Origin of the sequence: Aeromonas sp. QDB20, from assembly GCF_027707805.1 — a bacterium.
In the GTDB taxonomy this organism is placed as follows: Bacteria; Pseudomonadota; Gammaproteobacteria; order Enterobacterales; family Aeromonadaceae; genus Aeromonas; species Aeromonas dhakensis.
Genome location: NZ_JAPCJC010000003.1, coordinates 55,465 through 281,557 on the forward strand (window position 1 = coordinate 55,465; position 226,093 = coordinate 281,557).

Sequence of the window (226,093 nt, forward strand, 5' to 3'; positions counted from 1 at the left end):
GCGAAATGGGTACCGCCATGATGGGTACCGGTTCCGCCTCCGGTGATGACCGTGCCGAAGAAGCGGCCGAGAAGGCCATCTCCAGCCCGCTGCTGGAAGACGTGGATCTGGCCGGTGCCCGCGGCATCCTGGTCAACATCACTGCCGGCATGGACATGACCATCGAAGAGTTCGAAACCGTCGGTAACGCGGTCAAGGCCTTCGCCTCCGAAAACGCCACCGTGGTGGTGGGTACCGTAATCGACCCGGAAATGCACGACGAACTGCGCGTGACCGTGGTTGCTACCGGTATCGGTGCCGAGCGCAAGCCCGACATCACCCTGGTGAAGAACAACATGGTACAAGAGCGTCCGGCCCGTCAGCCCCTGATCAGCGAAGCCCTGCAGTCTCGCGTGATGGAAGAGGCGCCGGCCAAGGTGGTCAACGCCGAGCCGCAAGCTCGTCGCGAACCGGATTATCTCGATATTCCTGCGTTCCTGCGCAAGCAAGCTGACTAAGCCTCTAATGACGCTGGTTTGTTTGTTGCTTAAGGAATGTGCTAAGATGGCCTGCCCACGACCATCTGGTCAGGAATTTGAGCTGTTAAGCGGATACGCCCATGATTAGACAAAGAACCTTGAAAACGAGTGTCCAGGCCACTGGTGTCGGCCTGCATTCGGGCCGGAAAGTCACAATGACGTTCCGTCCGGCGCCTGTTAACACAGGGATCGTTTACTTGCGTACCGATCTGAATCCTGTGGTAGAGCTGCCAGCCAATGCCGATCAGGTGCGTGATACCGTGCTTTGTACCGCTCTGGTGAACGAAGCCGGTGTCCGTGTCTCTACCATTGAGCACCTCTCTGCCGCACTGGCCGGGATGGGCATCGACAATCTCTATGTCGAGGTTGATGCGCCCGAGATCCCGGTGATGGACGGCAGTGCGCACCCCTTTATCTACCTGCTGCAAGAAGTTGGTATCCGTGAACAGAATGCGCCCAAGCAGTTTGTGCGGATCAAGCAGAGCATCCGGGTTGAAGACGGCGACAAGTGGGCGGAATTCCACCCCTATCGCAACGGCTTCAAGATGGATCTCGAGATCGACTTCCAGCATCCGGTATTTGAAGGACGCAATCAGCGTTGCGTGCTGGACTTCTCCGGTGCCTCTTTCGTGAAAGAGATCAGCCGTGCCCGTACCTTCGGCTTCATGCGTGACATCGAGTACCTGCGTTCCCAGAACCTGGCGCTGGGCGGCAGCCTGGAAAACGCCGTGGTGCTGGATGACTACCGGGTACTGAACGAAGATGGTCTGCGCTACGAAGACGAATTCGTCAAACACAAGATGCTGGATGCGATTGGCGATCTGTACATGTGCAATCGCAGCATCATTGGCGAATTCCGTGCCTACAAGACCGGCCATGCCCTGAACAACAAACTGCTGCGTGCCTTGCTGGCCAAGCAGGAGGCCTGGGAACTGGTGACCTTCGAGGGTGAGGGCGACAAAGCGCCTATCGCTTACTACGATAACGGTCTGGTTCTGGCCTGATAGCCGTGCAACGGAACGTCGGTCCTCTCTCCGCACCGACGTTCCGTCATTTGTTTACTCCATTCTGTAATACCGATTATCTCCCGGTTTTATTTTCCGTGTCGGCCCATGGCCACACCTGACCGAGCAGACTGATTTCTATGAGCATTACCCTGATCCTCCACGGTAAGCAGCGACGCAGGTTGCACTTGCCCAAACAACGTCTGGCCTGGGTCGGCGGTATCCTCTTCACTGTATTGGCCCTGGGGGGCGGCTGGCTCTGGCAGAGCTGGCAGCAAAAGATGGACGCGCTGGAAGTGGCGCTGGCCATGGCCGAACAGCAAAAATCCACGCAAGGGGCTGACGAAGCCCGCGAACAGCTTGCCATGCTGGCCGCCCAGGTGGGCACCATGCAGGGGCAGCTGGGTCGACTCAATGCACTCGGAGAGCGGCTGACCGAAAAAGCCGACCTCGACCCCGAGGAGTTCAATTTCAAGGAGCTGCCCCCCATGGGCGGTCCCTCCTATGATGCGGATCTGGAAGTCAGTCTCAACGAGCTGCAGGACTCCATGAAGCATCTCAGCCAACAGCTCAGTAGTCGTGAAGAGCAGCTGTCGGTACTTGAATCTTTCATCATGAATCACCATATAACCGATGCCGGTTTCATCTCCGGAACACCGGTCAAGCAGGAGCGGGTTTGGGTCTCCTCTGGCTTCGGTGGCCGGGTCGATCCGTTCAATGGTCGTGCCAAGATGCACAAAGGGGTGGATTTCCGTGGCAAGCCCGGCACCCCCATCCTGGCAACGGGCCCAGGCGTTGTAAGCTGGGCGGGCCGTCATCCGGAATTTGGCAACATGGTGGAGATCAACCACGGCAATGGTCTGGTGACCCGCTATGCCCACAACTCCAAGTTGCTGGTCGAAGTGGGCACCTTGGTCGATGAGGGCCAGAAAATTGCCTTGATGGGACGCACCGGTCGCGCGACCGGGGTCCATTTGCATTACGAAGTGTTGAAAGATGGTCGTCAGGTGGACCCCGCGCGTTTTCTCAATGCCAGACGGGGTTAGGTTTTTTTCTCCAGGTTCCAGTGACGGAACGCTTATATAACCAGAAATAGTTGGTACCCATGATTAGCACACTGCTTACCAAGATTATCGGCAGCCGGAACGACAGAACGCTCAAGGCTTTGCGTAAAATTGTAAAACAGATCAACGCGATGGAGCCGCAGTTCGAAGCTCTGTCCGATGCACAGCTGCAGGCCAAGACGGCCGAGTATCGTCAGCGTCTGGAGCAGGGTGAGACGCTGGAGCAGCTGCTGCCGGAGGCCTTTGCCACCGTGCGTGAAGCCTCCCGTCGGGTGTTCGGCATGCGTCATTTCGACGTGCAGCTGATCGGCGGCATGGTGCTGAACTCCAACCGTATCGCCGAAATGAAAACGGGTGAAGGTAAAACCCTCACCGCCACCCTGCCGGCCTACCTGAATGCCCTGAGCGGCCGCGGTGTGCACGTGGTGACGGTGAACGACTATCTGGCCAAGCGTGACGCCGAGGCGAACCGCCCGCTGTTTGCCTTCCTCGGCATGACGGTCGACTGCAACGTGCCTGGCATGGATGCGTCCCAGAAGCGCGACGCCTACGCTGCCGACATCACCTACGGTACCAACAACGAATTCGGTTTCGACTACCTGCGCGACAACATGGCGTTCTCGCCCGAGCAGCGCGTGCAGCGTCCGCTCAACTACGCGCTGGTGGATGAGGTGGACTCGGTGCTCATCGATGAAGCCCGTACCCCGCTCATCATCTCCGGCCCGGCCGAAGACAGCTCCGAGCTCTATATCCGCGTCAACAAGCTGATCCCGCTGCTGGTGAAGCAGGACAAAGAAGACTCTGAAGAGTACACCGGCGACGGCCACTACACGGTGGACGAGAAGAACCGTCAGGCGCTGCTGACCGAAAACGGCCAGATCTTCGTGGAAGAGCTGCTCAAGAAAGAGGGGCTGCTGGCCGAAGACGACTCCCTGTTCTCCGCCACCAACATCAGCCTGCTGCACCACGTCAACGCCGGCCTGCGTGCGCACACCCTGTTTGAACGCAACGTCGACTACATAGTCCAGAAGGACGAGATCGTCATCGTCGACGAGCACACCGGCCGTACCATGCCGGGTCGTCGCTGGTCCGACGGTCTGCACCAGGCGGTCGAGGCGAAGGAAGGGGTCAAGATCCAGAACGAGAACCAGACGCTGGCCTCCATCACCTTCCAGAACTACTTCCGTCTGTACGACAAGCTGGCGGGCATGACGGGTACTGCCGATACCGAAGCCTTTGAATTCCAGCAGATTTATGGCCTGGATACCGTGGTTATCCCGACCAACAAGCCGATGGTGCGCAAGGACATGGGCGATCTGGTCTACCTGACCGCCAACGAGAAGTATGCCGCCATCATCGAAGACATCCGTGGTTGCGTCGAACGCGGCCAGCCGGTGCTGGTCGGTACCGTCTCCATCGAGAACTCCGAGCTGCTCTCCGGCATCCTGACCAAGGAGAAGATCCCGCACAAGGTGTTGAACGCCAAGTTCCACGCCATGGAGGCGGAGATCGTTGCCCAGGCTGGCCAGACCGGCGCCGTCACCATCGCCACCAACATGGCCGGTCGTGGTACCGACATAGTGCTGGGTGGCAACTGGCAAGCGGAAATCGCCCAGCTGGAGAACCCGACCGAAGAGCAGATCGCCGAACTGAAGGCCGCCTGGCAGGTGCGCCACGATGCGGTGCTGGCCGCCGGCGGTCTGCACATTATCGGTACCGAGCGTCACGAATCCCGTCGTATCGACAACCAGCTGCGCGGCCGTTCCGGTCGTCAGGGTGACCCGGGCTCCTCTCGCTTCTACCTCTCCATGGAAGATACCTTGATGCGGATCTTCGCCTCCGATCGCGTGACCGGCATGATGAAGAAGCTGGGCATGGAAGAGGGCGAAGCCATCGAGCACCCCTGGGTGACCAAGGCCATCGAGAACGCCCAGCGCAAGGTGGAAGGTCGCAACTTCGACATCCGCAAGAGCCTGCTGGAATTTGACGACGTGGCCAACGACCAGCGCAAGGTGGTCTATGAGCAGCGCAACGAGCTGCTGGACACCAGCGACATCTCCGAGACCATCCACGTCATCCGTGACGACGTCTACGGCGCCATCATCGACGAGTACATCCCGCCCCAGTCTCTGGAAGAGATGTGGGACGTGCCGGGTCTGGAAGCCCGCCTGAAGTCCGACTTCGCGCTGGATCTGCCGCTGCAGCAGTGGCTGGCGGAAGACGACAAGCTGTATGAAGAGAAGCTGCGCGAGCGCATCCTGGATGAAGCCACCAAGCTCTATACCCACAAGGAAGAGCTGGTTGGTAAAGAGGTGCTGCGCAACTTCGAGAAGGCGGTCATGCTGCAGACCCTGGACGGCCTGTGGAAAGAGCATCTGGCGGCCATGGATCACCTGCGTCAGGGCATCCATCTGCGCGGTTACGCCCAGAAGAACCCCAAGCAGGAGTACAAGCGCGAGTCCTTCGATCTGTTCACCCAGATGCTGGAGACCCTCAAGCGCGACGTGGTCAGCATCCTGAGCCGGGTACAGGTGCAGGAGCGCGACGTGGAGGCGATGGAAGAGCAGCAGCGCCAGCAGGCCGAAGCCGCTCCCCGTACCTACACCCACGCGACGGCCGACAACCAGCTGGCCGATGAAGAGCAGGCCGAAGCGGGCCCGGTCACCTTCGTGCGGGACGAGCAGAAGGTGGGGCGCAACGATCCCTGCCCCTGTGGCTCCGGCAAGAAATACAAGCACTGCCACGGTCAGTTGACCTGATAGCGCCATGACCATGATGCACCGCCTCCGGGCGGTGCATTCATTTCTGGCAAGGGAGGAGAAGCGTAATGAGCAAGATGCCGACGGGCTGGGATGCCGCGGCCCACACCAGCTGGCTGGCTGGCCAGCGTCAGGGTGCCATCCAGCAACTGCTGGCGAGACTCAATGCCAACGCGGTCAAGCCGGTGGCTCTGCAGCTGCAGTTTGCCTATTACCTCTTTTTGTGCGGTGACCCGGCGTCGGCGGCCCAGGTACTGGAGATGGCTCACAAGGCCGAACCTGGCAACGACGAGGTGCTGCGCAACCTCTGCTCTTGTCTGTCACGGTCCGGTCAATACGAACAGGCGGTGGCGCGGCTGCAGATCCTGTTGCAGCGTCTCCCCGACGACTTCCATGCGCTGGATGCTCTCTGCGCCTCGCTGGCCAAGCTGGAGCGCCACGCCGAGGCTGCCGTGGCGGGAACCCGCTCGCTGGAGCTAAAGGCTCGGGTGAGCGACAAGGCGCCGTCAGACTGGACTCTGCCGGCAGTCGCACCGTCGGCCTGGCTGGCGGCAGACAAACCGGATGTCATCGCCTTCTCGCTGTGGGGCAGTGCCCCTCGTTACCTGCGGGGCGCCATCGACAATGTGCTGGCGGCCGCCTATCTCTATCCGGGTTGGCGGGTGCGTTTCTACGTGGATGAGAGCGTGCCTGCCGAGCTGCTCGCTGCGCTGCGCGAACTGGGGGCCGAGCTGTTGCTGCAACCCGCCGGTCAATCTTTGGGTCGGCGCCTCTGCTGGCGTTTTCAGGTAGCCAACGATCCGCGGGTGGGACGCTTTCTGGTGCGGGATGTGGATTCGGTACCGGGTGTACGCGAGCGGCTGGCGGTACAGGAGTGGCTTGCATCGACGCGCTGGTTTCATATCATGCGCGACTGGTGGAGTCATACCGATCTGGTGCTGGCGGGTATGTGGGGTGGAGTGGCCGGTATGTTGCCGCCACTGGCGCCCCTGCTCGAAGCCTATCAGCCGGACGTCATGGAGACGCCGAATATCGACCAGTGGTTTTTGCGCGACCGGCTCTGGGGTTATCTCTCGCAGAGCTGTCTGGTGCATGACCGCTGCTTTACGCCGTCTGGCGCCACCCCCTGGCCGCTGCCCGCCCCGGACGGGAGCGAGCATGTGGGGCAGGATATCTTTACGGCACAAGGGGAAACACAGGCCCGCCGGCTGGCGCCCTGGATTGCCCGTTTGCCATGTTTACGCTGAGGACAATGATGGAACAGAAGAAACGGATCTGGGTGGCGGTTGGCGTCATCGAGAACGAACGGGGCGATATCTTCATCGCCAGACGCTCCGCCGATCGTCATCAGGGGGATCGCTGGGAATTCCCTGGCGGCAAGGTGGAGGCCGGAGAGGATCTGCTCACCGCGCTGGACAGGGAGCTGTGGGAAGAGATCGGGATCCGGGTGCAGGATTGCGCTCCCTTCATGGAGCTGCATCACGACTACCCGGACAAGCAGGTACTGCTGGATATCTGGAAGGTGACCCGCTTCAGTGGCGAGCCGTTTGGCAAGGAGGGGCAGGAGTGTCGCTGGGTGCCGCTGGCCTCGCTGCACGAGTACCACTTTCCCGACGCCAATGGCCCGATCGTGACGCGCCTGCAGGCATCGCTGGCCGCACAGGGCTGATGTGAGCCGCAGTGCATACCAAAATAAAAAGGGCCGTATCGGCCCTTTTTGCTTGCTGGCTTACTGCCACTGCTCCCCTTCTTCGGGGTAGGGCAGCAGCTCGGGATCCACTTCACCCGGGATGCACTTCTGCTCGTCGGCCCACTCGCCGAGATCGATCAGCTGGCAGCGCTTGCTGCAGAACGGGCGAAACGGGCTCTGCGGGCCCCATTTCAGCTCGGTCTGGCAGGTCGGGCACTTTACCTTGGTCACCATGGATGCTCCTTAGCAGCAGGCCAGCTGGAAGGGCACGTCACCGATCTGCTGCTCCGCGGTTGGCAAAAAGCGCAGGGCGAACCGGTTCTTGTGGCCGCTCAGGGTCGGGTAGCACTGCTGGGTGCTGCTCAGGCGAATGCGGATCAGCTCGGCACTCTCGGCGGTATCCTGGAAGAAGCCGTTGACGGCCACCTGTTCGCTGAAGTTGCCGGATTCACGCCACAGGCGCAGCAGCAGGGAGATGGCGTTCATCAACAGGTTGATGTCGCTCAGCCACAGCTGCATCTGCTGATGGCGCGTGATGGCCGGGGTGGCCAGCCAGTGGTGCAGTTGCGGCACGTCGAAGGCACAGAGCCCGCCCGGGATGGAGAAGCGCTGGCGGATGGAGCCAAGCAGCCGGTCCTCTTTCAGGCGGGCACCGGGACGCGGTGCACTCAGCAGGTTGCGGGAGAGCTGGGTGCTCTCCTGCTGCATCAGGTTGATCTGCTCAAGGTCGACGTCTGGCAGACTGGCCCAGTGGCTCAGGCGCTGGCTGAGGCGCTCCAGATCCTTGATGAGATCGGCGCGCAGGTCACCGCGCTCCAGCAACTCCTGCAGGTCGAACAGGCCCTTGAAAAAGGCGATGTGTGCCCAGGGCTGGTCGCTCTCCAGATTGTCGCGGATCTGGGAAAACAGGGACTCCAGACGAAGATAGGTCCGGCTTTTTTCATTGAGGGGAAAATCGTAAATCATGCCTAATCCTGGCCAGCCATAAACCGGCCTAGTGTACTCACAGTTGGCGGGCTTGTTGAGAGGCAAATGCCAGATATGTCTCGTGCAGCGCGAAAATTCGGCTCTTTATTGCCTCGGGCGTGCCGTTCCGGTTGTCCAGCACATCGTCGGCTGCCGCCAGCCGCTCGGTCCGGCTCGCCTGGGCGGCCAGGATGGCCTCAGCCTGCTCCCGGCTCACGCCGTCCCGGCGACAGGTACGCTCAATCTGGGTCGCTTCGTCCACGTCGATCACCAGTACCCGGTTGGCCAGTGCGGTGAGCCGGTTTTCCACTAGCAGGGGCACCACCAGCAGGCAATAGGGGGAGCGCGCGGCCGCGCACTGGCGCTGCATCTCGCTGCGAATGAGGGGATGGAGCAGGGCGTTGAGCCAGCCCTTGGCCTGCGGGTTAGTGAAGACCCGCTCACGCAGCTGGCGGCGATCGAGCCGGCCATCGGGGGCGATGACGTTTGCGCCAAAATGGGCGGCGATGGCGGCCAGGGCTGGGGTGCCGGGTTCCACTACCTCGCGGGCGATGATGTCCGCATCCACTACTTCGATGCCCAGCTCGGCAAACTGATTGGCAACCGTGGTCTTGCCGCTGCCAATCCCGCCGGTAATTGCGACTACATACATGGGTCAGTGCTGCCTTTGATCAGAGAAACGTCGTGAGGTACCAGCGGGTGATGGTATCGCCCCACAGCAACGCGATCCAGCCGGCGATCGCCAGGTAGGGGCCGAAGGGGATGGGTTTGTTCTGATGGTGGTTGCGCAGCAGGATGAGACTGATCCCTATGATGGCGCCGACCAGGGAAGAGAGCAGTAACACGATGGGCAGGGCCTGCCAGCCCAGCCAGGCCCCCAGCGCCGCCAGCAGCTTGAAGTCGCCGTAGCCCATCCCTTCCTTGCCGGTCAGCAGCTTGAAGGCCCAGTAGAGGCTCCAGAGCACCAGATAGCCCGCCATGGCACCGATCACCGCATCGGCCAGCGGAACGAATCCCCCTGCCAGATTGAACAGCAGGCCACCCCACAGCAGTGGCAGGGTCAGCTGATCCGGCAGCAGCATCTTGTCCAGATCGATGAAAGTGAGCGCCACCAGCACCCAGGTGAGCAGCAGGGCGGCCAGCAAGCCCCAGCCCGGTGGAAATGTTGCGGCGACGACCAGCGAGAGCAGGGCGGTCAACAGCTCCACCAGCGGATAACGGGGCGAGATGGGGGCCTGACATTCACGGCAGCGACCTTTGAGCCAGAGCCAGCTGAGCAGGGGGATATTCTCCATGGCCGTGATGGCGTGGCCGCAATGGGGGCAGGCAGAACGCGGCACCATCAGGTTGTAGCGTTCTTCCTGCTGCAGTTGTGTCTCTGGGTTGAAATAGCTGAGGTATTCGGCCTGCCACTCCCGTTCCAGCATGATGGGCAGGCGATGGATCACCACGTTGAGAAAACTGCCGATCATCAGAGAGAAGAGGAATACCAGCGAAAAATAGAGCCAGGGCAGGCTGTGAAAAACGTCAGTGATCAGCAACATCGGGTTCCGGATTGGTTGGGGGTCAGTGGATGACCGACCCCAGTTTGAAGATGGGCAGGTACATGGCGACCACCATGCCGCCGACCAGTACCCCCAGCACCACCATGATGAGAGGTTCCAGCAGGCTGGTGAGGCCGTCGACCAGATCGTCCACCTCCTGTTCGAAGATGGTGGCGACCTTGGAGAGCATATCATCGATGGCGCCTGACTCCTCGCCAATCATCACCATCTGGATCACCATGTCGGGGAACAGATCAACAGTGCGCATGGCCACGTTGATCTGCATGCCGGCCACCACCTCGTTGCGAATCGCCATGACGGCGGTGCGATAGACATAGTTGCCGGAGGCGCCTGCGGCGGAGATCAGGGCATCCACCAGCGGGATACCGGCAGAAAAGGTGGTGGAGAGGGTGCGGGCGAAGCGGGCCATGGCGGCCTTGTGCAATATCATGCCGACCACCGGGATGGTCAGAATGAACTTGTCGGTGTTGTCTCTGACTTTCTGCGAGGCGCGCCAGGTTCGCACGTAGAGGAAGATGGCAAGTGCAACCCCGCCAAAGATCATATACCACCAGTTCTGCATGAAGCGGGAGATGCCGATGACGAACTGGGTAAAGGCGGGCAGCTCGGCGCCGAAACTCTTGAAGATGTCCTCAAACTGCGGAATGACAAACAGCAACAGAATGGAGGTGACGACAATGGCGACCAGGATGACCATGGTGGGGTAGAACATGGCCTTCTTGATCTTGGATTTGAGCGCTTCGGACTTTTCGCGATAAGTCGCGATGCGGTCGTAGATGGTCTCCAGGGCGCCGGACTGCTCGCCCGCCTCGACCAGGTCGCAATAGAGATCATCGAAGTGGCGGGGATGGCGGCGCAGCGCCTCGGACATGGGGGTGCCGGTCTCCACATCGGCGGCTATCTGGCCCATCAGCTCGCGCATGGCCGCCTTCTCGTGGCTGCGGGCGATGATCTGCAGGCTCTGGACCAGAGGTACGCCGGCCGACAGCATGGTGGTGATCTGACGGGAGACGACGGCAATATCCATCGGCTTTATCTTGGCGCCACCCTTGGAGAAGAGCCCCTGGCTCTTCTTGCTCACCTTGGTGACGTTGACGCCCTGCTTGCGCAGCTCGGCCTTGACCGTGTTGATGCTGTCGGCCTGCAACTCGCCGGAGACCTTCTGGCCCTTGCGGTTCACCCCGCTCCAGCGAAAGGCGAAGACTTTCTTGGGGGCATTCTGTTTCTGGGTTAGCGTTGCCATCACTGCGTCCTGCAATGGGGCCCGGCTTGCTTGTCGCTAAGAGAAGCAGCCTCGGCCTGATGGAAATCGCCAGGGCCGGCGGCACCTGGATGAATCGGCTGAGCGATAGACTCTGTCAGTTGGTTGTTACCCGGTTTATCTCGGCCAGGCTGGTCACCCCCAGTCGGGCCTTCTCAAGACCGGAGGTCCGCAAGGTGCGCATGCCCTCCTTCTGGGCGATGGCCGCAATCTGCATGGAGTTGGCTCCCTGCATGATCAATTTTGCAATATTTTCTGACATCAACAGGATCTCGTAGATGCCGACCCGCCCCTTGTAGCCGCCCGAACACTCCTTGCAACCAACCGGCTTGAACAGCCGCAAGCCTGCGGCCAGTTGCTGTTGGGTGAACCCCAACTCCAGCAGTTCAGCTTCCGGCACCACCTCGGGGGCCTTGCAGTGGTCGCACAGCTTGCGTGCCAGTCGCTGAGCCATGATCAGGGTTACCGAGGAGGCGATGTTAAAGGCGGGCACCCCCATGTTCATCATCCGGGTCAGCGTCTCGGCCGCCGAGTTGGTGTGCAATGTGGAGAGCACCAGGTGGCCGGTTTGCGCCGCCTTGATGGCGATCTCGGCGGTTTCAAGATCCCGTATTTCACCAACCATCACCACGTCGGGATCCTGGCGCAGGAAGGAGCGCAGGGCACTGGCGAAGGTCAGTCCAGCCTTGGGGTTGACCTGCACCTGATTGACTCCTGGCAGGTTGATCTCCACCGGGTCTTCGGCGGTCGAAATATTCACCTCTGTGGTATTGAGGATGTTCAGGCCGGTGTAGAGCGACACCGTCTTGCCCGAGCCGGTCGGACCGGTCACCAGGATCATGCCCTGAGGCTTCGAAAGCGCACGCAGATATTGCGCCTTCTGCCGATCGTCGAAGCCGAGCTGCTCGATATTGAGGCGCGCAGCGGAAGAGTCGAGCAGACGGATAACGATCTTCTCGCCCCACATGGTAGGCAGGGTGTTGACCCGCATGTCCATCGACTTGTTGCGCGACATTTTCAATTTGATGCGGCCATCCTGGGGTAGCCGTCGTTCGGCGATGTCCAGGCGCGCCATCACCTTGAGGCGGGCCGAGAAGCGGTTGGCCAGATTGACCGGCGGCGTCGCTACCTCATGCAGGATCCCGTCTATCCGAAAGCGAATACGGTACTTGGTCTCATAGGGTTCGAAGTGGAGGTCGGATGCACCGCGCTTGATGGCATCCATCATGATCTTGTTGATGTATTTGACGATGGGGGCGTCATCGTCCGCCGTGTTGACGCTCTCGTCGAGTCGTGACCCTTCGTCAGACACCTCCAGCTCGGAGATCTCGGATTCGTCGATGTCCTCCATGCCGAGGGCGTCCTGATCGCTCTCCATCAGCTTGCTGATGGCGGCGGTCAGCTTGTTCTCCTCGACCAGCAGGGCCTCGGTGTGCAGCCCGAAGCTGAAACCAAAATCCTCCAGTGCCGAGACATTGGTCGGGTCGGACATGGCGATATAGAGGGTGTGGCCCTGGGTGTAGATGGGCAGCACATGGTGTTTCTCAATCAGCTTCTGATTGAGGTACTTCTGCGGGATCTCGGCCAAGTCGAAGGCGGCAAGATCCAGCAGAGGTACCCCATATTCCAGCTCGCAGAAGTCGGCCAGCGCCTTGCTGTCGAGGATCTCGTTCTCGATCAGAAAGGTCACAAAGGGCTTGCGCTGCGCCTTGGCCTGGCTCAGATAGCGCTGTGAGTCTGACTCACTGAGCAGGGAAGAGGCGGCCAGGCTTAACGCCAGGCCGCTATTGGGGCTAGAGGTCATGTTAAATCAACAAACACCAGCAGCTTGGCAGGTTCCTGATTGCGCCCAGGTTACTTTTCCTGATGCCGCGATAGTTGGAGTTAAAATATAGGTAAAACCACCTACGGCTGCGGTTCCTGTTGCAGTGATGACGTTAGTCGTATCAGTTACCGCCACCGTTGCTACATTTCCTACCGTTGTTGCTATGTTTGCCGGTACCCCTCTGGTCGCCTGATTGCAATTCTCTGTTGCAGTCAGTGCAGTAATTGCATTGCTTTGAATACATACCTCAATAGCCGTTTTATAGGGGCCCGTCGCGGAGACCACTTCAGTGAACCGAGCTTTTTGGGTATATGTCTGATACGCCGGCAGCGCGATGGCGGCCAGGATGGCGACGATCGCGACCACGATCATCAATTCGATAAGGGTAAAGCCTGATTGTTTCTTCATTTCAAATATCCTTTTTGTCCTTGGTTCCTGGGAAGTGCCGGTGGAAAACTATCCACACGTCAGTATCTTATCCGAGCTGTCCGACTTGGCAACAGAGGTCGGGGTCTTTGTTAACAATCTTTCTGTCATTTGCGAAAAATTTGATATAAATCATGGATGAAGAGCCCCTATCGACTCTTTTTAGCTGGCGGGGATGGGTCCATCTCACACTCCTTTGCCGAGGGATCCTGCCTTAAAGAAAAGGCGCCCATGGCGCCTTTTGCAAGTCCTTCATCTTGTTATATGTCACCGGCCTGACGGGGCATGGTGAACGCCCTTCGGCTAGATAAAACGCATCGAGAGATCAAGGGCCCGCACATGTTTGGTCAGGGCACCGACCGAAATGAAGTCGACACCGGTAGCAGCATATTCGGCCAGGGTGTCCAGCGTGACGTTGCCGGACACTTCCAGCTTGGCCCGCCCCTGATTGAGAGCAACGGCCTCGCGCATCATGGGCACGTCGAAGTTGTCCAGCATTACTATGTCTGCCTGGGCTGCCAGTGCCTGTTCCAGTTCTACCAGCGATTCGACCTCGACTTCCACCGGTTTGCCCGGATTGAGCCGGCGAGCCTCGGCAATGGCCTGCGCTATGCCACCACAGGCGAGAATATGGTTCTCCTTGATGAGATAGGCGTCATAGAGGCCGATGCGGTGGTTCTTGCCGCCGCCGCAGGTGACTGCATACTTCTGGGCGCTGCGCAGGCCGGGAATGGTCTTGCGGGTGTCAAGCAGACGGCAATCTGTGCCAGCCAGCTCGGCCACGTAGCGGGCGGTGAGGGTGGCGACGCCGGAGAGGGTCTGCACGAAGTTCAGCGCATTGCGCTCGCCGGTCAGCAGGGTGCGAGCCGGGCCGTGCAGACGAAACAGCTCCTGATTGGGGGTGAGCACTTCACCATCCTGCACCAGCCACTCCACTTGCACATCGCCGCCAAGCTGGGTGAATACCTCGTCTACCCAGGGTTGGCCACAGAAGACGCCGGCTTCGCGGGTGATGACGCGGGCCGTCGAGATGCGATCCGCCGGGATCAGCTGGGCCGTGATATCGGCGCTGGCATCCGGTTGGTCCAGCGCGGTGAGGGCGTCGCCCAAATCTTCGAGTAGTGCGGCGCGCACGGCGCGACGGATGTCCTGTTGTAGCATGCCTTTATTCCTGCAAAGGTCTGAGCAGCAACTGCCGCTCCTTTTGAACCAGCTCCAGCCGGCCGAGGGCATTCATGCCTACCAGCACCTCGTCGCCAGCCGCCGCCGGGTTGATAAAGATGGCCAGATCGTACAAGGTCAATGGTCCCATCGCCAGCGTTTCGATGGAGCCGTTGCCGACCCGGATAAAGCCGGCAGCCGTATTCACCTGGCTGCTGCCGTGGGCGGTCAGGCCGAGCCGCTCGGCGACCCGTTGCGGCACTGTGATGCGCGTTGCGCCGGTATCGAGCAGCAGTTGCACCGGCTGGCCGTTGATGGCACCCTCCAGTCGATAGTGGCCGCTCTGGTCGGCCCTCAGCAGGAGTTCGCCGCTGGCGGTGACACTCGGTTGGGTGCGGGAGTGAAAGTAGAGGGTCAGCAGGCCCATCAAAGAGAGCCAGGCCAGTAGCCAGAACCAGCGCGCCGTTTGCTGCATACCTCATCCATATCGAGCCAAAGATGACCCAGCCTAACACACAATTTTCCACTGATTCAGCGGCTTGGTGACAAGATGCCGGCCCGGATCGCGCTTTTCCCCTCAACTCGTATCGAGTAGCCGATGACCCATCCTGACCTCACGTTTTCCATCGACGCCGCCGGCTGGTGCCGGGAGGCTCGCCAGGTGCCCTCTCCCCACCACAACGAGCGGGCCAGCCCGAGCGACATATCTCTGCTGGTGGTGCATGGCATCAGCCTGCCGCCAGGCGAGTTCGGCGGCCCCTTCATCGACGATCTCTTTATGGGCAGGCTGGATCCCGCGGCTCATCCCTACTTTGCCGACATTCATCAACTGCGGGTCTCGGCCCACTGCCTGATCCGGCGCGATGGTGAACTGGTGCAGTATGTGCCGTTTGGTGCCAGAGCCTGGCATGCCGGGGTCTCGAGCTGGCAGGGGAGGGAGGCGTGCAACGACTTCTCCATCGGCATCGAGCTGGAAGGGACCGACGAACTGCCCTACACGGACGCACAGTATGAGGTATTGGTTGGGCTCAGCCGAACCTTGTCGAGTCATTATCCCGCCATCACGGCGGATCGCATCGTCGGCCATTGCGACATAGCGCCGGGGCGCAAGACGGATCCGGGTGAGAGTTTCGAATGGCAGCGATATCGCCAGGAACTCAACTTTAAGTAAATATTCTAAAAATAAGTTTGTGTTTTTAAAACAATGGCTTGCCTCTATGGCAGGCCATTTTTATTCGCTGTTGATCAAATGTTGCCTGTGAGCCACGTCAAAAATATTGGTCTGACCAATTTCTATGAGGCAAATCATAAATCCCTCTATTTACCCCTTAAGTGGCAAGGTTGATTCTTGATTCAGATCATCTTTTGGGTGGACTTTTCCCATGCCCTCTGCTAATTTTCGCCCCATTCATGAAATTGGTAATACCAATTTAACAAAGCAGCCTCATGCCCTATCTCAAGATTACTCAACCCAAGTTGGCCGACGCCATTGTCGCCGAGCTGGAACAGATGATTCTGGAAGGCAGTTTGCAGCCGGGCCAGAAGTTGCCGCCTGAGCGGGAACTGGCCATCCAGTTTCAGGTTTCGCGCCCTTCGCTGCGCGAAGCCATCCAGCGCCTCGAGGCAAGAGGACTCTTGTATCGTCGTCAGGGCGGCGGCACTTACGTACAGAATGCCTTGAGCAAAGGGATCGCCGATCCCCTGTTCGAGCTGCTCAGCACCCACCCGGAAGCCCAGTACGACCTGCTGGAGTTTCGCCATGCGCTGGAAGGCATCTGTGCCTACTATGCTGCATTGCGGGGAACGGAAGCCGATTTCGAGCGGATCCGTCAGGTGCAGTCCGCCATCGAGGAGGCTGGCCAGCAAGGCTCGCTGGTAGCCGAATCCGCTGCCGTCACCCAGTTCTATCTGGCGGTGGCCGAGGCGTCCCACAACGTGGTGCTGCTGCATCTGCTGCGGGCCATGGGCCCCATGCTTGAGCAGAACATTTTACGCAATAACGAAATTCTGAATCGCCGTCCGGGAGTGGTCGCCAAGATCCGTCGCCATCGCGCGCATCTGATCGAGGCTATCCTGTCGGGGGCTCCGGAGCGGGCCAGGGCAGCTTGTCATGAGCACCTGGCCTTTATCGAGGACACCTTGTTGGATATGCAGAGGGAAGACAGCCGGATCCAGCGATCCATGCGTCGGATCCGTCAGCAGGAAAACTAATCCCACAAGGCTTTATTGTCGAATGCTTGCGCCCTTCGCCGTGCAATGCCGTGCAATCACAACATAATAGGAACCAGCCATGTCTGATATCCTGAAGAACGATGTGGACCCGATAGAAACGCTGGAGTGGCTTGCCTCTCTGGAATCCCTGCTGCGTGAAGAGGGTCCGCAACGCGCTCAGTTCATCCTTGAACAGTTGGCCGAGAAAGCCCGCGCAAGCGGTGTGGACGTGGCTGCCAAGGCAAATCGCGACTACATCAACACCATCCAGTCCAGCGACGAGCCGGCTTACCCGGGCGACCTGGAGATGGAGCGCCGCATTCGCGCCATCATCCGCTGGAACGCCATGATGATCGTGTTGCGCGCCTCCAAGAAAGACCTGGACCTGGGTGGTCACATGTCTTCCTTCGCCTCTTCCGCGACCATCTACGAAGTCTGCTACAACCACTTCTTCCGTGCCCGCAACGAGAAGGACGGTGGCGACCTGGTTTACTTCCAGGGTCACATCTCCCCGGGCATCTACGCCCGTGCATTTGCAGAAGGTCGCCTGACCGAAGAGCAGCTGGACAACTTCCGTCAGGAAGTGGATGGCAAGGGTATCCCTTCCTACCCGCACCCGAAACTGATGCCGGAATTCTGGCAGTTCCCGACCGTCTCCATGGGTCTGGGCCCCATCGCCGCCATCTATCAGGCCCGCTTCCTGAAGTACCTGACCGACCGTGGCATCAAGGATTGCTCCGAGCAGACCGTTTACGCCTTCCTGGGTGACGGTGAGATGGACGAGCCGGAAGCCAAGGGCGCCCTGACCGTTGCCGTGCGTGAAAAGCTCGACAACCTGGTGTTCGTGGTCAACTGCAACCTGCAGCGTCTGGATGGCCCGGTTGTCGGCAACGGCAAAGTCATCAACGAGCTGGAAGGCCTGTTCGCCGGCGCCGGCTGGGACGTCACCAAGGTTATCTGGGGTCGCAAGTGGGATGAGCTGCTGAAGAAAGACACTTCCGGCAAGCTGATCCAGCTGATGAACGAGACCGTGGATGGTGACTACCAGACCATGAAGTCCCGCGATGGCGGCTACGTGCGTGAGCACTTCTTCAACCGTTACCCGGAAACCGCCGCGCTGGTCAAAGACATGACTGACGAGGAGATCTTCGCCCTGAACCGCGGTGGTCACGATCCTCGCAAACTGTTTGCCGCCTTCTCCAAGGCTGCACAGACCAAGGGCAAGCCGACCGTGATCCTGGCCAAGACCATCAAGGGCTATGGCATGGGCGAAGCGGCCGAAGGCAAGAACATCGCTCACCAGGTCAAGAAGATGGATCTGGGCTCAGTGCGTCACCTGCGCGATCGTTTCAACCTGCCGGTGACCGACGAGCAACTGGAAAACCTGCCGTACCTGAAGATCGAAGAGGGTACCGAAGAGCACAAGTACCTGCACGCCCGTCGTGCCGCGCTGAAGGGTTATGTTCCGACCCGTCTGCGCGAGAGCACCACCAAGCTGGAAATCCCGGCGCTGGATGCCTTCGGTCCGCTGCTGGGTGAACAGGCGCGCGAAATCTCCACCACCATGGCGTTCGTGCGTTCCCTGAACGTGATGCTGAAAGACAAGTCCATCGGCAAGCGCATCGTGCCGATCCTGGCTGACGAAGCCCGTACCTTCGGTATGGAAGGCCTGTTCCGCCAGATCGGTATCTACAGCCCGCACGGTCAGCAGTACACCCCGCAAGACCGCGACATCGTCTCCTACTACAAGGAAGACAAGCAGGGTCAGGTTCTGCAAGACGGTATCAACGAGCTGGGCGCCATGTCCTCCTGGCTGGCTGCTGCGACCTCTTACAGCACCAACGACTGCCCGATGATCCCGTTCTACATCTACTACTCCATGTTCGGCTTCCAGCGGATCGGCGACATGGCGTGGGCAGCCGGTGACCAGCAAGCCCGTGGCTTCCTGCTGGGTGCGACCTCCGGTCGTACTACCCTGAACGGCGAAGGTCTGCAGCACGAAGATGGTCACAGCCACATCCTGGCCAACACCATCCCTAACTGCGTCTCCTACGACCCGTCCTACGCCTATGAAGTAGCGGTGATCGTACAGGACGGTCTGCGTCGCATGTACGGTGAGAACCCGGAGAACGTGTTCTACTACATCACCACTCTGAACGAGAACTACGCCATGCCGGCCATGCCGGAAGGCGCCGAGGAAGGCATCCGCAAGGGTATCTACAAGCTGGAAACCGTGGCCGGCACCAAGGCCAAGGTACAGCTGCTGGGTTGTGGCTCCATCCTGGGTCACGTGCGCACCGCCGCCCAGATCCTGGCCAGCGAATACGGCATCGGTTCCGATGTGTTCAGCGTCACCTCCTTCAACGAGCTGGCTCGTGACGGTCAGGACGCGGATCGCTGGAACATGCTGCACCCGACTGCCGAGGCTCGCGTCCCCTACATCGCTCAGGTACTGGGCAGCGAAGCCACCATCGCCGCGACCGACTACATGAAGTCCTTCGCCGATCAGGTGCGTGCCTTCGTGCCGACCGAAAACTACCGCGTGCTGGGTACCGACGGTTACGGCCGTTCCGACAGCCGTGCCAACCTGCGTCGTCACTTCGAAGTGAACGAGTTCTACGTAGTGGTTGCTGCCCTGACCGAACTGGCCAAGCGCGGCGAGGTAGACAAGCAGGTTGTGGCCGAGGCCATCGCCAAGTACGGCATCGATGCCGACAAGGTCAACCCGCTGTACGCGTAAGAGGATCAAGTGCCGTGCCGGGACTCGCTGCCCGGCACGGCCTTGCAAAGGTTAACGCGAAAGACGTGTGACAGCAGTCGGTCACGCGGATGCACGCAAGAGGATAAAGCACAATGTCCAAACAGATTATGGTGCCGGATATCGGCGCCGATGAAGTTGAAGTCACCGAGATCATGGTGGCCGTGGGTGACAAGGTCGAGCTGGACCAGTCCATCATCGCGGTAGAAGGCGACAAGGCCTCCATGGAAGTCCCGGCCCCGTCCGCCGGTATCGTCAAAGAGATCCTGATCAAGGTGGGCGACAAGGTTGCCACCGGTTCCCAGATCATGATCTTCGAAGCCGAGGGTGCTGCCGCACCTGCGCCTGCTCAGGCCGCTGCACCGGTTGCAGCCGCACCGGCCGCCGCTCCTGCTGCTGCCGCTCGCAAAGACGTGCACGTGCCGGACATCGGTGACGACGAAGTGGACGTGACCGAGATCATGGTTGCCGTGGGCGACATGGTTGAAGCCGACCAGTCCATCATCGCCGTGGAAGGTGACAAGGCCTCCATGGAAGTGCCAGCACCGTTCGCGGGCCGCGTGGTCGAGATCAAGGTTGCCGCTGGCGCCAAGGTCTCTACCGGTTCCCTGGTGATGGTGTTTGAAGTGGCTGGTGCCGCTCCTGCCGTTGCTGCTGCACCGGCCCAGGCTGCCGCTCCCGTGGCTGCTGCCCCGGTTGCCGCCGCTGCCAAAGAGGTCAATGTACCGGATATCGGTGGCGACGAAGTCGAAGTCACCGAGATCATGGTCGCCGTGGGTGACAAGGTTGAAGCCGACCAGTCCCTGATCGCCGTGGAAGGTGACAAGGCCTCCATGGAAGTGCCTGCGCCGTTCGCCGGTGTGGTCAAAGAGATCAAGGTGAAGGCGGGTGACAAGGTCTCCACCGGTTCCTTGATCATGGTATTCGAAGTGGCTGGTGCCGCTCCGGCTGTCGTGGCGGCTCCGGCTCCTGCCGCTGCACCTGTTGCCGCTCCGGCTGCCGCTGCTCCTGCGCCGGTTGCCCAGGCTGCTGCCGCCTCCGACTTCGTTGCCAACGATGCCTACGTCCACGCCTCTCCGGCGGTACGCCGTCTGGCTCGCGAGTTCGGTGTCAACCTGGCCAAGGTGAAAGCCTCCGGTCGCAAGGGCCGCATCGTCAAAGAAGACGTGCAGGCCTACGTGAAGGATGCGGTCAAGCGCGCCGAGTCCGCTCCGGCTGCAGGTCAAGGCACTGGCAACGGCATGAGTGTGCTGGCGTGGCCGAAGGTCGATTTCAGCAAGTTCGGTGATGTGGAAGAGGTCGATCTGACCCGCATCCAGAAGATCTCCGGTCCGAACCTGCACCGCAACTGGGTCATGATCCCCCATGTCACCCAGTTCGACGAAGCCGATACCACCGAGCTGGAAGCGTTCCGCAAAGAGCAGAACGCGATGCTCGAGAAGCAGAAGGCAGACGTGAAGATCACCCCGCTGGTGTTCATCCTGAAAGCCGCCGCCAAGGCGCTGGAAGCCCATCCGCGCTTCTGCAGCTCCCTGTCCGAAGATGGCAGCAAGCTGATCATGAAGAAGTACATCCATATCGGTGTGGCGGTGGATACCCCCAACGGTCTGGTTGTGCCCGTGGTGCGCGATGTCAACAAGAAGGGCATCATGGAGCTGTCTCGCGATCTGGCCGAGATCTCCAAGAAGGCTCGTGCCGGCAAGCTGACCGCTGCCGACATGCAGGGCGGTTGCTTCACCATCTCCAGCCTGGGTGGCATCGGTGGTACCAGCTTTACCCCGATCGTCAACGCGCCGGAAGTGGCCATCCTGGGCGTCTCCAAGTCCGAGATGAAGCCGAAGTGGAACGGCAAAGAGTTCGCGCCACGCCTGATGCTGCCGCTGGCCCTGAGCTACGACCACCGCGTCATCGATGGTGCCGATGGAGCCCGCTTCATCACCACCATGAACGGCGTGCTGTCCGACATCCGTCGACTGGTCCTGTAAGTGAGAGGGCGGGCCCAGAGCCTGCCCTTTTTACTTCTCATTTCGTTAACAGGATTGTAAACTTGCCCCGTTTTTTTCACGGCTGCAGCCGCCTTGTCCTGGCTTAAGACTGCGCTGTCCGGGGATATAAGAACGACAAAGAGGTCATGATGAGTAAAGAAATCAAAACCCAGGTCGTAGTACTGGGTGCTGGCCCTGCCGGTTATTCCGCTGCCTTCCGTGCGGCTGACTTGGGTCTGGATACCATTATCGTCGAGCGTTACTCCACCCTGGGGGGCGTCTGCCTGAACGTGGGCTGCATCCCGTCCAAGGCTCTGCTGCACGTCGCCAAAGTCATTGAAGAAGCCAAGGCGCTGGCCGAGCACGGCATCGTCTTCGGTGCCCCGCAGACCGACATCGACAAGGTGCGTCTGTGGAAAGAGAAGGTCATCAACCAGCTGACCGGCGGTCTGGCCGGCATGGCCAAGATGCGTAAAGTCCAGGTTGTGAACGGCTTCGGCAAGTTCACCGGCCCGAATACCCTGGAAGTGGAAGGCGCCGACGGCAAGACCACCGTCACCTTCGACAACGCCATCATCGCCGCCGGTTCCCGTCCGGTTAAGCTGCCGTTCATCCCCCATGACGACCCGCGCGTATGGGACTCTACCGATGCGCTGGAACTGACTACCGTTCCGGGCAAGCTGCTGGTCATCGGTGGCGGCATCATCGGTCTGGAGATGGGTACCGTGTACTCCTCCCTGGGCTCCGAGATCGACGTGGTGGAATTTGCCGACCAGCTGGTACCGGCTGCCGACAAAGACATCGTCAAGATCTACACCAAGCGCGTTGCCAAGAAATTCAACATCATGCTGGAGACCAAGGTCACCGCAGTTGAAGCTCGTGAAGACGGCCTGTACGTATCCTACGAAGGCAAGCACGCCCCGGCCGAGCCGGTTCGTTACGACAACGTGCTGGTTGCCGTAGGTCGCGTGCCGAACGGCAAGATGCTGGATGCCGAGAAGGCCGGCGTTGCCGTGACCGAGCGCGGTTTCATCGAGGTGGACAAGCAGCTGCGTACCAACGTGGCGCACATCCACGCCATCGGCGACATCGTCGGTCAGCCGATGCTGGCGCACAAGGGTGTGCACGAAGGCCACGTGGCTGCCGAAGTCATCGCCGGCAAGAAGCACTACTTCGACCCGAAAGTGATCCCGTCCATCGCCTACACCGAGCCGGAGATGGCCTGGGTTGGCCTGACCGAGAAAGAAGCCAAGCAACAGGGCCTGAACTTCGAAGTCGCCACCTTCCCGTGGGCTGCTTCCGGTCGCGCCATCGCGTCCGACTGCTCCGACGGCATGACCAAGCTGATCTTCGACAAGGAGAGCGGCCGCGTCATCGGTGGTGCCATCGTGGGTACCAACGGCGGTGAACTGCTGGGTGAAATCGGTCTGGCCATCGAGATGGGGGCCGACGCCGAAGACATCGCGCTGACCATCCACGCTCACCCGACTCTGCACGAGTCCGTGGGCCTGGCTGCCGAAGTGTTCGAAGGCTCCATCACCGACCTGCCGAACGCCAAGGCCAAGAAGAAGAAGTAATTCTCTTCCCGCACCATGAAAAAGCCGCTCAATCGAGCGGCTTTTTGTTTTTCAGCGGCAGACGGCTGGTTGTCAGCAGCGCCCCTTCTTCGCCTGGCCGGGCGGGCAGAAGGTGCCGTAGCCCCCCCGATCCCCGTCGCTGACCCGGATCCGGGTATCGTCCACGCTCACGTCGGCACCGTGCACCCGCACCGGCCCGCTGCTGCAGGCGCTGAGCAGCCCCCCCAGCACTATCATCACTACCAGCTTGCCCATAACTCCTCCTCTCATTTTCCTGATTATGGGGCATTTTCAGAAGTCGGTGGAGGCGGCGCAAAAGCGCCTGCGTCACGGCTTGCCGTGGTGGCGACAGAGGGCGCCGCAGCACCCTCTGTCGGGTGATGAAGTGAGCGCCAAAAGTTACAGCCGGAAGTTGCCGACCAGCTTGTCCAGCTCGCCGGAGAGGTGCTGCAGGCTGCGGCTCGACTCGGTGAGCTGGTGGGCGATGTCGGCGGTCTCCATGGTGAGCTGGTTGATGTCTTCCACGTTGCGGTTGATCTCGCCCACCACACTGGACTGCTCCTCGGTGGCGGTGGCGACCTGGATGTTCATGTCGCTGATCTGGGTGATGTGGGCGGTGATCTGGCCGAGGGCGCCGTTGGCGGCATCGGCCTGGGTGACCACTTCCAGGCTCTGGTTGCGGCCCTGGGTCATGGCGCTGACGGCGCGGGCGCTCTGCTCCTGCAGCCGGTTGATCATGCCCTGGATCTCGGCGGTGGAGGCGGCGGAGCGACTGGCGAGGTTGCGCACCTCGTCGGCCACCACCGCGAAGCCGCGGCCCTGCTCGCCGGCACGGGCGGCCTCGATGGCGGCGTTGAGCGCCAGCAGGTTGGTCTGCTCCGAGATGCTGCGGATGGTGTCGAGGATGCTGCCAATGGAGTCGGTCTGGCTGGCCAGCGACTCGATGACTCCGGCCACCCCTTCAATTTCGCCGGAGAGGCCGACGATGCCATGACGGGCCTGAGCCACCACGCCGGCCCCCGCATCCGCCTGCTCGTTGGCCTGTCTCGCCACTTCTGCGGCGAGGGAGGCATTGCCGGCGATTTCGCTCACGGTAGCCCCCATCTCGTGGATGGCGGTGGCCACCTGCACGGTGCGATCCCGCTGGGCGGTGCAGTTGTGCTGGGTGAGCTGGGCCTTGGCGGCCACCTCGTCGGCGGTGGCGGCCAGTTGATGGGAGTTGCGGGCTACCTGCTCGATGGCGCTGTGGATCTTGCTGACGAAGTGATTGAAGCTCACCGTGATCTCCGCCAGCTCGTCATTGCCCTTCAGCTGGGCACGGGAATCCAGCGCCAGGTGTTCGGCGGCATAGCCAATGTACTGTTGCAGGAAGCTGACGCGATTGCGCAGGCCACGCAGTACCAGAAAGGAGACCAGCAGGCAGATGACGAGTGCGCCTCCTATGATGGCGAGCATCTGGCTTTCGCCCCGTGCGAAGCTCTGCTGACTGATGGCGTGACGCTGCTGGGCCAGCTTCATCAGTTCGTCGAGCTGGGTATTGGCACTCTTGCGCATGGTGCCGTAGGTTACCGCGTAGCGCTCCTTGTAGATGCGCCGTGCACTCTCCATGTCCCCCTGTTCCATGGCGGCCAGCATGGGCTGCAACTCGCTCTTTTCCATCGCTTCGAATTGTTCGAACAGCTGCTGGGCATTTTGCCGCGCGGCAGGATCGACCTGGGCGTTGACCGCCAGCTGCATGGCTTGGCGCATCTCGGGGATGTCCTCTTCCCGTGTCTCCTTGACCCGGGTCAACACCCCTTTTTCATCCTTGAGCGAGGTTTCTTGTAACAGCATCATGTCGAGCCCCACCCGCATGCGGGGGATGCGCGACACTACCTCTGCCATGGCCCGCATCGGGGTGGCAGTGTTCTCGTAGAGCTCGGTGGCCTGTCGTTCGATAGCGCCCATGCTGCGAAGGCTGGCGGCGCCTACCAGCAGCAGCGCCAGGCAGGGCACGGCGACAGCCAGTATCAACTGGCTCTTGATTGTCAGTTTACCCTCTAGCATGGGTTCTCCTCGCTGATCATGACGATGTGAATTATCACAGTATAAATCGACGGATCTGGCGCCAACTTGAGCCTTTGTTAACAAACGGCCAACAAAAAGGGGCGCCATGCGCCCCTTGTGATATCAAAAACCTCAAAGTCGGAAGTTGCCGACCAGCTTGTCCAGCTCGCCGGAGAGGTGCTGCAGGCTGCGACTCGACTCGGTCAGCTGGTGGGCGATGTCGGCGGTCTCCATGGTGAGCTGGTTGATGTCCTCCACGTTGCGGTTGATCTCGCCCACCACGCTCGATTGCTCCTCGGTGGCGGTGGCGACCTGGATGTTCATGTCGCTGATCTGGGTGATGTGGGCGGTGATCTGGCTGAGGGCGCCGTTGGCGGCATCGGCCTGGGTGACCACTTCCAGGCTCTGGTTGCGGCCCTGGGCCATGGCGCTGACCGCGCGGGCGCTCTGCTCCTGCAGCCGGTTGATCATGCCCTGGATCTCGGCGGTGGAGGCGGCGGAGCGGCTGGCGAGGTTGCGCACCTCGTCGGCCACCACCGCGAAGCCACGGCCCTGCTCGCCGGCACGGGCCGCCTCGATGGCGGCGTTGAGCGCCAGCAGGTTGGTCTGCTCCGAGATGCTGCGGATGGTGTCGAGGATGCTGCCGATGGAGTCGGTCTGACTGGCCAGCGACTCGATGACCCCGGCCACCCCTTCAATCTCGCCGGAGAGGCCGACGATGCCATGACGGGCCTGGGCCACCACCACGGCGCCGGCGTCGGCCTGCTCGTTGGCCTGCTTGGCCACGTCAGCCGCCAGCGAGGCATTGCCGGCGATTTCACTCACGGTAGCCCCCATCTCGTGGATTGCGGTGGCTACCTGCACGGTGCGATCGCGCTGGGCGGTGCAGTTGTGCTGGGTCAGCTGGGCCTTGGCGGCCACCTCGTTGGCAGTTGCGGCGAGCTGGCGGGAGTTGTCGGCCACCTGCTCGATGGAGCCGTGGATCTTGGCGACGAAGTTGTTGAAACCGGTGGCCACCTGGGCCAGTTCATCCCGCCCTTCCACCTTGAGGCGCTGGGTCAGGTCGCCGTCGCCGCTGCCGAGTTCGCGGAACAGGCGGGCCAGCTGGTTGAGCGGGCGGCTCACCGAGCCGGCCAGCAGCATGCCGAGCAGGCCCATGCCGGCGGCGATGGCCAGGCTTACCAGCAGGATGTGCAGGCGGGCCCGATCCAGTTCGGCATAGATCTCCGCTTCTGGCACCTGGGCCACCAGGTACCAGTCGAGCAGGGGGATGTAGCTGCTGGCCAGCACCACCGGCTGACCATCCACCTCGGCGTGGGTGGCGGCAAAGGGCTGCTTGTTGAGCAGGTTGCCGCTGCCGCTTGCCAGCTGGGTCAGGCTGTCCCGGTCGATGCGGCTGGCGTCGGGGTGCAGCTTCACCTTGCCGCTGCCATCGGTCATGAAGACGAAGCCGCTGTCACCGATGCGGAAGTTGGCGAGCATGCTGACCATGCTGTCGAGGGACTTGGCGAGACCGGCCAGGCCGCGGCCATTGAGTTGCTGGAAGTTGACGAACAGCTTCACCTCGCCGTTGCTCTCGCGAAAGATGCTGAGCATCAGGTCTTGCTGGCTCTTGGTGTAGCCGTAGAACCAGGCGTCCTGCTCCGGGGTGAGGTTGCGCAGGAAGCCATCTTGGTTGTAGTAGGCGGCGCTCTGGCGATCGGCGAAGGAGGCGGTGACCAGACCATACTGGCTCGTCATATCCTTGAGCTGGTTGATGAGGATGGACTCCTGCTCCTTGGGCATGCCGCGCTCGACCCAGTCCAGCACGAAGCGATCGTTGGCCAGTTGCCTGGCGGCGCCGGCGACCGAGGTGAGATCCTTCTCGATCTCCTTGCCGATGCGCTGGGTCAGGTTGGGCAGCTCCTGCTCGAACATGCGGGTTTCGATCAGTTGCTGGGCCGAACGCTGGCTGAAGTAGCCTACCAGCAGGCAGGAGAGCACCACGGCGAGGGTGACCGTGGCCAGGATTTTCTGTTTGAGTGTCAGGCTTGCAAGCATAAGAGTGACTCGGATGGATGAACGCGGGATTGAGCACATATTAGCGGCAGCCCGGCGCCACCCTTGATAGGCCGGCCCATTTTATTGATGGATTACGTTTGCGCTCACATTGCCGCCTGACCGGGCCGTACCCGCCTGCGTCGGAATGCGCGCCGATAACCCTGCCAACTGTTGCGGTTCGCTTTGCGCACCTTATAGTAGGCTTCACTGCCTAGCTGGCTCGCCCTGGATTCAATGGAAAATCATATGCGCATCTTTCGTCGAGGATGGAACCCCCTGTTCCTGATTTTGCTGGCCTGCCTGCCGCTGATGGCGGCGGCCCAGTCCGAGCGGCCCAAAATTGCCCTGGTACTCAGCGGCGGCGGCGCCAAAGGGTCGGCCCACATCGGCATCCTCAAGGTGCTGGAGCAGAAGCGCATCCCGGTCGACATCATAGTGGGCACCAGCATGGGCTCCTACGTGGCGGGCATGTACGCCATGGGGCTCAGCGCCGAAGAGGTGGAGCGCACCACCCTGGCCATCGACTGGAACAAGGGCTATCAGGACAAGGTAGGGCGCGACGAACTCTCCCTGCGCAAGAAGCAGCAGAGCGAACAGTACCAGCTGCGCACCGACATCGGCATCAACGGCGACTCGGTCCAGTTCCCCGACGGCTTCTTCCAGGGCCAGTCCATGGCCAGCCTGCTGCGCCACGCCACCTCCAACCTGCCGGTACAGAAGAGCTTCAACGATCTGCCCATTCCCTACCGCGCCATGGCCACCGACATGGAGACGGTGACCCCCTTCGTGCTGGACCACGGCAGCCTGGCCAAGGCGATGCAGGCCTCCATGTCCATTCCCGGCGCCCTCAAACCGGTGGAGTGGGAGGGGCACATCCTGGCCGATGGCGGTACCGTCAACAACATGCCGGTGGACGTGGCCAAGGCGATGGGGGCCGACGTGGTGATCGCGGTGGACATCAGCGCCAGGCTGCGCACCCGCGAGTCCCTGAAGTCGGGGCTCGCCATGATCGACCAGCTCACCACCTACATGACCCAGGTTGGCACCGAGAAACAGAAGGCGCTGATGGGGTCAGACGACATTCTGCTGACGCCCGAGTTTGGCAACATGGGCATCGCCGACTTCGCCCTGATGCCGGAGGGGATCAAGCTCGGGGAGGAGGTGGCCAACCGCGCCTCGGCCCGGCTCGACAAGCTCTCCCTCTCGCCGGCCGCCTATGCCGCCTATCGCAACCAGAAGCTGAGCCGGCGTGCCGAGCGCAGCGGCCAGCCCGCCTACTACATCGACAAGGTGGAGATCATCAACAAGTCCCGTCTCTCCGACGAGACGGTGCGCGCCATGCTGAAGGTGCGTCCCGACAAGATCCAGACCAACGAGAGCCTGGAGGCAGGCATTCGCCGGCTCTATGCGCTGGAGTCGTTCGATCGCATCACCTACGAGGTGGTGGAGCGGGGTGGCGAGAACGTGCTGGTGGTTGACGCCAGCGAGAAGAACTGGGGGCCGGGTTACCTCAACTTCCAGTTCGGCTTCTCCGATGACTTCGAGAGCAGCTCCAACTACAACGTGGGCATGTCCTACACCCTCACCAACGTCAACGACTGGGGGGGCGAGTGGCTGACCGAGGCATCGCTCGGTACCGCCAAGCACTTCAAGACCGACTTCTATACCCCGCTGGAGCCCTCCCAGACCTTCTTCGGTGAGGCGAGCCTGGCCTATGACAAGACCCAGCGCCGCATCTTCATGCCCGAGGAGACGCGGGCGGCCGATGGGGTGAGCTATGTCGACTCCGAATACAGCTTCACCAGCGTCGATCTGGCGGTGGGCTGGAATCGTCAGCCCTGGAGCCGTCTCTCGCTCGGGCTGGAGGGAAAAATGGGGGATATAGACATTCGCAACGTGGCGGATGCCAAGGTGGATGCCTCCTCCTGGGGCCCCTATGTCCGTTTCGAGCACGACACCCTCGACAGCCGCTACTTCCCCTATCAGGGCGCCTACTGGGACATCAAGGGGGGTTACTCCGCCGTCCGGCTGGATGACAGCAGTGACATCAATGATCGCTACGAGGGGGTCAACTACCACCTGGCGATGATCAAGCCCTGGTCCTGGGACAGACACAGCCTCAACCTGCTGCTGGAGGGAGGGGGCTCCACCTCCCAGGAGGAGTACCCGCTGTTCGTGCAGGATCTGGGCGGACTGTTCCGCATGTCCGGCTTCCAGCGCTACCAGCTGAGCGGCCGCTACAGCCTGTTTGGCGGGCTGCGCTACATCTACCGGGTGGCTGACAACGACTTCGGCGCGCTGCGGGCCCCACTCTATCTGGGGGGCTCCATCGAGCAGGGTGGGGTGTGGAACAGCGGCAGGGATATCAGCGTGGAGAGCTCTTTCACCGCCGGCTCCGTCTACGTCGGGGTGGAGAGCTTCCTCGGCCCCATCTTCCTCGGCTACGGCATGGCGGAGGGGGGCAACGACATGTTCTATCTGCAATTGGGCAGCACGTTCGAATAACGGGAAAATGATGCCTTTTTGTTAACTTATTTCTGGTGTGCCATTTATCCACTTGTAAAACATCAGCAAGTTTAGATGGTTATGTCGTTTTGATGAATATCTGTACAGGCTTTGGATTTTAATTAGTCGTTAAAACTTATATAGTGGGGGGCACCCTACGGGTGTCCCGCAAGGACGATCGCCGCGAGCGTGGGCGAACCCCAAAAAAAGACCAAAGAGGAATTAGTCGTGCTTGAAACATACCGTAAACACGTCGCAGAACGTGCCGCCGAAGGCGTGGTTGCCAAACCTCTGGACGCAGAGCAGGTCGCCGCCCTGGTTGAACTGCTCAAGAACCCGCCCGCCGGTGAACAAGACTTTCTGAAAGAGCTGTTGTCCTCCCGTATTCCCCCAGGCGTTGATGAAGCGGCCTATGTCAAAGCCGGTTTCCTCACCGCCGTCGCCAAGGGCGAAGCCCACTCTCCCATCCTCACCGCTGCCGAAGCCGTCGAGCTGCTCGGTACCATGCAGGGTGGTTACAACATTCAGCCGTTGATCGACCTGCTGGACGACGCGACCCTGGCTCCTCTTGCCGCCAAGGGCCTCTCCCACACCCTGCTGATGTTCGACTCCTTCCACGACGTGGAAGAGAAGGCCAAGGCCGGCAATGCCCACGCCAAGCAGGTGATGCAATCCTGGGCCGACGCCGAGTGGTTCCTCTCCCGCCCCGAATTGGCCGAGAAGATCACCGTCACCGTGTTCAAGGTGACCGGCGAAACCAACACCGACGATCTGTCACCGGCGCCGGACGCCTGGTCCCGCCCGGACATTCCGCTGCACGCCCTGGCCATGCTGAAGAACGCCCGTCCCGGCATCACCCCGGACAAGGATGGCGTCATCGGCCCGATCAAGACCATCGATGCCCTGAAAGAGAAAGGTTTCCCGCTGGCTTACGTGGGTGACGTGGTCGGTACCGGCTCTTCCCGTAAATCCGCCACCAACTCGGTGCTCTGGTTCATGGGCGACGACATTCCGTTCGTGCCGAACAAGCGCGCCGGCGGCGTTTGCCTCGGTGGCAAGATTGCCCCCATCTTCTTCAACACCATGGAAGATGCCGGCGCCCTGCCCATCGAAGTGGATGTCTCCAAGCTGGAAATGGGCGATGTGATCGACATCTACCCGTACCAGGGCAAGATCTGCAAGCACGGCACCGACCAGGTGCTGGCCCAGTTTGAACTGAAGACCGACGTGCTGATCGACGAAGTGCGTGCCGGTGGCCGGATTCCGCTGATCATTGGCCGTGGCCTGACCGACAAGGCCCGCGAAGCGCTGGGTCTGCCGTTCTCCACCGTGTTCCGTCGTCCGCAGCCTGTCGCCGACACCGGCAAGGGCTTCACCCTAGCCCAGAAGATGGTGGGCAAGGCGTGCGGCGTGAAGGGCATCCGCCCGGGCACCTACTGTGAACCCAAGATGACCACGGTCGGTTCCCAAGACACCACGGGCCCGATGACCCGCGACGAGCTGAAAGACCTGGCCTGTCTTGGCTTCTCCGCCGACCTGACCATGCAGTCCTTCTGCCACACCGCGGCCTATCCCAAGCCCATCGACGTGCAGACCCACCACACCCTGCCGGACTTCATCATGAACCGCGGCGGCGTGAGCTTGCGTCCGGGTGACGGCGTCATCCACTCCTGGCTGAACCGCATGCTGCTGCCGGATACCGTGGGTACCGGTGGTGACTCCCACACCCGTTTCCCCATCGGGATCTCCTTCCCGGCGGGCTCTGGCCTGGTGGCCTTCGCCGCCGCCACTGGCGTGATGCCGCTGGACATGCCGGAATCCGTGCTGGTGCGCTTCAAGGGCGAGCTGCAGCCGGGCATCACCCTGCGTGACCTGGTCCATGCCATCCCGTATGCCGCCATCCAGAAAGGGCTGCTGACCGTCGAGAAAGCGGGCAAGAAGAACATCTTCTCCGGCCGCATCCTCGAGATCGAAGGTCTGCCGACCCTCAAAGTGGAGCAGGCATTCGAGCTGGCGGACGCCAGCGCCGAGCGCTCCGCCGCCGGTTGCACCATCAAGCTGGATAAAGAGCCGATCATCGAGTATCTGAAGTCCAACATCGTGATGCTGAAATGGATGCTCTCCGAAGGCTACGGCGACGTGCGCACCATTACCCGCCGCATCAAGGGGATGGAAGAGTGGCTGGCGAATCCGGTGCTGATGGAAGCGGACAAGGACGCCGAGTACGCCGAGATCATCGAGATCGATCTGGCCACCATCAAGGAGCCGATCCTGTGTGCGCCGAACGATCCGGACGATGCCCGCCTGCTGAGCAGCGTGGCCGGCGACCAGATCGACGAGGTGTTCATCGGTTCCTGCATGACCAACATCGGCCACTTCCGCGCCGCCGGCAAACTGCTCGAGAAGTACCAGGGCGAGCTGCCGACCCGCATGTGGATCGCCCCGCCCACCAAGATGGACAAGGATCAGCTGACCGAAGAGGGCTACTACGGCATCTTCGGCCGGGTCGGTGCCCGCATCGAGATCCCGGGCTGCTCCCTCTGCATGGGCAACCAGGCGCGGGTAGCGGAAGGGGCCTCCGTGGTTTCCACCTCCACCCGCAACTTCCCGAACCGTCTGGGCAAGGGTGCCAACGTCTATCTGGCTTCTGCCGAACTGGCTGCGGTTGCCGCCATCCTCGGCAAGATCCCGACCGTGGCCGAGTACCTGCAGTATGCCAAGTCGCTGGATGCCACTGCCGCCGACACCTATCGCTACCTCAACTTCAACGAGATCGCCTCCTACACCAAGAAGGCCGATGCGGTGATCCTGCAGCAAGCGGTATAAGGGGAGGCGCCGACAGGGCGCATCCGTACTGACTCCAAGCCCCGGCCCGTGCCGGGGCTTTTGTTTGTCTCGCTGTCAGCAGCTGGTCAATCTTTGCGCATGTTAGGGCCTGATTCAGCATCGGCTGTTAAGGTGGGCTGCCATGTTTGCTGTATGGTCCCGCCATGTCGATGTCGCCGCTCAACCTGGATTTCTCCCGCACCTGGCTAAGGTTCGGATGCACCTTGCTGCTGTTCATGCTGCCCTTTTCGCTCGGGCTGTGGACCATCTACCTCGGTCATCTGCAGACGCTGGATCGCCAGTCGCAACGCTCGGCCCGGCAGGCGGTCACCCTGATGGAGACCATGCTGACCCACGCAGAGGGGGCCAACCAGGCCTTGCGTCCCTTCGTTGACAAACCGTGCGAGCAGGCCCTGTTCACCCTGCGCCAGCAGGTGGCGCTGGTGCCCTTCGTGCGCACCGTCAACCTGGTGGGGGAGCAGGGGATCTACTGCAACTCGCTGTTTGGTGCTATCCAGTGGCCGGATCGGCTCGAGCACTACAGCGGTGGCCGACTGCGGTTGATGGCCGGCAATCAGGTGAGGGCCGATCACCCCCTGCTGGCGCTGCGCGACAGCGAGGGCAAGGGCGCCATCTTCAGCACCATAGACGGCGACTACCTGCGCTTTATGCTGGTGCTGAGTGGCCACCCCTGCACCCTGCTGCTGCACGTAGGCAAACAGTGGCTGGATGAGCGGGGCGTGCTGAGTGAAGAGCCGCAGGCGCCCTCCATGCTGGCCGGCCATGAGATCCGCTCTGCCCGCTACCCGCTCTCCATCTATGCCGGGCACGATCTCCCTTCGCTCTGGCGCTCCCTCTGGCAGACCCGCCCCTGGGCCATCCTGCTGTTGCTGGGGATCTGCTTCGGTTTTGCCCTGCTCATCTGGTGGTTGCTGGGGCGACCCCGTTCCCCCGGAATCGAGCTGGCCCGTGCCCTGCGCAACCGGGAGTTCGTACCCTATCTGCAACCACTGGTGGAGGCGGGGAGTGGTCGGGTGATGGGAGGCGAGGTGTTGATGCGCTGGCAGCACCCGACGGCCGGGCTGATCCGCCCCGATCTCTTCATCCCCCAGGCGGAGGCGAGCGGACTGATCGTGCCGATGACCACCCTGCTGATGGAGGAGGTGGCCCGCGAGCTGAGCATGGCGCGAGAGCTGGTACCCCACGGCTTTCACATCAGCTTCAACATCAGTGCCGTCCACTGCCGCGACATGACGCTGCTTGCCGGGTGCCGGCGCTTCCTCGATCACTTCGCGCCTGGCCAGGTGGTGCTGGTGCTGGAGCTGACCGAGCGGGAGTTGCTGGTGGCGGATCCCAGGACGCTGGCGCTGTTTCGCCGGCTCGACGAGATGGGGGTCAGGCTGGCCATCGACGACTTTGGTACCGGCCACTCCAGCCTGCACTATCTGCAGCAGTTCCATGTGGACTATCTCAAGATAGACAAGTCATTTATCGGCAGGATCGGCACCGAATCCCTCTCCGAGCGCATAGTCGACAACGTGATCGATCTGGGAACCCGGCTCGGCCTCGCGCTGGTGGCCGAGGGGGTGGAGACGCGCCGGCAGGCCGACTATCTGAGGGGCAAGGGGGTCGACTACCTGCAGGGCTATCTGTTTGGCCGCCCGCTGCCGCTGCGCGAATTTCAGGAGGTGCTGCGCCACTCCTGCGTCGATCCCGCGCGGCAGGCGCTCTCGGCCTGAGTCGTCAGGTGAGGGCGTGCAGCCACTCCGCGAGCCTGGCGTGGGCACTGCCGGGGGTGGGAGGCGCGGGGGCGAGCAGGTGATAGCCGGTACCATCCGCAATGAAGCCGAGCGGCGCCACCAGCAGGCCGGCTTCTATGTCGTCGCACACCTGCCGGTAGGGGCCGATGGCGACTCCCAGCCCGGCAACCGCCGCCTGCAGGCTGAAGTAGAAGTGCTCGAAGGTCTGCCCCGGTGCCTCCTCGCCGGCGGACTGGCCGGCGTGCTGCAGCCACTCCTGCCAGGCCCCCGGCCGGGTCTTGGTGTGCAGGCGGGGGGCGCCAGGGCGCAGGGCCGGGCCGTTGGCCCCCGTTTCGAAGAACTGTGCCACCTTGCCCGGCTGGCAGACCGGCCCGGTCAGCTCCTCGAACAGCGGCTGGCTGTAGAGCTCGGCGGGCCACTGGAAGTCGTTGCGCCGGATGGCGAGATCGATGCCGCTGCCGAAGTTGAGGGCACCGCCACCGGCCATCAGATGCACGTCCAGCTCGGGGTGCAGGGCCTGGAAGGCGGGCCAGCGCGGGATCAGCCAGCGCATCAGCAGGGTCGGCTCGCAGGAGATGACCAATGAGGATGGTCGCCCCTGCTGGCGCAGTGCCTGCGCCGTCTGGCGGATGCCGCCCAGCCCCTCCCTGACCGCCTGATAGAGCCGTTCGCCCGCCTCGGTCAGAAAGACCCGGCGCTGGCGCCGCTCGAACAGCATGACCCCCAGATCCTCCTCCAGCAGGCGCACCGCCCGGCTGACTGCGCCGTGGGTGAGGTGCAGCTCGTCGGCGGCGCGGCTGAAGTGTTCGGTGCGGGCCGCCACCTCGAAACAGCGCAGCGCAGTCAGGGCCGGCAGCGACAGGCTTTTCTGTGAATTATTCTCACCGTTCATGTCAGAAGTTATCGTTCGTTATTGGTGCTATGGCCAAATAAAATAGCCGATATTCCATCTGATTAGGACTGTTTTCATGACCGAACTGTTAGCCGTAGTGGCCATTACCTTCTTTGCCGTCATCAGCCCCGGGCCCGACTTCGCCATGGTGTCGCGCAACAGCCTGCTGCTCTCGCGCCGCAGCGGGGTGCTGACGGCGCTCGGCATCGGCGCCGGGGTCTGCGTGCACGTCACCTACACCCTGCTCGGGGTGGGGCTGCTGATCCAGCAGTCGCTCTGGCTGTTCAATCTCATCAAGCTGGCGGGGGCCGCCTACCTCATCTTTCTCGGCATCAAGATGCTGCGGGCCAAACCGGCGACCGCCGAGGTGCTGGCCGAGCAGCCCGCCCTCTCCAGCCTGGGGGCGCTGCGCACCGGTTTTCTGACCAATGTGCTCAACCCAAAGACCACCATCTTCATCGTCAGCCTGTTCATGCAGGTGGTGCAGCCGCAGACGCCGCTGGCGGTCCAGCTCGGTTACGGCGCCTTCATCGTGCTGGCCCACGCCGTCTGGTTCAGCGCGGTGGCGATCTTCTTCTCCACCGACTCGGTACGGGGTCGGCTGCTGGCGGTGCGCCACTGGATTGATCGGGTGTTTGGCGCTCTGCTGGTGGGATTCGGCATGCTGCTGGCACTGACCCAGCAGACGCGCTGAGGCGAGGGGAGAGGCGCTCTCCCCTATCCACCCCCGACTGTAGGGGCTTGTTTTTCATGCCTTGTGGTCCGCTTTTCGGTAGAATTGGCGCTCATTTTGACGTCAATAAAGATGAGGGGCGGTATGACGGTCAGGTTCCAGGCATTTCACAGCATCAAGGCGATAGGTCAGCGGGAGGTGCTGTTCAACTGGTCCAGGACCAATCCCCTCGGCGCACTGGAGCAGGTGTGGCGTCCGAAGAATCGCGACGAACTGCAGCAACTGCTGCGGGAAAATCCCGAGCGCAAGCTGCGCCTCATCGGCTCCGGTCTCTCCTTCGAACCCATCCACAGCGTCTATGCCGAGGGCAGCCAGGCGCTGCTGGTAGACTTGCACCACCTGCGCGGTCAGCTAGGGCAGACCGCCGACACCGTCACCTATCAGGCGGGCACCCCGCTCGACACCGTCTACGCCGATCTCATCGCCATGGAGCGTATGCTGCCGGCTTCCCCCGGCGTCATCGGCATCCAGACCCTGGGCGGTGCGCTCAGCACCGGCACTCACGGCCAGGGGCTGCACCAGTCCGCCCTCTGTGATGCGGTGGCGGCCCTGACCGTGATGTTGGCCAGTGGCGACATCATCCGGGTGGATCGTACCGACTCCCGCTTCGGTGCCTTCGTGATGGGGATGGGCATGCTCGGCATCCTGCTCGACGTCACCCTGCAGACCGTGCCCAACCGCATCATGCGCTGCACCAAGTTCACCACCGACTACCCCTTCCTGCTGGAACACAACGAGCGGCTCAACCGCGAGCACGCCTTCGTGAAAAGCTGGTGGTTCGCCTGGACCGGCGAGAGCCACATCTGGCTGGTGGACCCCGCCTCCGAGGAGGAGGTGGCCCGCTACCGCGCCGGTGGCAGCGAGCCGCTGCTGCTGGAGGGCGACATCGACGCCCGCATGAATGCCACCATAGATGCGACTCTGCAGAAGATGGCCAAGGACACCAAGGATGAGGCGCTGGCCGGCGAGCACTTCGAGACGGTGCGCCGCTTCAAGGATGCCTCCGATCTGGTGGGCAACGTCTACCAGATCCTCTGCAAGGGGATCCCGGCGCCCCAGATCAACTGTGAAGTGGCGGTGCCGCTGCATCGAATGAACGAGGCGCTGGAGACCCTGCAAGCGTGGCAGCAGGCCAACCCCGGCGTGCTGCATTACCCCTTTATTCTGCGCTGCACCGGCCCCTCCGAGGCCTGGCTCAGCGCCGCCTACGACCAGTCGGTCTGCTGGATCGGGTTCCTGGTCTATCTCGCGGCGGACGGCACCTTCGTCAACGGCTCCATGGAGCAGATGCGCGAGCTGCAGCAACTGCTGGTGCCGCTCGGCGGCATCCCACACTTTGGCAAGCACCTGGCGATGGATCTCTACGACTTCCCGGCCCTGCTGCCGCGCTGGCACGACTTCCTGGCCCTCAAGGGCGAGCTCGACCCCCACGGCCGCTTCGAAAACCGCTGGCTCGCCGACCTGTTTGCCAACCGGTAAGGATCTGACATGACCGATATGCAAGATACCCGCATCCCAGTGACCCTGCTGACCGGCTTTCTCGGCAGCGGCAAGACCACCTTGCTCAACCACTGGGTCAAGCAGCCCGAGCTTGGCGAGTGCGCTGTACTGATCAACGAGTTCGGCTCGGTGGGGCTGGATCACCACCTGGTGCAGCAGGTGGACGAGCAGGTGGTGCTGCTCGATTCCGGCTGCATCTGCTGCTCGGTGCAGGGCTCCCTGGTGGAGGCGCTGCAAGGGCTGTTTATGAAGGCTATCCAGCGGAAAATTAAGCCTTTTAAACGACTCATTATCGAGACCACAGGCCTCGCCGATCCGGCCCCCGTGCTGTTCACGTTGAGGGAGGAGGGCTTTATCGCCCAGCGTTACCGCTTCGACGGCACCGTCACCGTGGTGGATGCCGGCCATATCGAGCTGCAGCTGGCGGCTCAGTATGAAGCGGTGAAACAGGTGGCGCTGGCGGATCTGCTGGTGGTGAGCAAGGGCGACCTGGTGGATGAGGAGACGCTGGCACGGGTCGAAGCCCAGCTGGCGACCCTCAACCCGGCGGCGCCCATCGAGCGGGTGATCAACGGCGAGCTGTCGCCCGCCGCGCTTGAAAAATTGGGCGCCTACAACGAGGAGGCGGGGCGCGACGTGCGTCAGCTGCTGGCCTGGCTGCGCACCGAATCCCCGAAACAGGGGCTGGCGTCGCCGATGCAGCCGAAGATGAAGCCGTTCGCCGCCAAGGTGGGCACGGCCGCGCCGACCCACTTCGAGCACGGCAATATCGAGAGTTTCTCCCTGCGCATCGGCGAGCCGCTCAAGCCCTCCCGCCTGCTGGCCGCCATTGACGCGGTGCAGGCGCAATACGGCGATGCGCTGCTGCGGCTCAAGGGCATATTGCAGTTGGAGGGGGAGAGCCAGCCGGTGGTGATCCACGGCGTCCACGGCCAGCTCTATCCGCTGCAGGCGCTGGGAGAGTGGCCGGAAGGCAAGGCCCAGTCCCGGCTGGTGTTCATCGTGAAGAGTCAGGACAAGGCGGGCATAGAGCGGTTGTTTCTTGATACCCTCAAGGCACCCGAGCCCAGCCTGGAAGAGCAGCTCAGAGCCATGCTCGGCCAGCCTGATGCCTGATGTAATGAGATGACCCGCGCTTGTGCGGGTCTTTTTTTGTCTGAAGAGGAGGTGGCTGCAGATGCCCGATAGCACACACATGGTGACCCCTGCCCAGCGCAAATGGCTGCCGCCACTCACGGCGGTCGGTTTCTTCATGCAGACGCTGGATGGCACCATCCTCAACACCGCCCTGCCCAGCATGGCCGAGACCCTGGGCGAGAGCCCGCTGCAGATGCAGTCGGTGATCATCGCCTACATGCTGACGGTGGCGCTGCTCATTCCCGCCTCCGGCTGGCTGGCGGACCGATTCGGTACCCGCCGCATCTATCTGGCCGCCATCCTGCTGTTTACCCTGGGCTCTCTGGCCTGCGCCGCCGCCAACTCCCTGCCGGTGCTGGTGGCCGCCCGGGTGCTGCAGGGGATCGGTGGCGCCCTGCTGATGCCGGTCGGCAGGCTGGCGGTACTGCGGGTCTACAGCAAGCACGAGCTGCTGCGGGTGATGTCGTTCGTCACCATCCCCGGCCTGGTAGGGCCGCTGATCGGCCCGGCACTGGGTGGCTGGCTGGTGGAAGTGGCGAGCTGGCACTGGGTGTTTCTCATCAACCTGCCGGTGGGGTTGCTCGGCTTCATCGCCAGCTGGTACTTCATGCCGGACTTGCGCCAGAGCACGGCCAAGTTCGACTGGCAGGGATTCGTGATGTTCAGCGCCGGCATGGTGCTGGTGTCGGTGGGCCTGCAGGGGCTGGGGGAGCACAGCATCTCCACCGGCTGGGCGCTGTTTGCCCTGCTGTTCGGGCTGGCCGCCATGGCGAGTTACTGGCTCTACGCCGCCAATGCCGAGGAGCCGCTGTTCGGGCTGGGGCTGTTCAAGACCAGCACCTTCGCCATCGGCATCTGGGGCAACCTGTTCGCCCGCCTCGGCAGCGGCGCCATGCCGTTTCTCACCCCGCTGTTTCTGCAACTGGGGCTCGGCTTCTCGCCGAGCAAGGCGGGGATGACCATGATCCCCACCGTGCTGGGGGCCATGCTGACCAAGACGCTGGTGAACAAGCTCATTCCGCGCATCGGCTATCGCCGCATCCTGATCGGCAACACCCTGGCGCTCGGGGTGATGATCGCCAGCTTCTCCCTCATCGACAACCAGCTCCCCTACGGGGTGCTGCTGGGCTGGCTGATGGTGTTCGGCGCCATCAACTCGCTGCAGTTCTCCGCCATGAACACCCTGACCCTGCAGGATCTCAGCCCGGAGTTCGCCAGCAGCGGCAACGGCCTGCTGTCGGTGGTGATGCAGCTCTCCATGAGCCTGGGGGTGGCCATCGCCGCCAGTCTGCTGGGGCTCTTCTCTGCCGGCTCGGCGGCGGCGGATGGCCAGTGGCTGGGAGGCTTTCACCTCACCTACCTCTGCATCGGCCTGATGTCGATGCTGGCGGCGCTGATCTTTGCCCAGCTGGCGCGGGACAAGCGCTGAGCCGCGGGCTCAGGGGGCCGGGAGGTAGCTCACCTGGCAGGGTAGTTGGGTCAGCAGTCCGGCCAGGTGGGCGGTTTCCAGCAGGAAGGTCTGCTCGGGGTGGCCCGGCGTCCAGGTAAAGGCGTGGTGGGCCATGAGCACAGGATCCACCAGCAGCGGGATGTCGGCGCGGGGCAGGAAGGGGCAGACCGCGCCCGGCAGGCAGCCGATCTCGGCCTGCATCTCGTCGGCGGTGCAGATGGAGGGCTTGGCGCCGAGCGCCGCCTTGACCGCCTTGTTGTCGAGCCGGCCGTCCCTGTGGGTCAGCAGCAGCGCAAAGCGGCCATCCTTGAACTTGAGAAACAGGGTCTTGCTGAACTCGGCCTGCCAGCCGAGGCGGGCTCTCACCTTTTCATCGGTGGCGTAGTCGAGGATGGGCTCGTGCTCGAAACGCTGATGGGGCAGCCCGGCCAGCAGCCGGCAGTTGAAGTCGTGAATGGTATCGAGTGGCATGGGGTTCTCCTGTGATGGCAGCCATCCTGCCACTTGCCGCGGCACAGGCCCAATCACGGTTTCTTATCCGTTATCAGCTCCGTCCATCAGCAACAAGGGCACCCGTGGGTGCCCTTGTCGTTCAGTGGTGCTGCAATGCGCCCGCTTCCCAGTGAAAGGGAATGGGGCAGAGCCGTTGGGAGGCCTTGTCGTAGCACGCCCACAGCTCGCCAATGGTGCGGCCATCGACGGGGTGGTAGAACTTGGGCGCCAGCTCGGCCAGTGGCCAGAGCACGAAGGCGTTGGTGAGGATCTCGCCGCGCGGCAGCACCAGCGGCGTCTCGCAGACCAGCTCGCCGTAGAGCAGCAGATCGAGATCCAGGGTGCGCGGGGCGAACTTCTTGGCATCCGGCTCGCGGCCGTGGGCGAACTCCATGGCGCGCAGCCGTTGGCACAGGGTCGCCAGCGGCAGCTCGGTGTCGGCACCCACCACCAGGTTGTAGAAGGGGCGGCCGTTGAAGCCTACCGCCTCGCTCTCGAACACCCGGGAGACCTGCAGCTCGCCAAACTCGGCCTGCAGCGCATCGAGGCCGGCGCGGATATGGCGTTCCCGCTCGATGTTGGATCCCAGGCTGATATAGATGCGGGTCATCAGTTGGCGCTCGCGGCCGGGGTGCGGTGACGCAGGATCTCGACCCCGACGCCGGCGGCATTGGGGACGGCACCCGGCTTGGTCAGGGTGACCTTGACCCACTGCACCCGTTCGTCGGCCAGCACCAGCATGGCGACCTGTTCGGCCATGGTTTCGACCAGCTCCACCACCTTGCTGGCGACGTGATCACAGATCTTGCGAGAGAGGGTGGCGTAATCCAGTGCCAGATTGATATCGTCGGTTGCGGCGGCGGGGCGGTTGTCGAACCCCATCTCGAGGTCGAAACAGAGCTTCTGGCGAATGCCTTTCTCCCACTCGTATACACCGATAGTGGTCAAAACCTCGAGTCCGCGAATAAACACCTTGTCCATGACAGTACTTCTTCTTTACTCTTGATGGGCTGTGATGACAGCGCAGGGATGCAGGCTTGGCCAGCGGATGAGTGCCGGCGGCCGGTTTGGGCGACACGCGGTGGGCAACCCCACGCAGGCGCCAGAGAATGTGGCCCGCATCATACCCCATTCATATCGTGGTAAAAACGACCAAGATGACGGCCCTGACGATTTTGATGATTATTCTGGCCTACCTGGGCGGCTCGCTGTCCAGTGCTGTGCTGGTTTCCCGCATCACGGGTCTGCCGGATCCCCGTGATCATGGCTCCCACAACCCGGGGGCCACCAATGTGCTGCGCCTCGGTGGTCGGCTGGCGGCCGTGGTGGTGCTGCTGCTCGATGTGCTCAAGGGCACGGCTCCCGTCTACCTCGCCTGGTATCTGCAGATCAAACCCGTCTACCTCGGCTTCATCGGGGTGGCTGCCTGTCTCGGCCACATGTACCCCATCTTCTTCCACTTTCGTGGCGGCAAGGGGGTGGCCACGGCGCTCGGCACCATGATGCCCATCGGCTTCACCATGGGGGGCGCGGTGATCGGCACCTGGCTGCTGGTGCTGCTGGTGAGCGGCTATTCGTCGCTGGCCTCCATCATTACCGTGCTGCTGACCCCGCTCTTTACCTACCTGCTCAAGCCGGAATACACGCTGCCGGTGTCGCTGCTCTCCTGCCTCATTCTGATCCGCCATCACGAGAACATCGCCCGCCTGCTGAAAGGGGAGGAGCCCAGAGTCTGGGGCCGCCAGAACCGCGCCGAGCAGGAAGAAGTGCTGGAAATGGATGATCCTGAGCAAAAAAGAGACGAACGAGACAAAAAGTGAAATTTCCCGTTGACCACCTGCCTTAAAATCCGTTTAATAGCGCCCACGCCCAGATAGCTCAGTCGGTAGAGCAGGGGATTGAAAATCCCCGTGTCGGCGGTTCGATTCCGTCTCTGGGCACCAAATTTTGGTGTCGTGAAAGAAAAACTTGTTCATGCACAATGGTTTAAAGTGTGCCGGCTTAGCTCAGTAGGTAGAGCAACTGACTTGTAATCAGTAGGTCACCAGTTCGATTCCGGTAGCCGGCACCATTTGCCCAGATAGCTCAGTCGGTAGAGCAGGGGATTGAAAATCCCCGTGTCGGCGGTTCGATTCCGTCTCTGGGCACCACTTATAATTCCTCCTTAGCTCAGTCGGTAGAGCGACGGACTGTTAATCCGCAGGTCGCTGGTTCGAGCCCAGCAGGAGGAGCCAATTCAAAAGCCCAGCAGCAATGCTGGGCTTTTTCTTTGCCCGTTTTCCGGCCTCCGGTGCCCCATTGAGCAAGATCTCTCCAGCTCGACGGCAAGTTGTCGCAGCGCTCCTGCCGTATCGTTCCCGCCAGTGACTTCCCCCGCCCGCCTAGTATGATGGCGTGATGAGTCCCTATTCTGCCCATCTTGCCCTGGCGGCCTCTGCCGCATCGGTGGGCGCAGGAGAACGGGACCGCTTTCTTGAGTGAGGTCATGCATGAATGCAACAGAGCTTTGGCAGCTTTCCCCCGAACAGTTCAACGAGTGGCGCCGGGCCAACGACTACCCCCTGATCTGGGATCTGCTGGTGGCGTCGCTGCCCCATTTCGACGACTGGATGACGGAGCAGAAGATCGACAAGCAGGTGATCTTCCAGATCGGCATCGCCCGCTTCATCAGCTCCCGCTGCGTGCTGAGCCTGTGTCTCTACATGAGCGACGACAAGATCAGACTCTATGAGACAGCCTCGAGCGCGCTGGAGTCCCTGCGCAAGAGCGGGCTGATCCGCGCCGAGACGCGCTTTGAACCCTACTGCATGTGGCTGGCCGGCAAGCATGGCAAGGACGAGGTGAAGCGGGTACAGAGCCTGCTCTCTGTCTCCGAGAACAACAAGGGGGAGGCCCAGGTACTGGGCAGGCACCGGTTGCTCAACATCGGCGGTGTCGAGTTGAAAAGCCCCATCATCTCCGGCCGGCTGCTCGACTTCACCTGCCTGGACGAGCTCTCGCTGGATGGCGCCGTCAACAACTCCAAGGTCTATCTGTGGCACTGCTCGGCCAAGGGGGTGAGGGTCAACGGCGGGGTGATCGGGCTCGATCTGTTCGACTCCCTGTTGTGGGACCACAGGGCCTGGGCCAAGAAGCGGGAGCTGGCGCTGGAGGACGGGGTGTTTCAGGACTTCACCATAGAGTGCGAGGAGATCCGCTTTCACTCCTCCCGGGCGGTGCTGAAAAACTTCAACGTGCGGGCCAAGAACTTCGACGCCACCATGGAGCACACCAACCTGGACAAGGTGCAGGTGGCCTACAACGAGAATGGCCGGGTCGATCACAGCGAGGCCAGCAAGCTCTATCGCAACGCCAAGCGGCTCTTCTCCAGCGTGGGCGACACCGTCGATGCCGGCGAGTGCTACTACAAGGAGAAGTTGCACGAGATGAAGTCGCTGGCGAGCCCCAGGGAGCTGTTCAAGGAGTGCTGGCTGCGCAGCGGCTGGCTCAAGAAAGGCTGGCTCACCCTGCTGTGCTACCTGAAGTGCGCCGCCAAGTTCATCAGCTTCATCACCTGGGGCTTCGGCGAGCGGCCGATCCGCAGCCTGCTGCTGTCGATGGGGGTGATCCTGCTGGCGACCCTGACCTATTATCTGGCGCCGGGATCGGTCACCCATGACCATCTTGGGCGCTCGCTCTATTTCAGCATCGTCACCTTCGTGACCCTGGGCTATGGCGACATCTCCCAAACCTCCTCCCCGCTCCAGCTGCTGTCGGCCATCGAGGCCTTCTGCGGCATGTTCCTGACCGGGCTGTTCCTGGCGGGGTTTGCCTCCAAGACCAAGCAGTATTGACGGCTCGCCGGTCACTGATCGAGCAGGTCAGCCGGCTGGCGTGATCTCCTGCATCTTGAGCCAGAAGGCCTCCTGGCAGGGGTTGTGGAACAGCTTGCGCACAGGGGTGATGGGGATGGGGCTGGCGACCACCCGGTAGCTGATCCAGCACTCCGGGCAGACTTGTGGCGAGGGCTCTTCGTCCAGCTCCAGCTGGTGGCAGATGACCACGCCGTTGGCGAACCAGTAATGGGTCTGCCGGTGGTGGGTCAGGGTGCCGCTCTCGTCCTGCTCGCTGTGTTGTTCGCTCTGCTGGCGAACGAGTATCGCCGGTCCTGCCTGGCGATGGATGGCCCTGATATAGGTCACGAGGTCGTTCATGGTGCTGCCTATGTTGCTGCCGGATGGTGAATGACGGAGTCGATTGCCGATGGGGAAGCTTACCCGCGCAGGCGCTGGGCGGCAATCCGCTCCGGTCGCCCCTTGTTTCGCCGACCGGCCCCAGTTGCTATACTGCTGCCCCGTTTCGTCGCCGGGCAGGCCGTGGTGCCGGTGCGCTGGCGCGAGACAGGCAGACTGGACAGGATCGTCCAGCCACCCGTTTTCTCCTCCCCGGTTCAGTCGCCAGCGTGGTGGGCAGTCAGCCCGCATGGCACAGTTCGAGCCTGGCAGAAGAATCAATGCAAGGAGCCCTTGTCGCAAGACAAGGGCTCCTGCTTTATGGGTGCCATAACAACAATACTCACCACACAGCGACAGATTTCAGGATTGGTATGGAAAATCAAGCAGTTAAAGATTCTCACCAGGGGGCGGCCTCCCTTCGCCGCTGGCTGGAGCCGGTATTGGTGCTGGCCATCCTCGGCAGCCTCTTTGGCTACCTCGGCAGCCAGATGGGCCTCTCCGCCCTGGTCAACACCCTGTTCAACACCGCCCACCAGCTGCTGCTCAACACCGTGCTCTTCATCATGGGCATTACCGTGCTGTCGGGCGCGCTCAGCCAGCTGCTCAGCGAATTCGGGGTGATCCGCCTGCTGGAGGTGCTGCTGGCGCCGCTGATGAAGCCGGTGTTCCGGCTGCCGGGCCGCACCGCATTGGCGGCCCTGATGACCTTCTTCTCCGACAACCCGGCGGTGATCAGCCTCGCCAGGGACAGCCGCTTTCGCAAGGGTTTCACCCCCTGGCAGCTGGTCTCGCTCACCAACTTCGGCACCGCCTTCGGCATGGGGCTGATCGTGGTGACCTTCATGGCCACCCTGCAGCTGCCGGGGGACGAGTCTACCGCCAGTGCCGCGCTGATCGGCCTGCTCGGCGCCCTCATCGGCTCCGTGGTATCGACCCGTCTGATGCAGCGGATGATCCGCCCGCTGGTGGGGGAGACCCCGATCGCCGACGAGGTGGCGAGCGTGGGGGCCAAACCGGGTCTGAGCCGGGAGGCCGCTCCCACCTGGCTGCGGGTGCTCAACGCCCTGCTGGACGGCGGCAAATCCGGGGTGGAGCTGGGGATGGCGGTGATCCCCGGGGTGCTCATCATCAGCACCTTCGTGATGCTGCTGACTTTCGGCCCTGGTGAGAAGGGGTATACCGGCGAGGCCTTCCAAGGGGTGGCGCTGCTGCCGGTGCTGGCGGCCAAGGTGGGCTGGCTGTTCGAGCTGCTGTTCGGCTTCACCCACGCCGAGCTGGTGGCCTTCCCGGTCACCTCGCTGGGGGCGGTCGGGGCGGCCATGTCGCTGGTGCCTCCCTTCATCGGCAAGGGCTGGATCACCGGCAACGAGGTGGCGGTGTTCACCGCCATGGGCATGTGCTGGAGCGGTTTCTTGAGCACCCACACCGCCATGCTGGATGCGCTCGGCTATCGTCATCTCACCTCCCGCGCCATCGTGGCCCACACCGTCGGTGGCCTGTGCGCCGGGGTGGCGGCTCACCAGCTCTACCTCTGGCTGGGCTGATCCATCACGCAGCAAAAGGGCGCCGAGGCGCCCTTTTGCTTGCGTGGCCGACCGGCGGCCTCACAGGTTGCCCGGTTTGGGAATGGGGATACCGAGCAGGAAGTTGTCCATCATGCCGACCATGCGGCCCAGCTCCGGTTTGGTGATGGTGTCGTTGGCCCCCAGCTGCAGCGCCTTCTGGCGGTTGTCATCGCTCATCAGCGACGAGAACATGACGATGGGGATGGTCTTGAAGGCGGGGGTGTCGCGCAGCCGTTTGAGCAGGTGCATGCCGTCCATGCGGGGCATCTCCACGTCGGTGATGATGCCGCTGACGAACTCGGCCACCGGGATCTTCTCCTCCTGCGACAGGCGATCGAACTCCATCAACATCTCCAGCCCGTCGCCTCCGTCCTTGGCGGTCACCACGTTGTAGCCCGCGGTGCGCAGGGTGGTCTCGATCATCTTGCGGATGAAGGCGGAGTCGTCCACCACCAGGATGGTTTTGGCCTGGCGCATGGCCATCATGCGATCGTCGATGATGACCTTGCGATCCTGGGTCACATCGTACTTCTCCATGCTCAGCTCGGGGTTGATGTCGGCGATGATCTTCTCGAAGTCGAGGATCATGATGAGGTTGCCGTCGCGCCTGACCACCGCCACCACGCAGTCATTCTCGCCCGCCTCCAGGAACTGGCTGGGGGACTCCACATCCTCCCAGGAGACCCGGTGGATCCTGCTGACGCTGTCGATGAGGAAGCCGTTCGCCATCTTGTTGAAATCGGTGACGATGACCACCTTGTTGCTGTTGTCCGGGTTGGTTTTGATGCCAAGCCAGCCGGCCAGATCCACCAGCGGGATCAGCCGCTCGCGCAGGGAGAAGACCCCCACCATGTGACGCTGGGCGTTGGGGTAGTCGGTGGTCTCCGGCACCCGGATCACCTCGCGCACCTTGGCGACGTTGATGCCGTAGTAGGCTATTTTCTCGCGGCCATCGGGCAGCTGCTTCTTGAGGTGGAATTCGATGATCTCGAGCTCGTTGGTGCCGCTCTCGGTCAGAATGGATTTACGCTCTTCCCCGTCTTTGGCCATCATGGTCACTCTCGTGCTTCTGGTTGCGCTGGCAGCAGCCGCTGCGGTTTTCCCTCAGTATAGGAATGGATCTGCCGCTGACGACGGGATCCACACAAGATCGCCTCCATAACCGCTTGATCCCGCAGGCTGGAAGGCGCGTATCAGCCTATCAGGAAAAGCGCGGGGCGATGGAGAAGGCCATCACACTCGCCGCAAGGGGGAGTCATGGAAGAGAGTGTCGTGGTGATCGGTGCCGGCGGTGGGCTGGGGAGCGCCCTAGTGGCGCACTGGCTGGCGGCAGGTGCCGCGCCTGTCATCGCCATCAGCCGCCAGCCGCAACCGGCGGGGCTCGACAGCAGCAAGCTGCACTGGCTGCGCTGCGATTACAGTGATGAACAGCTGGCAGAGGCGGTGGCCCGCATCGGTGAGCTGGCACCGAGGCCGCGCTGGCTGGTGATATGCAACGGTCTGCTGCAGCAGGGAGGCATCCGGCCGGAGAAACGGTTAGAGGCGCTCAACCTCGAGGCCATGACCCAGCTCTACCAGACCAACGCCCTGCTGCCGCTGCGCTGGATCAGCCAGCTGCTGCCCCTGCTGGGGTCGAGCCCCTGTACCCTGGCCGTGCTCAGTGCCCGGGTCGGCAGCATTGGCGACAACCGCGCCGGGGGCTGGTATGGCTATCGCGCCGCCAAGGCAGCCCTCAACATGCTGCTCAAGTGCGCCGCCATCGAGCTCGCCAGACGGGCGCCCGGCGTCAAGCTGCTGGCGTTTCATCCGGGCACGGTGGATACCCCGCTCTCGCGACCGTTTCACGGCAACCTGGCCGCCGGCAGCCTGCACAGCCCGCAACAGGCTGCCGCGGATCTGGTGACGCTGATGGCGCTGCTGATGCCGGATGGCGAACTGAGCTACCTCGACTGGCGAGGCACGCCTATCGAATGGTAGTGGGCGGCAACAACCGGGCCAGCAGGCTGCGCAGCGCCTTGATGACCGCCGTCTTGCCCGCCAGTTGCAGCCTGGCCGCCAGCGCTCCCCAGTCGGCATATTGCCAGATGGTGGCGATCAGCAGTTGCCGCTCGGCGGGATCAAGCTGTGCCAGTTTCGTCAGGTTGCCCGCCAGCCAGCGTTGCAGGCTGGGTTGGCACAGCTCGAACGGCTTGTGGTGGTGGGCAAAGCAGGCCAGCTCATCCTTATCAAAGCCATCGAGCCCGCTCGAGCTGGCCTCCGCATCCTGCAGGCACTGCCACACCAGCTCGGATTCAAGGGTTTTCAGCTCGCCTGCCAGCAGGGTGGGCAGCTGGCACACGAAGCGTTGGTGCCACTCGGCCAGCTCGGCGGCGCGGGCCGGTTGCAGCGCCTTGAGCAGCAGGGCGGCGTGGCTGCCGCTGGCGGCATCCCGCTGCAGGCCGATGCGCAGCACCCTGAGCCCGGCCTTGCGCCAGAAAGGCAGCAGATCGGCGCTGGCCGAGAAGGCCGAGCCCAGATAGTCGAGCCCTGCCGCCTGATAATGCTGTTCGAGGTGGGCCAGCAGGAGCGACCCCAGCCCGTGGCGATGGAGAGTCGGGTGGATGGCGATGCGCATCACCCGGGCGTAGCTGCGCGCACCTGCGGTCTTGAAGCCGGCGTGCGCCAGCAGCGACTGGGGCAGCAGATGGCCGCGCGGGCGCCGCCGTCCGGCCCAGATCGCCTCGGCCAGCTCAGGATCTATCTCTCCTTCCCGGGCCACCAGCGCCACCCCGAGCAGATGCGGACCCTGCTCCAGCAGGTGGATGTCGAGGGCGGGGCTCTCCAGCAGGTAGCGCAGATCGCTCGGCGTGGTCTGGTAGTGGGCCAGCACCAGCAGGCCGAACACCTGATGGAGCAGTCCCTCGTCGGCAGCCAGTGCATCCTGCTCGAGCCGGCGCCAGCCAGGCTGGGTGGGGGCAGGCGGAGTCTCGACCTCGGCGTTGAGGCCGAGCAGCCGGAACACCAGTGGCTCCAGCGGATCCAGGCTGCTCCAGCGGAGCGGCTCGGCCAGGTGGATCTCCTGCCAGCCGGGCGTCTCGCGATCCAGCACCCGCTTGAAACGCAGGTGAAAACCGCGCCCCGTGCCCTCGTAGCCGTGCTCCGTGGTGGCGAAGACGATGCGACCGTGCCGGGCCAGCATGGCCTCCAGCAGCGGGGTGGGAATGGCGGCGGCTTCGTCTACCAGCAGCAGGTCGGGTTGCAGCGGTTCGTGTACCAGCCGATCCGGCGAGCAGTAGCTGAGCCCAGTCAGCAGTTGCGGCGCGTCTTCAAGGGCATGGGCCGCGTGGGCAAACAGGGTGGCGACCGTGGCCTGGGAGGGGGCCGTCACCAGGATCTGCAGATCGGGTTGTTGGCGCAGCAGCTCGGCGGCGGCCAGCCCCAGCAGGCTGCTCTTGCCGCGGCCCCGATCCGCACTCAACACCAGCGGGCGGCGGCGGTGACCGTGCAACACCTTGTGGATGGCGGGCAGGGCGCGCGCCTGATCGCAGCTCAATGGCCGCGCCGGCCCAACCGGCTGCCACTGGGTTGCCGTTGCAGGAGGGGCTAGCTCGAGGGCAGGGTCGCCCGCAAGCTGCCGCACCAGCCGGGCGAGAAAGCCGTGGCCCGCCAGCGCCATATCTTCCGGTTGTGCCACCAGCCGCACCCGGTCCGGATCCGGCCAGGCAGGCCATTGGGCTCGCGGCGGGGTCAGCAGCAGCAGCAGGCCGCCCGCCCGCAAGGTGCCCGCCAGCGCCCCGAACGCATCGGGGTGAAAACCGCTGAACGCATTGAATACAAGCGTGTCGCACTCCTGACCGAGTCGCTGCAGCGCCTTGGCCGCCGGCTGCGGGTGGTGCTCGGCCGGGCCATTCCCCAGCCAGTAGCTGACGCCGCCAAGCAACGCCTCGGCCCGGGCGATGCAATCAGCTTCATCACCTTCCAGCCAGATCAGCCGCCGTTCGCCGGCGCGGGCCAGCGCCTGGTGCAGCTCGTCGAGCGCAGCCGGCATCATGAGGCTGCGTTGTCGGCCGGTTTGCGGGGCTCGAACATGCGATCCCCCATCTGGTCGATGAAGGTGTGCGCCTTCTGCACCATGAAGCGCTCCGCATCGGCGGGGTTGGCAAACAGATCGGAGCGGATGAAGCGGTGGGTCTGCAGCACGCCGTCCAGCTCCTTGGTGATGCGGCCCGCCAGCCGATACTGACCCCCTTCGGCCATGGGCTCGGGATAGATGAGGTAGCCGGCATATTCGGTGGGGGTGACTTCGGCGACCGGAGCGGGCTGGCCGCCAAACAGGGCAGTGAACAGTTTCTTGAGCATGATGTTTCCCTCAGTGACAGGGCATTGTCACCAAGGGGTTGATGGCTGGCAAGCGGGGGATCTTATTACCAATCGTTATTTGCACTACGAACCATTCTCATTTAGATTTCATGGCAATTCAGCATGAGGTAAACACTATGTACGTCTGTTTGTGCCGCGGCATCACAGATTCCCAGATCCGCAAGGCGGTACAGGCAGGCAAGACCGAGTTTCGCCAGCTCAAGCAGTCGCTCGACGTCGGCGCCCAGTGCGGCAAATGCGTGCGCATGACCATGGAGATCATCGCCGCCGAACTCGACAAGGCCGAGCTGGAGCAGGCGCCGCTCTACTACGAGGTGGCCTGAGCAGAGCCTGTCGCCGGCAAAACCGGCCCGTCTTTTCAATCCCTTCCCGCTGGCGAGCAAGCTCGCCGGACCTCTTGTTGTCATCTTTCTGGACTAAGCTCTAAGGATCTAAGCCTCAGGCACGAACCAAGGAGCACTGTCGATGAAAGGAGATCCCAAGATCATCGCCCACCTCAACAAGGTGCTGGCCAATGAGCTGATAGCCATCAACCAATATTTTCTGCATGCCCGCATCTACGATGACTGGGGCCTCAAGGCGCTCGGGCACAAGGAGTATCACGAATCCATCGATGAGATGAAACACGCCGACGAGCTGGTCAAGCGGGTGCTGTTTCTGGAAGGGCTGCCCAACTTGCAGGATCTGGGCAAGCTGCGCATCGGCGAAACGGTGGAGGAGATGCTGCGCTGCGACTTGTCGCTGGAGATGGATGCCATCCCGGATCTGAAGGTGGCCATCGCCTACGCCGAGTCGGTGCAGGACTACATCAGCCGCGACCTGTTCCAGGATATTCTGGAAGACGAGGAGGAGCACGTGGACTGGCTGGAGACCCAGCTCGATCTCATCGATCGCATCGGGCTGGAGAACTATCAGCAGTCCCAGCTGCATCACGGCTCGTCCTGAATAGTTATGGCATGAAAAAACGATTAAAAAACCCGCTCAGGCGGGTTTTTTAATGTCCGTCTGCATAGCTTTTCATGAGGCTTATCATCATGAAAAGTAAGCTTATTTTTGTTAATCATGTCGCAAAAAAGCGAGCAAGAGAGGTGCACTATTGGAACCCCTTTTCGGGGGCAAACAATAACAACGGTTAAAGGACTACACCATGCACTTCTTGCCCAACAAACTGGCGCTGGCTTGTGCCATCGCACTCTCGCTTACTGCCTGCAATGACAACAGCTCCAACGCGCCGGCGGATCCCGCCGCCACCAAGACCTCCCTGATGCAGACCATGGACGAGGCCCTGCGCGAGAGCCAGGCGCTCGACCCCTACGGTTTTGCCATCGATGCCGCCAGCATCGCCAAGCGCAAGGCCCTCGACAGCGCCCTGCTCAAGCGGCTGGATGCCCTGGACGCGAGCGTGCTGAGCGAACGGGACCGGTTGTTCTACGACATGATCCGCTGGGATCTGCAGATCAACCTGACCGGTTACGATCTGCCACAGTCCCAGATCCCGATCCACCACTTCAGCAACCGGGTGGTGGACCTGGCCGATGAGGTAGGGGCCTCCCCGGCCAGCGGCAAAGCTGCCCGCACCGTCGAGCCCGGCTTCGACTACTTCGAGCAGAGCTCGGCCGAGCGGGTCGCGCCGGGGGATGCCACCTGGCGGCGCGACATCGATCGCCCGGCAGCGGCACCGGTTGTGGCCAGCAAGGCGAGGGTCGCCACCGCACCACTGGCCTGGTATCAGGAGCATCTCAGCTGGCTCAAGGCCTATGACGGCTACCTTGCCGAGGTGAAGCACCAGTTCGAACTGGGCAGCGCCCAGGGCAACACCCTGCCGGACGAGCTGGTGGACCGGCTGCTGGCCCAGCTCGACAGCAAGCTGGAGGGCGAGGCGATCGCCGGTTCCTACCTCGGCTGGCAGCAGCTGCCGGGAGAGGCGGACGAGGCGCTGCGCAGCGAGTACAAGGGGGTGCTGGACAGCATCAACGGCCGCTATCTGGCGCTGCGCGACTACCTGGATTACCAGCACGGCGGCGCCTATGCGGTGCGCCTTGGCAGCGGCGAGTGCGACGACGGTTTCTGCGGCATGACCAATGGGCGCGACTGGTATCGCTGGCTGCTGAAGAAGCACACCACCACCGACATGACGCCGGAGCAGGTGCATGCGCTGGGGCTGAGCGAGGTGGATCGGATCTTCGGCGCCATGGTCAAGGTGTGCCATACCGTCGGCAAGTGTGACAGCGACGACGTGACCCAGAGCAAGCAGAGTGGCCAGATTTACGCCTTCTTCCGCTATCTGAACGAGCCGGCCTTCTTCTACCAGAATCCGCTGGCGGTCTGGTCCGCCGGCCTCAACCCGGACAATGCAGCCGGTGCGACCCTGAGCGGGCCGCAGCAGCAGGCGCTGGCCGAACATGAGCGGGCACTGCAGGAGTACAACGCCTTCAAGAGCAAGGCGGCGCTGGTGCTGCCGGACTTCTTCGATGCCGAGCGCACCATTCCCAAGCTGGATTACGAGGTGGTGCCCGTCTCCTATGCGGATGCGCCATACGGCGGGGTGGCCTGGTATCAGGACGGCAACCCGCAGACCGGCCGCAAGGGGCAGTTCTTCCTCAACACCTACTACCCCTATGGTCTGCAGAGCTGGAACATCAGCACCCTGCTGGCCCACGAGGCGGCGCCAGGCCACCACTTCCAGATCACCATCGCCCAGGAGTTGGCCGCCAAGGATCCCGACTTCCCGCAGTACGTGGCGAACGCCTCCTACACCGCCTATGCGGAGGGCTGGGCGCTCTACACCGAATACCTGGCGGATCACGACATGGGGCTCTATCAGGGGCGCGGTCTCTATGATCCGGCGGTGGGGGACGTGAAGGTCGAGGGATCGTCCGCCTTCAACAACCAGTTGCAGTACTTCGGTCGCCTCAACGAGGAGATGCTGAGGGCCATGCGGCTGGTGGTGGATACCGGCATCCACTGGTATGGCTGGAGCCACGACCAGGCCGTCAACTACATGAAGGAGAACTCGGCGCTGGGGGCGGGGGACATCAGCTCCGAAGTGCCGCGCTACATGGCCTACACCGGCCAGGCGACCTCCTACAAGGCGGGCCAGCTGGCGCTGATCCGGATGCGGGAGTCGGCTGAGCAGGCGCTGGGCGGAGGCTTTGACCTCAAGGCGTTCCACCACCATGTGCTGGAATACGGCATGCTGCCCATCTCGGTGCTGGAGCAGAAGAACAAGCAGTGGATTGAACAGTCGAAGTGATCACAGTTACGGCGCCCGGCAAGGCAACGGGCGCCGCTTTCGATTAGGATACGGCTCTATTCAAACAACACTGCTACGGATGATGCCCATGGAACAGATCGCCCGTGAGATGGCGGCCCACAAGCGAGTGGCGCTGGTGGCTCACGACAACATGAAGACCCCCCTGCTGAACTGGGTGATGCGGCGCAAGGAGGAGCTCAAGCTCCACCACCTCTACGCCACCGGCACCACCGGCACCATGCTCGGCAAGCAGGCACAACTGCCCATCACTTGTCTCTTCTCCGGCCCTATGGGGGGCGACCAGCAGCTCGGCGCCCTGATCGCCGAGGGCAAGATCGACGTGCTGATCTTCTTCTGGGATCCCCTCAATGCGGTGCCGCACGATCCGGACGTGAAGGCCTTGCTGCGCCTTGCGGCAGTCTGGAACATCCCGGTCGCCACCAACGAGGCGACCGCCGATTTCATCATGGACTGCCCCCACATGCGCCAGGCGTTCAGCGTGCAGATCCCGGACTACGCCGGCTATCTCAAGGCGAGAACCCAGTAACGGGGCAGAAAAGACAGAGCCGGCCATGGGGCCGGCTCTTTTTATTGGCGGGAACGAAGATCAGCGCTGGAAGCTTTTCTGCGCGAACTTGGGTCTGGCATTCATGATCTGCTCCACCTGCTCGTCACTCATCTTGCCGCGCGACAGCCCCAATACCTTGTAGGTGAGCAGCGGCCGGGCCGGCAGGGCGATCATCAGGGCGCGGATCTGGTTCTCGTCCTCTTTCTCGCGTACCGGTTTGCCATAGGCATAGGTCAGTACGCCGGCATCCATCAGGTTTTTGACGGCAGGCTCGGTGATCGGCAAGTTTATGACGCTTTTGCGCTGCAGCACGAACTCGCGCAGCACCGCCTTCTCGTTGAAGTCGAGAAAGGAGATCATCTGGGCCAGCTGATCCTGCTGGCGGCGGGACTGCCACTCGTCGCAGGCCCACTCCCAGGCGATCAGGAAGCCCTGACTGCAGAAGTAGGAGATGGCGATCAGCATGCCGACGCCGAGCCAGGCGGCGTGTGTGGCGGCCCACTGGCTGACGGCTCCCTTCATCAAACCGGCCGGAAACAGCAGGATGATGCTGCAGCAGAGCAGCAGCCAGACCATCAGCCAGTTGAGGCGGTTCAGTTGATAGAAATGTTGGATCCACCGTTTCATCGTTCACCCTTCCCAAATCAGTGTGGACAGTAGTCATCTCATAGCAAACGGTGTGCCAAGGCGAGGTGTTCACCGGCAGGGGAGTGGATCCAGACGACAAAGCAGGTGGAGAGTACGGTTACATTCCCTTACAACTTGTTGAGCGAATGATCATTAGTTTGCCTTGTGAGGCGGCGCTCAACTTGGTAAAAAGCCCGCACTGTCATAGGGGAGTAGCAACCCGCCCGTGATCCGGGCAGGGCTCATGTCAACATTCTTGGATCCTCAGATCCATGGCATGGGCGGCGATGGCATCCATCGCTCTGCAAGACCTTTGGCCTCGATATGCAAGCCAGCCGGGCGAGCCGTATCGGGTCCATTGGTTGTTCTGCTCGCCTGGCGGTTACTCATCATGCTGATCACCCTGCTGTTATTTCTGCTCTCTGCCGTCACCATCTATCTGGCCTGCGAATATTTCGTCAATGGCATCGAATGGACCGGCCACCACTTCAAGTTATCCCAGAGTGCCACCGGCTCCCTGCTGGCGGCCCTCGGCACGGCCCTGCCCGAATGCATCGTCACCCTGACCGCCTTGCTGATGGGGGATGCCCCCGCTCAGCAGCAGATAGGCATAGGTGCCGCCCTCGGCGGCCCGCTGGTGTTGGCCACCATAGGTTATGCCGCCGTCGGCGTGACCCTGCTGTTGTGCATGAGCCGGGAGCACAGGGCCATCGATGGCGAGGTGCAGCGCGAGATAGGCCGTGATCAGGCCTGGTTCGTCGGCATCTTCCTGGTGGCGGTGGCCCTCGGCATGGTGGCCTTCACCGGTAAAACCTGGCTGGCTCCGCTGTTCGTGCTGGTGTATCTGGTCTATGTGCGGCGCGAGCTGAAACAGACCGACAGCCACGAGGTCGAGTTGCCAGAGCCCCTCAAGCTGGATCCGGGCGCCGAGATCCCGGCGCTCGGCAAGGTGCTGCTGCAAACCCTGGTGGCGCTGGTGGTGGTGGCGCTGGCGGCCCAGCTGTTCGTTCACCAGCTGGAGAGCATGGGCGAGCTGTTCGGTCTCTCGCCGGTGCTGGCGGCCCTGCTGCTGAGCCCGGTGGCGACCGAGATGCCTGAGCTGATGAACGTGCTGATCTGGGTGCGGCAGGGCAAGCACAGGCTGGCGCTGGCCAATATCTCGGGGGCCATGATGATCCAGGGCACCATTCCCAAGGCGTTCTGCCTGCTGTTCACCCCCTGGCTGCTGGACAGCACCATGATGGTCTCCTCGCTGGTGACCCTGCTGGCGGTCGTGCTGTTGTGGTGGGGATTCAGTCGGGAGCGGATGACGGCCGGCAGGCTCGCCTGGGTGGGGCTTATCTATCTTGGCTTCTGCGGCTGGCTGGTCATGGGCTGATGTGCCACGAACAAGGGCGGGATAGCATCCCGCCCTTTTTATGGTCATTCCCTCTGCCGGCCGAGGCCGGGTAGGGTGATCAGAACTGCTGGAACCAGCGCTGGATCTGGGCCGGATCCTTGCTCTGGGTCAGGGCGAGCATCAGCAGGACCCGCGCCTTCTGCGGGTTGAGGGTCTCGGCGGCGACGAAGCCGTACTTGGCGTCATCGATCTCGGCATCCAGGGTGGTGGAACCGGTCGGCACGCGGGCGGAGCGCACCACCCGGATGCCGTCCTTGCTCGCCTTGGCCAGGGTGTCTAACAGGGTGTGGTAGAGGTTGCCGTTGCCCACCCCGGCGCTGACGATGCCGTCGAACTTGGCATCCACCATCGCCTTGGCCGGCAGATCGGTGGCGTTGGCGTAGCTGTAGACGATGCCGACCTGCGGCAGCTTGTCGAGCTTGCTCACGTCAAACGGGGTCTTGCTGGTGTGCTGGCGGGCCGGGCTGCGCTGATAGTCGATCTTGCCGTTGTGGATGTAGCCGAGCGGGCCGAAGTTGGGGGAGGCGAAGGTCTGCACCCCTGTGGTGTTGGTCTTGGTGACGTCGCGGGCATCGAGCACGGTGTCGTTCATCGCCACCATGACGCCACGCCCCTTGGAGGCGGGGTCGGAGGCGGTCACCACGGCGTTGTAGAGGTTCATCGGGCCGTCGGCGCTCATGGCGGTGGAGGGGCGCATGGCGCCGACCAGCACCACCGGCTTGTCGCTCTTGACGGTCAGATTGAGGAAATAGGCGGTCTCTTCCATGGTGTCGGTGCCGTGGGTGATGACGATGCCGTCCACGTCATCCCTGGCCAGCAGCTCGTTGACCCGCTTGGCGAGCTTGAGCCATACCTCGTCGTTCATGTCCTGGGAGCCGATCTTCACCACCTGCTCACCCTGCACGTCGGCCACGTTCTTCATCTCGGGCACGGCGGCGATCAGCGTCTCGATGGCCACCTTGCCGGCCTCGTAGTTGGACTGGGTGGCGGACTGCCCCGCCCCGGCAATGGTGCCGCCGGTGGCCAGGATATGGACGTTGGGCAGGGCCATGGCCATCGGGGAGAGGGTCAGGCCGAGGACGGCGGCGAGCAGGGTCTTGCGGATCGGGAGAGTCATGCTGCAATTCCTTCTGGGTGATAAAAATTGCAGCAAGTTTGCGCTTTCTGTTGCAGGGGTTTGTGATGACTCTCACCAAAAAACAGCTGGATACAGAACTTTAACCTGTTTTATACCTACATAGAGATAATTTAACTCGCCGAGAAGCCTTTGGTTTCGATCAGGGCGATCAGCTCGGCCTTGCTCAGCTCGCTCTCGATGACGGCCTTGCTGCTGGCAAAGTCGACGCTGGCGCTGCTGACGGCAGGTTGGGCCAGCAGGGCTTTTTGCAGGCTGACGGCGCAGCCACCGCAGGACATGCCGGAGACGGTGAGTTCGATGGTCATGGGATATCTCCTCTGTTGATTGACTGTCAGCGTAAAGCTGCCGCCCGCGGCAAGGTCAAGGGGGTGATGAAGGGGTGAGGGCCAGCAGGTTTGCTGCTGGCTAGCCCATCAGCCCCAGGTAGTTCATCAGGGTGGCCCCCAGGCTGGTGGTGACGAGCGAGCCAAGGGTGGTGGTGGCGATGATGTTGGCCGCCAGGGCGCTGTCGCCCCCCATGGCGCGGGTCATCACATAGCTGGCGGCGGCGGTGGGGGTGGAGCTGATGAGAAACAGGATGCCAAGGGCCTGCGGGCTGAAGCCGAGCGCCCAGGCGCCCATCACCAGCAGCACCGGGATGCACAGCAGCCGGTTGGCGGTGGCCCAGCCGGTCAGCAGGGCACCGCCGCGCAGGGCCTTGAGGTTGAGGCTGGCGCCGGTGCAGAGCAGCGCCAGCGGCAGGGTCATGTTGGCGAAGTAGTTGCCCGTGGTGATCACCAGCTGGGGCAGCTCGATGCCGAGCAGGCCGAACGGCAGGGCCGCCAGGATGGCGATGATCAACGGGTTTTTGGCGATCCCCCTGAGGATCGGTTTGATCCCCTTGCTGCCCCCCAGGCTGCGGGTCAGGGTGATCACCGCAAGCACGTTGTAGAGCACGGTGACCGAGCCCACCAGCAGGGCGGCGGCACCGATCCCCTCGGCGCCGTAGGCGTTCTGCACATAGGCCAGCCCCATGATCCCCATGTTGCCGCGAAAGCTGCCCTGCACGAAGATGCCGCGCTGGCGCCGCTCGGGGATGAAGCGGGCCGCCAGCAGCTCCAGCACCAGAAAGCCGGTGAGGGTGCCGAGCAGGCCGTAGACGATGAGCCAGGGGCTCGGCATGGTGGAGAAATCGGTGCGCACCATGCTGAGAAACAGGAGCGCCGGCAGGGTGACCTGGAACACCAGGCGGGAAGCGGACTCGACGAAGCTGTCCGGCAGCAGGCCCAGCTGCTTGAGCCAGATGCCGAGCAGCAGCACCACGCAGATGGGGCCCGTGATGGAGAGGGAGAAGTGCAGACTGGCCAGCAGAGTCATGATGGATCTCCTGTGCGATAAACGGGGCCCGTGACGGAGAGAGATGGAAGCAGACTGGCGAATAGACCCATGATGCGCGTCCTGTGCGATGGCGGGTGGCACGGCATGCGCCGGCGCCAAAAGGGCATTCTAACGCCATGGGCTTGTATTCACAGGGGTTAATCACAACAATGTGGGCAATTCCACCGCCGAGCCCCTGTGAGCCACTTCATGGACAAAAAACTGACCATCCTCGATATCGCCCGACTCAGTGGTGTCGGCAAGTCGACCGTCTCCCGGGTGCTCAACCAGGATCCCAAGGTGAAGCAGGCGACCCGCGAGCGGGTGGAGCAGATCATCGCCGAGCACGGCTTTGTGCCGAGCAAGTCGGCGCGGGCCATGCGCAGCCAGAGCCAGCAGGTGGTGGGGATCATCGTCTCGCGGCTCGACTCCAGCTCGGAAAACCAGGCGGTGCGCGGCATGCTGGAGACCCTCTACCGGCGCGGCTACGACGCCGTGCTGATGGAGAGCAAGTTCTCCCCCGCCAAGGTGCAGGAGCATCTGGCGGTGCTGGAGCGGCGCGGGGTGGATGGCATCATTTTGTTCGCCTTCAACGATCTGGACTATGCCGCCATGGCGCCGCTCAGGGAGAAGCTGGTGCTGGTGGCCCGCGACCATCCCGGTTTCTCCTCGGTCTGTTTCGACGATGCCGGTGCGGTGCGCACCATGCTGGGCCAGCTCGCTAACCGCGGCATCCGCGACATCGCCTACCTGGGGGTGGACACCGCCGACCTCACCACCGGCCAGCGTCGACTCGATGCCTACCTCGGCTACTGCGCCGAACAGGGGCTGACGGCGCGCAGCGCCCTCGGCGATCTCAGCTTGCAGAGCGGCTACCGGCTGGCGGCTGAGTTGCTCACCCCGACCACGGGCGCCCTGGTCTGCGCCAGCGACACCCTGGCCATAGGTGCCGCCAAGTACCTGCAGGAGCAGGGGCGCAGCGAGGTGCTGGTGACCGGCCTTGGCAACAACCCCATGCTCACCTTTCTCTTCCCCAACGCCCTCAGCCTGGATCTCGGCTACAAGGGGGCGGGGGAGCAGGCCGCGCGCCAGCTGCTCGGCCAGATCGAGCAGGATCAGCGCCCGCTGGCGACCATAGCTCCCTGCCACTCTTTGTGAACGCCATCACCTAGCACCGCACAAAAAATGCGCTTTTTGTGACCTCGGCCACGAATTGGGAACGTTCCCATTTTGATCGGGACCAATTGGCGGCATGCTAAATGGGAACGATACCAAAAACGCTCGGGCCCACAGACTGGCCCAAAAGGGCGACGCAGACCAATATCAATGGAGTCACAGAGGGAAGGCTCATGTCCAAGATCAACGCACAACATCTGGCCACGCTCATCGACAAGATCGGTGGCAAGGAGAACATCGCAACCGTCAGCCACTGCCTGACCCGGCTGCGCTTCGTCCTCAACGATCCGGCCAAGGCCGACAGCAAGGCCATCGAAACCATACCGGCGGTGAAGGGAAGCTTCACTCAGGGCGGCCAGTTCCAGGTGGTCATCGGCAACGAGGTGGAGCAGTGGTACAAGGCGCTGACCGAAGAGATCGGCGTCAGCGGCGGCAGCAAGGAGGCCGCCAAGCAGGCGGCGCGCCAGAACATGAACCCGCTGGAGCGGGGCATCTCCCACCTGGCGGAGATCTTCGTGCCCCTGCTGCCGGCCATCATCACCGGCGGTCTGATCCTGGGCTTTCGCAACGTCATCGGCGACATCAAGATGTTCGACGATGGCACCCACACCCTCACCGAGATCAGCCAGTTCTGGGCTCAGGTGCACGCCTTCCTCTGGCTGCTGGGCGAGGCGATCTTCCACTTCTTGCCGGTGGGCGTCTGCTGGTCGGCGGTGAAGAAGATGGGCGGCTCCGAGATCCTGGGTATCGTGCTCGGTATCACCCTGGTGTCGCCCCAGCTGATGAACGCCTACGGCATCGGCCAGCAGACTCCCGAGGTGTGGGACTTCGGTCTGTTCGTGATCCAGAAGGTGGGTTATCAGGCGCAGGTCATCCCGGCCCTGCTGGCTGGTGTCTTCCTCGCCTGGGTGGAGACCAATCTCAAGCGGATCATCCCGGCCTACCTCTACCTGGTCATAGTTCCCTTCATCTCCCTGTTGCTGGCGGTGATCGTGGCCCACGCCTTTATCGGCCCGTTCGGTCGCTGGCTGGGTGACGGCGTCGGTTTCGCTGCCAAGGCGGCCATGACAGGTTCGTTTGCCCCCATTGGTGCCGCCCTGTTCGGCTTCCTCTACGCGCCCCTGGTCATCACCGGTATCCACCACACCACCAACGCGGTGGATCTGCAACTGATGCAGAGCATGGGTGGCACCCCGATCTGGCCGCTGATCGCCCTCTCCAACATCGCCCAGGCCTCTGCGGTGGTCGGCATCATTCTGATCAGCCGCAAGGAGAACGAGCGGGAGATCTCGGTGCCTGCCGCCATCTCCGCCTATCTGGGGGTGACCGAGCCGGCCATGTACGGCATCAACCTCAAGTACAAGTTCCCCATGCTGTGCGCCATGGTGGGCTCGAGCCTTGCGGCCCTCATCTGCGGCTTCGCCGGGGTGATGGCCAACGGCATCGGGGTAGGGGGCCTGCCGGGCATCCTCTCCATCCAGCCGCAATACTGGGCCGTCTATGCCATCGCCATGCTGGTGGCCATCGTTGTGCCTATCGTGCTGACTCTGCTGGTTTACCAGCGCCAGCAGGCAGCCGGCAAGCTGGCTCAGGCCAGCGCCTGATCCCACGCATCAGGGCGACCCGCAGGGGTCGCCCTCTCCCTTTTTCATTCGAGACAAGAGCAAGACCCATGAGCCAAACACCCTGGTGGCAGAGCGCCGTGATTTACCAGATCTACCCCAAGAGCTTTCAGGACAGTGGCGCGCGCGGCACTGGCGATCTCAAGGGGATCATGGCCCGCCTCGACTATCTCAAGACCCTCGGCGTCGACGCCCTCTGGCTGACTCCGGTGTACGTCTCGCCGCAGGTGGACAACGGCTACGACATCGCCGACTACCTGAATATTGATCCCGCCTACGGCACCATGGCCGACTTCGAGGCGCTCTTGGCCGCCGCCCACGCGCGCGACATTCGGATCGTGATGGACATAGTCGTCAACCACACCTCCACCGAGCACGCCTGGTTCAAGTCGGCGCTGGGGGACAAGAACAGCCCCTACCGCGACTACTACATCTGGAAAGACCCGGTGGAGGGTGGTGTGCCGAACAACTGGCAATCCAAGTTTGGCGGCAGCGCCTGGGAGCTGGATAAGGCCACCGGCCAGTACTACCTGCATCTCTTTGCCCGCGAGCAGGCGGATCTCAACTGGGAGAACCCGGCCGTGCGCGCCGAGGTGAAGAAGATCATCCACTTCTGGGCCAAGAAGGGAGTGGACGGTTTCCGCCTCGACGTCATCAACCTCATCTCCAAGGATCAGCGCTTCCCGAGCGACGACAGTGGCGATGGCCGCCGCTTCTACACCGACGGGCCGCGCATCCACGAATTTTTGCAGGACGTGAGTCGTGACGTGTTCGCCCCGGTGGGCGCCATGACGGTGGGGGAGATGTCCTCCACCAGCCTGGAGCACTGCCAGCGCTATGGCGCGCTGGACGGCTCCGAGCTCTCCATGGTGTTCAACTTCCACCACCTCAAGGTGGATTATCCCAATGGCGACAAGTGGACCAAGGCGCCGTTCGATTTCCTCGAACTCAAGCGCATCTTCAACCACTGGCAGAGCGGCATGCACGGCAAGGGGTGGTCGGCCCTGTTCTGGTGCAACCACGATCAGCCGCGCATCGTCTCCCGCTTCGGTGACGAGGGCGAGCATAGGGTGGTTGCCGCCAAGATGCTGGCCAGCACACTGCACGGCCTGCAGGGTACCCCCTACATCTATCAGGGGGAGGAGATCGGCATGACCAACCCCGGCTATCAGTGCATCGATGACTATCAGGATGTGGAGAGCCGCAACATCTTCGCCATCAAGCAGGCCGAGGGGATGGGTGAGGCCGAGATCCTGGCCATTCTCGGCGCCAAGTCCCGTGACAACTCGCGTACCCCGATGCAGTGGAGCGCTGCGGCCAATGCCGGCTTCACCAGTGGTACCCCCTGGCTCAAGCCCGCCGCCAACTATCCCGAGATCAATGCCGAGGCGGCGCTGGCCGACACCGACTCGGTGTTCTGGCACTACCGGGATCTGATCCGCCTGCGCAAGAGTCATCCCATCTTCACTCACGGGGATTATCAGGAGCTGCTGGCGGGGCACCCGCAGATCTGGGCCTATGCCCGCCGAGCCAACGGTCAGACCCTGCTGGTGGTGAGCAACTTCTACGGCGAGCCGATCAGCTTCGCACTGCCGGAGGAGCTAGCCACCGGCAAGGGGCGCCTGCTGCTTGGCAACTACCCCGATAGCCCGGCCCGGCCGCAATCCTGTATGCTGCGCCCTTATGAATCCCTGATCTGGCTGGTGGAGTAGGCGATGAGCGAGGTGATGATGAAGGCGGCGGTGCGTGGCCCCGAGTGGCAGAAGATGGTGGCGGGGGAGCCCTATGATGCGGGCGACCCCGAGCTCAAAGCAGCGCGCGAGCGCTGCCGCAGGCTCTATCACACCTTCAACACCAGCTGGCAGGAGAAACCGGCGCGCGATGCCCTGCTCCATGAACTGCTGGGCAGCCGCGGCAAGGAGTGCGCCATCAACCCGCCCTTCTTTTGCGACTACGGGGCCAACATCTTCGTGGGCGAGAACTTCTACGCCAACGTTAACTGCACCATCCTCGATGTGTGCGAGGTGCACATCGGCGACAACGTGCTGCTGGCGCCTGGTGTGCAGATCTACACGGCCGCTCACCCGGTGGCGGTGGCGCCGCGCATCAAGGGGGTGGAGTTCGGCAAGCCGGTGCGCATCGGCCACAACGTCTGGATCGGTGGCAGCGTCGTCATCTGCCCCGGCGTGACCATTGGGGACAACAGCGTGATCGGCGCTGGCTCAGTGGTGACCAAGGATGTGCCGGCGGGCGTGGTGGCGGCCGGCAACCCCTGCAAGGTGCTGCGACCCATGACGGCAGCAGAGCTGGCTGGTGGCTAGTGGTACCCGCCAGCGCGCACTTTCCAACACCAAGGGCAGGCTATCCTGCCCTTTTTCTTGCCCGTCATTGGCTGAACCCGGGATGTACAGCCACTTCAGATTTTTTGAACATCTAGGCCAGTTTATCTCGCTAACAATGGCAAGCCTGGATGTTTAATATTCACTCAACGCTTAGGCAGGAACGCCAAGCGGCCAAATAACTGGTCGTTCAAGGCTGTGAGACCTTCAAATAGGAGGTCTGATGTTGGTGAAAGAACTACACACTATTTGAATAACCTCTTGCATGGATGCATTGATTCGGGGCCGTCGGCCCAGGCAATGACATAGAAACCAAGAGAGTGAATGAACATGAAAAACGTAATCAAGATGCTGGCCGTTGCAGGCCTGATGACCGCAGGTTTTGCCCAGGCTTCCGTTCCGGCTGACTTCAACGCCGCCCCGGGTGTGCTGTTTGTGAACTGGCACGCCACCGCTGCCGTCGAAGGCAAGGCCAACCCCATGCTGGAAGTACGTGACGAGTCTGGTGATGTGGTTGCCTCCGTGCACGCCAACCTGATGGGCAGCCAGCAGGTGCAGATCCCGAGCCGCACCCAGGGCAACCTGACCGTGAGCCTGGGTGAGCAGAGCAGCGACTACCGCATTCCGTTCGGTATCGGCAGCGGGCGTCAGCGCTAAGGGCTCCCCGGGCAACCGGACACCCATGCGAGACAAAACAGGGAGGCCGAGGCCTCCCTATCGTCGTTGACAAGAAGATGCTCCAGCTCTGGCTACCGAGCTCAAAGGTGCAAGCCGACCGTTGATCGCCATACGGCAGATCCTCGGCGCGGCCAGTTCGCAGCGCACTCTTGCGCCACACTCTCGCGCCGCGAAGCGTGACAGATCCTCTCTTCCTATAGACCGCCTTTCATTTCCCTGCCCGACCATGCCGTTGGTGCCGTGCAGCTTGCACACATTCTGTCTGTTCAATGCATTGCGCGGGTCTGCTTGGCGATATCCATCTGCTGACAGCAACCTGCCGCCTGCCGTTTTCCCGTTCCACAGAAGCCTATACTCCCTGAAGAACCAGTTGTGGGAGTAGTGATCATGCGTAGTCTCGTCTTGTTGGCCTGCTGTTGTATGGGGTCGGCCCTGGCTGCCCCGGTACAGCTCAGGCTGCTGGAGTGGGGGTATCTGCCCGCCGGATATGAACAGCAATTTGCCGAGTACGCCAAGCGCGAGGGGGTGAAGGCGACGGTGACCCGGATCGAGCCGCTGCTCACCGACTTTGACAGCGTCTATCGTGCTCTGCGTACCCGCAGTGCCGACGTGGTGATGCCGACCAGTACTTCTACAAGGCGCATCATCAACCCCTCTTCAAGCTGCTGCTGCCCATCGACTTTGGCCGCTTGCGCCATTACCAGGAGGTGAGGCCAGCGCTCAAGAATACCGAGTATGACAAGTTGGGGGAGCGCAACTATTCAGTGCCCTTCTCCTATGCCATGTTCAGCCTGGCTTACGACAGCAATCAGGAAAGCACCCCGCCCACCAGCTGGCAGGCGTTGGCCGAGCCGACGCGGCAGGGGCAATTTGCGGTTTTCTGCGATCAGTTTGAGCCCTTGCTCTTCTCCGTACTGCTCTCCCTTGGCAAGTCACCCGCCCTCTTTGCCAGCGGTGAAATGCTGGCCGATAGCCCATTGCAAAATGAAGTGGAAGGGCAACTGACCCGGCGGCTCAAGGCGAGCCGGGGCTTCTGGTTCAATCAGGCCAATCGGTGCGAGGATCTGCGCCATCAGCGCCTGGCCACCACCTGGGGGCTGGAGCTGGTGGAGTGCAATCGGCAAAACGGTCAGCAGTGGCGCATCGCCATGGTAAGGGAAGGGGCCATCTATGCCCTTGATGCCCTCTCGATTGCGCGGGATGTCGGGGATGATCCGGTCAGGCTCAAGGCGGCCTATCTGCTGATCGACTTCCTGTTGAGCGAACCCCTGCAGAGCCGCATGTTGATGGGCACGCCGACGGTTTCCGGCAGCAATGGATCGGCCCGCCCCCCGCTGACCCCGGAGGAGCAGGCCGTGTTGCCGCCGCAGGCCCTGCCTGAATTTGACGAGCGCCTGCTGGTGCCGGCCCTGCCTGCACACATCAAGAATCGCTACAAGCGGATGGTGCAGCAGGCCCTGGCCAGCAGTGGCAAGGAGGGGCTGGCCAAGGTGTGTCCCTGGGATCTGGCGAACTGATGCCGGCGCTAGCGAGGTGTCAGGACGGGGCGATCGGAGAGGAGCTCCTGCACCAGCTGCACGGCCAGCGGGATGTTTGTGTCCATGGTATCCCCATCTTGTGCTTCGGCTTTCCAGCTGTCGGGGGCTTCCGGATGGGGCCCGGAGACGGCCACCTTGCCCCTGCCGTAGGCGCTCATCAATGCGGCGATCCGGCCATCGTCGAAGTAGGCAAGTTCACGCACCGGTTCGGTGCCTGGCTGCAGGGCGAAGGTAGGGCCGGCCTGGTAGTACATGCGGCGCACCTCCCCGAGCCAGCGAATCTCATGGATCTTGGGAGAGAAGTCACCGTCGTAGTCGTCAGACTCTGCCGGCACCAAACCGAGCGCCTTCACATAATTGCCCTCGTCGGCCCAGCCCAGAGACGCGACAAAGGCACCGCCGCAGATCCCCAGATAGCGCCCGCCCTGACTCAGATAGCGTTTGAGCGCCCCGGCGATGGCCGGGGTGAACCGATGAACCAGGGGCTCTACGTCATCTTCGGTCCCGCCGATGATAAACAGACGGGCGCCCGCCAGCTTGGCCGGGAGCTCGCTCAGGTTGTCGAGATAAACCACGGGGAGGCCAGCCTGTTTGACCACGGCGGCGATCGCCTCGTTGCTATCCGGGTCCGAGATGGGGCCGGTATAGAGCAGGGCGTAGCCTGTCGGATTGGCGTCTAGCTGTGGCTGGCTCTGGGCCTCGCCGGCGAGGCAGCAGAGCATCACAAGGCTGGACCACAGCAGCCAGCGCACTGGTCGGCTCGCTGATGACCTCAACGCGTGAAGGCCAAGGTGTCGGTTGCTCAACATATCATCTTCCTATGTGGGTCATCGCTGTGGGGGTCAGGCCGACTCATCAGTCGGCCCGGTTGGGGGATGGGGTGAGCCGCAAGTGGCCGGCTCTGTGGGCGCCGCGCGGCCCTGATGGGACCATTCGCTTCGCAGCAGGGCAAACACCGCAGTGTCCCACCACTGCCCCTTGAAGTAGCGATGCTCGCGAAAGTGCGCCTCCTGGCGCATCCCGAGCGAGGAGCAGAACCGTATGGCTGCCCGGTTCAGGGACAGGGGCTCGGCATAGATGCGGTGCACCCCGAGCGATGCAAACCCAAAGCCCGTTAGGGCCGAGGCCGCCTCCTGCATCAGTCCTCGTCCCTGGCTGTGGCGCGCCATGCCGCACCCCATCGAGGCCTGCTCATCGCTCTCCAGACGCAGGCAGACTGTGCCGATCAGGGCATTCGTCGCCTTATGCTCGATCGCCAGCTGATAGGCGCGCCGGGGGCGCTCGCCGGCCTGCTCGACCAACAGTCGGGTCAGCTCCCGGTTCTTCTGCGCCCGGCCATCCTCCTCGCTATAGAAGCGCTGATAGTGCTCGTCCTGGGTGGTGGCCACGAAGGCCGCCTCGTCGTCGAGGCGCATATCGCGCAGCCTCAGGCGATCGGTCTCAAGGATAAACATGCAGGCCTCCTCCAATGAGCGGCCATTATGGGGCCTGGGATGAGGGAAGGGACAATCCCCAACCGGGGGGCGTCTCGGTGGTTGGTCGCACACCTCGCCTCGGCGAGGGTCAGGGGAGTCAATACCGTGCCCCTATTGCCTTATGCGGCGCAGCCGCATCTTCCTTACCCGGTGTATTTCCAAGACGAATGAGCCCTCCCGGCCAGGGAGGGCTCGTGCTTGCCACAGGCCAGGCACTCGGTCGAGCGCCTCCTGATACGCCTCTACAACTTCACCATGATATGCCGCGGCACCGTGTAGTCCTCCAGGGCGTAGAGGGAGAGATCCTTGCCGTAGCCGGACATCTTCATGCCGCCGTGGGGCATCTCGGAGGTGAGCATGAAGTGGGTGTTGATCCAGGTGCAGCCGTACTGCAGGTGGCTGGCCACCTTGCTGGCAAGGCCGAGATCCCGGGTCCAGACCGAGCTGGCGAGGCCGTAGTCCGAGTCGTTGGCCCACTGCACCACCTGCTCGGCGTCTGTGAAGCGGGTCACCGACACCACCGGGCCGAACACCTCCCGGCGCACGATTTCATCCTCCTGGCGGGCATGGGCGATCAGGGTCGGCTCGAAGAAGAAGCCGTTGCCGGGGCGGATCTTGCCCCCCGCCGTCACCTCCACGTGACCGCTGCTCTGGGCCCGCTCCACGAAGCTGGCCACCCGGTTGCGCTGCCGGTCCGAGATGAGCGGTCCCATCTCCACCCCCTCCTCGCGCGGGCCGCCGACCTTGATGGAGGCCACCGCATCCGTCATGGCGGCGACAAATTTGTCGTAGATCTTGCCCTGGGCATAGATGCGGCAGGCGGCGGTGCAATCCTGGCCGGCGTTGTAGAAGCCGAAGGTGCGGATGCCCGCCACCACGGCCTCCAGATCCGCATCGTCAAAGATGATGACCGGCGCCTTGCCCCCCAGCTCCAGGTGGGTGCGCTTCATGGTGCGGGCGGCGCTCTGCAGGATCTTCTGGCCGGTGGCGATGTCACCGGTCAGCGACACCATGCGCACCAGCGGGTGCTCCACCAGCGGCGCCCCCACGCTCTCGCCCCGGCCGCAGACGATGTTGATGACGCCGCGCGGGAAGAGCTCGCTGGCGAGCTCCGCCAGGCGCAGGGCGGTGAGGGGGGTCTGCTCGGAGGGCTTGAGCACCACCGTATTGCCGGCGGCGAGCACCGGGGCCATCTTCCAGGCCGCCATCATCAGCGGATAGTTCCAGGGGGCGATACTGCCCACCACGCCGATGGGGTCGCGGCGGATCATGCTGGTGTGTCCCTCGATATACTCCCCGGCGAGTGGCCCCTGCAGGCAGCGAGCCGCGCCGGCGAAAAAGCGGAAACAGTCCACCACCGCCGGCAGCTCGTCATTGAGCACCGCCAGATAGGGCTTGCCGCAGTTGAGGGATTCCAGCGCCGCAAACTCCTCGGCGTGGCGCTCGATGGCATCGGCCAGGCGCAGCAGCAGGGTACTGCGCTGGGCTGGCGTGGTGCGGCTCCACTGGGCGAAGGCGCGCTGGGCGCCGTTCACCGCCCGGTTCACCTGCTCGAACGAGGCTTCTGGCACCGAGGCGAGAAGCTCCCCGGTGGCTGGGTTGAGGATGGGCTCGGCCGGGCCGTCACCGGTGACGAACTGACCGTCGATCAAGAGTTGGGTAGAGAGTTTCATGGTTGCATCCTTGCGCACGCGTTGAGTCGTTATTTGCCACTGCCGGCGACGTCCTGGCCGTCGCGGGTGAGGTAGTAGGCAAGCAGAATGGGAATGGTGGTGAAGGCCACTATGATGAGCGCCACCACGTTGGTGACCGGCCTGTCCCGTGGCCGGATCAGCTCCTGATACATCCAGATCGGCAGCGTGGTCTGCTGGCCGGCGGTGAAGGTAGTGACGATCACCTCGTCAAAGCTCAGCGCAAACGCCAGCATGCCACCCGCCAGCAGGGCGGTGGCGAGGTTGGGCAGGATCACGTAGCGCAGAGTCTGGAAGCCGTCGGCACCGAGATCCATCGACGCCTCGATAAGGCTCTGGTTGGTGCGGCGAAAGCGCGCCAGGGCATTGTTGTAGACCACCACCACGCAGAAGGTGGCGTGGCCGATGACGATGGTCCAGAAGCTGAAGGGGATCTCCATCACCCCATAGGCGGAGCGCAGCGCGATACCGGTGACGATGCCGGGCAGAGCGATGGGCAGTACCAGCAAGAGCGACACCACCTCCTGGCCGAAGAAGCGGCTGCGGGCGATGGCCCCCGCCGCCAGGGTGCCAAGCACCATGGCCACCAGGGTAGCGAGCCCGGCCACCTCCAGCGACAGCTGGATGGCGCGCCACACATCGGGGCGGTTGAGGGTCACCTCGAACCACTTGAGGGTGAGCCCGGGGGGCGGGAACTGGTAGCTCTTGCTCTCGCTGGTGAAGGCGTAGAGGAAGATGAACAGGATCGGGAAGTGCAGGAACAGGAGGCCCCCGATGGCCGCGTACTTGAGCAGACCGGAGGGCTGGCTGCCATGGTCCCGTTTCATGGAGGTATTAGAGCGCATCGAAGGCCCCCAGGCGTTTCGCGATGGTGAGGTAGATGGCGATGATAAGGATCGGCACCAGCGAGAAGGCGGCGGCGAAGGGCAGGTTGCCCGCCGTGCCCTGCTGCATGTAGACCACCTGACCTATGTACATGGTGGAGTTGCCAATGATGCCGGGGATGATGTAGTCCCCGAGCGTCAGGGAGAAGGTGAAGATGGAGCCCGCCACCACGCCGGGCAGGGCCAGCGGCAGGATCAGGGTGCGAAAGGTCTGGGCCGGGGTGGCGCCGAGATCGCCGCTCGCTTCCAGCAGGGAGCGCGGGATCCGCTCCACCGCCGCCTGGATGGGCAGGATCATGAAGGGCAGCCAGACGTAGACGAACACGATGAAGGTGCCGATGCGCGAGAATGACAGCGACGGCCCCCCTATAACTGGCAGCGAGAGGATGGCGTCCAGCAGCCAGTCCAGTCCCAGGGTGTCTGCCAGCCAGCTGATGACCCCCTCCTTGGCCAGGATCAGCTTCCAGGCGTAGACCCGCACCAGATAGCTGGACCAGAGCGGCAGCATGATGCCGACGTAGAACAGGGCCCGGGTCTTGCCGCTGGTGTAGCGCGCCATGTAGTAGGCGACGGGGAAACCGAGCAGGGCGCAGGCCAGGGTCACCAGCAGGGACATGCCGACGGTGCGCAGGATCACGTCCAGGTTCTCCGCCCGCAGCAGGGCGACGAAGTTCTGCAGGCCCAGCTCGTGGCGGATCTGGCCGCTGAACTCGTCCAGCCCGAAGAAGGCGTTGGAGAGCAGCATCAGCAGGGAGCCGACATAGATGATGCCGAGCCAGAGCAGGGGCGGCCCGAGCAGGATGGCCAGCAGCAGGCCGGAGCGACCATAGAGCAGGGTGGAGAGGCGCCGCAGCGGCCTGACGCGAACGGAGTCGGTAGCTTGGCTCATGGCAAGGCTCGCACTGTGGGGGGCGCTCATGGTTGAGCTCCCAGAGGGGCGGTGTGCAGGCGATGGATCGCCTGCTCCGGCCAGCTGAGGCTGACCCGGGTGCCACGGGGCAGACGGGCCTGGCCCTCGTTGGGGTGGTTGACGATAAGCTCGAGCTGTTCGCCGAGATCGACCCGGTAGCGCACGAAGGGGCCGAGGTACTCCACTTCGCGCACCTCCCCTGACCAGCCGGGCGTGCCGGCCTCGGCGAGCCGGATCCGCTCCGGGCGCACCATCATCTGGCGCGCATCGCCGCACAGGCGGCGGGCCTGCTCCCCCTCGAACAGGTTGACGGTGCCGACGAAGCGGGCGACGAAGGGGGTGGCGGGGGCGTCGTAGATGGTGTCCGGCGCGGCGATCTGCTCGATCTTGCCCTGATTGAAGATGCAGATGCGGTCGCTCATGGAGAGCGCCTCCTGCTGGTCGTGGGTGACGAAGATGAAGGTGATGCCGAGCTGGCGCTGCAAGGCCTTGAGCTCGAGCTGCATCTGCTCGCGCAGCTTGAGGTCGAGCGCCCCCAGCGGCTCGTCCAGCAAGAGGATGCGCGGCTGGTTGATCAGCGCGCGGGCGATGGCGATGCGCTGGCGCTGGCCGCCGGAGAGCTGACCGGGCTTTCGGTTGCCGACGCCTGGCAGGCGCACCAGCTCCAGCATCTCGTCCACCTTGCGGTAACGCTCCGCCTTGGCCACGCCCTTGAGCATCAGGCCGTAGCCTATGTTGTCGCGCACATCCATGTTGGGAAACAGGGCATAGTCCTGAAACACCGTATTGAGGTTGCGATCATAGGGGGGCACGGTAGAGCAGGGTTCGCCGAACAGCCGGATCTCCCCCTCGCTCGGGTATTCGAAGCCCGCGATCATCCGCAGGCAGGTGGTCTTGCCGGAACCGCTTGGCCCCAGCAGGGTGAAGAACTCGCCGGCGGGGATCTGGAAGGAGATGTCGTCGACCGCCTTCACCTCGCCATAGTGGCGGCTGACTCGGTCAAATTGTACGGCATTCATGGGGCGTCCTTGTCTGTGTGGGAAGCGGGCCGGACTCCTGTCCGGCCCTGTGGTTAGCCAGCCTTAGCGACCACCCAGGATGGCGATATAGTCCGAGACCCAGCGATAGCACAGAGGACACGCAGGTCCCCTGCCGCTGGGATACGGCCTTGTTCTACCAGAATCAGCGGCCACCCAGGATAGCGATATAGTCCGAGACCCAGCGGTAGTAAGGCACGCAGGTTCCCTGGCTCTTGCACTGGGAGACGGGAGTTCGCCAGAAGCGAACCCGATCGAAGTTGTCGATGCCGTTGGTCTTGCACCCCTCTTTCCCGAGCAGGGCATTGCCCTCGCAGGCGGCCGGCACCACGGGCACGGAACCGAACCAGGAGGCGAGATCTCCCTGCAGCTTGTTGTTCAGGGAGTGCTCCAGCCATTTGTAGGCGCAGGTGAGGTTCTTGGCCTCGCTGTGCACCATGCTGGTGTCGGCCCAGCCGGTGACCCCTTCCTTGGGCACGGTAGTGGCGATGGGCTGCTTGTCGGCGATCAGGGTATTGGCCTGGAACGGCCAGGAGCCGGAGGCGACCACCCCCTCGTTCTTGAAGTCGTCGATCTGGACGAAGGCATCGTGCCAGTAGCGCCCCACCAGCTGACGCTGCTGGCGCAACAGGTCGAGGGCAGTCTTGTACTGATCTTCGTTGAGTTCGTACGGATCCTTGATGCCGAGCGCCGGCTGGTGGCTCATCAGATAGAGGGCCGCATCGGCGATGTGGATCGGGCCGTCGAACGCCTGCACCCGTCCCTTGTTGGACTTGCCGTCCGGCAGGGTCTGCTCCTCGAACACCACGCTCCAGGAGTCAGGCGCCTTGGGGAACACCTTGGTGTTGTACATCAAGATGTTGCCGCCCCACTGGTAGGGCACGCCGTAGTGCTTGCCGTCCACCGTGTGCCAGGGAGCATTCTGCAGACGGGGATCTATCTTGCCGTAGCTCGGGATGAGCGCCAGGTTGAGCGCCTGCACCTTGCCACCGGCGATGAGGCGCAGGCTGGCGTCGCCGGAGGCGGTCACCAGATCGAAGCCCCCCTCGTTCATCAGCGCCACCATCTCGTCCGAGGTGGCGGCCGTCTTGACGTTGACCTTGCAGCCGGTCTCTTTCTCGAAGCCGGTCACCCAGTCGTAATTCTTGTCGGTCTCGCCGCGTTCCACGTAGCCGGCCCAGGCCACGATGTTGAGCTGGCCTTCCCCCTTGCTGAGGGTGGATGGTGCCGCTTGGGCCTTGCCTGCCAGCAGGGCGGGGATCAGGGCCAGGGTGAGGGGGGTCAGTTTCATCTTGCTCTCCTTGCTGGGGCGGGCACTGTGGTGATGCCTCGCTGACAATTAACATCCTGTTAACCAGTCATGAGCGTAGGAGAAGCGCTGAGCAATGAGAATTTCAATTTTTAACGCCAGAGGTATCTGCTAAATCGATATCGAGTGCAGATGAATCTGAATTTTAGTGGTCGCTCGGCAAGAGAGGGCTAGCGAGGGAGTGCCTGCCGGGCCCGCAGCCGGCTCTGATCCCGCACTATGTCGATGAACTCGCGGGCGGTCCACTCCAGCCGTGAACCGCGCCGCCACACCAGGCCTATGTCGATGGCGGGGATCGGCTCCTTGATGGCGCGGGCCTCGACCCGCTCCTGCTCCAGCGACCAGGGGCGGTAGGCAAAGTCCGGCAGCAGGGCGAGCCCGAGCTGGCTCGCCACCAGGCTGCGCACCGCTTCCACCGAGGCGGTCCGCAGCACGATGCGCGGCGCTATGCCGTAACGGCGCAGGCCGCCACCGATGATCTGGTCCAGCTGGTCGGCGGTCAGCGAGATCATGGGCTCTTCGCCGAGCGCCTTGAGAGAGAGGGTCGACTCGGCGCAGAGCGGGTGGTTGGCGGCGAGCCAGACCCGCAGCGGCGAGCGGGTCAGCAGCTCGGTATCGAACGCCTCCTGGCGGATGGTGCGGTTGGTCATCAGGATCCCCACGTCCACCTCGCCGTTGACGATCTGGTGCTCGAGATAGGGCTGCTCGTCCTCCTTCACCTCGATCTGTACCGCCGGGAAGGCGCGGCGAAAGCGGCCGAGGGCCTCCGACAAGTAGTAGCCGGCCACCAGGGTCGTCACCCCTATGGTGAGCCGCCCCTGATCCTGCTGGGCTACCGCCTTGAGGGAGTGGCTTGCCTCGGTCATGGCGCCGAGGATGCGACGGGCGTGCAGCAGAAACTGGTGGCCCTGGGTAGTTAGGCTGACCCCGCGCGGGTTGCGATCGAACAGGGGGGCGCCGAGCTCGCTCTCCAGCTCGCGGATGGCGCTGGTGACTGCCGACTGGGAAATGTGCAGCTCGGCAGCGGCGCGGCTGACCGAGAAGCTGTCGGCCACCGCCACGAAATAGCGGATCTGTCGAAAGGTGAAGTTCATCTGGGCGTCCTGCCGCGTGCGACCTAGGTGACTGCCAGCTTAACCTCGAATCGCGCCCAGACAAAAGGCGCCGTGTTGGCGCCTTTGTCATGATTTTTCCGGCGGTTAGCGGGAGCTGGCCGCTTCGATCACCGGGATCCGGTTCACCGCCTTGCCCAGATAGGCGAGGGTGATGGTCACAATGATGCAGGTGAAGCTGAGCCACATGTAGGGCAGGTAGTCGAGGGTGGCCACTCCCAGTACCCCGGCCATGAAGATGCCGTTGTCGCTCCAAGGCACCATGCCGCAGGTGAGGGTGCCGCCAAACTCGGCGTTGCGGGAGAGGTTCTTGCGCGCCAGCCCCAGCCGGTCGTAGTTCTTGGCCATGATCTTGGGGGTCAGGATCAGCGACACATACATGGCCGAGCCGAACACGTTGGCCAGGAAGGCGGTGCCTATGGTGTGGGTAGTCAGGCTGCCGGCACCCTTGATGCGTTTCTCGAAGGCGCTGGCGATCACTTCCAGGATGCCGACCTTCTCCAGCAGGCCGCCAAAGCCCAGACCGAAGATGATGACCGCCACCGAGCCCAGCATGGACTCCATGCCGCCACGGCCCAGGATGTTGTCGATGAAGTCGACGCCGGAGGTGATGGCGAACGGGCTGTAGGCGGAGTGCATCGCCTTCACCGGATCCATGTCCTGGAACAGGATGGCCCAGACAAGGCCCAGCAGGGCGCCGAAGCTGATCACGGGGAAGGCGGGTTTGCGGTTGGCCAACAGGCCCAGCACCAGCACCACCGGGACTATGGCCAGCGGGGTGATGTTGAACTGCTTGTCGAGCGCCTCCATCACCAGGTTGACCTGCTCCAGGCTGACGTTGCCGGAGTACTGCATGCCGACCACGGTGAACAGGGCGGCGGTGATGACATAGGAGAACAGGCTGATGGGCAGCATCCCCTTGATGTGCTCCATCACGTCGACGTTGGACATGGTCGAGGCCAGCACCACGGAGTCGGAGAGCGGAGAGAGCTTGTCACCGAAGTAGACACCGGAGAGCACGGCACCGGCTACCAGCGGAGCGGGTACGCCCAGGCTGTGGCCGATCCCCATCATGGCGATGCCGGCGGTGGCGGCCGAGCCCCAGGAGGTGCCGGTGGCCAGCGAGGTCAGCGAGCAGATGATCAGGGTCGCCAGCAGAAAGATGGACGGATGTATCACCTTGAGGCCGAAGTAGATGATGCTGGGGACTATGCCGCCGGCAATCCAGGTGCCGACCAGGGCGCCAACGGAGACCAGGATCAGGATGGCCCCCATCCCCTTGGCGACACCGTCGACGGCTGCCTGCTCCAGGGATTTGTAATCATGGCCGAGCTTGATGCCGAGCCCCATGATGACGAACCAGGCGATGAACAGTGCCAACTGGATTGGCAGGTCGAGCACGCTGGTGAAGGAGAAGGCCAGGGCCAAGAAAATGGCCAGACAGGCAAACACCTGCGACATGCCCGGCAATCGGATGTGGTTGTGTTGGTTTTGCATAGATACTTCCTAAACTCTTGCTCGCCAAGGTCGGTCCCTCTCGTCCTGTGGATACACGTATCCCGAGGGGCCCACCCAAAAAGAGGCCGCAATCTACCACAAACCAGGGGGGACAAATCCCAACTGATTTGGCAAAAATGCAATTTTGATTGAAAAACTTACAATTTAGTTGATCTCATAACCCGTTTTTGAGTGCTCTGTTTGCCCCGATGGGACATTCGACTCCGATAGGAAAGTCCGATTGCATACTCCTAAAATACAAATGATAATTGTTATCAGTTGTTGGAGGGGAGTGTGTCATGAGATGGATAGTGAGGGCCATGCTGCTGATCGGGCTGCTGGCCATCCTGATCTGGGGTCAGGAGAGGGAGTACTGGGTATGGAGTCTGGGCTTCTTGCTGGCCGCCTGGGTCATGTTCGAACCCAGGCTGAGACCAGCGCTGATCCTGTTGCCGGTGGCCGGCATGACCGGTGTGGCGGCCCTTGTCTGGCAGCAGCCCTGGTTATGACGAGGTGGCCGGTGCGCTCTGCACCTTTTCCAGCGCCTGTTTGAGGGAGGTGATGACGTTCTTCTCCATCTCGTTGCGTTTGGCATCGGTCAGGAAGTAGATCATGTCGACGTCGTGGCGAATATAGTGGGAGGGGAGCTGGTTCAGGGTCAGGCAGCAGAGATCGGCCATCTGGTTGGCGCTCAGTGTCTGGCTGAGCCCCTGTTTCTCAATCTCCTTGAGCACCAGATGCTCGTAGAAGTTGTGAATGTCGGTATCCAGTATCATATGCATTCCTTGGCATGACGATGGGCGGTGAGTCGTCAAAAGCATAGTCATAACAAGGGGTAAAAACAAAAGGCCCGTCACTTTCGTGATGGGCCTTTTGCATGATGAATGGTGCGAAGAGAGGGACTCGAACCCTCACATCCGTGGGACACTAACACCTGAAGCTAGCGCGTCTACCAATTCCGCCACCTTCGCACACTGATTTTCTCCAGCTGGTTTTTAAATGCGGTTGGAGCGCATTTTCTGCGTTTTACATGCCAGAAGCATGGTGCGAAGAGAGGGACTCGAACCCTCACACCCGGGGGGCACTAACACCTGAAGCTAGCGCGTCTACCAATTCCGCCACCTTCGCACATCGGGTTATCAGTCTGGATTTACATGCTGTCTGATAAGCGAAGCATGGTGCGAAGAGAGGGACTCGAACCCTCACACCCGGGGGGCACTAACACCTGAAGCTAGCGCGTCTACCAATTCCGCCACCTTCGCACACTGATTTTCTCCAGCTGGTTTTTAAATGCGGTTGGAGCGCATTTTCTGCGTTTTACATGCCAGAAGCATGGTGCGAAGAGAGGGACTCGAACCCTCACACCCGGGGGGCACTAACACCTGAAGCTAGCGCGTCTACCAATTCCGCCACCTTCGCACATCGGGTTATCAGTCTGGATTTACATGCCGTCTGATAAGAGCATGTTGCAGTATGGTGCGAAGAGAGGGACTCGAACCCTCACATCCGTGGGACACTAACACCTGAAGCTAGCGCGTCTACCAATTCCGCCACCTTCGCATCACTGCGGTGGGGGATTCTATAGAGTTTTGGGGGGGCGTCAACAGCCAGAAGGTACTTTTTTCGCTGTTGACGCCCAAAGCAGCATCAAGGGGACAAAACTTCAGCAATTAGCGTCACTGGCGAGCCAGGGCGTCCCGATACATCTGTTCGTACTGGATGACCGAATCGGGCCAGTTGAAGCGGGTGTTCATGGCATTGCGCTGAACTCGGGCAAACTGCTCGGGGTCCTGCAGGTAATAGAGCAGACTGCGGCGCATGGCATCGAGCAGTATGTTGGCGGTCGGATCGTTGAAGCAGAAGCCGGTCGCATGTGCCGGATCGGCATCCCAGTCCACCACCGTATCCTTCAGGCCGCCGACCGCCCTTACCAGCGGTAGGGTGCCATAGGCCAGGCTGTACATCTGGTTGAGGCCGCACGGCTCGAACAGGGAGGGCATCAGGAAGAAGTCGGCACCGGCCTCCACCAGGTGGGCGAGCCGGTCGTCATAGGTATTGATGAAGGCGAGCCGGTCCGGGAATTGCTGGGCCAGGGTGTGCAGCTGGGCGGCGAGGGAGGGATCTCCCGAGCCGACGATCACCACCTGCACCTTGTGATGCAGAAACTTGTCCAGCACCGGCAGCAGCAGATGCACGCCTTTTTGTTCGGTCAGCCGGCACACCATGCCGTAGATGGGCAGGTCCACCACCGGCAGGCCCAGCTCCTGCTGCAGGCTCTGCTTGCAGACGCCCTTGCCGGTCAGGTTGTCGACGTCATAGGTGGCTGGCAGGAAGTCGTCGAAGGCTGGATCCCAGTCCTGATAGTCGCAGCCGTTGAGGATGCCACGCAGATCCGCCGCCCGCTGCTGGAAGACGCTGGCCATGCCGTGGGCCCCCAGGTGGGTCAGCAATTCGCTGGCATAGTTGGGGCTGACCGCGTTGATCTTGTCGGCATAGAGCACTCCGCACTTGAGCAGGTTGACGTGGCCGTAGTCATAGCTGATGCGCTGTTCGTAGTCGGCAATCTCGGGCACGGCCCAGAACTGCTGGCGCTCGAACACCCCCTGGAACGCCGCGTTGTGAATGCTGATCACGCTGTGAGTGTGCTGGAAGAAGGGGTTGTGGGCATGTCGGGTTTTCAGCAGCAGCGGCAGCAGGCCGGTGTGCCAGTCGTTGCAGTGCACTATCTCGGGGGCAAAGGCGAGCTGCTCGCAGGCGTGCAGCGCGGCGGCGGCCAGGAAGGCGAAACGCTCGCCGTTGTCCGGATAGGCCTGGTTGTTTTCGGCATAGAGCTGGGGGCGATCGAAGTACTGCGGGCAGTCGAGCAGGTAGACACAGACCCCTTCGAGATCCATCTGATAGATGCGATAGCCGATATCCGGCAGGCCCGGGTGGGTTGGCAACCAGCGCGAGACCAGCAGTTTGGCCTCATCCCGTCGCTTTATCGTCTTGTAGAAAGGGAGCATGATCCTGACATCATGTCCCTTCTGGGCCAGGTACAGCGGCAGGGCTCTGGCCACGTCCGCCAGGCCCCCGGTCTTCACAAGCCCCTCAACTTCCGAGGCAACGAACAGGATTTTCAGTGGGTTAATAGCCAACTCTTGCTCCCTTAGGTACCACGACGATACCGCCTTCGGACACGGTAAATCGCTCTCTGTCATGGTCCAGATTTTCACCGATCACGGTGCCGGGCGCAATTTCAACGTTCTTGTCGATGATGGCGCGGCGGATGGAGCAGCCCTCGCCAATCTTCACGTCACCGAGCAGAACCGACTCGCTGATGTGGCTGCAAGGGCCTATGTTGCAGCGAAAACCCAGGATGGAGCGCTGGATCTGGCTGCCCTGGATGAAGCAGCCGCCGGAGATCAAGGAGTTGGCGATCTTCACCTTGCAGTCGTCGGTGTCGACGAAGGTGGCGGGCGGCAGCGGCGGATAGTGGGTATGCAGCGGCCACTTGCGGTTGTAGAGGGAGAAGGGGGCATCGTCGGCCACCAGGTCCATGTGCGCCTGCCAGTAGGAGTCCAGCGTCCCCACGTCGCGCCAGTAGACGTTGGGCTTCTCGCCCGGGATCACGTTGGTGCTGTAGTCGTAGACATAGACGGGGGCACGCGGGAACAGGCTGGGAATGATGTCCTTGCCGAAGTCGTGGCTGGAGTTCTCCTCGGCGGCGTCGCGCTTGAGTTCGCGATAGAGCGACTCGGTCTCGAAGATGTAGTTGCCCATGGAGACCAGTGCCTGGGTGGGATCGCCGGGGATGTGCTTGGGTCGTTTGGGTTTTTCCTCGAAGCCGATCATCCGGCCCTCCTGATCCACCTCGATCACCCCGAAGGCGCTCGCCTCCTCGATGGGCATGCGCAGGGCGGCGACGGTCAGAGCGGCGGCCTTCTGCTTGTGGAAGCTTACCATCTGGCTCACATCCATCTTGTAGATGTGGTCGGAGCCGAAGATGCAGACGTGCTCGGGGTCGGAGATCTCGATGAAGCGCAGGTTCTGGTAGATGGCGTCGGCGGTGCCGTCATACCAGCGTTTGCCCATCCGCATCTGGGCCGGAATCGGGTCGATGAAGCGATCCGTGATGCCGACGATATTCCAGCCCTTCTTCATGTGCAGATAGAGGGACTGGGACTTGAACTGGGTGAGCACATAGATGCGCAGGAAGTCGGCGTTGACGAAGTTGTTGAGCACGAAGTCGATCAGTCGGTAGCTGCCACCAAAGGGAACCGAGGGCTTGCTGCGGGTGGTGGTGAGTGGCTGGAGGCGAGTACCTTCGCCGCCCGCCAGGATCATGGTAAGTATGCCTGCCATCGTATTTCTCTCCCTGAATTCATACTATGAAAAGGTTTTCATCTTGCTGCAAAAAAACACCCCTAAAGGGGTGGTTTGAGGTGTGTCAATTACCTTATCAGATCCCGTATGGGGCTCTCTACCTGTTTCCGGTGACTGCTTACACTTATTTACACTTTGCTCAGATAGACCTTGAATTTGGCATCGCTGCTGATCACTTCCGTCCGTTTGAAGTGCGTCTCCAGTATAGGCTGATATCGCAGAAAGGCGTTGGCAACTATGGTGAGGGTGCCCTGCGGCGACAGATGCTCCGGTGCCTTGGCCAGGAAGGTCTCGGTGGCCGCGTAGAAGGTCTTGAGACCGGCGTGGAACGGCGGGTTGGAGACGATGCGGTCAAATTTTTCCTGGATGTCGGAATAGACGTCGGACGCCCGCACCTCGCCCTGCAGACCGTTGATGGCCAGGGTACGGCGGCTGGATTCCAGCGCCAGCGCGTTGATGTCCACCATGGTGACCCTGAGTTCAGGATTGCGCTTGGCCAGCACAGAGCCGATCACCCCGGCACCGCAACCGAAATCGAGCAGCGATCCCTGCATGGCCGGCAGGCTGGCCAGCAGCATCTGGCTGCCCAGATCCAGCTCGGATGCACTGAACACGCCGGGCAGGGCCAGCACGGTCAGCTCGGTATCGCCAGCCTGGCACTGGTAGCGGCCAAACCAGGCGTCCAGCTCGAACGGGGCCACTGGTTTGCTCAGTTCGCCGTGATAGAGGGAGCAGCGACGGGCCGAGTCACGTTTGACCGGCTTCTCGCCATAGGGAGCCAGCAGCTTGTCGGCCCCGTTGATGCCGCCGCGGTTCTCGCCGGCGAGGAACAGCTCGGCACCTGCTTCCAGCAGCGGGGTCATCATGGCCAGCAGGTATTGGGCCTCGGCCTTGGCCTTGGGCATCAGCAGCAGCAGGGCATCGAAGCGGGGAGCGCCACCCAGCTGGTGATCGAACAGGATGACTTCGCCCAGCGCGGCCTGCTGGCTGCGGTAATAGCAGTAATCCGTGGTAAACACGGTGAGGGAGTGGGTCAGGGTTGCCAGCTGGCGCGGATAGTCATCCTCCAGGGCGCCGCACACCAGCAGCCGCTTGCCGACAAAGAGGGCTTGGTTTCGTTCCAGCATCTGGCTGACGGCACTGATCGGGCTGCTCATCGGGTCTCTCCACGCAATTTTGGGCGGCCATTATACATAGCCGCTTTCGCCTTGACATTTATGCCGTGTTCCCGAAAGATGCCCAGACACCATTTTTTGAGCAGAGATGACGCAATGCGGTTCAACGGGTTGAAACGAAAGCATAAAAAAAGCCTGACATTCGGGCCTGCCGACGTTCGCGCGTAACCTCTCATCCCTGAGCAGATTCAAACCCCGGTTGCGCACATCGTACCGGGGTTTTTTATTGCCACATTCATGAGTCAACGGAGAAGGAAATTCCATGTTCAAAGGTTCAATCGTCGCCCTGATCACCCCCTTTCGACAGGGCAAGCTGGATGAAGAGGCGTTGGCGCGTCTGGTGGAGTGGCATATCGAACAGGGTACCCACGGCATAGTGCCGGTGGGCACCACGGGCGAGAGTCCGACCCTGACCCACGACGAGCATTGCCGGGTGGTGGAGCTGGTGGTCAAACTGGTGGCTGGCCGCATCCCGGTGATTGCCGGGGCCGGTTCCAACAATCCGGTTGAAGCCATCGAATACACCCGCTATGCCGAGCAGATGGGGGCCGATGCCACCCTGCACGTGGCCGGTTACTACAATCGCCCCAATCAGGAGGGGCTCTATCACCACTTCAAGGCGGTGCACGACGCCACCAGCAAGCCCATCATCGTCTACAACATCCCGCCGCGCGCGATCGTCGACGTGCAACCGGCGACCCTGGCCCGCCTGGCCGAGCTGCCGCGCATCGCCGGGGTGAAGGATGCGACCGGCGATCTGGCCCGCCCCTGGGTGGAGCGCCAGCTGATCAAGAAGCCGTTCGCCTGGCTCTCCGGTGAAGATGCCACCGCCGTGGTCTACAACATCGGCGGCGGTCAGGGTTGTATCTCGGTGACGGCCAACGTGGCCCCCAAGCTGGTGGCCGAGGTGCAGAACCTGGCGCTGGCCGGCCAGTGGCAAGCTGCGCGTGAACTGCAAGACAAACTCATTCCGCTGCATCAGGCGATGTTTGCCGAGCCGAGCCCGGCCGGTGCCAAGTATGCCGTCTCCCTGCTGGGCTTTTGCAGCGAGGAGTGCCGCCTGCCGGTGATGCCGCTCTCCGAGGCAACGCGTACCCGCATCCGCGAGGCGATGCACGCCTTGAATTTGTTATAAAAAATGGGCTCTGGATCGCGCTTTTGACTGGCCAGTCAATTAAAGTGCAGGCTTTGCCGATATACTCGCTTGGATACAACCAAGGATGGCAGGCATGCAGGAATGGGATCCAGAGCACTTCACCAGCTTTGAACACCTCTGTGAAGTGACACTGGCGGCAATCAGGGAAAAAACCGAAGCCGAACAGATCTATTTGTGGCTGCGCGCCCCCGAGTCGCAGCTCTACAGCTTCCAGCTCGATCAGGGGCTGGTCAGCCTGACGGCCGATGCCGTCGCCTCCCTCAAGTTGCCGATCCTCTTCATCGAACACGCCCTCGACAAGGGACAACTGATGGTGGAGCCGCTCGCCCAGCACAACGAGCTCTGGGAAACGGTCGAGCCACAGACGGTGCGCCTGCGCGCCTGTTTCCCGCTCAAGCGCCACAAGGGGTTGGAGGCCGTGGTCTACCTGGAGACCCGCCGCCGCATCGATCGCCTGCCCCGGCGCCAGCAACAGGGCATCCAGCTGTTGATGCACTATCTTGCCGCCGAGCTCGAGAGCCGGCTGCTGGCCAGCCAGGTCGATCTGGAGCGGGATCAGCGGCTGCACACCCAGGCTGACCTCATCCGCAGCCAGGCGCTGCAAGGTTCTTTCCTCAGCATGCTGCAGGCGCTGCATCAGGTGGGAGTCAAGCTGGCGCGTTGTGACAGTGAACACCAGCTGCTGCACGATGCGGTGGCGCTGGCTCGTCAGGAGCTGCAGTTCGACCGCATCGCCATCTTTCTGGTGGATGCCGAGTTCAAGACCATGCACGGCACCTGGGGCACCAACGAGGTGGGCGAGCTGATCGACGAGCACCACTTCATCAGCCCGATCCCTGATCACCCCACGGTGCAGGAGGCGCTGCGCCGCAAGGATTATGTGCTGGTGCTGGAGGACGCGCCGCTCTACTACGAAAAGCAGGAGGTGGGGCGTGGCTGGAATGCCATGGTCTCGCTGTGGGACGGGGCCACCCCCATTGGCTGGATCGCCGCCGACAACCTGCTGTGGCGCCGACCGCTCAAGGCTTATCAGAGCGAGATCTTCAAGCAGTATGCCGCCATGCTCTCCCAGTTGCTGATCCGCCAGCGTACCCAGGCGGCACTCGAGCGTTTCAACCGCGAGCTGGAGCAGCGCGTCAGCGAGCGCACCATGCAACTGGCGGAGAGCAACCGGGCACTGGCGGAGGCCAACAAACGGCTCTCCATGCTGTCGCTGGAAGATCCCCTCACCGGCATCGCCAACCGTCGCCAGTGGGATCTCACCATGCAGCGGGAGTGGGAGTGGGCACGCCGGCACCAGAGTCTGCTGGCGGTGCTGATGATCGACGTGGACGAGTTCAAGTCCTACAACGACCACTTCGGCCATGCCAAGGGGGATCAGTGTCTGCAACAGGTGGCCGCCCTGCTGCAGGATGCGGAACGGCGGCGTACCAATCTGGTGGCGCGTTACGGCGGCGAGGAGTTCGTGATCCTGCTGTGCGGTCCGCAACCCGGTGAGGCGGAGCGGCTGGCGGAACAGATTCACCAGGGGCTCAGTGAATTAAAAATCCCGCATCCAGCCTCCCGAGTTGCTGATTTCATTACGGTTAGCATAGGCTTTAGCTATCTGGTTCCCTCGCTGGATGGAACATGGCAGAGCCTGACCGAACAGGCCGATCAGGCGCTCTATCATGCCAAATCGCAGGGGAGGGCGTGTACGCTAGCCTATCGGTGAGCCCATGTTGTTACGTCGTTATCCCATCTTCAACCGTCGTCTCGCTCTCGTGGCCTATGGCATTGACTATCAGCTTGCCGACCCTGCCGAATGGCCCCTGCTGGCCGCCCAGTGCCGGTTGCTGGCTCAGGGGCGCCAATATCTGCTGCCCTTCACCCACGAACAGCTCGATGAACTGCGCCCCCTGCTGTTCGATCAGGACACCATTCCACTGGTAGAGGCTTCGGCCGAACGGTTGCCCACCTCTTTTCCCGTATTGGAGCAGTGGCGCGACTATCGGCGCCGGCTGGCGGTGCACGGTGCCCAGCGCGAGCAGCGCTGGCTCAGCGCCTCCCGTCTGCTGGTGTTCTGGATGGGGGAGGAGGGGATCCGTCAGCCGACCGAACACAAGCGGATGGCCCTCGGCATCGAGAGCTGGGGGGATTTTCTGCCGCTCAAGGAGGCGGGGGTCGACTTCTTCGCCGGCGGTTTTCTCGCCCGCCCCGAGCTGGTGAACCAGCGCGCCGCCCAGCCGGACATGAAGCTGGTGCAGGAGATACTGCAGCTCATCTGCCACGAGGAGTTCTCCTTCGCCCGGGTGGCGACCCTGCTGCAGCAGGATGCCTGGCTGCCGGGGCAGCTGTTGAGCTACGTCAACGCCCCCGGCTTCGATCATGCCAGCCCCATCGTCTCGGTTAACCGGGCGCTCTCCTATCTGGGGGAGCAGGAGATCCGCAAGTTCGTGCTCATCTACGGATTGGCCAGGGTCAGCCAGCACATCCCGGAGGCCTGTACCCGCATGGCCATTGCCCGCGGCCGCTTCTGCGAGCTGATCGCCCTGAGCGCGCTCGGCAAGTCCGCCGCCAGCTGGGCCTTCCTGGTGGGGTTGGTGCTGGATGGCTCGCTGCTTTCCGAACAGCTCAAGGCCCATCTGCCCAAGGATGTGAAGCGAGCGCTGGAGTCCCGCGAGGGGCCGCTGTTTCATCTGTTTCAGCTGGTGAAGTGCTATGAACAGGGCGACTGGCCACTGTTGGCCCAGCTGGCGCCTACTTATCAGCTGGATCCCGCCAAGCTGACTCCCATCTATTTTCAGGCACAAATGTGGGGGCAAGCGTTTCTCGCCACCTAGGCCGTGGCGAGATAGAGGGGCTCTGGCTAGAATGGGGGCCCTTTTTCAGACACGGATCCCGCACCATGACCCTCTCCGGCTTTCAAGGCCTGGTATTCGACCTCGACGGCACCCTGGTGGACTCCATGCCGCTGCACCTCGCCGCCTGGGCGCACACGGCCCGGGAGTTTGGCTTTCACTTCGATCCCGACTGGTTCTATGAACTGGGTGGCATGCCGAGCCGCAAGATAGCCCTGCTGGTGGCCGAGCAGCAGCAGATCGCGCTGGATCCGCTCATCGTGACCCGTTGCAAGACCGAGCACTACGTGGCCAACCTGCACAAGGCAACCGTCTTCCCGGCCATGCAGACACTGGTCGAGCGTTACCATGGCCGCATCCCCATGGGGATCGGCACCGGCTCACCGCGGGTCAACGCCGCCGCCGTGCTGTGCAATACCGGGCTGGATCGCTACTTCTCCGTGGTGGTGACGGCCGATGATGTCGAGCTGCACAAACCCCACCCGGATACCTTCCTGCTGGTGGCCAGCAAGCTGGGGGTCGAGCCGGCGGGTTGTCTGGTGTTCGAGGATACGGGGATTGGCGTACAGGCCGGTCAGGCTGCGGGAATGCAGACCTGCATGGTCAAGGAGGGCAGACCGGTCGGCTTGCAGTATTGAAGCTGCCGCATTGAATCTGGACAGAGAGCGCCGGCACTGGCGCTGAGGTAGAAAGTCCATTCCCATACGGGACTGTCATGACAAATGGGAATGGACTCGGTCACCCTCTGACGCAGCGATGGTCGCGGGGTGACATGGGCATGGCCTTACTGGCCGCTGTTGCCGCCCTGATTGTCGTCGTAACGACCAGGTGCGCCGTGGGGGCGCGGCGCCATGGAGACGCGAGGCTTGCGAGCACGCTGGATATTGACCTGCGGCCGGCCGGAGTGCATGGCGATGGTGGAGATCTTGGCCTTGTAGACCAACTGCTGGTTGCCGTGGGCATCGGTCAGCAGCACGCTGTACTGGTCGAAACCGCTGATGGTCCCCTCCAGCTTGATGCCGCTCACCAGGAAGATGGCGACCTGACTGCGGTTTTTGCGCAACCAGTTGAGGGCAGAATCTTGCCCGTTCCCGAGGGAGAAGGCTTGCTCGATCGTGGAGTAGCTTGGGGATTCAGTTGTCATAAATTATTGTCCCGCGGAAAAAAAGTGGCGTTTGATTGTGCTAAATGGTCACTTGCTTGTCAAAGTCATTCTCACGCCCGGTCGGGGTGGTGCAATGAGAGGGCTGGTCGGCACGGGCCGCTGCTGTAATAATTGGCGGTTCTGGCCCCGTGGCGGGCCTCATGCTGGGGTTTCATCTTGCATCCGGTTTCACACCAACATCAACCCACCTATACCCATGACGCCACCGCGTGCGAAGAGTGCGACCTGCTGGTGCCGGCCACCACGCTGGCCGTGGGGGAGGCGAGCAGCTGTCCGCGCTGCGGCCATACCCTGAGCCGCCATCTGCCGGAGCAGGAGCGCAGGCCCATCGCCTACGGCTTTGCGGCCATCATCATGTTCGTGCTCTCCAACGCCTTTACCTTCATGTCCTTCTCCGCCAAGGGGGTGGGGCAGGAGATGACCTTCCTGCAGTGCATCACCACCCTGGTGGATCAGGGCTACCTGTTCCTCGGGGCCGTGCTGAGCCTGACCCTCATCGGCCTGCCACTGGTCTACATGGGCTCCATCATGCTGGTGCTGTGGCGGGTCGACAAGGATCTGCACAGCAATGCCCTGCGCTCTCTCGGTCGGCTGCTGTGCCGGATCAAGCCCTGGCTGATGGTGGATGTCTTTCTCATCGGGGTGCTCATCTCCCTGGTCAAACTGATGGGGATGGCCGACATCAAGATGGGGTTGTCGTTCTGGGCCTTCGTTGGCTACACCCTGCTGCTGATCAAGATGATCTCGTCGCTGGATAGGATGTGGCTGTGGCAGCGGCTGTTCGGGCCGAGCGAGCCGCATGGCGTGACGGTGGATGACGACGAGGCCAGCGCCATGAGCGCCGGCCTGGTGGGTTGCCACATCTGCGGCGCCCTGAGCGAAGCCGGTGCCGACAGCTGCAAACGCTGCGGCGAGCATCTGCACAGCCGCAAGCCGGGCGGACTGAACCGTACCTGGGCCCTGCTCTTTACCTCCATCATCCTCTACGTGCCGGCCAACCTTTATCCCATCATGGATACCGTCTTCCTCGGGGATGACAGCCCCTCCACCATTCTGGGCGGGGTGCTGGTGCTGTGGGCCATGGGCTCCTATCCCATCGCGGCGGTGATCTTCTTCGCCAGCGTGGTGGTGCCGCTGGTGAAGATCCTGGCGCTGTTGTGGCTCTGTTACATGGTGCAGCGCGGGCAGGGCACCTCGCCGCTCGGCAAGCTCAAGCTCTATCGCATGACTGAATTTGTGGGGCGCTGGTCGATGATCGACGTCTTCGTTGTGGCCATCCTGGCGGGTCTGATCCGGCTCGACAACCTGATGACCATCTATCCGGGCCCTGCGGCCGTCGCTTTTGCAGGTGTGGTGCTGGTGACCATGGTGGCAGCCATGAGTTTCGATTCCCGCCTGATCTGGGATTTACAACAAGGAGAACGCGAACGTGAGTGAGCGTAAGAAGAGGTGGAAACCCGGCTCGGACTTTCTGAGCTCGGCCGCCGCAATCTGGATGGTGCCGCTGCTGGCGCTGTTCATCGGGATCTGGATGCTGTTCCAGCACTGGTATTCGCAAGGTCCCAGCTTCACCCTGACGGTGGCAACGGCCGAAGGCATAGTGGCGGGCAAGACCATGATCCGCTCCCGCGAGGTGGAGGTGGGTCGCATCGAGGCGGTGGAGCTCAGCGATGACTACAGCCACGCGGTGCTGAAGGCCCGCCTGACCAATGCCGCCGCCGGCATGCTCAAGAAGGACAGTCAGTTCTGGGTGGTCAAGCCGCGGGTGGGACGCGAAGGGGTGTCGGGCCTAGGCACCCTGCTCTCCGGCGCCTACATCGAGCTGGCCCCCGGCAAGAAGGGCAAGGCGCGCGACGAGTACGCCATGCTGGACAAGCCGCCACTGGCCTCGCAGGACGCCAAGGGGCTGCGATTATCGCTGAGCAGCCGGGATACCCGGGCACTCGGGGTGGGTTCGCCCATCAACTACCAGGGCTTTACCATAGGCCAGGTGGAAGAGGCGAAGTTCCTGCCCGAGAAGAGCGAGATGCAGTACCAGATCTTCATCAATGCCCCCTATGACGTGTTGGTGAGCAGCAACTCCCGCTTCTGGATGACCCCGGGCTTCGAAGTTTCCATGAGCAGCGAGGGGATGAAGGTGAAGATGGATTCGCTGGAGAGCCTGCTGGACGGCGGCATCACCATGGGGCTGCCCCCTGGCTGGGCACCCGGTGAGCCGGTCAAGCAGATGGACGACTTCACCCTGTTCCAGGATCAGGCCAGCGTGCTGGCCGGTAGCCTGGATCAGTTCATCGACTACGTGTTCCTGTTCGAGGACAGCGTCGGTGGCCTGCACCCGGGCGCGGCGGTGGAGTATCGCGGCATCCGGGTCGGTACCGTCATCTCGGCGCCCTATCTCATCGACGAGAAAGGGGTGCAGATGTTCCAGAGCCGGCAGATCCCGGTACTGGCGAGGATCGAGGTGCAGCGTCTCTCCCACCGCTATGCCAACGCGGAGAAGGAGCAGTGGCGCGCCCTGTTCGGCAAGCAGTTCAAGGAGGGGTTGCGGGCGACGCTCAAGACCTCCAGCCTGCTGACCGGGGGCAAGGTGGTGGATCTGAACTTCTACCCCGATGCGCCCAAGTTCCAGCCCATCAAGCTCGCTGGCTATCAGGTGTTCCCGACCGTGCAGGCAGGGCTGGATCAGATCGAACGCAAGGTGAACCAGATCCTCGACAAGTTCGTCGACATGGACACCGCCCAGACCCTGAACCAGGTCAACCACACCCTGGCGACCCTGGATCAAACCCTGAAGAATGTCAGTGCGTTGAGTGCCAACCTGAACAAGTTCACCGGTCAGAGCGCGACCCAGCAGTTGCCGGCGTCCCTCAACGACAGCCTGAAACAGCTGCAGAGCACGCTGCAGGAGTATGATGCCAACTCCCAGACCAACCAGGATCTGCGGCAGTCGGTGCAGTCGCTCAACCAGCTGATGCGCGAGTTGCAGCCGTTGGTACATTCGCTCAACGAGCAGCCGAGCTCGTTGATTTTCGATCGGGCTCGTCCCCGTGATCCCGAGCCCAAGCGAGGTCAATGATGAAGAAACGGATGATGACGCTGGCCTTGCTGGGCCTGCTGGCGGGTTGCAGCGCGGCACCGACGCAGCTGCACTACTACTCCCTCGACGCCGAGGCGCAGCAACCGGCCGCCGTGGTGGCGCAGCCGCAGCATCAGCTGGTGCTCAAGCCTGTCTCTCTGTCCGGTCAGCTGGATCGGATGAGCCTGGTCTATCAGCTGGAGGGCAAGGAGCTGCACTTCGCCGAGTATCACCGCTGGGCGGGGTCGCTGGATGCCCAGCTCGATCAGCTGACCCTGAACGGCCTCTCCAGCCGCTTGCCGGGCTGGGTGGTGCGGCAGGATGGAGCCCGCAAGGGGCCTGTGCTGACCATCTCGGTGGAGCGCTTCCAGGGCCGCCACGACGGTCGCGCCGTGCTGAGCGGCCGCTGGCGCCTGCTGACCGAAGAGGGCACTGTCCTGCGTGACGTCCCCTTCCAGCAGGTGCGGGTGCTGCCTGCCGATGGCTACGGCACTCTGGTGAGCGAGCTGGGGGCTGGCTGGCAGCAGCTGCTCGACCAGATTGCGGCCGAGGTGCGCAAGAGTGCCTGACGCTGTACCGATGCACTGACTCAAAATGGAACGGGAGGCCTTGGCCTCCCGTTTTTTCATTCGTGGCTGTCAGTCACGCTTGAGGATCACTGCTGAACTTCCGAGATCCCTTCGACCTTGACCTCGACCCGGCGATCCGGGGCCAGGCAGACGATCAGCTCGCGCTTGGACTTGCTGGTGCAGCTGTCGCCGGTGACCGGATTGCCCTTGCCGCGCCCTTCCACGTTGACCTTGTCTGCCGGCAGACCCTTGCCGACCAGGTAGTCGGCGACGGTCCGGGCACGCTGCTCGGAGAGCTTCTGGTTGTAGGCATCGGAACCGATGCGGTCGGTGTAGCCGATCACGGTGGCGACACCATCCTTGGGTCTGGCCTGCTCGATCTGGCTGTAGAGGTTATCCAGCGCCTGGCCACCGGCCGGCTTGAGGGTGGCCTTGTTGAAGTCGAACAGCACGTCCGAGCTCAGGGTGAACTGCTTGTCGACCATCACGGGTTCGGGGGCCGGAGCCGGCATCGGCGCCGCCACCACGGGGGCGACCTGGCCGAAGCGATAGACCACGGCGACCGCCAGCAGGCCGTTGTCGAGTTCGGCCCCGGTCTTGTCGAGCGAGTTGTCGCCGAGCGGGGTGGTGTATTGGTATTCGAGGCGGGCGGCCCAGTCACGGTTGAAGGCGTATTCCGCCCCCAACGCCCCGACAAAGGCGGCGCCGTTGTCATTGTCGAACTGCTTGCTGTCGGTCCAGGCGTAAGCGCCACCGAGGCGGGTATAGAGATCCAGGCTGTCACTGACCGGCATGCCGATCTTCATGGAGAGCTGGGCCAGCTGGGCTTTTATCTCGTCCCGGCCGATGTCGGTGGGGTCCAGATTGTCGGTCGCAGTGTATTTGTACTTGCCGAGCCAGTCGTAACCCAGTTCGAAGCCCAGGTTCTGGTTGACCTGATAGCCGAGGAAGGCGCCGGCGCCGACAGCGTTCTTGTCCTCTTCGCTGATGGCGTAGTTGTCCTTGATATCCTGGTTGTGATCGACGCCATAGAAGTTGGACCAACCCAGCTTGGCACCGCCATACCAGGTGTTGTCCTGTCCGGCTGCCTGGGCGTTGGCCGCAAGCAAGCCTGAAACCAGCAAGGTAATCAGTGTTTTATTCATGTTGAGCCTCTGCAATTTCATATTGTTGAGGGGAGGTTGACGGGGTCGCCTCTCCTTATGGGTCGGGCTTATAGCACAGCCACAACAGAGTAAGGGTAGTCGCTTTCTCCGGGTTCTCAAGCAACTGATATAAAACATAATGTGATTTTCATCGCCGCAATTTGCCGCCGTGATTTGCGCTCTGCCGAGGGGACGCAATAGTTAATCGAGGCGGGTCTGCAGCGAGGTGAGCATGAACATCAGGTGGATATGGCTGTGCTGGGCGTTATGGCTGGTGCCGGGCTGGGCGGCCGAGACCCTGCAGGTGGTGACCGAAGACTATGCCCCCTACAACTATCTGGAAGAGGCCGAGGTCAAGGGGCTGGGCACCGAGGTGGTGGAGGCCATGCTGGAAGAGGCCGGCTTCGAATACAGTCTGGACATCTACCCCTGGGCGCGGGCCATCTCGCTGGCGCGCAGCCGCCCCAACGTGCTCATCTACAGCATCAGCCGCTTCCCCGAGCGCGAGGCGCAGTTCCAGTGGATCGGGGTGATAGCGCGTATCGACTTTCATGTGTTCGCCCTGGCCAAGCGCGACGACATCAAGCCCTTTAGCCAGCTGTCACAGGCGCGAGCCTGGTCCATCGGCACGGTGCGCAACGACGCGCTGGAGCAGTACCTCATCAGCCGCAATTTTTCCAACCTGCAGCGCAACAACAACCATGAAGCCAATCTGCTCAAACTGTTGATGGGGCGCATCGATCTCTGGCCGGTGTCGCAGGAGACGGCCTACTACTATGCGCGCCAGGCGGGCTATGGGCCGTCCACCCTCAAGATAGTGCACGACATCGAGGATTTTACCGGGGGGGATCTCTACGTGGCGGCGAGTCTGAAAACCTCGCCCGAGGTGGTCAAGCGGTTGCAGGAGGCGCTGGCCACCATCAAGCAGAACGGCATCTACGACGGCATCGTGAAGCGCTACCGCTGAGCCGTGCCAGCCTGTGAGGGCTGCGCAACAAAAAGGGCCAACTGTCGTCGGCCCTTTGTCATCAGTGAGCGAGGAACTCGTACTGAGCCTCGATGAAGGCACCGGCCCGCTCGCTCAGGGCGGCGTGCACGACGGTGGTGGGGTGAACCTGATCCCAGAACATCTTGCCTTCGCAGTCGAGGGTACTGGCGCTGCGCCGCACCATGGGGCTGGCCACGGCCTGGGCCAGCAGCGGGTTGCCGGCGATGGCGAGGCGTTCCTGCGGGTTGAAGGCGGAGAGGCTGCTGTCGCTGGCGACACTAGTGGCACTGCGGGAGGCAAACGGCTTCCACACATAGCCGCCGCCGTAGCAGGCGTTCTCGGTGTCGCTCAGGCCGAAGTTCTGCGGCTCGCGTAGCATCTCGGCGAACTGCTTGTCGATCTCGAACAGTTTGACGATGCCGGTGGGGGCCAGCTGGCGTGCCAGGTTCAGCAGCAGCTGGTTGTGGTAGGCAGAGACATGGCTGGCCGCCTCGACCACCTTCTGGCTGCGGGCCGAGGGGTTCTGGCCCAGATCCGGCAGGTTGAACAGCAGAATCTGCTTGGCGCCATTCAATACCATGCGGTTGGCCGCATCGCTGATGGCGTCGCGCACCCGCTTGGCATCCTGCTCGGTGTTCCAGCCATAGGCCAGGTAGTCGTTGGCGCCGACCCAGAGGATCACCAGATCATCGGGTTTGAAGCTGTCCTTTTGCAGGAACTGGGTCACCTCGTAATCCAGGTTGTTGATGACCTGATACTTGGGATTCCAGGAGATCTTGTTGTAGGCCACCGCGGTGGCGCCCCCTTCCGCCTCGTTGGCGATGGTCAGCCCCGGGAACTGCCGGGTCAGCTGCTCCAGCCAGACCGGCCCGTTGGAGAAGCGGCCCTGATAGTAGGGAGGGCTGGAAGGGAGATAACCGCGCATCTTGCTGTACATCTTGCCGGTGTCGGAGAGGCTGTCGCCAAACATCACGATCCGGGAGAAGGCGGGGCGACTGTCGGCTGCCTGAACTGTCAGCGCGAAGAGTCCCAATAAACACACAAACCATTTCTTCATCTTGTTGTTCTCATTGATTGGAAGCAGGTGGTGCCTGCAGGCTGTTCCTCGATAGGCAAAGGTGCTGGGAAGCTGTTTTGCCATCTTGCAGGGTATAAGGCCGAATTTTATTTCGCAGCAGTGCGGGCTGATTAAATCGATTACGGTCACATCCCCTTCACCCAGATGGGGAGGCTTCACGTTTGTTTCACGCCCCGGCAGGCAGACTGCACCCGTACCCAATGACAGGAGCATGAAATGAACAAGGCAAGCGTAATCGGTCTGTTGACCCTGATGTCCATCTCTTCTTTCGCCATGGCGGCCTATACCGGCCCGCAGGAGCAGAACAAGGTGTCCGTCGCACAGTTGAAGGATCTGGCCGATGACAGCTGGGCCACCCTGGAAGGGAAGCTGGTCAAGCACCTGGGCGGCGAGAACTATCTGTTCCGCGACGCCAGTGGCGAGGTGGAAGTGGAAGTGGATCAGGACGTGTGGCGTGGCACCGAAGTGGGCCCGGACGATCTGATCCTCATCCGTGGCGAGGTGGACCACAGCTGGAACAAGACCGAAGTGGAGGTGGAGAAGCTGGAGAAGGTGGGCGCCGCCCCGCAGAGCAAGGGCGGTTTCATCGCCAAATAAGGGCTGACTCCGCACGCCAGACGTAACAAGGGCGCCTCCATGGAGGCGCCCTTTTGCTGTTGGTCTGCTTAGCCGGTGCGGGCCAGCGTGCGCTTGAAGCCCTTCTCGGCCTGATTGACCTTGTAGAGATAGCGGCGGGCTTCCGCCTTGGGGTGCTGCTCGGTCAGGATCTGGTAGACCGCCTCGGGCGAGAGCTGGTTGATCATGCCGGGCGCCGCCTTGCGGTCGCTGGAGAAGGTATTGAGCACCCCGCCGGCGCCGCCGTTGTAGGCGGAGATGACGGCGTAGCGACGCGAGCGCGGATCCTGGATATCCACCAGATAGACGGTCTGCAGCAGGTGCAGGTAGGCGGTGCCCACGTCTATGTTGTAGGCCGGGTTGAACAGGTCTTCCCTGGTCGGCTGGCCGCTCTTGCCCTTGACCCGCACGTAGACGTCCCGCCCGGCGGTGGCCGGGATCACCTGCATCAGGCCGTAGGCGTTGGCATGGCTGACCGCATAGGGGTTGAAGCTGCTCTCGGTCTTGATCACCGCGTAGATCAGGCTCTCCGCCACCCCGTACTTGCGGGAGGCTTCCCGGATCAGGCTGGCGTACTTGTAGCCCCGCCGGTCCTCGTGGTTGGCCACCATGGGGATGTCGACGAAGAAGATGGTACGGATGCCGAGGGTGCGCTTCTTCATCGCCGTGTTGAGCAGGTAGTCGGCATAGCGCTCGGCACGCCAGTCGAAGCGGATCGGCTGGCCCTGGTTGTCCAGCACCTGACCGTAGAGGAAGGGCTCGCCGCCGGGCAGGATCTCGGCGTCGGAGTAGAGATCCACTTCCGCCGGATCGTCCGGGGTGAGCAGGGTCTCGATGATGGCGCGGCGCAGATGGGAGCGCGGGTCGATGCCGGAGACGGTCTCGACCATGATGTGGCCGCTGGAGAAGTCGATGTGGGCCCGGCTCTTGTATTGATCCGTGTATTTGACGTAGTCAAACTTGCCCGCAAACAGCGCCTCACGCCCCCAAATCTCGTTCACATTGTGGGAGAGCGCGCTGATCATGTGTTCAAAGCCGCGGATGTCCTTGCCGTTGACGAGATCGTCATCCTCGTTGCCATTGGGCTTGGGGGAGGATGAGCAGGCAGAGAGAAACAGCAGGGTGCACAGCAGCCAGAAAATTCGGCCCATAGAGTCCTCAAACTGGGCGGCGGGCCGCCCGTCACTTCCGTCGTTGCCGTGAGTCGACGGGGCCGGCCTGCGCAGGCCGGCCCCGTTCACGGGTTATTTGCTGGGCGGGGTATAACCGTCGATGGCCACTTCACCCGCTTCGAACAGGTAGTTCACCATCTCTTTCTCCAGCAGCTGGCGATGCTCGAGGTTCATCATGTTCAACTTCTTCTCGTTGATCAGCATCACCTGCTTCTTCTGCCACTCGGTCCAGGCTTCCTTGCTGATGTTGTCAAAAATGCGCTTGCCGAGTTCACCGGGGTAGAGCTGGAAATCGAGACCCGGGCCCTCTTTTTTCAGGCGCTGGCAAAATACGGTACGGCTCATGTTGACCTCTATGGTTGTAAGTCCGGATAGGCGAGCAGACGGGCCGTGGCGGCCGCCAGACCCACCTCTGCAGGATGGCGTAAGTTATACCAGAGTCGGTTATCCGCTTCCATGAGCAGGGGGGCCGGCGGCGCGTCGGTTTCGATCAGCATGGGCCGGATATCGAGGTGAAAGTGGCTGAAAGTATGGCGAAAACCGGCCAGTTCACGGGGTTCGCTGCCGGTCAGGCCGAGCCGCTGCAACAGCCCCGCCACCTCGGTGTCCGACTCCACCTGGGGGAAGCAGTAGAGCCCGCCCCAGATCCCCTGCGGCGGCCGCTTCTCCAGCAGCAGCTGATCGCCGTGGCGGATGAGCAGCATGATGCCGGTACGGGCCGGGATGCTCTTCTTGGGCTTGCTGTTGGGGTAGGCGGTGGGATTGCCCTGCGACAGCCCCTGGCAATCCTCCCGCACCGGGCAGCGCTCGCAAGCGGGCTTGCTGCGGGTGCAGACGGTGGCCCCCATGTCCATCATGGCCTGGTTGTAGTGGGCCACCCCGAGCTTGGGGGTGAGGCGGATGGCCAGCTCCCACAGATCGTTCTCTACCTGTTTCTGGCCGGGCCAGCCGGGCAGGGCCAACCAGCGGGTGAGTACCCGCTTCACGTTGCCATCCAGGATGGCGTGGGGCTGGCCAAGGGAGAGGGAGAGCACGGCGCCCGCGGTGGAGCGGCCGATCCCCGGCAGCGCCATCACCTCCTCCAGCCGCTCCGGGAAGAGGCCGCCATGGAGGTCGCGGATCTGCTGGGCCGCCTTGTGCAGGTTGCGGGCGCGGGCGTAATAGCCAAGCCCGGTCCAGTGGTGCAGCACCTCGTCGATGGGGGCATCGGCCAGAGCCAGCACGTCAGGAAAGCGGGCCATAAAGCGCTGATAGTAGGGAATGACCGTAGCGACCTGGGTCTGCTGCAGCATGATTTCCGAGACCCAGACCCGGTAGGGGGTCTTCTCCTGTTGCCAGGGCAGGGCCTTGCGGCCGTGGAGCTGATACCAGTCCAGGATCCTGGTGGCGAAGGTCACGTTATCTGAGTTGTTCACATTATGCTCATGTTATTGATTTAAAACTAAATTGACTAACGTGTAGCGGTCTTGGCGCTGATACCAGTGCAACGTCCGGTTGGCGAAGGTGGTGTTGCTTGGACTGCCCACTTTGTTCTCATGTCATTGATTAAAAAGGGGAGCTCTCAGGCTCCCTCTTGAAATGGCGGTGGTATGCGCGGTTTAGCCGCGCCAGTCCTGCAGCGCCTTGAGGCTGGCATTCTGCCCACCTACCTGCAGGATGATGTAATCCTGGGCGATGGCGAGCAGGGTGACGCCGGGGGCGACTTCGCTCCCTTCCCGGTAGGTGCGCCCGTTCAACCTCACGGCCCGGTTGGCCGGGTTGGAGGAGAAGACGTGGGCGCCGTAGGCCAGCGGCGGTACCTGCTGGCGGAGCGCCTGCGGCAGAGCGCTGAGCGGCGTGGCCTGCAGCTCGGCCGGCACCTGCGGCGGCGCGCCCTGCTCCCGCAGCGGAGTGTTGTTGAGGGCATTGAGGATGCGCTCGGCCAGCCCCTGGCTGCTGTCGGCGGGCGCCGGTGAAGGCTGTGCATCGACCTTGGGGGTGACCACGGGTTCGGGCGGCGGCGGTGGCAGCGGCCGGGTGATCATCGGTTTGGGCTCGACCCGTACGAAGGGCGGGGTCACCACCTCCTTCACCTCCACCGTCTTCTCGATGGGGCGGTTGTTGAGCAGGTGCCAGCCATAGTTGGCGGCGGCCCCCATCACCAGCGCCAGCGGGGCCAGCAGCCACCAGATCCAGCGCCTGGGTTGTTCCTCATCCTGGCTGACCGGCAGCCCCATCGCCGGAATGTGCGGGGTGAACTGGGGCTGATCGGCCCGCCGCAGCGCCTTGAGCAGGGTGGACATCAGGAAGCCTCCTCCGACAGTGTGTTGATGGCATCGTCATCCTCTGCCGAGTCCAGCTTGGCCGGTTTGCTGGCCCGCTGGACGTCATCCTCCAGCTTCGGCATGGGTTCGCCGGCCATCACGTTGAGGCGCAGCAGGGTGTTGCTGCCGGCGATGCCGTCCGGCGTCAGCCCCTGCTCGCGCTGGAACTGCTGCAGCTTGGTCTTGAGCTCGGCATCGAAGCGACGGACCTTGCGATCCGGCTGTTGCAGGGCCCGGCTGAGGGCGTTGTCGAGCCACTGCACCTGAGTGGGGCCGGCGTTGTTGCCGATCAGGGTGACGCCGCCCTTGGGCATGCGCCACAGCAGGGTGTAGCTGCCACCCCAGTAATCGCTCAGCCACTGCCGGTCTACCTGCCAGCTCTGGTTGCCGATGAGCAGGTTGGCCTTGTCGGGGCCGAGGTTGACCAGGGTGGCGTAATAGGTGCCGCCGGTCTCGTCGGTCAGGCTGACAAGGGCGGGATACTGCAGGGCCTGCAGATCGGCCAGGGAGGCCTCGCCCTCCTGGCAACGCAGGCCGGCGCGCGGTGCGTTGTCGCAGGTGGCCTCTTCCAGCTCGGTCTGGTAGCCCCACACCTTGTAGAGATTCTGCATGGCGCTGTCCGGCTCCAGCGCCTGATTGATGGCGCGGGTCAGCTGCTCCTGCTGCTCCGGGGTGTCGTCCACCTTGACCGGCACCTCCACCGTGACCACCGGACGGGTCGGGAAGACCCCGAAGAACTGCCAGCCCCACCAGCCGGTGGCCACCAGCAAGGCGCCAACCAGCGCCACCATCAGGCCGGACTGCCAGGTGCCCTCGTCACGGATGCCGCTCACCTCGAAGGCCGCCAGGCTGATGTCGCCGTGCACTATCTTGTGGCTGCCGCGGGCGAAGGCGGCGATCAGGGCGCGGTCGCAGATGAGGTTGATGAGGCGCGGAATGCCGCCGGAGAGGCGGTGCAGGGTCTGGATCGCCTTGGGGGTGAAGATGGGCTGCACGCAGCCGGCCACCTGCAGACGAAAGCGGACATAGGCGTCCACGTCCTGGCAGGAGAGCGGCAGCAGGTGGTAGCGGGCGGTGATGCGTTGGGCCAGCTGGCGCAGCAGGGGCTGGCGCAGCATCTGCTGCAGCTCGGGCTGGCCGATGAGCACCACCTGCAGCAGCTTCTTCTCGTCGGTCTCCAGGTTGGTGAGCAGGCGCAGCTGTTCCAGCACGCCGGGCAGCAGGTGCTGGGCTTCGTCCACCAGCACCACGCTGCGCTTGCCAGCCGCCAGATTGGCCAGCAGGTGATCGCGGATGAGGTCGAACAGCTGCTTGAGGCCGGCATCCTGGTCATAGCCCAGCTGGAACTCGTCGCAGATGGCCGCCAGCAGATCCCGTTCGGTCAGGGATGGATTGAGGATGTAGGCGATCTCGGTCTCGGCCGGCAACTGCTGCAACAGGCAGCGGGAGACGGTGGTTTTGCCGGTGCCCACTTCCCCGGTCAGCAGCACGAAGCCGCCCCCATCCTGCAACCCGTAGTTGAGGTGGGCGAGGGCTTCCCCGTGCCGTTCACTCATGTAGAGGTATTTGGGATTGGGCGAGATGGAGAACGGGTGCTCCGACAGACCGAAGAACTGTGTGTACATAAGGATCCATTCCGTTGTTATGGGCGGCAGGTTAAAGCCTCCCCCAAGGGATGTCAAAGACCCGGATGCCATAAGGGGGGCCAGCGCGCACCCTGATCTCCCGGTGGGGAAATCAGGGCTGCGGCCATGGCGGCTGGCGGTGGGAAAAAGGGCCAGAAGTATCGAGGGCGGCCCCGCCAACCGGGTTCACATGGCATCGATGTCGGGCCGGGAATAGTCTCCATCGGTCAAACCGGTATAATCGGGACAGGTTTATCAAGGGAGACAGAGCTTGCAGACTTATCTGGTTGGGGGCGCGGTGCGGGATCGCCTGCTGGGATTGCCGCAGGGGGACAGGGATCACCTGGTGGTCGGGGCGACCGTGGAACAGATGCTGGCACTGGGTTTTACCCAGGTGGGCCGCGACTTTCCCGTGTTTCTGCACCCCAAGACCCAGCAGGAGTACGCGCTGGCCCGCACCGAGCGCAAACAGGGGCAGGGTTACACCGGCTTCGTCTGCCACGCCTCGCCGGAGGTGACGCTGGAGCAGGATCTGCTGCGCCGGGATCTCACCGTCAACGCCATCGCCGAAGATGAGGCGGGGCAACTGCACGATCCCTATGGCGGCATCGAGGATCTGAAGCAACGGGTGTTGCGCCACGTCTCCCCCGCCTTTGCCGAAGATCCGTTGCGCATCCTGCGGGTGGCCCGCTTCGCCGCCCGCTTCCACGCCCAGGGTTTCGTGGTGGCTCCCGAGACGCTGGCGCTGATGCGCGAGATGACCGAGGCCGGCGAGCTGGCCCACCTGACCCCTGAGCGGGTCTGGAAGGAGCTGGAGAAGGTGCTGTTGGGGCCGACCCCGCAGGTGTTCTTCGAGGTGCTGCGCGAGTGCGGCGCTCTGGCCGCTCTGTTCCCCGAGCTGGACGCCCTGTTCGGGGTGCCGGCCCCCACCAAGTGGCACCCGGAGATCGATACCGGCATCCACACCATGATGGTGCTGGCGCAGGCCTGCCGCCTCTCCCCCGAGCTGGCGGTGCGCTTCGCGGCGCTGTGCCACGACTTTGGCAAGGGGCTGACTCCGCCGGAATTCTGGCCGAGCCACCACGGTCACGGCCAGAAGGGGCTGCCGCTCATCCGCGACTTCTGCGAGCGCTTCCGGGTACCGAACGAGTGTCGTGACCTGGCCCTGCTGGTGAGCGACCTGCACACCCATATCCACATCGCCTTCGAGCTCAAGCCCGCGACCCTGCTCAAGGTGTTCGACAAGGCTGACGCCTGGCGCAGGCCCGAGCGCTTCGCCCAGCTGCTGGACGCCTGCCGGGCCGACTTCCACGGCCGTACCGGCTTCGAGGAGCGGGTCTATGCCGAACCCGACTATGTGGCGCAGGCGCTGGCGGCAGCCCAGGCGGTGCCGGTGAAGGAGATAGTGGCGGCCGGCTTCAAGGGGGAGGCCATCCGCGAGCAGCTGGCCAAGCGCCGGCTCGACGCCATCAGCCGGGTGCGCGACGAGTGGACCTTCCTCGAGGATTGACGAGGCATGGAGACGAGGCATGGACAAAAAAGCCCGGGTCAGTGACCCGGGCTTTTTCATGGTCGTGCGGCCGCCTAGTCACCGGGACCGAAGCGCTCATGTACCGGGTCGTAGAAGTAGGCCTGGTAGTTGAAGTCGATCCCCTTGATGTAGGGGTTTTCCAGCCGGAACAGCCGGCGGGTATTGAGGTGAGCGAAGCTGAGGGAGGGCTTGAAGGCCTTCAGCCAGAGCGCCTGCAGGGAGCCGTCGCGCCAGGCGGCCTTGAGTCCCAGCTGCACCCGGTCGATGGCCTGCCGGTTGCCGCTGTGGGTGAAGAAGACCCGGGGCAGGGGATAGTAGAGGGCCAGGCTCTCATCCATCATCAGCCCTTCCACCTCTTTGTGGTTCAGCTTTTCCTGAGGCAACTCGTTGATACCGCGGCAGAAAAGATCGAAACGGCCGCGCGCCACCATCTTGAACAGCTGCTCGTAGCCCTCCACCTCCAGCACCTTGAAGCCGGCCCGGCGCAGGATCTCTACGTCGAGCCAGCCCTTGCCCTGGCCGATGTCGAAGCGCTTCAGCTCATCCAGGCTGGTGGCCTTGGCAACCTCATCCTTGCGGGTGGGGCTGACGAAGCAGATGCGGTAGCTGACGATGCCGATATGGATGGGGAAGCGTACATAGTCGATGCCGCTCATGTCCCGGTCGGCGCGATAGCTGTCCATGGCGAACAGGTTGGGGTAGTGGTTGAAGCGTAGGCTGACCCACATTCGGGCCAGGGTCATGGGGGGGGCGGCCTGCATCCGGTAGTCGCCATGGCTGGCGCGGGTCTTCTCCAGCGCCAGGTGCAGGACCTCGCGATCATAGGTGCTTCTGGGGTCGTGCTCGCTCTCCGGACTCATGTAGGTGAACAGGGTCGGGCCGGCCAGCACGGGCATGGCCGTCAGCAGGGCGAGCAGCGGGGTCCAGTGCATCATGCACTCCTGTGAAAAGCAGAGACTCTTCTGAGTGTAGTGACTCTCCCGGCCGTGAGCGGGCAGAGCCAGGGTCAGGGTTTGCCGGTGGCGGGCTCGCCCGGTCCGAAGCGCTGGGTGAGGGGATCGTAAAGATAGGGGTGGTAATCGAAGTCGAGTCCCTGCAGCAGGGGGTTGTCCAGTCTGAACAGTTGCCGCTGGTCGAGCCTGGCAAACGCCAGCGCCGGCTGGTAGGTCTTGAGCCAGAGTGCCTGCAGTGAGCCATCCTGCCAGGCCAGCTGCAGGCCGGCCCGGATCCGACGCAAGGCATGCTGGTTCTCCTTGTGGCTGTAGAAGAGGTGGACGAAGGGGTAGTAGAGCGCCAGATGCTGGTCGACCATCAGCGGCCCCAGATCCTTGTGGGTATCCAGCTCGCTCAGCAGTTCGTTGGCACCCCGGCAGAAGAGGTCAACCCGGCCGCGCACCACCAGCTTGAACAACCGCTCGTAGCCCTCGACCTCCTGCACCTTGAAGCCGGCGGCGCGCAGTATGTCGGCGTCCTGCCAGCCGCGGCCCTGGCCATGGGTGAACTGCTGCAGATCGCTGAGGGTGCGCACCCGGGCCACGGCTTGCTGCTGCTTGGGGCTGACGAAGCAGATGCGATAGCCGAGGATGCCGAGATCCACCGGGAAGCGGACATAGTCGAGGTCGTGGCTCCCCTCCGGGCGCGGAAAGCTGTCGATGGCCAGCAGGTTGGGGTAGAGGTTGTATTGCAGCACCTGGCGCAGCCGGGTCCGGCTCATGGACGGGGCCGGGCGTAGTTCGTAATCGCCGAAGCTGTCGCGGGTCTTCTCCAGGGCCAGCTGCAGCAGCTGCTGACCGTAGAGGGAACGCAAATCCCGGTCACTCTCCGGGCTGACATAGGTCACTATGTCCGCGGCCGGCAGCAGGGGGGAGAAGAGCAGACTACCGGCCAGCAGCCCCAGGATCATCGTTCTGTGGTTCATCATACCGCTCACAACTGTCACATTGAGTTGAGTGTAGCGGTTGATGGCGTCGGGACGGGCTCTCCGGCGCCGGAACCTGTGGCCTTGACCTGCCGCGCGATCGCTACCAGAACAGCTGACCCAGCAGAGGCGCCAGCAGCACGGTCACCATGCCGGCTATCATCATCACCATGCTGGAGACCACCCCCTCCTCGTTGCCCATCTGATAGGCCTTGGCGGTACCGGCGCCGTGGGCCGAGGCACCAAAGCCCGCCCCCTTGCCGAGCCGGCTGCGAATGGCCAGCAGGGTGAGCACGCTCTCCCCCACCGCCATACCAATGACCCCGGTCAGCACCACGAACAGGGCGGTGAGATCGCTCTGACCGCCGATGGCGCGGGTCGCCTCCACCGCGAAGGGGGTGGTGATGGAGCGCATCGCCAGACTGCGCTGCAGCATGTCGGAGAGATCGAGCCAGCGGGCCAGCAGCACGGTACTGCCCACCGCCATCATGACGGAGGCGACCACCCCCACCGACAGTGACAGCCAGTGGCGGCGAATGAGCCGGCGGTTCTCGTAGACCGGCACCGCGAAGGCGACGGTGGCCGGCCCCAGCAGCCAGAGCAGCCAGTGGGATTCGGCCATGTAGTCCTGATAGGGGATATGGAACAGCATGACGACCGCCACCAGCAGGGTCGGCGCCAGCAGCAGCGGCATCAGCGGCAGGATGCGTTTCTTGCCGTAGAGCCATTTGCTGGCGTAGTAGAAGAGCAAGGTCAGGGCGAAGCAGAGCAGACCGAGCAGGGTATCAGACATGACGACGACTCCGGCGGGCCAGTTTCAACTCGAGGCGGTAGACCCTGTCCACCACCAGCGCCGTGGTGCCGAGCACCAAGGTAGTGCTCACCAGCAGCACCACCATGATGCGCCACCCCTCCTGCAACAGCAGCTCCTGATAGTTGACCACCGCCACCACGGCGGGGACGAAGAACAGCAGCATCTCCGCCAGCAGCCAGCGGGCGCCGGCTTCAAACCACTGGGCCTTGACCATCCCGAGCAGGATGCAGGCCAGCAGCAACAGCATGCCGGTGAGGTTGGCGGGCAGCGGCAGGTGGAGGGTGCGCACCGCGGTATCGGCCAGCAGCCAGATGGCGGCCAGCAGGGCGATTTGGAAGGGAGTCTGGAACCAGCGAAGGGAGAGGGCTTTCATGACATGGGTCTTTCTGTGAACTTGCTCACAGTATAGAGATGGGTTAAACCTGCAAAAAATGAATTAAAATTATCAAAATCATGCCAAAGAGGCATGATTCATTTTTGCCGTCTGTCAGGAGATCGCCATGGATATCCGCGCCCTGCGTTACTTTGTCGAACTGGTGCGGGAACAGAGCTTCACCCGCGCCTCCGAGAAACTGTTCGTTACCCAGCCCACCATCAGCAAGATGATCCGCAACATGGAAGAGGAGCTGGGACAGCCCCTGCTGAGCCGCTCCGGACGCCGCTTCACCCTGACCGACAGCGGCCGGGTGCTGTTCAACCGGGCCCAGACCATCCTGGCCGAAATGCAGCAGCTGGAGGCGGAACTCGCCGATCTGCAGAGCCTGCAATTTGGCCGGCTGGCCCTCGGCATTCCGCCCATGGTGGGTCACGTCTATGCGGATCTGATCCGCGCCTATCGCAGCCGCTACCCCAAGGTCGAACTCTCCATCGTCGAGTACGGTGGCCGGCGCATCGAGCAGGCGGTGCTGGAAGGGGAGCTGGATCTCGCCATCACCATGCTGCCGACCAGGGAGGAGGGTGCTTTGAGCGTCCTGGAGCTGGACCAGTATCCCATTCAGGTGGTGCTGCCCGATCTGCCGCGTTGGCGGGATTGCGGCGAGATCCGGCTGGAGGCGCTGCGGGACGAGCCCTTCCTGCTCTACACCCAGGCTTTCACCCTGAGCGAGCGGCTGGAACAGGCGTGCCGGGTGGCCGGTTTCGAGCCTCAGGTGGCGGCGCGCAGCAGCCAGTGGGACTTTCTCACCGCCATGGTGCGCAGCGGCATGGGGGTTGCCTTTTTGCCCGAGCCCATCTGCCGCCGGCTGGCACCGGACGGCCTGGTGCTGAGGCCGCTGGTGCCAGAGCTGAGCTGGCGGCTCGGGGTGATCTGGCCGAGCGAGCGCTATCTCTCCCGCACCGCCGAGGCCTGGCTGGCGCTCTGCCGCGAGCAGGGCTGAGTCTCATCAGGGTTTGCCGAAGCGATCCGTCGCCGGGTTGTAGAAGTAGTGCTGGTAATCGAAGTTGATGCCCTTGAGGAAAGGGTTCTCCAGCTTCAGCATCCGCCTCTGCTTGAGCCCGGCGAAGGCGATGGCAGGGCCGAAACTGCGGCGCCACAAGGCTTGCAGCGAACCATCCTGCCAGGCTTGCTGCAGCCCCGTCTCCACCCGCCTCATGGCCTCGCCGTTGGCGGCATTGGTATAGAAGACCCTGGGCAGCGGATAGTAGAGCAGCAGGGAGCTGTCCATCTTCAACCCCTTGATCTCCTTGTGGGTCAGCAGTTCGCTGCGCAGCTCGCTCGCCCCGCGGCACAGGAGGTCAAAGCGGCCGCGAGCCACCATCTTGAACAGCATCTCGTAGCCGTCGACCTCCACCACCTTGAGGCCTGCATGGCGCAGTATCTCCACGTCCAGCCAGCCCTTGCCCTGACCGAAGCTGAAGCGACGCAACCCCTCGAGGTCGTGCACCTGTGCCATGGCCGCCTGTTGACCTGGGCTGACGAAACAGATGCGGTAGCTGACGATGCCGAGATGGACAGGAAAGCGGACATAGGCCAGCCCTTTCTCGTCCCGCGCGCTGCTGTAGCTGTCCATGGCGAACAGGTTGGTAAAGCTGTTGAGCTCCAGACTGAGCCGGACCCGAGCCTTGGTCATGGGCGGCGCGGGTTGCAGCTCATAATCGCCAAAGGTGTCGCGGGTCTTGTCGAGGGCGAGGCGGAGCAGCTCCCTGTCATAGGTCATGCGCGGGTCCTTCTCGCTCTCCGGGCTGATATAGGTAAAGCGGGTCGCCGCCAGCGACGTGGAGGAGAGGAAGAGGGAGAGAAGCAGGAACAGGAGTCTATACATCCAGGCTAGGCTCTATGATTTTGTTTCATCCATTATAGTTCGGCCCCCAGCCGTTCAGGCGTGCCGGTCGCTTGCCAGCAGGCTGCCCAGCCGGCGGCAGAGGTGGCGCAGGGTCTGGTTGTCGAGGGAGGCAAAGCCAAGCAGCCACCCCTCCTGCGTCGGCGGGCCCAGGTAGAACTGGCCGAGGGGGCGCAGCCCCAGCCCCTCGGCGTTGGCGGCCTCTGTCCAGCGCGCCTCGCCGCCGGGGGGCAGCCGCACGGCGCACTGCAGGCCGGCCCCGCCGTGGATGGGGGTGAGGGCGGGGCAGTGGCTGGCCAGCTCGGCCAGCAGCAGATCGCGGCGGCTCTGATAGACCAGCCGGCTCTGGCGCAGGTGGGTGGCGAAGTGGCCGGCGCGGATGAAGTCGGCGGTGACCGCCTGCAGCAGCTGGTTGCTGTGGCCATCGACCGCGGCCCGGGCCCGACAGAAGGATTCCATCAGCGGTCTGGGCAGCACCAGGTAGGCGAGGCGCAGCGAGCCGAACAACACCTTGCTGAAGGTGCCCACGTAGAGCACCCGTCCCTGGCCATCCAGCCCCTGCAGGGCGGGGAGAGGCCGCTGATCGTACTGGTACTCGCCGTCGTAGTCGTCCTCCAGGATCCAGGCGCCGTGCCGCTCGGCCTCGGCCAGCAGCGCCATCCGCCGCGGCAGGCTCATGGGCACGCCGAGCGGATACTGGTGGGCCGGCGTGGTGTAGATGAGCCGTGGCGCCGGGTGATCCCCCTGCGGGTTGAGCCCCTCCTCATCCACCGGCACCGGGTGCACCCGGGCGCCGGCACTCTCCATGGCGGTGCGGGCCCCGGGGTAGCCGGGATCCTCCACCCAGACGGTATCGCCGGCATCGATCAGCAGCTGGGTCGCCAGCAGGATCCCCTGCTGGGAGCTGGTGAGGATCAGGATCTGGTCCGGCTCGCACACCACGCCGCGCGACTGCACCAGATAGCTGCTGATGGCGCCGCGCAGCGCCTCCAGCCCCTGCGGATCCCCGTAGTTCATCCAGTCGCCGGCGTGCCGGCGCCACTGCTGCTGCATCAGCCGGCCCCACAGGGCCTGGGGGAAGAGGCGGGGATCCGGCTGGCTGGAGGCAAAGGAGCGGCCCACCTCGGGCACGTCGTGGCAGGCGCCGCTGTCGGCCATCTCCTGACCACGGCGCGACAGACCGGCCGCTGACTGGGGCGGGCGCGGAGTCGGGGAGACCGCGGCCAGCGCCACGAAGCTGCCGGCCCCCACCTTGCGCACCAGATAGCCCTCCGCCTCCAGCCGGCCATAGGCCAGCTCCACCGTGCTGCGAGAGACCCCCAGATCGGCGGCCAGCATGCGGCTGGCGGGCAGCCGGCTGTGCTGGGGCAGGTGGCCGGCCAGCATGGCCGAACGCAGGGTGCGCACCAGCTGTTCGTGCAGCGGCAGATCGCTGGCTTGCTGGGTGGCAAACAGGGTGGGCAGGGCAGGCATGGGGAGCTCCCGGGCGCGAATTGGTCTGCTCATATTGGCAAAATTGGTCGGCGTGGCAAGGCCATTATGTCGCTACATTGAGGCGCAAGGTTCGGGATCCACAACGATTGGCAATTGAGAAAGGAGTCTGCATGTCGGAGTACAGTGCCACCATCAGCTGGCAGCGGGGGGAGCACGAGCCCTTCGTCGATCAACGCTACAGTCGGGCCCACTGGTGGGAGTTCGACGGCGGCGTCAGGGTGCCGGCGTCCTCATCCCCCCACGTGGTGCCGCTGCCCTGGTCGGTGGCCGAGCACGTCGATCCGGAAGAGGCCTTCGTCGCGGCCATCTCCAGCTGTCACATGCTCACCTTCCTCTGGCTGGCGGCCAGGGCGGGCTATCGGGTGGAGAGCTACCGGGACGAGGCGGTGGGCATCATGGAGGCCAATGTACGCGGTCGTCAGGCCATCACCCGGGTCACCTTGCAGCCGCTGGTGCAGTTCGGCGGCGAATGCCAGCCGGATCTGGTCGCGCTGGAGCAGTTGCACCACCAGGCCCACGAGGAGTGTTTCATCGCCAACTCGGTCACCACAGTCATCACCACCCGGATCCGGGTGTGAGTACAAGGAGCGTCACTATGAGTCATGTATTGAGCAGCGGGCTGGCCAGTGCCGAGCAAGCCCGCCTTTTCTTCGAGGCCCAGCTGGCCTTTCGCACCGATCCGGCGGATCTGGCCGCCGATCTGCTGGCCGGGGAAGAGCGGATCGTGGTCATCGACACCCGCTCTGCCAGTCACTACGCCGAGGGGCACATCCCCGGTGCCATCAGCTTTCCCCACGCCACCATGAATCCGGCCAGCACGGCCGCACTGGCGCGGGACAAGGTCTATGTCTGCTATTGCGACGGCATCGGCTGCAACGGCTCGACCCGTGGCGCCTGCAAGCTGGCGGCGCTCGGCTTTCAGGTCAAGGAGCTGATCGGTGGCCTGCACTGGTGGCGGCAGGACGGTTTTGCGGTCGCTACTGGTAGCGAACCGGGCGTGCTGCAAACGGGAGGGATTGCCTGTGGCTGCTGATATCCATCTGAACGAGTTCGACCAGCCGGTCGGAGCGTCGCTGCCCGACTGGCGGGGCGCCGAGTTTCCGCCCCGCCGCACGCTCAACGGCTGGGGCTGCCGGCTGGAGCCGCTGGATCCCGAGCGTCACGGCCCCGGCCTGTGGCAGGCCTTCCGCGCCGACAGTGGGGCCATGTGGACCTATCTAACCACAGGTCCCTATGCAACAGAGGCGGATATGCTGGTCTGGCTGCGAGAGTGCGCCGCCAAGACAGACCCCCAGTTCTACACCATCTTCGACGAGGATGGCGAACAGCCGCTGGGGCTGGCCAGCTACCTGCGCATCGACCCTCTGGCGGGCAGCATAGAGGTGGGTTGGCTGCACTTTTCCCCCGCCCTGCAGCGCTCAAGGCTGGCGACGGCGGCCATGGCACTGATGATGGCCAATGCCTTCGCCCTCGGCTACCGGCGTTACGAATGGAAGTGCAATGTCTTGAACAAGCCCTCCTGGCAGGCGGCGCTGCGGCTCGGTTTCAGTTACGAGGGGACCTTTCGCCAGAACCGGGTGGACAAGGGACGGACGCGGGACACCGCCTGGTTCTCGGTGATCGACAGTGAGTGGCCGGCGCTGCAGGCCTGCTTTGCGCGCTGGCTGGCGCCCGACAACTTCGATGAGCGCGGCAGGCAGCGGTTGCGGTTGTCCGAACTGACCACCGCTTGTCGTGCCGATGGCCAGTTGCCGTGACAAGACAAACGAGGCCCCGCTCGCGGGGCCTCTGTCATTTCAGGCGTTACTCATGGTGCTCGCCGATGGGGGCGGCAATCCACTTCATCAGGCGCAGCATGTCGGCGGGGGCTACCCCGACCGAGAGGCCGCGCTTGCCGCCGCTCACCAGGATCTCGTCAAACTGCATGGCCGAGTCGTCGAGCACGGTGGGCAGCAGCTTCTTCTGGGCCAGCGGGCTGATGCCGCCCACCTTGTAGCCGGTCAGCTTCTCGGCCTCCGCCGGTTTCATCATCTCCACCTTCTTGAGACCGGTGGCCTTGGCCAGCTGCTTGAGGCTGCACAGGCCGGACGATGGGACGATGGCCACCACCGCCTGCTTGTCGTGATGGGCGATCAGGGTCTTGAACACCTGGGCTTCCGGCAGGCCGAGCTGGGTCGCGGCATGCTTGCCGAAGTCGTCGTGGGCTTCGCACTCGTAGGGGTAGAGCTTGTGAGGGATCTTGAGCTTTTTCAGCAGGTTGATGGCTGGTGTCATGATGAGAGCCTTGAGTCGAGACAAGGCCAAACAGTCTGCGCCTGCCGGGCGGGTGATGCAAGCAGCCTGCATTGACAGGGAGGGATAAGGGGAGAGAGACAAAAAAGCCCGGGTCAATGACCCGGGCTCTTCACTGCGGTGCGCCTCAGGAGAAGCAGATCTGCAGTACGTAGAAGATGGCGATGGCCAGGATGGCACCCGCAGGCAATGTGATGACCCAGGAGACCACGATGTTGCGCAGCACGCCCAGGTTCAGGGCCGCGATACCGCGGGCCAGACCCACGCCCATGACAGCACCGACCAGAGTCTGGGTGGTGGAGATGGGCAGACCGGTACCGGAGGCGATCACCACGGTGGCGGCGGTGGCCAGCTGGGCGGCGAAGCCACGGCTCGGGGTCAGGTGGGTAATGCCGGTGCCGACGGTCGCCATCACCTTCTCGCCCATGGTGGCCAGACCGATCACGATGCCGATGCCGCCGAGCGGCAGGATCCACCAGGCGATGTGGGAGCTGCCGCCGATCTCGCCGCCGGCCGCCACGATGGAGGCGACCGCGGAGAGCGGACCGATGGCGTTGGCCACGTCGTTGGAGCCGTGGGCAAAGGCCATGGCACAGGCGGTGATGATCATCAGGATGCCGAACACCTTCTCCACGTTGGCGAAGTGCATCTTGCTGTCATCCTGCGGGTTGTACTGCTGGCCGCGAATGTAGATCCAGCCGGCAAAGGCCACCGCGATGGAGATGGCGACGGAGAGCAGGATACCCTCGCCATCGCTCAGGTGCAGACCGACGTGGGTCAGCCCCTTCTTGATGGTGACCAGGCAGATCACCAGCGCGGTCAGGAACATGTAGAAGGGGACGTAGCGCTTGGCGTTGTTGAGGGGATCATCGGTGTTGAAGATGAGCTTCTGCACGCTGATGAACATGAAGTAGGCGATGACGCCGGAGATGGCCGGAGTGACCACCCAGGAGCCGACGATGCCGCCGAACTTGCTCCACTGCACCGCTTCCGGGCCCACGCTCACCACGGCGAAGCCGACGATGGCGCCGATGATGGAGTGGGTGGTGGAGACGGGCCAGCCGAAGTAGGAGGCCAGGATCAACCAGGCGCCGGCGGCCAGCAGGGAGGCGATCATGCCGAGCACCAGCAGATCCGGAGTGGCGGCAAAGGCGTTGCTGTCGATGATGCCGTTGCGGATGGTGGCGGTGACTTCACCACCGGCCAGATAGGCACCGGCAAATTCAAAGATCATGGCGATGATGATCGCCTGACGGATGGTCAGGGATTTGGTGCCGACCGACGTGCCCATGGCGTTGGCCACGTCATTCGCACCAATGCCCCAGGCCATCAAAAAGCCGAACAAGGCCGCCACGAGCACCAGAGTGGTGCCGTAATTCGCGATAATGTCCATTCAGTGTTTTACCCAGTCAGTCGATTACGAACGAGCCAGCATCAGTTCCAGACGGGCGCCTACACGCTCGGCCTGATCTGCCAGGTCACCTACCCATTCGAGGATCTTGTAGAGGAACATAACGTCGATCGGATTGTATTTGTGCTCAACGGCTTGCAGCTGTTGGCGCAGCCCGATCTGCATGGTGTCAGTATCGTCCTCGATAAGATCCAGCTGGTGGATCATCTCGGCAACCATTTCAACTTCACGTCCTTTAAAGCCGGTTTCGAGCAGCTCATCGAGTTCTCCGATGGCTTTCTCGGCTTGGGCGGTCGCATCGATACAGCGTTTGAGATAGGCCATGAAATCGGCCCGCATCTCGGAGGGGAATTCCATTTTGCGGCCAAGCATGCGGCCGGAAATATCCTTGGCACGGTTGGCGATCTTGTCCTGCTGGGTCAGCAGTTCGAGCAGGTCGGTACGGGCGACCGGCAGGAACAGACCACGGGGCAGCTTCAGACGGATTTCACGCTTGAGGATGTCCGCTTCTTTCTCCAGCTGGGCAATCTGCTGCCGGATCTTCTCGGCATCTTCCCAACGGTCTTCGGCAACGGCATCAAAGAAGGGAACCAACTGCTGGGAGCACTGGTGAACCTTGACGATATGCTTCTGCAGCGGCTTGATGGGGGACTTGGCAAAAAGCCCCAAAATAGTATTTACTGGCATGGCCAAACCTGTGTCGGTGAAAAAACACTCGATACGATTTTATGAGGGGCGCATGGTAACCGAACTGCGCCATCAATAAAACCGTGAATTAATCCTGATGTATCGCAGGCATTATATCCTCGCGCTTAGCATCACGCCCCCCAAAGTTGCCTGCCAGCCCGGAATGACTATGCAAACTGAGATCGAGATAAAGTTTTTTGTCTCCCGAGATATTCGACAGCCTTTTTTCAACCTTCTGAATTCACTGGAAATTATATCCAGCTCCCAAGCCGAGCTCGGCAATGTCTATTTTGATACGCCGGCGCTGGATTTACGCCGACTGGAAATGGGATTGCGAATTCGTCGCAGCGATGATTTTGCCGAACAGACGATTAAATGTCGGGGCCAGGTGGTGGGCGGATTGCATGCCAGACCCGAATACAATGCCCCCGTCGAGGGCGATCTGCCTGCCTTGGCCGCCTTCCCCGATGCGATCTGGCCAAGCCTGGCGGTGCGCGACGGGATCCAGGGCGAGCTGGTGGCCCAGTTTCGCACCGACTTTCTGCGCCGCCACTGGCTGATCGCCTTCGAGGGGGCCGAAATCGAGCTGGCCTGGGATCAGGGGGAGATCGTCGGCGTGCTCGGCAAGAGCCCCATCGACGAGCTGGAGCTGGAGCTCAAATCTGGCGAGGCGAGCGCCCTGTTTGGCTTGGCTGAGCAGCTGGCTGGGCTGGGTGGCCTGCGTCTCGGGGCTCAGTCCAAGGCCCAGCGCGGGTATCGGCTGGCGGGGCTTGGCAAGCCGCTGGCGCTGCAATCCCTGCCCGCGGTCACCGAGCTGAGTGCTGTAGCACGCATCACCCTGGGTCTGCAGCATTGGCAGCACCATGAACAGTTCTGGCTGGAGCAGACGGACGCCGCGCAGCAGACGCTGGCGTTGCAGCAGCTGCGCCTGGGGATGGACCTGATTGCCGAGGCTGCCGACCTGTTGCCGAGCCCGGCCTGGCTCGACAGCCTGACCCGGCTCGGGCAGCGGCTGGCCTTGGTCGCCGGGCAGGCCGACTGGCAGCAGGCGTTGCCGGCGCTGTTTCTGCAGGCCGATTACGTGGGCCTGCAACTGGCCATCGCCGCCTGGCTGCACCGGCAAGGTGGATGAGCTGAACTGTGTCGCGCCTGCAATGCAAAAAAGGGTGAGCCTGGCTCACCTTTTTCTTTGGTTGGCGATGGGCGCGTCGCCGGCAGGCAATCGGGGCCGGATCAGACCTGGGTGTAGACCAGCCCGGTGCTGCGCACCACGTCTTCCCCCTGACAGCGCTGTTCCAGTGCACTGGTGTCGCAGGGCTGGCCGTTGTGTTCGATGCAGAATTCGAAGCGGGTGCGGGATTTGACAGGGGTGTGCTGCGGGTTGGCGGCGGTGGCCTGCCATTGCCACTGCTGCAACACGGCGATGGCGGCATCGCTGAACTGTGGGTCGCTGCTCTCCAGCACCCGGATCTGCTCGGCCCGCCCCGCTGGACTAATCACGTACTCGAGGGAGCTGCAGCCGGTCTGCTCCGCCAGTATGGCCTCTCTGGGGTAGCGGGACTCCATGCGGGTGAGCGGGCTCCACTGGGCGTTCACTTCCTTGAGATCGCTTAAGGGGAGGGAGGTCAGGTGGACTGTGTGGCTCTGCTGGCTGCAGCCGGTCAATGCGCACAGGGCGCCCAGCAAAAGAGTGGCTTTCATGTTCGCTTCCCTTCGTTATTGGTATTGCAGGCGGGCCGGGGCCCGCCGCTCGGCAGGGCCATTAATAAAATATTCAGCCACGAATGAAAACCCTTTACCGGCGACAGGCCAGAAAAAACCGCCTTTCGGCGGCTTTCTGCACTGATTGGCTCAGTAGTAACCCGCATCCTCCGGGTTGGGCCTGGTCTTGAAGCGGCGGTGCAGCCACATGTACTGCTCCGGCGCCTTGCGCACGGCGGCCTCGATCTCGCGGTTGGCTCGGGCCGCATCGGCCAGGTCGTCGCCACTCGGATAGTCGGCGAGCGGCGCCCCGATATGCAGGGTGTAACCCTCGCTGGTGCGGATGTTGTAGCAGGGCAGGGTGACGGTGTTCTTCACCCGCGCCAGGGTGGCGGTGCCGGTGATAGTGGCGGCCTGCTCCACCGCGAAGTAGGGCACGAACACGCTGGCATGGCTGCCGTAGTCGTGATCCGGCGCGTACCAGAGCGCATCGCCGTTGCGCAGCGCCTTGATCATCCCCTTCACGTCCATCCGGTCCACCAGGTATTTGTTGGAGGCGCAGCGGCCGTGATACTGGGCATACTCCAGCACCGGATTGGTGTTGGGGCGATAGACGCCGACTCCGGGTCGCACCAGGCCGAAACAGCGGGCGTTGAGCTCCAGCGTCAGGAAGTGGCAGGAGAGCAGCAGCATGCCCTGACCCTTCTCCATGGCGGCGATGACGTGCTCTTCCCCTTCCACCTTCATCAGGTTGCGCATCCGCCAGTCTGGCCAGAACCAGGCCATGCCCACCTCGAAGATGGCGCAGCCCACGCTCTCGAAATTCTGCTTGAGCAGCGTCTCGCGCTGATCCCGACTCAACTCGGGCATCGCCAGCTCCAGATTGCGGCGGGCAACCTTGACGCGGGATTTCAAAACCTTGCGGGCCAGGTTGCCGAGCTGGCGACCCAGCCACATCTGGCTGCGCCAGGGCAGCAGCACCAGCAGCCAGAGCAGGCTGAGGCCGAACCAGCTGGCCCAGTAACGGGGATGAAACAGGCGGGGTTCTAGACGGGGAGCATTGTCGTGGGCCATGAAAAGTCTCTTGTTCGCAATCGCCATGGGCAGGGAAGACCCGGCCGGATAAGGGGAGGCGATAAAGGCACGTGGATATCCAGAGCGGATCGTTTTACTCGCAATCGGGGGATTCTAGCTGAAAAGCGGGTCCGGGTGCGAATGGCCTCTGCCCTGGTCAGAGCTGAAAAGCACCAAGCGGCGCCCTTGCGCTTTTTTCACACCCAATAAAAGAGTGTGATAAAATCGGCGGCTGATTTTTCAGGTTTTGAGAGTCGATACAGATGAAGATCACCCTGCCCGAGTTTGAAAAAGCCCGCATTCTGGTCGTTGGCGATGTCATGTTGGACCGTTATTGGCATGGCCCCACCGGCCGGATCTCGCCCGAGGCACCGGTGCCCGTGGTCAAGGTCGAACACATTGAAGAGCGCCCGGGTGGCGCCGCCAACGTGGCGCTCAACTCCGCCGCCCTGGGGGCTCACGCCGTGCTGCTGGGCCTGACCGGTCAGGATGAGGCCGCCGATGCCCTGGCTGGCCAGATGGCCGGCGTCAAGGTCGCCTGTGACTTCGTTCGTCTGGCCGACTATCCGACCATCACCAAGCTGCGGGTGCTGTCGCGCAACCAGCAGCTGCTGCGCCTCGATTTCGAAGAGGCCTTCCACGATGTGGATGCCACCCTGCTGATGGGCAAGGTCGAACAGGCGCTGCCAAACAGCGACGTGATGATCCTCTCCGACTACGGCAAGGGCGCCCTCAACGACGTGCCCGGCATGATCCAGCGCGCCCGCGCCGCCGGCATCCCTGTGCTGGTCGATCCCAAGGGAACCGATTTCGAGAAGTACCGCGGTGCCACCCTGCTGACCCCCAACATGTCAGAGTTCGAGGCTGTGGTGGGCAAGGTGAAGAGCGAAGAGGAGCTGGTTGCCAAGGGGCTGGAGCTGGTCAAGCGCTTCGAGCTGGAGGCCCTGCTGGTCACCCGTTCCGAAAACGGTATGACCCTGATCCGCGAAGGTCAGCCCGAGCTGCACCTGCCGGCCCAGGCCCACGAGGTGTATGACGTGACCGGTGCCGGTGATACCGTCATCTCCACCCTGGCCACCTCGCTGGCCGCCGGCAAGAGCCTGGACGAGGCCTGTGCCCTGGCCAACACCGCCGCCGGCATCGTGGTCGGCAAGCTGGGGACCTCCACCGTCAGCCCGGTGGAGCTGGCAAATGCGCTCTACACCGAGCAGGAAACCGGCTTTGGCGTCATGTCCGAAGCCCAGCTCAAGATTGCCGTGCAGGCCGCCCGCCTGCGTGGCGAGAAGGTGGTGATGACCAACGGCTGTTTCGACATTCTGCACGCCGGTCACGTCTCCTACCTGGCCAATGCCGGCAAGCTGGGGGATCGCCTGATCGTGGCGGTCAACACCGACGAGTCGGTGCGCCGCCTCAAGGGACCTGGTCGTCCGGTCAATCCGACCGAGCGCCGCATGGCCGTGCTGGCCGCGCTGGGCGCCGTGGACTGGGTGGTGCCCTTCTCCGAGGAGACCCCGCAGCGGCTGATCGCCGAGGTGCTGCCGGACCTGCTGGTCAAGGGCGGCGACTACAAGCCGGAAGAGATTGCCGGCTACGCCGAGGTGACCGCCAACGGCGGCGAGGTGCGGGTTCTCAACTTCGAGGATGGCTGCTCCACCACCGACATCATCAAGACCATCCGCGAACGCGGATAAGCGAAAACCCGGCCAAGGCCGGGTTTTTTTATGCTCAGCGGAGGGAGCTCGACGGCGATTCGAGCTCGCCGAATCTCGCAGGCCAGAGATGAAAAAGGCGACCCTGGGGTCGCCTTTTTGCTGCCATCAATCGGCTCAGGATTTGCTCTTGGCCTGGCTGGCGGGCATCAGCCCCTGGTTTACGTCTTCCAGATCCTTCTGCTCCAGCGTGCCGGCGGCCTGCTTGAGGGAGAGGATGCTCAGGATGTAGTTGTAGCGGGCCTCGGAGAGCTTCTGCTTGGCCTGGTACAGCTTGCGGGTGGAGTCCAGCACGTCGACGATGGTGCGGGTGCCGACCTCGTAACCCGCTTCGGTCGCCTTCAGGGCGCTGTCGGCGGAGATGACGGACTGGCCGTAGGCACGGACCGAGCCGATGCTGGCGTTCACGTTGTTGTAGGAGGAGCGCACCGTGCTCTGCACGTTGCGGAAGCTGCGCTCCAGCTGCTCGCTGGCTGCCACGTAGTTGAACTGGGACTGCTTGACCTGGGAGGTGGTCGCCCCGCCGGTGTAGAGCGGCAGCTTGAAGTTCAGACCAATGTTGGCCTGATTGGCGTTGCTCTCCGGGTTGCGGATCTCGTCCTTGTAGTCGCTGTAGGTGCTGGAGAGGCCGGCGCCCAGATCCAGGGTCGGCTCATGACCGGTCTTGGCCAGATCGATCTGCTCCTTGGCGATATCCTTGCCGATGCGGGCGCTGTGCAGTTGCAGGTTCTTGTCCAGTGCCAGCTCCAGCCACTTGTCGGAGTTGAACGGAGTCTTCTGCGGGCTGAAGCGATCTGTGTTGAGCACGTCAAGTTGACGGTGGTCGATGCCGGTCAGCTCGCGCAGGCTCTCGTAGCTGTTGTCCAGGGTGTTCTCGGCGTTGATCTCGTCCGCCAGCGCCTGGTCGCGCTCGGCCTCGGCTTCGTGCACGTCGGTGATGGCGGTCAGGCCCACTTCGAAGCGCTGCTGGGTCTGTTCCAGCTGACGTTCCACCGCGGCCTTGTTGGCGCGCACGAACTCCAGGGTGTCCATCGCCTTGAGCACGTTGAAGTAGGCCTGGGCGGTACGCAGCATCAGGTTCTGGATTTCGAGGTTGTAGGCCACGTCGGATTGGGTGGCGCTCTTCTCGGTCAGGCTCAGGTTGACCCAGTTGCTGCGGCGGTAGATGGATTGATCCAGCGACAGGGAACCGGTGGCGTTGCTGTTGGTCTGGGTGTCACCCTTGTTCTGCAGGTAGTTCAGCCCGGCACCCAGGTTGATCTGTGGCAAGAGGGCGGCGCGGGACTCGTTGATCTTCTCGAAGGCCTGGTCGCGCTTGGCTTTGGATTCCAGCAGCTGGGTATCCTTGATCTGGGCCTGTTGGTAGATATCGAGCAGGTTTTCGGCATGGGCGCCGGCGCTGACGCCCAACAACACCATGGCTGACAAGAGTGTTCTTTTCATAGATCGTTTTAACCTTATGTATTAACCCAAAGCTGTCGCTGGATGAAGGAGGGTATTGTCATTGAGCAAGCTTGATTTCAGCTTAATCACTCTACTATAAGCAAAATTTTATGCTAACTGTCTCTTTTCCCGCGACAGGAACGTCAAGGACGAGGGTGAGTTTTCTCCCCCTCGCGCCTAGCCAAATGTCCTGTGGCTGCTAAAATCCATCCCTCTTCTCCGACGGGAGCGAGTGAATGAATGTTCATTCATGTTCCCGGATTTTATGGTCTAACCGAGCCAAGTCAAGCTGGTGGGAGTCTCGTATGTCGCAGCAAGCCTTGCCCCAAACCCGTCACTACTCTGCCGATGACGTAAAAATCATCGATAAATCATCGGGATATAACGGCTTCTTCAAGGTGAACATCTATCGCCTGCAGCACAAGTTGTTTGCGGGAGGCTGGAACGAGCCCATCGTCCGCGAGCTGTTCGAGCGTGGCCATGCCGCCGCCCTGTTGCCCTACGACCCGGTACGCGATCAGATAGTGCTGGTGGAGCAGTTTCGCATCGGCGCCATCGAGACCAGCGCCACCCCTTGGCTGCTGGAGCTGGTGGCCGGCATCATAGATGAAGGGGAGACCGCCGAGGCCGTGGTGCGGCGCGAAGCGGTGGAAGAGGCGGGCATCGAGGTCGGTCGCTGCGAGCACGCCATCAGCTACCTGGTGAGCCCGGGCGGCAGCACCGAACGGATCGAAGTCTACGTGGGCGAAGTGGATGCCAGCCAGGCCGAGGGGATCCACGGTCTGGCGGAAGAGGGGGAAGACATCCGGGTTCACGTGGTGAGCCGCGAGCAGGCCTATGCCTGGCTCAAAGAGGGGCGTATCGACAACGCCGCCTCCGTCATCGCCCTGCAGTGGCTGGCCCTCAACCACGGCGAGCTGCGCGCCCGCTGGTTGGCGGGGCGCTGAGGTGGCGCTCGTTCATACCCAGGCCAAGCGCTATGTGCCTGATCTGATGTCCTTGCAGCGTACCTGCGAGGTCAACTACATGACCCTGATGAAGCTGCTGCCCCCGGGCGGCAGTGTCGGCGCCGAACGCCGCTATCAGGTGGGCAACGGCCTGCAGTTCCAGCTCACGGTAAGCGAGGAGAGTCGCTTCACCAGCCAGGTGATCCTGGCCCAGCACAACCCGGAATTGCCGAGTTATTTACAGGCCCGGATAGAGATTCGTTTGTACCATGACGTGCGGATGGCGGAAGTGTGTGCGGCGCAACAGATTTCAAGGTTGCAACCACGTTATGATTATCCCAATAAAAATATGCACCAGCGGGATGAAAAGGAGCAGGTAAACCTGTTTCTGGCCGATTGGCTAAAATTTTGTCTCAGACATGGTACCAGCCTGATAAACATCCTCTAGTTGAACTCATAAAAAGAAGCGTGATTTTGGAAACAGAGCTACCCCAGGCGCAGGACGGCAGTGTGCGCCTGTTGCAAATTACCGACACCCACCTCTTCGCGAGTGCCGAGGGGCGGCTATTGGCCGTGCGCACTGCCGAGAGCCTGGCTGCCGTGCTGGAACGGGTGCAGGCCAACGACCACTCGTTCGATCTGATCCTCGCTACCGGGGATCTCTCCCAGGATCACAGTCCGGAGTCCTACCAGCGTTTCGCCTCCATGATGGCGCCGCTGGCGCGTCCCATCTACTGGCTGCCCGGCAACCACGACGACGGTCCTTTGATGACCGAATACCTGCATGCGGCCGGCATCAGCGAGGCCAAGCAGCTGGTGGGCGAGCACTGGCAGGTGATCCTGCTGGATACCCAGGTGCGCGGCAAACCCCACGGGGTGCTGGGGGATCACCAGCTGGCGGCGCTGGATCAGGCGCTGCGCCAGCATCCCGAGCGCCATGCCCTGATCGCCCTGCATCATCAGGCGGTGCCGGTGGGTTGCGCCTGGCTCGATCAGCACAATCTCAAGAATGCCGACGACCTGTTTGCCGTGCTGGCCCGCCACCCGCAGCAGAAGACCATATTGTTCGGCCACGTCCACCAGGAGTTTGACGAGGTGCACCGCGGGGTGCGGCTGATCGCCAGCCCCTCCACCTGCATCCAGTTCAAACCGCTCTCTGATGGCTTCGCGCTGGACGAATCCGGCCCGGGCTGGCGCTATCTCACCCTCTACCCGGATGGCCGCATCGCCAGCCAGGTGTGGCGCCTGCCGGTGGGGCAGTTCGTGCCCGACCCCGATGCCACCGGCTATTGAGGAGTCGCGATGAAGCCCGTACTCCTCTACCTGCACGGTTTCAACTCCTCGCCCGGCTCCGCCAAGGCGCAGCAGATGGCTGCCTGGGGGGCCGAGCACAGACCCGATATCGAGGTGGTGATCCCGGCCCAGCCCAACACCCCGGCGGCGGCCTGGGCGGCCATCGAGCAGACCATTGCCGATCTGCAGAGCCGTTATGGCAACGAATTCAAGCTTGGCGCCGTGGGCAGCTCCCTCGGCGGCTTTATGGCGACCCGGGTCAGCGAGCGCTACGGCTGCCGCGCCGCCCTGATCAACCCGGCGGTGCGCCCGCACGAGCTGCTCTGCGACTACCTCGGCCCCCAGACCAACCCCTACACGGGGGAGCAGTATCAACTTCTGCCTGAACACATGGATGAGCTGCGGGCGCTGGCGGTCCCGGTGAGGGCCCCCGAGCGCCTCTGGGTACTGCAACAGCAGGAGGACGAGGTGCTCGACTACCGCAAGGCGCTGGACGAATACCGCTTTGCCCGCCTCTCGCTGGAGTGCGGCGGTGACCATGCCTTCGTGGCGTTCGAGCGCTACCCCGCCCAGATCGTCCGTTTCCTCGGGCTTTAATAATGCAACCGCCGTTGGCCACCTTCCTCGAACAGGTGCTGGCCACGGCGCAGGCGGGCCTCACCTACTCTAAGGATCCCTTCGATATTGGCCGTTTCGAGGCGCTGCGCGCGGCCACTGTGGCGCTCATCGCCAGCCAGAGCGAGCTGGCACCGGAAGCCATCGGCGACTGGATCGCCCTCGACAGCGGCTATCCCACCCCCAAGCTGGATGTGCGGGCCTTCATTCAGAACGATGCGGGCCACATCCTGCTGGTGCAGGAGCGCAGCGACGACTGCTGGACGCTGCCGGGGGGCTGGTGCGACATCGGTGATTCGCCGGCGGGGGCCGTGGTGCGCGAAGTGGTGGAGGAGACCGGCCTGGCGTGTCGGGCCGTGCAACTGCTGGCGCTGTTCGACAAGCTCAAGCACCCTCATCCACCCCAGCTTCCCCACGCTCACAAGGCGTTCTTTTTGTGCGAGGTGACCGGCGGCCAGCTGCTGGGCGAAACCGATGAAACCAAAGGGGCGGGTTACTTCCCCATCGACGACTTGCCCCCGCTCTCTCGCCATCGGGTTGTGGAATCCCAGCTGCGCACCCTGTACGACCATCTTTTGCAGGGGCGGCAGGATACCCTGTTTGATTGACATCTGAGGATGTGACCCCGTCTGCAAGGAGGCAGCATGATCAAGCGCATCGGCAATACCCCCATTCAGGAGCGACACAAAGCCAGCTGTCACTGCGGCGCCGTGGTGCTGGAGCTGACCCTGCCGGATGGCGTGGTGGATCCGCGCCGTTGCGACTGTTCGCTCTGCCGGCACCGGGGTGCCATCGTCGCCTCGGTGCCGCTCTCCGGCATCCGCATCCTGCAGGGGGAGGCGGTGCTGCGCTGCTACCAGTTCAATACCCGCACCGCCAAACACTACTTCTGCAGCATCTGCGGTATCTATACCCACCATCAGCGCCGCTCCAATCCGGCCCAGTATGGTTACAACCTCGCCTGCCTCGAAGGGGTCAATCCCTTCGAGCTGGGCGAGGTGCCGCTGCTCGATGGCATCAACCATCCGGCGGATCGGCTGGTCTGACCGGCAGGGTCTCATCTGCTTCTGTAGCGTCCTGCGGGGCTGTGATAGTCTTGCCAGACCCGCCGCAGGGCGGGCCGTGAGTCCGCATTATCTCGCTTGCCAACAGGGAGCCCGCTTGTGACAACTTCAGCCCTGCCGGATCTGATCCTGGGCGCCTCTCTCTACTTTCCGCCCCTGTTCAAGGCGGTCCTGCTCGGTCTGCTGGGCTGGCTGCCGGTGCACCACCTGCTGCGTGACTGGCTCTACGGCGGGGATGTCTGGCATCCCCTGCTGATGGATCTCTCCCTGTTTATCCTCGCCGTCAGCGGCGCCCTATGGATATTGCTACATGGCTAAATCACCCCTCGCGACCCTCAAATACTTCTCCACCCTGCTGGTCTGCGCGCTGGCGCTGGCGGCGGGCTGGTGGCTGTGGAACTACTACATGCAGGGGCCCTGGACCCGGGATGGCAAGGTGCGGGCCGAGCTGGTCAGCATCACCCCCGAGGTATCGGGCAAGATCGTCAGGATAGCGGTGAAAGACAACCAGCTGGTCAAAGCGGGGGAGGAGATCTTTACCCTGGATCCCGAGCCCTACCGGATTGCGCTGGACAACGCCCAGGCGGCGCTGGCCAAAGCCAAATCGGATCTCGACAAGGCGGAGCACGAGGCGAGCCGGCGCAGCGGCCTGTCGCGCAGCGTCATCTCCGCCGAGGCGGTGGACGAGGCCCGCCTCAATGCCCAGGCGATGAAGGCGGCCTACCAGGTGGCCCAGGCCAATCTGGAGCAGGCCAGATGGTCGCTGGCCAAGACCCGGGTGCATGCCGCGAGTGACGGCTACATCACCAACCTGCAGACCCGGGTCGGCAACTATGCCAGCGCCGGCGTGCCGCTGGTGGCACTGGTGGACATCCACTCCTTCTACGTGCAGGGCTACTTCGAGGAGACCAAGCTCAGGCACATAGCGCCGGGCAAACCGGCCGAGGTGGTGCTCTACAGCGGGGAGCAGCGGCTGCGCGGCGAAGTGGAGAGCATAGGGCGCGCCATCCACGATCAGAGTGTGGAGGGGGCCGACAACCTGTTGCTGGATGTCAAACCCAATGTGCCCTGGGTGCGGCTGGCCCAGCGGGTGCCGGTGCGGATCAAGCTGCTTGAGGTACCGCCCGGGCTGACGCTGATTGCAGGCACCACCTGCACCATCACCATAGGGGAGTAAGGTGGCCGCCTCGCTCTGGCGCCAGACCCCCTGGGGCAAGGCCAATGGCGGCCAGTGGCGCTACGCCCTGCGCAACAGCCTGGCGATGTGTCTGTCGCTCTGGCTGGCCTTCGTGCTGGAGCTGGACTCCCCCTACTGGGCGATGACCTCAGCCGCCGTGGTGAGCTTTCCCACCGTGGGCGGGGTCATCAGCAAGAGTCTGGGGCGGGTGGTGGGCAGCCTCATCGGCGCCATGGCGGCGGTGGTGATCACCGGCCTGGGCATCAGCGATCCCTGGCTGTTCAGCTTCCTCATCGCGCTCTGGCTGGCGCTCTGCACCTACATCTCCAACCACCATCAAAACAACGTCTCCTACGCCTTTGCGCTGGCGGGCTACACCGCCGCCATCATCGCCTTCTCCTGCGTCAACGTGACCGACCCGCAGCACATCTTCGACATCGCCCAGGCTCGGGTGAGCGAGGTGATCGTCGGCATCCTCTGCGGCGGCCTGCTGATGATGATCCTGCCCAGCACCTCCGATGGCGAGACCCTGCTGCAGTCGCTGCAAAAGACCCAGGCCCGCCTGCTGGAGCATGCCCAGCTGCTCTGGTTGGGGGAGGCGAGCCCGGAGGTGCGCACCGCCCACGAGGGGCTGATCGGCCAGATCCTCACCATGAACGTGCTGCGCATCCAGGCTGTCTGGAGTCACCATCGGCTGCGTCGCCACAACCGGCTGCTCAACTTCCTGCTGCATCGCCAGCTGCGGATCATCAGCCTCATCTCCAGCCAGCGCCGCATGCTGCACAACTGGCCGGAGCAACCGGAGGGGCTGCAGGCGTTGCTGGAGCGGCTGTTGGCCGAGCTGGGCCAGCCCGGCTGTGACAAGTACCGCATCGCCCGGCTGCTGGCCCCCTTGACGCCGACGGCGGCCAGCGACTACCGGCTGCACACCTTCTGGCGACGGCTGCGCCACTTCTGCTGGAGCTATCTGGAGTGTCAGCGCTGGCTGGATCGGTTGGCCCGCTACGACGATCAGGAGTGGCCGGCACCGCCGCGCCACTCTTCGCTCACCAGCCACACCGACACGCTGGAGGCGGCCTACAACGGCGGGCGCACCTTCCTCTGCGTGCTGCTGGGCTGCGCCTTCTGGATCCACAGCCAGTGGGATGCGGGCAGCTCTGCGCTGACCCTGCTCTCCATCTGCTGCGTGCTCTACTCGGCCACCCCGGCGCCCGCCAAGGGGGCGAACACCATGCTCAAGGCGATCCTGCTGCTGAGCCTCATCTGCTTCGCGGTCAAGTTCGGCCTGATGATCCGCCTCGACGACTTCTGGCTCTTCTGCGCCCTGCTGTTCCCCGTGCTCATCACCATGCAGCTGTTCAAGCAGCAACAGCCCAGGCAGGCGGTGCTGTGGGGCCAGCTCATCGTACTGCTCGGCTCCTTTCTCGCCATCACCAATCCGCCGAGCTACGACTACCTGCAGTACATCAACGGCAGCCTGGGGCAGGCGCTGGGGGTGATGGGAGCCGGACTGGCGTTCCAGCTGCTGCGACCGAGCTCGGATCGGCGCAAGAGCCGCCGCCTCATCCGCTCCCTGCGCCGCCACTTCATGGATCAGCTGGCGCCGACCCCGCGCCAGAGCGAGAGCCAGTTCGAATCGCTCATCTACCACTGCATCAGCCAGCTCAGCCAGAGCCAGGATCAGACCGCCCGCCTCTGGGTGTTGCGCTGGGGCGTGGTGCTGCTCAACTGCAGCCACATCGTCTGGCAACTGCGCCAGTGGCGCGGCGAGGATCAGCCCCTCTATCTGGTGCGCGACAACTGCATCCGCTCTCTGCAGGGGATCCTCACCGAGCAGGGGGTGCAGCACGCCTCCCTGGATCGCACCCTGGCCGAGCTGCAGCGGATCAGTGCGGCCCTGGCCAACCACAGGGAGCCGACGGCGCGGGAGCTGGCCGGCATGGTGTGGCGGCTGCACAGCTCGCTCTCCCAGTTGCAGCAGGCGCTGCCGGTGGCGGCCGAAGCGCGCTGAACGGGCCGACGGGGCGACTTACCCCGTCCGGATCAAGCTTTGCCGCCGCCGGGTTTGTCCAATACCCTCCCAACGAGTAAGATTCTCCCCAAACGTCAATTCGCAAGGCCCTCCATGTCTACTCAATACAATGCGGATGCCATTGAGGTCCTCAATGGCCTTGAACCGGTGCGTCGCCGCCCCGGCATGTATACCGACACCACCCGGCCCAACCACCTCGGCCAGGAGGTCATCGACAACAGCGTCGACGAGGCGCTGGCGGGCCACGCCCGTACCCTGGAGGTGACCCTGTATGAAGATCAGTCCCTCGAGGTGATCGACGACGGTCGCGGCATGCCGGTCGACATCCACCCGGAAGAAGGGGTGTGCGGGGTGGAGCTGATCCTCTGCAAGCTGCACGCGGGCGGCAAGTTCTCCAACAAGAACTACCAGTTCTCCGGCGGTCTGCACGGGGTGGGCATCTCGGTGGTGAACGCCCTCTCCGAGCGGGTCGAGGTGACGGTGCGCCGTGACGGCCAGGTCTACGACATCGCCTTCGAGAAGGGCGAAAAGGTGCAGGAGCTGACCATCACCGGCACCTGCGGGCGCCGCAACACCGGCACCCGGGTGCGCTTCTGGCCGGAAGCCCACTACTTCGATTCGCCCCGTTTCTCGGTCTCCAAGCTGGAGCACCTGCTCAAGGCCAAGGCGGTACTCTGCCCGGGTCTGACCATCAAGTTCCTCGACAAGAACACCGGCATCAAGCTGGAGTGGTGCTATGAAGACGGCCTCAAGGATTACCTGATCGACGCGGTCAAGCAGTTCACCTGCCTGCCGGAGCAGCCCTTTGTCGGCGCCTTCAGCACCGAGCAGTCGGCGGTGGACTGGGCCCTGTGCTGGTTGCCGGAAGGGGGTGAATGCCTCGCCGAATCCTATGTGAACCTGATCCCCACCGCCCAGGGCGGCACTCACGTCAACGGTCTGCGCCAGGGGCTGCTCGACGCCATGCGCGAGTTCTGCGAGTTCCGCAACCTGCTGCCGCGCGGGGTCAAGCTGACCCCGGAAGATATCTGGGATCGCTGCGCCTACATCCTCTCCATCAAGATGCAGGATCCGCAGTTCGCCGGTCAGACCAAGGAGCGGCTCTCCTCCCGTCAGAGCTCGGCGTTCGTCTCTGGCGTGGTGAAGGATGCCTTCAGCCTCTATCTGAACAGCAACACCGAGCTGGCCGAACAGCTGGCCGAGCTCTGCATCTCCAGCGCCCAGCGCCGGATGCGCGCCGCCAAGACGGTGGTGCGCAAGAAGATAACCCAGGGTCCGGCCCTGCCCGGCAAGCTGACCGACTGCGGCTGCGCCGACCCCATGCAGGGGGAGCTGTTCTTGGTGGAGGGTGACTCCGCGGGCGGCAGTGCCAAGCAGGCGCGGGATCGCGAGTTTCAGGCCATCATGCCGCTGCGCGGCAAGATCCTGAACACCTGGGAGGTGGAGGCCGGTCAGGTGCTCGCCTCGCAAGAAGTGCACGACATCTCGGTGGCCATCGGGCTCGACCCGGACTCCGACGACCTCTCCGGCCTGCGCTACGGCAAGGTGTGCATCCTGGCGGATGCGGATTCAGACGGTCTGCACATCGCCACCCTGCTCTGCGCCCTGTTCGTGAAGCACTTCCGCGCGCTGGTCAATCAGGGCCACGTCTATGTGGCCATGCCGCCTCTCTACCGGATCGATATCGGTAAAGAGGTCTACTACGCCCTCGACGAAGACGAGAAGAACGGCGTGCTGCAGCGGGTCGAGGCCGAGAAGAAGAAGGGCAAGGTGATGGTGACCCGATTCAAGGGCCTGGGTGAGATGAACCCGAAACAGCTGCGGGAAACCACCATGGATCCCAACACCCGCCGTCTGGTACAGCTCACCATGGGGCCAGAGGCTGAAGGGGATGAGACCCTGCAGCTGATGGACATGCTGCTGGCCAAGAAGCGGGCGAGCGATCGCCGTGAGTGGCTGGAAGAGAAGGGCAACCTCGCCATCATCTAAGCCGTCGGTCACCTGCCGACCCGCATTTCAGGCGTGCCCTCCAGGGGCGCGCCATAGCAAGAGAAAAACATATGAGTGATGCTATCGAGCTCAGTCTGGACGGGGTAGAGCGCCAGCCAATGCGCACCTTTACCGAGCAGGCTTACTTGAACTACTCCATGTACGTCATCATGGATCGGGCCCTGCCGCATATCGGTGACGGCCTCAAGCCCGTGCAGCGGCGCATCATCTACGCCATGAGCGAGCTGGGTCTGTCGGCCCTCTCCAAGCACAAGAAATCCGCCCGTACCGTGGGTGACGTGCTGGGTAAGTACCATCCCCACGGCGACAGCGCCTGTTACGAAGCCATGGTGCTGATGGCCCAGCCCTTCTCCTACCGCTACCCGCTGGTGGACGGTCAGGGCAACTGGGGTGCGCCGGACGATCCCAAATCCTTCGCCGCCATGCGTTATACCGAGGCGCGGCTGTCGCGCTTCTCCGAGCTGCTGCTCTCCGAGCTCGGACAGGGCACGGTGGAGTGGACGCCGAACTTCGACGGCACCATGAAAGAGCCGGTGGTGCTGCCCGCCCGTCTGCCGCACATCCTGCTCAACGGGGTGACCGGCATCGCGGTGGGGATGGCGACCGATATCCCGCCCCACAACGCGCGGGAAGTGGCCCACGCCTGTGTGGAACTGCTGGACAACCCCAATGCCGGCCTGGATGCCCTGATGGCCCATGTGCAGGGGCCGGACTACCCGACCAACGCCGAGATCATCACGCCGCGGGACGACATCCGCAAAATCTACGAGACCGGCAAGGGCTCCATCAAGCAGCGAGCGGTGTGGAGTGAGGAGGATGGCGACATCGTCATCACGGCGCTGCCTCATCAGGCCTCCGGCGCCAAGATCATGGAGCAGATCGCTGCCCAGATGGTGGCCAAGAAGCTGCCCATGGTTACCGATCTGCGGGATGAGTCGGACCACGAAAACCCGACCCGCCTGGTGATAGTGCCGCGCTCCAACCGGGTGGATGTGGAGGGGCTGATGGCCCACCTGTTCGCCACCACGGACTTGGAGAAGAACTACCGGGTCAACCTCAACATCCTGGGTCTGGACAACCGGCCCCAGGTGAAAGATCTCAAGACCATCCTCACCGAGTGGCTGAGTTTCCGCCGCGAGACGGTGCGCCGCCGCCTGCAGTATCGTCTCGACAAGGTGCTGGCCCGCCTGCACATCCTCGAAGGCTTGCTCATCGCCTACCTCAACATCGACGAGGTGATAGAGATCATCCGCACCGAAGAGGAGCCGGGCCGGGTGATGATGGAGCGTTTCAACATCAGCGAGACCCAGGCCGAGGCGATCCTCGAGCTGAAACTGCGCCACCTGGCCAAGCTCGAAGAGTTCAAGCTGCGCGCCGAACAGAACGAACTGGCGGAAGAGCGCGACAAGCTGGAACTGATCCTGGGTTCCGAGCGCCGTCTCAGCACCCTGCTCAAGAAAGAGATCCTGGCGGACGCCGAGAAGTACGGCGACGATCGCCGCACCCCGCTGGTGGAGCGCGCCACCGCCGTGGCTCTGACCGAGAAGGAGCTCACCCCGAGCGAGCCGGTCACCGTGATCCTCTCCGACAAGGGGTGGGTGCGTGCCGCCAAGGGCCACGACGTGGATGTGGAGGGCCTCTCCTACAAGGCGGGGGACAACTATCTCGCCCACGCCCATGGCCGCAGCAACCAGCAGGCGGTGTTCCTCTCCACCCTGGGGAGAACCTACTCGCTGGAGGCCCATACCCTGCCCTCCGCCCGCAGTCAGGGCGAGCCGCTCACCGGCCGCTTCGCGCTGGGGGCTGGCGAAGAGGTGCGTCATCTGGTGATGGGCAACGAGGGCCAGCCGTATCTGATCTGTTCCGACGCCGGTTACGGCTTCGTCTGCAAATATGACGACCTGATCGGTAAGAACAAGAACGGCAAGGCGCTGCTCACCGTGCCGGAAGGGGGCCTGGTGATGGCACCCCAGAAGATAGGCGCGCCGGATACCGATCTCTGCATGGCCATCTCCAACGAGGGGCGCATGCTGCTGTTCCCGCTGAACACATTGCCGGTGCTAGGCAAGGGCAAGGGCAACAAGCTCATCAGCATCCCCTCTGCGCGCGTGAAGGCGAGAGAGGAGTTTGTGGTGATGGCTGCCGTTATCCCGCAGGGCCAGTCGGTCACCCTCTTTGCCGGCAAGCGCAAGCTAACTCTGAAACCGTCCGATCTCGACTACTACCGCGGCGAGCGCGGCCGCCGCGGCGCCAAGCTGCCTCGCGGTCTGCAGCGAGTCGATCGTATCGAGATTGAAACTGTCGCCGGTGCCGAGCCGGCAGCCGGGGAAAATCAGGAAGGGTAGTCAACGGATCTATACAAGATGGGAGCGAATTATTCGCTCCCATTTTTTTGTGAAAAATGACTCCTCATGGGGATAGTGGTAGCGTGTCGTCCCAGTGTCGATTGGATCAGAAAGGATATCTGATGAGGCTTCTTTTTCGTCATTTTTTACTTTGCGCAATATGTACGTGCAGTGCCTTGCCATCCTTCGTCGCATCGGCTGAATATACAGGGTTTAAGCGTCTCCTGGTGACCGACCCTGTAAGCGGAAAAGCGATGGATGCCGTATATTTCTATCCCGGTGTGGCCGCAGAAAAGACACCAAGTACGATAGGCCCTTATAAAATAGCGGCACAGAAGGCGCTGAATATAGTTCCAGGACGCTATCCAGTCATAGTGATATCACATGGCAACGCTGGTAGTTTATGGAGTCATCATGACCTTGCCACGACTCTGGCTCGGCAGGGAAATATTGTTATTACCCTCACGCACCCTGGTGATAACTACAAGGATCAGACAGGAGCAGGGGCCATTAGTTCGTGGTATGGTCGTCCATTACAAATATCTGCCGTCATTACTGCTGCGACCAATGATGTTGAGCTAGCCAAATATATCGATGAAGATAAAATAGCATTTATTGGCTTCTCTGCCGGTGGAGCAACAGGACTGTTGTTGAGAGGAGGTGAAGTCGATGCAGGACGCTATGAAAATTATTGTCGTAAACATGAGATGAAAGCCATATGTTCAAACAAAGGGGTGATAATAAATGATCATCCCGGTCTAGTTGTGCACCTCGATTCTAGGATAAAGGCATGGGTTTTCATGGCTCCGGTGAGTATGGCATTCTCTCCCGGTTCACTCAGAAGAGTGATTGCCCCTACCCTTATTTTTACTGGTGATAAGGATGAAGAGCTTTCTTGGGAAGAGAATGCCAGGGAGCTAGCCACCACGTTGGCTGCAGAAAAAGAATTTCAGGTAGTACACAAAGCTGGTCATTTTGCTTTCCTCTCTCCATGCTCTGCTGAATTAAATGAAATGGCACCAGCTATTTGTAATGATGCACCAGGCATAAATAGAGAGAATATACATGCGGTAATTAACAGTAAAATATCTGAATTTCTCAGCAGAGCGTGGCTTAAAGTGAAAGAGCCACGGGTCTGATGGCGAAGCGTAATCAGACGATCGCGAAAACAGGTTGCCGTTATTCTGTTGATGCTCCAGCTGATCTCTTCTCTATGTCCATCGCCACCGGGATTGTAGTGCGGACGATTACGCTTCGCTAATCGACCCTACGCGCTCCTGCTTGATTTAACGCTCTACTGGTTGTCGATGGCTTGCCCCCCCTCATCCTCGGCCCTTCTCCCGCAAGGGGAGAAGGGAGCCCAGACAGCAGCATTTTTGGAATGCGTGACATCTATGGCTACAGGTTGGCAGGCGTTGGTTCCCTCTCCCTTTGGGAGAGGGTCAGGGTGAGGGGCGTAGGTTTGATTGATGAAGCATGCTCGAGCGATAAAATCTGGTTGGCTCACCATTTTGGTATCTCGAAAAGTCAGCCTGGTGAGACGTTACCGATTTTAGCTACTGATAACTCATGATGTTTTGCCGTATAAAATCAATAAATACGCGCGTTTTAGCCGGTAGATATTGGCGGTTTGCATAAACAGCAAACAACTGCAAGGGGGCAGCGGGTAACTCAAGTTCAATTTCGACCAAGCTGCCATCATCAATAAACGCTTGGCAAGAGACCTTGGCCAGAATGGCAAACCCGACCCCGGCTATTGCTGCCTTTAACGCCAGTTCGCCACTATTGACCCGATAGTGTTCATTGACCTGAACGGTGGAAAATTCAGCGCAGGGACGAGCGAACTGCCACGGCATGCCTTTCAGGGCGCTTACCGTGGTGATGCAGGGGAGATCCTTTAGCTGGGCCGTGTGGTTGGGCTGTCCGCATCGCTGAATAAGAGCAGGGGAACCAACCACGGTACAGGGAATGGTGGTCAGATGGCTGGCGATATAATCGCTGTCATCCAGCTTTCCTCTGTGAATGATGACGGCTATATCCAGATCTTCCCTTAATGTCTCAAATCCTGACAGGTTGGTAATACAGCTGATCTTTATTTCGGGATGCTGACAGGCAAAGTCAGCAATGGCTGTGCCGAGCAGCTTGGGACCGGCTTCATTGGGAATGCACAGGCGCAGTGGCCCTTTCAGCTGGATCTGCTGTGATGTCAATTCAGCTTCGGTTTGCTCCAGTGATTCCAGCAAGGGTTTTACTCGGGAATAGAGCAGCTGGCCCGCCTGGGTGAGTTTCATATGCCGAGTACTGCGTTCAATAAGCTGGAGTGACAGTCTCTCTTCCAGCTGAGCAATACTCCTGCTGATGTTTGAAGTCGGTATTTCAAGGGTCTTTGATGCACCGATAAAACTGCCCTGTTCAACCACGGCAATAAATATCCTTGATGAGGTAAAGTCCAGGCCGGTGCGCATCTATTGTCCCTGATATGATAACAGTCTGTGCCATTCTAAAGGATAAAAATAGAGGATGGTAGGGGGTATGCTGTCTGCCTCCAAATATTGAGCGCGAACACTATGGCATCAGAAAAAAACAAATCAGGTAATAAACCTTATTCTAACGGTGCAGTGATGGATATGGGGTGCGTCTGGCTGGCCACCTTTATCCAATTGGTGAGTGCGTTGGACTTTATGATGATTATGCCGCTTGGGCCTGATTTATCTCGTGCGCTAGATATCAGCCCAACCTATATAGGATATTTGGGGGGAGGGTATGCACTGGCCGCCGCATTATCATCCTTATTATGTGCCAGATATATTGATCGATTTGATAGAAAACAGGTGGCATTGCTCTCATTGCTGGGGGTCACCCTGTCCACCTGGGCATGCGCGCTGGCGTGGAATATGGAAAGCCTGTTCTTTACCCGTTTGCTGGCCGGCATATTTGCCGGTCCGGCAACGTCGATAGCGATGGCGATCGTCGTGGATGCGACGCCAGTACCACAACGTGGTCGAGCGATGGCGATAGTGATGGGGGCTTTCTCGTTGTCGGCCATTGCCGGTGTGCCTTTGGGATTGGAGCTGGCCATGTTGAAAGGGTGGAGCGCCCCCTTTTATGCCGTTGGCGGATTGGGCTTGTGCGTCAGCGTGCTGGTATCTATGCGGCTGCCGAATATGACTGCTCACCTGGGGCGAGAGCAGAAGGTCTTTTCAATCACGGGGATGTTGAAACGCGCCGTGGTGTGGCATGCATTCATGGCAATCGGGTTGGCCATTTTCAGTACCTTCCTGATTGTTCCGAACATGGCCACCTATTTTCAGTTCAACCTCGGTGTGCCGCGCGGCGATATGAGTCAGTACTATGTCATGGGCGGCGTGGTCAGCGTACTTGCGATGCAGTTGGGGGGCTATTGGATGGACCGGGTTGGCCCAATGCACGTCACCATGTGGCTGGGAGGATTGATTATCGCCGTTGTCTGGGATGGTTTCCTGGGTTCCCCCTTGTTGCCGACCATTGTTGTTTTTACCTTGTTCATGGTGATGACGTCGACACGGACGATTACCGCTGCGGCAGTGACTAGCCAGGTTGCAGAGCCCGGGGAGCGAGCGGGGTTCATGTCATTGCAGAATGTGTTCCAGCATATATTCAGCGGTTCGGCCGCCGTCGTCTCTTCGATGCTGTTGACGGATGTTGATGGTCACCTGGGCAATATGGCTACCCTGGCCTGGTTGGTGATAGCGCTGACGCTGGTGCAGCCGATATTTCTCCATCGGCTGCTGAAACGGGTATGTGTGGTGACCGATTAGCGTCATGTTTTATTTATAACGAAGTGGCAGGCCGCCGGTTTGATGGGCGAGGTATGAAGATTGCCAGTGAGTGCAATGCGCCGCGCTTGTTGCCCCTTTCGGCAAGATAAGACGGCCATAAAAGGTGGCGGAGTGGCCGCCACCTTTGAGGATTGTTAACGCTGGCTCAGCAGCTCATAGACGACCGGATTATCGGCGCACTGCCCTGCGCCGCACTCCAGTACGGTAGAGATCAGGTTTGCCGCAATCAGCAAGACAAACAGCAGGGAGGCCATGCGTCCCCAGCGTGCCAGAGCCAGTTTTGGCAGGGGAATAGCGAGCCCGTCCCGCACCATCAATATCAGGGCGACGGCCAATATGATCAGCAGGGCGCTGAGCAGCGACCAGCTATAAAAGTGCAGCCCGAGAAAGGTGGAACCATAGCCGGGATCGCCGGGCAGAATATGCAGCAGCACCTGCCGGGCGCCGATCATGGCGGTGGTCAGCGCGCCGACAATCACTATGCCGTAGTGGGCCCCTTTTGCGCCAAATTGCAGGTTGAACATAAAGCCGAAACCGGCGACCACAAGGCCGACCCGCTGCAATAAACACAAGGGACAGGGCAGCTCGGCCAGATAGAGCTGGTAATAGAAGGCGACGATCAGGGTCAGGCAGATGCCGGCCAGCCCCAGCGTATCGAGCAACTGGGGTAGGTCACTCTTCGCGGCTGTTGAGGAGGTCGAAAGACTCATGGCGGGCTCCTAGAACGAAAGGGTGAGCGGGTCGGTCACATGGTGCATAAAGGAGAGCAGGGTCACTACCAGTAACAGGGCCCAGAGCAGATAGGAGGCACCGCGCTTGTTCATCAAGATGCTGATCCCCGTTATCAGTGCCAGCAAGAAGGGCAAAAACATATACATGTCATATCTCCTTATCGTGGTGAGTCGGGCTCACAAGGCCTTGAGTATATAGCGAGCGGACGGTTTCCAGATAGCGCCCACCTCCCTGTTCGCTAGACTTGAAGGGAGCAGCACAATGCCGGGAGGCAAATCATGGAAACAGAGAAAGCCATCGGGCTGATCGAGGCCCACGGAGTCTTTCACGGGGATCACTACAGCTTCAACAGCGGCGAGTTCGTGCAGTGGTGCCAGGAAGATGTCCACCAGACCCTCAGCCTGGAGCAGGCCAATCACGAGTTGGCGCCCTTCTGCATCCGGGTCGGTTTCGCCGAACCGGTCCGGTCGTGGCGTTACTATCTCACCTGAACTACCTCACCTGAGATGTGACGCAGAGGGAGGGATGATCCGAGCGATGCGGTGAGTCAGTGAAAAAGGAGCCGACAAGGCTCCTTTCTTGTGATGGGCAGGACGCTGAGCGAAGGCGTAGAGTGGCCCTAGTTGTCGAAGTTCCAGGCAATGGGCAGCTCAAGATCGAAGACGAGCTGATCCCCGTTGAGGGTAAAAGCCACGCTGGTCTGGTGCTGGTCATATTCGTCGATAAGGCGGCAGCTCTCGGCGAAGTTGGATTCGTAGCCGAGGCGGGCACTGCCGCCGGTGTGAGCCTCGTCGAGTTCCACCCCCAACACCCGCAGCGGATCTTTCTGGCTGAGCTTGACCCGGCTGTCACCCACATCCACCAGCCGCTCCAGCAGGGGGAAGAAGTCCTGCTTGTGGGCCTCAATGGTCCGGGAAATAGCCTGCTCCAGCGCGGTGCGGCTGGCAAGGGGGCCATTTAGCGTGTAGCGGCTCTGTATCCTCTCCTGGGTCATGCTCAGTATCTCTCAGATGTTGCCAGCGGGGGTCTTAGTCCTGGCTGCGATGGGGCGCTCAGGCGGGGATGCGACCATTGCGCACCAGGGCCCGGCGGATGTTCTTGCACAGCTTGCCGAAGCGCTGGATCTCGTCGAAGGAGGGCGGGATGCCGCGATCGATCTGATATTGCCAGTAGCAGAGATCCGTATCCACCAGCTCCATCAGCTTCTTGGGGCAACCGATGCAGGTGTTGTCCGGCCCGCATTTGAAGGTATCCGGTTGATAGAGCGGAAATTCCGCCTTCACGGCGTCGATGATCTGCTGCATCGCGGTGATCCTGTCGGGTTTTCTGCTCACGGCCTTGCTCCCCTGCGGCTTGTATGGGGGAGTCATTATATCCCTGTCAAAAATGGGGCCAATGACGCTTACGGGGTAGTTTTCTGCCGAGCTCGGTGTTCACGGCCAGGGCTTGTGCTGAAAACGGGACGCTGGATAGCACAACGCCCGGCAAGCCGGGCGTTGTGGGAGGAGAGGCAAGAGCCGTCCTGCAAGGGGGCATGGCCCCTTAGAAGTCGTGATAGAGCGGCCAGCCGAGCAGGGGGTGCTTGAGTCCGGCGCGCATCTCGACGTTGTCGAGCTTCTCCGGTGAGGCGTCCTCTTTTTGCAGCTGCTGGTACTGGCGCACGAAGCCGAGGGTGTGCAGCAGGTTGGGCACAAAGCCCGGGCTCAGCTCCTGGCGCAGGGCGGCGGCCATGTCGGCGGGCAGCGCACTCAGCATCAGGGCGAGCTGAGCGGCGAGGTAGTCGGTGTCGTACCAGCCCTCGTCGAGCTCAATCTCCCGCGCCAGTTTGCGCTTGAGATCCTGCTTCACCTTGAGCGGAGCGGCGCCACTGCCCTTGCCGCAGAGGATGCGGTAGAGCAGCGCCTCGGCCAGCTTGTCCTCCATGGTGGGGTGGTCGCTTTCGCAGGCGAAGAAGTGCTGGTCGATGAGCTCCATCAGGCGGCTCTTGTTGTGCTCGGTCAGTGCCTTCTCGTACTCCTGCCACCCTTGCCACTCTTCCACGTCCGGCGGGCTCGAGATCTTGTCCAAGAGCCGCGCATCCACATCACCGTAGAGGCTGTTGCCGGCCTGCTTGGGGCTGACGGTGATGAGCATTGACCAGCCCTTCTGGAACGGTTTGATGGGGCCTTCCGGCGCCTGCAGCAGCGCCAGCGCCTTGGCCGGATCCCGCGCCGAGAGCTCCTGCAGGCCGAGGCTTATCACGCCGATGACGTCGTGGGCGGCCTGCTCCAGCAGGTGCATCTTGTACTTGTTGTAGTACTTGTCGGCGAATTTGAGGCTCATCAGCACCGCCTTGCCCTTGATGGCGGCCAGCTGTTGCTCGCTCAGGCGTTCATTGTCGCGGCCAAAGCGCAGCACCTGGGTCAGAAAGGGGCCCTGGTTGGCATCGCGAATGACTAACTGCATGAATGGGCTCCTTAATCCAGAAAGCTGAACATGTCGTCGACGTCGCCGTACTCGTCTTCCTCGACCTTGTTCTTCTCTTTGGCCTGCATCACCAGCTCGGCGGCAAACTTGTTGATGATGCCGTCCCAGGTCGAGTGCTCGTTACGCAGCAGTGCCTTGATGGCTTTCTCCACCTCGGGGGCCAGCTCGCGAATGAGCATCAACAGGCTGCGCGGGTCATCCAGCGCATAGTCGTGCACATCCTCGCTCTGCTGGCGCTCGCTGTAGCGCAGGGACTCTTCGAGGTCTTCCTCTTCGGCGTGCAGCACGTCGCGATAGCCTTCGTCCTCTTCATAGCGATCGCCGCGATAGAACTCGATAAAGGGGATGGCGAGGTAGAAGAGACCGGCCGGATCCTCGGCCACGCACTCGAGGATCTCGCGCTGCTTGGCTTCGCTATCCTGGGTGCGGATCAGGTAGTTGAGGAAGTCGAAGGTGTGCTGCTGCAGCTCGTCGGCGTTGTTCTTGATCGCCTCTTCCCAGTAGAGCGGCTGCTGGCAGACGATGTCGCGGATCCGCTCCGGGGTCATCAGCTCGGAGATGATGGAGGGGAAGGAGATGTCGTGCTGGCCGTTAATCTGGGTCAGGGTAACGATATCAATGTTTTCAATTACTTCTGCCAGCTGGTCGTCAGACATGGTCTTGGCGATCAGCTCGAACTTCTCGCTGGCCTGCTTCGGCTCGATGACGGCCAGCTCTTTGATCTCGATGGCGGTAATTTCTATCAGACTGTTGCTCATGCCTTGCCCCAATTAGAAACGGACTTCGTCGTACATATCCTGCTCGCCCTGGTCGTCGCCATAGCGGTCGCTGCCGCCGTGGTAGTCGGCGTCGGCATCTTCCCCGTCTTCCTCTTCTTCGTCGCGCAGCTCGTAGTCGTCATCGGCACTGTGGCTGCCGCGCGGCAGCGGGTTGTCGAGCAGGAACAGCACGGCGCAGGCTTCCATCAGCTGATCTTCGCTCTGGGCCCGCACCGCCTTGACCAGCGGCAGGGCGGCGTTGTTGAAGCCGACGCTTACCTTGAACTCGTCCCAGCTCGGCTGCTCGCCGCTGGTGAGCCACTTGTTCCACTGCCCCTTGGCCTTGGGGGGGAACTGCACCCGGCCATAGAGGGCGAGCGGCAGGTATTCGGGCATGAATTCCAGCATGCTCATGTCGGCCAGCAGCAGGGCCTTCATCTGGTCGGTGAACTGCTCGAGCCCCTTGGGGTCATCCTGATCCCGGTAGGATTCGATATTCTCGCTGGCATCGCTTTGCAGGGCCTTGAGCCGTGCCTGGTCCCATTTTTTTTGCATAGTCGCTCTTCTTGCCTGGTGGCTCAGGGGTAGAACTGGTCCCACATCTCCTGCATGGCAGCAGCGGGATCGGTCACGATGACGTTGTTGAAATCCTTGATGAAGGCGGCCCGCTGTTTCGGATCGGACAGCACTTCATAAGCCTGCTTTACCTGGTGCAGCCGGGCGGCTGCCTGCTCTTTCTCTTCTTCGCTCGCCCCGTGCAGCTTGTCGGGGTGGTACTGGTTCGACAGCCGACGATAGGCTTTTTTGATGTCGTTTTCACTGGCGTTGGACTTGACGCCCAACACCCGGAAGTAGTTGTTCATGACGGATCCTGCCTCACTGGCATCGTGGAATTGACCCTGCGCTGGCCTGGCGGCGGGGATCTTGGCAAACCAGGCTCGGCAAAAATCCGACATTTTAACGCAAACAGGCGGCCATCGCCATGAATAGGAAGAAAAGTAACCAGGGGGAAGCGCGGTCGGTGCACCTTGCGATCTGCCTCCCGGTAGGGGGTGGTACCGGGGCTACACTACAGGAGGCGCCGGGCGTTGCCCTGGCGATCTTCAGCAGGCCTCGGTCGGGCCGAGACCCTTACTAAGGAATGGACAGCCATGCTCAAATTTTATCTTCTGCCAATGGTACTGCTGGGCGGCCTTGCCATCGCCGCCGATGAGAGCAGTGACGAGCCCTTGATGTTCATCAAGGGGGACATCACCAAGGCCCAGTTTATGGAAAGAGCCGAGCAGCGTTTTGCCCGGCAGGACACCGACAAGGATGGCACCCTGTCGGTGGCCGAGAGAGAGGCCGCCATGGCCAAGATGAACGAGGCGATGCAGCAGTCCGGCCAGGCCATGCCGGGCAAGATGGGAAACATGGGCAACATGAGGCCGATGCAGGACACGACCAAGGCGCAGTTCATGGCGCGCCATGAGGCCCTCTTCACCCGGATGGACAAGAACGGGGACGGGGTACTCGACGAGGCCGAGCGGGCCAGCGCCAGGGGGCGGCTCGGTCAGGGCGCCATGGCGCCCACGAAATAGGCTTGTCAGCTTTCAGATGAAAAAGAGCCCGGTCGTGATACCGGGCTCTTTGCATACATTGCTGGGCTGACTGGATTACCAGCCGGCCCACAGCAGGCGGGCCTTGAGCCCGAGCCACGAGCTCCAGCCGGTGGTGCTGCTCACCAGCGTCCCATCCTTGATGACGAGGAAGGTGGGGGTGACCCCCACCTGCCAGCGGGCGGCCAGATCCCCCCGCTCATCGTTGTGGGTGGGAAAGGCGAGCCCCTTCTTCGCCATCCCGGCGCGCAACTGCTCATCGCTGCCGGAGCGCAGCGCCACCGTCAGCACGTTTTCACCCTCCTGCCACAGGCTATCCACGGTCGGCGTGGTGAAGCGGCACACCCCGCACCAGCTGGCCCAGTAGTAGACCAGCAGCGGCTTGCCGCGGCTCTGCTCGGCCAGGTTGGTGGTGGTGCCATCCTGCAGGGTGAAGGGGGCTTCCATGGCCCCCGCCGGCAGGCTGGGGCTGCGCCACAGATCCAGCAGGGTGGAGATGACCAGCGCCATCAGCAGCAGCCAGAGCGCCTCCTTGCCCCAACGGCGCCAGCGGGGTGCCTTTACGACTGCATCCTCCGCCATGGCTTAGCTCCGCTTAGCCAGCTCGGCCTTCACCAACTGCTCCAGCTCGTCATAGGGAAGGGCGCCCGGCACCAGCTGGTTGCCGATGAGCGTCGCAGGGGTGCCCTGCACGCCCAGGAGGGTGCCGATGCGAAGGCTGCTGCGCAGCTCCTCGGTGGCCTTGGCATCGGGCTTGAGGGCCGTGTTGCCGGTGGCCGCCAGCGCCTTGTTGATGTCCGCCTCGGTCAGTATCCCCTGCTTGCTCATCAGCTTGTCGTGCAGGGCGAGGAAGCGGGCCGGATCCTGTTGCCAGAGGGTGAGGCTGTACTGGGCCGCCTTGGCCGAGCTCTGTCCCTTGAACGGCAGCAGCTTGACCACCAGCCCCAGATCGTCGGGATAGGCCTCGAGCAGCTTGGTCAGGCGGGGATCGAACTGCTTGCAGTAGGGGCAGTTGTAGTCGGTGAACAGCACCAGGGTCAGCTTGGGATTCTTGGCGCCGAGCCGCGGGCTGGTGGCACTGTTGAACAGCACATCCTGATTGCCCTTGATGAAGTTGCCGAGCTGGGCCTCCTGGGCCGCGGCGTTCTGTTTCTCCCAGGATTCGGCCGCCTCGTCGAGGATCTTGGGGTTGGCGACCAGGGTCTCGCGAATGAGCTCCTTGATGCGCGCCTCCTGCTCCGGGGTGAAGGGGGCCGCCTGCAACAAGGGGGCACTCAGGGTGCCGGCAAGCAGGGCGGTGCAGAGGGTCAGGGTGCGCAGTTTCAGGGTACTCAGGGTCATGGGATTCTCCTTAAAATTGGGTGACATCGGCCCGGACGAGGCCGGCCTGGTGCAACACGTCGAGCAAGTCGGTCTTGTCGAGCAGGGGGGAGAGGATCTCTCCCTCTGGCAGGCCGGGCCCGTAGATCTGGTTGAAGGGCACGGCGGCCGCGCCGCGCTGGCGCAGGAAGGCGGAGATGGCGTCGCTCGGCCGGCTCCAGTCGCCACGCAGGGCCACTACGTCCGGAGCCGTCAGGGCGCTCTGCACCTCGTCACGCAGCAGCACGTTGTACTTGTTGGCCTTGCAGGTGACGCACCAGTCGGCGGTGACGTCGACGAAGACCCGCTTGCGCTGAGCCAGCGCATCGACGATGGCCTGTTCGGAGAGCGGCTGCCAGGCGATGCGATCGACGCTGCCCGACCCCTGCGCCGTGAGGGCGCCCCCCAGCAGCAGGGCGCCGCCGATGAGGGCCGAGAGGGAGAGGGCCAGCGTGAAACCGCGCATGCCATAGCGCCAGAGGATGCCGATCAGCAGCGCCAGCAGCATGGCGGCCATCAGCCAGCCGGTAGCCGTGCTGCCCAGATGGTTGCCAAGCAGGCTCGCCAGCCAGAGGCTGGAGCCCAGCATCATCAACCCGAGCAGGATGCGCAGTCGCCCCATCCAGCGGCCCGGTTTGGGCAGCCAGAGGGCGAGGCGCGGCAGGGCCGCCACCAGCAGCCAGGGCAGGCTCATGCCAAGGCCGAGCGCCGTGAAGATGAGCCAGAGCTGGCCGAGGGGCGCCGCCAGCGCAAAGGCCACCGCGGTGCCGAGGAAGGGGGCCGAGCAGGGGGTGGCCAGCAGGGTGGCGAAGCTCCCCTGCAGGAAGTGGCCGCCGAGCCCCTTGCCGCCGCTGGTGGCGAGGCGGGTGCTGAGGTTGCTGGGTAGACGGATTTCGAACAGCCCCAGCAGGTTGGCGCAAAACAGCAGGGTCACCGCCACCATGAAGCCGATGAAACCGGCGCTCTGGAACTGGATCCCCCAGCCGACGGCGCCCTGAGTCGCGCGCAGCAGGCTGCTCATGGCCGCCAGCACCCAGAAGGAGGCAATGATCCCGGCACTGGCGGCGAGGAACTGCTTGCGCACCTGTCGCTGTTCGCGCTCCTGCTGCTGCAGCACCGTGCCCAGTTTCAGGGCCAGCACCGGCAGCACGCAGGGCATCAGGTTGAGGATGAGGCCGCCGAGCAGCGCCGCCCCCAGCAGCCAGATGAGAGGCTGGCCTGGGGCCGGCAGGGCGAGAGGCCCGGCGATGGTGGCGCTGGTCTGCCAGGCCTCATCACCGCTGCCGAGCAACAGACCGAGGGACTGGCCACGCAAGTCAGGCGCATCCCCCTGCCAGCCGTCGCTGACCGGGACCCGGGCAATCAGGGTGTTGCCGCTCACCTCGAGCGCGGGCTTGCCGAACTCGGCCCCCTCCAGCGCATCGATAAAGAGCGCAGGCTCCTGCCAGCCCTCTGCCCGCTCGGCGCGCAGCTGCAGCTGGTTGTGCTGGTAGCCGAGCTCGACCCGGGTATCGGTGGGCAGCGTTTGCGGCAAGGTACTCATGGCTTGGGCCCAGGCGAAGTCGAAACCAGCCGGCGCCTGCCCATCCGCCGCCAGGGTGAAGGGGTAGTCGGTCAGGATGCAGACGTTGCTGCAGGTGGAGAGGCGCAAGGTGCCCTTGAGTGGCTGCCCGGCGGGGGAGTCCAGGCTCAGGGGGAAGCGCACCTGTTGCTGATAGCCCTGGGTGCTGAGCCCGGCCACCTCGAAGGGGCGCGGCGTGGGCCAGTGCCACTGGAAGTTGCCGACCGGCTGCTCCCACAGGATCTGGGGCGCTATGCCCCCTTCACCCGGGCTGCGCCAGTAGGTTTTCCAGCCGGACTCGAGGGCCACCTCGAGCAGGATGCGGGTCTGGTCAGGGACGCTGCGGTCGGCTTGCAGCCTGACCTTGGCGTGATCGTTCTGGGGGCTGGTGAGCCAGCCCGTATCGCTGGCCAATCCAGTGGATTGCCACAGCAGGCAGCCCAGCAGCAGGCTCGCCTTGAAGAGAGTTGACATAGATGTTGTCTCGCAAAAAATGAATGACAGCAGGCTGAAAAAGCGCGGCTGAACTCATTCCCGCCAGACACAGAGGGTGAGGTGAAGTCGTCGTTCGGGAGGCGAAACGGCCCGTGGCGGCGGCAGTGGCGGCGTGTAGCGCCAGAGCGGGGCCAGCAGGGCGATGAGCAGGGCCACCGCAAAGAACAGCTGCTCGAGGCAGAGCAGGGTGGTGGCACTCAGCCACTTGCCGTTGAGCTGGCAGCTGTTGGGCTGCACACTGGTGGGCTTGGCCTTGTCGGCCTGGTCGTCGGCCGCGGCAAACTGGGGCAGGGCCTGACAGCTGATGGCGTGATCGAGCAGGGCCAGCCGGGCCAGCGGCTGGGCAGCGCAATTGAGCACCAGCAGGCAGACCAGCAGCAGGAGTCGTTTCGCCACGCGTTGTTGGTGAATCATGCTCGCCCCGTTCATCAAGATGGCCACATCCTAACGGCCAATGCCGGGTGGGGCAAGCCGCCATCCGTTTTATGGCTCAGGGGCGAGTGGCGAAGGGTGGTCGGTTCTGTCTGGCGAACGCTTGTTCGCTAAAAGGGGGACCAGTATACTGCGCCGAGTCAAAATCCGAGGTGTTCGATGCTCAAAATTGCCCGTGTGCTGCTGCTTGGTCTGCTGCTCATCTTCTGGTTCCTGTTCGGTCTGCTGCTGTGCCTGGTGCGTCCGCGCCATCCCAACAACGTCTATGTCTTTGCCCGCATGTATCACGCCGTCTGTCCGCTCATCGGCCTCAAGGTCCGGGTGACGGTGGCCGACGAGGTGAAGTCGGTGGGACCGGCCGTCTACGTCTGCAACCACCAGAGCAACTACGACATCTTCACCGTGACCGGTGCGGTGCAGCCAGGCGTGGTGGCGGTGGGCAAGAAGAGCCTGCTGTGGCTGCCCTTCTTCGGCCTCATCTTCTGGCTCTCCGGCAACGTGCTGATCGACCGCTCCAACCGCTCACGTGCCATCGGCACCATAGGCCAGGTGGTTGATCGCATCAAGGCTCGTGGCACCTCCATCTGGATGTTCCCGGAGGGAACCCGTTCCAAGGGGCGCGGACTGCTGCCGTTCAAGGCGGGTGCCTTCCATACCGCGGTGCAGGCAGAGGTGCCGGTGGTGCCCATCGTCTGCTCCAGCTACTTCGGCCAGATCGATCTCAACCGCTGGGACAACGGCGAGGTGCTGCTGGAAGTGATGGCCCCGGTCTGCAGCAAGGAGCACGGCGCCGCCGGCATCCGCGAGCTGTCCGAAATTTGCCGCAGCCGGATGGAGGCCAAGCTGGTCGAACTGGACAGCAAGCTTGGCCATACCCGCGCCGCCTGAGCCTGTCACTGATTGCATGAGGGAGCCGTTGGCTCCCTTTTTTATTGGTGAAAATCACCACCAGATCGGTATTTTTCGCCACCAAGACGGTGTTGAAAATATCTGATAAAACCTCATCTATATGTAAGTAAAGGAAAAATCATTTTGGCACGGCTCTTGTAATGTTATGAGAAGAGATTGTCATCCCATCAACAAGGAGCCAGACCATGAGCGTATTTAGCCGCCTGACCGACGTGATCAATGCCAACCTGCACAGCCTGCTCGACAAGAGCGAAGAGCCGGAGAAGATGCTGCGGCTGATGATTGAAGAGATGGAACAGGTCCAGGTCGAGATGAGAACCCAGGCCGCCCGCGTCATCGCCGAACAGAAGCAGCTGGAGCGCCATCAGCAGGCGTTGCAACACCAGATCCTGGAGTGGTCGGCCAAGGCCGAGCTCGCCATCCAGAAGGGGCGCGAGGATCTGGCCCGGGCCGCGCTGACCGAGAAGCTGGCCGAGGTCAAAAAGTGTGAACAGCTGGAGCAGGACAAGGCGCGGGTCGCCGAGGTGCTGGCTCAGCTCACCGCCGACAGCGAGCGGCTGGCCGCCAAGCTGACCGAGGCGCGGGAGAAGCAGAAGATGCTGACCCTGCGCGAGCAGACCGCCCACAGCCGGCTGCGGGCCCGTGCCCAGGTGGACAACCAGCGCATGCACGAGCTGATGGCCCGTTTTGACGGCTTTCAGGGCAGAGTCGATCAGCTGGAAGCTCAGCTGGAGGCGGCAACCCTGGGGCAGAACCCCTCGCTGGAGGCCCAGTTCCGCGAGCTGGAGCTGAATGACGAGATTGAACGGGAACTGGCCCGCCTCAAGGGTCAAAAGGTGGAGGCATAACCATGACGCCCTGGCCGAAGGATCTTGCCCATCGCAAGCTGACCGGAGTCTGTGCCGGCATCGCCAACGGGCTGGGGCTCTCCAGGGTGACGGTGCGGGTCGCGGCCCTGATGGCGCTGATCCTGATGCCGCCCCTGGCCCTGGCCATCTATCTGCTGGCGGTGCTGATCATGCCGCCCCGTCGTGAATTGAAGCGCTGGCTGGATTGACCCCGGGTCATCTGGCCGCATCAACCCAGTGAGGAGTACAACATGCTGGAATTTATCGTCTTGATGCTGGTCTTGGTCGGCATGGCGCTGGCCGGATTCACCGTGCTGGCCATGTTGCTGGTGAGCGGCGTCTTCGTGCTGTTTGGCGCGTTGGCCGGCATGTTTGCCCTCATCATCAAGCTGGCGCCCTGGTTGCTGGTGCTGCTGGTGGTGTGCTGGTTCATCAGCAGCCGGCGCAAGCAAGCCAATACCTACCGTTGACACTCCCTGTTATCGGATCCTTCCTTGGTCGCTGCGTACAGCGGCCTTTTTTGCGTTTGCTGGCTCATTAGCGGTCGGCGCAAGCAGGTTAATGCCTACCGTTGACACTCCCTGTTATCGGATCCTTCCCTGGTCGCTGCATGCAGCGGCCTTTTTTGTGGCCGGGCGGCGGCCAGCCATGATTCGCTGCAGGCGAGCCAGCGCTCCGGCTGGGTGATCAGCTGCTCCTTGAAAGCTTTGCTCTGCTGCTTGAGCCGGTATTCGAGGCGCAGCGCCGTGCCTTTCTCACCGATGTCCTGCTGCCACGCCAGGGTCAGTGGCCCCTTGCCGCGCAGGGCGCGGGATCCCTTGCCACTCTGGTGCTGGCGCAGGCGGCGGAGCGGATCCGTGCTGATCCCGGTATAGAGCAGGCCGCCGGCGGTGCGCACCATGTAGATGAACCAATGGCGGGTGGGCGGGCTGGTAGCCGGTTCGGCGCCGCTAGGGGATTTTCTCATTCGATCTCTCTGTGCCACACTCAAGAGCAGCCCAAGGAGGTGCGATGCGAGCATGGTGGTGGTTGTGGTGTCTGCTGTCGATATCGGCTCATGGCGAGACGCTGCGTCTCTACGACTATCATCAGCACCCCCCCTTCATGACCGGGGAGCAGAGCGGTCTGAGCCGGGATCTGGTCAAGTATCTCAATGAAAAGCTTGGCGGAGAACCCAAGCTGGAACTTTGGCTGGTGAATCGGGCCAGACTGGCGCTGGAGATGTCGGATCCTGGCTTTGACGGTCTGGTGGCCTGGGTCAATCCCGCCTGGGTGGGGGATCCCCAGCGCGAGCGCTACCTCTGGACCTTTCCCATCATGCGCGATACCAACGAGCTCATTTCGAGTGCCGACAGACCGGTCACCTATCGCGGGCCCGATTCGCTCAAGGGGATGACCTTCGGCGGCATCGAGGGGTACCACTATCAGGGGATCGACGAGGCGTCGGCCAGAGGCGATCTGGTGCGGGTGGATGCCAAGAAGGTCAAGACCAACTTCAGCCTGCTGGTGCGCGGCCGCATCGACGTAACCCTGGTGCCGGGCTCGGCGCTCACCTTCTTTACTCACGACCCCGCCTTCGAGGGCAAGCTGTTCGTCTCGCCCTTCGCCCAGTCCAGCTATACCCGTCACATACTGTTGCCCAAATCCCGCAGCGATCTGCATGACAGGCTGAACGACATCGCCGAGCAGATGGACCGGGATCCCAAGTGGCACGCCATCCTGGAGTCCTACCGCGGCAGACCCTGAGCGTCGGCGTTGCGGCGCAGATGGCGCCCGAGCCTGTGCAGCGGCAGCAGGCTCACCAGCAGGCCGGCCCAGACGAAGGCAAATCCCACCGATTTCACCGGATCCGGTGTCTCGCCAAACCAGAAGATGGCGAGCAGGAAGGCGAGGCTGGGTTCGATATATTGCAGCAGTCCCACCGTACTCATGCGGGTGCGCATCATGCCGTAGCAGAACAGCCCCACCGGCAGCAGGGTGGCGGGGGCGCTGCCCATCAGCAGCAGGCGTTCGGTCCAGTCACCGGTCACGAACTGGCTGGCGCCGCTTACCGCCAGAGCGCCGATGATCAGCAGGGCGACGGGCAGCTGCACCAGCGCCTCGAGGTAGAGGCTGACGCCGGCGTCATAGTGCACCTTCTTCTTGAGCAGGCCATAGAGGGCGAAGTTGGCCCCCATGACCAGGGAGAACCAGGGCAGCTGGCCGTAAGAAAAGAGCATGTAGGCCAACCCCGCAAGGGCCAGCGCCACCGCCAGGTGTTTTTGCGGGGTGAGCTTCTCTTTGAGGAACAACACGGCGAAGACGATGTTGAACAGCGGCGTCATGAAGAAGGCGAGGCTGGTGGCCAGCACCTGGCCGGTGGTGAGGCACCAGGTGAACATGCACCAGCTGATGGACATGACGGGGCCGGCCAGCAGGATGAGGCCGAGCTGGCGCGGTTCGCTGCGCAGCCGCGCCCAGGGCACCCGGTAGCCGATGAGGAGGAACAGGATCCCCAGCAGCACCGCCGACCAGAGTACCCGGTGGGAGAGCAGCTCCCACATGTTGACCGCAGGCATGAACTGGTAATAGAGGGGCAGCATGCCCCACAGCACGAATGAGAGGGCCGCGCTGCCGGTGCCCATCCAGTTCTTCATCTCTCTCCGTTTATTAAATTAAACAAATGTGGCTGCATAATAAGTATCTGCTGAATCTTTCACAAGCAGGATCCGGGGGAAAACTCTGCTACTATCGGGCCCATGAACCGACTCGACAGTTTGTTTGCACAGATCCGTGCCTGCCGCCTGTGCGAGGCACACTTGCCGCTCGGGCCCAGACCGGTGATCCGTGGCAGCGAGCACGCTCGCCTGCTGATCATCGGCCAGGCGCCAGGCACCCGGGTGCATGCCAGCGGCATCCCCTGGGACGATCCTTCCGGCGATCGCCTGCGCCAGTGGCTCGGAGTGGACAAGGCCACCTTCTACGATGAATCCCGCATCGTCATCATGCCGATGGGGCTCTGTTACCCCGGCAAGGGCAAGTCGGGGGATCTGCCGCCGCGCCCCGAATGTGCCTCCACCTGGCACGACAAGGTATTGATGCTGCTGCCCAACATCGAGCTGACCCTGCTCATCGGCCAGTATGCGCAAGGCCACTACCTGCGGGATGCGGCGAAAGGGTCGCTGACCGAGACGGTGCGCAGCTGGGCGGACTACGGTCCGGCCTGGTTGCCGCTGCCGCACCCGTCACCGCGCAACACCTTCTGGCTCAAGAAGAACCCCTGGTTCGAGCAGGATGTGGTCCCCCATCTGCAACAAAGGGTCGCCCCGCTGCTGGGGTGACCCTCGTTGGCTAGAGCGCCGGTTCGGCCTGTGGTTTGGGCTTGCTGCGGGCCATGGCGATGAGCGGCAGTATGATGCACAGGCACCCCAGCAGCAGCGGCAGGCCCGGCTGCTCATCGAACAGCCATACCCCGATGGCGACCGCCATCAGCAGGCCGGTGTACTCCGCGGAGGCGATCTTGCTCGCCTCCGCCTTGCGATAGGCCACCACGCACAACCCCGCATAGACCATGATCAGCGCCGAAGAGCCGAAGGCGGGCCACCACATCTGCCACTGCCAGTCGCCCCCTTCCCACCAGGCCAGCGCCAGGATGAAGGGCATGCTCAGCACGTTGGTAAAGAACAGGGTCTGGGCGATGGGCTGCTGGAGCGGGATCCGCTTGATCAGCAGATTGTTGAGCGCCATGGAGAGCGCTACCCCGAGTGCGGCCAGCGCCGCCCAGTTCACCTCGGTGGGGCGCAGCACGATCAGCACCCCGACAAAGCCGATGAAGGCGGTCAGCACCTTCTGGCGCGAGATCGCTTCCCCTGCCAGCCACACCGCCAGCGGCACCATCATCAGCGGCGCCGCATAGAAGAGGGCGTTGGCGGTGGCCAGCGGCAGCCGGGTGAGGGCGATCACCATCAGGCAGACGCCGATGGCCCAGATATGGGCGCGCAGCAGGTGCCACTTGAGCGCCACCGGCGGGTTGCGACGCCATGACCAGAGCAGCCAGGGGGTCAGCAGGATGGCGGCGGAGAGCTGGCGGAAGAAGACAAACTGAAATACCGGCTGATCCGGCTCCAGCACCTTGACCAGCGCGTCGGAAAAGACTGCCACCATATTGCCCAGCACCAGATAAAGGATGCCGATCCCCACTGCGTTCATGCTACCTCCTGCGTCAGATGAGGGAAGGGTAGCCCGCGCTTCGTTATCCAGTAAAATGATAAAAAATCACCATGCATGAGAATTTTGGATAATGAAGCTGCCTCCCCTGCGTGCCGTTCAATACTTCGAAGTGGTTGCCCGCCTGCTCAGCTTTTCCCGCGCGGCCCTTGAGCTGAACGTCAGCCAGAGCGCGGTCAGCCACCAGATCCGCCTGCTGGAGGATTTTCTGGGGGAACGGCTGCTGCTGCGTCAGGGTCGGCTGCTGTCGCTGACGGCGCAGGGCGAGGTCTATTTCGAGGGGATCTCCGCCGGGCTCGGCCAGATTGCCCAGAGCAGCGAGCAACTGCGTGGCGGCGGCGAGATGCGGCTGCGGCTCGCGGTCTACAGCTCGTTTGCGGTGAAGTGGCTGATCCCGCGTCTGGCTGGGCTGCGCCAGCTCTACCCCGAGCTGGATCTCAGCCTGGAGATGGTGGCGGAGGATCCCGAACTCTCCGATCGGGTGGCGGACTGCTTCATCACCGTCTCGCCCCACGGTCGGGGCTATTGTCATGATCTCATCTACCGGGAGCGGCTTTTCCCGGTCTGCAGTCGCCGCTTGCTGCAGCAGGTGGAGGGGGAGTGGCCGGACGCCATCTGGCAACTGCCACTGCTGTCGGTGCAGTCCATCTACAAGGCGCGGGGAGAGGATTGGCAGCGTTGGGCCAAGGCCGGGGGACTGGTGATCCCGGCGGAGGCGCGGATGCACCACTTCAGCCATGTGTTGCTGGCGATGGAGGCCGCAGCCTGGGATCAGGGGGTGGCATTCGTGAACGACTACATGCTGCGACCGGATGATCCCCAGCTGGTGGCCTTGCCGGTACACCAGCTGGAGACGGGGGATGCTTTCTACTTCACCTGCAAGCGCTCGCGGGCCCATGAGCCCGCCATCAGCCGGCTGCGCCAATGGCTGATGATGGAGACACGCCAGAGCATGCCTCTCTAGGCTCAGGCTTTCTTGAACTGGCTCAATACGAACAGGTTGGTGGCGCAGACCACCACCGACGGGCTGGGATGTGGAGTGACCTGATTACAAGGATCAGGCCACTTTAGGCTTAGGCTTTCTTGAACTGGCTTAATACGAACAGGCTGGTGGCGCAGACCACGACAGACGGGCCTGCCGGCGTGTCCTGATACCAGGAGAGCAACAGCCCGCCGAGTACGGCAAGGCAGCCGATGAGCGCGGCGAAGCCGGCCATCTGCTCCGGTGTCCGGCTGAAGCGGCGGGCGGTTGCCGCAGGGATGATCAGCAAGGAGGTGATGATCAGCGCCCCGACGAATTTCATCGCCACCGCGATCACCAATCCGATCAGCAGCATCAGCACGCAGCGCAGCACATCGACCCTCACCCCTTCCACCCGGGCCAGCTCCTCCGAGATGGTCATGGAGAGCAGGGGATCCCACAGCCGCCACAGGGTGAGCAGCACCAGGACGCCGCCGCCGTAGATCCAGATCAAGTCCATCGGCTGCACCGAGAGCAGGTCACCGAACAGGTAGGCCATCAGATCCACCCGCACGTTGTCCATGAAGCTCAAGGTGACCAGACCGAGCGACAGGGCGCTGTGGGCCAGGATGCCGAGCAGGGTATCGGTGGCCACCTGCTGGTTGCGGCTCATGATCACCAGCAGCATGGCCATGGCGAGGCAGCAGACCACCACCGCCAGGGTGAGATCCACCTGCAGCAGGATGCCGAGCGCGATGCCGAACAGGCAGGCGTGGGAGAGGGTGTCGCCAAAATAGGCCATCTTGCGCCACACCACGAAACTGCCGAGGGGGCCGGCCAGCAGGGCGATGCCGAGGCCGGCCGCGAGGGCGTATAACAGAAAGCTGTCCACTTGATGATCCTGTCGGGTACGTTATTGATTGCGGGAGGGCAGGCGAATGACGGGGGCCTGCGGTTCATGATGATGGTGTTCGCCGTCGCAGTGATGATGGTGGGTGTAGACCGCCAGCACCTCCTGCTCCGGTCGGCCGAACAGACGGGCAAACTCGGGGTGGCGGGCCACGCTCTCCGGTTCGCCGTGACAGCAGACGTGGCGATTGAGGCAGATCACCTCGTGGGTGCTGGCCATCACCAGATGCAGGTCGTGGGAGACCATCAGCACGGCGCAGTTGAACTCGGCGGCCAGCTGGCTGATGAGGGCGTAGAGCTCGATCTGGCCGTTGATGTCCACCCCTTGCACCGGTTCGTCCAGCACCAGCAGCTCGGGCTTGACCAGCAGGGCACGGGCCAGCAGCACCCGCTGCATTTCGCCGCCGGAGAGCTTCTGCATCCGGTTGTCCAGTAGATCTTCCGCGCCGACCCGGTTCAACGCCTCCTCGATGGAGAGGCGGCCATTCTTGCCAAGCTGCAGGAAGCGGCGCACCGTCAGCGGCAGGGTGGGATCCAGATAGAGGCGCTGGGGCACATAGCCGACCCGCAGGTCGCGGCTGCGGGTGATTTGGCCCGAATCTGGCGTGAGCAGACCCAGCACCAGCTTGCTCAGGGTACTCTTGCCTGCCCCGTTGGGGCCGACCAGGGTAGTGATTTTGCCTTTGTTCAGGGTAAAGGAGACCTTGTCGAGCACGAGTCGTCCATCAAATGAAAGACAGACCTCTTTCAGCTCCACCAGTTGGGTCATGACAGCTCCGGGGTTTACAGCCTGTGATAGTTATAATATAACAATAACGTTGGTTTGTTATATTATCACACACACACTTCCTGACGAGATCTCTATGCGAATTCTTGCCCTGATCACTGCCCTGCTGGCGGTGAGTCTGCCTGTCCGCGCCCTCGAGGTGCTGACCACCATCAAGCCGCTGGGTTTCATCGCCGCGGCCATCACCGACGGCGTGAGCGAGCCCAAGGTGTTGCTGCCGACCGGCGCTTCGCCCCACGATTTCTCCCTGCGCCCCTCCGATATTCGCAGCATCAACGAGGCCGATCTGGTGGTGTGGGTCGGCCCCGAGCTGGAAGGTTTCATGGCCAAGCCGCTGGCCAAACATCCCCATGTGCTGACCCTGACCCGGGTGGAAGGGATGCCGCTGTTTGATTACAGCAAGCAGGCCGGTCATGAAGAGCACGCCGACGAGGCGCATGAAGGCCATGACCACGACGGTCATGAGGGGCACCACCACGAGGGCGTCGACCCCCACATCTGGCTGGGTCCGACCCAGGCGCTGGTCATCGCCAATGCCCTGAGCGAAACCCTGAGCGCTCAGGATCCTGCCAACGCCGAGCGTTATCGCGCCAATCTGCTCGCCTTCAAGACCAAGGTGGAGGCCAAGGACAAGGTGATCGCCGAGCAGATGAAGGCGGTGAACCAGAAGGGCTATTTCGTGTTTCATGAAGCCTATGGCTACTGGGAGCGCCACTATGGCATGAGCTCCAAAGGCCACTTCACCGTGAGCCCGGAGCGACGCCCCGGTGCAAAGACTCTGGTGGAGATCCGCAAGGCGCTGGAAGAGAAGAAAGCGAGCTGCATCTATGCCGAGCCGCAGTTCTCGCCGGCGGTGATCGAGTCGGTCGCCCGCAATACCGGCGCCAAGGTGCTGCTGCTGGACGAAGTCGGTGAACAGGTGCCGCTCGGCCCGGATGGCTATCCCCGCTTCATGCAGCAGCTGGCCGACGCCTTCGCCGAGTGCCGTTGACCGCGTCGAAGCGCCCGCGTGCCCGCTACTGGGGCAGCCAGGGGCAACTATACTGACCTCCAGCATCTGACAGGGAGTGTCTGGTATGAAATGGCTGCTCGTTCCCACCTGCACGTTGGCGCTCTGCTGTGCCAGCGTGCAGGCTTCCCGTCTCTCCGAATACATGGCCAGCCCTGCACTGCAGGCAAAATTGCAGGAGGTCTATGGCGGTCGAGCCCTCCAGCGGGCGGAGGCCTTTTCGCGCCTGCTGACGCCAAGGGCCGGCACCACGGATCAGCAGAAGATCGAGCTGGTCAACAACTACTTCAACAACCTGACCTACAGCGAGGATCCCAAGTTATGGGGGATGGAGGATTATTGGGCCAACCCGCTGGAGTTTATCGGTGCCCGTGGTGGCGACTGCGAGGATTACAGCATCTCCAAGTACTACACATTGATGGAGCTTGGGGTGGACGAGAAGAAGCTGCGGCTGGCTTACGTCAAAGCGGTGCGCTACAACCAGTTTCATATGGTGACGCTCTACTTCGCGACCCCCAAGTCGGATCCGCTGGTGCTCGACAACATCAACAACCGGATCCTGCCCGGCAGCAAGCGGACCGATCTTATCCCCGTCTACAGTTTTGATGCCAAGAGCATCTGGATCATGAAGTCCCGCCGCGAAGGAACCCTGGCAGGCAGTGCCGACAGGCTGGCGCAGTGGACTTCGATGAAGACCCGTTTTTCCAGCGAGCAGTTGCGCTCCCCCCGCCGTCAGCTATAGCTTGCCCGCCGCTTTCAACTCCTCGAAATATTTTGCCGCGCCCGGATGCTGTTCGATGCTCAGCACCGGGCCGGTTTTATTGCGCGCCTGGTGAAACAGGTTGGCGTAACCGTAGGTTTGCTCATTGAACTTGGTTTGCTGGGCCAGCATGGCCCGGGTCAGGCGGTAAACGTCGGCCTGTGGCGTGCTGGCGGTGGTTACCAGGGTGGCGGCGATGGCAAAGGTCGGCGTCGCCTTGAGGTTGCCCGGATAGATACGCGCAGGGATCTGGCTGCGTTGGTAATACTTGACCCCCTTGAGCAGCTGATCCCGGGTTGCCCCCTCGATCGGCAGGAAACGTATGGCGCAGCGTTTGGCGGTATCCAGCACAATGCGGTTGGGGTGACCCATCACCAGGCCATAGGCGTCGATCTGTTTGCTGCACAGGGACTCGGCCAGATTGGCCACGCTCTTGAGATCGAGATCCGGCTCCTTGGCGTCCAGCACGTTGAACAGGGCGAGTGCCGTCTGGCGGGTACCGGAGCTCTTGAGCCCCATGTCGATGGGGGCCAGCTTGAGTTGCTCCAGGCTGGTGATGTCGCCGTCGGCCCTTACCACTATGGTAAAGGGCTCGGCGTGAGTGGCGAAGATGGCCCTGAGCTCTGGCTGCGGCTGACTGGCATACGGACCCAGGCCGTTACTGGCCTGGTAGAGCCAGTCCGACTGCACCAGCGCATAGCTTGTCTCGCCGCTTTTCAGTTGGCGCAGATTTTCGATGGAGCCCGAGGTCGCCTGCGGCTTGCACTGCAGTCCGGGATCGCTCTTGTTGGCGAGCCGGCAGAACTCTTTGGCGATCTGATGATAGATCCCCTGTTCACCGCCGGTGGCTATGGTGGTGGGGTTGGCCAGCAGTGGCAGTGGCCACAGCAGGGCGAGCAACAATCCGGTCCTGTTCATCATGCCTCCTTGCCGGCGTAGCCATCGATGCCCCAGTTGCGCAGGGTGTCGATATCCTGAATGTCGCCGGCCTCCGCCAGCAGGGTGTAGCCCGCGCTGTGCAGGCACTGGGCCACCAGATTCCAGTAGAGCGGGGCCTGGGTCGGCTGGCAGCTGATGAAAACGGGATTGATGGGGTCGAGCTGATTGAAGGTCTCGTTGGTCATCGGGATGGCGCTGAAGGCCATCTCCACCCCTTGTTCCTGCAAGGCGGCCAGCCGCTCCTGGGCAAGGGGTGGCACATGCTCCTGATCCCAGCGCCAGTCGAGGGTCTTGCCTCTGCCCTTGGCCAGCAGAGGTGCGAATTGTGCCCAGTCGGGGTGGCCGAGCAGGCTGAGCGGCAGTTGCAGCCCCTCGACTGCATGGTGCAGCCAGAGATCGAGCAGGTGCCGGATCTCGTCTGGTGAACTGTTCAGTGACGGGGTGACTTCCGGAATGAGGCGGCTGTAGAGACGAATGCTGCCCTGGGTCGAGAAGAAGTGTTGCTGCAACAGCCCCTCTCCTGCGCAGGTCAGAGTCTGCAGCGGCTCATTGACCATGGGGAGCTGTTTGCCGAGCTGGCTTATCTTGAGCCGTTGCTGCAGCAGATCCCGTTTGCGTTCGGACACCAGCTGGTTGACTGAGCCGGCCAGCTCCTTGAGATCCTGCAGCCAGGGAGCGTCCAGGGTGCCACTGAACTGGCGTTTGCGGATCTTCACCAATTGCAGATTGATCTGCTCGAGCGGGCGCAGCAGCCGTTTGCAGACCCAGGAGATCACCAGGGTGAACACCAGCAGACCTGCCAGCAGGGCCGTGCCGGTACGGCTGATCGCATTCCACAGATGCTGGTAGGCATAGCCCGTGTGCCCTTCCAGGGTGAGGGTGCCCAGCATGCGCCAGCCATCGGTCAGCTCCTGCTCAATTTTTACTGGCGGCATGTCGATAACAGAGGGGAGCCAGGTCGGCACGTTCTGTTGCGCGGTGTGGAAGACCTTCTGAAACAGCACCTGACCATCCGGATCCAGCAGGGTGACCGCGCTGACGAAGCCGCCATCGAACATGGCGTTGACTATGGTCTCGGCCAGTACCTTGTCATCGTTGAGAAGGGTGCCTTGCAGCACCAGCCCGAGGGCGGTGATGGCGGTTTCCAGATTGGCGGACATCTGATCGAGGATGGATTGCCGTACCGTGGTGACTTCCAGCATGAACAGCAGGACGGCGCCAATCAGGAACAAAATCAGGATGATTCGATTTAACAGTTTCGCTAACGACATATCCACTCCATGGAAAAGTTATCGCAACATGTTGAAACCTGGGGTCGGAGGTGAGCTGACCCGGCTCTTAAAAATAGGAAAAAATGGTTAAAAAAGACGATCATTTCTGCCCATGAAGGAATGTTATGCATAAAATGTGAGGTTCATGCAGATTGCTATGAACTAATTGTGAGTATTTAGGTCAAACAATCAGTTTTATACGGTTTCATAACAAACAGACTGACCACTAACACCCTTGGATCTAATGACAGGATAGCGGATGAAACGTCTCCGTCCCTTGGTAGCGCAGGCCGCCAATTGGGAACCCCCGGTTCCCCGCAAACACTTTTACGCCATGCTACTGCTGACGGCCATGACGCTGTCGGCGGTAGCCATATTGCCAGCCCCGGGTGACATCCTGGAGCGGCCGCTGCGACTGGAGTTGCCGATCGCCACCAATGGCACCGCAACCAACGAAGACAATACGGACTTCAACGACATCCCGGATCACGAGCTGGTAGAAGCCGCGACGCCGGAAGATGACATCCCGGCCGACGCCACCCCCCAGTGGCAGGATTACCGGGTTCGCAATGGCGAGAATCTGACCACCATCTTCAACAACCTGGGTCTTTCCACCACCACCCTCTACAAGGTGCTGGATGCCGACACCAAGAACAATCTGGCACGGCTCAAGCCGGGCCAGACCATCGAGCTGCTGATCGATCAGGACAACATACTGCAGCAGATGAAGATCCGCCTGAACATCAAGCAGACCCTGGTGCTGGAGCGTACCGACGACACTTACAGCGCCAACATGCTCAATGAAGAGGTGGAGTGGCAGAAGAAGAGCTATGACGGCGTCATTAATGGCAGCTTCTACGTGAGTGCCCGCAATGCGGGGATCCCGGCCAACCATATCCAGAAAATTGCCAACCTGTTCCAGTGGCGGCTCAACTTCGCCAAGGATCTGAAAAAGGGCGACAAGTTCAAGGTGCTGGTGCGTCAGGAGACGGTCGAAGGCAAGAGCACAGGCAACACCCAGCTGCTCGGGGTGGAAGTGTTCAGTCAGGGTCAGAACGTCTCCGCCTGGCTGTCCGAAGATGGCAACTACTACGATGGGCAGGGCAACAGCCTGGAGCGCGGTTTCCGCCGTTACCCGACCCACAGCCGCTACCGGGTCAGCTCCAGCTTCAACCCGAATCGCCGTCACCCGATCACCGGCCAGGTGCGGCCTCACGAGGGCACCGACTTTGCCCTGCCGGTCGGCACCCCCGTGATGGCGACCGGTGACGGTGTCGTGCTAAAGGCGACCAGCCACCCGCTGGCCGGCACCTATGTGGTGATCAAACACGGTCGCACCCTGATGACCCGTTACCTGCACCTGAGCAAGCTGCTGGTCAAACCTGGCCAGAAGGTGAAGATGGGTGACAAGATTGCCCTCTCCGGCAACACGGGTCGCTCCACCGGCGCTCACCTGCACTACGAGGTGCGGATCAACAACCGCCCGGTGGATGCCATGAAGGTCAAGCTGCCGATGGCGGAGCCGCTCTCCGGCAAGGAGAAACGCCAGTTCCTCGCCAAGGTGAAGAGCTATCGCAAGGAGATGGAGGCCGGTTGATGCCTCTCTCGCCGACATAAAAAGGCCCCGCCACGCTGGCGGGGCCTTTTTGTTGGCTGGCGGCCATCAATAGCCCTTATCGAAGTCGATCTTGCCGTCCAGCGGTTGGCCATCGATGAAGCGGATGTAGTTGCGCACGAAGATCTGGGCCACGTCTTCGGGGAAGCTGTAAGCGCTGTTGTGCGGCGTGACGATGAGGTTGGGCTGGCCCCAGAGCGGGCTGTCGGCGGGCAGCGGCTCCTGCGCGAATACGTCCAGCACCGCCATCCCCAGCTTGCCGGTGCGCAGTGCCGTGAGCAGGTCCCCTTCGTGGATGGCGTTGCCGCGCCCCACGTTGAACAAGATGGCTCCCGGCTTGCAGTGCTCGAAACGGGCGGCGGTGAAGAGGTGATGGGTCTCGCGGGTGGCGGGCAGCACGCTGACGATGACGTCGGCCTGCGCCAGCATCTTGTTGAGGGCGGGCAGCTGATATACCTGGTCGAAACCAGCCCGTTCGCGACCACCGCGGCTGACGCCGAGCACCTTCATGCCGAAGTGCTTGCCGGTGTGGGCGATGTGCTGGCCTATGCTGCCGGTGCCCAGGATCAGCAAGGTGCGTCCCTTGAGACCGTGATAGGGGTGGCTCTGCCACAGCCGCTGCTTCTGCTGTTCCCTGTAGAGGGGGATCTGGCGCATCAGGCTGAGCAGATGACCGAACACGTACTCGCTCATCAGCGGGCCGAAGATGCCGCGCACATTGGTGAGCTGGTAGTCACGGCGGCAGCTGGCATCCAGCAGCACGTCGACCCCGGCGTAGGTGGATTGCAGCCAGCTGAGTTTGCCGGCCTTGGCCAGCAGCGGCTTGGCCCGCGCCGGTTCGGCCATCAGGATGTGGGCCTCGCCGATCACTTTCTCGGCGTCGCTCTGGTTGTCGGCTCTCAGAATGCGCAGATGAGGGAGGTGGGCCGCCTTGAGCAGGCGCTCGTAGTGAGCATTGTCCTGGCTGAGCAAAAGAAGGGTACGTTGACTCATACTCTTGTTCCTTATCAGATTTGCGGCGCGGGAGAGAGGCCGCTCTGCCTTCATCTTACCCGAGTTGACCGGCCAACATAGCCGACCAGGCCGCTTTTTCGTTTTCGCGCGGCCCCTCGTGGGCTACAATCTGCCCCACATTTTGCAAAGGATCCGACTCCAGTGTTTGGTGACAAGTTTTATAAGCGACTGGCCGAGTTACAGCCTTGGCAACAGACGGTCTACACCCTGGCGCTGGCAGAGCGCATGTACCCCAACTATGCGCTGTTTTCCCAGGCCTCCGGTTTCGGGGATGCGAAGGCATTTCGTCACGCCCTGGATCAGATGTGGAACTACCTGACGGTGAAAGGATCCCGGGTCAATCTGGGGGCGATTCTGGAAGCGTTCGAAGTCTACATTCCGGAACCCAGCAAGTTCGAATCCTACGGTGCCTATCCGGCGCTGGATGCCTGTGTCGCCTTGGGCTGCGCCTACAACTCGGTGATCTGCCGGGTAGGGGAAGAGGCCAACGACGCCAGCCATGCCTCGGTCGGTACGGTCGCCGGTTTCATCGAGATGTTGGAAGAGCGCGACCTCACCGACGAAGAGCTCTACGAGCACGAATACATGGAGGCCGAGCTGGAGTTCCAGGTCGAGCTGCTCAAGCGGGTTGCCCACGAGCGTGACAGCGACCGCATCCTGGCCGTGCGTGCCTTCGCCGCCCAGGACGGCGTCTCCAATATCGGCATCAGCCTGGAAGAGTGATCCCGCTCGTCTCGGCCCATAAAAAAAGCTCCCGTTCGGGAGCTTTTTTTATGCCCGTTCTTCGGTGAGGGGCCGGACGCTCAGCACCGGGGCCGCGTCTATCTCGTCGGCATTCATCATGGTGGAGATACGCTGCAAAGAGGAGAGCAGCAGGGTCTGCTCCCAAGTCTCAAGTGCTTGAAAACGCTGAATGAAGCGCTCCTGCAGCGGGGTCGGCGCCTGGGCCAGCAGGGCTCGGCCTGCGTCAGTCAGTGTCGCATGCACCTTGCGCTTGTCGGTTTCGCTGCGGATGCGTTGCACCAGCTGGCGGCTCTCGAGGCGGTCCATGATGGTGGTGGCGGTGGCCTGGCTCATGTTGGTGTGATCCGCCAGCTGACGCATGGAGATCTGACCCAGCTCGTCGATCCCCTTGAGCAGCAAGAGCTGGGGCGAGGTCAGGCCTGCCTCCTTGATCAAGCGCTTGGAGTGCATGTCGATGGCACGAATGATCTGGCGCAGGGCGACCAGCACTTCATCATGTTTTTCCATGGGGTATGAAATCGTCGAGGGGTGATTGGGAGGCGCAAAATTCTCCGCCTAATTCGTCACAAGGTCAATATGGTTTTTACTGTAATCTTTTCTGCTCTAATTATTTTGTGTTAGGGTAATGAGCTTTCCCCCTATTTTCCCCTGCTGTTTCGAGGAGCAAGATGATGAGTGACGAACTGGACATCAAAGCGCTGGTGGCCGACCTTCGAGTGGTCAGAGTCCGCTATGAACTGCCTGATACCTCGGCTTTCGTGCGTTACCAGCCCGCCTATGACGAAGATCCCAACAACCTCAAAGTGCATCACTACGACGGTGAGTTGCCGCTCTCCTGCAGTGAAACTGGTTCTTTCAACCTAAAGGAATTGGTGAACGAATTGCGCTATGCCTATGTGCTGGTGCACCTCTTCCCGGACGAGAGCGCCATGAACTTCTACCTGACCGGCCTCGATACCGGGCTGGCCCAGCTGGAGTTCATCGGCGGCTCCTACGACTTCAACCGGCTCTGGATCACCAGCGGCATCTCCAACCTTGGCGTGCCCATGGCCATCTTCCTCGGCAAGCGCCACGCGGTGAACGGTCAGCCCTCCGTCAGCCTGGTGGACCACAGAGCGCAGACGGCCGGCATGCTGGTCTACCGCGCCATCGGCGGCGCCGGTGATCACGTGGGTGAAGACTTTTTCAACAACGACTAAGGAGGCCAGATGAGAGCAAACAAAGGGCTGTTCAAAGGCCTCAACCCGACCATGGCCATGACGGCGCTCACCGTCATCACCCTGTTCCTGCTGTTCGGGATGTTCGTCCCCGAAACCGCCGCCACCTGGTTCGTGGGGGCCAAGGACAAGATCATCGCCGGGTTCAAGTGGTACTACATCCTGGTGGTCGCCCTGTTCCTGTTCTTCGCCATCTATCTGATGTTCAGCCGCTTCGGCAGCATCCGGCTGGGTGACGACGACCAGGTACCGGAGTTTGGCTACTTTGCCTGGTTCGCCATGCTGTTCAGCGCCGGCATGGGGATAGGGCTGGTGTTCTGGAGCATCGCCGAGCCCATGTACCACCTGCAGGGTAACCCCTTCGTCACCGAAGGGATGACCCCGGAGGCGGCCCAGATCGCCATGCGTCTCACCTTCTTCCACTGGGGCCTGCACCCCTGGGCCATCTACGTGATCGTCGGCCTGTCGCTCGCCTTCTTCAGCTACCGGCGCAAGCTGCCGCTGGCCATCCGCTCCGTGCTCTATCCGCTGCTCGGCGATCGCATCTACGGCTTCTGGGGTCATGCCGCCGACGTGCTGGCGGTGTTTGGTACCGTGTTCGGGGTGGCGACCTCCCTTGGCCTGGGGGTCTCCCAGATGAATACCGGTCTCAACCAGATGTTCGGCATGGAAGTCTCGCAGGCGAACCAGCTCTGGCTCATCGGCGGCATCAGCCTGATCGCCACCCTGTCGGCGGTCTCCGGCGTCGGACGCGGGGTGAAGATCCTCTCCGAGCTCAATATCTGGTTGAGCGTGTTCGTGCTGGGCCTGTTCCTGGTGCTGGGGCCGACCACCTACATCCTCAACGCCTATGTGCAGAACATAGGTGACTACCTGCAGAACATCGTCAAGCTGAGCTTCTGGACCAACACCGAGGCCAACGGCACTTCGGCCTGGCAGTCGAGCTGGACCGCCTTCTACTGGGGCTGGTGGATCGCGTGGGCGCCCTTTGTCGGCATGTTCATCGCCCGCATCTCCAAGGGGCGTACCATCCGCGAGTTCGTGCTCGGTGTCTTGCTGGTGCCCTCCCTGCTCGGCATGTTCTGGCTCACCGTGTTCGGCGGCACCGCCATGAATCTGGAGCTGTTCGGCAGTGGTGGCGTGGTGGCCGCGGTCAATCAGGATGTCACCCTGGCGCTCTACAAGACGGTGGAGCTGCTGCACTGGGAGACCTTCGGCTGGATCGCCAAGGGGGTGCTGACCCTGCTCATCTGTACCTACTTCATCACCTCCAGCGACTCGGGCACCCTGGTCATTACGACTCTGCTCTCCATCGGGGATCAGGATCCCCCCGTGCTGCACCGCGCCGTCTGGGGGCTGGGTCAGGGGCTGGTGGCCGCCATTCTGCTGGTATCCGGCGGACTGGCCGCCCTGCAGGCCGCCAGCATCATAGCCGCGTTGCCCTTCTCGGTGATCATGCTGGCCATGTGCTACTCCCTGATGCTGGGCCTCAAGCAGGAGAGTCAGCACCAGTTCGAGTATCGTCAGAAGCTCAAGCGCCACGAGGGCTCCAGCCACATGAGCCTGATGGACAGGATAGGGTCGGCCTGACGACAGGCCGAACCATGAAAACGAAAAGGGGAACCTCACGGTTCCCCTTTTTATTGCCGTGTTGATGACGGTTTACAGCATCTGCTTGAGGCGATAGAGCAGGTCAAGCGCCTGACGCGGGGTCAGCTCGTCCGGGCGTACAGCTTCCAGCTCATCAACTACCGGATGGCTCTGGGGCGGCAGGGCGACCGGGGCAGGGCGTACTTCGCCGGCGGCCACCGGGGTGGCGCTCTCCAGCTCGTGCAGCTTGTGACGGGCCTGAAGGATCACCGATTTGGGCACCCCCGCCAGCGCCGCTACCTGCAGGCCGTAGGAGCGGCTGGCCGCCCCCTCCTGTACAGCGTGCATGAAGGCGATGGTGTCGCCGTGTTCCACCGCATCCAGATGGACGTTGGCGAGCCCGCTCATCAGCTCCGGCAAGCGGGTCAGCTCGAAGTAGTGGGTGGCAAACAGGGTGTAGGCGCCAATCTTGCTTGCCAGCTGCTCGGCGCAGGCCCATGCCAGCGAGAGGCCGTCGTAGGTGCTGGTGCCGCGGCCAATCTCGTCCATCAGCACCAGACTGCGGGCGGTGGCGTTGTTGAGGATATTGGCGGTTTCGGTCATCTCCACCATAAAGGTGGAGCGGCCGGAGGCGAGATCGTCCGACGCCCCGATGCGGGTAAAGATACGGTCGATGGGGCCGATGCGGGCGCTGTCGGCCGGCACGAAGGCGCCGATATGGGCCAACAGCACGATGAGCGCAGTCTGGCGCATGTAGGTGGATTTACCGCCCATGTTGGGGCCGGTGATGATCAGCATCCGCCGCTCCCGCTCCAGCCGGATGGGGTTGGCGATGAAGGGGTCGGTCATCACCTGCTCCACCACCGGATGGCGGCCCGCCTCGATCAGGATCTGATCCTCGTCGATGAGGGTGGGGCAGCGGTAGTCGAGGGTCTCGGCCCGCTCGGCCAGGTTGGCCAGCACGTCCAGCTCCGCCAGGGCGGCGGCGGACTCCTGCAGATCGCCGAGGTGCGGCAGCAGGGCATCGAGCAGCTCCTCGTAGAGGCGTTTCTCCAGCGCCAGCGCCTGGGCCTGGGCGGTGAGTACCTTGTCCTCGTACTTCTTCAGCTCATCGATGATGTAGCGCTCGTTGTTTTTCAGCGTCTGGCGACGGATGTAGTGGGCCGGCACCAGATGGCTGTTGGCACGGCTCACCTCGATATAGAAGCCGTGCACCTTGTTGTAACCCACCTTGAGGGTATTGATGCCGGTCAGCAGCCGCTCGCGCTCCTCGATGCGGGCCAGGCTGGCGGTGGCGCCGTTGGCCAGATCCCGCAGCTCGTCCAGCTCGGTGTTGAACCCTTCGCGGATGACACCGCCATCGCGAATGAGCACAGGCGGCACCTCCATCACGGCGCGCTCCAGCAGGTCGAACAGCTCGGGGAAGGTGCTGGCCCGCTCGCGCAGCTGCTGCACCGCCTCGTGCTCGCTGCCCGCAAGCAGGCGCTGCAGTTCCGGCAGTTGGGAAAAGGCCTGGCGCAGCCGGGTGAGGTCACGCGGACGGGCCGAGCGCAGGGCCAGGCGCGCCAGCACCCGCTCCACGTCGCCGACCTGACGCAGCAATCCACCCAGCTCGTCGTAAAGGTTCTGCTCGATGAGCTCTTTGATGGTGCTCTGGCGCCCTTTGAGGATCACCCGGTCGCGGATCGGCTGATGGATCCAGCGTTTGAGCAGCCGGCTCCCCATGGGGGTAGCTGTGCAGTCCAGTACGGCGGAGAGGGTGTTGTCATGGCCGCCGGCCAGATTCTGGGTCAGCTCCAGGTTGCGGCGGGTGGCGGCATCCATGATGACCGCATGATCGGGCTGCTCGAGGCGCACGCTGCGAATGTGGGGCAGGGCGGTGCGCTGGGTGTCTTTCACGTACTGCATCAGACAGCCGGCGGCGCACAGGGCGGTCTCGCTCTGCTCGACCCCGAAGCCCACCAGATCCTGGGTACCGAACTGCTGGCACAACAGCTTGCGGGCGGTGCCGAGCTCGAATTCCCACTCCGGGCGGCGGCGCAGACCGCGGCGACCCTCGACGTGGTGCAGGAAGGCGAACGATTCTGGGTAGAGCAGCTCGGCCGGGTTGGTGCGCTGCAGCTCCGCCAGCAGGGTCTCTTCTTTCTCGAACTGGTTGATGAAGAAGCGGCCGGAGCCTATGTCCATGGTGCCATAGCCGAAGCGGCGGCCATCGTGGTAGACGGCGGCGATCAGGTTATCCTGCCGCTCGCTGAGCAGCGCCTCGTCGGAGACGGTGCCCGGGGTGATGATGCGAATGACCTTGCGCTCCACCGGCCCCTTGCTGGTGGCGGGATCCCCTACCTGTTCACAGATGGCGGCCGATTCGCCCAGCTGCACCAGCTTGGCCAGATACCCTTCGATGGCGTGATAGGGTACACCCGCCATGGGGATGGGGCTGCCGGCCGACTGGCCACGCTTGGTCAGGGAGATGTCGAGCAGCTGGGAGGCCTTGCGAGCATCGTCGTAGAACAGTTCGTAGAAGTCGCCCATCCGGTAGAACAGCAGGATCTCCGGGTTCTCGGCCTTGAGGGTCAGATACTGCTGCATCATAGGTGTGTGCTGGTGTAAATTTTCTATTGTTATCAATGTCTGTTCGCCATTAAGTTGCTGTTATTGCACCTATCTTTTTCATTGTTAAGGCTCAGCATGGTTCAGTTTGTCTCATCAAAGCTCACTAAATCTTGCTTTAAAGCGTAGGTTAAAGCGTAGGTTTATGTGATGATGAACGTGGTTGAAATGAAAACCTACGCTTTTGCTCTCATAAAAAACGATATGAAAGGATGTAAGTGATGGCCGCGCCCCAGAATAGCAAACCGCTTTCTTACAAGGCAATTGAGTCGATGAAGCCAGGAGACAAAGATAAAGTCGACGTCGGTGATTACCGAGGATTGCGAGTAGCGTGTGGAAAAACGGGAAAGAAAAGCTTTTACTATCGCTACAACGACCCTTTGAATCCGCGTAAGCAAAAGCAAGTCACCTTAGGTGTCTTTCCTGCCATGTCCTTGGAGGAGGCCAGGACCAAGTTCAAGGAATTGAAGCTCATGAGGCATCAAGGTGTCTGTCCGGCTACAGAGCTGAGCGCAGTTAAAGTCAAGCGCGACCAAGAGTCTGAAGTCGTTGCACCGTTTACCATCACTGACATGATCGAGCTTTACCTGACTGAGCACATCGAAGATCGGCATGCCAAGGAAGGAGGAATTTTACTTGGAGCCCGTAAACCCAAAGGGCAAGCAGAAACACGAAGGACTCTCTATAACGATCCTGTGCGTGCATTCGGAGAGAGGTTAGCCACAGAGGTGCCAGCTAACGATATCGTGGCTTTGGTCATGGAGATTGTTGCGCGGGGAGCGAATGTGCAAGCTGGTAGTGTTCTGCGTGAGCTGTCAGCTGCTTTCGATTATGCAATTGGAACGGGCAAACTGGATGAGCACTTTGTAAACCCAGTTACGAACGCAAAGAAAAGATTAAAATTAGCGAAAGTGCGTTTAACATGTCAAAAAGGAACTCGAATTCTTAGTGATGAAGAGCTAAAAAAATTTCTTCTCTGGTTACCAAGTTCTGGTTTTACTATTCCACAGAAAAACGTGCTCAGAATGACGTTATGGACAGGATGTCGTACCGGAGAAATCTGTGGTGCTTATTGGCGAGATATTGATCTAAGTAATGGCACATTCCATTTAAAAGAAACGAAAACTGATACCGAGCGATATGTTCAGCTTCCAAGACAAGCTATCGACTTTCTTCATTCACTGAAATTAATTACAGGTGATTGTTTATTTCCATCGCTTTTGACTAAAAAGCCGATACCTCAAAAATTGTTAACTGAAACTGCGTGGCGACTGCGCAAAGACAATGTAATGATTGATATACCTTCGTGGACACCACATGACCTTCGGCGTACCGTTAGAACAGGGCTTGCAAAGCTGAAATGTCCAAGTGATATTGCAGAGGCAATATTAGGTCATGCCCCAAAGGGCATAGAAGGAACATACAACCTCCACAGATACAATGATGAGTGCAAAGAGTGGTTGCAAAAGTGGGCGGATCATTTAGACAGATTAACTGCGATATAGATGATTTTCCTCGATTAAATATAGTTTTCCGTGGGGGCGTAAGTGCCCCCATGTAACATGCAATTTCATAGCTAGCTTAAACATTGATGCAACTACCCATCAGGATTGATGCTGCAGTACGCATCGTTAATTAGTTTTTCTATGACTGCATTTCTTTTTATTCCCTTTGCCTTTGTAATTTCTTTTAATTTTCTTTCAATGTCTACACTCATGATAAAATTATATTGTTTGCTGTCTGGATTGTTCTTTCTGTATTTTTTTTGGGTTAGGGATTTTTTAAGTCTATCAAATTTAACTATACAGTCACTTTCTTTAAATATGAAGAGTAAATCAAAGTAAGTTGTAATGGCTTCAGAAATATCATCATTGCTATTGCCGTCAATTATTTTTAAAAAAATGTCATCTTGATCTATCTGGTCTTTTATCCATAACAAATCTTCATTATCTAATCCTTTAAAGTTCAACCAGCTTTTAGGTTTTTGTTTTTTAATTATTTTACTCCAAAGCAATTCAATAAACTGAAGGTGTTTGGACTTTATAGCGATGCCATCGTCTAAGCGATCAAAATACTCAATTACCCTTTCTTTTTTTTGACGAGAGGTTTTGGCTCTTGGGTGGCTATTGGTAAAACGCATGTGACTTAATGATATTGCATCTTCAAAAGAATTGCTTCTAAAATAAGCTGGCCCTGGTTGACTAAGATTTGGGATGGTTTTTTTGTAAAGGTCACTGTCTTTATCAAAAAAATAACTCCAATTATTGATTATAGCGAATGCAAAATTACACACTCTTTGGTTCGTTACCTGTATCCAGCAAAAGTGCTCCATTTCTAGACAGCTGCTACTGAACTGTTTGAATAGAAATTCTGCGATTGCGTCAGTGTTCTCTAACTGGATGGCGTTATCTATTTTCCGAATGTAGTTTGCGACAACATAATCTTGTTTTGTTTTGAAATAGTCATTAAAAATTAATAAAATTGAGTCGGAATCAGTGTTGATGGTGTCAAAATGTAGTTGATACAGAATATATTCTGCAAATCTTCTCATTTCCTCCGTAGCTTTCAGTCTATTGAAGCGATCGCCCCATGGGTATTTAGATTCATTTTCTATTGGTAGCCCATGGCTTGGTAATTTCATATGAATCCACTCGCGTTAAATATTGTTTAAATTTGATACTAGTGTTTTTCTAGTGTCAGTCAAGTGTCATTGTAGGGTTTTTATAGGGTTTTTCTAGTCTATAAATAGTGTTTTTTATGGGCTCCCAGCCCAGTGTTTTGTCGATTTTCATTGATATGTATGCATTTTTTATGAGTTAGAGAGTGTTGTGTGTAGCCTCTCGTCCCCCAGTGAAAAAATCAGGCGACAACTCCCCAGCCACTGGGGGCTCGTGATTGGTGTGAGTCTGTTCATCATTGTTTTTTACAGAGAGCTTGTATGTGAAGACCTGTAGTAGCATCGATGAGTCGTTGATGATTTGGTATTGGCTGTGGATTATTGAGTATAAATGGTGGGGCAATGAAGCTGCTGTGATGATGGAGTCTGGGATATGTAAAAATGAACACAGAGCACCTTAGGTATGAAAAAACTTAAGGAGAGTAAAATGGGTCTCATTAAAATAAATGAATTGATCGCGATGACTAAGCTATCTCGCCCAACAATCTATCGGCTAATCAAGGCAGGGAAGTTCCCTTCACAACTCCAAACATCGCCAAAGACGGTAGCATGGGAAAAATCAGAAGTAGAAGACTGGATTCGCAAATTGGTAATGGAGCGAAAAAATCATAACTAATAATATCTTGGCTCCCTTTTTTGGGAGCTGTTTTTTAAGTTTAATGGTTTCATTATGGTCTATTTGGAGCCGATAAATGAAGGCTGTCAATCTGCTGTGCAGATTAAGTTTATGGCATAGAATAATTGCTTGATCGTTGAGGCTAAGTTCAGAGTAAGTTTTTTATTCTAATGCTCGGTATTATCGAGACCTTATCGAAAATACCTACGATTCTTTTCGGTGATTTAGTCGGCTACTTAGTTCGGTAATAGTATTACATATACACGCGAAGTGTATAACACGGTAGAGGGGGTAGGAGATATATCGAGGGTGAGAGTGATACACCATCAGAGTGTATCGCAGAGTATGTGAACGAGAATGTGTGATATATACACTTCGTGTATACCAATCAGATGCACATCAGGCTTGTACATCAGATATAAGCCATTAGCTGTATAGATCTGCATAGCAAAGTATATGTAATGCACAGAGTGCTAAATGCAGGTTGGTATATCAACCTAGTGGTTTGATAAGAGAGAACAGTATCAGTTGTCCGTAAAGTTTTACGTAGCAATCTTAATTACTTACGATAAGTGGGGTCACCTGAGTATCTAACCAACGGTTATAGGTATTCCATGCGAGCTATAGGAACTTATATGAAATCAAAAGTCGGGTATCATTTAATAGCCGACGAGCTAGAAAACTTACGAGTTGTGGCTGAGGCTAAGTATGGTTCAATATCTTTTGAGCAGTTGAAAACATCCGTGGAGGTAATCGCTAACTTCTTGAATAAACACCCACGAGTGTTTGCAGTGCGCGTTGACCTCCGCTTCCCCCTGATATCCATCATGGATGATCCGGATATGCCGACAAGCTTCCCACCGGAGGTAGAGGAGGAAAAGGTTATTAAGCGCTTTATAGCTTCACTAAAAAGCCAAATACAGGCGGCACGTCACCGTAAGGGTAAGGCTGGTAAACCATTTTTCTTGGGATTTATCTGGGTGAAGGAGCAAGTAACAAGCCAGTACCCTCATTATCACGTGGTGCTACTATTTAACCGAGATGATTACGGTCATCTTGGGGACTACTCTAATCTCGATGGAGATAACATGGCTACGCGTATCCGTAAAGCTTGGTGTAGTGCATTGAGGCTCGCATACCCTGATTATGCGTCTTTGGTGCATTTCCCTGATGATGCAGAGTATCGATTTGATCGCCGAGATGCTGACCTACACAATGAGAAATTTTATAAATTCTTGGAGAGGACAGCGTATTTATTTAAGTTACGCTCAAAATTGCGAGGTGAACGTAATTACGGACGTAGTCAACTGATAAGGTAATGTTCACACTTAATTCACTGGCCCTAGCGGGGACGCCTGACCATTCAAATTCAATTCGGGAGTTTCTACTCCCGGATCTGTTAAGCTAATCCCTCATTTGTTATCGCATCAGCTGGAGTAATTCATGGCAGCCTATTCCCCTCCCTTCACCTTGACCCATGCCATGTTGAGCCGAGTGGCGGAAATCGCCGAGTTGGTGGGGCAGTGGCGCTTTGCTCAGAGCTCCCAGGTGCCGATGCTGCGTCGGGAGAACCGGATCCGCACTATCCAAGCCTCCTTGGCTATTGAGCACAATACTCTGAGTGTTGAGCAGGTGACGGCAGTGATTGAGGGGAGGACGGTACTCGGGCTTCCACGGGAAATCCAAGAAGTCGGTAATGCGTTTGCGGCCTATGAAGCAATGCCTGATTGGGATCCAGCTTCAGCTGATGATTTACTTGGTGCTCATGGACTCCTGATGCGTGGAGTCTGTGATGATGAGGGTCACTGGCGTAACGGTGGTGTAGGTATCTATCGAGGCGAGCAATTAGTGCATATGGCTCCCCCTGCGAACCAGGTCCCTCGTCTGATGGAACAACTATTGACCTGGCTGGCTGAGACCGAGGCTCATCCCCTATCGCTTCCTGTGCCTTGCATTATGAGTTGGAGTTTATTCATCCCTTTGCGGATGGAAATGGTCGGATGGGGCGTTTATGGCAGGCGGTGATCTTGAGCCGATGGCAGCCAGTGATGGTCTTTTTGCCAGTGGAGACGGTGATCAAAGCGCGGCAAGATCTCTACTATCAGCAGCTAAGCCAGGCTGATAGTCGCAGTGATTGTACCGAGTTCATTCTCTTTTTACTGGAAGCGCTGCGCGATGCGCGGGCCCAGGCGATGGCGATTCAACCAGCAGCAGTATCACCTCATCAGGAGAAAATGCGGGTAGAAATGAAGGTTGAAACGCAGGTAGAAAAACGGGTGAAAACACCGCAGGCCATCTTGGCGGAACTGACGGCTGAGCCGACCATAACGCTCAAGCAAGTCGCAGAGCGGATTGGGAAGTCGACCAGTACAGTGGAGCGGTTGCCGTGCTGGCCAAAGACGGGCGATTACGCTTTGTTGGGCCGCGTAAGAGCGGACGTTGGGAGGTATTGGAGCCTGATACCCGCTTCAATATCCAATTACTATCTCCATCCATACGGCATACCACAAAGGTAATAAAATAAGAGATACTGATATCAGTATCTCTTATTGGCTTTACTTGAGTTGCTATCTATTTCTGTAACATTGGAGTTGCTTGTGCAAGCAAGTCTGCAGTTGCGATCAACTCTTGCTTGGTGGCACAACGCTGCCCATTTCGAGCTCGTTCGTTAGCCAACAGGCTTAACGCCTCTGGGTTTTCGATCAAGTATTCAACCCGTTCTAGAGGAGTCATTCCCTGAGTGTTACGCTGCCAAGCAAGCTTGGGGGCTCGCTGCAGCAAGCGCCTGACTGCATGTAAATTGGCCGTCCAACCAGCTGTATGCAATGGTGATTGCCCATCATCAGTGAGATTGTCTAGGTTGCACGGATGATCGAGGAGTACATCCACACAACGATCTACCCCAGACTTGATCGCCGAATGTAGAGCAGTCATTCCGCTACTGCTTTGTATTTCTGGATCCGCGCCAGCTTTGAGCATGATGGTTACTAACTCGGTATCTCCTTTCTCAGCTATCAGCATCAAGGGGGTTTGCCCTTTAAAATCGGGGATATTTAGTTGTTTAGGGCTCTCTTGCGCCAGTTGGCCGATAAACGAGCGCCAATGCGCCAACATGGCTTCGAACCGACGCGTTTCACTTTGCAGCTCGAGTGGAACAATTAACTTCATTGGAGGCATTATCTGCATAAAAGAAGAATGCATCTTGAGAAGAGCCATCAATACGGAATTTCCATCGACATCAGGCAGGCTAGATTTCAACAATGAACGATTAGCTTTGATCCATTTTTGCAATCCTTCTTCATCACCAGCTTGGAACAATGGCAGCAGGTCGTTAAGTAACTTATCCATCGTACTTTGTATGCTACGGATTTCGGCCTCAATACCTGGATAGGGTTTGTATAGGTCATCCCAAAAGTAATCTGATGCCCAGCGTGCAATATCCTCGATAGATGGAATCGTATCGCACTCGGCCATCATTCCGCCGGCCAGCATCTCCCGATAGTATTTTTCGTGGTTATTGGTGATTAGTTTCTGCTCGGCAACTTCTAAGGCCAGACCATCCCTCGCGATCTCACCATGCACTGGGCCATAATTTCGTTCCAAAGCAGCGTCCAGCGCCTCTCTGAACAGTCTGGTTGCCCCCTCAAAATCATTACTGGCAAGCAGGTGCTTGGCTTTGTATTGCAAAATTGGGGCTTTCCATAACTCATACCCTGAGCTGGCTTCAGCTTCATCGAGTAGGACTTGTACCTTGGTTATTGTGTCTTTTGGCCTGTGTTTGCGATCACCATTCAGGTAGCCGTCCAGCCCGAACAGAATTGTTTGGACGGTTTCGGCTGGTGTTGCTGCTATCTCTTGCAAACGCTGGACAGCGGCCTCTTTGGCTCGTGGAGTTAGGGATGGATGTTGCGCGACCTGACTGACGACCCAATATCGCTGCTCGCTCTGCAAGGCGCGCCAAGGTGATGAGGTTCTCATCCGGTCAATCAACCGATCGATAGCTTGTGTCTCATCAGCATGAGCCTTGAGGAGTTCCAACTTTTTTCGAATGATGGGTTCAGCGGATGCTGCGTCGAGCGCAAAGTGATCTTCAAGCATCGCCCCAGGTTGCAAATGGTAGAAATGACGAGTCAAGAACTGAGCGAGCTCTAGGTTTGCAGTTTCACGACGAGAAGGAAGGAGCGAAAGGAATATGCCTTGTTTGTCCCATTCAGGCAGATGTGCTTCGAACCACGCATTTTCAGCTGCTTCACCCTGCTCCCCGCAATATCGGTATGCATCGATAGTTAGGTTGTAGATAGCCTTATAGATGGCGAATAGTTGAAGCAATTTATTTTGCTGGGGATCAGCACACAACTTGTCAACATTGGGAAATAGGTATTTGAGTAGCCGTACATAACCATCCTGTACAGTCCGAGCAAGTAACAAGCGTTGACGGATAATTTTTGGTAAAGGTGCTGCATAACGCTCAGCGATGCATTTCACGAAGGTGGCTTGCTCGTCTTCATCAGCCTGCCCGTCCAGAATTGACTCTATGCGACCAGGTTGAGTCATGGGGATTTCCCATCGTAGCTTGTCGGCAGTCAGCCCCTTTTTTTCCAAAAAAATAATAGCGTTACTAAATTGTGCGGAAGGGCTGTCATCATTGTGGAGTGATATCGCGCCATCAAAACGTAGTTTTGTCTCGTCGGAGAAGTACTTCTCGATGCTCTCTGGACGAATTGTGGTTCCACTACGCCAGTTATATAAGGATCGGCGTAGGCCATCATTGCCATCCTCGATCAATTCACTATGTTGATCTGCGAATGCCTCCAGAGGCATACCCAGCAGGTCCAACAGCCAATCGACTACTTGGGCAACCGGCATATATAGACTTGGTTTGCCATTCACCTCGCAGGGCTCGGGCAGATACCAGAAACGCCCCCCCGGCATACCAGTATCCAGTGCTTGTTCAAGTTGCCAGAACCCTGCAAGTCGTGCCAGACCAGGTATGTAGAAATGTGTCAACAACGCCCAGAGAACCTGGCGTTGATCTGCGGCGAATGTCCAAGTATTGAGCTCGAGAAGCTTGTATTTCCCTGCAAATTCCATGAAGTTGTCGAGAGAATCTAATTGTGCCAGTGGGTCCATTCCTAGCGCCCTGAGGATATCGTCAAAGACTTCTTCGCCCATATTTTTGTGAGCTTTAAGACTTATCTGACCAGTCGCAAACTTGGTTTTCTTGGTTGTCGGATAGCTTTGGCAGCCAAGGCTTTGATGAATTTCCAGCAAGATGGCTTCGGGTAGTGGCAAGGTGCTCATGTTGTGTCTAATCCTGAGGTTGTCTTATGTCTCGACCATTCTGGCAATGTTTATCCATCGGATCACTGAAATACCCTGTACCCCCCCCTTCACAGGCCGTAAAACTGAGGGGATACAAGGTGTTTCATATCGTCTAAGCCAATCCATAGGCACCCTTTGCGTATTCTTGACCAAAGAGAGCCTAATCATGTCACTACCCGTTCAAATCGTTATCAATTGGCACTTAACGGAAGCCTGTAACTATCGTTGCCATTACTGTTATGCGACTTGGTATAAAACAACTTGCCAGCGAGAGTTGATCCGAGATCCGCAACGAACCGCTAGGTTCCTGGCCGAGCTGTACCATTTCTTTCGACCGGAGAACAGTGCAAACCCATTAGCTGGCCAATTAGAATGGCGTTCAATAAGGCTCAATCTGGCGGGTGGGGAGCCATTGTTGCATGCAGGCAAACTTCCATCCATCGTCACCCAAGCACGAGACCTAGGCTTCGAGGTCTCGTTAATAACTAACGGTAGCTATCTCAACGATGGGCTGCTAAACAGCCTCGCACCACAACTGACTTGGCTCGGTATCAGCATTGATTCAGCATCCGCCGCAAACAATCACGCAATTGGACGAGTTGATCGCCTTGGTCGACAACTTGATTTGAATGAGCTGGTCGCCAGTCTGGATATGGCTCGCCAGCTAAACCCAGATCTGCGTATCAAGCTTAATACCGTAGTTAACCAGCTTAATCACCACGAAGATCTCGGTGCTCTGATCGTGAGGTTTGCACCTGATAAGTGGAAAGTCCTACGCATGTTGCCGGTGGTGAGTCAGCACCTTGCTGTTAATGACGAACAGTTTGCCGCGTTTGTCTCTCGTCATAATGCTTTCTCTCAAATCCTTTGTATCGAGGACAACCTAGACATGCATGAGTCATATCTGATGGTTGATCCATACGGGCGCTTTTTTCAGAACACCCCTCTGTTGCCTGCTGCTGGTCATGGTTATACCTACAGTCGGCCAATCCTCGAGGTTGGGGCAGGGATGGCCTTTAGCGAAATGAGCTTTGACCATAAGCGATTTTGCGCACGCTATATCCAGACCAATACGGATGTTGGTGTATGAAATACTGCACAAATAAAGATATCGATCAGTTGATCCGCCAGCTGATTCGTCAGGGGTGGGCTTTTCAAAATGGTGGTAAACATGGGCGGCTGACCAGCCCTGATGGGCTGCTGACTTTGACAGTGAGCAGGTCACCCAGCGACAGCCGCTGCTTGTATAATCTACGGCGAGATTTGCGTAAGGGTATTTTATCTGTAGCGAATATGCGTGTTTTATAGGTATATCCTGCGGCCGTATGATGTTTGAGCTGGTGAGTGTAGCTCTACCTCGCCACCGGCAGGTCCTCCCAGCGGGTGGTGTAACAGGGGCTCAAGTGCTCTTGTCGCATCATCCACTCAGGCGACCCAGTGCCTTGGCTGGCAAAGCCTACGCGCCCCAATCCCTTGGCTTTGATCTGGTCCATCACTGCCATCAGCGCATCCGATTGAGCGGACGGCGGGGCAAACAGATCTGCCTGTTGTTGCCCCTTGGGGGTGAACTCACTCAGCATGACGCCCCCCTTCTGATAGCGGTAACCGTCGCGCCAAATCTGCGGTAGCAGCACGTTCACTTGCTGCAGCAGCAACCGGGTATCATCGCTAGGGCAGACCAGCCGGACGCCAGCCTGCTCACTGTAGTAAGGGGCTCGTTCATCAAAGGGGCTGGTTCGCACGAACAGGTGCACCCGCTGGCAACACATCCCCTCGGCCCGCAGCTTCTCGGCTGCGCGAGCCATAAAGCCTGACAACGCTTGGGCCATTTCTCCACGGTCAGTCACGCGCTCACCAAAGGAACGGCTCGAGAGGATCTGCTGCTTCGCCGCCGGTTCAACGGTCAGCTCTGCGCAAGGCAGGCCACGCAGCTCCTGTACGATCCGCTCGACCACCACGCCGTATTGGGCGCGTAACCCTTTGGCATCGCTAGCCACCAGGTCAGCCACGGTGTTGATGCCTTGTGCCACCAACTTGGCCCCCAAGCGCCGTCCTATGCCCCACACCTCGTCCACCGGGGTGATAGCCATCAGCCGGGCACGGCGCAGCTCGTCACGCAAGTCCACGACGCCGCCCGTGGCAGGCCACTTCTTGGCTGCATAGTTGGCCAGCTTGGCGAGGGTCTTGGTGGGGCCGATCCCAACCCCTACCGTGAGGCCGGTCCACTGCCAAACTCGCTGCCGGATCTGTTGCCCATAGGCTGTCAGGTCCCCGGCAAACGACTCTGACAGTGACAGGAATGCTTCATCGATGGAGTAGACCTCCAGCTCGGGGGCCATGGTCTCCAACGTGCTCATCACCCTGCCAGACATGTCTCCATAGAGCGCGTAGTTGGAGCTGAATGCCACACCGCCATGCGCCTCGAACTGCTCGCGGATCTTGAAGTAGGGCCCGGCCATCTTGATACCCATCGCCTTGGCTTCGGGGCTACGCGACACCACGCATCCATCGTTGTTAGAGAGCACCACGATCGGGCGGCCACGCAGCTCAGGGCGAAACAACCGCTCACAGCTGGCGTAGAAGTTGTTTACATCAACGAGCGCTATAGCCATCACGCTGCCTCAGATTGCCAATCACATGGGTGACCACTCCGAACAACTCCAGGGAGAGGCTCATACAAGGGTCGATAGGCGCGAACGCCGGATTGGCTGGCAACAGCCGCAACCTCGGCTTGAGCTGCAAGGTCTTTACCGTGAAGCCGCCATCGAGTAGTGCAATCACCACATCACCATGGCGAGGGGTGAGGCTCTTATCGACCACCAGCAAGTCACCGGGAAAGATGCCGACCCCTGTCATGCTCTCCCCCTCGGCACGCAGATAGAAGGTTGCTGCAGGGTGCGACACGCAGTGGGTGTTGAGGTCCAACTTCCCTTCCAGATAGTCGCTGGCTGGGCTGGGAAAGCCACAAGAGGCGCGGTGCAAGAACAGCGGGATGGTCACCTCGGCGGGTGATGGGTCTGGGGTTAACAGCTTCATGGCAAAACACCTGTATTTATATACAGCCATTATAGCGCACCACCTTTGAACCAGCGCAAGTCCCGCATGCCACTGATGGCGTACCATGGCGCCAACAAATAACAAAGAGATCAGTATGAGTCACAATCTGTGTGCCCTACCGAAAGAGCAGCAAGAACGGGTCGAGGTCGAGAAGGCTGCCGCATATGCCGTATGGAAAGAGCGCAACGGTCACTTGGCCAGCGCAGAAAGCGAAGCAAGCCAGCATAAGGGTGAGCTGGGCAGCTACTTTCTTGAGCAAGTGGGTAAATACAAACGAGGTTAATTATCTCAAGCTGGACTGAACGCGCCTCAGTGGACGTCTTGCCATCACGCATCCGCCTGAAAACACGACATGTTAAAAACCTCAGTATCGAAGCTGAGCGGCTGGCCCGGTATAGTCAATCGAGTTCACGTCAGAGGAGAGATGCAATGAGTCACCAACCCGGCTTTTGGCTAGCGACACGCCAGTGGTCGCTGGCCGCACTGCTGCTGAGCCTAACGCCGCAAGTCGTGTTTGCAGCCGACTGCACCTATCGAAAAGATGCATTGGGCCATACCCGCTATCAATGTGACGATGGCAAGCAGGGCACCTTACGTGAGGATGCGCTTGGCAACATCAAAGACTCGGGAACCGGAACGACCTGGCGTAAGGACGCGCTCGGCAATCTTAAGGGGAGCGATGGCACTACCTATCGGCAAGACACGCTGGGCAATATTCGCGGCAGCAATGCCAAAACCGGTGAACGGGTGACATGGCGTGAAGATGCACTTGGTCAGTTGCGTGCATCCGATGGCACCGTCTGTCGAACCAACGCGCTGGGGCAACTCAAATGCCGTGGCGAGAGCACACCGCCGGCCTTGCTGGAAGGCAAATGATGGCTTTTGCAGCAAACGATCTGCCTATCCGTCACTGATGTGATATCCACCATGGTTGCCACGGGGTCAAGTGGGTAAACTCGTTGGCAATCTCTGGCGTGCTCACCCGTATGGGTGCAAACAATCGCCTCTTTTCGTTTTCCATGCGCCCTTGGCGCAAACTGACTCTTATTGGAACCCTTTCCATGGCTATCAAGAAAAACGAACTCTACTCCTCCCTGTGGGCCAGTTGCGATGAACTGCGTGGCGGCATGGACGCCTCCCAGTACAAGGACTATGTGCTCACCCTGCTGTTTGTGAAGTACGTTTCCGACAAGGCCAAGGGTAACCCCTACGCCATGATTGAGGTGCCGCACGGGGCGAGTTTTAGTGACATGGTGGCGCTCAAGGGGACCGCGAATATCGGCGAGGCGATCAACCTCACCATCTCGGCGCTGGCCGAAGCTAATGATCTCAAAGGCGTCATCGACATCGCCGACTTCAACGATGAGGACAAGCTCGGCAAGGGCAAGGAGATGATCGACCGCCTGACCAAGCTGATCGGCATCTTCGAGGGGCTGGATCTCTCCGCCAACCGCACCGAGGGCGATGATCTGTTAGGCGATGCCTACGAATACCTGATGCGCCACTTTGCCACCGAATCGGGCAAGTCCAAGGGGCAGTTCTATACCCCGGCCGAGGTGTCGCGCATTCTGGCCAAGGTGATTGGTATCAGCCGCCAGACGCCGCAAGATGCCACCGTCTACGACCCCACCTGCGGCTCCGGCTCCTTGCTGCTCAAGGCCAGTGACGAGGCGGGACCCAAGGGGCTCACCATCTACGGTCAGGAGATGGATAACGCCACCAGCGCCTTGGCGCGCATGAACATGATCCTGCACGACAATCCGACCGCCAAGATCTGGAAGGGCAATACCCTGGCCGCGCCCCAGTGGAAGGAGGGCAACAACCAGCTCAAGAGCTTCGACTTTGCTGTCGCCAACCCGCCCTTCTCCAACAAGAACTGGACCAGCGGCCTGGATGCCGAGCACGATGAGTTTGGCCGCTTTGTCTGGGGCGTACCGCCGGAGAAAAATGGCGATTACGCCTTCTTGCTGCACATCATCAAGAGCCTCAACAGCCGTGGCAAGGGGGCGGTGATCCTGCCCCACGGCGTGCTGTTTCGTGGTAATGCCGAGGCGCGCATCCGCGAGAATCTGCTCAAACAGGGCTTTATCAAGGGCATTATCGGTCTGCCTGCCAACCTCTTCTACGGCACCGGCATTCCGGCCTGCATCATCGTCATCGACAAGGAGACGGCGCACCAGCGCGCCATCCAGGCCAACGGCTATACCAGCCAGCGCCTGTTTATGATCGATGCCAGCAAAGGCTTTATCAAAGATGGCAACAAGAACCGGCTGCGCGAGCAGGACATCCACAAGATCGTCGATACCTTTACCCGCGAGCAGCTGATCCCCCGTTACAGCCGCGCCGTGCCGCTCTCCGAGATCGCCGCCAACGACTACAACCTGAATATTCCGCGCTATATCGATGCCAGCGAGGCCGAAGATCTGCACGATCTGGCCGCCCACCTTAAAGGCGGCATTCCCAATCGGGATATCGACGCCCTGGGCGCTTACTGGCAGGTGTTCCCGACTCTGCGGGCCGATCTGTTTGCTCCGGCCCATGCGGGTTATAGCCATGGGTTGGTGGAGGCCGCCAAGGTCAAGAGCACCATACTGGCGCACCCCGAATTTGTCCGTTTTGCATCTGCTTCGCTCGAACCCTTCTCGCGCTGGTTTACCGAGTGCCATCTGGCGGAGATAAAGCCGGGTGAATCGCCCAAGGCATTGATCGAGGAGATCAGCGAATCGCTGCTTGCCACCTATGCGCCGCTGCCGCTTATCGATAACTACGATATCTACCAACTGCTGCTGGACTACTGGCACGCCGTGATGCAGGACGATGTCTATGTGCTCTGCCAGGATGGCTGGGCGGCGGGCAAGGTGCTGCGCGAGCTTAAAGTCGACAAGGGCGAAAAGCTTAAAGAGACGCCGGATCTGGTGCTGGGCAAGAGCAAATACAAGGCCGAGCTGTTGCCACCGGCACTGCTGGTGGCCCGCTTCCTTGCTGATGAGCAGGCCGACATCGACGCCCTGCAGGCCGCCGCGGATGAGGCAAGCCAACATCTGGAAAGCTATCTGGAAGAGCAGGGTGGCGAGGAGGGGCTGCTGAGTGACGCGGCCAACGATGCAGGCAAGATCAACGCCGCCAGCCTGAAGGCACGGCTAAAGCAGGCCAGCGATGCCGAGGAAAAGGCGGCGCTAAAAACCGCCATCAAGCTGTTCGAAGCCGAAAGCAGTGCCAAAAAGGCGGTAAAAGAAGCGCAAGAGGTGCTGGATCGGGCGGTGGTTGCCCGTTACCCCAAGCTGACAGAGAGTGAGATCAAGCAACTGCTGGTGGAGGATAAGTGGCGCGCCAGCTTGCAGGCCGCCATCGAGGCGGAGATCGAGCGCATCACCCAGCAGCTGGCCAACCGCGTCAAGGAGTTGGAGGAGCGCTACCGCGCCACCCTGCCGCAACTGACTCAGCAGGTCGCCGCTCTGGAGGCCAAGGTGGCCGCGCATCTCAAAAGCATGGGGCTGGAGTGGGCATAATGGCAGAGCAGATGATGCAAGAGACAGCAGGCAAGGCGATCCCGGCAGGCTATAAGCAGACCGAGGTGGGGGTTATTCCGGAGGATTGGGATGTATACCTTTTAAAAAACATTTGCTCGTCGTTTAAAACAGGCAAGCTAGATGCTAATGCAATGATCTTGGATGGTGAGTATCGCTTTTATACATGTGCAAGGAATTACTATTGGATAAACCAATATGCATTTGATGATGAAGCTTTGCTGATATCTGGTAATGGTGCAAATGTTGGTTATATTCATTACTACAAAGGGAAATTTAATGCCTATCAGCGTACTTATGTTTTAACCTGCTTTAGTGCAGACATCCAATTTTAAAAAAAACAAATGGAAGTTAATCTTTCTGAAAGAATTAGAACTGAGGTGAATGCTGGAAATACACCATATATCACGATGGATACACTGACTGATATGATGGTCCCGTTGCCAAAAAATAGACAAGAACAAACCGCCATTGCCAATGTGTTGTCGGATAGCGATGCGCTGATCGATGCGCTGGAGCAGCTGATCGCCAAGAAACAGGCCATCAAGAGCGCCACCATGCAGCAACTGCTGACCGGTCGTACCCGCCTGCCCACCTTCGCCCTGCACCCCGATGGCACCCCAAAAGGTTATAAACCCAGCGAACTGGGAGAAATTCCGGAGGATTGGGAGGTTGTGTCACTTGGAGATGTTATACAAAAAGTAACCGGAGGTGGTACGCCTAGTAGGGCCAATCCAACATATTGGGGTAATGAAATACCATGGGTAACCGTAAAGGATTTCGCTACTTTTAACCCGTTAATGGCTCAGGAATATATTACAAAAACAGGGCTTGCAAATAGCTCAAGTAATTTGATACCCCGAGGAACATTGATCACATCCACCCGAATGGCTTTGGGTAAAGCTGTTGTTTATGATGTTGATGTAGCTATTAATCAGGATTTGAAGGCAATTTTCCCAAACTCCGATGTTGTTGTCAGTTATTTGTTTTATTGGTTTGAGCTGAACGCAGTAAAAATTGATGATCTTGGAAGTGGGAGCACGGTAAAAGGCCTTTCGTTAGGTGATTTGCGAAATTTATCGTTTCTATTGTTAAGTTCAGAAGAACAAACCGCCATCGCAACTATTTTATCCGATATGGATAACGAGCTGCAGGCATTGACCCAAAAGCTGGACAAGGCCCGCGCCTTGAAGCAAGGCATGATGCAACAACTGCTGACCGGCAAAATCCGCCTGCCGCTGGCGGTGGGGGCATAGACGGGGGCATGAGTGCAGCCCAACCAGATGACCGCCTCTGCCGCGAGCCTGGCCACCGGAGCCACCCAGCGCCGGATTTGCTTGACTGTTGCGTGACTGGGGCGTTGTTAATTGGCGCGATAGATGTTTATCTATCTGAAAAGAAAGAGATACTTTTACTGTGAGTTGCTTGATGGCGTGCACAGCGGCCACCCGCATACGAAAAGCGGGTGGGGTCATCGTTGGCGTGTTTATCAAGCGCTGGGTATCGCAGGAGCTAGCCACCCATGGCCTATGACTATAGCCAGAGCCTGAATCCGCAGAAGGCGCTGATATTCCGGATCGTGCATCGGGATAACCTGGAATGGATCCTGACCCATGGCCTGTGGGCGGGGAATGGTCAGCAGCAAAACCCGCACTGGGTGCATATCGGGCTGCCGGAGCTGATTGCCAAGCGCGCACGCCATCCGGTGCCGCTGGCGCCTTACGGCGTGTTGAATGACTATGTGCCCTTCTATTTCACGCCGTTTTCGCCCATGCTCAGCAATATTCACTCGGGGCGCGGTGTTCCCCGGCGTGAAAATGATGAAATCCTGATCCTGGTTTCCAGCCTGCATCGCATGGCTGAATTGGGGCTACCGTTTGTGTTTACCGATAGCCATGCCTATTACCAGTGGGCCAATTTCTATGTCGACCTTGGCGATCTGGGGCGGATTGACTGGCCACTGTTGCAGCGCCGTGACTTCAAGCGTGATGCGGACGATTTGAGCAAGCTGGAACGCTATCAGGCCGAGGCCTTGATCCATCAACATTGCCCCATCGAGGCGTTGCTGGGCGTGGTGTGTTACAACGAAGAAATAAAGAACAGCGTGGAACAATGCATGAATCGGGTCGGGATCGCGCGCCCCGTCTATGTCCGTGATGGGTGGTATTTCAGATGATTCGATATACAACAGGCAATCTGCTGGATGCTCCGGTGGAAGCGCTGGTGAATACCGTCAACACCGTCGGTGTCATGGGCAAGGGGATCGCCTTGATGTTCAAGGAGCGGTTCCCGGCCAATATGCGCGCCTATGCCGAGGCGTGCAAACAGGGTGATGTCGTCACCGGCAAGATGTTTATTACCCAGACGGGTGAGCTGCTGGGGCCGCGCTGGATCGTGAATTTTCCGACCAAACAGCACTGGCGCAATCCGGCACAGATGGCGTGGATCCAGGATGGTTTGCAGGATCTGCGGGCCTGGTTACAGGCGCAGCAGGTCTCTTCGATTGCCATTCCGCCGCTGGGGGCTGGCAACGGTGGTCTGCCTTGGCCAGAGGTCAAACAGGCGATTGAAACGGCACTGGGCGATCTGGATATCGATATCCTGCTCTATGAGCCCAGTAGCCAATACCAAAATGTGGCCAAGCGGGGCGGGGTGGCGGAGCTGACTCCGGCTCGGGCCCTGATTGCTGAACTGGTACGTCGCTACTGGTTTTTAGGGATGGAGTGCAGCTTGCTGGAGATCCAGAAGCTGGCCTGGTTTCTGGCGCGGGTCATTGGCCGCAACCCGCTGGGGGATCCGCTGCAGTTGCAGTTTAAGGCCCATCGTTATGGCCCTTATGCCAACAATCTGACTCATCTGCTCAATGCGATGGACGGCAGTTATCTGCAGTCCGACAAGCGCATCCCGGATAGCAAGCCGTTTGATGTCATCTGGTTTAATGAGGCCAAAAAACAAGAGCTTGCCGTTTATCTCCATACCGAGGCCAAAGCATTTTTACCGATACTGGAGCAGACGACCGCGTTAATCGACGGTTTTGAGTCGCCCTATGGCATGGAGTTATTGGCCACGGTCGATTGGTTGATAGCCGAAGAGGGCTGTGCGCCGACGCTGAGCGCGCTGCGAGAGGGGTTGCATCGCTGGCCAGCGGGAACCCCGTGGGGTGAGCGCAAGGCGCGGCTGTTTGATGATCGCAGTCTGCAGATCGCCTTGACCCGTTTGCAGCAGGGATTGGTGTAACGAAGTGGGTGTAACAAATAAGAGCGGCTGCGCGGTTGTCGCGGGTGCTTGAGAGAATAACAGGGATAGAGAGCATGATTTCAGTCGGCCAACGGGAGCGGGCAACCCAGAACCGCGTCATCAAGTTATTTCAAGCGGAGCTGGGCTATCGCTATCTGGGGGATTGGCATAAGCGGGAGAACAACCGGAATGTCGAGCCGGAACTGCTGACCGCTTGGCTGGTGGGGCGGGGCGTGGACGCGGCGCTGATCCCCAAGGTACTCAGGCAACTGGATCGGGCAGCGAGCCTGGGCGAAGGGCGCATCCTCTATGATGCCAACAAGGAGGTCTATCGCCTGCTGCGTTATGGCGTAAAGGAAAAAGTAGGGGCAGGCGAGCAGAACCAAACCGTCTGGCTGATCGATTGGGCCAATCCGCAGGCCAACGACTTTGCCATTGCCGAAGAGGTGACGGTCAAAGGCGAGCATAAGAAACGGCCGGATCTGGTGCTCTATGTCAACGGCATTGCCCTTGGCGTCATTGAGCTCAAGCGCTCTACCGTCTCTGTCTCCGAAGGTATCCACCAGAACCTGGATAATCAGAAGAAGGATTTTATCCGTAACTTCTTCACCACCATGCAGCTGGTGATGGCGGGCAACGACACCCAGGGGGTGCGCTACGGCACCATTGAAACCCCCGAGAAGTACTATCTGGAGTGGAAAGAGCCAGCCGATCCAATTCATTCCGACCATGTCGAGCAGCCGGGTGCCAATCTGCTGGACCAGCATCTGGCGCAGTTGTGCAGCAAGGCGCGCTTTCTGGAGCTGATCCACGACTTTATCGTGTTTGATGCGGGCACCAAAAAGACCTGCCGCCATAACCAGTATTTCGGCATCCGTGCCGCCAAGGCCTATATCCGCCGTCGGGATGGCGGCATCATCTGGCACACCCAAGGCAGCGGCAAGAGCCTGACCATGGTCTGGCTGGCCAAGTGGATCCGCGAAAATGTGACCGACAGTCGGGTGCTTATCATCACCGACCGTACCGAACTCGATGAGCAGATCGAGAAGGTATTCAGTGGGGTGGAGGAGGAGATCCTGCGCACCAAGAGCGGGGCCGATCTGGTGGCCCGTCTGCATGCCCATAACCCTTGGCTTATCTGCTCGCTGGTACACAAGTTCGGTCGCACGCCAGAAGGCGAGTCGGATGACGAAGATGATGGCAGCTCGGATGATTTTATTGCTGATATGCGCCGCAGTTTGCCCTCGGGCTTCAGCCCCAAGGGGCAGCTGTTTGTGTTTGTCGATGAGTGCCACCGCACTCAGTCCGGCAAGCTGCATGGGGCTATGAAGAGCCTGTTGCCAGAGGCGCTGTTTATCGGTTTTACCGGCACACCGCTGATGAAGCAGGACAAAAAAAAGTCCATCGAGGTCTTTGGCCCCTACATTCACACCTACAAGTTCAACGAGGCGGTGAGTGATGGCGTGGTGCTGGATCTGCGCTACGAGGCGCGGGATATCGATCAGCGGGTCAAATCCCAGAAAAAAGTGGATGAGTGGTTCGATACCAAGACCAAGGATCTCTCGCGGCTGGGCAAGCAGCAGCTTAAACAGAAGTGGGCCTCAATGCAGAAGCTGCTCTCCAGTCGTTCGCGGCTGGAGCAGATAGTGGCCGATATTCTGCTCGACTTCGAGCGCAAGCCCCGGCTGGCCGATGGTCGTGGCAATGCCATGCTGGTCTGCGCCAGCGTCTATCAAGCCTGCAAAAGTTACGAGATGTTCAGCCAGGCCGGTTTTGCTGGCAAGTGCGCCATCGTCACCAGTTACCAACCCAATGCCAGCGAGATCAAGGGCGAGGAGACGGGCGAGGGGCTGACGGAGAAGCTGGCCAAGTACAACATCTATCGCAAGATGCTGGCCGACTATTTCGAGCAGCCGGAGGATGAGGCGGCTAAGCGGGTCGAAGAGTTTGAAAAACTGGTCAAGCAGCGTTTTATCAAAGAGCCGGGCCAGATGCGGCTGCTCATTGTCGTGGATAAGCTGCTGACCGGTTTTGATGCCCCCTCTGCCACCTACCTCTATATCGACAAGAAGATGGCTGATCACAACCTGTTCCAAGCCATCTGTCGGGTGAATCGGCTGGATGGTGACGACAAGGAGTACGGCTACATCATCGATTACAAAGACCTGTTCAAGTCGCTGGAGAAGACGGTCAACGACTATACGGCCGAGGCCTTCGCGGGTTATGACAAGGAGGATGTGGCCGGGCTGCTCAAGGATCGACTGGCCCAGGCCAAAGAGGATCTGGATAACGCTCTGGAAGCCGTCCGTGCCTTGTGTGAGCCGGTGAAGGCGCCCAAGTCGCAACTCGATTATCAGCATTATTTCTGTTGTGAGCCGGGAGCCGATGAAGAGACGTTGAGCGAGAAAGAGGCATTGCGGCTGACCCTCTATCAGTTGGTGGCCAAGTTGATCCGCGCCTTTACCAATCTGGCGGGTGAGCTGGAGGAGGCGGGTTACAGCGCCTCGCAGGCCGCCTCGATCAAGCAGGAGGTCGAACACTTCGCCAAGGTCCGGGATGAGATCAAGCTGGCCAGTGGTGATCTGGTGGATATGAAGCAGTTCGAGCCGGGCATGCGCCAGATGCTGGATCTGTGGGTGGATGCCGACCCCAGCGAGACGCTGATGGACTTTGAGGAGCTGGGGCTGCTGGAGCTCATTATCCAGCGCGGCCCCGAGGCGCTGGATGGGTTGCCCAAGGAGATGCGCGACAATCAGGAGTCGATGGCCGAGGCGATTGAAAACAACGTGCGCCGGACCATCGTCGATGAGAACCCGGTCAACCCCAAATACTACGAGAGGATGTCGGTGCTGCTCGATGAGCTGATCGATCTGCGCCGCCAGCAGGCCATCTCCTATCAGGAGTATCTGGAAAAGGTCCGCGAGCTGGCCAAGCAGGTGAAATATCCACAGAGCCATAGCCAGAGCGCCTACCCAGAGAGCATAGACACGGCAGCCAAACGGGCACTCTATGACAATCTGGGCAAGGATGAGCTGCTGGTGGCCAGGATTGATACCGCCGTGCGTTATACCAAGAAGGCCGATTGGTATGGCGATCGCTTCAAGGAGCGGGAGATCGCGTTTGCCATTGCCGAAGAAACCAAGGGATACGATGTGACCGTTGCCGAGGTGATGGAGCTGGTGAAAGCGCAGCAGGAGTACCACTGATGCCCCTGATCACCATTGGTGAGCTCACGCTGGAGTTGCAGCATAAGGGGATCAAGAACCTGCACATCAATGTGCTGCCCCCTGATGGTCGCGTGCGCGTCTCGGCCCCGGCGTCTCTGTCACAGACGGCCATCAGAATGGCCGTGGTCAGACGCTTGCCGTGGATCCGGCAGCAACAGGCCCACTTTCAGGCGCAGCCACGTCAGAGCGAGCGCCAGATGTGCAGCGGCGAGACGCACTACCTTTGGGGACGGGGCTATCGATTGGAGGTGATCCCGGTTGAGGGAGCGCACAGCGTCAAGCTACAAGGGGGGTGGATCCGGATGCGGGTTCCCGCTCATTATGACGCAGCGAAGCGAGAAGCCTTGCTACTGGGCTGGTATCGCCAATTGCTACGCCAGCGGCTGCCGATATTGATGGCCAAGTGGCAGGCCTTGCTCAACGTCACCCCTTCGTTTGTCGGTATCAAACGGATGAAGACCATGTGGGGGAGCTGCAAAACAGATACATCCCGCATCTGGATCAACCTCGAATTAGTCAAGAAGCCCCCCGAATGCCTGGAATTTATTGTGGTGCACGAGCTGGTTCACCTGTTAGAGCGCAAACATAACCAGCGATTTATCACACTGATGGATACCCATCTGCCCAACTGGCGCGAGCATCGCGAGAAGCTCAACAAGATGCCGCTGGCGTTTAACCGGTGGGGGTATTAGGGAAAAGTAGTTAGGTAAGTTTGTGGTATGGTGCCGGCAAAACCAGATTGACGCGGCTCATCTGTTGAGCGGATTACTTTGTTTTTGTTCATTCGTTATCTCGACCTGGTCAAAACACTAGGTTAAAGACTGCCGGTTTTTTTCAAGAATCAGTTGAACATTTGGGATTAGACATGTGGGATTTACTTAAACACCTATGGCCTGACTTTAGCCAGATGCTGAATGGCACTACCAATGGGATCAGTGCGTGGTTCTGGTCATTCACATGCTTCATCTTTTTACTATCCCTGTTTTTTTTGATTAAGCACTACCTCAATTTCATTGAAAGAAACAAAGCATTGAGATCTTTGTTGGATGGGCAAAGTAGAGAAACATTGGCTTACTCTCGCCGTGAAATACTTCAGAGGGCTCAAAAGCTGAATGCCAACAATATTGGTCATCTCTGGCAGGAATTTGATGAAAGCCTTGTCTTATCTTCTGACAAGAAACAACTTTTCAACAGCATTGACGCGGAGCATTTTTTCAATGCAAAAACCTTGGCAACGGGCCTAACCGCCAGCCGTTTACTAGCAGCGACCCCCAGCTTTTTAGTGGCGATCGGGGTGCTCGGAACCTTTGTTGGATTAACCATTGGTCTAGAGGGGCTAGTGGGCAATACGGCAGAAATCGAGACCCTCAAGAGTGGTATCAATAAGCTCATCTCTGGCGCAGCAGTTGCATTTATGACCTCGGTCTGGGGGGTTACTTTCAGTCTCTTGCTCAATCTGTGTGAAAAGCTGTTTGAACGCAAAGCGCTGAACGATATCCAAGACCTGCAAAACAGGATTGATTTCCTCTATCCAAGACTCCCTGCGGAACAATCTCTGGTGCATATCGCCGAGTACAGCAAAGAAAGTAAAGAAGCACTGCAGGAGCTGCACGAGCGAATCGGTGACAGGCTGCAGGAAAGCATCAATGGCATGAGTGAATCCATGCAAAATGCCCTCACTGACACACTCAACAACATCATGGGGCCGGCCATCCAAACCCTGGTTCATTCAACCAATCAGCAGTCAAGCCAGGTGATGGAAAACCTGGTTGGCAGTTTTATGGAAGGCATGAGCTCAGCCGGCCGAGTACAGGGTGAGCAGCTCGAAAAAGTGGCAGCAGATGTCAATACTGCCGTCAGTAGCATGAGCGAACGCCTTGAGCAGCTGTTTAATAAATTGAGCACCCAGCAGGCCAGCAGCCTGGATGCGCAAGATGAACAGTCCAGACGTTTCCAGGATCAGTTGCAACAACTGGCCAATTCGGCAGATGAACGCCAAGGCCTGTTGGAGAGTCGCTTTGGCAAGATGATGGGTGACCTGGCCCAGCAGCACGACCAACAGCAAACCGAGTTACTGGTGCAACAACAAAAAATGCTGGGCAGTCTAGGCACAGCGAGCCAACAGCAAATCGAAGCAATCACATCTGCCGTACAGCAACAACAGAACGCATTGCAGGATGCCGTTGGCAAACTGCTGGATAACGTAAGTCAGCAAGGTGCTCAGGCTGATGTTCGTGAACAAGTTCGTCAGGAGAAATTCCAGCAGCAGCTGGATGACGTGACACAGCAACAGCAAGCGCTCTTGACTGCCTTAGCCGACTCAGTGCAAGCCGGCCAGCAACAAAGCCGCCAAATGGCGGAACAGCACCAGCAATTGCTGACTCGCTTGCAGCAAGTGACCGATTCCGCAGCCCAGAGCAGCAAGCATATGGACAGCAGTGCCAATCAGCTAGGCCTGCTCTCCACCAATGTCCGTTCTGCCGCCGATCTACTGGGGCAGCGCTTGGAACAAGTGACACAACAAATCGAGCAAGCCGGTAGCCAAAATGCTGCACTTACTGATCAACTCAAGCAACAAGCCGAAATGCTGGCCAGATTGCAAGATGGCCTGCTGCAGGGAGCGGAGCGGTTCGAACAGGCTGCCAGTGAGGCTCGCCATGGCTTTGTTGAGATGAAGCAAACGCAGCAACAATTCCTGACAGGGGTGAGAACCGAATTCAATGCCTTAGGCGAGACGTTGCGTTCCCAAGTTGAAGCCATCGAAAAACAGGCTGAACAGTGGCTGCAAAAATACGCCAGCGAAGTCAGCACGCAGGTTCATGAACGCATGGATCAGTGGAACAAGGTTTCTCTAGAATATGCCACCAAGATGTATCACACAGCCGAAGCCATGAGCAGTGTGCTAGATGAGCTGGAGCAACGCTGATGCAGTTTCGGAAAGCCCAAACCGCTAACGTTGACGAAGAAAACCCCTACTGGATGTCCTTTTCCGACATCATGTCCGCCCTGCTCGTCATCTTTATTATGGCCTCAGTGATCCTGATCCTGCAGCTGATGGAGATCCAAAAAGAGCTCGAGCATAAACAAACCAAGTTTGAAGAAGAGATTGTCGCGCTAAAACAAGCCGAGCAAGTACGCCGCACCATTCTTGACGAAGCGGTAGAGACCCTGCGCAAACGCGGCATCAAGGTGGAGATCAGCCAGAATCACACTGTCTTGAGCATTCCCAACGAATTGCTTGGCTTTGAAACCGGGGCCTTTGACATTAGTCCGACCTATCAATCCCGTGCTAGGGAAATAGGCGAAGTGCTTAACATGGTGATCTCTCGTGACAATCGGGTGGAGTTCCTCGATACCATCTTCATCGAAGGACATACCGACAACCGTGCCCTGCAGGGCTTTATGGGTAAGGGTAACTGGGGCCTGTCAACCTTCCGCGCCATCTCCCTCTGGCAGTTTTGGGAAAAATCACTCATTGGTGATGAACAGCTATCCCGACTGAAAAATCGAGATGACAATCCCCTCTTTTCGGTCAGTGGCTATGGAGAAACTCGGCCAGCGGTGCCTAATCAAGTGACGGAGGCAGATTTTAAGCGTAATCGTCGCATCGATATTCGCTTTACCATCCGCAGACCAGACAGCACCCAGTACGAACAAGTGAAGGAACGGCTGCAGGAGGATCTTCAGCAATGAAGTTGCCCGAGGCCAAACCCATGCTAACTACATGGGCCCTGCCCACGGTAAACGCCTGGGCCGAACTCCAGACGAAGGCTTCCACGATGGAAGGGGAAGCAGGGCACAACGACGCCTTCACCCAGATGCTGACCTCGCTGCGCAACATGGCCATATCAGGCCGGTTTGAGGCATTACCTGGATTGCTGAAGCGCCGACTCACTGCTCGTGCACTCAGTTGGTTTTGGCTTAGTGGCGACCAGTATGCCGAACGGCTGCTCAGCCCCCAACTCCTCTCCGCGCTGCTAAATGCCCAACAGCCAAGACTGACTCGAATAACACTTCAGCAACTGGTACAGCTCTACTTTCGCCAATTCGACTTGCTAGACCAACATGATGGATTTCGTGCCCTGCTGGAACAGGCACTGCTGTTACAACTCGAGCAACTACCAGAACCCCGCATCCCCTCGCTGCGGCCCAACCCACTCATCAGCCTCAAACAAGAAGGGCACAAACTCCTTGGACTGAACGGCCCACGTCAGCTCGCCGAACAGACGCTACAAGCAGGACGCGAGCTTGGTGCGACATTTAGCGAACTAGGCCTGCAAGGCCTGGATGATGGCCGCTATGGCGATATCTGTCGGGCTCACTTCTATCTCGAGACCTTGCGCAATCTGTCACAGGACGAATGGTCACCTGTGATGGATGAGCTGCTTAAACCCTCGGTCAGCAAGGCTCCCTTTGAGGGGGACCGCTGTATCGGCCATGCCGCGCTGGAGATCCTGATCGACCGTACAGGCCAGGAGCCCAGCGATGCCTGGCAAACCTTCATCCTCAACCTGGCAGGCGATCCCCGCATATCCAGCGCCGCCACAAATTACCGTCAATGGTGGCAACCACTGGGCGAGGCACGGATTCAAAAGGTCAGAGGCTGGCTATCCAAAGAGGATCTTCGCCTCTTTTTGCAGGCCGTTGAGCAATATGGGATCCAGAGTCATAACGACGAATTACAGCGGATGTTTCCCGCCAGAAAGCTGTTTCTGGAGGGCTTGTTCAAACTCAAACTGATCCGTAATACCCGTCTGCTACTCGGTAACCGGGCCCAGCAAATCGTTAAAGGGATTTTGGGTAAGGAAGTAAAAACCAGCTTCGCTCCCATGGATGGGGCTATGAGCGATAAAGCGGTGATCTATCTGGACTGTGGCGATTTCTACCTGATTGAAGGTTCCCACAGTTTCAAAATTTGGGTCTATTTGGCGCCCCCAAGTGACATACTGACCACTTATGAGAAACGGATATTCAGCCACGCCGCACTGACATCCACCATTCCTGCTGGCTACCAAAAACGATATGGCAATCTTCCTCTCGCCAGCATCGTCCACACACCACACACTTGGCAGCACAAGGTCTTCACCTTCTTGGCAGACAACGGCATCGGTCTGGATATGGAGCAACTACTGAGCCGCCAGGACTACCAATACCAGCTTCGCCGCTTTGGCATCCCTGCAGTCAATCCCAAACGGACACCGGTGCCAACTCCCAGCCAGCCGACAGCCAAGTCATTTGTCGACACGATAACTCACCAGTCAGCTCTAACTAGTCTCAGTCCATCACCAGTAGATCAAGTCAGGGAGGCATCCCATCAGGCCAAGCTTTATGAAGAACCCCAGCAGCTCCCAGCGAATGCGTCACGTGCAGTGAACAAGTTATCAGCTGAGCAGCTTTCAAAGCTGAATGGCAGGTTCAAATACAAGAACAAACCCACTCCAGCAACACCCCATTCGGATGAAATAACCAGCGCTAACACTGTTGCGGAGCCTTCGCTCTCCGAACTCTGCCCCCGGGTTAGCCAGCTCAAACCGCTAGAGCTTAAGGTACTGCAATATTTTGCCAGCAATGCCGGTGACAGAGCTCGTCATGGCGCCAACGTCTTGGGCATGACAGTTCAAGAGATCAATCAACAGCTTTATGGGCCCCTTGGTACGCTCTGCTGGCAAAACAGCCAATATGGCTGGCACCTCACATCCGTAGCAGCCGCGGAATTAACCGCTTATGAAGAGCATCATAAAGGCCACTAAATGCGCTTAGTCGAATTCTTGCGATCCTTTATTGGCGACACGGACAACGCCATCAACAACCAGTTAGGTTTTCACAGCCAACCTGACTCCAGCGGGTTGAATTTTTTCCTGCCAGCAAGTGAGCTCAAATCACTGCAAGTAGGACAGGGGAACACCCGGCAAAAGGTGCAACTCATCTGCCTCAACATGTTGGCCGAGCAGGGTGTGGCCGAGACCACTGCTAATGGTTTTCATATTGAGGCAGAAGACATCACTGGTATGGATGGCGAACAAGCCGAGATCCTGGACCTGCCGCCCCGCTTCCCCGGGCAATTTGTCTCCACGATTCACGGCCGAACCGGTAACAGCGGCTTTCGGGTAGCCATTACCGCCAGTATGCCTGAAGGGGAAACCCCCTTTACCCGCAAAGGGCCCTTTCTGTACTTGGGTAGCCAAGAATGCTATTGGCTGACGCCAGCAGAATTAATGGGACTGATGGCTTGGGAGCAACACGAGACCCTGACAGCCGAGCTGCGAGGCGAAACCGCTAACCTGCGACTGATGGCCGAGCTGCAAACGGCGGCACGAAGTGGTATGCGCATCGACCTTAGTCATTTTGAGCGCCTTGACGTAGTGGTGCCGGACAACATAGGTATCATAGCCACCCGCATGCCGGATGGTAGCCTGCAGCTTTGCCCCTGTCTGGGAGAGGGATCCACGCCAGATCAATTGCAGAAGCGATGGGCGCAGATAGATATGAGCGCTAATGGCGGCGTGTTGCGAATAGATAATCGCGTAGTACTGCTGGACGAACCCCGGTTGGCCGGGATCCGCAACGTACTGGCCAATACACGCATTCCTGCCGACAAGGTCAATGAGTTTATTGCCACCCCTACCGCTTTTTTGGATGCCGCCTTGGTTAATCTCGAGGTTGGTTTCTCCATTAGGGTCGCAGGTGTAGGCCGACTACAGTACATGGACTTTGGCGGGCTGGATACCAACCAAAACAATTGGTTTGCTCTTGACCCCCGTCCATCACCCCCGGAGGTACTCAGCGGACTTATTCAGTCGCCTGAGGAATTGCAACGTTTTGAAGATCTATTGCAAGCGGCACGAGCCCAAGGCGCCAGCACTCTGACTTTTGGTGAACAGACGATCGACATCACCAACGTCGATGTAGTGGAAAAACAAGTTACCGCCATCAAGCAACGTCTTGCCGGCCATTCTGGCCTCGACTATGAACCAGCAGATGAATCAGTCACACTTGAGACACCAGTAGACGAAGAAAAAGTCAAAGAGCGCGTTGCCGTCATTCTCAAGGAGGCGGATGCCATCCATACCACCTTGTTGAACAAGACCAATTTCGCCACCCTGCCAGCCTCACCTGACTGGTCACGCTATGCGCGCACGCCCTTCTCTCACCAGCAAGAAGGCATCGAATGGATGCTAAAACTGCTGAATGTGGCCTTGCATGAAGATCCCGAGGATCTCTACCGACTGCAAGGCGGCCTGCTGGCCGATGACATGGGGTTGGGCAAAACCTATATGACCTTGGTGACCATCGGTGAATACCTGCATCGTCAACGCAGCCTGGGTCAGGCAGAAAAGCCCATTCTGGTGGTGGCGCCACTGAGTCTGCTGGAGAACTGGGAAGATGAGGTCGCCAAGACCTATAACAGCGTGCCGTTTCGCGACCAGGTGGTGTTGCAAGCAGGTCGTGATCTAGGGAGGTTTCGGATCCGAGGTGCAGAAAGAGAGTCGGTACAGTTGGCCTCGCTGGCAGATGAAAGCGGCATGCTAGATGAACAAAGCATCCGCTATGCCCTGGCCATAGGCCCAGAGGCCGGGATCCATCGGCTGGACATGGACAGACGGCTAGTACTCACCACTTATCAAACCTTGCGGGACTACCAGTTTTCACTCTGCCGCATCGACTGGGGTATGGTGATCTTCGATGAAGCGCAAAACATCAAGAACCCCAATGCCTTACAGACCCGTGCAGCCAAAGGCCTCAAGGCTGACTTCAAGCTGCTGGCAACCGGAACCCCAGTGGAGAACAGCCTGGGAGATTTTTGGTGTTTGCTGGATACCGCCCAACCCGGGCTGCTCGGTAGCTGGCAACACTACCGAGACAGCTGGATAAAACCCATTCTGAATGCCGAAGAGCAAGAACGCGACCTGATCCGTATCCAAATCGGCGAGCAATTACGCCGCACCGTAGGTACCTTCATGTTACGCCGAGTCAAAGAGGAGCAGCTCAAGGGACTACCCAGCAAGACCATATGTAGTGGCGTACAGCAAGCAGATAGCCAGCTGCAACGCTATCACCCCGAATTGAGCCGCGTCATGAGCGGCTTACAGTTGCAGGCCTATGATGCCGTACTCGATGAGTATCGCAGTCGCCGGGCTAGTGACGAAAACATGCAAGGAGCGGCCCTGGCTGCACTCTCCCGGCTCAGAAGCATCTCATTGCATCCAAGGCTGGATGACGAAGCTGCGCTCTACAGTCAGGATGCCAAGCAGGCCCGTCAGTACATGCAGGAATCCGGCAAGCTCACCATTGTTCTGCAGCTACTGGAGCAGATCCGTAGCCAGAACGAAAAAGTCATTCTGTTTATGATGACCAAGCGGTTGCAGCGAGTACTCAAGCTCTGGCTGGATCAGATCTACGGCCTGGATATCGCCATCATCAATGGCGACACCAAGGCGGTGGCCAGTAAAGTCGAGGATCTGACGCGCAAGAAGCTGATCAGCCAGTTCGAGGCTCAAGCCGGTTTCAATGTGATAATCATGTCCCCTGTGGCTGCAGGGGTCGGTCTGACCGTGGTCAGTGCCAACCATGTGATCCACTTGGAGCGTCACTGGAACCCAGCCAAAGAGGCCCAGGCCTCAGACCGGGTCTACCGCATCGGCCAGCAAAAACCAGTGTTTATCCACTTGCCGACCCTGACTCACCCGCGATTTGATGCGTTCGATGTCCATCTGGATCGCCTGTTGCGCGGCAAGCTGATGCTGAAAGATGCAGTGGTCACCCCCGAAGCCGTCAGCGAAAGAGAAATGACAAGTGCCATGGGTCTGTAGTAATGGAGTGGGCCATCGCCATAGACGCCGCAGCGATCCAAAAATAGGGAGACCCTGTTTCGTTCGACAATTGCACGTGCGCCAAAATGTGGTTGAACTTGGGTGTGTAATCCCCAACTCCCTATGGTTCCCATTTTCTGTGTACTCCTAATGATGGTAAGTCGTAGTAGAGCTCACTGCTGACCATGCCTTCCTCCATGTGCTCCCTGACCGGCGTGGTAGTTACAAATTCCCTCGTTCTGCCAGCGACACCACACCCTCAGTACCGACGACCAGATGATCCAAAATCCGGATATCCACCAGTGCCAGGGCATTCTGTAGGCGCAGGGTGATCTCGATATCTGCCCGGCTGGGTTCCGGGTATCCCGACGGGTGGTTATGCACCAATATCAGGGCGGCAGCATTGTAGTGCAGTGCCCGCTTGACCACATCGCGGGGGTAGACGGTTGCAGCGGACAGGGTGCCAAGGAACAGCTCTTCATAGGCCAAGATCCGATGCTGGTTATCGAGGAACAGTGCAGCAAAAACTTCGCGATCCCGTGTTTGCAGCAGCCCTTGCAGGGCTTGATGGGCCAAGTGTTTATCGGTAATAGCTTCTCCCTTGGCCAGTTTCTGCCGGGCAATCTGGTTGGCGATAGTCAACAGGTCCTCTTCGTTAATCAGCTCAGTGACGAGATAGGTGCCGGGGATCTCCCCGGCGATCAATTTGTGATGCAACATGGTTAGGCTCCATACGCCATCGCCCCACCGCATTGGACGCGGCAGGCTAGGCGAAGTAGTTGGTTAATGGGTTACTGAATGGGGTGTGACCGCAGGCTTGGCTGGCTGTGTTCAGGCCGCCAAGGTGTGCGGGGTGTAGTCGTGCAGCGGAATGTGGTAACTGGTGGCGAGCAGGGTGCCTAGCTGGGTTAGCCAGCTGTGATCCGGGTGATCGCACAGCCATTGCGCCAGTGCGTCGCCCCGTTCGTTTTCATAGCGCAGGTAGAGGGTATAACCGTCCACCGGCAGGCCTTGGTCATGTACCACTTCAATCTGACCATCGTGTTCAAGATAAGCCTCCAGCTCGATGGCGATCACGGCGTTAATCATCTTCGCTCTCCTTGTCAGGGATGGGGTCACTCTCCACCGCATAGCCGCGATGGATGCAGATGCGCTGCAGGTCAGCCAGAAAGTTGGCCAGTACGCGGGGTTGCTCGGTGAGCGGCACCGGCCCTGCTTGACAACGCCAGAAACAGCGACGTTCGGGGTCGATGCAGATTTCATCCCTCGGCTGGCTCATGGTGTGCCAGTCCTCAGCATTGGTGAGAGAGAGCAGTTGCCACTGCATCCCGGACCAACGCACTTGCAGGGTGACGGTGCGGGCTAGTGGGCTCTCCGGGGTCAGGTGCAGCAGCCAACGCTGACCACTGCTGGTGGGGGTTAGCTTGGCGCTTGTGGCGACTCGTCCCAGCCATTGGCGTGAGTAGTGGGAGAGCGCTAATTCTTGGATCATCGTGACCTCCTAATCTCCTGCGACCGTGACGCTGAAGCATTCCAACCGGCAGTAGGCTATGAAGTTGCTTTGCCAGATATCGAACAACTCCCGCGCTTCGGCCAGTCGCAGTGGCCCCCAGCCCAACATGATGTGTTCCCCATCGAGGAAGTTGAAATCGAGCTCCTTGCAGAGCTCAGCATCTTGGCCCTGCCCCTGGTAGCTGAAGTCGGTGACGTAATCGAACAGCCAGCCATCGAGCCCACGGATCAAGCGGATCTCGACCGGGTGCACGCCGCCTTGCTCGGCGCTGTAGCCGGGATTGCGAAAGTTGAAGGTCAGTTGGGTTAAGCGCTCAATATTGAGCTCGGTTTTAGCTATTTCTTGGTCGAGGAGAACCAGCAATGCTTGGTCAACGGGCAGGGTAAAGCCGTCCCGGAAAAAGGGAATAGTCATGGTGTACTCCTTGTGGGGTTTAATCTTGGCCGAACAGCTCGCGCATTTTTCTGGCCACACGGGCACGGATCTGGGTGTCAATAAAGGCGGTAATACTGGCGAGTGCCGCACTTAGCACCGCGATGTCATCGGTGAGCCCCATAGGCAGCACATCCGGGATCGCATCGATGGGCGAGATAAAGTAGGCCAACGCGCTGTAGATCAGCAGCTTGGCCCAGAGCGGCAGGTCATCCTTCTGGCTGGTGTAGTAGAGCAACAGGCAGGTTTCAATAAAGGGCCGACCGGCACGCTTGGCAAAGGCGCAGAGCTTGCGCCAAAAGCCTTGCTGGTCGAACGGCTCGCATTCGGGAGGAATACAGGGGGGCATAGTGTGTCTCCTTCACAGGTGGGTGAATGGCAGAAATGAAAAGAGGAGGCAAATGCCTCCTCTTGGATGGGAATGGGTGTGAACTATTGGTCCCACATCAAGCAGTCAAACTCGGGGGTATTGGTGGCGGGCAGTACAGCGGCGACCTCTTTGGTTGGCAGTGCGAGTTGCTTGCCGTCAGCCGTCAAAATGCGGATCGACTTGGCCTTGCGTAGCTTGTCCCACATGTCGAAGAAATTGTTCTCACCGACACGGGACTCGGTCTCATAGGGCGCATCGTATTGGCTGCCATCGATGATGATGGTGAAAGCTTGCCCAGCATAAGAGCCGTACTCCTTGCCCTGCACGGTAGCCGTCATGCTGACCTTGCGGGTGTCATTACAGGCGATATAGAGGTTGTTTTGCTCGTTGACCACCGCCGTGTATTCGCTGGTCCCCTGTCCCCAGCCACTGCTCCAGCGTCCGGCCTCGCCATAGGCCAGGGCGTTGTTGCATAGCAGGATGGCCGTCAACGTGATCCAACATTTGTTCATGGTTAACTCTCCTTATCCAACGTAGTAACCCAACACATTTTGTAAAAAGCCACCTGCCGCGATGTAGCCCACCACGCCCCCGATGAGCTGGGGACCAACTTTCCAAAACAACTTTTTCTTGAACATCTCCTGTGCGCCGTCAGCAAACAGCATGTCTGGTTGGGTAAAGCGGCGGAACAATTCCCCGCCCATCAGGCCAAGTGAGGTAAACAGAGAACCAAAGACAAAGTGCCAGATATGGCCCCAGAACCCGAGCTGCGGAGAGCTACCGGTCCAGAGTGAATAAATGGTGACGACGAGAAAAAACAGGGTGGCAATAACGGGATAACGAGCCATGTACTTTTCCTTATGTAACAGAGTAATAGTAACAATGGCAGTCGCCCTAACCGCTCGCGTAAAAGCGCTTTACCCGAGATGGGAGGGGATGCCACAAACGAGGATTGATGTTTGTTGTCGGTGAGGCGGTCAGCGTAGCGATCATCGATTTACGGCCAATTGCAACCAACTTAGTTGATACTCGCCTTTTTGAGTCCTTATCGTCAATGAGTCCATGGTCAACCATACGGGTTGACTGGAGGAACCATGACAGATATCAACCTTGAGCTGTTAGCCAAGAGAGTCGGCAAGGCGATTAGCCACAAGCGCACCCAAGCCGGATTCACGCAAGAGCGGGTGGCGGAACACCTCAGTATCGGGATGGAAGCCGTCTCACGAATGGAGCGGGGGATCGTGGTGCCAACCGTGGTGCGGCTGGCGGAGCTCGCTCAACTGTTTGGTTGTGAGCTGGCGGATTTTCTGCGTGAGACCAGTAACCGGCCCACCGAGCAGGGCATTGTGCTGAGCCAGCAACTGGCCCGGCTTGATGCTGCTGACCGGACCCTGTTGCTGGAAACGGTAGAACGGTTGGTGGAGCGGTTGGCGCGTCCCCGCTGAGCATCCACCATTCACTGGGGAGGGAGCGGGTTCCCTTTCCCCAATTTATTGGTGAGCGGGCTCCTTCTTGGTTGCGGCTTCGGTGGCGTTCTGGTTGCTTGGCTTTGAGGGGCGTTAAGGGAGGTAGTCGCCTCCGTACCAGCGTGACTATTCGCCGTCTCGTCGCTGCAGGCTTCGGGATAGAACTCCTCCAGCAGCATCGGCACCTCTTCATCGATATCCTCAAACTGGCCGTTACGCAGCAAATCACGAGCAGCCTGCTCCATCTGGTCGATGGCAAGGCCAGCCTCTTGGTCACGCTGGGCGGCCTCCTGTGCCTGTCTGACTGCCTCGGTCAGGTTGGTCTCTTCCCGCAAGGTCAAATCCACGTAGTAGACCGGTGTGCGGTAGGATTGCGCCGTGCTCTTGGCCCGCAACCGTAGGGTGAGCGGCAGATAGCGGGTATGGCCCCCGCTCAAAGCCTCCAGGTACTTCAGCCGAGCAGCCAGAGTGCGCACCGAGTTGTAGCCGGTGGTGCGGAAGATAAAGCTACCCAACTCATCCCCTTGCCCCTCCACAAACAGGTTCAGTCGTCCGTACAGCTTGCAACCCTGTTGGCCTGCAAAGGCGCAGCGCTCAGGTCCAGGGCAGCTGACCTCCTCCATGCCTTGTGCCCCCACACGTCTTGCCACCTCCCCATTCCCGACACAGAGCGGCCTGCCGGTTTGCCGGTCAAACGCGCTGTATTCCGCCCGTAGATTCAAGTCGCTATCGTTGAACAGCACCCGCACCGGAATGGCGCGGATCTTGGTTTGTTCCTGCCCTTGGCCACTCTTTTGCGATGAGTAGTGTTGATGCAGGGGATGGAGTAACCATCCCCCTTTTTGTTGTACCTGGGTGGTGAGGGTGAAGCTGTCGTCCTTCTCCGGTACCCATTTATCCTGTTTTTGCACCAGCTTGCCGATGCAGATCCGCCCGATCACGGGCGGGGTGATCGCCAGTCCTTTGATCATGGTGTTTGCCTCAAGGGTTGAATGGTGAAACGGCGCACGCCGGGCACCGGTTTGACGTAACGGGTGAGCAGGTCGGGATGATCCTGACCGAGCTTATCCAGATCCGGTGCTAGCCGGTCTTTACTGCGCTTCCAGGTGATCTTGCCGTCGGCAAACAACCCGGCTGTCGCTTCACCCAAAGTGGCTTGCAGCCGCTGCTTGAGTTGTGACTCTTGTTGCTCGACAGCTTCCTTTTGCTGACGTAAGCGCAGTAGCTCCCCAAACAGCTGGTTGAACTCGGGAGAATCCGAGAGATCCAGCGTCTGACCATCATCGCGGGGAAAGAGCCAACTCAGGGCATTGGCGGCATCGCGGGAGCCATCAGGCTCGGGCTGCTGGTCTTGTTGTACCATCTGCCAGAACTGCGCTTCCCGCTCGGTGAGATCCTGGATCTTCTCCTCATCGCGCTCGATGCGATAAATCCGAAAATCCTGGCCGCCGATCAGCACTGCCACTTCGGCCCAGGCATGGCCGGTGACGGCCAGTTGATGGAGTACCTGACACTGGTAAGCCACCGGCACCCCTTCCTCCCACTGGGGGGCGCTGTGATAGCTGGCGGTCTTGATCTCCAGAATGCCCGGCCCATCGGGATGGCCGACCACCTCCCGGTCGAGGTTGGCGAGCATGAAAGGATGCTCGGGGTGTTGCAGTACCGCATTGACCCGTCGCACCTTGTAGCCAGTGCGTTTGGCATAGACCTGCGCCAACACCGGCTCCAGCTCAATGCCCCACAACACCGCTTCCTTGTGGGAGATATCTTCCGACTCCTTGCGACCGGTTTTTTCCAGCCACAGGCTGAGCGGGCATTTGTAGGGAGATAGCCCCACAGCCACGGCAGCATCGGAGGAGCCAATGCCGAGTTTGCGGATAGCAAGCCACTGCTCGCGGGTTAATTGGGTAGTGGAGGCCAGCCGCAGGGCTTGGCCATATTTGGCTTTTGCTTTCATGACGACTCCTTGTTGACGGCATAAATGGCTACGCCCGGATTGGCTTGCACCAGTCCGGGTGAGGTCGTTATGCGGTTTGAATGGGGAAACGGAATTACTGCAGCAGGGTGAGAGCTTGATTCAAGGCTTGGGATTTGAGTTGGGCGCCCTGACCGAACCAGGCGGAATCGAGCCGGTGATCCTGGCTGCGAGCACGGCGGTGGTGATCCACGTATTCGGTGACCGCATTGACCAGCCCCCAGGCGGTATTGCGGGAACTGGCAAGTTCTGAGCCCATGCCTGCGCCCTGATAGAGCTCATGCAGCCGTTGTACCGGCTTGGTGAGGATGATGTTCTCCTCATCCAGCGGTTGCGCCAACAGGTCGCTGAAAAAGCGCAGTGCCTCTTCGGGGGTGACTGGCCGCTGTGCCAGCGCCTTGGTCTGTGTCTTGAATTCATCCCAATGAGAGAGCCCGAGCCCAAGCGACTCTTTGACGGCAGCTGCATCGAACTGAGTAGAGTGGGGCACCTTGATGGCGCCGGTAGCGCCGCGCAGTGCCATCTGCAGGGTGTTGTTGCATACCACCCGCAGCGAGGTGAACTGCGCCGTGGTGCAGAGCGTGCCGTCGCAGCTAGTCGCCAGCAGCAGATAGGATTTTACCAAGTCATTGCCCTTGAGTTTTAGATCCTGACCGGTTTTGGCCAGTGCCCACAGCTTGCGGCCGCCTTTAAGCGAGCCTGCAGTCTCCAGCTCAAAGCCACCAGCTTGCACCAAGTCTTGATAGAAGTGCAGCACCTCGTGAGGCTGTACCACGTTGTAGCGGCTTGAGACCACCGACAGAGGGGTGAGGGTATCGGAGCGATACAGCACCTTGCTGTCGCTGTAGGGGCGGATATGCAGTGCATCAGAGGCGACGTTAAACATCACGTCGCTCTGCTCGATGGTCCAATCCATCCCGGCTGCCTGTAGCCAGATATCGAGAGATTGTTGCGGGGGCAAAATATTGCCAAGGCCATGCCAAGGGGCTTGGCCCGTGTAGGCCATGGTGTCAATCAGGTGAGCCATATCTCCTCCAGGAATTGTGAAATGCAGACATCAGCCTGCTAACTCATGGAGGTGATGTAGGTTTGAAAGTTTATTGAATAGGATGTAGTCGTGTTTTTATTTGTGTGTGCTGTTAAGCAGCATACAGGTTGTTATGTTTGGACAATGCCCTTCATTGGAGATGTGGGGGCAGGATTGGTAAAAGAGGCTCAATCATGAAGGGTGTTTATAGCGTAGGCTAAAGCGTAGGTAGGTAAATGAATTTCAAAAAAACGCATTAAAATCAACATGTAAACACCCTTGCATCATGGGCGTGTGGGCGCTGAGGTTGGCGCCTGGCGTGGCGCCGGTGGCTTGGTGTTGTGCGGTCATGTGCTATTCCAGAAGGGGCCTCTGCGGGCCTGTGTCTGCGGTGATGAGCCTTGAGCTTGATGGCGCCATTCTACACATAAGCGGCGTGGTGGGGGAGGTCGGGGATCACGACCCTCCGTGTAGGCAGAGGCATCAGCCTGGTGAGCGGCGTTCAGTTGCGGCAGGCTGTGGCGGGATCGCATAATGTGCCTCTTGCACGCATCAGAGGGAGTCACGATGAAACTGGACGCAGAGATAGAGCGCCTCGCCATCGAGCTGGGGCGGGCCCTTGGCCAGCGAGGCTGGCTGGCGGCCACCGCCGAATCCTGTACCGGCGGCGGGGTGGCCACGGCCATCACCGACATTGCGGGCAGCTCAAGCTGGTTCGATCGTGGCTTTGTCACCTACACCAACGAGGCCAAGCAGCAGATGCTGGGGGTGAGCGACGAAAGCCTGGAGCAGCACGGCGCGGTGAGCGAGGCGGTGGTGCTGGAGATGGCCCGCGGCGCGCTGGCCCACTCGTCGGCCTCCATCAGTGTCGCCATCAGTGGCATCGCCGGCCCCGGCGGCGCCACCGAGGGCAAACCGGTCGGCACCGTCTGGTTTGCCTGGGCCGACTGCAACGGCCGCCACCACTCCCTGCTGGCCCATTTCGACGGGGATCGCCGGCAGGTGCGTCAGCAAGCGGTGAGACAGGCCTTGTCGGGTCTGTTGGCCCTGCTCAGATAAATTGGGCTTGATACTGTATGAATAGACAGTATACTTAGCCCAACTTCATTTTTACTCACGATTTCCAGCGGAGATTGGCATGGATCAGAACAAACAGAAGGCACTGGCGGCTGCGCTGGGTCAGATTGAAAAGCAGTTCGGCAAAGGTTCCATCATGCGTCTGGGCGACAGCAAGACCATGGATATCGAAGCCATCTCCACCGGCTCCCTCTCTCTGGACGTTGCGCTGGGGATCGGTGGTCTGCCGTGCGGTCGTATCGTCGAGATCTACGGCCCGGAATCTTCCGGTAAAACCACGCTGACCCTGCAGGTGATTGCCGAAGCCCAGAAGAAGGGCAAGACCTGTGCCTTCGTCGATGCGGAGCACGCACTCGACCCCATCTATGCTGCCAAGCTGGGCGTTAACGTCGACGACTTGCTCATCTCTCAGCCGGATACCGGTGAACAGGCGCTGGAGATCTGCGACATGCTGGTACGCTCCAACGCCGTTGACGTCATCATCGTCGACTCCGTGGCGGCCCTGACCCCGAAAGCGGAAATCGAAGGCGAGATGGGTGACTCCCACGTCGGCCTGCAGGCTCGTCTGATGTCCCAGGCGCTGCGCAAGCTGACCGCCAACATCAAGAACGCCAACTGCCTGTGCATCTTCATCAACCAGATCCGGATGAAGATTGGCGTCATGTTCGGCAGCCCGGAGACCACTACCGGTGGTAACGCGCTCAAGTTCTACGCCTCCGTGCGTCTGGATATCCGTCGTACCGGCGCCATCAAGGAAGGTGACGAAGTGGTTGGTAACGAGACCCGCGTCAAGGTAGTGAAGAACAAGGTGGCCCCTCCCTTCAAGCAGGCCGAATTCCAGATCTTCTACGGTGCCGGCATCTCCAAAGAGGGCGAGCTGGTGGATCTGGGCGTCAAGCACAAGCTGATCGACAAGGCCGGTGCCTGGTACAGCTACAACGGCGAGAAGATCGGTCAGGGCAAGGCCAACGTCATGAAGCTGTTCGCCGAGAACAAGGCGCTGGCTGGCGAAGTGGAAGCCAAACTGCGCGAGCTGCTGCTCTCCGGCGCCGCGCCGGTGGAGGAGAAACCCTCCGCTGCCGAGTACGACGAGTTTGAAGCCGAAAACGAACAAGAGTTCGAATAAGAGCAAAAGGAAGGCCGGGTTGATACCCGGCCTTGTCATTTATGGTCGATGAATCCGTTACCGAACCGGTCGAGCCCGCCGAACCGACCTTTGCAGAGCAGCTGGCGGCCGCCCGTGCCTACGCCATGTGCAGCCTGGCCCGTCGCGAGAGTGCCGAGTCGGAGCTGGCCAGACGCCTGCGCCAGCAGGGCTATCAGGAAGAGGTGATCGAGGCGGTAGTCGACTATTGCCGCGGTTACAACTGGGTCAATGACGAGCGCTATGGTGCCATGGCGGTACGGGCGGGTGCCGCCAAGGGGCATGGCCCGCTCAAGATCCGTTTCGACCTGCGCCGCAAGGGGTTGGACGATGGCCAGATCGATGCCGCCTTCGAGCAACCCGAGCTGGACTGGTTCGAACTCGCCCTCGAGCTGCTGGAACGACGGGCCAACCTAGCCGACCTGGCCGACTTCAAGCTGCGGATGAAGTGGCTCAAGTATTTGCTGGGGCGCGGCTTTAGCCAGGATCAGGCCCGTTACGCCATCTCTGCCCTGCAGGAGCGGGAGGAGTAGAACGGCGATGTTTGTGCTGGGATCTTGAGATGACTCGAGAGACGAGAGCCCCATCGCCGTACACCCGCTCTCTTCATTTCCGCTTTGCCGGCGCCTGGTCGCCGGTTTCCATCTGCCGACCAGGCCATTATGACGCCTGTGCAAGATTTTCCCTGCCTGTTCATAGGCTTGTCAGCTCAGATTGACGAAAGCCGGGTTCTCCCCGTCTTGACCCTCTTTTCATGCCGCTTTTTCTCCTGTTGATGGTGAAAAAAGCCGCGGTTGGCAGCGGGGCGCTTTTCCGGCCCGTTTATGTGCGCTTTTTCGCCCGTGGCGGCCCTGTCCGTTTTACTTTACCCCGCAGAAAACTTACATTAATGCGGTTAAAAGTCCGTATTCGAATCAAGCAGGATTTTCCATGTATATGTCCACGTCTGAGATACGCGCTGCGTTTCTCGAGTATTTCCGTTCCCAGGGGCACCAGGTTGTCTCCTCCAGCTCGCTGGTACCGCATAACGACCCGACCCTGTTGTTTACCAACGCGGGTATGAACCAGTTCAAGGACGTGTTCCTTGGCGCAGACAAGCGTGCCTACAACCGCGCGACGACCTCCCAGCGTTGCGTGCGTGCCGGTGGTAAGCACAACGATCTGGAAAACGTCGGCTATACCGCTCGTCACCACACCTTCTTCGAGATGCTGGGCAACTTCAGCTTCGGCGACTACTTCAAGCAGGATGCCATCAAGTTTGCATGGGGCTTCCTGACCGAGGTGCTGCAACTGCCGAAAGAGCGCCTGCTGGTGACCGTCTACGCGACTGACGATGAAGCCTTCGACATCTGGGAAAAAGAGGTCGGTGTACCGGCCGATCGCATCGTGCGCATCGGTGACAACAAGGGCGCCCCGTACGCTTCCGACAACTTCTGGGCCATGGGCGATACCGGCCCGTGCGGTCCCTGCACCGAGATCTTCTACGATCACGGCGATCACATCTGGGGTGGCCGTCCCGGCTCACCGGAAGAGGATGGCGACCGTTTCATCGAGATCTGGAACGTGGTGTTCATGCAGTTCAACCGTCAGGCTGATGGCACCATGGAGCCGCTGCCGCGTCCGTCCGTGGATACCGGCATGGGTCTGGAGCGTATCTCCGCCATCATGCAGGGGGTTCACTCCAACTACGAGATCGACATCTTCCAGGCGCTGATCAAGAAAGCGGCCGAGATCGTCGGCACCACCGATCTGAGCAACCAGTCCCTGCGCGTCATCGCGGACCACATCCGCTCCTGTGCCTTCTTGGTGGCTGACGGAGTGATGCCGTCCAATGAAGGTCGCGGCTATGTGCTGCGCCGCATCATCCGCCGCGCCGTGCGTCACGGTCGCAAGCTGGGCGCCACCGATGTCTTCTTCTACAAGCTGGCCGCCGAGCTGGCGGTGCAGATGAAGGATGTCGCTGCCGAGCTGATCGCCCAACTGCCGCTGGTGGAGCGCGTGCTGCGCATCGAAGAGGAGCAGTTCGTCCGCACCCTGGACCGCGGTCTGCTGCTGCTGGAAGACGCTCTGGCCAATCTCGGCGATGCCAAGGTCATTCCGGGCGAAGTGGTGTTCAAGCTGTATGACACCTATGGCTTCCCGGCCGACCTGACTGCCGACGTGGTGCGCGAGCGCGAGATCGGAATCGACGAAGAGGGCTTCAAGGCCGAGATGGAGAAGCAGCGTGCTCGTGCCAAGGAAGCATCCAGCTTCGGCGTGAACTACAACGAGATGCTCAAGCTCGACTTCGAGACCCCCTTCACCGGTTACAAGACCCTGACCGAGCGCACCCGTGTGGTCGGCATCTACAAGGGCGTGGACGAGGTGAGCGGTCTCATCGCCGGTGACGAAGCTGTCATCGTGCTGGAGCAGACCCCCTTCTACGCCGAGTCCGGCGGCCAGATCGGCGACAGCGGCACCCTGAAAGTGGACGACGGCATCTTTGCCGTGACCGATACCGTCAAAGCGGGCAAGGCGATCATCCACAAGGGCTACATGGAGCTGGGCACCCTGGAGAAAGGGGCCGAGGTCGAGGCCGTGGTCGATGGCGACCGTCGTCAGGCCATCGCCCTGAACCACTCGGTGACTCACCTGCTGCACGCGGCCCTGCGTCAGGCACTGGGCGAGCACGTGACCCAGAAAGGCTCTCTGGTGGGGGCCGAGCGCATGCGCTTTGACTTCTCCCACTTCGAGGGGATGACCATGGCGACCATTCGCCGGGTCGAGGAGCTGGTCAACAACCAGATCCGCGCCAACCACGAAATCATCACCCAGCTGATGGGCCTGGAAGAGGCCAAGTCGGCCGGCGCCATGGCGCTGTTCGGTGAAAAATACGAAGACGACGTGCGCGTGGTGCGCATGGGTGACTACTCCACCGAGCTGTGCGGCGGTACCCACGCCAAGCGCACCGGTGACATCGGCTTCTTCAAGATCATCGCCGAGAGCGGCATCGCCGCCGGCGTGCGTCGTATCGAAGCGGTGACCGGCAAGGCCGCCATCGACTTCATGCATCAGGTCGGCGAGCAGATCGAAGAGGCTGCCGCGCTGGTGAAGGGCGATCAGTTCAGCATCGCTGACAAGGTTCGCCAGGTGCTGGACAAGGCCAAGATGATGGAACGCGAGCTGGAGCAGCTCAAGGCCAAGCTGGCCGCCCAGGCCGGTAACGACCTGCTGGGTCAGGTCATCGAGATCAAGGGGCAGAAGGTGCTGGTTGCAGCGCTGGAAGGAGCCGATCCCAAGTCCCTGCGCGGCATGCTGGACGAACTGAAGAGCCAGATGAAGTCCGGTGTGGTGCTGCTGGCCACCAGCGGCGAGGGCAAGGTCAACCTGATCGCGGGTGTCACCAACGACCTGACCGGCAAGGTCAAGGCCGGTGAGCTGGTCAATCTGGTGGCCCAGCAGGTGGGTGGCAAGGGCGGTGGTCGTCCCGACATGGCCCAGGCGGGTGGTACCCAGCCTGAGGCAGTGCCGGCGGCCCTGCAATCCGTACACTCCTGGCTGGAAGAGCGCCTGTAATCGGGCGAGGTGATCTGTGGCACTCTATGTACAGAAGTACGGCGGCACCTCGGTCGGCACGCTGGAGCGGATCGAGGCGGTAGCTGAGCGGGTCGAACAGACCCGCGCCCAGGGACATGACGTGGTGGTGGTTGTTTCCGCCATGTCGGGCGAAACCAACCGGTTGCTGGGCATGGCCCAGCAGCTGGATCCTGATGCCAACCGGCGCGAGATGGATGTACTGGTCTCCACCGGTGAACAGGTCACCATAGCGCTGCTGGCCATCGCGTTGAACAAACGCGGTTGCCCCGCGGTCTCGATGACCGGTGATCAGGTTCGCATTCACACCGATTCCGCCTATGGCAAGGCGCGCATCACCCACATCGACACCGACCGGGTTCAGGCTGAACTGGGCGCGGGCAAGGTGGTGGTGATCGCGGGCTTCCAGGGTCGTGACGAGCACAATGCCATCACCACCCTGGGGCGCGGTGGCTCCGACACCACGGCGGTCGCCGTGGCGGCGGCCATCAAGGCCGATGAGTGCCAGATCTTTACCGACGTGGATGGGGTCTATACCACGGATCCGCGCATCGAGCCCAAGGCGCGTCGTCTCGACACCATCACCTTCGAGGAGATGCTGGAGATGGCCAGCCTGGGCGCCAAGGTGCTGCAGATCCGTTCGGTGGAGTTCGCGGGCAAGTACCGCGTGCCGCTGCGGGTGCTGTCGAGCTTTGTCGAGGGAGAGGGAACGTTAATCACATATGGAGGTGAGAGGATGGAAGCTCCCCTGGTATCCGGGATAGCGTTCAATCGCAACGAAGCCAGCCTGACCATTCTGGGTGTGCCGGACCGGCCCACCGTGGCAGCGCAGATCCTGAATCCGATCAGCGACGCCAACATTGATGTCGACATGATAGTGCAGAACACGCTGGGCGATGGCACCGCTGATTTCACCTTCACGGTGAATCGCGATGACTATCGCCGGGCGCGCGCCCTGCTGGAGGAGACCGCCAGCGAGCTGGGGGCCGCCTGCGTGCAGGGCAACGGTGAGATCGCCAAGGTTTCCATCGTCGGAGTCGGGATGTGGAACCATCCTGGCGTCGCCCGCACCATGTTCAAGGTATTGGGCGAGGAGGGGATCAACATGCAGTTGATTTCCACCTCTGAAATCAAGATATCCGTGGTGATTGACGAGAAGTACCTGGAGCTGGCAGTGCGTGCCTTGCACTCCGCTTTTGGGCTGGATCAGGAGCCTCATGAGCAGCCCTTGGGAAACAATCCCTGATTGATTTAGTTTCAACCATTTACCATATCGGTATCTTTGTAAGATAATGTCGCATATCGATATAAATACAAAACAGGATACAGGAGCAAGCGAATGCTTATTTTGACTCGTCGTGTAGGGGAAACCCTGATGATTGGTGACGAAGTGACTGTCACCGTGCTGGGCGTGAAAGGCAACCAGGTTCGTATCGGCGTGAACGCACCGAAAGAAGTTTCCGTGCACCGCGAAGAGATCTATCAGCGCATCCAGGCCGAGAAAGTACCGGGTCAATCCGGCTTCTAAGCGGCATCAATGGCTGTGACAAGGCGACACCTCATGTGTCGCCTTTTGTTTTTTCGGAGCGCCGAAAATGGTGTCGCAGGGGGCGAAAGAGCGGGATAAGTGTCGATATTGCTTGAATATTCCACGCTTTGGCCAAATACCGAGCGAACGCACTTTTTTCTCCAAAAAAGTGTTTGACTAAAAATCCCTGTGAAGTATTATCAGCCCCGCAAACGGAGAGGTGGCCGAGAGGCTGAAGGCGCTCCCCTGCTAAGGGAGTATGCGGCTTATACCCGCATCGGGGGTTCGAATCCCCCCTTCTCCGCCATTTGCGCCCGTAGCTCAGCTGGATAGAGTACCTGGCTACGAACCAGGTGGTCAGAGGTTCGAATCCTCTCGGGCGCACCATTNNNGATGAGCGCCCGTAGCTCAGCTGGATAGAGTACCTGGCTACGAACCAGGTGGTCAGAGGTTCGAATCCTCTCGGGCGCACCATACAGACAGCCCCGACTTCGGTCGGGGCTGTTTTTTTAGATGGCCGCTCCGGGTATGGGATACGACCCGGGTGGCTTGATACTCGTCTCTTCACCTCTTCACCTCTTCACCTCTTCACCTCTTTGCTTCAACTTTGTGGTTTCGCTGCTGAGATCGCGCTTCACCCATTCTGGTGGCAATCCGCAGCCCCGTGACAAGGGCTTCCACCCCTGCATGACGGGCGCTTGGCGCCTCTCCCTGCCTCCTGCGGCCCACTGCGCCGACTTTCGCGTTATCGCGCCCTGTGTGCATCCCTTGGTTCTCGGTCAATCCACGCCCCTTTCCGCTGATAAACCCGCTCAGAGGCGGGTAGAGGCGGTTTGCAGGCAATAAAAAAGGATGCCGCGGCATCCTTTTTCATCCCTGCAGTCCGGGTGTCAGCTTTTCAGCCATTTGCGAATGCGGTTGGCATCGCCGATGGGGGTGCGTTTGCCCACCGAGTTGAGCAGCACGATGGCCAGCTCCTGATTGTCCGGCTTGGCCCGCATCAGCAGGCAGCGGCCCGCTTCGTCGGTATAGCCGGTCTTGGAGAGGCGTACGTCCCAGTCCGGGTTCTTCACCAGCGGGTTGGTGTTGTTGAACATCAGGCTGTAGGCCGGCGTGCGAAAGCGCATGTCCTTGCTGGTGTCCTGGGTGAATTCGCGGATCAGCGGCTGGCGGTAGGCCGCCGCGATGAGCTTGGCCAGATCCTGGGCGGTGGAGACGTTGCGGGTCGACAGGCCGGTGGAGTCGTAGAAGCGGCTGTTGCGCATGCTCAGCTGTTTGGCCTTGTTGTTCATGGCTCGGATGAAGGCGGGACGGCCCCCCGGGTAGTGGCGGGCAAGCGCCGAGGCCATGCGATTTTCAGAGGACATCAACGCCAGATGCAGGGCATCGCGGCGGGTCACCTGGGTGCCCATGCGCACCCGCGAATAGGTGTGCTTGATGGCGTCTCTGTCGTTCTGGTCTATGGTCAGGGTCTGGCCGAGATCCTGGCGGGCATCCAGTACCACCAGCGCCGTCATCAGCTTGGTGAGGGAGGCGATGGGGCGCACCTGGGTGGGATTCTTCTGGTAGAGGGTCTTGCCCGTTCTGACATCCATCACCAGTGCGCTGCTCGATTGCAGCTGCAGTTTGGCCGGGTTGGGGGCAGCCAATGCTGCTGGCAGTCCCAGCAGTCCAACCAATGCATAAACCAGCGCCATAGCGCTAACCCGACACCGCATACTACCGACTCCATTCACGTCGAAAAAAAGGCGCTAGATTCACTCATTTTTACCCTCGCTTGACAAGAGTGCCAGCGGGTAAATCACCATTATTTCGCTAAAAAAAGGGCCATCTCGCGATGACCCTCTCTCTTTGCCTCAATCCCGTGGTGCACTGGTTTTGCGTTTGCTCAGCCAGCGCCAGATCAGCGCAATCAAACCGCCGACCAGCAGCACGATCGGCAGGCAGAGAATGATGCTGAGGAACTGGGACTGGTACTCGGCCGCCAGCTTGGTGTGACTTAGGAAGTAGCCGAAACCCACCAGCGGGCAGATCCACATGATGGAGCTGACCAGATTGACAATGAGAAAGCGCCCCTGGGGCAGTTCGGTGGCACCGACGATATAGGGGTAGGCGGTGCGCACGAAGGCGATGTAGCGGGCGGTGATCAGGGTCACGATGCCGTATTTGTCCAGCAGGTAGTAAACCTTCTGCTGGTGCTTCTCTTCCACATGGGACAGCAGCCGGTGGTAGAGCTGGGTGTGGCCCAGGAAACGCCCCTGCATGTAGCCGAGCCAGGTGCCGACGAAGGTGGCCAGGATCAGCAGCGGGATCACCCCGAGGGAGAGCACGTCCTGATAGATGAGCACGCCGGTCAGGATCAGCAGGCTGTCGCCGGGCAGAAAAGCGGTGGGAATGAAGCCGTTCTCCAGCACCAGAAAGGTCAATAACACACCGCAGACCATGAAGGCCATCTTGGGATCGGATAGCGTCACCAGATCCTGATGCATAAAGGCGTGGGCCAGTTGGTAAAACTGTTCCATAGTTGCAAACTCCGCAGGTTAGCTGGGTTGATCAAGCAAGGGCATGGCAAGCACCTTGTCGATGCGCAAACCATCCATGTCAACGATTTCCAGTTGCCACTGTTCCAGGGTGACCAGGTCTCCCGTCTGGGGAACACGACCAAGGAGCAGCATGATAAGCCCTCCGAGGGTGTGATAGTGATGTTTTTCTTCTTCCGGTAGCCGAACCAGTCCCAGGCAGTCCTTCAATTCCGGCAGCGGAATGAGGCCGTCGAGCAGCCAGCTGCCGTCGGTACGCTGAAAAGCCCAGTTGTCGTCGCCGTCTTCCTGCTGGAAGTCGCCGGCCAGGGTTTCCAGCAGATCCTGCTGGGTGACCAGTCCCTGCAACTCGCCATATTCGTCCACCACCAGCACCATGTGCTCGGAGTGGGTGCGGAAGTGGTTGAGCAGCTCGAGGCCGTTGAGAGTTTCAGGCAGCAGGCTGCCATCCTGGGTCAATGCCGCCAGATCGATGGGCTCACCCTTGATATAGGCATGCAGCACCTTGCTGACGTTGATGATGCCCACCAGTTCCGACAGGTTGCCGTCGCAGACCGGGAAGAAGCTGTGGCGATACTCCACCAGCCGCTGCAGGTTGACCTCCAGCGGCAGGGCTAGGTCGAGATAGCGGATGTCGCTGCGTGGCACCATCAGCGAGGAGAGGCTACGCTCGTCGAGCCGGAACACGTTGCGCAGCATGGTGTGCTCATGATCCTCGATGATCCCGGCTTCCGAACCTTCCACCAGCATGGCGTGGATCTCCTCCTGGGTCACGTTGGCACTGCTATCCTGGCTGACTCTCAGCACTCGCAGGCTGGCCTTGGTGGAGGCCGACAGCAGCCAGACGAAGGGACGGGTGAGGGCGGCCAGCCACAGCATGGGGCGGGCCACCAGGCAGGCGATGCGCTCGGCACTGATCTGACCGAGCCGCTTGGGCACCAGTTCGCCGATGACGATGGAGAGATAGGTGACCACTACTATGACCAGCACGGTGGCGATGAGGCCGCTGCTCTTGGGGGTCATGCCCCACTCCTGCAGCCAGAGCGCCAGCGGCTGGGCCAGCAGGGATTCGCCGTAGATACCGTTGAGCAGACCAATACTGGTGATGCCGATCTGCACCGCGGAGAGAAAATGGGTGGGATCTTCGCTCAGCTTGAGCGCGATGGCGGCGGAGCGGCTCCCTTCGCTGGCCATCTTGCTGAGGCGTGCCTTGCGTGCGGTGACGATGGCGATTTCCGACATGGCGAAAACGCCATTGAGCAAAATCAATCCAAACAGGATCAATATTTCCATACTGCGGCAGCACTCCTAGTTGAAAGATCGCTGGCAGTGTAATGAATTTGGGGGCGCTGCGCTTGTGAAAGCGGGTGATTTGGCTCGCTAATTTTGCATGACAACGCGCGAAATGAGGGGGGAATGGTGGCGGGCGGGCAACAAAAAGCCCCCTGCAGGAGGGGGCTTTTGCGAGGCGGATGCCGGCTTACAGCGCGGCGATCTCGGCCTGCTGGGCTTCCAGCTTGGTCAGTTGGAGACGGTAATCTTCCAGCTTCTCGCGCTCCTTGGCGATGACCGCTTCCGGCGCCTTGGCGACGAAGGCCTCGTTGCCGAGCTTGCCTTCGATGCGGCCACACTCGCCCACCAGACGGGCTACCTCTTTGGCCAGACGGGCCAGTTCGGCATCCTTGTCGATGAGACCAGCCATCGGGATCAGCAGCTCGGTGGCACCGATCAGCTTCTTCACCGACAGCGGCGCGGCTTCACCTTCGCCAAGCACGCGGATGGATTCCAGACGGGCCAGCGACTTGAGGAAGGCCTCGTTGTCGGCTGCACGCTCGGCATCCTTGGCATCGCACTGGAGCAGCACGTTGAGCGGGACGCTCGGCGCTACGTTCATCTCGGCACGGATGTTGCGGATGCTGACGATGAACTCCTTCACCCACTCCTGATCCTCCATCGCGGCGTCGTCCACCTTGGCGGCGTCGAACTCCGGGAAGGCCTGAATCATGATGGTGTCGGCGTGTACGCCGGCCAGCGGGGCCACCGATTTCCAGATGGTCTCGGTGATGAACGGGATGATCGGATGTGCCAGACGCAGCAGGGTTTCCAGCACGGTCACGAGGGTGTGGCGGGCAGCGCGCTGCTCGGCTTCGGAACCCTTGGTCAGCACCGGCTTGGTCAGCTCCAGATACCAGTCACAGAACTGGTTCCAGATAAATTCGTACAGCACACCGGCCGCGATATCGAAGCGGTAGGTGTCGAGGGCGGTACGGAAGTCACGGATGGCCACCTGCAGCTGGGACTGGATCCAGCGATCCGCCAGACTGAACTGCATTTCTCCACCGGCAAAGCCACAATCCTGATCTTCGGTGTTCATCAGCACGTAGCGGGAGGCGTTCCACAACTTGTTGCAGAAGTTGTTGTAACCATCCAGGCGCTTCATGTCCCAGTTGATGTCACGACCGGTAGAGGCCAGCGCCGCCAGGGTGAAGCGCAGGGCGTCGGTACCGTGGGCCTCGATCCCTTCCGGGAACTGCTTGGCGGTACGCTTGCCGATCTTCTCGGCCATCTGCGGCTGCATCATGTTGCCGGTACGCTTCTCCAGCAGGTCTTCGAGGCTGATGCCGTCGATCATGTCGAGGGGATCCAGCACGTTGCCCTTGGACTTGGACATCTTCTGGCCTTCTTCGTCGCGGATGAGGCCAGTGATGTAGACGGTCTTGAACGGCACTTGCGGCTGGCCGTTTTCGTCCTTGATGAAGTGCATGGTCATCATGATCATCCGGGCGATCCAGAAGAAGATGATGTCGAAGCCGCTCATCAGCACGTCGGTCGGGTGGAAGGTCTTGAGCGCCTCTGTGTTGTTCGGCCAGCCCAGGGTGGAGAAGGTCCACAGGGCGGAGCTGAACCAGGTGTCGAGCACGTCTTCGTCCTGACGCAGCACGGTCACGGACGGGATGCTGTGCTTGGCGCGCACTTCATCCTCGTTGCGACCCACGTAGACGTTGCCGGCATCGTCATACCAGGCCGGGATGCGGTGACCCCACCACAGTTGACGGGAGACGCACCAATCCTGAATGTCGCGCATCCAGGAGAAGTACATGTTCTCGTACTGCTTGGGCACGAACTGGATGCGGCCATCTTCCACCGCCTCGATGGCTGTCTTGGCCATGGGCGCCACGCGCACGTACCACTGGTCGGTCAGCATCGGCTCGATGGGCACGCCGCCGCGATCGCCGTAGGGCTGCTGCAGCACATGATCCTTGATCTCGGCCAGCAGGCCCAGCTCGTCCAGCTTGGCGACGATGGCCTTGCGGGCGGCAAAGCGCTCCATCCCGGCGAACTCGGTCGGCAGGATGGCGTCATAGGCGGTGCTGGGGTTGCCGTTGGAGTCAACCACTTCGGCCTCGGCGCGCACGTGGGCGTCCAGGGTGAAGATGTTGATCATCGGCAGGTTGTGGCGCTTGCCCACTTCGTTGTCGTTGAAGTCGTGGGCCGGGGTGATCTTCACGCAGCCTGTGCCCTTCTCCATGTCGGCGTGCTCGTCGGCGACGATGGGGATCAGACGGTTCACCAGCGGCAGCAGAATGTGCTGACCGATCAGCGCCTTGTAGCGCGGGTCTTCCGGGTTTACCGCGACGGCGGTATCACCCAGCATGGTTTCCGGACGGGTGGTGGCGACGATCAGGTGATCCTGACCTTCGGCAGTCTTGGCGCCGTTGGCCAGCGGGTAGCGTAGGTGCCACATGTGGCCCTTGATCTCGCGGTTTTCCACTTCCAGATCGGAGATGGCGGTGTTGAGCTTGGGATCCCAGTTCACCAGACGCTTGCCGCGGTACATCAGGCCATCTTCGTAGAGACGGACGAACACTTCCTGCACGGCGGCGGAAAGCCCCTCATCCATGGTGAAGCGCTCGCGCTCCCAATCCACGGAGTCACCCAGACGGCGCATCTGGCGGGTGATGGTGCCGCCGGACTCCTCCTTCCACTGCCAAATCTTGTCGATGAAGGCTTCCCGGCCGTAATCGTGGCGGGTCTTGCCCTCTTCTGCGGCGATCTTGCGCTCAACCACCATCTGGGTGGCGATACCGGCGTGGTCGGTACCCGCCTGCCACAGGGTGTTCTTGCCCTGCATGCGGTTGTAGCGGATCAGGGTATCCATCAGGGTTTGCTGGAAGGCGTGACCCATGTGCAGGCTGCCGGTGACGTTCGGCGGCGGGATCATGATGCAGAAGGAGTCTTTGCTGGTGTCGCCGTGGGGCTTGAAGTAGCCCTGAGCTTCCCAGTGCTGGTAGAGCGCCTGTTCGATGGCGTTGTGATTAAAAGTCTTTTCCATGGTCTCGCCGTAATCTGGATGGATGGATTCTGGTGTTGATTCGTGGTGGATCACAGGCGGCGCAGTCAGGGCTGCGCCGGATCCGGTGCGGCAAGGACGGGCTGATCCCTCATCTCGAGGGTGTGGCCTGCCTGGCGATAGTGCTTGTAGCGCTCGCGGGCTTGCTGCTTTTGCGTTTCGTCAGTGGGGACAAAATCTACCACTTGAGCGAAGTGTCCTGCAAACAAAGGTGTCTGTTTGGCCAGATTGATGAGGCGGGCGTAGCGCCGCCGTGGCGGCAGGTGGCCGATCTCCACCGGTGCCTGACCGCTCTCCCCCTGCAGCTGGTGCGGCACGAAGCGCTCCGGCGGCAGCTGCCACAACAGCTCGTCGAGGCGCAGGGCCTGCGCTTCGTCGTCGCAGAACAGATAGAGGTGGCCCGCGCCCCATGACTCGGCCGCAAGGCTGCAGGCGAGTCGCTCGACAGCAGAGGCCTGCGCGTCATCCGGTTCGCTCATCAGGTAAAAGGTCACTTGGCTCATCAGGTTGATCCCGTTTGCGGTGACGGATAATTGACCGCCGGTAAGGACGGGCAGGGGGTATTCCTGCCAACCCTCAATGAAACAAGGAAGAGGCGGGCCTCTTCCTTGTGGTGCAGGGCAACTTCCGCTCGCCCGATGGCATCGCCGGGCGAGGTGCGGAAATTACTCCTTCTCTTCGATGTCCACCCCTGACCGGTTCAGCAGGAACTGGGTCAGCAAGGGCACCGGACGCCCGGTGGAGCCTTTCTCCTTGCCACTCTTCCAGGCGGTCCCGGCGATATCCAAGTGGGCCCAGTTGTACTTCTTGGTGAAGCGTGACAGGAAGGCGGCGGCGGTGATGGTACCGGCCGGACGACCACCTATGTTGGCCATGTCGGCGAACGGACTCTCCAGCTGTTCCTGATACTCGTCGAACAGCGGCAGACGCCAGGCGCGATCACCCGCCTGCTCGGAGGCATTGAGCAGTTCGTGGGCCAGCGGGTTGTGATTGGCCAAGAGGCCCGTGGTGTGGTGACCCAGGGCGATGATGCAGGCACCGGTCAGGGTGGCCACGTCGATCACGGTTTCCGGATCAAAGCGATCCACGTAGGTCAGCGCATCGCACAGCACCAGGCGGCCTTCCGCATCGGTGTTCAGCACTTCGATGGTCTGGCCGGACATGGAGGTGAGGATGTCACCCGGGCGATAGGCGTTGCCACCCGGCATGTTTTCGCAGCCCGCCAGCACGCCGATGACGTTGATGGGCAGCTGCAGCTGGGCCAGAGCATGCATGGTACCGAGCACGGAGGCGGCGCCACCCATGTCGTACTTCATCTCGTCCATGCCGTCGGCCGGCTTGATGGAGATGCCGCCGGAGTCGAAGGTCAGTCCTTTGCCGACCAGCACGATGGGCTTGGCATCCGGATGACCCTTGTATTCGATGATGGCCATCATGGCTTCGTTGTCGGAACCGCGCGCCACCGCCAGGTAGGAGTTCATGCCGAGCTCGGCCATCTCCTGCTCGCCGATCACCTTGGTGGTGATGTTGTCGAAGGCATCGGCCAGACGACGGGCCTGGGAGGCGAGATAGGCCGGATTGCAGACATTGGGCGGCATGTTGGCCACGTCGCGACAGACGCGCACCCCTTTCGCCACGGCCAGGCCGTGGGCGATGGCTTTTTCACCAATGGTCAGTTCCCGACGCGTCGGCACGTTGAACACCAGCTTGCGCAGCGGACGGCGCGGCTCGGCCTTGTTGGTCTTGAACTGGTCGAAACTGTAGAGGCCCGCCTTGGTGGTTTCTACCGCCTGGCGCACCTTCCAATAGGTATCCCGTCCCTTGACGTGCAGCTCGGTCAGGAAGCAGACCGCTTCCATGGAGCCGGTTTCGTTGAGGGTGGTGATGGTCTTGTTGATGATCTGCTTGTACTGGCGTTCATCGAGTTCCCGCTCCTTGCCGCAACCGACCAGCAGCACGCGCTCGCTGAGCACGCCCGGTACTTGATGCAGCAACAGCATCTGGCCTGGTTTCCCTTCCAGGTCGCCACGGCGCAGCAGCGAGCTGATGTAGCCATCGCTGATCTTGTCCAGCTGTTCGGCAACCGGAGAGAGGCGACGCGGCTCGAATACGCCGACCACGACGCAGGCACTGCGTTGCTTCTCAGGACTGCCACTCTTTACACTGAACTCCATGGAATCTCCTACATCCTAAAGACAAAAGGCACCTTTTATTGAATAATGCGGTGCTTGTTGGGGTATCAGAGGCGGAGCGAACAGGCACTGGCCCCGCAGTTCAAACTGGTAAAAATCCAATATACGGCCCTATTTTTCAGGCATTCGACTAAAAACACAAGTTTACTTGGGAATGACTGTGATCGTTTTCCGATATTTGTTCAGGGAAACCCTGAAAACCCAGCTGGCGGTATTATTCGTGCTGCTGCTCATCTTCGTCAGCCAGCAATTCATCCAGATCATCGGCGATGCCGCCGATGGTGAGGTGCCGACGCGCCTGGTCTCCACCCTGCTGCTGCTCAACCTGCCGAATATGGCCCTGTTGATGCTGCCCATCAGCCTGTTTTTGGCCATCTTGTTCGCTCACGGGCGCCTCTACGCTGAAAGCGAGATGACGGTGATGCATGCGGTAGGCTTCAGCCACCGTTTCGTGATGCGCAGCGCCATGGTACTGGCCCTGCTGACGGCGGCCGTCGCCGCCTTCAATACCGGCTGGATTGCCCCGCAGGCGAAGGAGCGCGAGTACCAGGTGATCGACGAGTTCAAGGCAGATCCGGGGATCTCCTTCCTGCAGGCCGGCCGCTTCATGGAGCTCGACAAGGGTCGCCTGGTGGCCTACATCCAGGACCTGAATGACAAGGGCTCCAAACTGCAGAAAATCTTCGTGTTGCAGCGCTCCCAGGATGGCAAGCCGCCGTCAGTGGTGGTGGCGACCGAAGGGGTGGTCACGGTCGACAGCAACGGCCTGCAGTGGCTGACCCTGAAGGATGGTTCTCGCTACGAGGGGCACTTCAATACCCGCCAGTTCCAGATCTCCGAGTTTGACGAGTACAGCCTGGTGATCCGCCAGCAGGAGATGGAGCGCTCCAACCGCAAGGCGGCGGCCAAGCCGACCATGGAGCTGCTGGGCACCCAGGACAACCAGCTGATGGCCGAACTGCAGTGGCGCCTGTCACTGCCGCTCTCCATTCTGGTGCTGACCTTCCTGGTGGTGCCACTGGCGCGGGTCAACCCCCGTCAGGGCCGCTATGCCAAGCTGTTGCCGGCCATCCTGCTCTACCTCTCCTACTTCCTGCTGCTCAGTGCCGCCCGTTCAGCCATCGACAGCGGCCGGCTGCCGCACTGGCCCGGCATGTTCCTGGTGCCGCTGGTCTATCTGCTGCTGATCGGGTTGCCGCTCAACCTGCAGGGCACCAGCTGGTGGAACGGGGTCAAGACCCTCTATTTCAAGAGAAAATCGGCATGATGTTGCCATCTGGGAGTCTCTACTGATGTTTGGCATTCTCGATAGACATGGCGACCGGGTCATTTTGCTGTCGCCCCCGCTCCATACGTCTGTATTTGAGGGAAAAATCAGCATGATGCTGCAACCGGGGAGTTTCTGCTGATGTTTGGCATTCTCGATAGATATATCGGCCGGATCATTTTCATGTCGGTCCTGCTGTGTGAGATCACGCTGGTGGGCCTTGCGGCGCTGATCAAGTACGTGGAGCAGCTGAAGTCGGTAGGGGAAGGCAACTACGACATGCTCAGCGCCCTCTACTATGTGCTGCTCTCCATGCCGAAAGAGGCGGTGCTCTTCTTCCCGCTGGCGGCCCTGCTGGGCGGCCTCATCGGTCTGGGCCAGCTGGCGACCAGCTCGGAGCTGGTGGTGATGCAGGCGGCGGGCCGCTCCAAGATCAGTATCGTGATGGCGGCGCTCAAGACCGCCATCCCGCTGATGCTCCTGGTGGGGCTGATGGGGGAGTACGTGGCGCCCATCGCCAAGCGGATGGCGGATGACATCAAGGCGGGGGCCCTGTCGGAAGGGCGGCTGACCGTATCGGCCTACGGGGTGTGGGCGCGCGATGGCAACAACTTCGTCAACATCAACGGGGTGCGCAACGATGGCGCGTTGACCGGCATCACCCTTTACCGTTTCACCCCGGAGCGCAAGCTGATCGATATCCTGCAGGCGCAGGAAGGGGTGTTCGAGCAGCATCACTGGCTGCTCAAGCAGGTGCAGGTGACCCGTTTTGACGATCCCAAACAGATCCTGAGCGAGACCCAGCCCCAGATGGAGTGGAGCTCCGAGCTCACCCCCAAACAGCTGGGGGTGGTGAGCGTCGATCCCGAAAACCTGCCGGTGGCGGGACTGCTGGATTACATCGGCTATCTGGATGCCAACAAGCAGGATGCCGGGCGCTACAAGCTGGAGATGTGGCGCAAGCTGCTGTCACCGCTCTCGGTGGTGGCGATGATCCTGCTGGCCTCCTCCTTCATCTTCGGCCCGCTGCGCTCGGTCAGCATGGGCGCGCGGATGCTGATGGGGATCATGACCGGCTTCGCCGTCTACGTCAGCGATCGGGTGTTCGGCCCCATCAGCCTGGTGTACGCGGTGCCACCGATCCTGGCGGCCATCGCGCCCAGCCTGCTGTTTGGCGGCATCTCTTTCTATATCCTGAGCCGCAAGCAGTAGCTGCCTGAAGGGTTGTGAGGGCGGTGGCGCGGCAGACAAAAGGCTGCCATCGCGCCTGCTGCACTGCTGCACTGCTGTTCGGCGGCATCTCCTTCTATATCCTGAGCCGCAAGCAGCAAGCGCGTCGACCAGCAAAAAGGGCACCCTGGGGTGCCCTTTTTCGTTACCGCCTTTTGGGATCAGCGATTGAGCTGTTCCAGGTTTTCCTGTTTGCCCAGCAGGATCACTTCGCACTCGGACCAGATGTCCTGAAATGCGCGGGGTGACTTGCGGTTGAACAGGCAGAGCAGGTTGCCGAGGCCAAAGGCCGCCGTTGCCAGCCGGATCAGCGCCTGGGTGATGCGGATGTTGCTGCCGTCGGCATTCTGGATGCGCAGACGCCAGGCCCGCATGCCGATGGTCTGGCCGGCGCGGGTCCAGAACCAGGTGTAGAAACCGCAGATGACGAGAGCGAGCCAGGCACTGTATACGGGGCTGGTCAGCAGCCAGGCGGCGTCTTTGCCCTCGGGGACGCTTGCCATGCCGGTTGCCAGCAGCAGATGGGCCACCCCCATCCCGATAAAGCCGGCGATGATCAGCAATGAGATGACCACCAGATAGTCATAGATCAGGGCGCCGAGCCGGCGCAGCAGACCGGCGGAGGGGTGACGCTGGGTGGGAGGAGGGGGAGTGGTCGGTTGGACGGGTTTACGCTTGGCCATCGTTCTTATTCCATTAATATGATTCGGGCATTCTATGTAACTGACCTTGCCTCGGCAAGGCGTTGAATAAATGAGCAAACGACTGTGGGCACAAGAAAAACACCTTGCATGCCCAAGCGCCATTCGTATAATCCCTCGCAGTTGCCCGGGTGGCGAAATCGGTAGACGCAGCGGATTCAAAATCCGCCGGTGAATAACCGTGTCGGTTCGAGTCCGACCCCGGGCACCATAAAATTCATGACAAAAGGCCATCAGCAATGATGGCCTTTTGTTTTTCCGCCTTTCCCCTTCCTTGACACGCTTCTGTTCTCCGGCTGATATCGACAAGCCGGGTACACCTCTGTGGTCATGCCATGTCCCGCCTTGCTCCATTTCGGTGCGGCTTGCTCTGCCTGCACAGCAGAAGTGCGCATTCGCTCATGTTAGCGCGTCCCATGCGCCAATCTGGTGCACTCCCTCTCTGTCATACGAATAACTTTATGATTTTAAATAACTTATTAAGTTGGCCCGCTTTGTGCTTTTAAGCAGTTATGTCGCCATGATGCCGCTCCATAGAGGGAATCTGACCGGGAGCGGCAACCAGTGTGTACCGAATGGAAATGTACGTGAATCATCGGTGTCGATGTTCATATCAGGAAATGGACCCGGTCTGGAGCCGGGACGACAGGGAAGGAGATGGCAGTATGCTCAAGAGACTCGTGATGACTGGCCTGTTGGCGCTGATTGCCCTGCTGGCCGCCCCCAGCTGGGCCGAAGAGGTGGTGACCGCATCTGCGGTGGTGACCATCAACAAAGGGGACAATACCTGGATGCTGCTGTCGGCAGCCCTGGTGATCCTGATGTCCATTCCGGGCCTGGCCCTGTTTTATGGCGGTCTGGTGCGCACCAAGAACATGCTGAGCGTGCTGATGCAGGTATTCACCCTGTTCTCGCTCATCTGCGTGCTGTGGGTGATCTACGGTTATTCGCTGGCCTTTACCGAAGGCAACAGCGTCTATGGCTCCTTCAGCAAGGCGCTGCTCAAGGGGGTGACCCCCGACTCCATCGCCGCCACCTTCAGCAAGGGAGTCGGGATCAGCGAGTTCATCTATGTGGTGTTCCAGGGGGCCTTTGCCGCCATCACCTGTGGCCTGATCGTGGGGGCCTTTGCCGAGCGCATCAAGTTTGCTGCCGTGCTGCTGTTCTCGGTGATCTGGTTCACCTTCGCCTATATTCCGCTGGCTCACATGGTGTGGTACTGGGCGGGTCCGGATGCCTATACCACGGCCGATGCCGCGGCAGCGGCCACGGCGACGGCAGGTTATCTGTTCCAGCACGGCGCGCTGGATTTTGCCGGCGGCACAGTGGTGCACATCAATGCGGCGGTGGCCGGTCTGGTCGGCGCCTATCTGGTGGGCAAGCGCCTGGGCTATGGTCGTGACCCCATGACCCCGCACAGCCTCACCATGACCATGATCGGGGCCTCTCTGCTCTGGTTCGGCTGGTTCGGTTTCAACGCCGGCTCCGCGCTGGAAGCCAACGGCACGGCGGCACTGGCCTTCATCAATACCTGGGTGGCACCGGCGGCGGCGGCCCTCTCCTGGACCTTGGCCGAGTGGGTGATGAAAGGCCGTCCTTCGCTGCTGGGCGCGGCTTCCGGCGCCGTCTCCGGGCTGGTGGTGATCACCCCGGCGGCCGGTTTCGTCGGTGTCGGTGGTGGTCTGGTGATGGGCCTCATCAGCGGTGTCGCGGGGTTGTGGGGGGTTCACGGTCTCAAGCGGCTGCTGGGTGCCGATGACAGTCTGGACGTGTTCGGTGTGCACGGGGTGTGCGGCATCCTCGGCGCCCTGCTGACCGGGGTGTTCGCCAGCCCGGATCTGGGCGGCACCGGGGTGTGGGACTATGTCACCAACCAAGTGGCGGAGGGCTACTCCATCCTGGATCAGGTCAAGATCCAGGCCATCGGGGTAGGGGTGACCATCCTCTGGTCCGGCATCATCTCGGTGGTGGCCTACAAGCTGGTGGATATGCTGATCGGCTTGCGGGTGAAAGAGGATGCTGAGCGGGAAGGGCTGGACGTCACCACTCACGGCGAGAAGGCCTACAGCCTGTAATCCGCCATCTGTTGTTCAACAAGATTGCCGCCGGCCATGCCGGCGGTTTTTTTATGTCCGTTTGCCGGGGGCCAACTCTGATGCCCGAGCCTGTGGTGGGGCGGCTCGCCTCTGACGCCATCACCTCCGATAGAGCGCATCCCCGAGATCGCCGCCGGCGATAGCATTTTTCGGCAGACAAAGCGGGCAGCGGCAATGTCCTCTGTCTTGTTGCTGTTTTATGCCTGCAATTTGGACGGATCTCCGCTAAACTCTGCCACCTTTTCTTGATGGGTCGGCCGGGCCGGTTCATCACCCTCTTATATATGTACTTTTGGAGCCGCTCATGCCGCTAGTGGGACATCAACACCAGATCGAGATCCTGGAACTGACCGACAAAGGAGATGGCAAAGGACGCCTGTTCGACCGCCCCCTGTTTGTCGAAGGTCTGCTGCCGGGTGAGCAGGCGTTGGTCGAACTGACCGAGGTGAAGCCCAACTACCTGCACGGCAAGGTGGCCGAGCTGCTCCAGCCCTCCGCCGACCGGGTTGCCGACTTCTGCCCCAACACAGAGTGCGGCGGTTGCCAGGTGCGCCCGCTGGCCTATCCGGCCCAGCTCAAGCTCAAGCAGAGCCTGGTGCAGAGCGCCCTGGAGCAGGTCGGGCTGGGGGAGGCCGTGGTCAATCCCATCCTCGGCATGGAGACGCCGTTCGCCTATCGCAACAAGGCGCAGTACGCGGTGCGTGGCTGCGAGGCCGGCGCCGAGATCGGCTTCTACCGCAAGCACTCCCACGATCTCATCACTGCCGATGACTGCGCGGTGCAAGATTCTCTGCACGTGGAGCTGAACGCCCGGGTGCGCAACTGGATGCGCGCGCATGACATCGCGGCTTATGACGAAGTGGCCCACACCGGCTGCGTGCGCAACCTGATGACCCGCAAGGGCTTCAAGAGCGGCGAGCTGATGGTAGTGCTGGTGACTCTGGGTGAGGAGCTGCCGTTCGAAGCCGAGCTGCTGGCCGCCCTGCAGGATCTGCCGGTCACTACCCTGGTACAGAATATCAACGAGGCGCGCACCAACCGCATTCTGGGGGACCACAACCGGGTGCTGCTGGGCAGCGGGGTGATCCGCGACAAGATCCACGAGCTCGAATTCGAGATCTCGCCACTCTCCTTCTTCCAGAACAACCCGAGCCAGACCGATGTGCTCTACTCCAAGGCACTGGAGTATTGCGAGCTGACCGGCAACGAGACGGTGTTCGACATCTATTGCGGTATCGGCACCATCTCCCTGTTCCTGGCCGGCAAGGCCGCCAAGGTGGTGGGGATCGAGTCGGTGGAGAGCGCCATCAGCGACGCCCGCCGCAACGCGGCCCTCAACGGCATCGAGCAGACCGAGTTCCACGTCGGCAAGGCGGAGCAGCTGATGCCTGCCCTGCATGCCGAAGGGGTGAGTGCCGACGTGGTGGTGATGGATCCGCCGCGCAAGGGCTGTGACAAGGCCGTATTGCAGACCCTGGTCGCCATGGCGCCGCGCCGGCTGGTCTATGTCTCCTGCAACCCGCAGACCCTGGCCCGGGATCTCGCCTGGCTGGTCAAGCAGGGCTTCGTGCTGGACGAGGTGCAGCCGGTGGACATGTTCCCGCACTCGATGCACGTCGAGGCTGTCGCCCGCCTGAGCTTGCCTGCCAAGGTCTGATCGTCGCTGGTCCCCACTCGCGCCATGGACGTCGAAGCTGCTGCTCGTCTAAGCCTGCCCACCCTGGCGTGAATTGAATTAGCCAGATGGCTCTGATAAAAACGACTCCAAATGGAGTCGTTTTTTTATGGCCGTGGATCGGCGCAACCACCAGGCAGGGAGAGCGAGGGTGATGATTCGTTTGGCGAGTGTGGAGGATGCGGCGGCGCTGGATCACTTCTTTGGGCAACTGGACAGGGAAACCCGCTTCATGCTGTATGAGGTGGGGGAGCGCCCCTTGGACATCGAGGGGCAGCGCCAGCGGCTCGAGGCCATGGCGGCTGCCCCCAATCAGGCCATGTGGCTGCTGGTGCTGGCCGGGGAGGTGCAGGGCTTTGCCGTACTCATCGGCGGTGGTCTGGCGCGCAACCGCCACTGCGCCCTGGTGGTGATGGGGTTGCGGTCGAGTGCACGCGGGTTGGGATGGGGTGAGCGGTTACTGCGCACCCTGATCGCGGGCGCCGGCGAGCTAGGGATCCAGCGGCTGGAGCTGGGGGTGATGGCCCACAACGAGGTGGCGCACGCCCTCTATCGCAAGTGCGGCTTCCGGGACGAGGGGTTGCGGCGACAGGCCTATCGGCTGGACGATGGCTACGTGGACGAGATCAGCATGGGGTTGCTGCTGTCGCCCGAGGCGCCATGATGCGGCGGGCCCGGTTTGCTCCTGGCGGCGAGCGGGTATATGACGGAGCAACCGTCGACTTGATGAAGAGGGGAACGCGCGGATGAAAGGTATCTTGTTACGCTGGCTGGCTCGCTACGATGGCTGGTGCGAGGAGTGGGGGCTCACGCCGGAGAACCGGCGCTGCTGCGTGCCGGTGCGCCGGGAACAGGATGAGGCGTCGCAGGCAGAGCCGCAAGCCGAGTCGGAGCCGCTCACTGGAAATTGCGGGTCACGGCACCAGTGACGCTGTTGTAGTCGAAGGAGAGACCGTCGGGATAGGCGGGGAAGCGGCCGATGGAGTCGCGCAGGGTGTAGCGGCAGTTGCTGTGCGGCTCTCCCTCTTCATCTATCTGGTTGGCGGTCAGTTCGCTGGACAGGTAGTCGGCGTTGAGTTGCTGATCGGGATCCTGATCGACCGAGGCGACGGTGTAGCTGCTGTCCAGCAGCCCCTGAAACAGCAGACGACAGTCTGACTGGTTGCTCACCGAGATGTAGTCGCCCTGACCTGCGACATAGGGTTCGTCGATCCCCTTGCGCCCCTGATCTTCGTCCGTGCCAGCGGGCCAGCCATAGCGGTTGATGTCGAGATTGCGTTGCCCCATGCTGCCGAGATTGTAGAGTGCCTGATCCTGCGCCTTGACCGCCCAGCCGGCATGAGCCAGCTGGACCGCGCTGGCAAAGCTGGCCGCCGTTGCCGCGACCGTGCTCTTGAGTGCGTCATCCTTGAGATTGATGAAGCGGGGCAGGGCGGTCACGGCCAGGATCCCCAGCACTATGATGACCAGCACCAGTTCTATCAGGGTAAAGCCGTGGCTTGTGCGTTTCATCATGATATGGACCCATTAATTACGACAAACAGGTGAGTGACATGCAATTGATCGACACCCATTGCCATCTCGATTTTCCGGTCTTCGATTCCGAGCGGGCGGCGCTGCTGGCCGAGTGCCGTCAGCTGGGGGTGGGCGAGTATATCATTCCTGCGGTGGGAGAGGAAAACTGGGGCCGGGTGATGACGCTGGCGGCAGAACATGACGGCATCTCCTATGCCCTTGGCGTGCACCCCTGGTATGTGGGCGGTCAGACGCCGGCGGTGCTGACCCGGTTGCAGCAACGGCTGGCGGAGCGCCCCCGCGGGTTGGTGGCGGTGGGCGAATGCGGGCTGGA

At 60.7% G+C, this 226,093-nt stretch carries 212 protein-coding genes, 13 tRNA genes, 2 pseudogenes and 1 riboswitch (2 of these 228 running past the window's edge); of the genes and pseudogenes, 120 read left to right on the forward strand and 107 right to left on the reverse strand.

Annotation, left to right across the window (positions count from 1 at the left end; all coding sequences use genetic code 11):
* From ftsZ to mutT, 6 genes are all read left to right on the forward strand, one after another.
* On the forward strand, positions 1-497 hold the final stretch of the coding sequence (gene ftsZ / locus PG897_RS04050; protein ID WP_005305686.1) for a cell division protein FtsZ. 655 nt of this gene lie to the left of the window's left edge; 497 of the gene's 1,152 nt are visible here — the last part of the coding sequence; its start codon lies beyond the left edge, outside the window; its stop codon occupies positions 495-497.
* 101 nt (positions 498-598) lie between these two features.
* The gene (gene lpxC / locus PG897_RS04055; protein WP_011707578.1) at positions 599-1,522 is read left to right on the forward strand and encodes a UDP-3-O-acyl-N-acetylglucosamine deacetylase; all 924 of its coding nucleotides are present in this window, start codon (positions 599-601) and stop codon (positions 1,520-1,522) included.
* 140 nt (positions 1,523-1,662) lie between these two features.
* Entirely contained in the window at positions 1,663-2,568 is a 906-nt protein-coding gene (locus PG897_RS04060) for a M23 family metallopeptidase (RefSeq protein WP_005305673.1), read from the forward strand.
* 59 nt (positions 2,569-2,627) lie between these two features.
* Positions 2,628-5,345, forward strand: coding sequence for a preprotein translocase subunit SecA (gene secA / locus PG897_RS04065; protein ID WP_201879848.1), 2,718 nt, complete (start codon positions 2,628-2,630; stop codon positions 5,343-5,345).
* 68 nt (positions 5,346-5,413) lie between these two features.
* Positions 5,414-6,592: a tetratricopeptide repeat protein gene (locus tag PG897_RS04070; protein WP_201883625.1), complete on the forward strand. Its 1,179-nt coding sequence runs from the start codon at positions 5,414-5,416 to the stop codon at positions 6,590-6,592.
* A gap of 8 nt (positions 6,593-6,600) precedes the next feature.
* Positions 6,601-7,014 carry an 8-oxo-dGTP diphosphatase MutT gene (mutT, locus tag PG897_RS04075; protein ID WP_005305665.1) on the forward strand — a complete coding sequence of 138 codons (414 nt, stop codon included), beginning with the start codon at positions 6,601-6,603 and terminating at the stop codon, positions 7,012-7,014.
* Between the two features lie 60 nt (positions 7,015-7,074).
* Here mutT and yacG read toward each other — a convergent pair whose 3' ends face one another.
* The 9 genes from yacG to PG897_RS04120 form a co-directional block, all read right to left on the reverse strand.
* Positions 7,075-7,269 carry a DNA gyrase inhibitor YacG gene (yacG, locus tag PG897_RS04080; protein ID WP_201879851.1) on the reverse strand — a complete coding sequence of 65 codons (195 nt, stop codon included), beginning with the start codon at positions 7,267-7,269 and terminating at the stop codon, positions 7,075-7,077.
* A 9-nt stretch (positions 7,270-7,278) separates the two neighbouring features.
* A complete protein-coding gene (gene zapD, locus PG897_RS04085) occupies positions 7,279-8,001 on the reverse strand; it encodes a cell division protein ZapD (protein WP_026141001.1) in 723 nt (240 codons plus the stop codon).
* Between the two features lie 37 nt (positions 8,002-8,038).
* On the reverse strand, positions 8,039-8,653 hold the full coding sequence (gene coaE, locus PG897_RS04090; RefSeq protein WP_201879854.1) for a dephospho-CoA kinase: 615 nt from the start codon (positions 8,651-8,653) through the stop codon (positions 8,039-8,041).
* A gap of 19 nt (positions 8,654-8,672) precedes the next feature.
* Positions 8,673-9,545 carry a prepilin peptidase gene (locus PG897_RS04095; protein WP_201879868.1) on the reverse strand — a complete coding sequence of 291 codons (873 nt, stop codon included), beginning with the start codon at positions 9,543-9,545 and terminating at the stop codon, positions 8,673-8,675.
* A gap of 22 nt (positions 9,546-9,567) precedes the next feature.
* Entirely contained in the window at positions 9,568-10,809 is a 1,242-nt protein-coding gene (locus tag PG897_RS04100) for a type II secretion system F family protein (RefSeq protein WP_201879871.1), read from the reverse strand.
* A gap of 115 nt (positions 10,810-10,924) precedes the next feature.
* Complete coding sequence (gene tapB, locus PG897_RS04105) at positions 10,925-12,631, reverse strand: PilB family type IVa pilus assembly ATPase TapB (protein ID WP_042049838.1); 1,707 nt, start codon at positions 12,629-12,631, stop codon at positions 10,925-10,927.
* A 6-nt stretch (positions 12,632-12,637) separates the two neighbouring features.
* On the reverse strand, positions 12,638-13,060 hold the full coding sequence (tapA, locus tag PG897_RS04110) for a type IVa pilus major pilin TapA (RefSeq protein ID WP_043171616.1): 423 nt from the start codon (positions 13,058-13,060) through the stop codon (positions 12,638-12,640).
* Between the two features lie 321 nt (positions 13,061-13,381).
* Positions 13,382-14,239, reverse strand: a complete 858-nt coding sequence (gene nadC / locus PG897_RS04115) for a carboxylating nicotinate-nucleotide diphosphorylase (protein WP_043171615.1) — start codon at positions 14,237-14,239, stop codon at positions 13,382-13,384.
* A 4-nt stretch (positions 14,240-14,243) separates the two neighbouring features.
* Entirely contained in the window at positions 14,244-14,714 is a 471-nt protein-coding gene (locus tag PG897_RS04120; protein WP_043171614.1) for a retropepsin-like aspartic protease family protein, read from the reverse strand.
* Between the two features lie 123 nt (positions 14,715-14,837).
* Here PG897_RS04120 and ampD point away from each other — a divergent pair, with 123 nt between their 5' ends.
* From ampD to lpdA, 5 genes are all read left to right on the forward strand, one after another.
* The gene (gene ampD / locus PG897_RS04125; protein ID WP_201879874.1) at positions 14,838-15,410 is read left to right on the forward strand and encodes a 1,6-anhydro-N-acetylmuramyl-L-alanine amidase AmpD; all 573 of its coding nucleotides are present in this window, start codon (positions 14,838-14,840) and stop codon (positions 15,408-15,410) included.
* Between the two features lie 275 nt (positions 15,411-15,685).
* The gene (gene pdhR / locus PG897_RS04130; protein ID WP_005305630.1) at positions 15,686-16,450 is read left to right on the forward strand and encodes a pyruvate dehydrogenase complex transcriptional repressor PdhR; all 765 of its coding nucleotides are present in this window, start codon (positions 15,686-15,688) and stop codon (positions 16,448-16,450) included.
* A 79-nt stretch (positions 16,451-16,529) separates the two neighbouring features.
* On the forward strand, positions 16,530-19,190 hold the full coding sequence (gene aceE, locus PG897_RS04135) for a pyruvate dehydrogenase (acetyl-transferring), homodimeric type (protein ID WP_270828745.1): 2,661 nt from the start codon (positions 16,530-16,532) through the stop codon (positions 19,188-19,190).
* Positions 19,191-19,303: 113 nt separating this feature from the next.
* Positions 19,304-21,193, forward strand: coding sequence for a pyruvate dehydrogenase complex dihydrolipoyllysine-residue acetyltransferase (gene aceF / locus PG897_RS04140; RefSeq protein ID WP_270828746.1), 1,890 nt, complete (start codon positions 19,304-19,306; stop codon positions 21,191-21,193).
* A gap of 149 nt (positions 21,194-21,342) precedes the next feature.
* Positions 21,343-22,770, forward strand: a complete 1,428-nt coding sequence (lpdA, locus tag PG897_RS04145; protein ID WP_005305622.1) for a dihydrolipoyl dehydrogenase — start codon at positions 21,343-21,345, stop codon at positions 22,768-22,770.
* A gap of 72 nt (positions 22,771-22,842) precedes the next feature.
* On the opposite strand, the gene PG897_RS04150 is transcribed toward lpdA, so the two are convergent.
* The 3 genes from PG897_RS04150 to PG897_RS04160 all read right to left on the reverse strand — a co-directional run bounded on the left by PG897_RS04150 (position 22,843) and on the right by PG897_RS04160 (position 26,856).
* Entirely contained in the window at positions 22,843-23,025 is a 183-nt protein-coding gene (locus PG897_RS04150) for a hypothetical protein (protein ID WP_017779057.1), read from the reverse strand.
* A 144-nt stretch (positions 23,026-23,169) separates the two neighbouring features.
* Positions 23,170-24,816, reverse strand: coding sequence for a methyl-accepting chemotaxis protein (locus PG897_RS04155; protein WP_017779058.1), 1,647 nt, complete (start codon positions 24,814-24,816; stop codon positions 23,170-23,172).
* A gap of 132 nt (positions 24,817-24,948) precedes the next feature.
* Positions 24,949-26,856 (reverse strand): methyl-accepting chemotaxis protein, encoded by a 1,908-nt coding sequence (locus PG897_RS04160; RefSeq protein ID WP_043171610.1) that lies wholly within the window; start codon positions 26,854-26,856, stop codon positions 24,949-24,951.
* Positions 26,857-27,102: 246 nt separating this feature from the next.
* Between PG897_RS04160 and PG897_RS04165 the strand changes: the two genes are divergently transcribed.
* From PG897_RS04165 to PG897_RS04175, 3 genes are all read left to right on the forward strand, one after another.
* Entirely contained in the window at positions 27,103-29,361 is a 2,259-nt protein-coding gene (locus tag PG897_RS04165; protein ID WP_043171609.1) for a patatin-like phospholipase family protein, read from the forward strand.
* Positions 29,362-29,589: 228 nt separating this feature from the next.
* On the forward strand, positions 29,590-32,187 hold the full coding sequence (gene acnB / locus PG897_RS04170) for a bifunctional aconitate hydratase 2/2-methylisocitrate dehydratase (protein ID WP_005305603.1): 2,598 nt from the start codon (positions 29,590-29,592) through the stop codon (positions 32,185-32,187).
* Positions 32,188-32,351: 164 nt separating this feature from the next.
* Positions 32,352-33,926, forward strand: coding sequence for an EAL domain-containing protein (locus tag PG897_RS04175; RefSeq protein WP_201885251.1), 1,575 nt, complete (start codon positions 32,352-32,354; stop codon positions 33,924-33,926).
* A 4-nt stretch (positions 33,927-33,930) separates the two neighbouring features.
* Here the strand turns inward: PG897_RS04175 and PG897_RS04180 are convergent, their stop codons facing one another.
* On the reverse strand, positions 33,931-34,839 hold the full coding sequence (locus PG897_RS04180) for a LysR family transcriptional regulator (protein WP_201885239.1): 909 nt from the start codon (positions 34,837-34,839) through the stop codon (positions 33,931-33,933).
* A gap of 76 nt (positions 34,840-34,915) precedes the next feature.
* Between PG897_RS04180 and PG897_RS04185 the strand changes: the two genes are divergently transcribed.
* From PG897_RS04185 to mdtD, 4 genes are all read left to right on the forward strand, one after another.
* Complete coding sequence (locus PG897_RS04185) at positions 34,916-35,533, forward strand: LysE family translocator (RefSeq protein WP_005305594.1); 618 nt, start codon at positions 34,916-34,918, stop codon at positions 35,531-35,533.
* Positions 35,534-35,656: 123 nt separating this feature from the next.
* Complete coding sequence (locus tag PG897_RS04190) at positions 35,657-37,051, forward strand: D-arabinono-1,4-lactone oxidase (protein WP_043171605.1); 1,395 nt, start codon at positions 35,657-35,659, stop codon at positions 37,049-37,051.
* A 9-nt stretch (positions 37,052-37,060) separates the two neighbouring features.
* Positions 37,061-38,188, forward strand: coding sequence for a CobW family GTP-binding protein (locus tag PG897_RS04195; protein WP_043171604.1), 1,128 nt, complete (start codon positions 37,061-37,063; stop codon positions 38,186-38,188).
* Between the two features lie 61 nt (positions 38,189-38,249).
* Entirely contained in the window at positions 38,250-39,638 is a 1,389-nt protein-coding gene (gene mdtD / locus PG897_RS04200; RefSeq protein ID WP_043171602.1) for a multidrug transporter subunit MdtD, read from the forward strand.
* A 9-nt stretch (positions 39,639-39,647) separates the two neighbouring features.
* Here mdtD and PG897_RS04205 read toward each other — a convergent pair whose 3' ends face one another.
* The 3 genes from PG897_RS04205 to folB all read right to left on the reverse strand — a co-directional run bounded on the left by PG897_RS04205 (position 39,648) and on the right by folB (position 41,132).
* A complete protein-coding gene (locus tag PG897_RS04205) occupies positions 39,648-40,130 on the reverse strand; it encodes a YbaK/EbsC family protein (protein ID WP_043171601.1) in 483 nt (160 codons plus the stop codon).
* Positions 40,131-40,251: 121 nt separating this feature from the next.
* The gene (gene folK, locus PG897_RS04210; protein WP_043171599.1) at positions 40,252-40,761 is read right to left on the reverse strand and encodes a 2-amino-4-hydroxy-6-hydroxymethyldihydropteridine diphosphokinase; all 510 of its coding nucleotides are present in this window, start codon (positions 40,759-40,761) and stop codon (positions 40,252-40,254) included.
* Positions 40,761-41,132: a dihydroneopterin aldolase gene (gene folB / locus PG897_RS04215; protein ID WP_010635977.1), complete on the reverse strand. Its 372-nt coding sequence runs from the start codon at positions 41,130-41,132 to the stop codon at positions 40,761-40,763. Before folB ends, folK begins: the two co-directional genes overlap by 1 nt.
* A gap of 176 nt (positions 41,133-41,308) precedes the next feature.
* Here folB and plsY point away from each other — a divergent pair, with 176 nt between their 5' ends.
* The 6 genes from plsY to PG897_RS04245 all read left to right on the forward strand — a co-directional run bounded on the left by plsY (position 41,309) and on the right by PG897_RS04245 (position 43,984).
* Entirely contained in the window at positions 41,309-41,971 is a 663-nt protein-coding gene (gene plsY / locus PG897_RS04220) for a glycerol-3-phosphate 1-O-acyltransferase PlsY (protein ID WP_016352149.1), read from the forward strand.
* Positions 41,972-42,018: 47 nt separating this feature from the next.
* Positions 42,019-42,094 (forward strand) — tRNA-Phe (locus PG897_RS04225).
* Positions 42,095-42,146: 52 nt separating this feature from the next.
* A tRNA-Thr gene (locus tag PG897_RS04230) sits at positions 42,147-42,222 on the forward strand.
* A 3-nt stretch (positions 42,223-42,225) separates the two neighbouring features.
* Positions 42,226-42,301 (forward strand) — tRNA-Phe (locus PG897_RS04235).
* Positions 42,302-42,309: 8 nt separating this feature from the next.
* A tRNA-Asn gene (locus tag PG897_RS04240) sits at positions 42,310-42,385 on the forward strand.
* Positions 42,386-42,640: 255 nt separating this feature from the next.
* Complete coding sequence (locus PG897_RS04245; RefSeq protein WP_010635979.1) at positions 42,641-43,984, forward strand: potassium channel family protein; 1,344 nt, start codon at positions 42,641-42,643, stop codon at positions 43,982-43,984.
* Between the two features lie 27 nt (positions 43,985-44,011).
* Here PG897_RS04245 and PG897_RS04250 read toward each other — a convergent pair whose 3' ends face one another.
* Positions 44,012-44,344 carry a hypothetical protein gene (locus PG897_RS04250; RefSeq protein WP_026139286.1) on the reverse strand — a complete coding sequence of 111 codons (333 nt, stop codon included), beginning with the start codon at positions 44,342-44,344 and terminating at the stop codon, positions 44,012-44,014.
* A 392-nt stretch (positions 44,345-44,736) separates the two neighbouring features.
* Between PG897_RS04250 and PG897_RS04255 the strand changes: the two genes are divergently transcribed.
* Positions 44,737-45,909: a CD0519/CD1768 family membrane protein gene (locus PG897_RS04255; protein WP_201879880.1), complete on the forward strand. Its 1,173-nt coding sequence runs from the start codon at positions 44,737-44,739 to the stop codon at positions 45,907-45,909.
* A 60-nt stretch (positions 45,910-45,969) separates the two neighbouring features.
* Here the strand turns inward: PG897_RS04255 and PG897_RS04260 are convergent, their stop codons facing one another.
* The gene (locus PG897_RS04260; RefSeq protein WP_005305558.1) at positions 45,970-46,983 is read right to left on the reverse strand and encodes a chemotaxis protein CheV; all 1,014 of its coding nucleotides are present in this window, start codon (positions 46,981-46,983) and stop codon (positions 45,970-45,972) included.
* A 204-nt stretch (positions 46,984-47,187) separates the two neighbouring features.
* On the opposite strand from PG897_RS04260, the gene PG897_RS04265 reads away from it, so the two are divergent.
* On the forward strand, positions 47,188-47,907 hold the full coding sequence (locus PG897_RS04265; RefSeq protein WP_043171473.1) for an SDR family NAD(P)-dependent oxidoreductase: 720 nt from the start codon (positions 47,188-47,190) through the stop codon (positions 47,905-47,907).
* On the opposite strand, the gene PG897_RS04270 is transcribed toward PG897_RS04265, so the two are convergent.
* A complete protein-coding gene (locus tag PG897_RS04270; RefSeq protein WP_270828747.1) occupies positions 47,894-49,960 on the reverse strand; it encodes a tRNA(Met) cytidine acetyltransferase TmcA in 2,067 nt (688 codons plus the stop codon). The genes PG897_RS04265 and PG897_RS04270 overlap by 14 nt on opposite strands.
* Positions 49,957-50,268 (reverse strand): HlyU family transcriptional regulator, encoded by a 312-nt coding sequence (locus PG897_RS04275; RefSeq protein WP_017788213.1) that lies wholly within the window; start codon positions 50,266-50,268, stop codon positions 49,957-49,959. Before PG897_RS04275 ends, PG897_RS04270 begins: the two co-directional genes overlap by 4 nt.
* 137 nt (positions 50,269-50,405) lie before the next feature.
* On the opposite strand from PG897_RS04275, the gene PG897_RS04280 reads away from it, so the two are divergent.
* The 4 genes from PG897_RS04280 to PG897_RS04295 all read left to right on the forward strand — a co-directional run bounded on the left by PG897_RS04280 (position 50,406) and on the right by PG897_RS04295 (position 54,089).
* Complete coding sequence (locus PG897_RS04280; protein WP_010635984.1) at positions 50,406-50,612, forward strand: bacterioferritin-associated ferredoxin; 207 nt, start codon at positions 50,406-50,408, stop codon at positions 50,610-50,612.
* A 142-nt stretch (positions 50,613-50,754) separates the two neighbouring features.
* Entirely contained in the window at positions 50,755-51,234 is a 480-nt protein-coding gene (gene bfr / locus PG897_RS04285; RefSeq protein WP_005314068.1) for a bacterioferritin, read from the forward strand.
* 202 nt (positions 51,235-51,436) lie between these two features.
* On the forward strand, positions 51,437-53,542 hold the full coding sequence (locus PG897_RS04290) for a DUF885 domain-containing protein (RefSeq protein ID WP_201879883.1): 2,106 nt from the start codon (positions 51,437-51,439) through the stop codon (positions 53,540-53,542).
* A gap of 88 nt (positions 53,543-53,630) precedes the next feature.
* A complete protein-coding gene (locus tag PG897_RS04295; protein WP_168967660.1) occupies positions 53,631-54,089 on the forward strand; it encodes a methylglyoxal synthase in 459 nt (152 codons plus the stop codon).
* 60 nt (positions 54,090-54,149) lie between these two features.
* Here PG897_RS04295 and PG897_RS04300 read toward each other — a convergent pair whose 3' ends face one another.
* Positions 54,150-54,737: a superinfection exclusion B family protein gene (locus tag PG897_RS04300; RefSeq protein WP_010635988.1), complete on the reverse strand. Its 588-nt coding sequence runs from the start codon at positions 54,735-54,737 to the stop codon at positions 54,150-54,152.
* A gap of 195 nt (positions 54,738-54,932) precedes the next feature.
* A riboswitch (yybP-ykoY riboswitch) is annotated at positions 54,933-55,040 on the forward strand.
* An 88-nt stretch (positions 55,041-55,128) separates the two neighbouring features.
* On the opposite strand from PG897_RS04300, the gene PG897_RS04305 reads away from it, so the two are divergent.
* On the forward strand, positions 55,129-56,115 hold the full coding sequence (locus tag PG897_RS04305; RefSeq protein WP_041204774.1) for a sodium:calcium antiporter: 987 nt from the start codon (positions 55,129-55,131) through the stop codon (positions 56,113-56,115).
* A gap of 79 nt (positions 56,116-56,194) precedes the next feature.
* Here the strand turns inward: PG897_RS04305 and ansB are convergent, their stop codons facing one another.
* From ansB to PG897_RS04320, 3 genes are all read right to left on the reverse strand, one after another.
* The gene (gene ansB, locus PG897_RS04310; RefSeq protein ID WP_043171468.1) at positions 56,195-57,253 is read right to left on the reverse strand and encodes an L-asparaginase 2; all 1,059 of its coding nucleotides are present in this window, start codon (positions 57,251-57,253) and stop codon (positions 56,195-56,197) included.
* A gap of 131 nt (positions 57,254-57,384) precedes the next feature.
* Positions 57,385-57,579: a heavy-metal-associated domain-containing protein gene (locus PG897_RS04315; protein WP_017766443.1), complete on the reverse strand. Its 195-nt coding sequence runs from the start codon at positions 57,577-57,579 to the stop codon at positions 57,385-57,387.
* Between the two features lie 100 nt (positions 57,580-57,679).
* The gene (locus tag PG897_RS04320) at positions 57,680-58,630 is read right to left on the reverse strand and encodes an AEC family transporter (protein WP_099359835.1); all 951 of its coding nucleotides are present in this window, start codon (positions 58,628-58,630) and stop codon (positions 57,680-57,682) included.
* Positions 58,631-58,840: 210 nt separating this feature from the next.
* Here PG897_RS04320 and treR point away from each other — a divergent pair, with 210 nt between their 5' ends.
* The 6 genes and pseudogenes from treR (at position 58,841) to PG897_RS04350 (ending at position 65,962) form a co-directional block, all read left to right on the forward strand.
* The gene (treR, locus tag PG897_RS04325; RefSeq protein ID WP_201879886.1) at positions 58,841-59,788 is read left to right on the forward strand and encodes a trehalose operon repressor TreR; all 948 of its coding nucleotides are present in this window, start codon (positions 58,841-58,843) and stop codon (positions 59,786-59,788) included.
* A 191-nt stretch (positions 59,789-59,979) separates the two neighbouring features.
* Positions 59,980-61,410, forward strand: a complete 1,431-nt coding sequence (gene treB / locus PG897_RS04330) for a PTS trehalose transporter subunit IIBC (protein WP_019840679.1) — start codon at positions 59,980-59,982, stop codon at positions 61,408-61,410.
* Between the two features lie 68 nt (positions 61,411-61,478).
* Positions 61,479-63,140, forward strand: coding sequence for an alpha,alpha-phosphotrehalase (gene treC / locus PG897_RS04335; RefSeq protein WP_043171465.1), 1,662 nt, complete (start codon positions 61,479-61,481; stop codon positions 63,138-63,140).
* Positions 63,141-63,143: 3 nt separating this feature from the next.
* The gene (locus tag PG897_RS04340) at positions 63,144-63,749 is read left to right on the forward strand and encodes a sugar O-acetyltransferase (protein ID WP_043171464.1); all 606 of its coding nucleotides are present in this window, start codon (positions 63,144-63,146) and stop codon (positions 63,747-63,749) included.
* 342 nt (positions 63,750-64,091) lie between these two features.
* Positions 64,092-64,424, forward strand: a complete 333-nt coding sequence (locus PG897_RS04345) for a hypothetical protein (protein ID WP_010635997.1) — start codon at positions 64,092-64,094, stop codon at positions 64,422-64,424.
* A 441-nt stretch (positions 64,425-64,865) separates the two neighbouring features.
* A pseudogene (locus PG897_RS04350) lies at positions 64,866-65,962 on the forward strand (ABC transporter substrate-binding protein).
* Positions 65,963-65,970: 8 nt separating this feature from the next.
* On the opposite strand, the gene PG897_RS04355 reads toward PG897_RS04350, so the two are convergent.
* The 9 genes from PG897_RS04355 to nhaC all read right to left on the reverse strand — a co-directional run bounded on the left by PG897_RS04355 (position 65,971) and on the right by nhaC (position 75,898).
* Complete coding sequence (locus tag PG897_RS04355; protein WP_043171462.1) at positions 65,971-66,735, reverse strand: hypothetical protein; 765 nt, start codon at positions 66,733-66,735, stop codon at positions 65,971-65,973.
* 90 nt (positions 66,736-66,825) lie between these two features.
* On the reverse strand, positions 66,826-67,437 hold the full coding sequence (locus tag PG897_RS04360) for a GNAT family N-acetyltransferase (protein ID WP_043171461.1): 612 nt from the start codon (positions 67,435-67,437) through the stop codon (positions 66,826-66,828).
* Positions 67,438-67,700: 263 nt separating this feature from the next.
* Positions 67,701-69,131, reverse strand: coding sequence for a gamma-aminobutyraldehyde dehydrogenase (locus tag PG897_RS04365; protein ID WP_201879892.1), 1,431 nt, complete (start codon positions 69,129-69,131; stop codon positions 67,701-67,703).
* A gap of 29 nt (positions 69,132-69,160) precedes the next feature.
* Positions 69,161-69,976 (reverse strand): ABC transporter permease, encoded by an 816-nt coding sequence (locus PG897_RS04370; RefSeq protein WP_010636002.1) that lies wholly within the window; start codon positions 69,974-69,976, stop codon positions 69,161-69,163.
* Between the two features lie 7 nt (positions 69,977-69,983).
* The gene (locus PG897_RS04375) at positions 69,984-70,952 is read right to left on the reverse strand and encodes an ABC transporter permease (RefSeq protein ID WP_099359842.1); all 969 of its coding nucleotides are present in this window, start codon (positions 70,950-70,952) and stop codon (positions 69,984-69,986) included.
* A complete protein-coding gene (locus PG897_RS04380) occupies positions 70,949-71,962 on the reverse strand; it encodes an ABC transporter ATP-binding protein (RefSeq protein WP_094698749.1) in 1,014 nt (337 codons plus the stop codon). Before PG897_RS04380 ends, PG897_RS04375 begins: the two co-directional genes overlap by 4 nt.
* A 163-nt stretch (positions 71,963-72,125) precedes the next feature.
* Positions 72,126-73,271 (reverse strand): ABC transporter substrate-binding protein, encoded by a 1,146-nt coding sequence (locus tag PG897_RS04385; protein WP_201879895.1) that lies wholly within the window; start codon positions 73,269-73,271, stop codon positions 72,126-72,128.
* 188 nt (positions 73,272-73,459) lie between these two features.
* Positions 73,460-74,383, reverse strand: a complete 924-nt coding sequence (locus PG897_RS04390; RefSeq protein ID WP_005305481.1) for a LysR family transcriptional regulator — start codon at positions 74,381-74,383, stop codon at positions 73,460-73,462.
* Positions 74,384-74,488: 105 nt separating this feature from the next.
* Complete coding sequence (gene nhaC / locus PG897_RS04395) at positions 74,489-75,898, reverse strand: Na+/H+ antiporter NhaC (RefSeq protein WP_005305478.1); 1,410 nt, start codon at positions 75,896-75,898, stop codon at positions 74,489-74,491.
* 299 nt (positions 75,899-76,197) lie between these two features.
* On the opposite strand from nhaC, the gene PG897_RS04400 reads away from it, so the two are divergent.
* The gene (locus PG897_RS04400; protein WP_017779092.1) at positions 76,198-76,407 is read left to right on the forward strand and encodes a hypothetical protein; all 210 of its coding nucleotides are present in this window, start codon (positions 76,198-76,200) and stop codon (positions 76,405-76,407) included.
* On the opposite strand, the gene PG897_RS04405 is transcribed toward PG897_RS04400, so the two are convergent.
* The 9 genes from PG897_RS04405 to rsmC all read right to left on the reverse strand — a co-directional run bounded on the left by PG897_RS04405 (position 76,402) and on the right by rsmC (position 81,420).
* Positions 76,402-76,674 (reverse strand): late competence development ComFB family protein, encoded by a 273-nt coding sequence (locus tag PG897_RS04405; RefSeq protein ID WP_005305474.1) that lies wholly within the window; start codon positions 76,672-76,674, stop codon positions 76,402-76,404. The genes PG897_RS04400 and PG897_RS04405 overlap by 6 nt on opposite strands.
* A 109-nt stretch (positions 76,675-76,783) precedes the next feature.
* Positions 76,784-76,869, reverse strand: a tRNA-Leu gene (locus PG897_RS04410).
* 71 nt (positions 76,870-76,940) lie between these two features.
* Positions 76,941-77,026, reverse strand: a tRNA-Leu gene (locus PG897_RS04415).
* 48 nt (positions 77,027-77,074) lie between these two features.
* Positions 77,075-77,160, reverse strand: a tRNA-Leu gene (locus tag PG897_RS04420).
* A gap of 71 nt (positions 77,161-77,231) precedes the next feature.
* Positions 77,232-77,317: transfer RNA gene (locus tag PG897_RS04425), tRNA-Leu, on the reverse strand.
* 55 nt (positions 77,318-77,372) lie between these two features.
* Positions 77,373-77,458: transfer RNA gene (locus PG897_RS04430), tRNA-Leu, on the reverse strand.
* Positions 77,459-77,574: 116 nt separating this feature from the next.
* Complete coding sequence (gene glgA, locus PG897_RS04435; protein WP_124249272.1) at positions 77,575-79,035, reverse strand: glycogen synthase GlgA; 1,461 nt, start codon at positions 79,033-79,035, stop codon at positions 77,575-77,577.
* Entirely contained in the window at positions 79,025-80,242 is a 1,218-nt protein-coding gene (gene glgC, locus PG897_RS04440) for a glucose-1-phosphate adenylyltransferase (RefSeq protein WP_005305468.1), read from the reverse strand. The genes glgA and glgC overlap by 11 nt, the downstream gene beginning before the upstream one ends.
* Positions 80,243-80,391: 149 nt before the next feature.
* Complete coding sequence (rsmC, locus tag PG897_RS04445) at positions 80,392-81,420, reverse strand: 16S rRNA (guanine(1207)-N(2))-methyltransferase RsmC (RefSeq protein WP_201879897.1); 1,029 nt, start codon at positions 81,418-81,420, stop codon at positions 80,392-80,394.
* 280 nt (positions 81,421-81,700) lie between these two features.
* Here rsmC and dapA point away from each other — a divergent pair, with 280 nt between their 5' ends.
* The 4 genes from dapA (at position 81,701) to PG897_RS04465 (ending at position 86,072) form a co-directional block, all read left to right on the forward strand.
* Positions 81,701-82,573 carry a 4-hydroxy-tetrahydrodipicolinate synthase gene (gene dapA / locus PG897_RS04450; protein ID WP_201885242.1) on the forward strand — a complete coding sequence of 291 codons (873 nt, stop codon included), beginning with the start codon at positions 81,701-81,703 and terminating at the stop codon, positions 82,571-82,573.
* A gap of 94 nt (positions 82,574-82,667) precedes the next feature.
* Positions 82,668-84,308: a GGDEF domain-containing protein gene (locus tag PG897_RS04455; protein WP_017782484.1), complete on the forward strand. Its 1,641-nt coding sequence runs from the start codon at positions 82,668-82,670 to the stop codon at positions 84,306-84,308.
* Positions 84,309-84,312: 4 nt separating this feature from the next.
* Entirely contained in the window at positions 84,313-85,416 is a 1,104-nt protein-coding gene (locus tag PG897_RS04460) for an EAL and HDOD domain-containing protein (RefSeq protein ID WP_010636011.1), read from the forward strand.
* Positions 85,417-85,481: 65 nt separating this feature from the next.
* The gene (locus PG897_RS04465) at positions 85,482-86,072 is read left to right on the forward strand and encodes an HAD family hydrolase (RefSeq protein ID WP_201879903.1); all 591 of its coding nucleotides are present in this window, start codon (positions 85,482-85,484) and stop codon (positions 86,070-86,072) included.
* Between the two features lie 146 nt (positions 86,073-86,218).
* Here the strand turns inward: PG897_RS04465 and hfq are convergent, their stop codons facing one another.
* Positions 86,219-86,578: an RNA chaperone Hfq gene (hfq, locus tag PG897_RS04470; protein WP_094697827.1), complete on the reverse strand. Its 360-nt coding sequence runs from the start codon at positions 86,576-86,578 to the stop codon at positions 86,219-86,221.
* Positions 86,579-86,755: 177 nt separating this feature from the next.
* Between hfq and PG897_RS04475 the strand changes: the two genes are divergently transcribed.
* The 3 genes from PG897_RS04475 to PG897_RS04485 are packed head-to-tail and all read left to right on the forward strand — an operon-like array spanning position 86,756 to position 90,244.
* The gene (locus PG897_RS04475) at positions 86,756-88,036 is read left to right on the forward strand and encodes a paraquat-inducible protein A (protein ID WP_024943148.1); all 1,281 of its coding nucleotides are present in this window, start codon (positions 86,756-86,758) and stop codon (positions 88,034-88,036) included.
* Entirely contained in the window at positions 88,029-89,675 is a 1,647-nt protein-coding gene (pqiB, locus tag PG897_RS04480) for an intermembrane transport protein PqiB (protein WP_010636014.1), read from the forward strand. Before PG897_RS04475 ends, pqiB begins: the two co-directional genes overlap by 8 nt.
* Positions 89,675-90,244 carry a PqiC family protein gene (locus tag PG897_RS04485; protein WP_025201103.1) on the forward strand — a complete coding sequence of 190 codons (570 nt, stop codon included), beginning with the start codon at positions 89,675-89,677 and terminating at the stop codon, positions 90,242-90,244. The genes pqiB and PG897_RS04485 overlap by 1 nt, the downstream gene beginning before the upstream one ends.
* Before the next feature lie 86 nt (positions 90,245-90,330).
* On the opposite strand, the gene ompA is transcribed toward PG897_RS04485, so the two are convergent.
* Entirely contained in the window at positions 90,331-91,389 is a 1,059-nt protein-coding gene (ompA, locus tag PG897_RS04490; RefSeq protein ID WP_201879915.1) for a porin OmpA, read from the reverse strand.
* Positions 91,390-91,621: 232 nt separating this feature from the next.
* Here ompA and PG897_RS04495 point away from each other — a divergent pair, with 232 nt between their 5' ends.
* Entirely contained in the window at positions 91,622-92,356 is a 735-nt protein-coding gene (locus PG897_RS04495; RefSeq protein ID WP_017782489.1) for a substrate-binding periplasmic protein, read from the forward strand.
* 61 nt (positions 92,357-92,417) lie between these two features.
* On the opposite strand, the gene PG897_RS04500 is transcribed toward PG897_RS04495, so the two are convergent.
* A complete protein-coding gene (locus PG897_RS04500; protein ID WP_005305430.1) occupies positions 92,418-93,434 on the reverse strand; it encodes an SGNH/GDSL hydrolase family protein in 1,017 nt (338 codons plus the stop codon).
* A gap of 237 nt (positions 93,435-93,671) precedes the next feature.
* Here PG897_RS04500 and PG897_RS04505 point away from each other — a divergent pair, with 237 nt between their 5' ends.
* Positions 93,672-94,052 carry a YgiW/YdeI family stress tolerance OB fold protein gene (locus PG897_RS04505; protein ID WP_201879917.1) on the forward strand — a complete coding sequence of 127 codons (381 nt, stop codon included), beginning with the start codon at positions 93,672-93,674 and terminating at the stop codon, positions 94,050-94,052.
* A 68-nt stretch (positions 94,053-94,120) separates the two neighbouring features.
* Here the strand turns inward: PG897_RS04505 and mltC are convergent, their stop codons facing one another.
* The 5 genes from mltC to exeA form a co-directional block, all read right to left on the reverse strand.
* The gene (mltC, locus tag PG897_RS04510; protein ID WP_005305423.1) at positions 94,121-95,221 is read right to left on the reverse strand and encodes a membrane-bound lytic murein transglycosylase MltC; all 1,101 of its coding nucleotides are present in this window, start codon (positions 95,219-95,221) and stop codon (positions 94,121-94,123) included.
* Between the two features lie 93 nt (positions 95,222-95,314).
* Positions 95,315-95,587, reverse strand: a complete 273-nt coding sequence (locus tag PG897_RS04515; RefSeq protein ID WP_005305420.1) for an oxidative damage protection protein — start codon at positions 95,585-95,587, stop codon at positions 95,315-95,317.
* Between the two features lie 8 nt (positions 95,588-95,595).
* The gene (gene mutY, locus PG897_RS04520; RefSeq protein WP_201879920.1) at positions 95,596-96,657 is read right to left on the reverse strand and encodes an A/G-specific adenine glycosylase; all 1,062 of its coding nucleotides are present in this window, start codon (positions 96,655-96,657) and stop codon (positions 95,596-95,598) included.
* Positions 96,658-96,840: 183 nt separating this feature from the next.
* The gene (exeB, locus tag PG897_RS04525; RefSeq protein WP_201879945.1) at positions 96,841-97,524 is read right to left on the reverse strand and encodes a GspB family T2SS assembly factor variant ExeB; all 684 of its coding nucleotides are present in this window, start codon (positions 97,522-97,524) and stop codon (positions 96,841-96,843) included.
* On the reverse strand, positions 97,524-99,170 hold the full coding sequence (exeA, locus tag PG897_RS04530; protein ID WP_201885244.1) for a type II secretion system protein ExeA: 1,647 nt from the start codon (positions 99,168-99,170) through the stop codon (positions 97,524-97,526). Before exeA ends, exeB begins: the two co-directional genes overlap by 1 nt.
* A 271-nt stretch (positions 99,171-99,441) precedes the next feature.
* Here exeA and PG897_RS04535 point away from each other — a divergent pair, with 271 nt between their 5' ends.
* On the forward strand, positions 99,442-100,680 hold the full coding sequence (locus PG897_RS04535; protein ID WP_201879951.1) for a multifunctional CCA addition/repair protein: 1,239 nt from the start codon (positions 99,442-99,444) through the stop codon (positions 100,678-100,680).
* Between the two features lie 74 nt (positions 100,681-100,754).
* On the opposite strand, the gene PG897_RS04540 is transcribed toward PG897_RS04535, so the two are convergent.
* The 4 genes from PG897_RS04540 to PG897_RS04555 form a co-directional block, all read right to left on the reverse strand.
* Positions 100,755-101,633, reverse strand: coding sequence for an ABC transporter substrate-binding protein (locus PG897_RS04540; protein WP_201880122.1), 879 nt, complete (start codon positions 101,631-101,633; stop codon positions 100,755-100,757).
* A 74-nt stretch (positions 101,634-101,707) separates the two neighbouring features.
* Positions 101,708-102,622, reverse strand: coding sequence for a hypothetical protein (locus PG897_RS04545; protein ID WP_029306095.1), 915 nt, complete (start codon positions 102,620-102,622; stop codon positions 101,708-101,710).
* 100 nt (positions 102,623-102,722) lie between these two features.
* Complete coding sequence (locus tag PG897_RS04550; protein WP_042050192.1) at positions 102,723-103,412, reverse strand: LrgB family protein; 690 nt, start codon at positions 103,410-103,412, stop codon at positions 102,723-102,725.
* Positions 103,405-103,806 (reverse strand): CidA/LrgA family protein, encoded by a 402-nt coding sequence (locus tag PG897_RS04555; protein WP_201879954.1) that lies wholly within the window; start codon positions 103,804-103,806, stop codon positions 103,405-103,407. Before PG897_RS04555 ends, PG897_RS04550 begins: the two co-directional genes overlap by 8 nt.
* 127 nt (positions 103,807-103,933) lie before the next feature.
* Between PG897_RS04555 and PG897_RS04560 the strand changes: the two genes are divergently transcribed.
* The gene (locus tag PG897_RS04560; RefSeq protein ID WP_201879956.1) at positions 103,934-104,809 is read left to right on the forward strand and encodes a LysR family transcriptional regulator; all 876 of its coding nucleotides are present in this window, start codon (positions 103,934-103,936) and stop codon (positions 104,807-104,809) included.
* Between the two features lie 6 nt (positions 104,810-104,815).
* On the opposite strand, the gene PG897_RS04565 is transcribed toward PG897_RS04560, so the two are convergent.
* Both PG897_RS04565 and pdxR read right to left on the reverse strand, forming a co-directional pair.
* The gene (locus PG897_RS04565) at positions 104,816-105,694 is read right to left on the reverse strand and encodes a hypothetical protein (RefSeq protein WP_042050194.1); all 879 of its coding nucleotides are present in this window, start codon (positions 105,692-105,694) and stop codon (positions 104,816-104,818) included.
* A gap of 54 nt (positions 105,695-105,748) precedes the next feature.
* A complete protein-coding gene (pdxR, locus tag PG897_RS04570; protein ID WP_201879959.1) occupies positions 105,749-107,185 on the reverse strand; it encodes a MocR-like pyridoxine biosynthesis transcription factor PdxR in 1,437 nt (478 codons plus the stop codon).
* A 131-nt stretch (positions 107,186-107,316) separates the two neighbouring features.
* Here pdxR and PG897_RS04575 point away from each other — a divergent pair, with 131 nt between their 5' ends.
* Genes PG897_RS04575 through PG897_RS04585 form a run of 3 tightly spaced genes read left to right on the forward strand, consistent with a single transcriptional unit; the run spans position 107,317 to position 108,963 of the window.
* Positions 107,317-107,784, forward strand: a complete 468-nt coding sequence (locus tag PG897_RS04575) for an OsmC family protein (RefSeq protein ID WP_201879962.1) — start codon at positions 107,317-107,319, stop codon at positions 107,782-107,784.
* 17 nt (positions 107,785-107,801) lie between these two features.
* On the forward strand, positions 107,802-108,239 hold the full coding sequence (locus PG897_RS04580; protein ID WP_201885245.1) for a rhodanese-like domain-containing protein: 438 nt from the start codon (positions 107,802-107,804) through the stop codon (positions 108,237-108,239).
* A complete protein-coding gene (locus tag PG897_RS04585) occupies positions 108,229-108,963 on the forward strand; it encodes a GNAT family N-acetyltransferase (protein ID WP_201879968.1) in 735 nt (244 codons plus the stop codon). The genes PG897_RS04580 and PG897_RS04585 overlap by 11 nt, the downstream gene beginning before the upstream one ends.
* Before the next feature lie 46 nt (positions 108,964-109,009).
* Here the strand turns inward: PG897_RS04585 and ybaK are convergent, their stop codons facing one another.
* From ybaK to PG897_RS04600, 3 genes are all read right to left on the reverse strand, one after another.
* Positions 109,010-109,480, reverse strand: coding sequence for a Cys-tRNA(Pro) deacylase (ybaK, locus tag PG897_RS04590; RefSeq protein WP_005305363.1), 471 nt, complete (start codon positions 109,478-109,480; stop codon positions 109,010-109,012).
* 145 nt (positions 109,481-109,625) lie between these two features.
* Positions 109,626-110,891, reverse strand: a complete 1,266-nt coding sequence (locus tag PG897_RS04595; RefSeq protein WP_005305360.1) for an inorganic phosphate transporter — start codon at positions 110,889-110,891, stop codon at positions 109,626-109,628.
* Between the two features lie 24 nt (positions 110,892-110,915).
* Complete coding sequence (locus PG897_RS04600; RefSeq protein WP_201879972.1) at positions 110,916-111,596, reverse strand: TIGR00153 family protein; 681 nt, start codon at positions 111,594-111,596, stop codon at positions 110,916-110,918.
* Positions 111,597-111,765: 169 nt separating this feature from the next.
* On the opposite strand from PG897_RS04600, the gene PG897_RS04605 reads away from it, so the two are divergent.
* Positions 111,766-112,728, forward strand: coding sequence for a CYTH domain-containing protein (locus PG897_RS04605; RefSeq protein WP_201879975.1), 963 nt, complete (start codon positions 111,766-111,768; stop codon positions 112,726-112,728).
* A 101-nt stretch (positions 112,729-112,829) separates the two neighbouring features.
* Here PG897_RS04605 and PG897_RS04610 read toward each other — a convergent pair whose 3' ends face one another.
* Both PG897_RS04610 and lpxL read right to left on the reverse strand, forming a co-directional pair.
* Positions 112,830-113,297, reverse strand: a complete 468-nt coding sequence (locus PG897_RS04610; protein ID WP_065018742.1) for an energy transducer TonB — start codon at positions 113,295-113,297, stop codon at positions 112,830-112,832.
* Positions 113,298-113,447: 150 nt separating this feature from the next.
* A complete protein-coding gene (gene lpxL, locus PG897_RS04615) occupies positions 113,448-114,371 on the reverse strand; it encodes an LpxL/LpxP family Kdo(2)-lipid IV(A) lauroyl/palmitoleoyl acyltransferase (RefSeq protein WP_005305350.1) in 924 nt (307 codons plus the stop codon).
* Positions 114,372-114,634: 263 nt separating this feature from the next.
* Here lpxL and hldE point away from each other — a divergent pair, with 263 nt between their 5' ends.
* The gene (gene hldE / locus PG897_RS04620; protein ID WP_010636035.1) at positions 114,635-116,062 is read left to right on the forward strand and encodes a bifunctional D-glycero-beta-D-manno-heptose-7-phosphate kinase/D-glycero-beta-D-manno-heptose 1-phosphate adenylyltransferase HldE; all 1,428 of its coding nucleotides are present in this window, start codon (positions 114,635-114,637) and stop codon (positions 116,060-116,062) included.
* Positions 116,063-116,197: 135 nt separating this feature from the next.
* Here the strand turns inward: hldE and tolC are convergent, their stop codons facing one another.
* Positions 116,198-117,523, reverse strand: coding sequence for an outer membrane channel protein TolC (gene tolC / locus PG897_RS04625; protein ID WP_026139169.1), 1,326 nt, complete (start codon positions 117,521-117,523; stop codon positions 116,198-116,200).
* Between the two features lie 305 nt (positions 117,524-117,828).
* Here tolC and nudF point away from each other — a divergent pair, with 305 nt between their 5' ends.
* The 12 genes from nudF (at position 117,829) to PG897_RS04685 (ending at position 130,145) form a co-directional block, all read left to right on the forward strand.
* Positions 117,829-118,470 (forward strand): ADP-ribose diphosphatase, encoded by a 642-nt coding sequence (gene nudF, locus PG897_RS04630; RefSeq protein WP_201879978.1) that lies wholly within the window; start codon positions 117,829-117,831, stop codon positions 118,468-118,470.
* Between the two features lie 46 nt (positions 118,471-118,516).
* Complete coding sequence (locus tag PG897_RS04635) at positions 118,517-118,918, forward strand: DUF1249 domain-containing protein (protein WP_198426826.1); 402 nt, start codon at positions 118,517-118,519, stop codon at positions 118,916-118,918.
* A 26-nt stretch (positions 118,919-118,944) separates the two neighbouring features.
* Complete coding sequence (gene cpdA, locus PG897_RS04640) at positions 118,945-119,763, forward strand: 3',5'-cyclic-AMP phosphodiesterase (protein WP_201879981.1); 819 nt, start codon at positions 118,945-118,947, stop codon at positions 119,761-119,763.
* Positions 119,764-119,772: 9 nt separating this feature from the next.
* Positions 119,773-120,360 (forward strand): YqiA/YcfP family alpha/beta fold hydrolase, encoded by a 588-nt coding sequence (locus tag PG897_RS04645; protein ID WP_201879984.1) that lies wholly within the window; start codon positions 119,773-119,775, stop codon positions 120,358-120,360.
* A 2-nt stretch (positions 120,361-120,362) separates the two neighbouring features.
* The gene (locus PG897_RS04650) at positions 120,363-120,986 is read left to right on the forward strand and encodes an NUDIX hydrolase (protein WP_201879987.1); all 624 of its coding nucleotides are present in this window, start codon (positions 120,363-120,365) and stop codon (positions 120,984-120,986) included.
* A 36-nt stretch (positions 120,987-121,022) separates the two neighbouring features.
* Positions 121,023-121,424, forward strand: coding sequence for a GFA family protein (locus tag PG897_RS04655; RefSeq protein ID WP_201879990.1), 402 nt, complete (start codon positions 121,023-121,025; stop codon positions 121,422-121,424).
* Between the two features lie 117 nt (positions 121,425-121,541).
* A complete protein-coding gene (locus PG897_RS04660; protein WP_005305321.1) occupies positions 121,542-121,760 on the forward strand; it encodes a DUF1656 domain-containing protein in 219 nt (72 codons plus the stop codon).
* Positions 121,753-122,619: an efflux RND transporter periplasmic adaptor subunit gene (locus tag PG897_RS04665; protein WP_025201118.1), complete on the forward strand. Its 867-nt coding sequence runs from the start codon at positions 121,753-121,755 to the stop codon at positions 122,617-122,619. The genes PG897_RS04660 and PG897_RS04665 overlap by 8 nt, the downstream gene beginning before the upstream one ends.
* A gap of 1 nt (position 122,620) precedes the next feature.
* Positions 122,621-124,630, forward strand: coding sequence for an FUSC family protein (locus PG897_RS04670; RefSeq protein WP_201879992.1), 2,010 nt, complete (start codon positions 122,621-122,623; stop codon positions 124,628-124,630).
* A gap of 114 nt (positions 124,631-124,744) precedes the next feature.
* The gene (gene parE / locus PG897_RS04675) at positions 124,745-126,640 is read left to right on the forward strand and encodes a DNA topoisomerase IV subunit B (RefSeq protein ID WP_201879995.1); all 1,896 of its coding nucleotides are present in this window, start codon (positions 124,745-124,747) and stop codon (positions 126,638-126,640) included.
* Positions 126,641-126,711: 71 nt separating this feature from the next.
* Positions 126,712-129,006, forward strand: a complete 2,295-nt coding sequence (gene parC / locus PG897_RS04680) for a DNA topoisomerase IV subunit A (RefSeq protein ID WP_201879998.1) — start codon at positions 126,712-126,714, stop codon at positions 129,004-129,006.
* Positions 129,007-129,128: 122 nt separating this feature from the next.
* Positions 129,129-130,145, forward strand: coding sequence for an alpha/beta hydrolase family protein (locus PG897_RS04685; protein WP_196249028.1), 1,017 nt, complete (start codon positions 129,129-129,131; stop codon positions 130,143-130,145).
* Positions 130,146-130,562: 417 nt separating this feature from the next.
* On the opposite strand, the gene PG897_RS04690 is transcribed toward PG897_RS04685, so the two are convergent.
* A complete protein-coding gene (locus PG897_RS04690; RefSeq protein WP_043171318.1) occupies positions 130,563-131,471 on the reverse strand; it encodes a LysR family transcriptional regulator in 909 nt (302 codons plus the stop codon).
* An 87-nt stretch (positions 131,472-131,558) separates the two neighbouring features.
* On the opposite strand from PG897_RS04690, the gene PG897_RS04695 reads away from it, so the two are divergent.
* Complete coding sequence (locus PG897_RS04695) at positions 131,559-132,803, forward strand: MFS transporter (protein WP_201880001.1); 1,245 nt, start codon at positions 131,559-131,561, stop codon at positions 132,801-132,803.
* Positions 132,804-132,958: 155 nt separating this feature from the next.
* Here PG897_RS04695 and PG897_RS04700 read toward each other — a convergent pair whose 3' ends face one another.
* Complete coding sequence (locus PG897_RS04700; protein ID WP_043171316.1) at positions 132,959-133,534, reverse strand: disulfide bond formation protein B; 576 nt, start codon at positions 133,532-133,534, stop codon at positions 132,959-132,961.
* A 9-nt stretch (positions 133,535-133,543) separates the two neighbouring features.
* Entirely contained in the window at positions 133,544-133,702 is a 159-nt protein-coding gene (locus PG897_RS04705) for a DUF5993 family protein (protein ID WP_010636050.1), read from the reverse strand.
* 132 nt (positions 133,703-133,834) lie between these two features.
* Between PG897_RS04705 and PG897_RS04710 the strand changes: the two genes are divergently transcribed.
* The gene (locus tag PG897_RS04710; RefSeq protein ID WP_005305294.1) at positions 133,835-134,047 is read left to right on the forward strand and encodes a hypothetical protein; all 213 of its coding nucleotides are present in this window, start codon (positions 133,835-133,837) and stop codon (positions 134,045-134,047) included.
* A gap of 128 nt (positions 134,048-134,175) precedes the next feature.
* Here the strand turns inward: PG897_RS04710 and PG897_RS04715 are convergent, their stop codons facing one another.
* The 6 genes from PG897_RS04715 to atcJ form a co-directional block, all read right to left on the reverse strand.
* Positions 134,176-134,550, reverse strand: coding sequence for a hypothetical protein (locus PG897_RS04715; protein WP_043171315.1), 375 nt, complete (start codon positions 134,548-134,550; stop codon positions 134,176-134,178).
* Between the two features lie 58 nt (positions 134,551-134,608).
* Positions 134,609-134,860, reverse strand: a complete 252-nt coding sequence (locus PG897_RS04720) for a hypothetical protein (protein ID WP_010636053.1) — start codon at positions 134,858-134,860, stop codon at positions 134,609-134,611.
* A gap of 238 nt (positions 134,861-135,098) precedes the next feature.
* Positions 135,099-136,001: a cold adaptation protein AtcC gene (gene atcC, locus PG897_RS04725; RefSeq protein WP_017778354.1), complete on the reverse strand. Its 903-nt coding sequence runs from the start codon at positions 135,999-136,001 to the stop codon at positions 135,099-135,101.
* A gap of 11 nt (positions 136,002-136,012) precedes the next feature.
* Positions 136,013-136,780, reverse strand: a complete 768-nt coding sequence (gene atcB, locus PG897_RS04730; RefSeq protein WP_005335887.1) for a cold adaptation protein AtcB — start codon at positions 136,778-136,780, stop codon at positions 136,013-136,015.
* A gap of 12 nt (positions 136,781-136,792) precedes the next feature.
* Positions 136,793-137,335: a cold adaptation protein AtcA gene (gene atcA, locus PG897_RS04735; RefSeq protein WP_017765351.1), complete on the reverse strand. Its 543-nt coding sequence runs from the start codon at positions 137,333-137,335 to the stop codon at positions 136,793-136,795.
* 23 nt (positions 137,336-137,358) lie between these two features.
* A complete protein-coding gene (gene atcJ, locus PG897_RS04740; RefSeq protein WP_024943298.1) occupies positions 137,359-137,643 on the reverse strand; it encodes a cold adaptation protein ActJcold adaptation protein ActJ in 285 nt (94 codons plus the stop codon).
* A 288-nt stretch (positions 137,644-137,931) separates the two neighbouring features.
* Between atcJ and PG897_RS04745 the strand changes: the two genes are divergently transcribed.
* Positions 137,932-138,360, forward strand: a complete 429-nt coding sequence (locus PG897_RS04745; RefSeq protein ID WP_201880004.1) for an EF-hand domain-containing protein — start codon at positions 137,932-137,934, stop codon at positions 138,358-138,360.
* 75 nt (positions 138,361-138,435) lie between these two features.
* On the opposite strand, the gene PG897_RS04750 is transcribed toward PG897_RS04745, so the two are convergent.
* The 4 genes from PG897_RS04750 to PG897_RS04765 are packed head-to-tail and all read right to left on the reverse strand — an operon-like array spanning position 138,436 to position 142,207.
* The gene (locus PG897_RS04750; RefSeq protein WP_270828748.1) at positions 138,436-138,960 is read right to left on the reverse strand and encodes a protein disulfide oxidoreductase; all 525 of its coding nucleotides are present in this window, start codon (positions 138,958-138,960) and stop codon (positions 138,436-138,438) included.
* 3 nt (positions 138,961-138,963) lie between these two features.
* A complete protein-coding gene (locus PG897_RS04755; protein ID WP_270828749.1) occupies positions 138,964-139,719 on the reverse strand; it encodes a DsbA family protein in 756 nt (251 codons plus the stop codon).
* Between the two features lie 10 nt (positions 139,720-139,729).
* On the reverse strand, positions 139,730-141,772 hold the full coding sequence (locus PG897_RS04760; RefSeq protein ID WP_270828750.1) for a protein-disulfide reductase DsbD family protein: 2,043 nt from the start codon (positions 141,770-141,772) through the stop codon (positions 139,730-139,732).
* Positions 141,773-141,826: 54 nt separating this feature from the next.
* Positions 141,827-142,207 carry a hypothetical protein gene (locus tag PG897_RS04765; RefSeq protein WP_139430667.1) on the reverse strand — a complete coding sequence of 127 codons (381 nt, stop codon included), beginning with the start codon at positions 142,205-142,207 and terminating at the stop codon, positions 141,827-141,829.
* Positions 142,208-142,384: 177 nt separating this feature from the next.
* Between PG897_RS04765 and PG897_RS04770 the strand changes: the two genes are divergently transcribed.
* The 4 genes from PG897_RS04770 (at position 142,385) to pspG (ending at position 144,452) form a co-directional block, all read left to right on the forward strand.
* Positions 142,385-143,113, forward strand: coding sequence for a 1-acylglycerol-3-phosphate O-acyltransferase (locus PG897_RS04770; RefSeq protein ID WP_005305253.1), 729 nt, complete (start codon positions 142,385-142,387; stop codon positions 143,111-143,113).
* 206 nt (positions 143,114-143,319) lie between these two features.
* Positions 143,320-143,982: a phage shock protein PspA gene (gene pspA, locus PG897_RS04775; RefSeq protein ID WP_017765345.1), complete on the forward strand. Its 663-nt coding sequence runs from the start codon at positions 143,320-143,322 to the stop codon at positions 143,980-143,982.
* Positions 143,983-143,984: 2 nt separating this feature from the next.
* On the forward strand, positions 143,985-144,191 hold the full coding sequence (locus tag PG897_RS04780; RefSeq protein ID WP_005305247.1) for a PspC domain-containing protein: 207 nt from the start codon (positions 143,985-143,987) through the stop codon (positions 144,189-144,191).
* 42 nt (positions 144,192-144,233) lie between these two features.
* Positions 144,234-144,452 (forward strand): envelope stress response protein PspG, encoded by a 219-nt coding sequence (gene pspG / locus PG897_RS04785; protein ID WP_010636066.1) that lies wholly within the window; start codon positions 144,234-144,236, stop codon positions 144,450-144,452.
* Between the two features lie 95 nt (positions 144,453-144,547).
* On the opposite strand, the gene PG897_RS04790 is transcribed toward pspG, so the two are convergent.
* Complete coding sequence (locus PG897_RS04790; RefSeq protein WP_270828751.1) at positions 144,548-144,949, reverse strand: GIY-YIG nuclease family protein; 402 nt, start codon at positions 144,947-144,949, stop codon at positions 144,548-144,550.
* 44 nt (positions 144,950-144,993) lie between these two features.
* On the opposite strand from PG897_RS04790, the gene PG897_RS04795 reads away from it, so the two are divergent.
* Positions 144,994-145,728, forward strand: a complete 735-nt coding sequence (locus PG897_RS04795) for a substrate-binding periplasmic protein (RefSeq protein WP_005305238.1) — start codon at positions 144,994-144,996, stop codon at positions 145,726-145,728.
* On the opposite strand, the gene rarD is transcribed toward PG897_RS04795, so the two are convergent.
* Positions 145,710-146,618: an EamA family transporter RarD gene (gene rarD / locus PG897_RS04800; protein WP_215270456.1), complete on the reverse strand. Its 909-nt coding sequence runs from the start codon at positions 146,616-146,618 to the stop codon at positions 145,710-145,712. The genes PG897_RS04795 and rarD overlap by 19 nt on opposite strands.
* Positions 146,619-146,720: 102 nt before the next feature.
* Between rarD and PG897_RS04805 the strand changes: the two genes are divergently transcribed.
* The gene (locus PG897_RS04805) at positions 146,721-147,302 is read left to right on the forward strand and encodes a uracil-DNA glycosylase family protein (protein WP_270828752.1); all 582 of its coding nucleotides are present in this window, start codon (positions 146,721-146,723) and stop codon (positions 147,300-147,302) included.
* 10 nt (positions 147,303-147,312) lie between these two features.
* On the opposite strand, the gene PG897_RS04810 is transcribed toward PG897_RS04805, so the two are convergent.
* Positions 147,313-148,170 carry a DMT family transporter gene (locus tag PG897_RS04810; protein ID WP_005305226.1) on the reverse strand — a complete coding sequence of 286 codons (858 nt, stop codon included), beginning with the start codon at positions 148,168-148,170 and terminating at the stop codon, positions 147,313-147,315.
* Positions 148,171-148,261: 91 nt separating this feature from the next.
* On the opposite strand from PG897_RS04810, the gene PG897_RS04815 reads away from it, so the two are divergent.
* Positions 148,262-149,152, forward strand: a complete 891-nt coding sequence (locus PG897_RS04815; RefSeq protein WP_017778342.1) for a LysR substrate-binding domain-containing protein — start codon at positions 148,262-148,264, stop codon at positions 149,150-149,152.
* 109 nt (positions 149,153-149,261) lie between these two features.
* Here PG897_RS04815 and znuB read toward each other — a convergent pair whose 3' ends face one another.
* Positions 149,262-150,041 carry a zinc ABC transporter permease subunit ZnuB gene (znuB, locus tag PG897_RS04820; protein ID WP_268028008.1) on the reverse strand — a complete coding sequence of 260 codons (780 nt, stop codon included), beginning with the start codon at positions 150,039-150,041 and terminating at the stop codon, positions 149,262-149,264.
* A 21-nt stretch (positions 150,042-150,062) separates the two neighbouring features.
* Complete coding sequence (gene znuC, locus PG897_RS04825; protein WP_019838979.1) at positions 150,063-150,827, reverse strand: zinc ABC transporter ATP-binding protein ZnuC; 765 nt, start codon at positions 150,825-150,827, stop codon at positions 150,063-150,065.
* A 94-nt stretch (positions 150,828-150,921) separates the two neighbouring features.
* Between znuC and znuA the strand changes: the two genes are divergently transcribed.
* Positions 150,922-151,836, forward strand: coding sequence for a zinc ABC transporter substrate-binding protein ZnuA (gene znuA / locus PG897_RS04830; protein WP_270828753.1), 915 nt, complete (start codon positions 150,922-150,924; stop codon positions 151,834-151,836).
* A gap of 85 nt (positions 151,837-151,921) precedes the next feature.
* Positions 151,922-152,596 (forward strand): transglutaminase-like cysteine peptidase, encoded by a 675-nt coding sequence (locus PG897_RS04835; RefSeq protein WP_123246654.1) that lies wholly within the window; start codon positions 151,922-151,924, stop codon positions 152,594-152,596.
* Here the strand turns inward: PG897_RS04835 and PG897_RS04840 are convergent.
* Both PG897_RS04840 and PG897_RS04845 read right to left on the reverse strand, forming a co-directional pair.
* On the reverse strand, positions 152,591-153,532 hold the full coding sequence (locus PG897_RS04840; protein WP_270828754.1) for a TAXI family TRAP transporter solute-binding subunit: 942 nt from the start codon (positions 153,530-153,532) through the stop codon (positions 152,591-152,593). The two genes, PG897_RS04835 and PG897_RS04840, sit on opposite strands and share 6 nt — an antisense overlap.
* Positions 153,532-154,824 carry a LapD/MoxY N-terminal periplasmic domain-containing protein gene (locus PG897_RS04845; RefSeq protein ID WP_005305206.1) on the reverse strand — a complete coding sequence of 431 codons (1,293 nt, stop codon included), beginning with the start codon at positions 154,822-154,824 and terminating at the stop codon, positions 153,532-153,534. The genes PG897_RS04840 and PG897_RS04845 overlap by 1 nt, the downstream gene beginning before the upstream one ends.
* A gap of 259 nt (positions 154,825-155,083) precedes the next feature.
* Here PG897_RS04845 and mepM point away from each other — a divergent pair, with 259 nt between their 5' ends.
* Positions 155,084-156,421 carry a murein DD-endopeptidase MepM gene (mepM, locus tag PG897_RS04850; protein ID WP_005305203.1) on the forward strand — a complete coding sequence of 446 codons (1,338 nt, stop codon included), beginning with the start codon at positions 155,084-155,086 and terminating at the stop codon, positions 156,419-156,421.
* Positions 156,422-156,487: 66 nt separating this feature from the next.
* Here the strand turns inward: mepM and PG897_RS04855 are convergent, their stop codons facing one another.
* Positions 156,488-157,432, reverse strand: a complete 945-nt coding sequence (locus PG897_RS04855) for a D-2-hydroxyacid dehydrogenase (protein ID WP_017778336.1) — start codon at positions 157,430-157,432, stop codon at positions 156,488-156,490.
* A 162-nt stretch (positions 157,433-157,594) separates the two neighbouring features.
* On the opposite strand from PG897_RS04855, the gene PG897_RS04860 reads away from it, so the two are divergent.
* Complete coding sequence (locus tag PG897_RS04860; RefSeq protein ID WP_005305197.1) at positions 157,595-158,176, forward strand: YjaG family protein; 582 nt, start codon at positions 157,595-157,597, stop codon at positions 158,174-158,176.
* Between the two features lie 48 nt (positions 158,177-158,224).
* Here the strand turns inward: PG897_RS04860 and PG897_RS04865 are convergent, their stop codons facing one another.
* Positions 158,225-158,704, reverse strand: a complete 480-nt coding sequence (locus PG897_RS04865; RefSeq protein WP_005305194.1) for a MarR family winged helix-turn-helix transcriptional regulator — start codon at positions 158,702-158,704, stop codon at positions 158,225-158,227.
* A 164-nt stretch (positions 158,705-158,868) separates the two neighbouring features.
* Here PG897_RS04865 and PG897_RS04870 point away from each other — a divergent pair, with 164 nt between their 5' ends.
* Both PG897_RS04870 and PG897_RS04875 read left to right on the forward strand, forming a co-directional pair.
* Entirely contained in the window at positions 158,869-159,396 is a 528-nt protein-coding gene (locus PG897_RS04870; protein ID WP_201880036.1) for a hypothetical protein, read from the forward strand.
* A gap of 9 nt (positions 159,397-159,405) precedes the next feature.
* Positions 159,406-161,004: a BCCT family transporter gene (locus tag PG897_RS04875; protein ID WP_201880039.1), complete on the forward strand. Its 1,599-nt coding sequence runs from the start codon at positions 159,406-159,408 to the stop codon at positions 161,002-161,004.
* Between the two features lie 72 nt (positions 161,005-161,076).
* Here PG897_RS04875 and mutS read toward each other — a convergent pair whose 3' ends face one another.
* Positions 161,077-163,632 (reverse strand): DNA mismatch repair protein MutS, encoded by a 2,556-nt coding sequence (mutS, locus tag PG897_RS04880; protein ID WP_270828755.1) that lies wholly within the window; start codon positions 163,630-163,632, stop codon positions 161,077-161,079.
* Between the two features lie 203 nt (positions 163,633-163,835).
* Here mutS and PG897_RS04885 point away from each other — a divergent pair, with 203 nt between their 5' ends.
* On the forward strand, positions 163,836-165,119 hold the full coding sequence (locus PG897_RS04885; RefSeq protein ID WP_042081336.1) for a tyrosine-type recombinase/integrase: 1,284 nt from the start codon (positions 163,836-163,838) through the stop codon (positions 165,117-165,119).
* Positions 165,120-165,211: 92 nt separating this feature from the next.
* Here PG897_RS04885 and PG897_RS04890 read toward each other — a convergent pair whose 3' ends face one another.
* A complete protein-coding gene (locus tag PG897_RS04890; RefSeq protein ID WP_201976738.1) occupies positions 165,212-166,255 on the reverse strand; it encodes a hypothetical protein in 1,044 nt (347 codons plus the stop codon).
* Between the two features lie 463 nt (positions 166,256-166,718).
* Between PG897_RS04890 and PG897_RS04895 the strand changes: the two genes are divergently transcribed.
* The 4 genes from PG897_RS04895 (at position 166,719) to PG897_RS04910 (ending at position 169,423) form a co-directional block, all read left to right on the forward strand.
* Positions 166,719-166,907 (forward strand): helix-turn-helix transcriptional regulator, encoded by a 189-nt coding sequence (locus PG897_RS04895; RefSeq protein ID WP_042081333.1) that lies wholly within the window; start codon positions 166,719-166,721, stop codon positions 166,905-166,907.
* Positions 166,908-167,542: 635 nt separating this feature from the next.
* Positions 167,543-168,226 (forward strand): inovirus Gp2 family protein, encoded by a 684-nt coding sequence (locus tag PG897_RS04900; RefSeq protein WP_270828756.1) that lies wholly within the window; start codon positions 167,543-167,545, stop codon positions 168,224-168,226.
* Between the two features lie 124 nt (positions 168,227-168,350).
* The gene (locus tag PG897_RS22555; protein ID WP_333563738.1) at positions 168,351-168,932 is read left to right on the forward strand and encodes a Fic family protein; all 582 of its coding nucleotides are present in this window, start codon (positions 168,351-168,353) and stop codon (positions 168,930-168,932) included.
* On the forward strand, positions 168,869-169,423 hold the full coding sequence (locus PG897_RS04910; RefSeq protein WP_333563739.1) for a Fic family protein: 555 nt from the start codon (positions 168,869-168,871) through the stop codon (positions 169,421-169,423). Before PG897_RS22555 ends, PG897_RS04910 begins: the two co-directional genes overlap by 64 nt.
* A 55-nt stretch (positions 169,424-169,478) precedes the next feature.
* Here PG897_RS04910 and PG897_RS04915 read toward each other — a convergent pair whose 3' ends face one another.
* Positions 169,479-172,208 (reverse strand): ankyrin repeat domain-containing protein, encoded by a 2,730-nt coding sequence (locus PG897_RS04915; protein WP_270828757.1) that lies wholly within the window; start codon positions 172,206-172,208, stop codon positions 169,479-169,481.
* Positions 172,209-172,395: 187 nt separating this feature from the next.
* Between PG897_RS04915 and PG897_RS04920 the strand changes: the two genes are divergently transcribed.
* Both PG897_RS04920 and PG897_RS04925 read left to right on the forward strand, forming a co-directional pair.
* Positions 172,396-173,319, forward strand: a complete 924-nt coding sequence (locus PG897_RS04920) for a viperin family antiviral radical SAM protein (RefSeq protein WP_270828758.1) — start codon at positions 172,396-172,398, stop codon at positions 173,317-173,319.
* Positions 173,316-173,537, forward strand: coding sequence for a hypothetical protein (locus tag PG897_RS04925; RefSeq protein WP_240533650.1), 222 nt, complete (start codon positions 173,316-173,318; stop codon positions 173,535-173,537). Before PG897_RS04920 ends, PG897_RS04925 begins: the two co-directional genes overlap by 4 nt.
* Positions 173,538-173,581: 44 nt before the next feature.
* On the opposite strand, the gene umuC is transcribed toward PG897_RS04925, so the two are convergent.
* Together umuC and umuD are read right to left on the reverse strand one after the other, a co-directional pair.
* Positions 173,582-174,841: a translesion error-prone DNA polymerase V subunit UmuC gene (gene umuC / locus PG897_RS04930; protein ID WP_270670434.1), complete on the reverse strand. Its 1,260-nt coding sequence runs from the start codon at positions 174,839-174,841 to the stop codon at positions 173,582-173,584.
* Positions 174,822-175,265, reverse strand: a complete 444-nt coding sequence (gene umuD / locus PG897_RS04935) for a translesion error-prone DNA polymerase V autoproteolytic subunit (protein ID WP_024941056.1) — start codon at positions 175,263-175,265, stop codon at positions 174,822-174,824. The genes umuC and umuD overlap by 20 nt, the downstream gene beginning before the upstream one ends.
* Before the next feature lie 115 nt (positions 175,266-175,380).
* Here umuD and PG897_RS04940 point away from each other — a divergent pair, with 115 nt between their 5' ends.
* From PG897_RS04940 to PG897_RS05000, 13 genes and pseudogenes are all read left to right on the forward strand, one after another.
* Entirely contained in the window at positions 175,381-175,569 is a 189-nt protein-coding gene (locus PG897_RS04940) for a DUF3283 family protein (protein ID WP_021138010.1), read from the forward strand.
* A gap of 146 nt (positions 175,570-175,715) precedes the next feature.
* A complete protein-coding gene (locus PG897_RS04945; RefSeq protein WP_049636665.1) occupies positions 175,716-176,162 on the forward strand; it encodes a hypothetical protein in 447 nt (148 codons plus the stop codon).
* Positions 176,163-176,347: 185 nt separating this feature from the next.
* Positions 176,348-178,795 carry a type I restriction-modification system subunit M gene (locus tag PG897_RS04950; RefSeq protein WP_270828759.1) on the forward strand — a complete coding sequence of 816 codons (2,448 nt, stop codon included), beginning with the start codon at positions 176,348-176,350 and terminating at the stop codon, positions 178,793-178,795.
* Between the two features lie 14 nt (positions 178,796-178,809).
* Positions 178,810-179,331, forward strand: a pseudogene (locus tag PG897_RS04955) (restriction endonuclease subunit S); the annotation flags it as partial.
* Positions 179,332-179,370: 39 nt separating this feature from the next.
* Positions 179,371-180,069, forward strand: coding sequence for a restriction endonuclease subunit S (locus PG897_RS04960; protein WP_270828780.1), 699 nt, complete (start codon positions 179,371-179,373; stop codon positions 180,067-180,069).
* A 266-nt stretch (positions 180,070-180,335) separates the two neighbouring features.
* Positions 180,336-180,989: a type II toxin-antitoxin system toxin DNA ADP-ribosyl transferase DarT gene (gene darT / locus PG897_RS04965; RefSeq protein ID WP_201883064.1), complete on the forward strand. Its 654-nt coding sequence runs from the start codon at positions 180,336-180,338 to the stop codon at positions 180,987-180,989.
* Entirely contained in the window at positions 180,986-182,050 is a 1,065-nt protein-coding gene (gene darG, locus PG897_RS04970) for a type II toxin-antitoxin system antitoxin DNA ADP-ribosyl glycohydrolase DarG (protein ID WP_103828953.1), read from the forward strand. The genes darT and darG overlap by 4 nt, the downstream gene beginning before the upstream one ends.
* Positions 182,051-182,124: 74 nt before the next feature.
* A complete protein-coding gene (locus PG897_RS04975) occupies positions 182,125-185,256 on the forward strand; it encodes a type I restriction endonuclease subunit R (protein ID WP_270828760.1) in 3,132 nt (1,043 codons plus the stop codon).
* Positions 185,256-185,969, forward strand: a complete 714-nt coding sequence (locus PG897_RS04980) for a M48 family metallopeptidase (protein WP_005331303.1) — start codon at positions 185,256-185,258, stop codon at positions 185,967-185,969. Before PG897_RS04975 ends, PG897_RS04980 begins: the two co-directional genes overlap by 1 nt.
* Before the next feature lie 173 nt (positions 185,970-186,142).
* Positions 186,143-188,203 carry an anti-phage ZorAB system protein ZorA gene (zorA, locus tag PG897_RS04985; RefSeq protein WP_270828761.1) on the forward strand — a complete coding sequence of 687 codons (2,061 nt, stop codon included), beginning with the start codon at positions 186,143-186,145 and terminating at the stop codon, positions 188,201-188,203.
* A complete protein-coding gene (locus PG897_RS04990) occupies positions 188,203-188,970 on the forward strand; it encodes an OmpA/MotB family protein (RefSeq protein ID WP_270828762.1) in 768 nt (255 codons plus the stop codon). The genes zorA and PG897_RS04990 overlap by 1 nt, the downstream gene beginning before the upstream one ends.
* On the forward strand, positions 188,967-191,027 hold the full coding sequence (locus PG897_RS04995) for an EH signature domain-containing protein (RefSeq protein WP_270828763.1): 2,061 nt from the start codon (positions 188,967-188,969) through the stop codon (positions 191,025-191,027). The genes PG897_RS04990 and PG897_RS04995 overlap by 4 nt, the downstream gene beginning before the upstream one ends.
* Positions 191,028-194,087 carry a DEAD/DEAH box helicase gene (locus PG897_RS05000; protein WP_270828764.1) on the forward strand — a complete coding sequence of 1,020 codons (3,060 nt, stop codon included), beginning with the start codon at positions 191,028-191,030 and terminating at the stop codon, positions 194,085-194,087.
* 222 nt (positions 194,088-194,309) lie between these two features.
* Here the strand turns inward: PG897_RS05000 and radC are convergent, their stop codons facing one another.
* From radC to PG897_RS05035, 7 genes are all read right to left on the reverse strand, one after another.
* Positions 194,310-194,807, reverse strand: a complete 498-nt coding sequence (gene radC, locus PG897_RS05005) for a RadC family protein (RefSeq protein ID WP_025201148.1) — start codon at positions 194,805-194,807, stop codon at positions 194,310-194,312.
* A 111-nt stretch (positions 194,808-194,918) separates the two neighbouring features.
* On the reverse strand, positions 194,919-195,176 hold the full coding sequence (locus tag PG897_RS05010) for a hypothetical protein (RefSeq protein ID WP_270828765.1): 258 nt from the start codon (positions 195,174-195,176) through the stop codon (positions 194,919-194,921).
* Entirely contained in the window at positions 195,169-195,579 is a 411-nt protein-coding gene (locus PG897_RS05015; RefSeq protein ID WP_270828766.1) for a hypothetical protein, read from the reverse strand. Before PG897_RS05015 ends, PG897_RS05010 begins: the two co-directional genes overlap by 8 nt.
* A 9-nt stretch (positions 195,580-195,588) precedes the next feature.
* Entirely contained in the window at positions 195,589-196,014 is a 426-nt protein-coding gene (locus tag PG897_RS05020; RefSeq protein WP_270828767.1) for a DUF2787 domain-containing protein, read from the reverse strand.
* Between the two features lie 19 nt (positions 196,015-196,033).
* A complete protein-coding gene (locus PG897_RS05025; RefSeq protein ID WP_201880219.1) occupies positions 196,034-196,381 on the reverse strand; it encodes a YkvA family protein in 348 nt (115 codons plus the stop codon).
* Between the two features lie 83 nt (positions 196,382-196,464).
* The gene (locus tag PG897_RS05030; protein ID WP_201880224.1) at positions 196,465-196,914 is read right to left on the reverse strand and encodes a hypothetical protein; all 450 of its coding nucleotides are present in this window, start codon (positions 196,912-196,914) and stop codon (positions 196,465-196,467) included.
* Positions 196,915-196,926: 12 nt separating this feature from the next.
* Positions 196,927-197,250 carry a hypothetical protein gene (locus PG897_RS05035; RefSeq protein WP_024941032.1) on the reverse strand — a complete coding sequence of 108 codons (324 nt, stop codon included), beginning with the start codon at positions 197,248-197,250 and terminating at the stop codon, positions 196,927-196,929.
* A gap of 246 nt (positions 197,251-197,496) precedes the next feature.
* Between PG897_RS05035 and PG897_RS05040 the strand changes: the two genes are divergently transcribed.
* Positions 197,497-197,847, forward strand: a complete 351-nt coding sequence (locus tag PG897_RS05040) for a helix-turn-helix domain-containing protein (protein WP_270828768.1) — start codon at positions 197,497-197,499, stop codon at positions 197,845-197,847.
* Between the two features lie 11 nt (positions 197,848-197,858).
* On the opposite strand, the gene PG897_RS05045 is transcribed toward PG897_RS05040, so the two are convergent.
* From PG897_RS05045 to PG897_RS05055, 3 genes are all read right to left on the reverse strand, one after another.
* Positions 197,859-198,839, reverse strand: a complete 981-nt coding sequence (locus tag PG897_RS05045) for a recombination directionality factor (RefSeq protein WP_270659848.1) — start codon at positions 198,837-198,839, stop codon at positions 197,859-197,861.
* Positions 198,836-199,825 (reverse strand): YqaJ viral recombinase family nuclease, encoded by a 990-nt coding sequence (locus tag PG897_RS05050; RefSeq protein ID WP_270828769.1) that lies wholly within the window; start codon positions 199,823-199,825, stop codon positions 198,836-198,838. The genes PG897_RS05045 and PG897_RS05050 overlap by 4 nt, the downstream gene beginning before the upstream one ends.
* A gap of 94 nt (positions 199,826-199,919) precedes the next feature.
* The gene (locus PG897_RS05055) at positions 199,920-200,870 is read right to left on the reverse strand and encodes a DUF932 domain-containing protein (protein WP_270828770.1); all 951 of its coding nucleotides are present in this window, start codon (positions 200,868-200,870) and stop codon (positions 199,920-199,922) included.
* Positions 200,871-201,437: 567 nt separating this feature from the next.
* Here PG897_RS05055 and pncC point away from each other — a divergent pair.
* From pncC to PG897_RS05100, 9 genes are all read left to right on the forward strand, one after another.
* Positions 201,438-201,929 (forward strand): nicotinamide-nucleotide amidase, encoded by a 492-nt coding sequence (gene pncC, locus PG897_RS05060; protein WP_201880051.1) that lies wholly within the window; start codon positions 201,438-201,440, stop codon positions 201,927-201,929.
* 79 nt (positions 201,930-202,008) lie between these two features.
* Positions 202,009-203,073 (forward strand): recombinase RecA, encoded by a 1,065-nt coding sequence (gene recA / locus PG897_RS05065; RefSeq protein ID WP_005305178.1) that lies wholly within the window; start codon positions 202,009-202,011, stop codon positions 203,071-203,073.
* A 41-nt stretch (positions 203,074-203,114) separates the two neighbouring features.
* A complete protein-coding gene (locus PG897_RS05070; protein WP_270828781.1) occupies positions 203,115-203,624 on the forward strand; it encodes a regulatory protein RecX in 510 nt (169 codons plus the stop codon).
* A 397-nt stretch (positions 203,625-204,021) separates the two neighbouring features.
* On the forward strand, positions 204,022-206,646 hold the full coding sequence (gene alaS / locus PG897_RS05075; protein WP_270828771.1) for an alanine--tRNA ligase: 2,625 nt from the start codon (positions 204,022-204,024) through the stop codon (positions 206,644-206,646).
* A gap of 16 nt (positions 206,647-206,662) precedes the next feature.
* On the forward strand, positions 206,663-207,910 hold the full coding sequence (locus PG897_RS05080) for an aspartate kinase (RefSeq protein ID WP_005305167.1): 1,248 nt from the start codon (positions 206,663-206,665) through the stop codon (positions 207,908-207,910).
* A gap of 93 nt (positions 207,911-208,003) precedes the next feature.
* On the forward strand, positions 208,004-208,192 hold the full coding sequence (gene csrA, locus PG897_RS05085; protein WP_005305164.1) for a carbon storage regulator CsrA: 189 nt from the start codon (positions 208,004-208,006) through the stop codon (positions 208,190-208,192).
* Between the two features lie 214 nt (positions 208,193-208,406).
* Positions 208,407-208,499 (forward strand) — tRNA-Ser (locus PG897_RS05090).
* A gap of 3 nt (positions 208,500-208,502) precedes the next feature.
* Positions 208,503-208,579, forward strand: a tRNA-Arg gene (locus PG897_RS05095).
* A 10-nt stretch (positions 208,580-208,589) separates the two neighbouring features.
* Positions 208,590-208,666 (forward strand) — tRNA-Arg (locus PG897_RS05100).
* A gap of 416 nt (positions 208,667-209,082) precedes the next feature.
* On the opposite strand, the gene pbpG is transcribed toward PG897_RS05100, so the two are convergent.
* The 6 genes from pbpG to pepA all read right to left on the reverse strand — a co-directional run bounded on the left by pbpG (position 209,083) and on the right by pepA (position 217,257).
* The gene (gene pbpG / locus PG897_RS05105; protein WP_270828772.1) at positions 209,083-209,910 is read right to left on the reverse strand and encodes a D-alanyl-D-alanine endopeptidase; all 828 of its coding nucleotides are present in this window, start codon (positions 209,908-209,910) and stop codon (positions 209,083-209,085) included.
* A 138-nt stretch (positions 209,911-210,048) separates the two neighbouring features.
* Positions 210,049-210,714: a DedA family protein gene (locus tag PG897_RS05110; RefSeq protein ID WP_270828773.1), complete on the reverse strand. Its 666-nt coding sequence runs from the start codon at positions 210,712-210,714 to the stop codon at positions 210,049-210,051.
* 18 nt (positions 210,715-210,732) lie between these two features.
* Positions 210,733-212,025: a hemolysin family protein gene (locus tag PG897_RS05115; RefSeq protein WP_201899953.1), complete on the reverse strand. Its 1,293-nt coding sequence runs from the start codon at positions 212,023-212,025 to the stop codon at positions 210,733-210,735.
* Positions 212,026-212,212: 187 nt separating this feature from the next.
* Positions 212,213-215,065, reverse strand: coding sequence for a valine--tRNA ligase (locus PG897_RS05120; protein WP_270828774.1), 2,853 nt, complete (start codon positions 215,063-215,065; stop codon positions 212,213-212,215).
* Between the two features lie 65 nt (positions 215,066-215,130).
* A complete protein-coding gene (locus tag PG897_RS05125; RefSeq protein WP_117405557.1) occupies positions 215,131-215,586 on the reverse strand; it encodes a DNA polymerase III subunit chi in 456 nt (151 codons plus the stop codon).
* Between the two features lie 162 nt (positions 215,587-215,748).
* Positions 215,749-217,257, reverse strand: a complete 1,509-nt coding sequence (pepA, locus tag PG897_RS05130; RefSeq protein ID WP_005305141.1) for a leucyl aminopeptidase — start codon at positions 217,255-217,257, stop codon at positions 215,749-215,751.
* A gap of 172 nt (positions 217,258-217,429) precedes the next feature.
* On the opposite strand from pepA, the gene lptF reads away from it, so the two are divergent.
* Both lptF and lptG read left to right on the forward strand, forming a co-directional pair.
* A complete protein-coding gene (gene lptF / locus PG897_RS05135; protein WP_017765325.1) occupies positions 217,430-218,542 on the forward strand; it encodes an LPS export ABC transporter permease LptF in 1,113 nt (370 codons plus the stop codon).
* A gap of 141 nt (positions 218,543-218,683) precedes the next feature.
* Positions 218,684-219,754, forward strand: a complete 1,071-nt coding sequence (gene lptG / locus PG897_RS05140) for an LPS export ABC transporter permease LptG (protein WP_270828775.1) — start codon at positions 218,684-218,686, stop codon at positions 219,752-219,754.
* Between the two features lie 179 nt (positions 219,755-219,933).
* Here the strand turns inward: lptG and PG897_RS05145 are convergent, their stop codons facing one another.
* Positions 219,934-220,455 (reverse strand): RDD family protein, encoded by a 522-nt coding sequence (locus PG897_RS05145; protein ID WP_201880057.1) that lies wholly within the window; start codon positions 220,453-220,455, stop codon positions 219,934-219,936.
* 143 nt (positions 220,456-220,598) lie between these two features.
* Here PG897_RS05145 and PG897_RS05150 point away from each other — a divergent pair.
* The 5 genes from PG897_RS05150 (at position 220,599) to PG897_RS05170 (ending at position 225,173) form a co-directional block, all read left to right on the forward strand.
* Positions 220,599-220,684, forward strand: a tRNA-Leu gene (locus PG897_RS05150).
* 454 nt (positions 220,685-221,138) lie between these two features.
* A complete protein-coding gene (gene amt, locus PG897_RS05155; protein WP_010636134.1) occupies positions 221,139-222,548 on the forward strand; it encodes an ammonium transporter in 1,410 nt (469 codons plus the stop codon).
* A gap of 325 nt (positions 222,549-222,873) precedes the next feature.
* Complete coding sequence (rlmD, locus tag PG897_RS05160) at positions 222,874-224,226, forward strand: 23S rRNA (uracil(1939)-C(5))-methyltransferase RlmD (protein ID WP_017765323.1); 1,353 nt, start codon at positions 222,874-222,876, stop codon at positions 224,224-224,226.
* A gap of 172 nt (positions 224,227-224,398) precedes the next feature.
* The gene (locus PG897_RS05165) at positions 224,399-224,908 is read left to right on the forward strand and encodes a GNAT family N-acetyltransferase (protein ID WP_201880128.1); all 510 of its coding nucleotides are present in this window, start codon (positions 224,399-224,401) and stop codon (positions 224,906-224,908) included.
* 82 nt (positions 224,909-224,990) lie between these two features.
* Positions 224,991-225,173, forward strand: coding sequence for a DUF5363 family protein (locus PG897_RS05170; RefSeq protein ID WP_201880073.1), 183 nt, complete (start codon positions 224,991-224,993; stop codon positions 225,171-225,173).
* Here the strand turns inward: PG897_RS05170 and tppF are convergent.
* Positions 225,142-225,759, reverse strand: a complete 618-nt coding sequence (tppF, locus tag PG897_RS05175; RefSeq protein ID WP_005305113.1) for a type IVa pilus pseudopilin TppF — start codon at positions 225,757-225,759, stop codon at positions 225,142-225,144. The two genes, PG897_RS05170 and tppF, sit on opposite strands and share 32 nt — an antisense overlap.
* 38 nt (positions 225,760-225,797) lie before the next feature.
* Here tppF and PG897_RS05180 point away from each other — a divergent pair, with 38 nt between their 5' ends.
* Positions 225,798-226,093, forward strand: partial view of a TatD family hydrolase gene (locus tag PG897_RS05180; RefSeq protein WP_043171437.1) — the start only. The gene runs 493 nt beyond the window's last position; 296 of the gene's 789 nt are visible here — the first part of the coding sequence; it begins with the start codon at positions 225,798-225,800; its stop codon lies beyond the right edge, outside the window.

Excerpts from the sequence above, each read along its gene's own strand:
- PG897_RS04715 (WP_043171315.1), bottom strand. The coding sequence starts at position 134,550 with ATGACCCAGGAGAGGATACAGAGCCGCTACACGCTAAATGGCCCCCTT.
- hfq (WP_094697827.1), bottom strand. The coding sequence starts at position 86,578 with ATGACAACTGAATCCCCAAGCTACTCCACGATCGAGCAAGCCTTCTCC.
- PG897_RS05125 (WP_117405557.1), bottom strand. The coding sequence starts at position 215,586 with ATGAGCCAAGTGACCTTTTACCTGATGAGCGAACCGGATGACGCGCAG.
- PG897_RS04960 (WP_270828780.1), top strand. The coding sequence starts at position 179,371 with ATGCAGCAACTGCTGACCGGTCGTACCCGCCTGCCCACCTTCGCCCTG.
- tapB (WP_042049838.1), bottom strand. The coding sequence starts at position 12,631 with ATGACCTCTAGCCCCAATAGCGGCCTGGCGTTAAGCCTGGCCGCCTCT.
- PG897_RS04580 (WP_201885245.1), top strand. The coding sequence starts at position 107,802 with ATGAGTCATGTATTGAGCAGCGGGCTGGCCAGTGCCGAGCAAGCCCGC.
- PG897_RS04685 (WP_196249028.1), top strand. The coding sequence starts at position 129,129 with ATGAGGCTTCTTTTTCGTCATTTTTTACTTTGCGCAATATGTACGTGC.
- hldE (WP_010636035.1), top strand. The coding sequence starts at position 114,635 with ATGAAGATCACCCTGCCCGAGTTTGAAAAAGCCCGCATTCTGGTCGTT.
- PG897_RS04765 (WP_139430667.1), bottom strand. The coding sequence starts at position 142,207 with ATGATTCACCAACAACGCGTGGCGAAACGACTCCTGCTGCTGGTCTGC.
- PG897_RS04975 (WP_270828760.1), top strand. The coding sequence starts at position 182,125 with ATGATTTCAGTCGGCCAACGGGAGCGGGCAACCCAGAACCGCGTCATC.
- PG897_RS04665 (WP_025201118.1), top strand. The coding sequence starts at position 121,753 with ATGGCTAAATCACCCCTCGCGACCCTCAAATACTTCTCCACCCTGCTG.
- PG897_RS04320 (WP_099359835.1), bottom strand. The coding sequence starts at position 58,630 with ATGACTCTGCTGGCCAGTCTGCACTTCTCCCTCTCCATCACGGGCCCC.
- PG897_RS04305 (WP_041204774.1), top strand. The coding sequence starts at position 55,129 with ATGCTGATCACCCTGCTGTTATTTCTGCTCTCTGCCGTCACCATCTAT.
- PG897_RS04255 (WP_201879880.1), top strand. The coding sequence starts at position 44,737 with ATGGAAAATCAAGCAGTTAAAGATTCTCACCAGGGGGCGGCCTCCCTT.
- PG897_RS04345 (WP_010635997.1), top strand. The coding sequence starts at position 64,092 with ATGAACATGAAAAACGTAATCAAGATGCTGGCCGTTGCAGGCCTGATG.
- parC (WP_201879998.1), top strand. The coding sequence starts at position 126,712 with ATGAGTGATGCTATCGAGCTCAGTCTGGACGGGGTAGAGCGCCAGCCA.
- PG897_RS05040 (WP_270828768.1), top strand. The coding sequence starts at position 197,497 with ATGACAGATATCAACCTTGAGCTGTTAGCCAAGAGAGTCGGCAAGGCG.
- PG897_RS04100 (WP_201879871.1), bottom strand. The coding sequence starts at position 10,809 with ATGGCAACGCTAACCCAGAAACAGAATGCCCCCAAGAAAGTCTTCGCC.
- treR (WP_201879886.1), top strand. The coding sequence starts at position 58,841 with ATGGACAAAAAACTGACCATCCTCGATATCGCCCGACTCAGTGGTGTC.
- PG897_RS04790 (WP_270828751.1), bottom strand. The coding sequence starts at position 144,949 with ATGAGAAAATCCCCTAGCGGCGCCGAACCGGCTACCAGCCCGCCCACC.
- lptF (WP_017765325.1), top strand. The coding sequence starts at position 217,430 with ATGACTGTGATCGTTTTCCGATATTTGTTCAGGGAAACCCTGAAAACC.
- PG897_RS04770 (WP_005305253.1), top strand. The coding sequence starts at position 142,385 with ATGCTCAAAATTGCCCGTGTGCTGCTGCTTGGTCTGCTGCTCATCTTC.
- PG897_RS04865 (WP_005305194.1), bottom strand. The coding sequence starts at position 158,704 with ATGGAAAAACATGATGAAGTGCTGGTCGCCCTGCGCCAGATCATTCGT.
- PG897_RS04835 (WP_123246654.1), top strand. The coding sequence starts at position 151,922 with ATGAAATGGCTGCTCGTTCCCACCTGCACGTTGGCGCTCTGCTGTGCC.
- PG897_RS04780 (WP_005305247.1), top strand. The coding sequence starts at position 143,985 with ATGACGCCCTGGCCGAAGGATCTTGCCCATCGCAAGCTGACCGGAGTC.
- PG897_RS04295 (WP_168967660.1), top strand. The coding sequence starts at position 53,631 with ATGGAACAGATCGCCCGTGAGATGGCGGCCCACAAGCGAGTGGCGCTG.
- PG897_RS04385 (WP_201879895.1), bottom strand. The coding sequence starts at position 73,271 with ATGAAACTGACCCCCCTCACCCTGGCCCTGATCCCCGCCCTGCTGGCA.
- plsY (WP_016352149.1), top strand. The coding sequence starts at position 41,309 with ATGACGGCCCTGACGATTTTGATGATTATTCTGGCCTACCTGGGCGGC.
- PG897_RS04875 (WP_201880039.1), top strand. The coding sequence starts at position 159,406 with ATGAGAGCAAACAAAGGGCTGTTCAAAGGCCTCAACCCGACCATGGCC.
- PG897_RS04650 (WP_201879987.1), top strand. The coding sequence starts at position 120,363 with ATGCAACCGCCGTTGGCCACCTTCCTCGAACAGGTGCTGGCCACGGCG.
- pepA (WP_005305141.1), bottom strand. The coding sequence starts at position 217,257 with ATGGAGTTCAGTGTAAAGAGTGGCAGTCCTGAGAAGCAACGCAGTGCC.
- PG897_RS04950 (WP_270828759.1), top strand. The coding sequence starts at position 176,348 with ATGGCTATCAAGAAAAACGAACTCTACTCCTCCCTGTGGGCCAGTTGC.
- PG897_RS04870 (WP_201880036.1), top strand. The coding sequence starts at position 158,869 with ATGAGTGACGAACTGGACATCAAAGCGCTGGTGGCCGACCTTCGAGTG.
- PG897_RS05045 (WP_270659848.1), bottom strand. The coding sequence starts at position 198,839 with ATGATCAAAGGACTGGCGATCACCCCGCCCGTGATCGGGCGGATCTGC.
- PG897_RS05115 (WP_201899953.1), bottom strand. The coding sequence starts at position 212,025 with ATGGAAATATTGATCCTGTTTGGATTGATTTTGCTCAATGGCGTTTTC.
- PG897_RS04565 (WP_042050194.1), bottom strand. The coding sequence starts at position 105,694 with ATGTATAGACTCCTGTTCCTGCTTCTCTCCCTCTTCCTCTCCTCCACG.
- darG (WP_103828953.1), top strand. The coding sequence starts at position 180,986 with ATGATTCGATATACAACAGGCAATCTGCTGGATGCTCCGGTGGAAGCG.
- PG897_RS04645 (WP_201879984.1), top strand. The coding sequence starts at position 119,773 with ATGAAGCCCGTACTCCTCTACCTGCACGGTTTCAACTCCTCGCCCGGC.
- PG897_RS04360 (WP_043171461.1), bottom strand. The coding sequence starts at position 67,437 with ATGTTTATCCTTGAGACCGATCGCCTGAGGCTGCGCGATATGCGCCTC.
- PG897_RS04760 (WP_270828750.1), bottom strand. The coding sequence starts at position 141,772 with ATGTCAACTCTCTTCAAGGCGAGCCTGCTGCTGGGCTGCCTGCTGTGG.
- nadC (WP_043171615.1), bottom strand. The coding sequence starts at position 14,239 with ATGCTACAACAGGACATCCGTCGCGCCGTGCGCGCCGCACTACTCGAA.
- PG897_RS04400 (WP_017779092.1), top strand. The coding sequence starts at position 76,198 with ATGAGATGGATAGTGAGGGCCATGCTGCTGATCGGGCTGCTGGCCATC.
- PG897_RS04405 (WP_005305474.1), bottom strand. The coding sequence starts at position 76,674 with ATGATACTGGATACCGACATTCACAACTTCTACGAGCATCTGGTGCTC.
- PG897_RS04165 (WP_043171609.1), top strand. The coding sequence starts at position 27,103 with ATGCGCATCTTTCGTCGAGGATGGAACCCCCTGTTCCTGATTTTGCTG.
- lpxL (WP_005305350.1), bottom strand. The coding sequence starts at position 114,371 with ATGGCCCACGACAATGCTCCCCGTCTAGAACCCCGCCTGTTTCATCCC.
- aceF (WP_270828746.1), top strand. The coding sequence starts at position 19,304 with ATGTCCAAACAGATTATGGTGCCGGATATCGGCGCCGATGAAGTTGAA.
- PG897_RS04890 (WP_201976738.1), bottom strand. The coding sequence starts at position 166,255 with ATGAAATTACCAAGCCATGGGCTACCAATAGAAAATGAATCTAAATAC.
- secA (WP_201879848.1), top strand. The coding sequence starts at position 2,628 with ATGATTAGCACACTGCTTACCAAGATTATCGGCAGCCGGAACGACAGA.
- PG897_RS04245 (WP_010635979.1), top strand. The coding sequence starts at position 42,641 with ATGAATGCAACAGAGCTTTGGCAGCTTTCCCCCGAACAGTTCAACGAG.
- PG897_RS04540 (WP_201880122.1), bottom strand. The coding sequence starts at position 101,633 with ATGCACTGGACCCCGCTGCTCGCCCTGCTGACGGCCATGCCCGTGCTG.
- mdtD (WP_043171602.1), top strand. The coding sequence starts at position 38,250 with ATGCCCGATAGCACACACATGGTGACCCCTGCCCAGCGCAAATGGCTG.
- PG897_RS04710 (WP_005305294.1), top strand. The coding sequence starts at position 133,835 with ATGGAAACAGAGAAAGCCATCGGGCTGATCGAGGCCCACGGAGTCTTT.
- PG897_RS22555 (WP_333563738.1), top strand. The coding sequence starts at position 168,351 with ATGGCAGCCTATTCCCCTCCCTTCACCTTGACCCATGCCATGTTGAGC.
- rlmD (WP_017765323.1), top strand. The coding sequence starts at position 222,874 with ATGCCGCTAGTGGGACATCAACACCAGATCGAGATCCTGGAACTGACC.
- PG897_RS05070 (WP_270828781.1), top strand. The coding sequence starts at position 203,115 with ATGGTCGATGAATCCGTTACCGAACCGGTCGAGCCCGCCGAACCGACC.
- ansB (WP_043171468.1), bottom strand. The coding sequence starts at position 57,253 with ATGACTCTCCCGATCCGCAAGACCCTGCTCGCCGCCGTCCTCGGCCTG.
- PG897_RS05025 (WP_201880219.1), bottom strand. The coding sequence starts at position 196,381 with ATGCCCCCCTGTATTCCTCCCGAATGCGAGCCGTTCGACCAGCAAGGC.
- darT (WP_201883064.1), top strand. The coding sequence starts at position 180,336 with ATGGCCTATGACTATAGCCAGAGCCTGAATCCGCAGAAGGCGCTGATA.
- umuD (WP_024941056.1), bottom strand. The coding sequence starts at position 175,265 with ATGAAGCTGTTAACCCCAGACCCATCACCCGCCGAGGTGACCATCCCG.
- PG897_RS04635 (WP_198426826.1), top strand. The coding sequence starts at position 118,517 with ATGTCCTTGCAGCGTACCTGCGAGGTCAACTACATGACCCTGATGAAG.
- zapD (WP_026141001.1), bottom strand. The coding sequence starts at position 8,001 with ATGATTTACGATTTTCCCCTCAATGAAAAAAGCCGGACCTATCTTCGT.
- PG897_RS04610 (WP_065018742.1), bottom strand. The coding sequence starts at position 113,297 with ATGAAAGCCACTCTTTTGCTGGGCGCCCTGTGCGCATTGACCGGCTGC.
- PG897_RS04275 (WP_017788213.1), bottom strand. The coding sequence starts at position 50,268 with ATGCTCAAGAAACTGTTCACTGCCCTGTTTGGCGGCCAGCCCGCTCCG.
- PG897_RS04595 (WP_005305360.1), bottom strand. The coding sequence starts at position 110,891 with ATGGACATTATCGCGAATTACGGCACCACTCTGGTGCTCGTGGCGGCC.
- PG897_RS04745 (WP_201880004.1), top strand. The coding sequence starts at position 137,932 with ATGCTCAAATTTTATCTTCTGCCAATGGTACTGCTGGGCGGCCTTGCC.
- PG897_RS05050 (WP_270828769.1), bottom strand. The coding sequence starts at position 199,825 with ATGAAAGCAAAAGCCAAATATGGCCAAGCCCTGCGGCTGGCCTCCACT.
- PG897_RS04845 (WP_005305206.1), bottom strand. The coding sequence starts at position 154,824 with ATGTCGTTAGCGAAACTGTTAAATCGAATCATCCTGATTTTGTTCCTG.
- nudF (WP_201879978.1), top strand. The coding sequence starts at position 117,829 with ATGTCGCAGCAAGCCTTGCCCCAAACCCGTCACTACTCTGCCGATGAC.
- PG897_RS05020 (WP_270828767.1), bottom strand. The coding sequence starts at position 196,014 with ATGACTATTCCCTTTTTCCGGGACGGCTTTACCCTGCCCGTTGACCAA.
- PG897_RS05030 (WP_201880224.1), bottom strand. The coding sequence starts at position 196,914 with ATGAACAAATGTTGGATCACGTTGACGGCCATCCTGCTATGCAACAAC.
- PG897_RS05000 (WP_270828764.1), top strand. The coding sequence starts at position 191,028 with ATGCGCTTAGTCGAATTCTTGCGATCCTTTATTGGCGACACGGACAAC.
- bfr (WP_005314068.1), top strand. The coding sequence starts at position 50,755 with ATGAAAGGAGATCCCAAGATCATCGCCCACCTCAACAAGGTGCTGGCC.
- PG897_RS04315 (WP_017766443.1), bottom strand. The coding sequence starts at position 57,579 with ATGACCATCGAACTCACCGTCTCCGGCATGTCCTGCGGTGGCTGCGCC.
- PG897_RS05120 (WP_270828774.1), bottom strand. The coding sequence starts at position 215,065 with ATGGAAAAGACTTTTAATCACAACGCCATCGAACAGGCGCTCTACCAG.
- lpdA (WP_005305622.1), top strand. The coding sequence starts at position 21,343 with ATGAGTAAAGAAATCAAAACCCAGGTCGTAGTACTGGGTGCTGGCCCT.
- PG897_RS05035 (WP_024941032.1), bottom strand. The coding sequence starts at position 197,250 with ATGGCTCGTTATCCCGTTATTGCCACCCTGTTTTTTCTCGTCGTCACC.
- PG897_RS04995 (WP_270828763.1), top strand. The coding sequence starts at position 188,967 with ATGAAGTTGCCCGAGGCCAAACCCATGCTAACTACATGGGCCCTGCCC.
- PG897_RS04840 (WP_270828754.1), bottom strand. The coding sequence starts at position 153,532 with ATGAACAGGACCGGATTGTTGCTCGCCCTGCTGTGGCCACTGCCACTG.
- PG897_RS04150 (WP_017779057.1), bottom strand. The coding sequence starts at position 23,025 with ATGGGCAAGCTGGTAGTGATGATAGTGCTGGGGGGGCTGCTCAGCGCC.
- PG897_RS04895 (WP_042081333.1), top strand. The coding sequence starts at position 166,719 with ATGGGTCTCATTAAAATAAATGAATTGATCGCGATGACTAAGCTATCT.
- ybaK (WP_005305363.1), bottom strand. The coding sequence starts at position 109,480 with ATGACACCAGCCATCAACCTGCTGAAAAAGCTCAAGATCCCTCACAAG.
- PG897_RS04495 (WP_017782489.1), top strand. The coding sequence starts at position 91,622 with ATGAACATCAGGTGGATATGGCTGTGCTGGGCGTTATGGCTGGTGCCG.
- PG897_RS04690 (WP_043171318.1), bottom strand. The coding sequence starts at position 131,471 with ATGCGCACCGGCCTGGACTTTACCTCATCAAGGATATTTATTGCCGTG.
- PG897_RS04460 (WP_010636011.1), top strand. The coding sequence starts at position 84,313 with ATGTTGTTACGTCGTTATCCCATCTTCAACCGTCGTCTCGCTCTCGTG.
- pspA (WP_017765345.1), top strand. The coding sequence starts at position 143,320 with ATGAGCGTATTTAGCCGCCTGACCGACGTGATCAATGCCAACCTGCAC.
- treC (WP_043171465.1), top strand. The coding sequence starts at position 61,479 with ATGAGCCAAACACCCTGGTGGCAGAGCGCCGTGATTTACCAGATCTAC.
- aceE (WP_270828745.1), top strand. The coding sequence starts at position 16,530 with ATGTCTGATATCCTGAAGAACGATGTGGACCCGATAGAAACGCTGGAG.
- tolC (WP_026139169.1), bottom strand. The coding sequence starts at position 117,523 with ATGAAAAGAACACTCTTGTCAGCCATGGTGTTGTTGGGCGTCAGCGCC.
- coaE (WP_201879854.1), bottom strand. The coding sequence starts at position 8,653 with ATGTATGTAGTCGCAATTACCGGCGGGATTGGCAGCGGCAAGACCACG.
- PG897_RS04560 (WP_201879956.1), top strand. The coding sequence starts at position 103,934 with ATGGATATCCGCGCCCTGCGTTACTTTGTCGAACTGGTGCGGGAACAG.
- PG897_RS04550 (WP_042050192.1), bottom strand. The coding sequence starts at position 103,412 with ATGTCTGATACCCTGCTCGGTCTGCTCTGCTTCGCCCTGACCTTGCTC.
- atcJ (WP_024943298.1), bottom strand. The coding sequence starts at position 137,643 with ATGAACAACTACTTCCGGGTGTTGGGCGTCAAGTCCAACGCCAGTGAA.
- folK (WP_043171599.1), bottom strand. The coding sequence starts at position 40,761 with ATGACCCGCATCTATATCAGCCTGGGATCCAACATCGAGCGGGAACGC.
- PG897_RS04290 (WP_201879883.1), top strand. The coding sequence starts at position 51,437 with ATGCACTTCTTGCCCAACAAACTGGCGCTGGCTTGTGCCATCGCACTC.
- PG897_RS04060 (WP_005305673.1), top strand. The coding sequence starts at position 1,663 with ATGAGCATTACCCTGATCCTCCACGGTAAGCAGCGACGCAGGTTGCAC.
- PG897_RS05015 (WP_270828766.1), bottom strand. The coding sequence starts at position 195,579 with ATGATCCAAGAATTAGCGCTCTCCCACTACTCACGCCAATGGCTGGGA.
- PG897_RS04120 (WP_043171614.1), bottom strand. The coding sequence starts at position 14,714 with ATGCAGCAAACGGCGCGCTGGTTCTGGCTACTGGCCTGGCTCTCTTTG.
- PG897_RS04185 (WP_005305594.1), top strand. The coding sequence starts at position 34,916 with ATGACCGAACTGTTAGCCGTAGTGGCCATTACCTTCTTTGCCGTCATC.
- PG897_RS05110 (WP_270828773.1), bottom strand. The coding sequence starts at position 210,714 with ATGGAACAGTTTTACCAACTGGCCCACGCCTTTATGCATCAGGATCTG.
- PG897_RS04250 (WP_026139286.1), bottom strand. The coding sequence starts at position 44,344 with ATGAACGACCTCGTGACCTATATCAGGGCCATCCATCGCCAGGCAGGA.
- PG897_RS04555 (WP_201879954.1), bottom strand. The coding sequence starts at position 103,806 with ATGAAAGCCCTCTCCCTTCGCTGGTTCCAGACTCCCTTCCAAATCGCC.
- glgC (WP_005305468.1), bottom strand. The coding sequence starts at position 80,242 with ATGGCAGGCATACTTACCATGATCCTGGCGGGCGGCGAAGGTACTCGC.
- PG897_RS04500 (WP_005305430.1), bottom strand. The coding sequence starts at position 93,434 with ATGAAGAAATGGTTTGTGTGTTTATTGGGACTCTTCGCGCTGACAGTT.
- pdhR (WP_005305630.1), top strand. The coding sequence starts at position 15,686 with ATGCCCTATCTCAAGATTACTCAACCCAAGTTGGCCGACGCCATTGTC.
- PG897_RS04925 (WP_240533650.1), top strand. The coding sequence starts at position 173,316 with ATGAAATACTGCACAAATAAAGATATCGATCAGTTGATCCGCCAGCTG.
- PG897_RS04900 (WP_270828756.1), top strand. The coding sequence starts at position 167,543 with ATGAAATCAAAAGTCGGGTATCATTTAATAGCCGACGAGCTAGAAAAC.
- amt (WP_010636134.1), top strand. The coding sequence starts at position 221,139 with ATGCTCAAGAGACTCGTGATGACTGGCCTGTTGGCGCTGATTGCCCTG.
- PG897_RS04180 (WP_201885239.1), bottom strand. The coding sequence starts at position 34,839 with ATGAACGGTGAGAATAATTCACAGAAAAGCCTGTCGCTGCCGGCCCTG.
- PG897_RS04195 (WP_043171604.1), top strand. The coding sequence starts at position 37,061 with ATGACCGATATGCAAGATACCCGCATCCCAGTGACCCTGCTGACCGGC.
- mutT (WP_005305665.1), top strand. The coding sequence starts at position 6,601 with ATGGAACAGAAGAAACGGATCTGGGTGGCGGTTGGCGTCATCGAGAAC.
- znuA (WP_270828753.1), top strand. The coding sequence starts at position 150,922 with ATGCGAATTCTTGCCCTGATCACTGCCCTGCTGGCGGTGAGTCTGCCT.
- PG897_RS04795 (WP_005305238.1), top strand. The coding sequence starts at position 144,994 with ATGCGAGCATGGTGGTGGTTGTGGTGTCTGCTGTCGATATCGGCTCAT.
- nhaC (WP_005305478.1), bottom strand. The coding sequence starts at position 75,898 with ATGCAAAACCAACACAACCACATCCGATTGCCGGGCATGTCGCAGGTG.
- PG897_RS04515 (WP_005305420.1), bottom strand. The coding sequence starts at position 95,587 with ATGAGCCGTACCGTATTTTGCCAGCGCCTGAAAAAAGAGGGCCCGGGT.
- PG897_RS05165 (WP_201880128.1), top strand. The coding sequence starts at position 224,399 with ATGATTCGTTTGGCGAGTGTGGAGGATGCGGCGGCGCTGGATCACTTC.
- PG897_RS04990 (WP_270828762.1), top strand. The coding sequence starts at position 188,203 with ATGCAGTTTCGGAAAGCCCAAACCGCTAACGTTGACGAAGAAAACCCC.
- pncC (WP_201880051.1), top strand. The coding sequence starts at position 201,438 with ATGAAACTGGACGCAGAGATAGAGCGCCTCGCCATCGAGCTGGGGCGG.
- PG897_RS04390 (WP_005305481.1), bottom strand. The coding sequence starts at position 74,383 with ATGAACTTCACCTTTCGACAGATCCGCTATTTCGTGGCGGTGGCCGAC.
- PG897_RS05055 (WP_270828770.1), bottom strand. The coding sequence starts at position 200,870 with ATGGCTCACCTGATTGACACCATGGCCTACACGGGCCAAGCCCCTTGG.
- PG897_RS04885 (WP_042081336.1), top strand. The coding sequence starts at position 163,836 with ATGGCCGCGCCCCAGAATAGCAAACCGCTTTCTTACAAGGCAATTGAG.
- PG897_RS04265 (WP_043171473.1), top strand. The coding sequence starts at position 47,188 with ATGGAAGAGAGTGTCGTGGTGATCGGTGCCGGCGGTGGGCTGGGGAGC.
- PG897_RS04160 (WP_043171610.1), bottom strand. The coding sequence starts at position 26,856 with ATGCTTGCAAGCCTGACACTCAAACAGAAAATCCTGGCCACGGTCACC.
- PG897_RS04190 (WP_043171605.1), top strand. The coding sequence starts at position 35,657 with ATGACGGTCAGGTTCCAGGCATTTCACAGCATCAAGGCGATAGGTCAG.
- yacG (WP_201879851.1), bottom strand. The coding sequence starts at position 7,269 with ATGGTGACCAAGGTAAAGTGCCCGACCTGCCAGACCGAGCTGAAATGG.
- tapA (WP_043171616.1), bottom strand. The coding sequence starts at position 13,060 with ATGAAGAAACAATCAGGCTTTACCCTTATCGAATTGATGATCGTGGTC.
- lptG (WP_270828775.1), top strand. The coding sequence starts at position 218,684 with ATGTTTGGCATTCTCGATAGATATATCGGCCGGATCATTTTCATGTCG.
- PG897_RS04370 (WP_010636002.1), bottom strand. The coding sequence starts at position 69,976 with ATGAAACGGGACCATGGCAGCCAGCCCTCCGGTCTGCTCAAGTACGCG.
- rsmC (WP_201879897.1), bottom strand. The coding sequence starts at position 81,420 with ATGAGCAGCCCGATCAGTGCCGTCAGCCAGATGCTGGAACGAAACCAA.
- atcB (WP_005335887.1), bottom strand. The coding sequence starts at position 136,780 with ATGAGCAACAGTCTGATAGAAATTACCGCCATCGAGATCAAAGAGCTG.
- exeA (WP_201885244.1), bottom strand. The coding sequence starts at position 99,170 with ATGTACACACAGTTCTTCGGTCTGTCGGAGCACCCGTTCTCCATCTCG.
- PG897_RS04380 (WP_094698749.1), bottom strand. The coding sequence starts at position 71,962 with ATGAATGCCGTACAATTTGACCGAGTCAGCCGCCACTATGGCGAGGTG.
- PG897_RS04095 (WP_201879868.1), bottom strand. The coding sequence starts at position 9,545 with ATGTTGCTGATCACTGACGTTTTTCACAGCCTGCCCTGGCTCTATTTT.
- PG897_RS04175 (WP_201885251.1), top strand. The coding sequence starts at position 32,352 with ATGTCGATGTCGCCGCTCAACCTGGATTTCTCCCGCACCTGGCTAAGG.
- PG897_RS04340 (WP_043171464.1), top strand. The coding sequence starts at position 63,144 with ATGAGCGAGGTGATGATGAAGGCGGCGGTGCGTGGCCCCGAGTGGCAG.
- PG897_RS04815 (WP_017778342.1), top strand. The coding sequence starts at position 148,262 with ATGAAGCTGCCTCCCCTGCGTGCCGTTCAATACTTCGAAGTGGTTGCC.
- PG897_RS04600 (WP_201879972.1), bottom strand. The coding sequence starts at position 111,596 with ATGCCAGTAAATACTATTTTGGGGCTTTTTGCCAAGTCCCCCATCAAG.
- PG897_RS04920 (WP_270828758.1), top strand. The coding sequence starts at position 172,396 with ATGTCACTACCCGTTCAAATCGTTATCAATTGGCACTTAACGGAAGCC.
- PG897_RS04700 (WP_043171316.1), bottom strand. The coding sequence starts at position 133,534 with ATGAGTCTTTCGACCTCCTCAACAGCCGCGAAGAGTGACCTACCCCAG.
- PG897_RS04855 (WP_017778336.1), bottom strand. The coding sequence starts at position 157,432 with ATGAGTCAACGTACCCTTCTTTTGCTCAGCCAGGACAATGCTCACTAC.
- atcC (WP_017778354.1), bottom strand. The coding sequence starts at position 136,001 with ATGCAGTTAGTCATTCGCGATGCCAACCAGGGCCCCTTTCTGACCCAG.
- PG897_RS04505 (WP_201879917.1), top strand. The coding sequence starts at position 93,672 with ATGAACAAGGCAAGCGTAATCGGTCTGTTGACCCTGATGTCCATCTCT.
- PG897_RS04270 (WP_270828747.1), bottom strand. The coding sequence starts at position 49,960 with ATGATGCCGGCTGCGCTCGACGAGCTGCACCAGGCGCTGGCCCGCGCC.
- PG897_RS04070 (WP_201883625.1), top strand. The coding sequence starts at position 5,414 with ATGAGCAAGATGCCGACGGGCTGGGATGCCGCGGCCCACACCAGCTGG.
- PG897_RS04575 (WP_201879962.1), top strand. The coding sequence starts at position 107,317 with ATGTCGGAGTACAGTGCCACCATCAGCTGGCAGCGGGGGGAGCACGAG.
- PG897_RS04705 (WP_010636050.1), bottom strand. The coding sequence starts at position 133,702 with ATGTATATGTTTTTGCCCTTCTTGCTGGCACTGATAACGGGGATCAGC.
- PG897_RS04260 (WP_005305558.1), bottom strand. The coding sequence starts at position 46,983 with ATGATGGCCAAAGACGGGGAAGAGCGTAAATCCATTCTGACCGAGAGC.
- PG897_RS05170 (WP_201880073.1), top strand. The coding sequence starts at position 224,991 with ATGAAAGGTATCTTGTTACGCTGGCTGGCTCGCTACGATGGCTGGTGC.
- PG897_RS04300 (WP_010635988.1), bottom strand. The coding sequence starts at position 54,737 with ATGAAACGGTGGATCCAACATTTCTATCAACTGAACCGCCTCAACTGG.
- PG897_RS05145 (WP_201880057.1), bottom strand. The coding sequence starts at position 220,455 with ATGGCCAAGCGTAAACCCGTCCAACCGACCACTCCCCCTCCTCCCACC.
- PG897_RS04810 (WP_005305226.1), bottom strand. The coding sequence starts at position 148,170 with ATGAACGCAGTGGGGATCGGCATCCTTTATCTGGTGCTGGGCAATATG.
- mltC (WP_005305423.1), bottom strand. The coding sequence starts at position 95,221 with ATGGGCCGAATTTTCTGGCTGCTGTGCACCCTGCTGTTTCTCTCTGCC.
- PG897_RS04805 (WP_270828752.1), top strand. The coding sequence starts at position 146,721 with ATGAACCGACTCGACAGTTTGTTTGCACAGATCCGTGCCTGCCGCCTG.
- PG897_RS04755 (WP_270828749.1), bottom strand. The coding sequence starts at position 139,719 with ATGACCCTGAGTACCCTGAAACTGCGCACCCTGACCCTCTGCACCGCC.
- pbpG (WP_270828772.1), bottom strand. The coding sequence starts at position 209,910 with ATGCGGTGTCGGGTTAGCGCTATGGCGCTGGTTTATGCATTGGTTGGA.
- rarD (WP_215270456.1), bottom strand. The coding sequence starts at position 146,618 with ATGAAGAACTGGATGGGCACCGGCAGCGCGGCCCTCTCATTCGTGCTG.
- recA (WP_005305178.1), top strand. The coding sequence starts at position 202,009 with ATGGATCAGAACAAACAGAAGGCACTGGCGGCTGCGCTGGGTCAGATT.
- znuC (WP_019838979.1), bottom strand. The coding sequence starts at position 150,827 with ATGACCCAACTGGTGGAGCTGAAAGAGGTCTGTCTTTCATTTGATGGA.
- csrA (WP_005305164.1), top strand. The coding sequence starts at position 208,004 with ATGCTTATTTTGACTCGTCGTGTAGGGGAAACCCTGATGATTGGTGAC.
- PG897_RS04155 (WP_017779058.1), bottom strand. The coding sequence starts at position 24,816 with ATGCTAGAGGGTAAACTGACAATCAAGAGCCAGTTGATACTGGCTGTC.
- folB (WP_010635977.1), bottom strand. The coding sequence starts at position 41,132 with ATGGACAAGGTGTTTATTCGCGGACTCGAGGTTTTGACCACTATCGGT.
- alaS (WP_270828771.1), top strand. The coding sequence starts at position 204,022 with ATGTATATGTCCACGTCTGAGATACGCGCTGCGTTTCTCGAGTATTTC.
- PG897_RS04915 (WP_270828757.1), bottom strand. The coding sequence starts at position 172,208 with ATGAGCACCTTGCCACTACCCGAAGCCATCTTGCTGGAAATTCATCAA.
- dapA (WP_201885242.1), top strand. The coding sequence starts at position 81,701 with ATGTTCAAAGGTTCAATCGTCGCCCTGATCACCCCCTTTCGACAGGGC.
- PG897_RS04655 (WP_201879990.1), top strand. The coding sequence starts at position 121,023 with ATGATCAAGCGCATCGGCAATACCCCCATTCAGGAGCGACACAAAGCC.
- PG897_RS04365 (WP_201879892.1), bottom strand. The coding sequence starts at position 69,131 with ATGAAACTCTCTACCCAACTCTTGATCGACGGTCAGTTCGTCACCGGT.
- ompA (WP_201879915.1), bottom strand. The coding sequence starts at position 91,389 with ATGAATAAAACACTGATTACCTTGCTGGTTTCAGGCTTGCTTGCGGCC.
- PG897_RS04455 (WP_017782484.1), top strand. The coding sequence starts at position 82,668 with ATGCAGGAATGGGATCCAGAGCACTTCACCAGCTTTGAACACCTCTGT.
- radC (WP_025201148.1), bottom strand. The coding sequence starts at position 194,807 with ATGTTGCATCACAAATTGATCGCCGGGGAGATCCCCGGCACCTATCTC.
- umuC (WP_270670434.1), bottom strand. The coding sequence starts at position 174,841 with ATGGCTATAGCGCTCGTTGATGTAAACAACTTCTACGCCAGCTGTGAG.
- PG897_RS04945 (WP_049636665.1), top strand. The coding sequence starts at position 175,716 with ATGAGTCACCAACCCGGCTTTTGGCTAGCGACACGCCAGTGGTCGCTG.
- PG897_RS04980 (WP_005331303.1), top strand. The coding sequence starts at position 185,256 with ATGCCCCTGATCACCATTGGTGAGCTCACGCTGGAGTTGCAGCATAAG.
- exeB (WP_201879945.1), bottom strand. The coding sequence starts at position 97,524 with ATGTCCACCCTGCTCAAGGCGCTGCGGCGGGCCGATCAGCCCCAGTTC.
- treB (WP_019840679.1), top strand. The coding sequence starts at position 59,980 with ATGTCCAAGATCAACGCACAACATCTGGCCACGCTCATCGACAAGATC.
- tppF (WP_005305113.1), bottom strand. The coding sequence starts at position 225,759 with ATGATGAAACGCACAAGCCACGGCTTTACCCTGATAGAACTGGTGCTG.
- PG897_RS04465 (WP_201879903.1), top strand. The coding sequence starts at position 85,482 with ATGACCCTCTCCGGCTTTCAAGGCCTGGTATTCGACCTCGACGGCACC.
- PG897_RS04375 (WP_099359842.1), bottom strand. The coding sequence starts at position 70,952 with ATGAGCGCCCCCCACAGTGCGAGCCTTGCCATGAGCCAAGCTACCGAC.
- pspG (WP_010636066.1), top strand. The coding sequence starts at position 144,234 with ATGCTGGAATTTATCGTCTTGATGCTGGTCTTGGTCGGCATGGCGCTG.
- pdxR (WP_201879959.1), bottom strand. The coding sequence starts at position 107,185 with ATGCCTGCCCTGCCCACCCTGTTTGCCACCCAGCAAGCCAGCGATCTG.
- zorA (WP_270828761.1), top strand. The coding sequence starts at position 186,143 with ATGTGGGATTTACTTAAACACCTATGGCCTGACTTTAGCCAGATGCTG.
- PG897_RS04750 (WP_270828748.1), bottom strand. The coding sequence starts at position 138,960 with ATGGCGGAGGATGCAGTCGTAAAGGCACCCCGCTGGCGCCGTTGGGGC.
- PG897_RS05010 (WP_270828765.1), bottom strand. The coding sequence starts at position 195,176 with ATGATTAACGCCGTGATCGCCATCGAGCTGGAGGCTTATCTTGAACAC.
- atcA (WP_017765351.1), bottom strand. The coding sequence starts at position 137,335 with ATGCAAAAAAAATGGGACCAGGCACGGCTCAAGGCCCTGCAAAGCGAT.
- PG897_RS04205 (WP_043171601.1), bottom strand. The coding sequence starts at position 40,130 with ATGCCACTCGATACCATTCACGACTTCAACTGCCGGCTGCTGGCCGGG.
- PG897_RS04545 (WP_029306095.1), bottom strand. The coding sequence starts at position 102,622 with ATGATGAACCACAGAACGATGATCCTGGGGCTGCTGGCCGGTAGTCTG.
- PG897_RS04485 (WP_025201103.1), top strand. The coding sequence starts at position 89,675 with ATGAAGAAACGGATGATGACGCTGGCCTTGCTGGGCCTGCTGGCGGGT.
- mepM (WP_005305203.1), top strand. The coding sequence starts at position 155,084 with ATGAAACGTCTCCGTCCCTTGGTAGCGCAGGCCGCCAATTGGGAACCC.
- PG897_RS04940 (WP_021138010.1), top strand. The coding sequence starts at position 175,381 with ATGAGTCACAATCTGTGTGCCCTACCGAAAGAGCAGCAAGAACGGGTC.
- PG897_RS04280 (WP_010635984.1), top strand. The coding sequence starts at position 50,406 with ATGTACGTCTGTTTGTGCCGCGGCATCACAGATTCCCAGATCCGCAAG.
- PG897_RS04605 (WP_201879975.1), top strand. The coding sequence starts at position 111,766 with ATGCAAACTGAGATCGAGATAAAGTTTTTTGTCTCCCGAGATATTCGA.
- PG897_RS04720 (WP_010636053.1), bottom strand. The coding sequence starts at position 134,860 with ATGCAGCAGATCATCGACGCCGTGAAGGCGGAATTTCCGCTCTATCAA.
- ampD (WP_201879874.1), top strand. The coding sequence starts at position 14,838 with ATGACCCATCCTGACCTCACGTTTTCCATCGACGCCGCCGGCTGGTGC.
- lpxC (WP_011707578.1), top strand. The coding sequence starts at position 599 with ATGATTAGACAAAGAACCTTGAAAACGAGTGTCCAGGCCACTGGTGTC.
- parE (WP_201879995.1), top strand. The coding sequence starts at position 124,745 with ATGTCTACTCAATACAATGCGGATGCCATTGAGGTCCTCAATGGCCTT.